Below are 230,686 nucleotides of genomic sequence, written 5' to 3' on the forward strand. Positions count from 1 at the left end.
CCTTCCGGCAACGCCGATCTGGACCGTGCCACCCTGCAAATGATCCGTGACGCCCAACCACTGCCCAAGCCACCGGCGGACATGCTGACCAACGGCACCATCGAAATCACGGCACCGTTTGTGTATTCGCTGGAAAGACGCCGCTAAGGCAAGCTGATGCCTTTTTGAAACACCAACCCGGTGGGCGCCGGGCTTGCCCGCGATGAGGACATAACATCCACCATCAACGGTGGCTGTTCACCCCGCCATCGTCGGAACGCCCCCCGGGGCAAGCCCGCTCCTACAGGGGTATGTAGCAGCAATCAGGCACCAAAAGGTGCCTTTTGCATATCTGGAAACGGCAAACCCACATTACCCTGTGTCACTCACCGCACTCAGTCTGATAACGTGCGTCTATCGATTGCAGCCGTTATGCTTGGCCCGCAACTTCATGGACGCCCGCTATGACTCTCACAGAATTACGCTACATCGTTACCCTCGCCCAAGAGCAGCATTTCGGCCACGCCGCCGAGCGTTGCCACGTCAGTCAGCCGACCCTGTCGGTGGGCGTGAAAAAGCTTGAAGACGAACTCGGTGTGCTGATTTTCGAGCGCAGCAAAAGCGCCGTGCGCCTGACCCCGGTCGGTGAAGGCATCGTCGCCCAGGCGCAGAAGGTGCTGGAACAGGCCCAGGGCATTCGTGAACTGGCCCAGGCCGGCAAGAACCAGCTGACCGCCCCGCTGAAAGTCGGCGCGATCTACACCGTTGGCCCGTACCTGTTTCCGCACCTGATCCCGCAACTGCACCGGGTCGCCCCGCAGATGCCGTTGTACATCGAAGAAAATTTCACCCACGTGCTGCGCGACAAACTGCGCAACGGCGAGCTCGACGCGATCATCATCGCCCTGCCGTTCAACGAAGCCGACGTGCTGACCCTGCAACTCTACGACGAGCCGTTCTACGTGCTGATGCCGGCCCAGCACCCCTGGACCCAGAAAGAAAGCATCGACGCCAGCCTGCTCAACGACAAGAGCCTGCTGCTGCTCGGCGAAGGCCATTGCTTCCGCGACCAGGTGCTGGAAGCCTGCCCGACGCTGGCCAAAGGCAACGACGGCGCCAAGCACACCACCGTGGAATCCAGTTCTCTGGAAACCATTCGCCACATGGTTGCCTCGGGCCTGGGGATTTCGATCCTGCCGCTGTCGGCGGTCGACAGCCATCACTACGCCCCCGGCGTACTCGAAGTGCGGCCACTGACGCCACCGGTGCCGTTCCGCACCGTGGCCATCGCCTGGCGCGCCAGCTTTCCGCGACCGAAAGCGATTGAAATCCTCGCCGACTCCATCCGCCTGTGCTCGGTGGCCAAGCCGCCTGCGCCGGTCACTGCCGGTTAAGTCGCTGCCATGACCGAGTTGTCGCAAGTGTCGGTGACGGCACTCAAGGGTGTCGGTGAAGCCATGGCCGAGAAACTGGCCAAGGTCGGCCTGGAGAATCTCCAGGACGTGCTGTTTCACCTGCCCTTGCGCTACCAGGATCGCACCCGTGTGGTACCGATCGGCCACTTGCGACCGGGCCAGGACGCGGTCATCGAAGGCACCGTCAGCGGCGCCGACGTGGTCATGGGCCGGCGCCGCAGCCTCGTGGTGCGGCTGCAGGACGGCACGGGCGGGCTCAGCCTGCGCTTCTACCATTTCAGCAACGCGCAGAAAGAAGGCCTGAAACGCGGCACGCGGATTCGCTGCTACGGCGAAGCCCGGCCCGGTGCCTCGGGGCTGGAGATCTATCACCCGGAATACCGCGCCATCACTGGCGACGAACCGCCGCCGGTCGATGAAACCCTGACCCCGGTCTACCCGCTCACCGAAGGCCTGACCCAGCAGCGCCTGCGCCAACTGTGCATGCAGACCCTGACCCTGCTCGGCCCCAGCAGCCTGCCCGACTGGCTCCCCAAAGAGCTGGCCCGCGACTACCAACTGGCACCGCTGGCCGATGCGATCCGCTACCTGCATCACCCGCCCGCCGATGCCGACGTCGACGAACTCGCCCTCGGCCATCACTGGGCGCAGCACCGTCTGGCGTTTGAAGAACTGCTGACCCATCAGCTGTCCCAGCAGCGCCTGCGTGAGAGCATGCGCTCGCTACGTGCACCAGCCATGCCCAAAGCCACAAAGCTGCCGACCAAATACCTGGCCAATCTCGGCTTTGCACCGACCGGCGCCCAGCAACGGGTCGGCAACGAAATCGCCTACGACCTCAGTCAGCACGAACCGATGCTGCGGCTGATCCAGGGCGATGTGGGCGCGGGTAAAACCGTGGTTGCCGCCCTTGCCGCGTTGCAAGCGCTGGAAGCCGGTTATCAAGTGGCGCTGATGGCGCCGACCGAGATTCTTGCCGAACAACACTTCATCACCTTCAAGCGCTGGCTCGAACCGCTGGGCATCGAAGTCGCGTGGCTAGCCGGCAAGCTCAAGGGCAAGAACCGCGTCGCCGCGCTGGAACAGATCGCCAGCGGCACACCGATGGTGGTCGGTACGCATGCACTGTTCCAGGACGAAGTGCAGTTCAAGAACCTGGCGCTGGTGATCATCGACGAGCAGCACCGCTTCGGCGTGCAACAGCGGCTCGCGTTGCGCCAGAAAGGGGTTGGCGGACGCATGTGCCCGCATCAACTGATCATGACCGCGACGCCGATTCCCCGGACGTTGGCGATGAGCGCCTACGCCGACCTCGACACCTCGATCCTCGACGAACTGCCGCCCGGCCGAACGCCGGTCAACACCGTGCTGGTCACCGATACACGCCGCGTCGAAGTCATCGAACGGGTTCGCGGCGCCTGTGCCGAAGGGCGACAGGCGTATTGGGTGTGTACGCTGATCGAAGAGTCGGAAGAGCTGACCTGCCAGGCCGCCGAGACCACTTATGAAGACCTCACCGCGGCCCTTGGCGAGTTGAAGGTCGGGCTGATCCACGGTCGCATGAAGCCCGTCGAGAAAGCCGCCGTCATGGCCGAATTCAAGGCCGGCAACCTGCAACTGCTGGTTGCCACCACCGTGATCGAAGTCGGCGTGGACGTACCGAACGCCAGCCTGATGATCATCGAAAACCCTGAACGCCTCGGCCTGGCGCAACTGCACCAGCTGCGTGGCCGTGTCGGACGAGGCAGCGCCGCCAGCCATTGCGTGCTGCTCTACCACCCGCCGCTGTCGCAGATCGGCCGTCAGCGCCTCGGCATCATGCGTGAAACCAACGATGGTTTTGTCATCGCCGAAAAAGATCTCGAACTGCGCGGCCCCGGCGAAATGCTCGGCACCCGCCAGACCGGCCTGCTGCAATTCAAGGTCGCCGACCTGATGCGCGACGCCGACCTGCTGCCCGCCGTACGCGATGCCGCCCAAGCCCTGATGGAACGATGGCCGGACCATGTCAGCCCGCTGCTTGATCGCTGGTTGCGCCATGGGCAGCAATACGGCCAAGTGTGAGCACCGTCTCAGTTTCTGACAGCCCGTTCCTACAGAGCTGGTTATACTGCTGCCATTGTTTCAAAAACGGATACACACCATGACCGAAGCTGCCCTCGTCCCCGAAACCCCGCACGCTCCGTCTGTTATTCGGCTGCTGCTTGGCAAGCTGGGCATCGCCTACGAAGAAGTCCTCGACCACCACGGCCTGAATGCCTCGCGCAAAGTGCAGGCGGTGCTGCTCGACGACGCTGTGGGCGCGCTGATGGTGTTGTTCCCGCAGAGCCAGTTGCTGGACCTCAATCGCCTCGCCGAACTCACTGGCCGCCGGTTGACTGCCGTGTCCACCGAACGCCTGGAAAAAATGCTCGGCAAACACAGCCTGAGCCTGTTGCCCGGCCTGCCTGCACTGACCAGCTCGCCGTGCCTGTACGAAGAAAGCCTGCTGCGCGAACCGAAGTTGCTGATCAACTCGGGCGAGCCGGGCCTGCTGCTGGAAATCGCCAGCGAAGATTTCAAGACCATGCTGACCAAGGCCAGCGCCGCCAACTTCGGCGAAGCCCTGAGCAGCATCCGCCCCAACCTAGACCGCCCTGACGATGACCGCGAGGAAATCACCCAGGCCGTCCAGGCGTTCACCGCGCGGCGCATCCAGCAACGCCTGGAAGCCACCATCGAAATCCCGCCGCTGGCCGAAACCGCGCAGAAAATCATCAAGCTGCGGGTCGACCCCAACGCCACCATCGACGACATTACCGGCGTGGTCGAAACCGACCCGGCGCTGGCTGCCCAAGTGGTCAGCTGGGCAGCGTCGCCGTATTACGCCTCGCCGGGCAAGATTCGTTCAGTGGAAGACGCCATCGTCCGCGTGCTGGGTTTCGACCTGGTGATCAACCTGGCGCTGGGCCTGGCCCTGGGCAAAACCCTGAGCCTGCCCAAGGACCACCCGCAACACACCACGCCGTACTGGCAGCAGTCGATCTACACCGCCGCTGTCATCGAAGGCCTGACCCGCGCCATGCCCCGCGCCCAGCGCCCGGAAGCCGGCCTGACCTACCTCGCCGGCCTGCTGCACAACTTCGGCTACCTGCTGCTGGCGCACGTCTTCCCGCCGCATTTCTCACTGATTTGCCGCCACCTGGAAGTCAACCCGCACCTGTGCCACAGCTACGTCGAGCAACACCTGCTGGGTATCAGCCGCGAACAGATCGGCTCCTGGCTGATGCGCTACTGGGACATGCCGGACGAACTGGCCACCGCCCTGCGCTTCCAGCACGACCCGACCTACGACGGCGCCTACGCCGAATACCCGAACCTCGTCTGCCTGGCCGTACGCCTGCTACGCAGTCGCGGCATCGGCTCCGGCCCGGACGAAGACATCCCTGACGCCTTGCTCGAACGCGTCGGCCTGACCCGCGACAAAGCCAACGACGTCGTCAGCAAAGTGCTTGAGGCTGAAGTGCTGCTGCGCGAACTCGCCTCGCAATTCACCCAAGCCTAAAAGCTTCGCGGGCAAGCCACGCTCCCACAGGATTTATGCGATCCCTGTAGGAGCGAGGCTTGCCCGCGAAGAATCCACCTCGGTCTACCTGACTCACCACCAACCCCTGTGGCGAGGGAGCTTGCTCCCGCTCGGCTGCGCAGCAGCCGCAATCCACCCAACGCGGTGTACCTGACCTCCTTCTGATCTCAAGCCTTAGGCTTAGCCTTCCTAGGCTTCAAATACTTGGTCAACCCCTGGAACCAGATCACCAGCGCCGGCTCGGTATTCTGGCGGCAGGCACTAGCTGAAAAGACGCTGAACTGTGTATACGAAACCATACACGGACCCGACATTACGCCCACAAACCAGACAGCGAGGCGGTGTTAACCTCTGTTCAACTCCGGGGTTACCCCGCAGCCGACCTGTTTGAAAGGTCGAATAATTCAACAATAAAAATGTTTACCTGCGCTCTTCGTTGCCTTGCTGCAACGCGTGCAGGTTCTCTTAGTATCCAGGGGGTCACAATGTCTATTGGCGCAATCTCAGCTTCGATTCAAACCACCACTCCGGCCACTCAAGCCACTCAGGCGGCGACCACGTCGAGCCAGACAGCTACCCAATCGCCGACGTCCAGCACAACCGCCAGCAATACCACGGCCACCCACAAGCACCATCACCACCACGCGGCAAAAAGCGGCACTGCCAGCAGTACAACCGCATCCTCAGCCGAACCGACACCGACCGTGAATGGCAGCGGGCAAACCATCGGCGAGACCATCAACGTCACGGTCTAAGTGCTGTTGAAGTCATCCAGATACAAAAACCCCGCCTAGGCGGGGTTTTTCTTTAAGTCTGTCGCCTGAAAGCACTGCTCCACCCATTATCAGGCTGAGCCCGATAGCTCCAGCGAACTCAGGATTTGGGTTTGCGCGGCTTCAAATACTTGGTCAAACCCTGGAACCAGATCACCAGCGCCGGATTGCCCTTGATCTGAATCGACTTGTCCTGAATCCCCGTCATAAACGCCAATTGCTTGTTCTTCGCCTGCATGGTGGCAAAGCCATACGCCGCATCTTTAAAAGCAATCGCAAACGCCGGCTCCGCATACACCCCAGACTTGCTGGTAATACGCTGGTTCTTCACAAAGAAATGCCGCGCCACCTTCCCGTCCAGGGTCTGCAGCTGAAACACCAACTCCTTGTCACCCAACTGCTGCTGAAACGCAGGATTGGTCCGACTGGCCTTACCCATCAACAAACCCAGCATCCACAGCAGAAAACGAAATTTCATGCGCACAGCCTCAAAAGAAAAATGAACGGCCGGCGCAGTGTAGCGGCTCCAGACGATAACGCCACCATCGACCTGCGTTAGAAGAAGATGCAGTGCTTTTTGACGTTGATGACTACCAAGTCACCCCCCATTCGCCAAACACATCACCACGCCTACACCTGCTGAAACACATCCTGTAGGAGCTGCCGAAGGCTGCGATCTTTTGATCTTCCCCCCTGCAAACTTCTCGGAAATTTCCTTCAAAACACAGAGCTGTTCATGAACTAGGCGGCCATCGCCCATACCGCTAACCTCTGTCCGTCACCGCAAAATCGGTGATGCGGACGTGCAAGTCCGGTCCAGGTGCGCAATCGATTATGGCTATTCATCGAGCGATTTCTTATGCTCGCGGATCGTTATGGCGGCTGTGCGTCGGAGACCTTCGGGTCTGCCGGGCCCCTGGACCGGTCTTGCACACCAACGCACAGCTGCCACCTATTTCGAAGTGCAAAGCGAAACGGTGTCAGCCTCTTAAAATCCAGGAGCTACACCCATGTTCAAACCAACGCCCAACCCCCAGACAACACTGACACCACCCCCGATACTCCCCTCGACCCCGAAAAGCTCGACAAGGAAGCCGCCGACCGCGCCTTCGCTCACTACTTCTCCCCAACCAACGAAAAACCGGCCAAACGCTGCAAAAGCCATCTCTTCACCGTCGCCCCCAACATCGACACCGAAGCCCTCCTGGCCAACGCCTCCGAAGACCTGCTCTCCATCAGCGCCATCGCCGCCGACCTCGCCGACGCCGTACAAGGCCCCCACCGATCCATCGCCCTGGCGCTGAGCAGATTGGCAGATGGGGTGCAGTTGTTGGTGGAGCGCGCGCTGGATCATATTGATTCGCCGGATTCGGCGGGGTATCGAGCTGAGGGATAGTAGAAACGACGAAGGGGACTTAACGTCCCCTTCGTGTTGATCAGCATTAAGCCCCGAGAAAAACTACGTGCCAGAGGAACGGGCTCCAACGACGCATTGCCCGTCTTGCAGGTCAGGATTCAAATTCCGGTTGCCTGATTGATACCAGTAAGCAAGCGACTGACTTTCACAGAAAGCGTCCTTCTCGGCATCGTAATAAAACGCCACCATCTGGTTCACCATCGCGCCACGGTTGGGCAGGAAAACCTCCAACTCATAAACGATATCCGGCAGCTCACCTTTCCTGTCTCGCATCATTTTCGGCATCCCTCGGAACTTACAGGGAGCGTTCTCAAATGCCGAATTCAGCAACCCACGCTGATAGGTATAAATGGCGCAGTTCGGTATCGCATCGTCAAAGACGACGGCACCGACTACGCCACCCGTCCAACTTAGCGTTCCGTGGGGCAACGGATGAACATCCGCCAAGGACATGGCAGCCGTTACGACAGCGGGCAGCGGTTGATCCACCATCATCGGAGCTGCGTGAGCCGACAGCGCAAATAAGGCAAGAATGAATGTCATGGCTGTCCCACCGACTTCGCCCAACAGGAGCCTGAAACTCACCACTTACAACCCGTCTCAGGAGACCAGTCCACGTCCGCCTCTAAAAATACTCTTTTCACTAGTTCCTCTGACCTCATTCCTTTGATGGCTGTGCACAATTCAGCTCTCCGATTTCCGTCCCCCGAAGAGGAATCACACACTGCCTGCGCTCTTCGCCTGTTGAACGAAGCGGCGTCAGTTCCAGCCTCAGGTGAACCCCGTCGGATGCCACTTTCAAATCCTCAATTCCCACATAGGCATAGCCATCGTTGAACGACTTACCTTCAAAACTGCAAACATTAGAGAACGAAAGCACTTTCCAGCTGGCATCCGGCGCCAGCACCTGAATACCGAGGCATTGATCGCCGAACGTCCGCACATGCCGGACAACAAAAGCCCCGATGCGACCCGCGCCAACTCTTCGGACGTTACCCAGGTCAACCCTCTCTTCCCTAGCCGGATGCGCAACCGGTGACTCAGGCAAAGTTTTGTCCAGATAAGCCGAACGCTCCAAGCTCATTCTGGTTATGCAGCTATTGACCGTTGTTACGTGCGCCGCTACGCCAGGCTCAATCTCTATCGCCTCGAGCGGACAATTCGTATCCCGTAACTTGATCCAGGCTCGCTGAGAGTCTTTGGTCATGGCCATGAAAGCCTTCCCCTGCTCAGGCTCAACCTGATACTGAGACTCAAAGCGCGCCATCAGATTTTTGTAGCTGGCATTGAGCTTCGAATCGGCAGCCTTTCGGGCAATCTCTGCGCATAGATCCAACCGCTGGCTCGCGCTGATCTCTTTGCAGGCGTCCTGAGCAACCACCTCATTCAATGGAGCCGCGTTCACCGTTTGAGATTGCTTTGGTGCAACAGGCAAACAATTGGAGAAACAAACCATTTTGGACAACTCAGGCTCATCACTTTCTGAAAACACGTAGGTCGAAGCCCCATCACGCAGCTTGGCGGTATAGGCAGGAACACTAACGGCTAATGATTTCTCTGGAATGGTTGCCGAAACTGCATCCTTAACCCGAACAGGTTCACTTTCGGCATCGCCACACAGCGCCTCCATTGCCGACTCGCTAAAAGACCGATCAGCTAGGACAGCAAAAGCTCGGGCATCAGGTCTGCAGTCATACCCGTGCCAATACGGCCCCGACTTCATATCGATATCCAATGAGAAGATGTAAATCCTCTCCAAGATTACTTTTCCATCCTCGTAACCAAACACCACCCACCGTTTTGTCTTGGCAGACGAGTAGTTCTCGTTGTCCAAGATGTACCGATTGCCGTCTCGGTACAGGGCATATGAATTCATCGTACCCATGGGCTCAGCAGTGTCGGAGAGCTTCTTGCCAGAGTTGACGTCAACGATATAACCATTTTTGTCCAGCGACAGAGCGCAGGCTTTATCGATACCTTTGCCCTTCGCGCATGCCTGCAACGACGGGAACATCGGACTAGCGATTGCTACCAACGGAAAAGACAGCATCAGCAGCAGAAATAATCTCTTCAATACAGGCCCTTTATTTTCTTAAATACTTTCTTCGTTATGTTTACGTTCGAATATCATTCCGAAACATAGCGGAATTTTCGGTGCCCTAGCCGTAAAAACCACCTTCGATTCTCGGATGTTTGATCAACACCGCTACGAGTCTTTTATTTTCAACAACCGAAATTCGTCATTTACAAACTCGTAATAGCGAACCCGATCGCGTTTTTTTAGCCGGTTACCTTTCATATCTTCTTCGGTGTTTGCCGTGATGCCGGAGACGATGATCAGATTGCTATCGGGCTGGTACGACAGGTCCAAAAAATCGCCGTCGTATGCATTCGGCAGCCCCCTCGTAACCTCTCCCGTTTGCGCGTCCAGCACCTCGACACACATGGCGCTGCCGCCACAGCCAACCTTGTGCAAAACGTAATGCCCGGCAAAATTGACCTTGCCAGCGAGGACCTGCTCTCGCGCTTCATTAGTTCACTGGCTACTGTTTTCCTGAGGTGCCAAAGTATGGTTTGGACCGGAAAACACCTCGGCGACGGTGAAATCCTTGAAGGATGGGTCGGCGGCGAAGCTCAGGGAAGCAAAAGCAGCCAAGGCACCACCTACTAAAATTACAAGCCCTTTCATGTTGTCATCCAGTACGCTAAATACTTTAATATACAGGTTTTTAGTTTTTCATCTCCTGCCACTAAAATAACGTGCAGCAGACAAGCTGAAGAATATCCGGCTTTAATTGCGAGACATAAATCATGGCGAAAATCTCGCCATCGTATAAAAATATAAAACCATCCAACCTAGATGATTGCCCGCTTAACTGTGAAACATGCCTTTTGGCATTCGCCGTGGAGCAGTTCGAAACTCTGTATAGAAAAAAATCTCTCTTGAAAAGGGGCTGGTTATTTATGAGCACCACGCAAATAGTAAACCCGCCCCAATTTTTAATGCAGATTACTTAACCCGCTCAACCACTCGCACTGGGACTTTAGCTGCTTTCCCTTCAGCAGTCATGGAATCAGAATATTTATTATAATACTCAATTGCCTCGGAGGTTTTTTTCAAATTCCATAAAGAGTCTGCGATATTGAGCATCAGCACTGTCCGATTGCCGACCACTTCAATACCGCGATAAATCCTCAATGCGAACGAATCGTCACCTGCTTGCGCCAAGTAGAAGCCAAGATCATTTAACGCTTGAACATTTTTGGCCGCCGGATAACAACTCATATATGATTCAGCGCCCATAAAAAGCTGACCTCTTATAGCAAACGCTTTAGACGATATATCAGCAATTGTGGCGACTGACTTAACTAACTCTTTAGGAGAAATTGTTTCCAATTTCGGATTAATTATTTCGCCTTCGTCTGTCTTCCAGTTCTCACCTTTCCAGCTACCCGAACAAGCTTCGGCGGGGCGGGACAGAAGCACGCAACCGGTGTCCATTGAGACCATATCGCAGTAGCTTTTTTCGGTAGCCTCCACTTGCTGCTTATTGTTTAACTCTCCGAACACCGTCCGCTGAATCAGAGCATATTCTTTACTCGGAGCAAGTGAATCCGAATTAATTCCAAGTCCCACTGAAGAGCTTGGCTCTTCTTCATACAGACTGAACCCCTGATCATTTTTTGAGAATGTGGCGTGCTTCCATACAGCTGCATCTTGATCCCAAGAGGAAAATTTAAGAGCTGCACCACTGACCCCAACTAAATTTGAATCTGCGGCATAACAAAAAGAGCTGAAAAAAAACAGCAAATATAAGCGACATAGAGATTTCATTTTCGACACCTTCAAAGCCCTGCCTTTAAGTGATTATATCGGCTGGTTGGATTGGTCATCCTCCTGCTATTGCCATACAGCTCAAGAACTTTTCGTTCATATGTGCTGTGTGTTGCCCCCCACGTGTCAACATTTCTGCTTACTGTGGGATTTTGGGCAAAAAACGTATCCAGAGCCGAACCTAGATCATCCTTAACAAAACCAGGTCTATTTATATCATGATCAAGTATTACAGCTTTGCCTAGTGGAGACTTTAATAGCTTTTCGGCTGCAAAGCTGTAACCAGTCGGCACTTTCTCTAGAGCACTATGCAACCTATCTATAAAATCCATTATCTGTATTTCTACATATAGCGGACTAGAAATTGCGCAGGCCATTACCGACACCGGCTGACAGTCTATTACCTGCCCAAAAGTCGCTTCGCTACATCCGAGCCCCAAGTTACTTCTCAGAGCTTCGCCCTCTAGCTTTGCGCCGTTAGCGCGTGCTTCTCCTTGATAATACATTTTTGGAGCTGATCCTGCTTCATCAAGCTTCCAGCCTTTCGATTCAAAAAATTCCGTGTATGCATCTGGGTATTGATCTTTGAATTTTTTGACTTGATTTGCTAATTCGCCAAGTCCAGACACTTTGACAGTTTTTTGCATAGCGCCAGCGGTTATTATCTCGCTGTCATAACTCTGCACGCCATTTATTTTCGCTTCATTTCCGGACATCACAACAATAATATTTTTTTCGTCTGCAGTAATCTTACCGCGAGCAACCAACTCGTCCCATTGAGGCGCGCTGCCCAACTCTTTATCACCCGTATGTAACGGGCCATAATGGGTCATAGAGCTAGAAACCCAACGTGTTACGTTGACCACAGCATTACAATCGCAAGTTTTCTTTGCTTTCATATTGGAGATGAATTCGATTGGATGGAAATGCCAAATCAACTCAGTGTTCATGGCCGCCTTACCCGACAGCTCCTCCCAAAAAACATACTTGCTTATTCTTTCCTTCTCGTGTTTCAACGTTTTCGGGGCAGACTCTAATAATTGATCGAGCCTACGCCATTTAGCAGCGTCGGCTTTATCTTTCCACTCAGTCGGATGATGCGCAACAAGCTTCGCCCAATGATCTCTCGTGTCAGCATTTTTCAACGCTTCAGCAAGCTCGCCAGGATCTACATCACCATCGTGGTTTTTATCGATTTTTGCGAAGAGGTCCTTGAAAAACTGCGGCATGTCTTCAGGATCGAGGAACCCATCTGCAGTCGCATTGCTTTCCTCAACGATCTGGAAGCCCAATTTCTCCCAGTCGTGTTGTGTGATGATTTCTGCACCGGTTTTTTTTACCAAACCGGTAACCGGCTGATCATCCTCAATGACACTGACGTCATACCAGTCTTCGGTGCCTTCTTTAACAACTGGGGCCTTGCCCAAATCAACCGCATGCTCGTTTTTGAGCGAGGTGGTACCAGTGACAGGCGCTTTTTTCTTAAGCTCGGCTCCGACCGCAAGATGCAGGTACTGCTTGCCTATCTTCAAACCGGCAACGTTCTTGAGGAAGTCTTTGACGTCGGCTTCGGCAGTAAAGATCTCAACATGAACCTGGTGCTTACTGGTTACGCCACCGTCTTCGCCAGTGAGGTTTTCTGTTTGCCCCAAGTAGCCAATCGGATCGCCAGCCTTGATGCCGGTGCTTGCCGTTTCAACCGAATCGAAGCTGGTAGGCGTAAGCGAAGTCCAGTTGAGTATCCGGTAATCTGCTGCGTTTTCTACGCATGCCCAAAAGCTTTCAGGCACAGCGCCAGTAGCAGCCAAGTCACCGCTGACCTTGGTGCATTTCGCCATTCGCCGAATGGTGCCTGCAACGTTGAGATTGAGTACTTCTTTACTGTCAAACTCAACAACACTACCCGAAATCAGCTGCATAGTTCCAAGTCGGTCGCCTGCGGGCTGGCCGTTTTGGGGAGACGCAGGTGCCCCATACAGATCCAGTTTATTGACTACGGTGGCTTTCACCTTGCCTTGCCAATAATTTGGCTCGGCTCGCTCTGGTATAGGGTCTGCGTTCCAAATGCGTTGAGGTTTGCTGTTTTGGTAAGGTGCGCCATCCTTCAAATAGGCGAACCATACCTCTGCCCCTGCTTCGCGGACTTTGTGTGTCCCATTCTTCACACTACCGGTAAGTATTTTTCCTTTGGCATACGTGACATTTCCGAGATCTCTCTGCTCCAATACTTCAAGCTTGGTGCCCGTGGACAATTTCCCAGGGAAAGGCATAGGACTTGATTCAGGAAAGTCGTCATATGCCTTGAAGTCATTGACCGTCATGGTGACTTTGGGTTTTGGTGTTTCATTTTCGGATAACGGGTAGCGCTTATAGGGCAGTAAGTGCATATACAGGCTGTAGAAGTTCAGCTTGTTTTGCTTGCCTTTGTTCGCCCCCTCCTCCGGGTTTGGCGCGGATTTGTACTCGTGACGCACCAAGCAGAAGGAGTTGGAGTACTTCAGCTTTTTCTCGTTTTCACCGAACGTTGACTCTAAATAATCTTCGTTAAGGCGATAAGCAACGACTTCCCCGTCGGCCATGCAACGTATCGGTTCGTTCAAAATGCATTGCGGAGCACTGGCGTCGCTGATGTGGATACCGCCATGCCAGAATTTGTGGCTACCCAGCAGGTAATGGCCTGACTTTTCAGCCTCAAGCACTTTGTAGACTTCTTCTGCGTCAGTGAACTGTTTACCGTCAGCCTTTCGGAAAGGGTATTGGAAATTCATCAGAGGCGCAGGGCCTGCAGGGGCAGGTGCTGGGGCGGGCTGAGCCACTGGGGCCGGTTGTGCACCCGTTCTGAATTGGGGTTTTGGACGCAAGAATTTTTCTGGCATTGGCCAGAAACCACTACCGTGTCCGTACTTGGCGGACGCCGGCCCTGATGAGGTTTGAGAACCGTAAAAATCCCCCGCGTTCCTTTCTGAGTTGATCCGCTCAATTACGCCAGTATGCCCGTGGAAGTTGATCCAGAGTGCGATATCACCGGGCTCGACGTTCGCTAATGGAATAACATCAAAATGAGTTGTATCCGTATTTAACTGTCCTGTCGTCAGATACGGGATTGTATATCCAGCATCCTGCAGCATTCGGTATAACAAACCTGAGCAGTCGATTTCCTTCCGACCGTTGCCGTTGACGTCGTTGTAGCCCTTCGCGGGGCCGTATTCATATTGGCTACGCGGGTAAGTCGCCCGCTGTTCAAGTAGTCCGGTACTCATCGGGAGCTTCCTGCTTTAAGACATTGAATTGAGTTACCAGCGACAACACCCTGGCTGGCCAAACGAACGAGGCCACGCGACTCAAGCCCATTTTTTTGTGCCTCTTGATAACATGCCATCGCCCGGGGCAGATCGGTGGGGAGTATCGTACCGGTCTCATATACCTCCCCCAATCGAGTCAGTGCGTCATTGGAGCCCTGACGTGCTGCGTCTTCCAATGCAGCAATTGATTGTTGCGGGTTGATACAGACATGCTTGTCGTCGTACTCACCCTCATCGCAATAAAAATCTGCCAGCGTCAAACCCGCTTCTGGAATGCTTTTTGAGGCTGTGATCAAAAGATCCAGGATCTTGGCATTATCCAATCGTGGTGCTTGTCCAGAAAGACTGATTCCCGCAGCAGCGAATGCCGCTTGTGCCGAACCTTGTCGCGCTCCGGCCAAGTAGCTATTCAGCTCTGAGGTGTACAAATAAACACTAGACTCGGGCGATGCTTGATTAACCAACCGGTCAAACATCGCGCCTTTCTTGAACTCTTTGTCACCAGGCGATAGCTTTTCAGTTCCGGCCACTGCATCGATTGCCTTTTCAAGCGACCAATCCTCGATACGGCTCAGAGCCCAGCAATCACCGTGTTTAAAGATGAAAATTTTCAGAAATGCGCCCACCTGATCGCGAACAATCACCTTGTTCGGTAAATCTACCTGGATCGTGAGATTCGACTTAGCGGCATTTTCTGGCGCGAGAACGCTTAATTCATCGGCGTCCAACGCTTTGAGATCGCGCTCGACAACCTTTGCCTCGTCACCATCGGCAACCACGCGAAGCTCTTGAACAGGTGAGGTGACAAATGCCTTCTGTATCTCAGGTTGGGCAGAGAAAGCTTTAACGAACTCTGCAAAATTTTCACTTGAGCACTGAGGGTCGCTGGACGATGAGGCAAAGGCTCCACTGCACATACCCAACGTCAGCAAGGCGATGGAGCACCACTTGAACTGGCTTACGTTTTTATTTGTTGTCATCACGAACTTCATCACTCAGAAAACACAAAAAAAGCCTTCGGCTTAACCTTCTCAGGCACCGCATTCCCCAACGCCTGATCCATCAAACTCCCCGCCTTATCCTGATCCGCAGCCCCCGGCAGCACCGGTGGCTTGATCCCGATCCCCGTCCCATTCCCCGCAGACCCACCGGCATTGATCTTCACCACCGGCCCGACCACGGTCACGCCGCTGGCGTCGAGTTTAATAAAGCTCCCGCCCGCCTTGATCGTCAGTTCCATCCCGGCCTCGATGACGATCTTGTCCCCGGCCTTGAGGTGGATCTCTTTCCCTGCGCTGGTCAGTTGCGCAGTGCCCAGTTTGACGTGTTGGTTCTGCCCAATGGTCAGGTGGTCGTCCATGCGGACTTCGACTTTGCGGTCGGCGATGGTGGTGCGGTGTTCTTCGGCTTTGAGTTCGGTGTAGGTGTTTTTCTCTACGGTGTCGTGGCGTTCGTTGCCGACGCGGATTTTCTGGTCGTGTTCGATGTTTTCATCCCAGTCGCGTTGGGCGTGGATGAAGATTTGTTCGGCGCCTTTTTTGTCTTCGATGCGCAGTTCGTTGTAGCCGGCGCCACCCGGGGAGCTGAGGGTTTTGAAGACGGTGCGGGTTTTGTTGGCCGGCAGTTCGTACGGGACCTGGTTTTCCTTGTGGTACAGGCAGCCGGTCACGAGTGGCTGGTCGGGGTCGCCTTCGAGGAAGGTGACGAGTACTTCCATGCCCACGCGCGGGATGCTGATCGCACCGTAGCGGTCGCCGGCCCAGGAGCTGGACACGCGCAGCCAGCAGCTGGTTTTGTCGTCGGCCAGGCCTTCGCGGTCCCAGTGGAATTGCACTTTGATGCGGCCGTATTGATCGCAGTGGATTTCTTCGCCTTTGGGGCCGGTGACCATGGCGGTCTGGCTGCCGAGCACGCGGGGTTTGCTGTGTTCCAGCGCGGGGCGGTAGAACACGGCCCATGGCGTGCACAGGAAGCGGTTGCGGTAGCCCTGGTGGAAGTCGTCCTTGTTGGCGGTGGTGTCGCTGGTCACCGACTCTTCCAGGACTTGCGGCTGTTTGCCTTCGTGGACGATTTCGGTCAGCAGCCAGAGGTCGTTCCACTCGGTGCGCGGGTGGTCGGAGATTTCCAGGAAGTGGCCGCTGTTGAGCGTGGTCTGGTCGCCCCAGCCTTCGGCTTGCTGGTAGTCGGCGCGGTGGCGTTCCAAGGCTCGCTGGCTGAGGAACTTACCGCGTGCGCGGTCGAGGAAGCGGCCCGGATAATCGTAGTCTTCGAGGTCCGGTTCGGTGCTTTCGCCCTCGGGTTTGTAGGCGGCTTCGAGTTGCAGGTTGGGCTTTTCGAAGTCGTAGTCGCGACGGGTGACGCGGCTGGTGCGGGTTTCCAGGCGCAGCTTGAAGCCCTTGATCACCGGCTCGTCAGCGACCATGCCGCTGCCCTGCACATAGGCCGTTGGCTGGCCGAGTTTGGGGAACACGGTCTGGTCGTCGCCGAACACCAGCAGGTGGGCTTTTTCGCTGTGCTGGAAGTGGTAGTGAATGCCTTCTTCTTCACACAGGCGCTGGACGAAGTGCAGGTCGGTTTCGTCGTACTGCACGCAGTAGTCGCGATCCGGGCACGGCTGGCTGAGCTGGAAGCTGTAGGCGTTGCTCTTGATGCCATGCTCGTCGAGGATCAGCGCGATGATTTTCGGCGCCGACATCTGCTGGTAGATGCGCTGGTTGGTGCGGTGATGCAAGTATTGCAGCTGCGGCACCAGGGAGATTTTGTAGCGGGTCAGGCGCTTGCCGGCATCGCCCTGGGCGACGCGGTAGATCTGGCCGTGAATGCCCGAACCCTGCGGATCGAACGCGAGGAACGCCTGCTTGTGCAGGAGTTTTTCCAGGTCCAGATCGGGGTTTTCGCTGACCAGTTCCAGGTCGAAGCGATACGCCTGGCTGATGCCTTCGGTGCCGGTGAACGACAGCACTTGCAGATCGCCCACGTAGTCATCGACGGTCAGGCTGAAATGCGTTTCGTTAGCTGAGTTGAACATTGCTTGCTCCCTGTTCGGTAGTCATCCGTTACGCCCGAAATCGCAGACGTTGCAGCCAGGACGAAGTGACGCTCATGGCGTCACGCAATTGTGCGGCGGTGATGGTGCGATCCGCCGCATCGAAAGCCAGCGCTGTTCTCAGGGCTGGCCAGCAGTGTTTCGGTAGATGCCTGGGTGCGTGCAGCTCGCGCTCCAGGTGCTCGTCGCGGGCCTGGGTCGAGGGCAAGCGGCGAAACGGATGTTTGCCGCCCGCCAGTTCATACAGCACGCAGGCCACGCCATACACATCGGCGCTGGCCGACAGCGGCTGGCCTTCGAGCAGTTCCGGGGCGGCGTAGCCTGGCGTCCAGGCGTTGAAGCGCTCGCGGCTCAGGTGCGGCAGACCGGACAGGACGCCCTCCTCGGCCTGGCCGAGGCCGAAGTCGAACAGGCGCACGCCGTCTTCGCTGAGCATCACGTTGCTCGGTTTCATGTCACCGTGCAGCACGCCACGAGCGTGGGCGTAGGCCAATGCATCGAGCAGCGGCAGCGCGATGTCGCGCAATTCTTTCCACGGCAGGCCCAATGGGCGCTCGCAGAGCAATTTGTCCAGGGTCAGCCCACGCATGAGTTCCATGGTGATGAAGGCGCGCTGGCAATCAGTGTCCACTTCAAAGGTGTGCAAACGCAGCACGTTGTCGTGGCGCAGTCGTCGGGTCAGGGCAAACTCGCTGTAGAGCAAGGTGCTGGCATCCGGCGATTCGGCAAATTCTTCGCTGAGGATTTTCAGCGCAATGTAAGGATCGGGATCGCCGAACTGTTCGCTCAGCAAGTCCCGTGCGCGGTAAACCGCGCCCATGCCACCGGCACCGAGCAGGCGCTCGATACGGTAACGGCCTGCCAGCACGTCGGGCATTTCGCCCACACTGGCCTTGGTCGGCGCCAGTGCAGGCTCAGCTTTGTGCGGCTGTCCATTCAGTGACTTGGCGAACGCAAAGTAGGTCAGGTTGTTGTCCTGCTCATCGCTCACCAGCAGGTCGTCGATCGGTCGCATGAGTTCAGTCATTGGCGGATCACCACGGCGGTCAGGTTGTCCCGCGCCGAGCCTCGCAGTGCGCCGTCGAACAGACGCTCCAGCGCAATGTGCGGCGCGGTCAGGCTCAGGGCGTTGCCCAAGGCATCGCTGCTGAGCCCTTGATACAAGCCATCGCTGCACAACAGAAACGTATCGCCGGGATAGACCTCGAGTTCAAGCACGTCCAGCGTCAACACATCGGCCGCCCCGACCGCACGGGTCAGGGCGTGGGCCGACGGATGCGCCTTGGCCTGTTCGACGCTCATCTGTTGCTCGTCGATCAGTTGCTGTTGCAGCGAATGGTCCCTGGACAGCTGATACAGACGCTGGCCACGCCACATATAGCAGCGGCTGTCGCCGGCCCAGATGCAGGCCGCGCGATTGCCTTCCACCAGCAGCGCCACGACGGTGCTGCCCATGATGCTGTCGTGGCGCCCGGCCGTGACGGTCAACTCCTGACCCAGGCGGCGATTGATCCAGTGCAAACACTGGCGAATGCCTTTGAGTCGTTCGTCGAAGTCGTCCTGCACCGGCAATTCCGCCAGGCTGGCGACGATCAACTGGCTGGCGATGTCGCCACCCTGATGACCGCCCATGCCGTCCGCGACCACCCACAGCCCCTGCTGTGGACAGTCCAGGAAAGCATCTTCGTTGCGCGCCCGAACCTTGCCGGCATCGGTGCGCGCAGCGCTGCGCCAGGGGCTGGCAACCAGCATCAGAGCTGCACCGGCATACGGAAAGTGCGCAGCACGCCCATGTCGAACGGGTTCGGCGTGCGTTGGCTGGTCAGCAAGTAGTTGGCGCGCAGGCCACCCACGTCAGCCTTGAGTACCAGCACGTCGCGACCGGTCATGTATTCGGTCTGCATCAGGTCGAACAGACGGAACAGCGACCACGGACCGGAGTTCTTCTCGATGCCGATCGGGCGACCGACCATTTTGTCGAGGACCAGACTGGTGCGACCGTCTTCAGCATCGGTCGGCCATTTGAACGACACCGGCACGATCGGGCCGTGGCGGTATTCGATGGTCTTGTCGCCAAACTTGAACTCGGAACGGCTGACGGCCGGGTCGAGGGTGTACGGCTCCAGTTTGAACTGCACCTGCGGCTCGGCCGGGTTGTCGGCGAAGAAGCTCTGGCGAATAACCAGTGCGGCGGCCATCTGGTCGAGGTAGACCTTGGAGATCGGCAGGCTGTGACCGTCGACGCTGCGCATGCGGTAGTTGCCCGGATCACCGCTGACAAACGGACGCATGTAGGTGTCGAAGAAGCGGTCGGCGATGCCCTGAGCCTTGAAGAACTCGCGGAAATCGCTGATCGCCACGTCGCTGGTGCTGTGGGCGCTGAACGGATAGCGCTTGTTGATCGCCTTGCCGTAGAAGCTGTACAGCTCGGCCTGATAACGCTGGTTCAGGTACTGGTAGGAATCGTTGAGCACCAGACGCCAGGTGTCTTCAGCCAACACGTTGAACCACACGCTCAACGGACGCGGCAAACGACCCGAAGCATTGCGCAGGTTGCTCAGCGCATCACGCTGGCCGCCCATGCGGGTCTTGGCCATTTCGAATGCCGCCTGCTCCGGCGAGCTGGCGCGCGCCAAGCTGGCCATCTGCAACTGCAGGTCGTTGAGCGCGGTCAGTGCCGGGGTCAGGTCAGCGGCCGGACCGTTGTTGTCATCCAGCAAACGGTGCAGCGGTTCGAAGCGACGTTGCAGGGATTTCTTCGCGGTGTCCGGCAGGTTCTTGGTCGCGGCCATGTCCGAGGCCTTGTCCGCTGCGGCGGATGCCAATTTGCCCAGCTTGCCCAACTTGCCTTTTTGCTCGCCCAGTTTTGCAGCGGCATCAGCGGCGTCATCCACCGGATCAGCTTCCGCCGGGAACCGGGTGTTCTCGCGCACTTCCACCAGCAATTGCAGGATCGGCGAGTTGGCCGAGGTCAGGCCCGCCAGTTGCTCGGCGCCTTCACCGAAGTCGTTGATCGCCGGCAGTGCCACCTGGCCGACCGCTTCACTCCAGAAATTGGCGTAGTCGCGGAAGTACAGTTGTTCCAGTTCGACCATCAGGCGACGCAAGTCCATGCCGCTGATGCCCGAGCCTTCGCCCAGCACCCAGTTGTCACGCAGGATGTCGGACACCAGCGCCGAGCCCTGGATCGAGAAGTACTGCTGATAACCCTGTTGGGTGTAGAACCCCGGGATCACGTAATCGGTGCCGACAAACAGCGCACCCTGTGGGCCCAGGTGTTGGCTCAAGCGGTATTCCGGCAGATTGCGAGCCTGCTCGCGCAGCATCCGGTAGACCACGTTGGCCAGCGACTCGCTGCGCAAGACCTGACGCGCCTGGGCCACCAGTTGATCGTTCAGCGGGTAGATGAACGGCTGCTTCAACAAACGCTCGAAGTGGGTGTTCAAACCGTTCTGCACGGCCGTGTTGCCGGCGTAGCGCTGGGACCACTCGGTGGCGACCCAATCCTTGAGCCACGGTGCATCGCGACGGTCTTTCATGTTCAGCATCAGGTACGCACGCAGGCTGTTGAGCAGGCGTTCGCGGTCCTTCATGTTGGCGCGGATCTGCCCTTCGAGCAGGGTCGCGACCCGAGGCAACAGCTGCGCTTCAAGCTCACGCTCGTAGGCGGCCTTGACCACTGGATTGACGTCTTCGCCCTGATACAGACCGCCGCGTTCGTGATAACCGACGTCGCCCTTTTTCGGGAACACCTGAGTGGCCGCGTAGCTGCTGTCGAGGGGCTTGAGCACCGCCATCGAGTCATCGCGAGCGGTCAGGGCCGAACGCTGTTGCGTCCAGTTCTGCGCCAGCGTTCGCAGGTTTTCCAGGCGCTCGTAGTTGGCCGAGAAACCGCCCGCCCAGAGCATGCCGAACAGAGCCAGTGCCGCCAGTGCACCTAAGTAAAGCGCACGCTGGCCCCAGTGGATGCGGCTGCGTTCGCGCTTGTCCAGACCGGCCAGATCGGCCTCGGGGAAAACTACCCGGCTGAGCAAATGGTGGATGAACCGCGAACGGCCACTGCGCAGGGTCGGCAGCATGCCGCTCTTCATGCCCAGGTTGGCGCCGATCGCCGCCGCGCTCGGGTCCATTTCCTGGGTCAGGTGCGGTGCGCTGGTCAGGTAGAAACCGCGCAGCTGGCTGACACGCTGGTAGCGATTGCCGGTGAACGCCATGTCGACGAACAGGCACAGGCGCTCGCCGATCTGGCCGAGTTGATGCGGGAAATCGAGGATGCGGCCACGGCGCTGGGTGTCGCGCTCCTGGTGCATGCGCATGATCACCTGACTGTTGAGGCGACGCAGCAGCTCTTCGAACTCGGAACGCAGCACGGTGGCATCGGCGCCGCTCTGCTCTTTGCGGAAGCTGGTGCCGAGCACCTGATCGCTTTCTTCGCGGGTCAGTTGATCGAAGAATTCGTCGAAACCGAGCAGCGTGTCAGCCTTGCTCAGCACCAGATAGATCGGCACATCGACGTGCAGTTTCTGATGCACGTCTTGCAAGCGGGCGCGGACCTGACGGGCCAGGACTTCGAGTTCTTTCTCGTCGGGGCACAGCAGGCTTTCCACCGGGATGGCCACCAACACACCGTTCAACGGACGGTTGCGACGACGCTTGCGCAGCAGGTCGAGCAAGGTGCTCCAGGCGCTGCCGTCGACTTCGCCGTCTGGCTGGGTCAGGTAGCGGCCCGCGGTATCGATCAGTACGCCGTGGTCGGCGAAGTACCAGTCGCAGTGACGGGTGCCGAGGGTGTCGCGGGTCAGCTTGCGGTCGATCTTGTTGATCGGAAACTCAAGGCCCGAGAAGTCCAGCAAGCTGGTCTTGCCGCTGCCCTGTGGGCCGATCAGCAAGTACCACGGCAAGTCACCGCGCCAACGTTCGCTGCGCCCGCGATAGAGGCTCGAAGTCTTCAGGGTTTTGAGGGCGTCCTTGAACCGCGCCTTCAACTCCTTCTGCTCTTCGTCGATCAGCTCTTCGCGGCGGATACGGTCCTGGCCGTCTTCGGTGTCCTCGACAGCCTTTTTGCGCACACCGGCGCGCCAGCTGACGAAGACCATGGTCAGGCCCCAGATCAGGAACAGCACACTGATGGTCAGCAAGCGGGAGGTGGAGCCTTCCCAGAACTTGTAGTCATCGACCGCCAGCAGCGGCCCGGCGAACCACACCAGCAGCGCGACGAACAGCACCAGCAGCAGGGTCCAGACCCAGGTCTTGCGCAGGAATGCGCCGACTTTCTTGAAAAACTTTTTCATCACACGTCCCTGTTTACGGCTGCGACTGCGGCTGGGCCGCTGCCGGATCTAGCGGCTGATAAGGTTGCAGAACGGTGTCGCGTTGCTCGCCCAGTACCCAGGCGAAGCCCGAGTACATGACCACCAGGCAGACGAAGGTGAACAGCACCACCATCCACGCCGGCACGATGCGCACCAGGCTGCGGCGCTGATCGTTCAGGCCTTCCCAATGCGGCGACAACTCGCGGGGCACGTCACCGCGCAATTGACGGATCTGGCGATACAGGGCGTCGCGGATGCCTTCGAGTTCGAGCATGCCGCGAGCCTGCACCCGGTACTTGCCTTCAAAGCCCAGGGACAGGCACAGGTACATCAGCTCCAGCATCGGCAGGTGCTTGACCGGGTTCTTCGACAGGCGATCCAGCAGCTGGAAGAACTTCTCGCCGCCAAACGTTTCGTTGTGGAAGCTGCTGAGCAGACTCATCTGCGACCACTCGCTCTCGTTGCCCCACGGCGTGGTCACGACCGCTTCGTCGGCCACGGTGCAGAGCACGTAGCGCGCCGCCATCACCTGGCTGCTTTCGGCGCCATTGTGCAAGGCGCTGACTTCAAACAGTTTCAGCCCGGTGGTCAGTCGCTCGTTGAGCGCGTGCATGTCTTCGCGGGTTTGGCTGTGCTTGAGGCGCACCACTTCCGACAACAGCTCGGAGGCGGCGGCCACCAGCGAGTTGAGGCTGATGTTGAACGCTTCGGCCGGGCGCAGGCGCGCGGCGTAGATCATGCGTTCTTCGAGCTGCTCGAAACGTGGCGGCGCAGCGAAGTCCGTCAGCGGACTCGACGCCGGGCCGTGGCCCTGACGGTCGAGCAGGACGGTTTTGTCGTCCTGGTTGTATTCCGTGTCCTTGATCATGTCGGTCAGTTCCTGATGGCCCAGAATTTCAGTTCAAGCTCGGCGAATTCGCCGGACACGTGGAACGCGAAACCGCCGGAGCGTTCGAGTTGTGCCAGGTCTTCGGAACTGAGTTCGAGGATGAAATAGGTTTTGTTGGAGTGGAACGCGATCTGCCGTGGCGCCACCGGCAACGGTTTGACCTTGATGCCTGGCAGGTGCAGGTTGACCAACTGGCGGATGCGCTCCACCGGGCCGACCTTGAGGTGCGCCGGCAAGCGGTGGCGCAGTTCTTCGGAGTCGCAGTTGGCACTGGCCGCCAGCACGAACGACGCCGAGCCCAGCAGTTTGTGGTCGTGCAACGGCGAGACGATGATGCCGTACTGACGCGCTTGCAGGATCAGTTCGATGGCGTGCTGTTCCAGCACCATCGACAACACCTGACGAATCGCTTCCATCAGTTTGCGAAAGCTCGCGCCCTGGTCGCTGTGCTGATAACGGCTGTCCAGGCGCGGGCGTTTACTGTCGCTGGAGAAGGTCGCCAGATCGCCGAGCATGGTCAGCAGCGTGCGGTACAACTCTTCCGGGTGCACCTGTTCCAGGCCGAGGTAGTGACGCAGCAGCAGTTCGGTGCGGTTGATCAGTTGCAGCATCATGAAATCGCCGACTTCCGCGCCACCGACCTTGCCGTTGGAGCGGATCCGGTCGGCGATGGTGTCGCCCCGGTGGCCGAGCATGCTGATCACTTCCTTGAGGCACGACAGCAGGTAGCTGGAGGCGTGCGCCTGGATGTAGGTCGGCACGAAGTCCGGGTCGAGGCTGATCACGCCGTCCGGCGTGGTGTCGAGCACTTCGCAGATCTTCAGCTTCACGTACGCCTGATCGCTCTGCTGCTCGCCGAGCAACAGTTTGAAATCCGGGCGGGCACAGCTGACCTGGCTGGCGGAGTCGTCGCCGGCGTTGGAGTCGGCCACTTCCGCTTCGTACGCGGTGTAGCGGGCCAGCACGTCGGACTGCTCCGGGCGACGGGCCTCAATGTGGTTGCCGGTCACCAGCGGCAGCGCCAGGTAGATCGGCGTGTTGCCGGTGTTCGGCGGCACGTCGAGGGCCAACGGCTCGGTGTTGCCGCCCAGTTCGAACAGGCTGCCGTCCGGCAGAATCCCCGAGGCCTGGCTGATCACCAGTTTGCCCATGTTGAGGAACTGCAAGTCGATGTCCAGGTTCAGGAAGCCCCAGGTGTAGCTGCCCAGCAACTGGGTGCGGGTCTTCATCTGGTGGTCGTAGTAACGATCGTTGTGCTGGAAGTGCTGCGGACGCAGCAACATACCTTCCTGCCAAATGACTTTATGGGAGTTCATGGTCAGTCATCCGCCTTGGCGAGCGATTCATGGGTGTTGCGAATACCGGACTGGTCGAGGGTCAGGTCGGCGTCGGTGACTTCCACCGGGGTGACTTGCACCGTGTAGCGCCATTTGCTTTCCGGCAGGTCACGGTAGGCGGCCAGAACGCCGATGTAGCGGCTGCCCTCCTCCACGCTGAGCTTGAGCTCGACGGTTTCACCCGGGCGCAGTTCCAGCTCTTCGCTGGCAACCATGTCCGGTGCCAGGGATTCCTTGGCCCGTTCGTACAGGCTGAAGAAGTCCGCGTTCTCGAACGCCACCGGGTGCTTGAGCTCGAACAGGCGCACGACAATCGGCGACGGACGACCATTGAGGTCCGGGTTCAGCTGATCACTGGCGGTCAGCTTCAGGTTCACCTTGGTGACGTGGGAATACGGCGAGATCGTCGAGCAGCCGGCCATCAGCACCAGGGCGGTCAGCGCAGTCAGCATCTTGAGAAAAACGGTCGAGCGGCGAGACATGCGCATCATCCTTGGTGGTCGGTGTGTAGGGTGGAAATCAGGCGGATCTGTTCTTCGTAGGCCTGGGCGAAGTCGCGGGCCAGCAGGCGCTCGCTCCAGTCATCGTCCTGACGCAACGCCTGGTGATAACGGCCATAGGCTCTCCAGCGGCTGCCGGACGTGGCGATCAACGGCTTGTTGTCACGCTCGAAACGCAGGGTCAGCTGCTGCGGCGAGAAGTGTTCCAGCGTGCCGCGAACGGCGGCGCGGCTGGCGGTCAACAGTGCCACCTGATGCGCCTGCAAATCGCGGAACGCACGGGAGATTGCCTGCTCGGCCGGTAACTGGCCCGGCTTGTTCGGCTGCAACAAAATATCCAGCGCTTCACCGGCATCGACGGCGAATTTCAACGGGTTTTTCTGGCTGCCTTGCACGGTGGTCTGGGCCAGGCGCAGTTCGTTTTTCAATTCGCTGCGGGTACGCAGGCTCTGCTGCAAACCGGCCACGCTCTGCTTGAGCAGGCGTGCCGCGTTCAGCGCCAGCGCCTCTTTGGCGTTGTGGTCGAGGCCCTTGAGGTCCACGCCCAAGGCAGCACCGAAGTGGTCCCAGAAGCTGTCGCTCTGACGCTCGACCGCCTTCGGCGCTGGTGCCGGTGCAGGCTCTGCCGGGGCGTCGATCAGCTCCGGCACCATCAGGCTTTCCATGTCGATGCGTGCGTAATCGGCGCGCTGACGGGTGTCCTCGATGGTGGTGCTCGGCGAGATCAGTTCGTCGATTTCCGAGTACACGCGTTCCTGCTGGTCGAGGGCGTTCAGCGGATCGAGGTCGAGGAACGCATCGTCCGGAATGATGCTGCCGGCGGCTTGCGGGCGGCCCACTTCCACGTCGAAGTTCGCCGGGTCCCGCACCAGCCGCGCACGGATCTCGAAATCACCCAGCACGTACACGCTGCCGTGCTCGATCCGCACCGCTTCGCCCTTGCGCAGGCGCGCGCCGCTTTCGCTGTCCGAAATACCGTTGCTGCTGGTATCGGTCAGGAAAAACGTGCCCTCGCGATAGCTGATCATCGCGTGGTGGTTGGACAGGTGACGCTTGCGGTCCGGGATGATCCAGTCGCAGTCTTCACCCCGGCCAATCACGCCACCGGCCTGTTTGAAGGTCTTCTGGCACAGCTCCGTGGGCACGAACTGCTTGGTGTTCAGCATTTCGAAAACCAGTTCCATGATGATGCTCCTTGCGGTCACTTGCCGCGATTGACCGCCTGCGGATCACCCAGTGGGCGATAGGTGTTGTCGTTGTATTTGTAATTGCCGTTGCAGCCGCCGAGGCCGCATAGAACGACGAGGGTCAGCAGGACGGCTTGCCAGTGACGAACAGACATCAGAGGGTCTCCAGAGGTGAACAAAGTACAAAGCGCCGACCCTTTCGGGCGGCGCTGTTGGAAGCGAATGAGGTGAAGCCGAGGGCTCTGGCACGGGGCCTTGAGCTTCGCCTTTGTGGCGAGGGAGCTTGCTCCCGCTCGGCTGCGCAGCAGTCGTAAAACAGCAGATGCGGTTTGACTGACATGCTGCGGTGTGTGGTTTTGGGGCTGCTGCGCAACCCAGCGGGAGCAAGCTCCCTCGCCACAGGCAATTTGCTGGCCGCAGAGAGCATTCCAATCAACGGGTTTGGGTTGTGGAAACTGAGATCAGCCATCGAAGTCACCCAGATTGATATTCAGGCGCCCGAGGCGGTACAGCAGCGTGCGCCGTGGCAGGCCGAGTTCGCGGGCGGCGAGGGTCTGGTTGCCGTCGTTCTTGCGCAGGCAATCGAGCAGCAGGCTGCGCTCGACCTGCTCCAGGCGCTCGCGCAGGTTGAGACTGGTGTCTTCCGGCATGGCTTCCATGCGCAGGGAGAAATGCTCGGCCAGCAACTCGCCGCCCTCGCACAACAGCACCGCACGTTCGACCAGGCCCTTGAGTTCGCGCACGTTGCCGGGGAAAGCGTAACCGGACAGGTGATCCAGTGCCGCATCGGACCAACGTACCGCGTCGCGCTGCAAGAACGAGCAGGCCTTGTCGGCGAAGTGTCGGGCCAGATCGAGGATGTCGCCTTCGCGTTGGCGCAGGGCCGGCAGCTCGATGGGGAATTGCGCGAGGCGGTAGTACAAGTCCTCGCGGAATTTGCCTTCGCTGACCAGCACCGACAGATCCCGGTGCGTCGCGGCGATGATCCGCACGTCGATCTTGTGGGTGTCGTTGGAACCCAGTGGGCGAATCTCGCCCTCCTGCAAAACCCGTAGCAGCTTGGCTTGCAACGACAACGGCATGTCGCCGATTTCATCGAGCAACAAGGTGCCGCCATTGGCCGCATCGAACAGCCCGGCGCGGTCGCGGTCGGCGCCGGTGAACGCGCCTTTGCGGTAGCCGAACAGCTCGCTTTCCAGCAGGTTTTCCGGGAACGCCGCGCAGTTCTGCACGATGAACGCCTGGGAGCGACGCGGGCCGCAATCGTGAATCGCCCGTGCAACCACTTCCTTGCCGGTGCCGGTTTCGCCGCGCAACAGCACGGTGTACGGGCTGTGCAGCACCTTGCTGATCAGCGAATACGTCTGGCGCATGGCCGAACTCTTGCCGATCAAACCGTAACCGCTGGCGCTGGGCACGCTGATCGGCGCCGGTCGCGAATCACCGACTGGCTGCCGCAAACGCTGCAGCAGATGCAGTTGGCCAAGCACGAACGAGCCCAGTTGCGCGAGGGAATCGGCAAAGCCTTGCAGGTCGACATGCCGGCGACTGGCGCACAGCAACAAGCCTTCGACGGACTTCTGCTGATTGACCAGTGGCACACACAGCAGCGACTGCCATGCCGTGGCCTGCGGTGGCAGGAAACTGGTTTCGTGCAGGCTGCCACTCAACTCGCTCAGGCACACCACGCGGTTCTGGCAGAGGGCGAATTGCAGCAGCTGTTCGCCGTTGTAGTCGGCTGGCAGGCTCTGCGCTTCCCGGGGTTGCAGGATGCCGTTGAGGCACTCGGCGTTCATCCCCAGGCAGGTGTGGGTAGCGTCCAGCAGGTACAGCTGCGTGAGCTCGCATCCGCTGAGCTCGGCCAGACCGCGCACGAAGTCACCCAGCAGCGCAGCACCGTCTGCCGCCCGCGACAGGCTGGCGAACTGCGCCAGCAAGGCTTCGGCATAAACCAGCGGCTGTGGCACCAGAGTGAACATCACACCCACCTCAGGCGAACTCGCAAGTCACGCTGGCGTTACCGTCGAGCGTCGCGTGGACACGCTTGAGGCTTTCCCCGGTAGCCATCGCGTCGAGCAAGCGGTCGGCCACCAGCGGCAGTACGTGCAGGTCCAGCAAATGGTCGATCAGGCGCGCACCGCTGTCGCTCTGAGTGCAGCGTTCGGCCAGGTGATCGACAAGGTTCTGGCAGTAGGTGAAATCCAGCTGACGGCGGTTCAGGCGCTCGCCCAGACGACCGAGTTTGATTTCGATCAGCTCGCGCAGCACCGGGCCGCCCACCGGGTAGTAAGGCACCACGCGCATGCGCGCCAACAGCGCCGGCTTGAAGTGTTTGCTCAGCACCGGGCGAATGGTTTCTTCAAGCACTTCGGCGGTTGGCCGCGCACCGTTCTCGCAGAGCTCGCTGATGCGGTCACTGCCCAGGTTCGAGGTCATCAGGATCAGCGTGTTGCGGAAGTCGATCTCACGCCCTTCGCCGTCGTTGGCCACGCCCTTGTCGAAGATTTGGTAGAACAGGTTGAGCACGTCCGGGTCGGCCTTCTCGACTTCATCGAGCAGCACCACGGAGTACGGCTTCTGGCGCACGGCTTCGGTGAGCATGCCGCCCTCGCCATATCCGACGTAGCCCGGTGGCGCACCGATCAGGCGCGAAACGGTGTGCTTCTCCTGGAACTCGGACATGTTGATGGTGGTGATGAAACGATCACCGCCGTACAGCAAATCGGCGAGCGCCAGTGCGGTTTCGGTCTTGCCGACACCGCTCGGGCCGACCAGCAGGAATACGCCCACTGGCGCGTCAGGCTTGTTCAGGCCGGCAGCGGTGGCGCGCATCGAACGGTCGAGGGCATGAACGGCTTGCTCCTGACCACGGATGCGAGTGCGCAGGTCGGTGGCGAAGCTGGCGACCTTGGCATTGTGCTCGCGAGCCAACTGGGCCAGTGGCACGCCGGTCCAGGCGCTGATCACTTCAGCCACCAGGCGCGGGCAGACTTCGAAGCTCACCAGACGCTCTTTGACTTGCAACTCGGTCAGGGCCTTGTGCGTTTCGTTGAGCGCGGCTTCCAGAGACGCGACGCTTTGCGCTTCGTCTACCGGCAAGGTTTCGATCACGGTGCCTTCGGCGTCTTCTTCAACCGTGACAGTCGGCTCGACGGCGGCGGCTTCACGGGCCTTGGCCAGTTGTTGACGCAGTTCCAGCAGGCGCTCGGCCAATGTCTTCTGTTCGGTCCAGAGTGTTTCCAGCGCGACCATTTCGTCTTCGGCTTCATCCAGACGCGCTTCCAATGCATCCAGCGCTTCGTGGTCGATCAGCAAACCGGCCTCGGCATCGCGGCGCAAGGCCTGACGCTGACGGCCGCCTTCAGCCAGCTCGCCACGCAGGCGTTCCAGGCTTTCCGGGGCCGCGGCGAGGCTGATGCGCACACGGGCGCAAGCGGTGTCGAGGACGTCGACGGCCTTGTCCGGCAGCTGGCGGCCCGCCAGATAACGTGCGGACAACTCGGCGGCGGCAACCACTGCGTCATCGCGCAGGTAGATGCCGTGGCTCTTCTCGTAGACTTGAGCCAGGCCACGGAGAATGGTTACCGCCTCGCTGACGGTCGGTTCGTGCAGTTGTACCGGCTGGAAACGACGGGCCAGGGCCGGGTCTTTTTCGAAGTACTTCTTGTACTCCGCCCAAGTGGTGGCGGCGATGGTGCGCAACTCGCCACGGGCCAGGGCCGGCTTGAGCAGATTGGCCGCGTCGGAGCCACCGGCATTGCCGCCCGCGCCGATCAGGGTGTGGGCTTCGTCAATGAACAGGATGATCGGTTTCGGCGAGGCCTTGACTTCGTCGATCACGCCTTTGAGGCGACGTTCGAATTCACCTTTGACGCTGGCACCGGCCTGCAACAGGCCCATGTCCAATGACAGCAGTTCGACGCCTTTGAGCACTTGCGGCACTTCACCGGCAGCGATGCGCGAGGCCAGGCCTTCGACGATCGCGGTTTTACCGACGCCGGCTTCACCGACCACAATCGGGTTGTTCTTGCGGCGACGGGCGAGGATGTCGACCATCTGCCGGATTGCGCCGTCGCGGCACAGCACCGGGTCGAGTTTGCCGTCGCGGGCCTGTTGGGTCAGGTTGTGGGTAAAGCGCTGCAGCAGCGATTCGCCCGGCACGGCAGGTTTGCCGGTGGCCGGTTGTTCCTGTTGCGACAGGGCAAATTCTTTCAGGCGGTCGATGTTCAACTTGGCGAGCAACGGCTGGTAGCGGCTGCCGGCGTAGCGCATCGGGTTACGCAGCAGCGCGAGGATCAGCGCGGCCTGTTCGACCTGGGTCTGGCCCAGTTCGAGGTTGGCCACCAGCAAGGCGTCTTGCAGCCACTGCACCAGTTCCGGAGCGAACACCGGGTTGCGTGAAGCGCTGTGTTCGACCCGAGATTGCAGGGCGGCGCTCAATTCACCGGCGTCCACTTCGGCGTCCTGCAACGCGCGTGCGAGCAAGCCCTGTGGGCGCTCCAGCAGGCCCAGCAGCAGGTCTTCAACGAGGATCTTGCTGCCGCCACGGGCGACGCAGCGCTCGGCCGAACGCTCCAGGTCGCGGCGAGTTTCGGCGTCCAGCGCCTGGATCAGTTGTTGCAGGTCTACGTTGATCATGAAGTCACGTCCTTAATGAATTTTGCTGCCCAGGGTCACCACGCCGTCCGCTTTTTCGCGGCCCAGCCAACTGGTCCATCCCAGGCGACAGGCGTTCTGCTCACCGATGCGCAGTTCGCGGATTTCTTCCTGGCGCAGCACCAGGCGAATGTCGTAATCAAGCGGGTCACGCAAGGTGAACCGCACCAGCGCGCACAGTGGCTGGTAGCCGAAACCGATCGGCAGGAATTCGTGAAAGCGCTGCCAGTCGAGTTCGCGAATGTGAATCCGGAACTTGCCGCTGCGGTCGCGCACGCTGTCGCCCAGCACCAGGTCTTCACCGAGTGCGCTGTTGGCGCGGCCCAGGCGATTGCGCTGTTCGTCGAGAATTTCCACACGGCGCTCGATGCACTGCTCGATGGTCAGTTCGGCGTGTTTGAAGTAGTAACGCAGCACCGCTTCGATCAGCGCCGCCGAGTGCGCCCGCAAACTGAGCAGGCCGAGGTATGGCAGCAGGCGCTTCCAGTTGAGTTCCTGGGCGCGGCGAATCTCTTCGCCACCGAGGCCGATCAGGGCAAACAATTGCGAGGAAAACGGGTCGAGCGCACCGCTCTCGAAGCTGGCGCGGTAGCGGTATTTCTTCCAGATCGGCAGCATCAGCCGTTGCAGGCGATGGTGAAACAGGTCGAGGAAATTGCGCGTCGGGTTGCCGTCTTCGCTGTCGCCCAGGGCTTGCTCGCCGTAGAACGCCGGCAGTGGCGAACCGGAACCGACCAGGCCGATCAGGTTGAAACGCAGGCGCGCGCGCAGCTGTCCGTGTTCGTGGAAAAACTCCACGCGATCAACGTCACTGCCAGGGAATCCCAGGCTCGGGTTGGCCTGGAATTCCAGCTGGTCGTACAAATCGTCCTGGCTCAGGTGCGGGTGGGCCTCGCGCAGCCGGTCAACCACCAGCAGCACGGCCTGAAACAGCGAGTACTCGCGTATTCCTCGGGTCAGTCCGCTTAAAGAAGCGGCTGAAGGCCCATACGTGGTGTCCATTGGTACACCTCTCCCTGTGTGCTTTTTACCCGCAGCTCGTGGTACGAATTGAGACTGGCGTAAAGCGCGAAAAACTCGTTAAGAACCGAAGCGAAAACGAACAGGTCGCCCTCACCGATATACCCTTCCGGGTCGATGGTCAGCTCGGTGCGCAAACCGCGTACCGGCAACCCTCGGTGCAGTCGATCGACGTGCTGGTGCTTGATCGATTTGAGCCCGCCCAGCAGGCGCTTGCTGACTTTCTCCGCGTGCTGGTCGTAGTAGCGCGGCAAGTCGTAGGTTTCGAGAATCACCTTCAACGCATTGACGTCGGCCAGCGACAGATAGTTGAGCGACATGTTGCTGATCAGCTTCCAGAGGAAGTCACGGTTCAGCGGCGGCGCGAAACTCGACGTGGCCGGGGTGATGTTGCGGAAGCTGAGGAACTCCGGCGTTTCTTCGCACGCCTGGCTGATGTCGCCGAGCTTGAGCTTGCGCGGCAAGTTCTGGTTGGTGCACATCAGCTCGATCGACAGGGTTTCGTGGGCTTCGGTGTGACGAATGCCGAAGCTCAGATAGGTGTCGAGGCCGTCGTGCAGCAAGGACGAACGCTGGCGGATGCTGTAGTGCGGACGGCTGGTGGGCACGTCGAAACTCGGGTCGTGCTCGAAGGACTCGAACGGCACGTACTCCTGATAACCGAGGCCGCCGGGCTTCCAGCCGGTCACGGTTTCGACCGAGAACACGCCGCAGTTTTCCAGGTCGTATTCGGCGGGCAACAGCAGGTATTCGTCCTGCTTGCCGTCGAGGCGGATCGGCAACGCGTCGTGCTTGAACAGGTTGACGATGGGCGTGCAGTACAGCTTCACGTTGTCCAGGGTCGGACGCATGCGCATGATGCCGCTCTTGCGAATATCGAAGCGCAACTCCAGACCGCGCATCTGCTTGAGGGTGTCTTCCGGCAGGGCCTTGAGCAAGTCCAGGCCGTTGACATCGACGAACAGGAATTTGTCCTGGAAGGCAAAATACTCTTGCAGGTAACGGTAGCCACGGAAGGTGTTCAGCGGATACGGGATCAACGCTTCTTCTTCGGCAAAGCCCACCGCCTGCACGCGGTCACCGGGCATCTTGAACGCCATCGGCTGGTTGTTGACGCCATTGATCGGCTTGCCGGCGCCATCCAGCGGGATCAGTTCGATGCCTTCCAGATTGCGCAGCAGGCTGAGGTACAGCATCTGGCTGATGTAGCGTTCGCCGGCGAAATGCAGACGCAAACGGCTCAGCTCCAGCTCGCCGAAGTGACCGTCGGCGCTCATCTCCAGACGCAGGCTCAACAACGAACCGTCGCCCTTCACCGAGTACGTCAGCGCAGCCAGATCCAGCGCCTGGACTTCGGTCGGGTAGCAGGTGCGGAAACGGCAACGTACGTCTTCAATCGGCACGCTTTCAATCGGCGTATCACGCTCGACCCTCAACGCCGGCCCCGAACGCTTCAGCGGGTCGAACTGCAAAATGCTGAACGCCGGCAACGGCCGCATGTAGTTGGGCCATAGCAGCTGCATCAGCGAATGGCTGAGCTCCGGCAACTCGTCATCGAGCTTCTGGCGTAGACGCCCAGTCAGGAACGCAAAGCCTTCCAGCAACCGCTCCACGTCCGGATCCCGCCCGGCCTGGCCGAGGAAAGGCGCCAACGCCGGGCTACGCTCGGCGAATCGACGACCTAACTGGCGAAGTGCGGTGAGTTCGCTTTGGTAGTAGTGGTTAAAGGACATGTCAGTCAGTTTTCCAAATGGGTGTAGGGCGTATTACTGATAAATAGATCCAGCCAATGCCACTCCCACTCCGGCATAGCAATATCGAACGAATGTTCTTTTTTATTGAAGTACAACCAATAAACGCCCACAGACTTACCATCTTCAAACAGGCGCATATCTAACGACTGAGTCGAATACAAAGGAGTGCGATAAGCTTTTTCTGGATTCTCGCGGTCAATGACTCGCAGATAGGCCATCCCCCCTAACGTCCAAATCCTACCGACAGGTACATTTTCCAAAATATAACGACCGGAAGTGTCTACGGTGGTGACATTGGCTGGATAGTTGCAAGCTTTATTAACAACAACGATTAATACGATCAAAAAAGCGGCTAAAACGGCAACAACCCGAATAATTTCCTTTCGGTACCCGGAAATGAATCCACCACTAATAAAAGTCATTTATTTTTACTCTCGACTGGCGGCTCAATGCTATAAGGCGTGTTGCTTACAAAGCGATTCAACCAATGCTCTTTCCACTGATCAGCACGAAAAACAAAGTATTTTTTCTCCGTATTGAAGTCGACGGTGGAACTACTGATTTTTCCTGGGATTGTGACGAAACTCATATCCAGTTGCCCAATGGGGTAAAGGGGGCTCCGATATATGAATTTTGGCTCATCTAGGTCAGTCATCCGCAGGTAGGCCAATTCTCCTTCGGAAAAAAATACACGAAGAGGAACTCTTTCCAGGATGTACTGGCGAGAAGCACTTAACTCAATTATGTCTGGGCGACGCTGGGATAGCCCATCCACGAAAATGTAGAAAGCGAGTCCAGCAGAAAGCGGAATTGCGCAAAGGACAAGGAACAGCGGCTTAAAACGCATGATCAACCTGAAATCGCAATGGTGGTTGGAGTAATGTTCTCGTACAAAATGTCCGAGAAGACTCGAAAATCACCGCCCTTGCCATGACACTGTCGGTACTCCACAAAATCACTATTCTGGACCAGGTAAAAGCGCGTGCCTTCCAGTTCTTTGAATATCTCTGCAACGTCCGCAGGGTCCATCACCCCACTTTCCACCATAGCTGTTTCATTGGAGTTGATGCTGACGTTACGTGCAATGGCTTCAGGTGGAATGACAGTGCCATCAAAATTCCAGAAGCCTAAAGGCTGACTAAACCAGTCAGACCCGTCCCCAAAGTCATAGCTATCTTCAACATAAAACCCTAGTCGACTAACCACGAAATCGATTTTCTTGGAAACAATGACAACTTCGCCTTCAGCAATAACTCTCAAATTAAAGTTAGCGAGTGCGCCTCTAAGATCATCCAGCACATCGATTCTGAGCTGACTCATTGTCACGGGCATTGTATTGGAGTAGCCAAACTTCTCAGCCGCGCGCGCCTTTCCTTCAAATTTTATCGGATACTTCCCATCCGGTTTATCCTGATACTCGCGACGTATTGCGGCGCCTATCTGCTTCTGTCCATTTGGGCTATTCCACAACGCCCTCAACTTTACTAAATACTCGTTGGCACGCTCATAAGTAATAAGCCAACTCATTTTAACGATCGAGTCTTCAATGTACTGCTCAGGAACTTCCTTGCGATGTCCCTTGGTTAGGTCATCCATACCACCGTCCGGCGTACTCCATGGCTTGCCGGCGAACCAATGACGCATCAGAGCAGCGGACGTAGGCCATTTCATTTTGTCCATTGCAGCCGGTATGTCAGAAATGCGGAACTTGCGCGTAGCCGTCGCGCACTGGCCAGTTTTATTACTCGCCGGAGTCATGGTTGCAGTCACTGCTGTACCCGCCATCTCAACATCCCTTGCAATAGTAGAAATCGACCACCCTCAGGCATGCAGCGCGCCCGAGCCTCAACGCGTTGTTACGCAATCGCGACCTTCGTTTGTTGCTCAATCACTAACTCAACAGCTTCTGCTGTTGCCGAAAAGACGGTCTGCGTCTTGCCGTCCGCCCCGGTCACGCCATTAATAATTTTTCCGGAAGCGGTTTTAAGCGTGTACTCAACCCCGGCCAACGGTTTCCCCGTGTCCTGACAATTGATCACAAAGTGCTCGTTAAACGGCCACTTGATATCCACCGGCAACGGCGCCACAAACGGCACCGGTGTATGCGAATTCCCGATAATCACCGTCCCGGACCCCGCCGTGACTTTGTTGCCATGCGTTCCCACGGAGCCGACGGTGGCGGCGGCTTTGCCGTTGATCAAAACGGTGGTCGCCAGGTCGCCGACCAGCGCGCCACCACAAGCCGAGGCATCGCCTTGGCGGGCGGCTGGGAGGCCGTCGAAGAAGACGTCGCCGGAACCGGCGGCGATCGGGTTGGTGCCGTGGCCGGGGAGCGGGCAAGCAGTAGGGTCGGTGACGCGAGCTGCGGGTTTGCCGGACATACGAGTCTCCTTAGTTGACCTTTACTTGACCGCTGCCATCCAGGCGCGCGGCGAAACTGACCTGACGCTTGAAACCATCAACTTCCAGCAGGCCTTCGATGCTGAAGGACAGGCGAAGCTGATCGTGATCACGCGGCAGGGAGATGACACGCACGTTGCTCAGGCGCGGTTCGTAGGCTTCGATGAAGCTTTCGATGGCCAGGCGGGCCTGACTCAGGGAGTCGTGCAGGCTCAGGCGCATGTCATTGAGATCAGGTAGCCCGTAGTCGGACAGCGTTTGCACGCTGCCCGCACGGGTGCTGAGCATCTTGGCCAGATGGGCAGCCACGGACGCCATGGCGGAGACCTCGCGGCTCCAGCCGACGCGTTTGTCCGCGTCGCCACCCAGGCGTTCGAAAAGGCTGCCGTATCCAGTCATGAGTTAGCTCCGCTTACTCTTTGTCCAGCTTGCCAACCAGCGACAGGGTGAAATCAGCACCCATGTACTTGAAGTGCGGGCGCACGTTCAGGCTGACGCGGTACCAGCCAGGCTCGCCTTCGACATCGCTGACGATGATCTGGGCAGCGCGCAGTGGACGACGGCCACGAACTTCGGCGCTTGGGTTTTCCTGGTCGGCCACGTACTGGCGAATCCACTTGTTGAGTTCCAGCTCGAGGTCGGTACGTTCTTTCCACGAACCGAGTTGCTCGCGCTGCAGCACTTTCAAGTAGTGAGCCAGGCGGTTGACGATCATCATGTACGGCAGTTGGGTGCCGAGCTTGTAGTTCAGCTCTGCAGCCTTGCCTTCTGCGCTGATGCCGAAGAACTTCGGCTTCTGCACCGAGCTGGCGGAGAAGAACGCCGCGTTGTCGGAGCCTTTGCGCATGGTCAGGGAGATGAAGCCTTCCTCGGCCAGTTCGTATTCACGACGGTCGGAAACCAGAACCTCGGTCGGGATCTTGGTTTCGATTTCGCCCATGCTTTCGAAATGGTGCAACGGCAGGTCTTCAACTGCGCCGCCGCTCTGCGGGCCGATGATGTTCGGGCACCAGCGGAATTTGGCGAAGCTGTCGGTCAGTTTGGTGCCGAACGCGTAGGCGGTGTTGCCCCACAGGTAGTGTTCGTGGCTGTTGGCGACGGTTTCTTTGTACACGAACGATTTGACCGGGTTTTCTTCCGGATCGTACGGGTTACGCAGCAGGAAACGCGGCACGGTCAGGCCAACGTAACGCGAGTCTTCCGACTGGCGGAAGCTCTGCCATTTGGCGAATTGCGGGCCTTCGAAGTGATCTTTCAGATCCTTCAGGTCCGGCAGGCCGGTGAAGCTTTCCAGGCCGAAGAATTTCGGGCCGGCAGCGGCGATGAACGGCGCGTGGGACATGCAGGCTACGCTGGACACGTACTGCATCAGTTTCACGTCCGGCGAGCTTGGGGACATGAAGTAGTTGGCGATGATCGCGCCAACCGGCTGACCACCGAACTGGCCGTATTCAGCGGTGTAGATGTGCTTGTACAGGCCAGCCTGCATCACTTCCGGCGAGTCTTCGAAGTCGTCCAGCAGGTCTTCTTTGGAGACGTTGAGGATTTCGATCTTGATGTTTTCGCGGAAGTTGGTGCGGTCGACCAGCAACTGCAGGCCACGCCACGACGATTCCAGGGCCTGGAAGTCCGGGTGGTGCAGGATTTCGTCCATCTGACGGCTGAGCTTGGCATCGATCTCGGCGATCATGCGGTCAACCATGGCTTTCTTGACCGGCTCGCCGTTGTTCTGCGGCTTGAGCAGCTCTTCGATGAATGCCGAAACACCGCGCTTGGCGATGTCGTAGGCTTCGTCGTCCGGGGTCAGGCGGGTTTCGGCGATGATGCTGTCGAGAATGCTGTACTCGCCGTTCTCGGCGCTCTTTTGCTGTGCTGCGCTAGTGCTCATGGTGTTGGCTTCCTTGGCTGATGGGGACTCAGGCGTCCTGGGCTGCGGCGTTCAGGCCCAGCTCACCCAGTACGCGACCGCGGGATTCGTCGTCGGCGAGAACGCCTTCGATGGCTTTGCGGAACGCAGGCGCGTTACCCAGCGGACCTTTGAGGGCCACCAGCGCGTCGCGCAGCTCCATCAGGGCCTTGAGCTCAGGCACTTGCTCAACCAGGCTGGCCGGGTTGAAGTCCTTCATCGAGTTGACGCGCAGTTTCACGGCCAGTTCTTCAGTGTCGCTTTCTTCCTGAAGACGGTTCGGTACGCTCAGTGTCAGTTGCAGCTCTTGCTTGGCGAGGACTTCGTCGAAAGTCATCTTGTCGATGCTGATCGGCTTGCGATCTTCGACTTTGCGCTCGTCCTTGCGGTGGGTGTAGTCACCGATTGCCAGCAGTTTCAGCGGCAGTTCAATCTCTTCCTGAGCACCGCCGGTGGCGGGTTTGAAGGTGACGTTGATGCGTTCCTTGGGGGCTACCGAGCCTTCTTTGGCCATGGGTTTTCTCCTTGCGGTTGTGGCCCTGGGGCCTATTCGAGTACCACTTCGAGATCGAGGTGGCACAGCCTGCGATAAATCTCTTCCTTGCGTTCACGCACTGCATGGTTCTGCGGTAACAACTCGCAGCAGCTATGCAGCAGATGCAGCACTTCCAGCGCAAGATCGGGCTCCCAGGCGTTCAGGCCTGAGTCCTGTAATGTTTGGTCCAGTGTTTCGAGTTGGGTCTTGGCCAGTTCGTATTTCTTGGCCATGAAGCACAGCCGCGCGAGGGCGAACTGCCAGAAGAATCGCACCCGCCCGCCCTGGGCAGCCTGCAAGCCCTGCTTGAGAACCTGCACGGCGGCCTTGAGGCCGTCCTTGCGCAGAATCGGCAGGACTTCTTCCAGGGCCAGTTCCCAGGCCGGCTGGGTGTCGGCGACTTCGACCTTGCGCGGCGCACTGGCGGTCTGCAGGTGTGGCATGACGCTGGCGCTGATCCAGGCGCGGGTGGCCGGATCGGCAAACGGGGCGCCATCGTGGTAGCGCAGTTCGACAATGCCGGGCAGGCGCTGAATCAAAAGCGCGAAGTGGATCTCCACTTCGCGCATTGCCATCTCGGCGTTCAGCCCCTGCAGGCATTCCCAGACCATTCGCTGGCCATCGAACCAGAACGGTGCCTTCGCCAGGCTCGCCTCCAGTTCCACCAGCAGGTCGGCGTATTTGCCCTGATCGAAGCGATCCTGATAGACCTTGAGCTTGTCCGCCGGCAACCCGCGCAGCACGGTGATCTGCTCGGCATTGCGTTCGGGCACCGCATCAATGGGCAGCCACAGCAGCGTGCGGTTGAGGCGCAGGGCACGCAGGTCAGTGGCTTTTTGCTTGAGCCACCACGCACACAACGGACGAGCACTCTCCTGCTGGGCGCGCAGGGCTTTGTGGGCTTCTTTTTCGTTGTCGATCGGTGCGCCGGGGGTGAACAGCTGCGTCGCGGCCTGCTTGACCTGAGCCACGGCGGCGCCTACCACACCGGGTTCCGGCTGGTTGTCAGCGGCGCGTTGCACCATGTTTTTCAGGCGGCGGGAAATAGGCAGCAACAACGGCGCGTCATCGCCCAAGTGCTCGGTGCAAGCGGCATCGAGACCTTCAAGGTGTTCGACCAGACGGCGGAACAGCGGCAGTTGCTCTTTGATTGCAACGTTTTCGTTCAGCACCTGCTCAAGACGCGGCACCAGCCAGCTGATGGCGGCGGAACGGGTACGGGCCTTGTTGGGGTGAACTTCGGCCCAATGATTTTCCGACAAATGGTGCAGCAAACCGAGGCCGGCCAGCAGTCCCTGAAACGATTCACGTTGGTACAGAGCCCACGTCAACCAAGCGCCGACCCGCAAATCCTTGGACTGGGTACGCAGCAGATTTTCACTGTTTTCGCGGATTTTCAGCCAGTCGATCTGACCGCTTTCGTGCATGGACGAGGCTTTCGCCAGCTCACTTTCCAGGGCCTCGAATTCGCCCGAAAAGCGAACGTCCTCGCCCGCGAAATTCTCTTTGGAAACAGAGGCTTTTGCGAGTTCGAGGTAATGAGCCGAAAGTTTGCTTGAGTAGGACATCCATGACCTTTAAATAGGATTACAGTCAAACGCTTGTTGGAGTTCCAACGGCGCGGGACAGTATCAAAGAGCTGCGAGAATTCTCATCCAATTGAGTCGTGCTCTTTCAATTGCGCGCATCGTAATCACAATGATGGCCACTAGCAAGCATCGGATTAAACAACAAGACGAAGTGTTCGTTGAATTGCGTAGGTGATCGCCCTATATGTGACAGGGGATTCCCTGATCCTGGTTTAATATTTGCGCTTTCGCGCCTCCGCCCCGGAACCATTGAGCCAGAGCCATCCTGAACGCCGCGCCGGCGTCATTGCCGCTCCTCCCTTCAGCAAGGCGCAGAGCATGCCAAGAACAAAAAAGAATAAATGTAGGAAAAGTCCTAAATCTGAAGTTCATCCTTCGACACCTTGTGTCGCGACAACTGGCAATTAAAAAAGTGCCATTAAAATGATGGCTCATCATATTTCAGTTAATCCTTCAAATGCCGTCATGCAAATTCAGTCATGCAGCGCGCAATGGCGTCGAATGACCACTCAATTGTGCGGAACTTACACTATCGCTGGCGTTTGCGAAGGCAACAGCCTGAAACACACCGGGAGCAAAAAACCATCACAGTTATTTTCCCGGCCTCAGGAACACATGTAGGACATGTCTGAATTGTCTCCTTGGTATTGACGTGCCTTTCTCGCTCGGTACTTTGCACAAGCAAAACCCAATGCAGAGTCGATACGGCACATCGCTCATGGCATCGCACTCAGGCTTATAGGGTGTCAGGAGACTCAATCAATGGCTCAGGAACATCTCATCCATCTGGGGGACAAGACCATCTGTGGTAACAAGTTGACTGCTCGGCCCTATAGAAAATCGGCGGTTGCCTTGGGATGCTGCTGGATTGCCCTGTTCACAATCGTATCTAGCGCTTCTGTTCGAGCTGAAGGATGTGTCGGTGTTGGCTGCCTGGCGAAGGGCGGCCCCCTTGAGTTTTCGATGCTGACTGGGTTCGGGCTGCTCTTCACAACGACCGGCCCATTCATTTCGACCTCAGACGCCACTAAAAACGGACCTTCGAAACATTACACCCAGGCGGTGAAGGACGATGCCGCGGCTTATCTCGCTACGGACGGCAATCTCGATGGACCCATGCTTGAATCTGCATGGCGCAAGTACTTGGAGCAGCACGCCAATCTTCAGCCCAGCAAGAAAGAGTTTGCTCACATGGTATTAGCTACCTATGGATGAACAACCAAGCTCCTGGCAATTGAGTGGAATCGTCTAGGCGCAACATCCACTCTGATGTGTCTATCCGGGCATCAGCTTGCCAGCGATGGCGGCAGCGCGCGCCATAAAAAATGGGCACCCAACGCAGTTGGCGTGCCCATTTTTCAATCCTGCTCCCGCTCTACGCAGGAAGTCGGTACGTCTTATGGATTAACACTGTCTTTCAACGATTTGCCCGGCTTGAACGCAACGGTGTTGCTGGCCTTGATTTTCACTGGCTCACCGGTTTGCGGGTTTTTGCCGGTGCGGGCACCGCGGTGGCGTTGCAGGAAAGTACCGAAGCCCACGAGCGTGACGCTGTCCTTGCGGTGCAGAGCGCCGGTGATTTCTTCGAGAACGGCGTTGAGTACGCGGTTGGCTTGCTCTTTGGTGAGATCTGCTTTTTCTGCGATTGCAGCGGCGAGTTCTGGTTTACGCATTAGTGAAGCCCCTTTGACGGTTTTTTGTTGTTATGTCCGTGCTGTTCTCGTTGGAACAGCGCCCAAGGCGCCGCAGGCTCTACTCTGCGGCAGACGGGAGTGAGAATGGCACGCGCTTTGAGGCTGCGCCAGTCTCCCCGCGACCTTTGTCGGGGCAAAAGCGGGGTGATTCCGACAGAACGACCGGTATTTAAGCCAGCAGGGCCGGAAGTTCTTTGTTCAGTGCGAGTTTTTCCATCACCGCCGCGCCTGTCAGGACGTAACCGAGCAATTTGCCGGCATCGTCACGGCATAGCACCTTGATGTCGCCGCCCTGCCCTTCGACCGTCCAGACACCCTCTGCGCCCCGTGGTGGCGGGGAAACCACCAGCGGGCAGACCGGGGTTTTGACGGTGATTGGCATCGGGCCGTAGCTCACCGCCGTCAGGTTGCCGGCCAGTGTTTGCGCCAGCGCTCTCGCACAGCTCATCAGGGGCATGACGTACAGCAGATTCAGCCCATCGACCTCGGCGCAGTCGCCCAGGGCGTAAATATTGGCATGGGACGTTTTCAGGTGACGGTCTACCACTACGCCACGGTTGACCTGCACACCCGCCGCAGCGGCCAGGTCGATACGCGGACGCAGGCCAATGGCCGACACCACCACATCACACGGGATGACCTGGCCATCGGACAGATGCGCTTCCAGGCCGTCAGCCACTCGCTCCAGGCGATTAAGCACCGGCCCGAGGTGGAAGCGCGCGCCCAGGCTTTCCAGCCCGGCCTGAACCGCAGCGGCCGCCGCCGGGTGCAGCAGGGTCGGCATGACTTGTTCGCAAGGCGCCACCAGCTGCACCTCGTAACCCCCCAGGATCAGATCGTTGGCAAACTCGCAGCCAATCAGGCCCGCGCCCAGCAACAGCACCCGGCGCTTGCCCGCTGCCGCTGCCCGAAAACGCGCATAGTCTTCCAGGTCGTTGATCGGGAAGACGGCATCTGCGCCGTCGCCCTGGATCGGCACGCGCACGGTTTCCGCGCCCCAGGCCAGGATCAGGTCGCGGTAGACGACTGACTCTTCGCCAATCCACAGGCGCTTGTGGCCCGGATCGATGCCGCTGATGCGCGTATGGGTGCGCACTTCAGCCTTCAACTGCTCGGCCATGGCGCCGGGTTCGGCCATGCTCAGGCCGTCGGCGTCCTTGTTTTTACCGAAGCCGGTGGACAGCATCGGCTTGGAGTAAGAGCGCCCGTCATCGGCAGTGATCAACAGCAGCGGGGTTTCGCTATCGAGTTTGCGAAATTCCCGCGCCAGGTTGTAGCCAGCCAGCCCGGTCCCGATGATCACGACAGGTGCGTTCATGCCTTACTCCTTTAATGGGTTATCAGTTGATTTCAATCATTTCGAAATCCATCTTGCCTACGCCGCAGTCCGGGCATAGCCAATCTTCCGGTACGTCCTGCCACAGGGTGCCCGGTGCAATGCCGTCATCAGGCCAGCCGTCGGCTTCGTTATAGATCAGGCCACAGACCACACACTGCCACTTTTTCATTCAGGTATTTCCTCAGGATTCAGGCGTTTGCCGGCGCGAACGGTCGATGGGTGGAGCGTTGCCGTTCAGCTCAGGGCGTTTTGTACTGATCGAACCTCGCCGATGCAAGCCTGTTCGGCGCAACGGCATGCAGGATCAATAAAAATCGCGGGGCGACATGGTAAGCTCGCCGCCTCATTTGCTGCCAATAATGACTCATTGTGCAACACACTAAAGCCCCCTGCCCGACTCCTCTCTGGCTGCCACAAAGCCGGCTGGCACCGCTTCCCGACGCGTCTACCCTGGACTGGCTGTTCGACGAAGGCTCTCTGACCCGGCGCCTGACGCGTCTGTCGAATGACGGCTTCAGCGTCACGCCGCTGTTCGAGGGTTGGCAACCGTTACGTGCCGACGAGTGTGCCGCACTGGAACTGGCCGAAGGCAGTGAGGGCTGGGTGCGCGAGGTGTATCTGCGTGGTCACGGCGAAGCCTGGGTGTTTGCCCGCAGTGTTGCCTCGCGCAGTGCGTTGCAGGGCGACGGCTTGCACATGGACGAGCTGGGCAGCCGTTCGCTGGGCGAACTGCTTTTTTGTGATCAGGCGTTCCAGCGTCAGGCCATCGAGGTTTGTCACTATCCGCAAGACTGGCTGCCAACGGAAGTCCGGGCTCCCGAGCTGTGGGGCCGGCGCTCGCGCTTCGACCGGGGCGCATTGAGCGTGCTGGTGGCCGAAATTTTCCTGCCGACCCTGTGGCTCGCCACCCGCGCCCATCCGGAGAACTGCTGATGTACCAGAGCCTGCTCAAATCGCTGAATCGCCTGAACCCGAGGGCCTGGGATTTCATTCAACTGACGCGCATGGACAAGCCGATCGGCATTTACCTGCTGTTGTGGCCGACGCTGTGGGCGCTGTGGATTGCCGGCAAGGGCTCGCCATCGCTGGCCAACATCGTGATTTTTGTCCTCGGCGTGGTGCTGACCCGCGCAGGCGGCTGTGTGATCAACGACTGGGCGGACCGCAAGGTCGACGGCCATGTGAAACGCACCGAGCAGCGGCCACTGGTGAGCGGCAAGATCAGTTCCAAAGAGGCGCTGGTGTTCTTTGCAGTGCTCATGGGCGTGAGTTTTCTGCTGGTGCTGTGTACCAATGCGGCGACTATCTGGCTGTCGCTGGGCGGCCTGGCGCTGGCTTTGAGCTACCCGTTCATGAAGCGCTACACCTATTACCCGCAAGTGGTGCTGGGCGCGGCGTTTTCCTGGGGCATGCCGATGGCGTTTACCGCCGAGACCGGTGACCTGCCGGCAGCGGCCTGGCTGTTGTACATCGCCAACCTGCTGTGGACGGTGGGTTACGACACTTATTACGCCATGACTGACCGCGACGATGACTTGAAGATCGGCGTGAAATCCACGGCAATCCTGTTCGGCGATGCGGACCGGGTGATCATTTTGACGCTGCAGGGGCTGGCGCTGGGTTGCCTGTTGCTGGCCGGGTCGAAATTCCAGCTCGGCGGCTGGTTCCACCTTGGGCTGCTGGCGGCGGCAGGCTGTTTTGCCTGGGAGTTCTGGTACACCCGTGGCAAGGACCGGATGCGTTGTTTCAAGGCGTTCCTGCACAACCACTGGGCCGGGCTGGCGATTTTTGTCGGGATTGTGCTGGATTACGCAATGCGTTGAGGCGCAAAACCTGTGGGAGCGAGCTTGCTCGCGATGCCGGCATTCCATTCAAAATCAATGTTGACTGGTCCACCGCTGTCGCGAGCAAGCGCGCTCCCACAAGGGTATTACTTGGCCTTGGCGACGTGCCACGCGCCATCCATTTTGCCTTCGCCGTTCATGTCACCGGCCTTCTTGTCCATCACGAAGGTGTACAGCGGCTTGCCTTCGTAGGCCCATTGCATCTTGCCGTCGTCACGCTTGACCACGGTCCAGTCGCCCATGGACTTGTCGCCCGCAGTTGCCATCAACGGTGGCCAGTTTGTGGCGCATTTGTCATTACACATGGACTTGCCGCCCGCATCCTTGTCAAAGGTGTACAGGGTCATGCCCTTGTGGTCGGTATACATGCCATCTTTTTCCATCGCCGGGTCGGCCGCAAAGGCCATGGTCGGCAATGCCAGGGCGGCAGTGATCAGCAGGGCTTTGAAAGATTGAGCAATGTGAGTCATGGAAACCTTCTTTTGTGGTTGTCAGGAATCGAACCCGAAGCTTAGACCAGGTTCACGACAATCGCAGGCGCACTAAAATACTGTCACACGACTGCAATAATTCCGTTATCTAATGCGGCGCAAGACAGTTAAATGACAAGAGGATTAAGGCATGGTTGGCAGGAGCATTCTGATCGTCGACGACGAAGCGCCCATTCGCGAAATGATCGCCGTTGCGTTGGAAATGGCCGGCTATGACTGCCTGGAGGCGGAAAACTCCCAGCAGGCGCATGCCATCATCGTCGACCGCAAGCCGGACCTGATCCTGCTGGACTGGATGCTGCCCGGCACTTCCGGCATCGAATTGGCCCGCCGTCTCAAGCGCGACGAGCTGACCGGCGACATCCCGATCATCATGCTCACCGCCAAGGGCGAAGAGGACAACAAGATCCAGGGCCTGGAAGTCGGCGCCGACGACTACATCACCAAACCGTTTTCCCCGCGTGAGCTGGTAGCGCGCCTCAAGGCCGTGCTGCGCCGGGCCGGCCCGACCGATGGCGAAGCGCCGATTGAAGTCGGCGGCCTGCTGCTGGACCCGATCAGCCACCGCGTGACCATCGATGGCAAACCCGCCGAGATGGGCCCGACCGAATACCGCCTGCTGCAATTTTTCATGACTCACCAGGAACGCGCCTACACCCGTGGCCAGTTGCTGGATCAGGTCTGGGGCGGCAATGTCTATGTCGAGGAGCGCACCGTCGACGTGCACATCCGCCGTCTGCGCAAAGCCCTCGGCGATGCCTATGAAAATCTGGTACAAACCGTGCGCGGCACTGGCTACCGGTTTTCCACCAAGGCCTGACCTGACCGCCAGACTCGCTGACAAGGATGCATGTTGACGTGAACCAAAACTGGCATGGCACCCTGATTCGCCACATGCTGCTGCTGGTCACCGCCTGCCTGGTGATCGGCCTGATCAGCGGTTATTACGGCTGGAGCCTCGCCGCAGGCCTGGGCCTGTACCTGGCCTGGACTCTCAAGCAATTGCTGCGCCTGCACGAGTGGCTGCGCCTGCACAAACCCGACGAAGCACCACCTGACGGCTATGGCCTGTGGGGCGAAGTGTTCGACAGCATCTATCACCTGCAACGCCGCGACCAACGAGTGCGCGGGCGCCTGCAAGCGGTGATCGATCGGGTTCAGGAGTCCACCGCCGCACTGAAAGACGCGGTGATCATGCTCGACAGCGACGGCAACCTGGAATGGTGGAACCGTGCTGCCGAGACTCTGCTCGGGCTCAAGACCCCGCAAGACAGCGGTCAGCCAGTGACCAATCTGGTGCGTCATCCGCGCTTCAAGGAATACTTCGAGCAGGAAAGTTACGCCGAACCGCTGGAAATCCCCTCGCCGACCAACGATCGCGTGCGCATTCAGCTGTACCTCACCCGCTACGGCAACAATGAACACCTGATGCTGGTGCGCGACGTCACGCGTATCCATCAGCTGGAACAGATGCGCAAAGACTTCATCGCCAACGTATCGCATGAACTGCGCACACCGCTGACGGTGATCTGCGGCTACCTGGAAACCCTGCTCGATAACGTCGAGGACGTGAACCCGCGCTGGAGCCGAGCCTTGCAGCAGATGCAGCAACAGGGCGGCCGCATGCAAACGCTGCTCAATGACTTGCTGCTGCTGGCCAAACTGGAAGCCACCGATTACCCGTCGGACAACCAGCCGGTGGCCATTGATGGCCTGCTCAAATCGATCAAGGGCGACGCTCGGCAACTGTCCGGGCAGAAAAACCAGCAATTCACCCTGGAAGCCGACCCGACGATCCTGCTCAAAGGCAGCGAAGCCGAATTGCGCAGTGCCTTTTCCAATCTGGTGTTCAACGCCGTGAAGTACACGCCGGCCGAGGGCAATATCCGCATTCGCTGGTGGGGCGACGAGCAAGGCGCACACCTGAGCGTGCAGGATTCCGGGATCGGCATCGACAGCAAACACCTGCCACGCCTGACCGAACGTTTCTACCGCGTCGATTCCAGCCGCAACTCCAACACCGGCGGTACCGGGCTCGGCCTGGCAATCGTCAAACACGTGCTGCTGCGCCATCGTGCACGGATGGAAATCAGTAGCGTGCCGGGCCATGGCAGCACGTTTACCTGCCATTTTGCGCCGGCCCAGGTGACCAAATCCCACGCCATCAGCGCCGCCGACTGATACCGGTCAGCACTGGCCACTAGGCAATCGCACAGTCAGTCGCTACATTGGCTGACTTGCGCCTGCCTTTCAGGCGCACTTTTTTCTTTCCTCTTGAATACACGGAACCCGCAAAACTCCATCATGGACCCTTCCCCTGGCTTGACCCTCGCAACACTCTTCGCCGATTTCGGCATGATTCTTTTTGCTCTGATCCTGGTTTTGCTCAACGGATTTTTCGTTGCGGCCGAATTCGCCATGGTCAAACTGCGCTCGACCCGGGTCGAGGCCATCGCTGAAAAGAACGGCTGGCGCGGGCACATCCTGCGCACTGTGCACAGTCAGCTCGATGCCTACCTCTCGGCGTGCCAGCTGGGTATTACCCTGGCTTCACTCGGTCTTGGCTGGGTCGGTGAGCCTGCGTTCGCACACATCCTCGAGCCGATGCTCGGCGCCGTGGGCGTGCAGTCGCCGGAAGTGATCAAAGGCGTGTCGTTCTTCGCCGCGTTCTTCGTGATTTCGTACCTGCACATCGTGGTCGGCGAACTGGCCCCCAAATCGTGGGCCATCCGCAAACCCGAGCTGCTGTCGCTCTGGACGGCAGTGCCGCTGTACCTGTTCTACTGGGCGATGTACCCGGCCATCTACCTGCTCAATGCCAGTGCCAACGCGATTCTGCGCATTGCCGGCCAGGGCGAACCCGGCCCGCATCACGAGCACCATTACAGCCGTGAAGAACTGAAACTGATCCTGCACTCCAGCCGTGGCCAGGACCCGAGCGACCAGGGCATGCGTGTTTTGGCCTCGGCGGTGGAAATGGGCGAGCTGGAAGTGGTGGACTGGGCCAACTCCCGGGAAGACCTGGTGACGCTGGAGTTCAACGCGCCGCTCAAGGAAATCCTGGCGATGTTCCGGCGCCACAAGTTCAGCCGTTATCCGGTGTACGACAGCGACCGCAAAGAGTTCGTCGGCCTGCTGCACATCAAGGACCTGCTACTGGAGCTGGCGGCGCTGGATCACATTCCCGAGTCGTTCAACCTGGCAGAGCTGACCCGCCCGCTGGAGCGTGTGTCGCGGCACATGCCGCTGTCGCAGTTGCTGGAGCAGTTCCGCAAGGGCGGCTCGCACTTCGCGGTGGTCGAGGAAGCCGACGGCAACATCATCGGCTACCTGACCATGGAAGACGTGCTGGAAGTGCTGGTAGGCGATATTCAGGACGAACACCGCAAAGCCGAGCGCGGGATTCTTGCGTATCAGCCGGGCAAATTGCTGGTGCGCGGCGATACGCCGCTGTTCAAGGTTGAACGCCTGCTGGGCATCGATCTGGACCACATCGAAGCCGAAACCCTTGCCGGGCTGGTCTACGAAACCCTGAAACGGGTGCCGGCAGAAGAAGAAGTGCTGGAAGTCGAAGGCTTGCGCATCATCATCAAGAAGATGAAAGGGCCGAAGATCATTCTGGCCAAGGTGTTGATGCTGGATTGATTGCAACACCGTTGGCGGGCGGGCTCTTGTGGCGAGGGAGCTTGCTCCCGCTGGGCTGCGAAGCGGCCCCAAACCCCGCAGCCGCATAGATCCTGACACACCGCATTCATAGGCTTTGGGACGGCTTCGCCATCCAACGGGGGCAAGCCCCCTCGCCACAGCAAGCCCCCTCGCCACAATTTATCTACCTCGCGCTCACTGCTTGCCCAACGCAAAGTTGGGCAACATGCCCATCGGTTGATTGAACTGATACGGAATCGACACCAACCCCAACCCGGTATTGCGCTGCACCACGAAGTGCAGGTGCGGCCCGCTGCTGTTGCCGGTATTGCCCGACAACGCCAGCGCACTGCCCACCACCACCCGCTGCCCTTCATGCACGCTCACCGAGCCTTGCTTGAGGTGCAAGTACACGCCCATGGTCCCGTCATCGTGCAGTATCCGCACGAAATTCCCTGACGGATCGGTGCCGCGCCCGGTCTGCTCATTTTCGGTTTTCACCACGATGCCCCCACGCGCCGCGATGATCGGCGTGCCTTCGGGCATGGCGATGTCCATGGCGTAGCGGCTTCTCGCGCCGAAGTGGCTGTACTGGCCGTTGGCGCCCTGGGTCAGGCGGAACGGACCACCTCGCCATGGAAAGGGATAACGATAGCCCTGCGCAGCCCCTGCAGGGTCGCCCAGCGAGTATTGGAACTGCGGGGTATACACCAGCGGCTTGCCGCCAGTAATCGCCGTCAGCAGCGCCAGCCGCGAGTTGCTGCGCGCCGGCAGGACACGGCGAATCGGCTGGTTCGGTGCGCCGTTGACGTTCTGCAGGCCGGCGAAGCTCAGTTCGACCTCCACCGGGGCATACAGGTCGTTGCGCACAAAGACCACGTCCACGCCCTTCTGCTTCTTGATGTCGAGGTACACCTGACGTTCCAGGTGTTCTTCCATGCGATCGCGGAAAACGAAGACCTGAGCGTCCTTGGTGGGACGGTCGCTGTAGGAAACCACGCCACTGGCGTCGGTGGATTTGTAGATGGTCATGGCCACAGCCGAGGTGGAGGCCATGAAAAGACCACAGAGAAACAGCAAGCGCGCGAGCATGGGCAGGATTCTGTCGAAAAGGCCTGGAAAGCAGCCTAGCAGCTGGAATGGACCAGGGTAGTCGACAGATGTTTCAAAATGGGGCGGTCTGGGACAGAGGTGCTGAGTTTGATGGCCCCTTCGCGAGCAAGCCCGCACATTTGGAATGCATTCCAATGTGGGAGCGAGCCTGCTCGCGAAGGCGGACTAACAGGCGCTGCTGTGCTTAAGCACCCGGCACAAAGTGCTTCTGCGCGGTACCACGAGCAATCAGGCGCGAGATGTAGTCGAGCTTCTGCGCGTCCTGATCGACGAAGCGGAAGGTCAGTTGCAGCCAGTCGCTGTCGGGCTTCGCCTCGTGGGCAACAATGGCGTGCAGGTAACCGTTCAGGCGCGCGGTTTCAGCGTTGTCGCCCTGCTCCATGTCGAGCACTGCGCTTTCCAGCACTTGCGGCAGGATGTCGGTGCGTTTCACCACCAGCAGCGCTTCCTTGAGGCTCAAGGCCTTGATCACGCATTGCTGGGTGCCGCTGGACAGGCGCAATTGCCCCTGGCCACGACCACCAGCAGGTGCTGCCGAAGCAGCTGGCGCCTTGACCGGCGGACTGTTGAGCAGACCGCGAGTCGGTGCGGCAGCCGGAGCTGGCGCCGCCGCAACAGGTTTGGCAAACGGGTTGACAGGTGCCGCGGATGGCGCCGCCACGGCCGCCTTGCCACCGGTCAATGCGCTTAGGGAATCGTTGCCGAATGCCGAGTTCATCTTGGTCGGCGCGCTGTTCATCAAGGTGTCGAGTTTGCCGACCTTGTTCAGCGCCTGCTTGACCTTGGTCAGCAGCTGCTCGTTGGTGAACGGCTTGCTGACATAACCGGAAACGCCGGCCTGAATTGCCTGAACCACGTTTTCCTTGTCGCCACGGCTGGTCACCATCACGAACGGCATGGTCTTGAGGTTGTCCTGCTCGCGGCACCAGGTCAGCAGTTCCAGGCCGGACATTTCCGGCATTTCCCAGTCGCACAGCACCAGGTCGAACGCTTCGCGCGCCAGAATCGCCTGGGCCTTCTTGCCATTGACCGCATCTTCAATCCGGATACCCGGGAAGTAGTTGCGCAGGCACTTCTTCACCAGGTCACGAATGAACGACGCGTCGTCCACGACCAACACACTGACCTTACTCATCCCACACCCCTTTAAAAAATCCCGGCAAGCATACCGCTTTGCTGATGGCACATTGCCAAAAACCTTCAGTCACGCCGGGACTTTTCGTTCGCGGGTGCTGCTCTTCAACTCAGAAGCCGCAAACGAAAACGCCCGGCCAAAAGACCGGGCGCTTTACTTGGGCAATCTTACTTATCGTCAGCTTCGCCCGGAACATTAGCGGTTTCGCCGCTTGTGCCTTCAACTTCTGCCTTCATGCGCTTGAGGCCCATGTGACGCACGTCTGTGCCGCGCACCAGATAAATCACCAGTTCCGAGATATTACGTGCGTGGTCGCCGATCCGTTCCAGGGAACGCAGCACCCAGATAATGCTCAAGACCCGTGAGATAGAGCGCGGATCTTCCATCATGTAGGTGGCCAGCTCGCGCAGCGCTGTCTTGTATTCACGGTCGATGATCTTGTCGTACTGCGCCACCGACAGCGCCAGGTCGGCGTCGAAACGGGCAAAGGCATCCAGTGCATCGCGCACCATGTTGCGCACCTGGTCGCCGATGTGGCGAACCTCGACGTAACCACGCGGCGCTTCGCCTTCTTCGCACAACTGGATGGCGCGACGGGCGATCTTGGTCGCTTCGTCGCCGATACGCTCCAGGTCGATCACTGACTTGGAGATGCTGATGATCAAACGCAGGTCGGACGCTGCCGGCTGACGACGGGCCAGAATGCGCAGGCATTCTTCGTCGATGTTGCGTTCCATCTGGTTGATCTGGTCGTCGATCTCGCGCACCTGCTGGGCCAGGCCCGAGTCGGCCTCGATCAGCGCGGTCACCGCGTCGTTGACTTGCTTCTCGACCAGCCCGCCCATGGCCAGGAGATGGCTGCGCACTTCCTCAAGCTCGGCGTTGAACTGCGCGGAGATGTGATGGGTAAGGCCTTCTTTGCTAATCATGTTGGCGTCCTTGGAGCGTCCGGTAAAGTGCGGTCGACCGCAGCATCTGTTCAGTGATAACCACGGTTTTCCTAGCCGTAGCGACCGGTGATGTAGTCTTCGGTCTGCTTCTTCGCCGGATTGGTGAACAGGGTGTCGGTGTCGCCGAATTCCACCAGTTTGCCCATGTACATGAACGCCGTGTAGTCGGAAACCCGCGCGGCCTGTTGCATGTTGTGGGTCACGATGACGATGGTGAACTTGGATTTCAGTTCGTAGATCAGCTCTTCGACTTTCAGCGTGGAGATCGGGTCGAGTGCCGAGCACGGTTCGTCGAGCAACAGCACTTCCGGTTCTACGGCGATGGTGCGGGCAATCACCAGACGTTGCTGCTGACCACCAGACAAGCCGAGTGCCGATTCATGCAGGCGGTCTTTGACCTCATCCCACAGCGCCGCGCCTTTCAACGCCCACTCAACGGCTTCGTCGAGGATGCGTTTCTTGTTGATGCCCTGGATGCGCAGGCCGTACACCACGTTTTCGTAGATGGTTTTCGGAAACGGGTTCGGCTTCTGGAACACCATGCCGACGCGACGACGCAGCTCGGCCACGTCTTCGCCCTTGCGGTAGATGTTGTTGCCGTAGAGATTGATCTCGCCTTCGACGCGGCAACCGTCTACCAGGTCGTTCATGCGGTTGAAGGTGCGCAGCAGCGTGGATTTACCGCAGCCGGACGGGCCGATGAAGGCAGTCACGCGCTGTTTCGGGATGTTCATGCTGACGTCGAACAGCGCTTGTTTGTCGCCGTAGAACAGGCTCAGGCCCGGCACTTCGATGGCCACGGTTTCCTGTTCGAGGTTCAGGCTCTGTTTGTCGCGACCCAGGGCGGACATGTTGATGCCGTGGGTATGTGTTTCGTGCTGCATGGGAGGCTCCCTGTGCTAACAAATTCGGTTCAGTGAGCCACTGGCTTCATAGCCAGCGGCTTGTCCAAAATCTCTGTCTGGCGCCAGCTCCCACAAGGGGCCGCGCCGACCTGGATAACTTAACTATCCAAAGCTTTGTATTTCTCGCGCAGGTGGTTTCGAATCCACACGGCCGACAGGTTCAATGTCGCGATCACCAGTACCAGCAGCAGCGCCGTGGCGTACACCAGCGGCCGTGCGGCTTCGACGTTCGGGCTCTGGAAGCCGACGTCATAAATATGGAAGCCCAGGTGCATGATTTTCTGGTCCAGGTGCAGGTACGGGTAGTTACCATCCACCGGCAGCGACGGCGCCAGTTTCACCACACCCACCAGCATCAGCGGGGCCACTTCACCGGCGGCGCGGGCCACGGCGAGGATCATGCCCGTCATCATCGCCGGACTGGCCATCGGCAGCACGATCTTCCACAGCGTTTCCGCTTTGGTCGCGCCGAGGGCCAACGAGCCTTCGCGCACGGTGCGGGGAATCCGCGCCAGGCCTTCTTCAGTGGCCACGATCACCACCGGCACGGCCAGCAATGCCAGGGTCAGCGAGGCCCAGAGCAGACCCGGCGTACCGAACGTCGGCGCCGGCAAGGCTTCTGGGAAGAACAGCCGATCCACAGAGCCGCCCAGTACGTACACAAAGAAGCCCAGACCGAACACGCCGTAAACAATGGCCGGAACACCCGCCAGGTTGTTCACCGCGATGCGGATAATCCGGGTCAGCGTGTTCTGCTTGGCATATTCACGCAGATAGACCGCCGCCAGCACACCGAACGGCGTGACGATCATCGCCATGATCAGGGTCATCATCACGGTGCCGAAAATCGCCGGGAAGATCCCGCCTTCGGTGTTCGCTTCACGCGGATCGTCGCTGAGGAATTCCCAGACCTTGCTGAAGTAGAAACCGATCTTGGTCAGGTAACCCATGGCATTCGGCTGGTAGGCGTGAACCACTTTGCCGATGCCGATTTCGATTTCTTTGCCGTTGGCATCGCGGGCCGTCAGGCTGTCACGGTTGAACTGGGCATGCAGATCGTCGAGGCGTGCTTCGATGTCCTGATAACGGGCATTGAGCTCGGCGCGCTCAGCGTCCATGTCCGCTTGCGCGGTGGCATCGAGCTTGCCGGCCAGTTCCAGTTTGCGACCGTGCAGACGGATGCGCTCAAGACCGGCGTTGATCGCGCCAATGTCAGTTTTCTCCAGGCTCTTGAGCTGTGCCGCGAGCTTGTTGACCCGATCGACACGGGCCTGCAACTCCGGCCACGCGGCCTGCCCTTCAGCGATAACCTTGCCGTCCTGTTTGACGTTGACCAGGTAGCCGTAGAAGTTGCCCCACTCGCGGCGCTCAATGGTCATCAGCTCTGGCGGCGTGCTCTGGTTGGTCAGCCACTCGCCAACGATCCAGGTGAAGTCGTTGCCGTTCAAATCGCGGTTGCCGACCTTGATCAGCTCGCGCGTCATGAACTCAGGGCCGACATCGGGCACCGGCAGGCCAGCGCTTTTCAAACGCTCGCGAGGCACTTCTTCTTTCTGTACCACTTCACCAATGACCAGGTGATTGGCCTGGCCCGGCACGTCATAGTTGGCGTGGATCAGGTCCGCCGGCCAGAAATGGCCCAGGCCGCGCACGGCAATCACAGCCAGTAAACCAATGGTCATGATGACCGCGATGGACACCGCGCCACCGCTGATCCAGACGCCTGGGGCGCCGCTCTTGAACCATCCATTCAGGGAGTTCTGTTTCACAGACTTCTACCTTTCTTAAAGCGACGAGTATTTCTTGCGCAGACGCTGACGAATCAGTTCTGCCAGGGTGTTCATGATGAAGGTGAACAACAGCAGCACCAGCGCCGAGAGGAACAGCACGCGGTAGTGGCTGCCGCCGACTTCCGATTCGGGCATTTCCACCGCGACGTTGGCGGCCAGGGTGCGCAGGCCTTCGAACAGGTTCATTTCCATGACCGGCGTGTTGCCGGTGGCCATCAGCACGATCATGGTTTCACCGACCGCACGGCCCATGCCGATCATCAGCGCCGAGAAGATCCCCGGGCTGGCGGTGAGGATCACCACACGGGTCATGGTCTGCCACGGCGTGGCACCGAGGGCCAGCGAACCCAAAGTCAGGCCACGCGGCACGCTGAACACGGCGTCTTCGGCAATGGAGTAGATGTTCGGGATCACCGCGAAACCCATGGCCAGGCCGACCACCAGTGCGTTGCGCTGGTCGTAGGTGATGCCCAGGTCGTGGGAGATCCACATGCGCATGTCGCCGCCGAAGAACCAGGTTTCCATGTACGGGCTCATGTACAGCGACAACCAGCCCACAAACAGAATCACCGGGATCAGGATCGCGCTTTCCCAGCCGTCCGGCACTTTCAGGCGGATGGACTCAGGCAGGCGGCTGAAGACGAAACCAGCCACCAGAATGCCGATCGGCAGCAGCATCAGCAGGCTGAAGATGCCCGGCAGATGCCCTTCTACATAAGGTGCGAGGAACAGGCCGGCGAAGAAACCGAGGATCACCGTCGGCATCGCTTCCATCAACTCGATCACCGGCTTGACCTTGCGGCGCATGCCCGGGGCCATGAAGTAGGCGGTGTAGATCGCAGCGGCAACGGCCAGTGGCGCAGCCAGCAGCATGGCGTAGAACGCAGCCTTGAGCGTACCGAAGGTCAGAGGCGCGAGGCTCATCTTGGGTTCGAAATCGGTGTTGGCGGCGGTCGATTGCCAGACGTATTTAGGTTCGTCGTAGTTCTCGTACCAGACCTTGCTCCACAACGCGCTCCACGACACTTCCGGGTGCGGGTTGTCCAGCAGCAGCGGCTGAAGCTTGCCGCCGGCTTCGACGATCACATGGTTGGCACGCGGCGACAGCCCGAAAACCCCCTGGCCATCAACCACCTGATCGACCAGCAAGGTGCGGTGGGCAGTGCTGTGGAACACGCCGAGCTTGCCGGACGCATCCAGGGCCACGAAGCCTTTGCGGCGCTCTTCGGCGGTGATCTCAATGATAGGCGTAGTGCCCATCTGGAAGTTGCGGATCTGCTTGAAGCGCAGCTCGCCATCCGGGTCGCGAGCCATGAACCACTGGGCCAGGCCGCCTTTGGAGTCACCGAAGATCAGCGAGATGCCGCCCACCAGTTGAGTACTGGCGGTGATTTGCGCGTCGCCGTCTTCAAGCAGCTTGTAGCGACCGTTGAGGCTCTTGTCGCGCAGGCTGAACACGTCGGCCTGGGCACGCCCGTTGACCACGTACAGCCACTGCTGGCGCGGGTCGACGAAGATGTTCTTCACCGGTTCGGTCATCTGCGGCAGGTCGATGCGCTTCTGCTCATTGGTGACTTCACCGGTCATCATGTTTTCTTCGCTGGTCAGCGACAGGACATGCAGCTGCGACCCGGTGGAACCGGCCAGCATCAGGGTGGTGTCGGTGGCGTTGAGGCTGACGTGCTCCAGCGCACCGCCCGCCTCGTTCAGCGCAATCGGCGCGTCGCCGTACGGGTATTCGATGGCCGGCGAAATGGTCTTCTTGCCGTCCGGGTAGCTGACTTTATAGGTGTGACGGAACACCAGCGCCTGACCATTGGACAGGCCGACCGCGACCAGCGGATGGCCGGGCTGGTCTTCGCCGATGGAGGTTACGGTGGTGCCGGCCGGCAGCGGCAGGTCGACGCGCTTGAGTTCTGCGCCACTGTCGACATCAAAGAACAGCGCCTGGCCCTTGTCGGAAACGCGCATGGCGACCTGGTTCTGTTCTTCCAGGGCGATCATCAACGGCTTGCCGGCGTCTTGCATCCAGGCCGGGGTGATCGCGTCCTTGGCAGTCAGGCTGGCACCCTGGAACAGCGGCGCGACCACGTAGGCCAGGAAGAAGAAGATCAAGGTAATGGCGCCAAGCACGGCGAGGCCGCCAACGAAGACGTACCAGCGGGTCAGGCGATCTTTGAGTGCGCGAATACGGCGCTTGCGTTGCAGCTCAGGCGTATTGAAATCAATGCGCTTGGGAGGGGAAGTCGTAGTCATTGGGGAATTGGCCAGATCATTCATGCGCACACCCTAGCGGTCCTGTATGACAGAAAGATGACAATGCAGTGACGCAACAAATCCGCCGCCAGCGGGTACTGGCAGCGGATCGAAAATTGGGGGGTGTAGGAGCAAGCTCCTACACAGATCCGGGGTTAGCGCCCCGGACCTAAGGTGTTACTTCTTTGCGACTTCAGCGCCGCCTTCTTGCAGACCCAGGTCAGCCAGTGCTTTTGCAGCGACTTTGGCTGGCAGTGGGATGTAGCCGTCTTTCACAACAACTTCCTGGCCCTGTTTGGACAGCACCAGCTTCACGAACTCGGCTTCCAGCGGGGCCAGAGGCTTGTTCGGGGCTTTGTTGACGTAGACGTAGAGGAAACGCGACAGCGGGTATTTGCCGTTCAGGGCGTTTTCTTCGCTGTCTTCGATGAAGTCAGTGCTGCCTTTCTTGGCCAGGGCCACGGTCTTCACGCTGGCGGTCTTGTAGCCGATGCCCGAGTAACCGATGCCGTTCAGCGAAGAGCTGATCGACTGCACGACCGAAGCCGAGCCTGGTTGTTCGTTGACGTTTGGCTTGTAGTCGCCTTTGCACAGGGCTTCTTCCTTGAAGTAGCCGTAAGTGCCGGAAACCGAGTTGCGACCGAACAGCTGAACCGGCTTGTTGGCCAGGTCACCGGTCACGCCCAGGTCGCCCCAGGTTTTGACGTCGGCTTTGGCGCCGCACAGACGAGTCGACGAGAAGATCGCGTCAACCTGTTCCATGGTCAGGTGCTGGATCGGGTTGTCCTTGTGCACGAACACCGCCAGGGCGTCCACGGCAACCGGGATAGCGGTTGGCTTGTAGCCGTATTTCTGCTCGAAGGCCGCCAGTTCGGTGTCCTTCATCTTGCGGCTCATCGGGCCCAGGTTGGAGGTGCCTTCAGTCAGCGCAGGTGGCGCGGTGGCGGAGCCAGCGGCCTGAATCTGGATGTTTACGTTCGGGTATTCTTTCTTGTAGTTCTCAGCCCACAGGGTCATGAGGTTGGCCAGGGTGTCGGAACCGACGCTGGACAAGTTGCCCGATACACCAGTGGTCTTGGCGTAGGCCGGAATTGCCGGGTCAACACCAGCGGCCACCGCGTGGGCAGTCGCAACGCCAGCAGCGACAAAAGTCATTGCCGCCATCAAACGCTTCAGTTTCATGCCTTACTCCTAGCAGATAGGGTGTTTAAGTCGGGGCCAAGTATCAGCAGGCCGTGTGAACACTCTATGGCTGAAATATGACAATTGGATGAAAGGCCAGCATGTGGCGTATTGCAGGATGATTCGTGTTGCCTTCATCGCGAGCAAGCTCGCTCCCACATGGGTTCTGTGTTCGCCGCAGATTCCCTGTGGGGGCGAGCTTGCTCGCGATGAGGCCAGTGCAGTCGATGCAAGAAGCTGCCTCAGCGCCCCTTCTTCCAAAGATAAGCACCCACCACAATCCCGACCCCACAAATGATCGCCACATAGTAGGCAGGCCCCATCGGGCTTTCCTTGAGCAGCAGCGTCACGATCATCGGCGTCAAACCACCGAAGATTGCGTAAGCCAGGTTGTAGGAGAACGACAACCCGCTGAAACGCACCACCGCTGGAAACGCTTTGACCATCACGTACGGCACCGCGCCGATGGTGCCGACCAGCAGGCCAGTCACGGCGTACATCGGGAACAGCCAGTCCGGGTGATTGAACAGGCTGTGATAGAAGGTCCACGAACTCAGCAACAGCAATGCACTGCCGAACACGAACACCCGGCCCGCACCAAAGCGATCCGCCAGTGCGCCGGAGCCGACGCAGCCTAGACTCAGGAACACAATCGCCAGGCTGTTGGCCTGCAACGCGATGGTCGGCGTGAAGTGATACACGGTTTGCAACACGGTCGGGGTCATCAGGATGACGACGATGATGCCGGCGGACAGCAGCCAGGTCAGCAGCATCGAAATCAGGATCGCCCCGCGATGGTCACGCAGCACCGCGCGCAGCGGTACTTCTTCGGCCAACGCCTTGCGCAGTTGCAGTTCGGCAAACACTGGGGTTTCGTGCAGCCAGCGGCGCAGGTATACCGAGAACAGACCGAACACGCCGCCCAGCAGAAACGGGATCCGCCAGGCGTAATCCGCCACTTCCACCGGGGTATAAATGCTGTTGATCGCGGTCGCGACCAGCGAGCCCAGCAGGATACCCGCGGTCAAGCCGCTGGTCAGGGTGCCGCAGGCGTAGCCGATGTGACGCTGCGGCACATGTTCAGATACGAATACCCAGGCGCCGGGCACTTCACCGCCAATCGCCGCCCCCTGGATCACCCGCATCAGCAGCAACAGGATCGGCGCCCACATGCCGATCTGCGCGTAGGTCGGCAGCAGGCCCATGATCAGGGTCGGCACCGCCATCATGAAGATGCTCAGGGTGAACATCTTCTTGCGTCCCAGCAGGTCGCCGAAGTGCGCCATGACGATGCCGCCCAACGGCCGCGCGAGGTAGCCGGCGGCGAAGATGCCGAACGTTTGCATCAGCCGCAGCCACTCGGGCATGTCGGCCGGGAAAAACAGCTTGCCGACCACCGTGGCAAAGAACACGAAGATGATGAAGTCGTAAAACTCCAGCGCGCCCCCCAAGGCGGACAGCGACAGCGTCTTGTAATCATTGCGGGTCAAGGGACGTGCGGGCTGGGATGGCTGCGCAATGCTCGAGGGCGCTGTGGTCATGGCAAGGCTTCTCTTATAGTCGGATCTGCAACCTCAACAACGCTGGCGGAGGCTTGGGCAGGTCCGGCACGATAGCAAATTGTTCGAAAAAGCACATAGAGTCGCGTTTTTGAGGGTTGAAATGAGAACCGGACGGTCGTCTCGGAGTCTACCGACCGATATACTCGCGAACTTGCAACAGCTTGAAAGGGGTTGCTGTGCGAAAACGCCTGTCGGGCTGTAGGCGATTTCGCAGAGTTTCCCTTTAGGCGCCTTACGAAAAACGTGACGAACGTAGTATGTTCGGGGCTGAATCGTTTTTCCAAGACGGCTATCACCCGCTACATATACGAAGAGTCACGGGTCAGAGGCACCCCCGGCATGATAGAGCTCGAACAAGAAGATCCAATCCCGCAAGGCGACCTTGCCCTGCAAATTACCGCACTTCCACGCGAAACCAACGGCTTCGGCGATATTTTCGGCGGCTGGCTGGTGGCACAGATGGATTTGGCCGGCACCGCGATGGCCAGCAAAGTGGCCGGCGGTCGAGTGGCTACCGTTGCAATCGACCGCATGGCGTTCCTCGTGCCGGTGGCGGTGGGCGCTCAGCTTTCCTTCTATACCCAGGCCCTGGAAATTGGCCGCAGCTCGATCCAGATGATGGTCGAAGTGTGGAGTGACGACCCGCTGTCCAGCGAGTGGCGCAAAGTGACTGAAGCGGTGTTCGTGTTTGTTGCCATCGACGGCAGCGGCCGCACTCGTTCAGTGCCACGGCGGGCCTGCTAACCCCGATGGAAGCCGGAATGCTCCATCACACAGACATTGATTCCGAGCGAGATGTGCGCCATGCAGACACCCAACGTTGAAGCCGTGAAACTGGATGAACTGAACTGCTGGCGCATTCGCCACGGTCAGGCCGAATTGCTGGTGGCCCAGCAGGGCGCGCACATCCTCAGTTATCAACTGGCCGGGCAACCGCCACTGATCTGGCTCAACGACGAGGCCGTGTTCAAGGCCGGCAAGAGCATTCGCGCCGGTGTGCCTGTGTGCTGGCCGTGGTTCGGCAACTTTGCGCGCAACCCGCAGAGCGTGCAGGCGATGCGCGTCAGCAACGAACCGGCACCCGCCCATGGTTTTGTACGGGCGATGGACTGGGAGCTGGGCAGCATTGAAGCCGAGGGTACAAGCCTGAAGGTCGAATTCAACCTGCCCTACCCCGAAGGCGGATTTGCGGGCTGGCCGCATCAGGTGGATTTGAAGCTGAGCATTCATCTGGATGAGCACCTGCATATCGCCCTGACCAGCCACAACCGGGGTAACGAAACCGTCAGCATCAGCCAGGCGCTGCACAGCTATTTCGCGGTCAGCGACGTGCGCAATGTGCATGTCGAAGGGCTGGACGGCTTGAGCTACATCGATACGCTGGAGGACTGGAGCACCCTCCCTCAGGCCGGCGATCTGCGCTTCAGCGGCGAGACTGACCGGATCTACCTCAATCCACCGCAGAAGCTGAGCATCGTCGATCCGACATGGAAGCGGCGCATCGAACTGACCAGCAGCGGTTCGCGCTCGGCAGTGATCTGGAACCCGTGGATTGATCGTGCGGCGGCGTTCAGTGACATGGCCGATGATGGCTGGCAACGGATGCTGTGCATCGAGACGGCGAATGTGATGGAAGATGTGGTGAATCTGGCGCCTGATGCCAGCCATACCCTCGGCGTCAGCATTGGCAGTACACCTTTATAAGCAACACCGAAAACCAATGTGGGAGCGAGCCTGCTCGCGAATGCGGTAGGTCAGTCAACAATGATTGCGACTGACGCTCCCTCTTCGCGAGCAGGCTCGCTCCCACATGTGATCACCTACAAATCTGATTCCTTCACTACCCGTACCTTCGCCGCATCCAACGCATACGCCGCATCAGCCAGGTCATTGTTGACCTTCTCCACTTTCAGCGTACCGGTCACCCACAGCGGCGTGTAGATGTCGTCCAGCTTCAGCCCTTTCGGATAACGCACCAGCACCAACTGGTTAGGCGGCGGTGGCGGTACGTGGATACAGGCGCCCGGGTACGGGACAAGGAAGAACAACGTGCTGCGACCCTTGGCATCGGTTTCCAGCGGCACCGGGTAACCACCGATGCGGATGTCCTTGTCGTTCATCGACGGCACGGTTTTGGTCGAGTACATCACCGCCGGCAGGCCCTTGCTCTGCTTCAAGCCACCCTTTTCAGTAAAGGTGCCAGTGGCCTCAGGAGAGTTGTGGTCGATTTCGGGCATGGCCTCGAGGGCTTTCTGGTCCGACTTGGGCATCAGTTCCAGCCAGTCGGTTTCCGGCAGTTCGCCGGCATGGGCCAAACCACTGCCCAGGAAAAGGAGAGTCAACACAAGACGTCGCATGAAAGTGCTCGGCAAAGGAAAGGACGGTGCAATGGCGAGCATTCTAGCCCTCTACACGCGTTTGGCGCAGAGGGCTTTGTCGTATGAATCAGCTCTTTTTGATCAGGCCGTAGATCACCAGCAGCACGATCGCACCGACCAGCGCGCCGATGAACCCGGCGCCTTGCCCGGCCTGGTAAATGCCCAGCGCCTGGCCTCCGTAGGTAGCTGCCAGCGAACCGCCGATACCCAACAGAATGGTCATGATCCAGCCCATGCTGTCATCACCCGGTTTCAGGAACCGCGCCAGCAGGCCAACAATCAAGCCGATAAAGATGGTTCCGATAATTCCCATGGCGTTTTCCTCTGATTTGAATAGTCATGCCAAAGCCTAGTCAGACTTTGGGATCCCGCCATCAGAGAACGAAGGTGCCTTAAGGTTCCGCAACTACTCAATGAAACTATTCGGCGATCAGTGCTTCAACCTTGAGAATCTGCTGCTCAAGGGTGGCCTTGTCAGCGCAGCGCAGGTTGGCGTGACCGACCTTGCGCCCGGCCTTGAATGCCTTGCCATAGTGATGCAGATGGCAGTCGGCAATCGCGATCACTTTCTCAATCGGCGGGACAACGCCGATGAAGTTGAGCATCGCGCTCTCGCCGACCTTGGCCGTCGAACCCAGCGGCAGACCGGCCACGGCCCGCAGGTGATTTTCGAACTGGCTGCACTCGGCGCCTTCGGTGGTCCAGTGCCCGGAGTTGTGTACACGCGGGGCGATTTCGTTGGCCTTGAGGCCACCGTCGACTTCGAAGAACTCGAACGCCATTACGCCGACGTATTCCAGCTGCTTGAGCACGCGGCTGGAGTAGTCTTCGGCCAGCGCCTGCAGCGGGTGATCGGTGCTGGCAACGGACAGCTTGAGGATGCCGTTGTCGTGGGTGTTGTGAACCAGCGGGTAAAACTTCGTTTCACCATCACGAGCGCGCACGGCGATCAGCGAGACTTCGCCGGTGAACGGCACAAAGCCTTCCAGCAGACAGGCAACGCTGCCCAGCTCGGCGAAGGTGCCGACTACATCCTCAGGTTTGCGCAGGACTTTCTGGCCCTTGCCGTCGTAACCCAGGGTACGGGTTTTCAACACGGCAGGAAGACCGATGGAGGCCACGGCGGCGTCCAGGTCAGCTTGCGACTGGATGTCGGCGAACGCGGGGGTTGGAATTCCCAAGTCCTTGAACATGCTCTTCTCGAACCAGCGATCGCGAGCGATACGCAACGCTTCGGCACTCGGGTAGACCGGGACGAATTGCGAAAGAAACGCCACGGTTTCCGCCGGGACGCTTTCGAATTCGAAGGTCACCAGATCGACTTCATCGGCCAGCTGACGCAGGTGATCCTGATCGCCGTAATCGGCCCGCAGGTGTTCGCCCAATGCGGCCGCGCAAGCGTCCGGCGCCGGGTCCAGGAAAGCGAAGTTCATGCCCAGCGGAGTACCCGCCAGGGCCAACATGCGACCTAACTGGCCGCCACCGATTACACCGATCTTCATCGTCAACAACCTCAGGCGATGCGTGGGTCTGGATTGTCCAGGACGCTGTCTGTCTGCTCAGCACGGAAAGTTTTCAGCACCGCATGGAACTGCGGGTGCTTGGCGCCCAGGATACTCGCCGACAGCAACGCGGCGTTGATCGCACCGGCTTTGCCGATGGCCAGGGTGGCAACCGGAATGCCCGCTGGCATCTGCACGATGGAGAGCAGTGAGTCGACGCCCGAGAGCATCGACGACTGCACCGGCACGCCCAGCACTGGCAGGTGGGTCTTGGCCGCACACATGCCTGGCAAGTGGGCCGCGCCGCCAGCACCGGCGATAATCACCTCGATGCCACGCGCCTCAGCCTCTTCGGCGTACTGGAAGAGCAGGTCCGGGGTGCGGTGGGCGGAGACCACTTTCACCTCGTAGGGAATGCCGAGCTTTTCCAGCATATCGGCGGTGTGGCTAAGGGTGGACCAATCGGACTTGGAGCCCATGATCACGCCAACCAGTGCACTCATCGTCGTGCCTCTTCTCTCTGGGCGCCCGCAGGCGCGTCAAAAAACAACAAGCCACGCGGGAAATCCGGCGTGGCTTGTTGTACGAATTAAGGCCGGGCGAACCGGCCGAAGGCCGCGCAGTATACCGTAATAAGGCAGATAAACAGCCCCCGCTGCGACCATCTGTCATTTGTCGCAATCTGCCGGTTTTATTGACCCGCAGGTCAGCCAGCATACTCGATTCAGCGAGAGCTTTTCAGCGACCGTAATTGACGATACCGCAACTTCTGGAAACCCGGAAAGTTATGCCCGAGCGAGACTATTCTGCAAAACGCAACAGAAAGAAATAGACATTCACTCGCCAACTCTCAACTGGATAGTTAGTTTCATTTGCGCCGCACTCACCACGACAGACTGGCAATAAATGGCGGCATAACCAAACACTTACCAGCAAGGATTCAAGGATGAGTTCAATTACCCAAGGCATGCCAAAAAATGCCATCAATGTTATTGCCGTCGTTCATGACGACGTGCCGGGATCGGCAAGAAAAACCATTTACGCGGATCACTTTCATCCCCTTGTAAGTGAACTGAAAAGTTTCACCGGGCGACAAGTCCATGTGGTTTTCGCCGGCGGCAAGCCCTACAGCAACTTCGACTACAAAGGCGATGAAGTACTCAAGACCCTACAGGACTGGGAACCACTGGGTCACCGGCTTCTCAGTGAAATGAAGAAAGAAGGGCTGGAGACCAATAATCTGACCAAAGTCATTTTACTCACCAACGATATGTTGAGTGACAGGGCGGCCGGTGCCGCGCTTCTCTGGCCACCGACGGGCACCGGGACAGTTGCAATATCATCCCTTGGTAGCTATTTGTTCGTCGGGCATGAAATCGGCCACTTGCTGGGCGCCAGGCACGAGGACTATGAAGTTCAATACAACGGCTGGTGGTCCGAGACGTATATGGCGCCAAAAAGAGATTTACTCCGAACCATTGCTTATACCTTCAGCCCGGCCAACCGGAAAAACATCATGAACTATCTGGCCGACAAGGATTGATCTTTCAGCCGCGCATCCAGACAAGCGTGCAGATTTAAACGCTGCCGCTCGCCGCCCCACCTTCAAGCTTGCGCCACAGCAGCCGCACATTCGCCTTGCGCACCAGCGCGCAGCGGTACAGGCGAATTTCCAGCGGAACGTGCCATTGCGGGCCGCCGCACACCACCAGTTCGCCGCGAGCCAGTTCGGCGCGCACGCTCAGTTGCGGCACCCAGGCGATGCCCAGACCTTCCAGCGCCATGCTTTTCAGGCTGTCGGCCATGGCGGTCTCATAGATGGTGGTGAAGCGCAGCGCGCGCTGGCGCAACAAGCCATTCACCGAACGGCCCAGGAACGCCCCGGCGCTGTAGGCCAGCAGCGGCACACTGGCATCGCCTTCCAGATCGAACAGCGGCTTGCCATCCGGACTGGCGGCGCACACCGGCAGCATCTCGGTCTGGCCCAGGTGCAGCGACGGGAAAATCTCCGGGTCCATCTGCATCGCGGCGTCCGGGTCGTAGAACGCCAGCATCAGATCGCAACCGCCCTCGCGCAGGGCGTGCACCGCGTCGCCGACGTTGGTCGCCACCAGGCGGGTGGCGATATTCAAACCTTCGTTGCGCAATTGCGCGATCCAGCGGGGGAAAAAGCCCAGTGCCAGGGAATGCGCGGCGGCAATCTGCATCACTTCGCCCTGCCCGCCTTCCAAGTGATGCAGATGGCGCAGCACTTCGCCGAGCTGTTCGACCACCGTCCGTGCCGTCACCAGAAACAACTGGCCCGCCGCCGTCAGCTCGATCGGCGTACGCGAGCGATTGACCAGTTGCAAGCCCAATGCGGTTTCCAGGCTACGGATCCGCCGGCTGAACGCGGGCTGGGTCACGAAGCGGCGCTCGGCAGCCTGGGAGAAGCTGCGGGTGGCGGCCAGGGCACTGAAGTCCTCGAGCCATTTGCTTTCCAGATTCATCACGTCCTCCCCGGACACGCACCAAATTAGGTCACACGCTCGCCGCACACGCGGCGTCACACCGGCATTATGCCGAATGTGCATAGGCCAGTGCTTAACAGCATTGGCCCAAAAATTTGCACAAGCCTAGCATTCGCAGCGTTCCGGCACAGACCGGGTCCATATCGAGATGATTTCTATCATGTCCTCCGCTGCATCTTTCCGCTCAGAAAAAGACCTGCTTGGCGTACTCGAAGTACCGGCTCAAGCGTATTACGGCATCCAGACCCTGCGAGCGGTGAACAACTTCCGTCTCTCCGGCGTTCCGATTTCGCATTACCCGAAGCTGGTTGTCGGTCTGGCAATGGTCAAACAGGCCGCCGCTGACGCCAACCGCGAGCTGGGTCACCTGAGCGAAGCCAAGCACGCTGCCATCAGCGAAGCCTGTGCACGATTGATCCGCGGTGATTTCCACGAAGAGTTCGTGGTGGACATGATTCAAGGCGGCGCTGGCACTTCGACCAACATGAATGCCAACGAAGTCATCGCCAACATCGCGCTGGAGGCCATGGGTCACCAGAAGGGCGAATACCAGTACCTGCACCCGAACAACGACGTGAACATGGCGCAGTCGACCAACGACGCCTACCCGACGGCTATCCGTCTGGGTCTGCTGTTGGGTCACGACGCGCTGCTGGCCAGCCTCGACAGCCTGATCCAGTCGTTTGCCGCCAAGGGTGTGGAATTCAACCACGTCCTGAAGATGGGCCGTACCCAGTTGCAAGACGCCGTACCGATGACCCTCGGCCAGGAATTCCGCGCCTTCGCCACCACCCTGAGCGAAGACCTGGCCCGCCTGAAGACCCTGGCACCGGAACTGCTGACCGAAGTGAATCTGGGCGGCACCGCCATCGGCACCGGCATCAACGCCGACCCGCGCTACCAGGCCCTGGCCGTTCAGCGTCTGGCACTGATCAGCGGTCAACCGCTGGTGCCGGCCGCCGACCTGATCGAAGCCACCTCCGACATGGGCGCCTTCGTGCTGTTCTCCGGCATGCTCAAGCGTACCGCGGTCAAGCTGTCGAAAATCTGCAACGACCTGCGTCTGCTGTCCAGCGGTCCACGCACCGGCATCAACGAAATCAACCTGCCGGCCCGTCAGCCAGGCAGCTCGATCATGCCAGGCAAGGTCAACCCGGTTATCCCGGAAGCAGTCAACCAGGTGGCATTCCAGATCATCGGTAACGACCTGGCCCTGACCATCGCAGCCGAAGGCGGCCAATTGCAACTGAACGTGATGGAGCCGTTGATCGCGTTCAAGATCTTCGACTCGATCCGCCTGCTGCAACGCGCCATGGACATGCTGCGCGAACACTGCATCGTCGGCATCACCGCCAACGAAGCCCGCTGCCGCGAGCTGGTCGAACACTCGATCGGCCTGGTCACCGCGCTGAACCCGTACATCGGCTATGAAAACGCCACCCGCATCGCCCGTATCGCCCTTGAAAGCGGTCGTGGCGTGCTGGAACTGGTGCGCGAAGAACGCTTGCTCGACGAAGACATGCTCGCCGACATCCTGCGTCCGGAAAACATGATCGCTCCACGTCTGGTCCCGCTTAAAGCCTGATCCGACGCGTTACACACAGCACTGCTCACCAGGTCGAGGGACTAGACACCTCTCACCTTTTGAGGGCTTGGGGATTTATTCCCCAGGCCCTTTTTTTTAACTCTTTGGCAGCAAGACAGAATGTCTGGACGCTGCTTCATGTGGGAAAAGGCCCGTGCGCCCCCACATGAAGCAGCTTTCACATAAGCCCGGAACCATAAAAGCCGGGTGTTTCAAAGCTTCGTTTCGTCGCTTGCACCACAACCGTGCAGACGGGCGCGCCACTGATAGGTATAGTGCCGCCCCTCTTCGCGTGAGCGGTCGTCGGTAACGAGGCCATAACCCATGCGAAACCCGAACTAATAACAAACCCGCAATATGGAACCGGGACGAACCTTCGCCTCACCTGTTTCGCCGCGCGAAAACTGGTGTAACGCGATATTTCTCCCCTCCAGCATTTGCTTAAACAAAAAACAGCGAGGAATAATCCATGCTCGAAGTCATCAACGACTTCCTCTCAGGGAAAGTACTGATCGTGCTCATTGTCGGGCTCGGTAGCTACTTCACGATCCGCTCGCGTTTCGTCCAATTGCGCCACTTCTTCCACATGTTTGCGGTATTCCGCGACAGCCTGAAAAGCAGCGCCGGCCAACTCAGCTCGTTCCAGGCCCTGATGCTCAGCCTCGCCGGCCGCGTCGGTGCCGGCAACATCGCAGGTGTCGGCATCGCCGTGACCCTCGGTGGGCCGGGTGCAGTGTTCTGGATGTGGGTGACTGCGCTGGTCGGTATGTCCAGCAGCTTCTTCGAATGCTCCCTCGGCCAGCTCTACAAGCGCTGCGATTCCGACGGCACCTACCGTGGCGGTCCGTCCTACTACATCCAGCACGGCCTGCAGAAACGCTGGCTGGGCATGATCATGGCATTCCTGTTGCTGGTGACCTTCGGGTTCGCTTTCAACGGCCTGCAATCCCACGCCGTGACGCACTCGCTGAACAACGCTTTCGGCCTCGACACCACCTACACCGGTCTCGGTCTGGCTGTGCTGTTGGGCCTGGTGTTCGTCGGCGGGATCAAGCGCATCGCCAAGGTCGCTGACCTGCTGGTGCCGGTCAAAACCCTGGTGTACATCGGCGTGACCCTCTACGTGATCGTGCTGCAATTCGACCACGTTCCAGGCATGCTGATGACCATCGTCAAAAGCGCCTTCGGTCTCGACCAGGCCTTCGGCGGCCTGATCGGCAGCGCCATCGTCATGGGCGTGAAGCGTGGCGTGTTCGCCAACGAAGCAGGCCTGGGCAGCGCACCGAACGTGGCTGCGGTCGCGTCGGTCGAGCATCCGGTGGCACAAGGCGTGGTTCAGGCGTTCAGCGTGTTCCTCGACACCTTCGTGATCTGCACCTGCACCGCGTTGCTGATCCTGCTCTCGGGCTTCTACACCCCGGGCTTCGAAGGCGACGGCATTGCCCTGACCCAGAACTCCCTGGCCGCCGTGGTCGGTGACTGGGGCCGGATGTTCATCTCCGTGGCGCTGTCGTTGTTCGTGTTCACCTCGATCCTCTACAACTACTACCTGGGCGAGAGCAACCTGCGCTTCCTGATCGGTGAAAACCGCAAGGCGCTGATCGGCTATCGCGCACTGGTACTGGTGTTGATCTTCTGGGGTGCCATCGAAAACCTGAGCACCGTGTTCGCCTTCGCCGACATCACCATGACCATGCTGGCGTTCGTCAACCTGATCGCTCTGTTCCTGCTGTTCAAGGTCGGCATGCGCATCATGCGTGACTACGATGACCAGCGTGCTGCCGGCATCAAGACGCCAGTGTTCGATTCGAGCAAGTTCCCGGATCTGGACCTGGACCTGCAAGCCTGGCCGGCCAACCCGCCAGCCGCTGCTCCAAAGGCAGAAGCAGCAGTAGAGCCGCAAGGCGTGACCGCAGCGCAACGCTGATGGTAACAACCGGGCGCATCCCCTGCGCCCGGCGTGACACAACGTGCGACCGGCGTCATGCTCGGTCGCAGGTTGTGGCAGCGTATTGATGCTGCCATTTTGGTTCGAGCTTGAGAGCGCATCGCAGCCTTCGCGAGCAGGCTCGCTCCCACATAAGCTCGCTACCCAACAAAAAGTCATTGCTCTCGGAGAGTCTCCATGAATTCCTCGACCTACCCTGCCGCCCAGCACGTCATGGTGCTCTACACCGGTGGCACCATCGGCATGCAGGCCAGCGCCAACGGCCTGGCCCCGGCGTCCGGTTTCGAAGCGCGGATGCGTGATTACCTGCACAGCCAACCCGAACTCGTCGTGCCGCAGTGGCGCTTTCGCGAGATGAGCCCGCTGATCGACAGCGCCAACATGAGCCCGGCCTACTGGCAGCAGCTGCGTGAAGCCGTGGTCGACGCCGTCGACGTTCAAGGCTGCGACAGCGTGCTGATCCTGCACGGCACCGACACCCTGGCGTACAGCGCGGCGGCCATGAGTTTTCAATTGCTCGGCCTGCATGCCCGTGTGTGCTTTACCGGCTCGATGCTGCCGGCCGGCGTGACCGACAGCGATGCCTGGGAAAACCTCGGCGGCGCACTGGTTGCACTGGGCAAGGGCCTGGCGCCGGGCGTGCATCTGTATTTCCACGGCGAGCTGCTGGACCCGACCCATTGCGCGAAAGTACGCAGTTTCGGTCGTCATCCGTTCAAGCGCCTGGCGCGTCAGGGCGGCGGTGTAAAGGCGACTTCGGTGCCTGCACAGCTGAACTACAACCAGAGCCGGCAGCTGGCGAAAGTCGGCGTGTTGCCGTTGTTCCCCGGCATTGGCGCCGAGCAGCTTGATGGCGTGCTGAACAGCGGCATTCAGGGCTTGGTGCTGGAGTGCTACGGCAGCGGCACCGGGCCGAGCGACAATCCTGACTTCCTCGCCGCCCTCGCGCGGGCACGGGACAAGGGTGTCGTGGTGGCTGCCGTCACTCAATGCCATGAAGGTGGCGTGGAGCTGGACATTTATGAGGCCGGCAGTCGCTTGCGCGGTGTCGGCGTGCTTTCTGGCGGCGGCATGACCCGTGAGGCGGCGTTTGGCAAGTTGCATGCGCTGCTGGGTGCAGGGCTGGAAAATGCCGAAGTGCGTCGGCTGGTCGAACTCGACCTGTGCGGCGAACTCAGCTGACACCACACAACACCTGTGGGAGCGGGCTTGCTCGCGAAGGGACCGTGTCAGTCGAGATCCATTTCACTGACACACCGCTTTCGCGAGCAAGCCCGTTCCCACAGGAATCATCGCCAGGCATGTAACTTGCTGCGTTCCAGCCATCCCAAGGCTGGAAGTCCTCCATGCTCCACTCCCACCTCACCACGCTCAACGCTGTCTCTCTGGTGCTAAACACCTTCAAGGCTGAAGGCCTGTCCAGCGAGGCACTGTTGGCCGGCAGCGGCATCAGTGCGGCGGACCTGAGCCGCGCCGACACGCGCATTACCACCAATCAAGAGATGCAGGTCTGCGCCAATGCCGTTGCACTCAAGCGTGATATCGGCCTGGAACTGGGCCGGCGCATGCACGTTTCGTCCTACGGCATGCTCGGTTATGCGCTGCTCACCACTGCCACCTTCGGTGACGCTTTGCGCCTGGCAATGCGTTATCCGGCGCTGCTGGGAACACTTTTCGAGCTGAGCCTGGAAGACGATGGCGAACGGGTCTGGTTCGTCGCCGCCGATTACCGGGAAAATCCGGCGCTGGCGGTGTTCAATGCCGAGTTCTGCCTGGTGTCGCTGAAAGTCATCTGCGACGACCTGCTTGGCCATCCATTGCCGTTGCTCGCTGCCCGGTTCGAGCATGCGCCGCCCGACTATCAAGCGAGCTACGGTGAACCGTTCGACTGCCCCTTGTACTTCAATGCGCACGACAACGCCTTCGCCTTCGACCGCCGCTGGCTCGATCAACCGCTGCCACTGGCCGATGTCATTACCCATCAAGCGATGGCCGAGCGCTGCCGCAAGCAGAACACCGAGTTCACCGGGCGCCAGGCGTGGCTGGGGCGCATTCGTCAGTTGCTCGGTGCACAGCTGAATGCGGCGCCGGGCCTGGAGGGGCTGGCCGAGCAGATGAAGTGCTCCGCGCGGACGTTGCGCCGGCATTTGAAAGATCTGGGGTGCAGCTATCAGGAATTGCTGGATGAGCTGCGGTTCGAGCAGGCCAAGCAAATGCTGTGTGAGGATCAGTTGCCCATCTATCGAATTGCCGAGGCGCTGGGATTCAGCGAGACCGCGAGTTTCCGCCATGCATTTGTGCGCTGGAGCGGGGTGACGCCGAGCCAGTTTCGGCCTTGAGTTATTCGCTGCCTGGAATACCGCTATCGCGAGCAAGCTCGCTCCCACATTTTGATCTTCAGCGAACACAGCTTTTGTGCAAGACACAGATCCCCCTGTGGGAGCGAGCCTGCTCCCACATTAGTCCTGCATTCCACGCCCAGTGCCGGGGCACATCCTGCGCCAATTAGGGGCGAATTTCGGTCAGATCTTTTGGCCATATCAATCCCCTTTTGGCCTTTCCTGCTGTTCTCTGAAAAGCCGGCCGCCGCAAGACTGTGTTCAACCGAATCAGCCTGCGGAGAACAAGAAAATGCTGACGATCTACTCGCACGATCACCACCTGCACCACGGCCGTTGTGAATTGATGGACGGCCAACTGATGCCCTGCTTCGAAATGCCGTCCCGTGCCGACCACGTGCTGCAACGCGTGCAGTACCGCGACCTGGGCCCGGTCGAGGCGCCACAGGATTTTGGCCTCGGCCCGATCCAGCGCATCCACAGCCGCGACTACCTGGATTTCTTCAAAGGCGCCTGGGCGCGCTGGACCGAATTCAATACCGACGGCGACTTGCTGCCCTACACCTGGCCGGCCCGCACCCTGCGCCGCCTCATACCCCGCAGCCTGCACGGTCAGCTCGGCTATTACAGCTTCGACGGCGGCGCACCGATCACTGCCGGCACCTGGCAAGCGGCCTACAGCGCAGCACAAGTGGCATTGACTGCCCAGGCGGTAATCCAGCGCGGCGCCCGCAGTGCCTTCGCCTTGTGCCGACCACCGGGACACCATGCCGCCAGCGATTTGATGGGCGGTTATTGCTACCTCAACAACGCCGCCATCGCCGCCCAGGCGTTCCTCGACCAGGGCCACAAAAAAGTCGCGATCCTCGACGTCGATTACCACCACGGCAACGGCACGCAGTCGATCTTCTACGAACGCAGTGACGTGTTGTTCACCTCCATCCATGGCCACCCGGAAGCGGAATTTCCGTTCTTCCTCGGCTATGACGACGAGCTGGGCGAAGGCGCGGGTGAAGGCTTCAACTTCAACTACCCATTGCCCGCCGGTTCTGGCTGGGACACCTGGAGTGCAGCGCTGGATCAGGCCTGCGACGAAATCCGCAAATACGGCGCCGACATCGTCGTCGTGTCTTTGGGTGTCGACACGTTCAAGGACGATCCGATCTCTCAGTTCAAACTCGACAGCCCGGATTACCTGGCCATGGGCGCGCGCATCGCCGCCCTCGGCAAGCCGACGCTGTTCGTGATGGAAGGCGGTTACGCGGTAGAAGAAATCGGCATCAATGCCGTGAACGTTCTCGAAGGTTTTGAAAGCGCCCAATGAGGAACTAGAACAATGATCAGACTCAAGCGTTTTATCGCTCCAGCGCTGTGCGCCACGGTGCTCAGCGGTGCCGTCCATGCAGAAGAACGAACGTTGCGCGTCTACAACTGGTTCGACTACATCACGCCCAAGGCCCTGGAAGACTTCAAGTCCCAGAACACCCAGACCAAACTGGTCTACGACATCTTCGACACCAACGAAGCGCTGGAGGCCAAGCTGCTGACCGGCAACTCCGGTTACGACGTGGTGGTGCCGTCCAATGTGTTCCTGGCCAAGCAGATTGAAGCCGGGGTGTTCCAGCCGCTGGACCGCAGCAAACTGCCGAACTGGAACCACCTCGATCCCAAGCTGATGAAGCTGATCGAGGCCAACGATCCGGGCAACAAATTCGCCGTGCCCTACATGTACGGCACCATCCTGATCGGCTTCAACCCGGACAAGGTCAAGGCCGCGCTGGGTGCCAATGCACCGGTGGACAGTTGGGACCTTATCTTCAAGGAAGAGAACATCAGCAAACTGAAACAGTGCGGCGTCGCCCTGCTCGACTCGCCCTCGGAGATCCTGCCGCTGGCCCTGCAACACCTCGGCCTGGACCCCAACAGCAAGAAGCCTGCGGACTACGACAAGGCCGAAGCGCTGTTGATGAAGATCCGCCCGTACATCACCTACTTCCACTCGTCCAAGTACATGGCCGATATTGCCAACGGTGACATCTGCGTCGCGGTCGGTTATTCGGGCAGCTTCTCCCAGGCTGCCAACCGCGCCAAGGAAGCCAAGAACGGCGTGGTCGTGGACATGCGCCTGCCCAAAGAGGGCGCGCCGATCTGGTTCGACATGCTCGCGATTCCGAAGGGGGCGAAAAATCCACAAGACGCCTACACCTTCATCAATTACCTGCTGCAACCGCAGGTGATCGCACCGGTCAGCGACTTCGTCGGCTATCCGAACCCGAACAAGGACGCCACCGAATTGGTCGACCCGGCGATCCGCAACAACCCGAACCTGTACCCGACCGAAGCGGCAATGAGTACGCTCTATACCCTGCAACCGCTGCCACGTGATGCCGAACGCGCACGGACCCGGGCCTGGACCAAAATCAAATCCGGGACCTGACGCCTGTGCTGATGGGTCATTGCGATCCCTGTGGGAGCCGAGCAAGCTCGACTCCCACAAGGACTGCGTTTACCTGTCAGGGCTTTTTTAATAGACGATAAATAATTACCACCTCAACCCGTGTGGCGTTTCCTACCGTGGCTCAACCCCAGGTCAACAGGAAACGACCATGACGCAGACGTCCACACCCAACCCGCAAAACCCGTCGAAATTGCTTCAGGAAAAAAGCAACCTGATCATTCAGACCAGCGAAGGCCCCAGCCTCGATGTGACGGCCGCCGAGCTGTTACGCAGCACCTTGAAGCAACAGTATCCAGAGCTGAACATCGACCCCGATCGCACCTTGCTGGTCACGCCACAATGGAAACAGACCCGCGAGCAATTCATCGGTTTCGACCCGAAAATCGAGAGTCTGACCGAAACGTTATTGAGCCAGAGCCAGTCCGGGCAAATCGCCAACTTCACCGAAGGCGAGCACTTTCTGACACCGGCACCGCTGACCATCCCACCGATACAGCTGGCCGTCAGCATCGAAGAGATTGCCGACATACTCAACGACTATGCGCCGCTGCTGTACGTCGAGTTCCAGCAACGGCAACTCGATTACTGGAACGAATCGCTCGTCGACAAACCCCGCTGGCACGTATTGAGCGACACGCTGAAAAAGGCCTTGAACCTCGAGCAGGTCAACGGCTGGACAGCGGATCAGTGCGCGGTAGCCCGAGCGGTTTGCGCGCACCCGGACAAGACGGAACGGGCCAAAGCCACTACCACGATCCCGGGCATCCAGGCCTGCCTGATTGATATTGACTACAACGAATCAGACAACACCGGCCACTTTCTGCTGGGTGGGGCGATTGTCCTCAAGGCCACGCACAATCAGCAGGACATGCTGTTGCTGTACAGCATCGAAGGCGGCTACGAAGCGTTCGACTCCATGGACAAACTGGGCGCTTCGTTGCCCGGGCGAATGAACATGGAGAACACCGGGGCGTCCCTTCAATGGCGCTTGTTCGAGCCTGACGGCGACATTTTCGACTACTTGGCCTGGGCGCTGGTTGCCGGCCAGATAGAGTCCCTTTCAGCACTCACTTCATCCCGTTCAACCTCGACAAATCAGATCTTTTCACCTGCATCGACCGGCAACGCCGGTCGTTTCAGCGCAGAGGAAAAAGAGCGCATCAAGCAGCTCAAGGACGCCGTTCCCGAGTGGCTCTCGAATGCCTCGGCTACCGACTTGCAGGACTACGGCCACTATCTGTCGAACCAGGGCAAGCTGCGCAATGGCTCAGCGCTCAACGACATCGAGCTGATTACCCCTTATGCCCAGGAGCAAATGCGCAACGCGATTGTCGCGGACCGACGGGTGAATCACGGCAACGATGCGGTCGGACTGCCGCTTGACGAGTTGCAGATCACTATCACCAACAGCATGACGGCCGGCGCCTTCACCCTGCCCAACCCCCAAGGCATCTACGTTGAAAGCCTGGGTAAATTCGGCCTGCAAAACGTCGCGCCGTACAAGGCCGAATTGAAGTTCAAGAACAACCAGGCATGCCCCGAATGGCTCACCGTTGCCTACCTCAACAAGATGGCGGAGCAGGTCGACATTGGTAAAACCTACCCGGCGCAGCTGAAGAAAAAGCTGATCGATGACGAGGATCAGGCGCTGCTTCAGCAGCAACGCTATGTCAGCCTGCTGCCCGACCTGCTCAAGCTCAAAGCCCTGGAATGCAAACTGCAGAAAGAGGCCAGGATTGACGACGTTGGTTATCAGTACGTCTGCGAGTTGATGGATGTCGCCCAAGGACAACCGAGAAAAGCACCGCTCGACATTGTCATTCGCCCACTGAGCTTTGTGCCCCGATATCGCTTGCTGTCCGGCGGTGACACTGTGGCCAACATGTTCATCATCGGTCCGCGCACGCCACATAACGGCCCGTGCCTGCTCTATCGCCCGGCGCTGGAAGATCCGTTGATACAGTTTGCTTCGTTTCAGAACATGATTTACGCCATGCACCAGCCCGGTGAACTCAGAGATTCGGTGCTGGCCTGGCTACCAACGCCCGCACTCAGTTTCGAGTACTCACAGTACGTATTTCCTGTCGGTCTGCCTTCGCCCTGGCTGGTAACGGCCTCAGGCATCGAGCTGCTGTTGAACCTGGGGCTGAGCGGCCCGATCAGCCTGGGCACCGAGGAGATCACCGACGACATACTGGCCACGCTGTTCACCAGCAACGCCCAGACACTGGTGGAACAGGCTGACCGTCAGTCCCTGTCGAATGGTGAACGCCGCTGGGAGCTGCTGCGTGACAGCGGCTGGGCCATTTTCAGCGTCGCTTCGACTTTCTTGACCGGGCCGGTGGGCACCGCTGCGTGGGTCTGGCAAAGCATCGAACAGCTACAGCAAGGGCTTGAGGCCCATGAGCGCGGGGACAGTCTGGTGGAGTGGACGTCTTTGGGCGACGTCCTCATGACCTTGGGCATGATCCTGATTCATCAGGCCGGCCGGCGCATTTCGGCGGATATCGAGCGTTTACGCGGCGAACCGAAACAATGGCCGTCATCCGTCACGACGGTGCGCCCATTACTCGAGCCTGTTGCGACCACCATGACGCTGGACACCACCGCGCTCTCCGGGGAGCTGCCCGCCGCTCACGCCACGGTGCTGGAAGCCGGAGAGTCGGTACCGCGGCGCACCCCTACTGCCCTTGGGGTTTACCTGGACAGTGTGAAGGTCAGCGCACCGAACCTGACCAACAAGGAGCTGATCACCCTCAACGACAAGCCGCCGCACCTTTATCAACTCAACGAAAAAAACTATGCCAAGGTCGCCAATCGCTGGTTCCAGGTGCTGATCAATGACGATGAACAGGTGCAAATCGTCAATCCGAAAAACCCTGCACGCAGCGGCCCGTTGTTGACACATGATCAAAAGGGCAACTGGTATGTGGACACGCGACTGCGCCTGCGAGGCGGTGGGCTGAGAAGCCGCCTCTCGGCCCTCAGGCTGGAAAAGGAACAGAGAAAGGCCACCCTGCACGCAAAGTTGAAGGCCTTCAAAAGTCAGGAAAACGCCATAGCGGTCGAAGTCGCACAACTGCGCGAGAACATGATGAATGCCACCGGGGATAACTTTAAAACCCAGACCGCGCTCTTTACCGACAAGCTCGAAGCACGGGTCGAAAGCTATCAGCAAGCTATTGAGCAACTGAACGAATGGCGCGCACTGGGCGGTACAACCGGTTACAGCTACGACCTGTTGCGCCTGACCACCCAGATGGAAAAGCACCTGACCTTATGGTTCGCGGTCAAGAGCCAGGAGTACTCGACGGCGATCCTGACGTTGCTGAGCAACGATGCGATCAATACCGGACTACCGGTGGGCGACAATCTCCAATCCATTGAAAACACCGTAGCATTGAGCCAGGCCATCAGCGAACGGCTGGTATTGGCCCGTAGCGCCATGACCGGCCTCAACGTGCTGGGCAGGGCCGCCCGTGAGTCAATCCAGACCATCCAGAAAATACTGCCGACCTACAGCCCCCTGGACTACAAGGCCAACGAAATCGGCATGGCCTACGAACTGTGTGTACAGGAACAGGCAGGGGCGCAAATGCCACAAGCTCGCAAGGCCGTGGCGGACATCGTCATTGGAGCCGCCGAGGCCAGCCAGGAACTGACCGACATCCTGCTTGAATCCACCAAGGGCCAGACCACCCAACAACGCATCACGGCGGCAACCCGAATCCTGGACGTCTTTGCCGACGCCCTTCAACGCATCGACAACCTGCCCACCCAGTACCCCAACATGACTAAACCCCAGGCATTGGCCCGCCTGCAGGCACTGATCAAGGAGTTCCAGGAGGCCGGCCAGGCAATGCTCTACGACTTGCTGCCCGAAGGTGAGCAGCCAGTTGCACCGGATCGATCCACCTCCCCGGTTGCCGGCCCGTCCCGCCCTCAGGCCAAGGTGACGAAGACCCGCCCACGAGAGCCAGCGCCTTCGGATGAGCAGAAAACCGACGCGCCCGCCTTCAAGAAACTGATACCCAAAACCGAGACGCCCGGCAAACCGGTGAGGAATGACCTTGACGTCATCAGTGACGGCCTGGAACTCAATCTTGAACTGGAGCCTTTCATCACCCGCATCAGCAAGGATGCCGAACGGGCAAACAGTATTCCTGCTGACAGGCAACACGAGTTTGATTCGCAGGCGCTCAAATACGAAGAAGAGGCAGCAGCGGTCGATACGGCTATAGCGAACATTCGTGCGGCCAATGGCACGCTCCCGCCCGTTGCGACCCTGAGCGCTGAGTTGAGAAGTGCTGCGGTCCGTCTGCGTACCACCGGTATCAGCGTTCGCGCATCAATGCTGAAGAAGCGCAAACCTCGACTGGAGTACTTGCAATGGTTGCATGAGAACGCTCAGGTCAAACTGACGCGCAACAGGGAGGGGCGTATCAAGACAAAAGGCAAGGGGGACTATTTTCAGGAGTACAAGATCCTCGACATCACTCGCAACGACCAGCCTCTATGGTTGGCGCACTTTCACTACGACACTGCCAACAGCCCCGCCGCCGAACCCACTGTGGCCCATTTGAAAATCGCGGACACTTATCTGGATACGCTTGATCTGGAGCTTAAAGGGCAACTGCTTGATCTCGAACCGAGGGATTACGTGGTTCGCCGGATCACCGATCCTGCTACACGCTCATTGTTTCTCGCACTGGAACCCCGCAACCCAGCGAGCCTATCAAAACCAGACGCTACGTAACCGCAGCAGCGCTGACTCGATCGCGGCTTCCGGCACGGCGGCGAACCCCAGCACCAGCCCGGCACGCTGATCCGCTGGCCGGGTCGAGTCGGGTAGCCAATAGCTGCTCAGGGCGTTGATCTCGACGCCCACCGACTCGGCTTGCGCCACCAGCTCACGCTCGCGGGCCACGCTCTCTACCGACACCGTCAGATGCAGCCCTGCCGCCACACCGGGCAGGCTGCCGACGCCGGGGATATCTTTTGGCCAACCGACCAGCAACGTATTACGACGGCTCAAGGCCGCGCGGCGCATGCGGCGAATGTGCCGCTGGAAATGCCCGGCCGCCATGAACTCGGCCATTACCGCCTGAGTGCTGACTTCCGAATGCCGTACGTCCACGGCACGGCGCCGTGAAAACGCATCGACCAGCGCGGGCGGCAATACCAGATAACCCAGACGCAACGCCGGGAACGCGACCTTGCCGAACGTCCCGACGTACAGCACACGCCCCTGACGATCCAGGGCCGCCAAAGGCGCCAGCGGTGCGCCGCTGTAACGGTATTCGCCGTCATAGTCGTCTTCGACGATCCAGCCTTGAGTCCGCTCGGCCCATGCCAGCAACTCCAGGCGCCGCGCCAGGCTCATGATCACCCCGGTCGGGTATTGATGCGACGGGGTGACATAGGCCAGCCGACAGTCGCTCAACCCCGCCAGTTCGGCGCAGTTGATGCCTTCGTTATCGACCGGCACACCCTGCAACCGCCCCCCGGCCACGGCAAAGGCATGACCTGCCGCGCGGTAGCCCGGATTCTCGATCGCCACCCCATCGCCCGGCTCCACCAGCAGCTGTGCACAAAGGCTGATTCCCTGCTGCGCGCCACTGGTGATCACAATTTGCTCAGCCGTGCATTGCATGCCACGAGAACTGCGCAAATACGCGGCAATCAGGCTGCGCAACCTTGCGTCGCCCGCCGGATCGCCATAACACAGCTGCTGCAAATCCGGTTTGCGCCAGAAAGCCGCATTCAGCTTGGCCCAGACCTCGAACGGGAACAGGTCGAATGCCGGCACCCCCACTCGAAATGCCCTCGGTGGACCGCTCGGCGGCGTCGCCAAATGGTTCTTTTCGACTCGGCCCAAAGCACCGCTGTGGATAACTTTACTGGATGAAATTACAGGTAAATCCAGCCAATTTGTGGATAAGGCTGTGGATAAGCCTGTTGAAAACCCTGTGGATACTTTTGTGGATAGTTTTTTCACCGGCAAGACGGTTTGCGGCAATTGCGCGACATAAGTGCCATCACCCACGCGGCCCTCGATAAAGCCTTCGGCGTACAACTGATCGTAGGCCCGGACCACGCTGTTGCGAGAAATCGACAGGGCCGCCGCCAAGTCGCGACTGGCGGGCAAGCGGGTGCCGCTGGCAAGTCGCCCGTCCAGCACCCGTAAGCGCAGCGCCTGATAAAGCTGACGGCTCAAACCCTGGCGACGATCGAGTTCGATACCCGCCGGGTTGAATGACAAGGAAAGCGGCGCATCGGTCATGGCCTGAACCTGTAAAGAATGGACCTATGAAATTGGCCGGTAATGGCTCTTACAACAGACCAATAGCCTGCCTAGGATGCAAGCAATCGCCAAGGAATATTTCCATGTACAACCCCAGCGCTTTTGTCGTCGACGATTTGCCGCAACTGCACCAGCAGATACTCGCCACCCGCCTTGCCATACTGGTGACCGACGGTGAACAAGGCCTGCAAGCCAGTCATATCCCGTTGCTGCTGGACGCCGAGCAAGGGCCCAATGGCACGCTGTACGGGCACCTGGCCAAGGCCAATCCGCAATGGCAGGAATTGCAGAACGGTGCCGACGTCATGGTGATTTTTGCCGGCGCCGACGCCTACGTCAGCCCGGGGTTTTATCCGAGCAAAGCCGAGCACGGCAAAGTTGTGCCGACCTGGAACTACGTGGCCGTCCACGCCTATGGCCAAGCCGAAGTGTTCAGCGACGCCCATCGCCTGCGCAACCTGGTCAGCGCCCTGACCGACCGCCACGAAGCCACTCGCGCCAAGCCGTGGAAAGTCGATGACGCCCCCGCCGACTACATCGACGGCATGCTCAAGGCCATTGTCGGTTTCGCCTTGCCGATCCAGCGCCTGGAAGGCAAACGCAAGCTCAGCCAGAACCGCAATGCAGCAGACATCGCCGGCGTGCGCGAAGGGCTGGCCGCCAGCGCCGATGCGCAGGACCAGGCGCTCGCCCACTTGATGGTTAAGGAATGAACATGAGTCAGATCGAGATTCGCCAGGTCAGCGCCGCCGACCACGCCACCTGGCTGCCGCTATGGCAGGCCTACCTGCGCTTCTACAACACTGAGTTGCCCGAAGCCGTCAGCCTCAGTACCTGGCAACGCCTGCTCGACCCGAATGAGCCGACTCATTCAGCGTTGGCCTGGGCCGATGGCAAAGCCGTGGGCATGGTGAACTTCATTTATCACCGCTCGAACTGGAGCATCGAAAACTCCTGTTACCTGCAGGATTTGCTGGTGGTGCCCGAAACCCGTGGCACCGGCATTGGCCGCCAACTGATCGAATTCGTCTACGCCACCGCCAAGGACGACGGTTGCTGCAAGGTCCACTGGCTCACCCACGAAACCAACGCCACGGCGATTCAGCTCTACGAGCGCATCGCCGAACGTCCCGGTTTCATCCAGTTTCGCAAAGGTCTTTAAGGTTTAAGGAGAACACGATGTCGACTTCACTCGCGGACTGGAAAGGCGTCCCGGCCCCGACCGCCCGACTGCTCGAAGGGCGCTTCATTCGCCTGGAAAGACTCGACCCGGCGCGCCACGCCGACGGCTTGTTCAAAGCCCTGCAAGGCCCCGGTGCCGACCCGAAACTGTGGGACTATCTGCCATACGGTCCTTTCCCGGAACGCAGCGCGTTCAATGACTGGCTGAACAACCACGCAGCCGCCAGCGACCCGTATTTCTTCGCGGTGATCGACCGCGTCAGTGGCGATGTGCAAGGCATCCTCAGCCTGATGTCCATCGTCCCGGCCCAGGGCCGCATCGAAATCGGCCACGTCACCTTCGGCGCACCGATGCAACGCTCACCGAAAAGCACCGAAGCGGTTTACCTGCTGGCCAAGGAATCGTTCGCCATGGGCTACCGGCGCCTGGAGTGGAAATGCAACAACGCCAACGCTCGCTCAAGGTACGCGGCCGAACGGCTGGGCTTCAGTTTTGAAGGCGTGTTCCGCCAGCACATGGTGGTCAAGGGACAGAACCGCGATACGGCGTGGTTTTCGATTCTTGACTCGGAATGGCCAGCGATTGGCGCGGGGTTTGAGCGCTGGTTGAGCGATGAGAACCAGACGGATTCGGGGCAGGTGAAGACGTTGGCCGAGTGCCGCGGGTAATTTTTTGGCGTCTGGACGGGCCTCATCGCGAGCAAGCTCGCTCCCACAGGGGTTTTGGGTTGACCACAAGATTGTGGCCATCCTCCAATCCAATGTGGGAGCGAGCTTGCTCGCGATGGGCATCACACGAGTTTCTGGGCAAGCACCGCAATATGCTCCGGCCCAATCCCGCAGCACCCGCCCAGATGACTGGCCCCCCGCTTGCGCCAGTCGGCCGCCCACTGCAGATAACCCGGCGGATCCAGATCCTCGCGCAACGGGTCCAGCCCATCGTTGGCCGTGGCTTCTTTCGGTTGGGGCGGAAAGGCATTGGCGTAGGCGCCGATATGAATTGTCACCCCCAAACGCTCAAAGGTTGATCGTGCAACGTCAATGGCAGCGCCAATCACTTCTGGCTGACTGCAATTGAACAGCAGCGTCTCGACGCCCAACTCTGCGGCCACTGCCGCCGCCTCGGCCACCGTCTCACCGGAACGCAAGCGCGGTACTTCGTCGGTGTCCTCATCCATCAGGGTAAACGACAGCCATAACGGCTTGCCGTCTTTCGGCAGACCGGCATGGATCGCCCGCGCCTCGACGATCGAGCTCTGGGTTTCCGCCAGCCACAGGTCGACATGCGGCGCGAGCCCTTTCACCAGCGGCGTCAGCAATTGCGTCACCCGCGCAGCATCAAACAGGTCTGGACGGTAGGAGCCAAACAGCGGCGGCAGTGAGCCAGCCACGCGTACCGGTTTACCGGCAGCCTCGACCGCACGCCGGGCCAGCTCGCCTGCCAACGCCGCCAGCGCCTGGCCTTCGGCGGCAAACCGCTCCTCGCCAATGTGAAATGGCACCACCGCATAGCTGTTGGTGGTGATTACGTTGGCACCACTTTCGATATAAGCCGCATGCACCGCTTCTACCGCCGTCGGCGCTTCGATCAATGCCAGTGCCGACCACTCGGGCTGCCTGAAAGGCGCGCCTGCGCGTTGCAACTCACGACCCATGCCGCCATCCAGAATCACTGTGCCTGCTGCGCTCATATGCTTTTCACTCATATGCTTATGAAAATAACTCACTACCAGAGTCGTTCTTATAACTATTTAATACGCACCATCCGGTTAATAACAACCTCTTTTTTATCAGGGATCGACTGTGAAATTCCAACCACTTCTGGCCTTGGGCCTGACGATTCTGGCTGCCTCCACTCAAGCCTTCGGCGGCGCCACGCTGGATCGCGTCGAGCAAAAGAAAGAGCTGGTGGGCGTGCTGATGGAAAGCTATCCGCCCTTCTCGTTCCTCAATGACCAGAACCAGCTCGACGGTTTCGACGTGGATGTGGCCAAGGCCGTGGCGGATAAACTGGGCGTCAAACTGCGGCTCGAAACGCCGTCCTGGGACGTCATCGCCGCTGGCCGCTGGAGCGGTCGTTACGACATCTGCATCTGCTCCATGACCCCGAGCAAAGCCCGCGCCGAAGTCTTCGATTTCCCGGTGGAGTACTACGCTTCGCCAGCCGTGATTGTGGTCAACGCCAAGGATGATCGCATCCACAACGCCACGGACCTGAGCGGCAAGAAAATCGGTCTCACCAGCGCCTCCAGCTACGAAAGCTACCTGAACAAGAACCTGGTGATCGAAGGCGCCGAAGACACGAAATTGCAGTACCCGTTCGAGGACGTGCAAATCGCTCCGTATGACACCGACAACGTGGCCTTCCAGGACTTGGGCCTGGGCGCCGGCGTGCGACTGGACGCGATCCTCACCAACCTGGTGACCGCACAACCGCGCCTGAATCAGGACAAACGCTTCAAGCTCGCCGGCGAGCCGCTGTACTCGGAGCCGAACTCGGTGGCCATCGAAAAAGGCGACCCGCAGTGGGACAGCAAGGTGCGTGAAGTCTTCGCCCAACTGAAGCAGGACGGCACGTTGAGCAAGCTCTCGCAAAAATGGATCGGCGCTGATATCAGCAAATGACTTCTTTCCCCAAATCTCCCCAGCCGCCGCAACCGGTGGCTGAATCACGGCTGCAACGGATCTTCGGTTTCCGCACGCGGCTGTACCTGACCTGGGCGGCGATGCTCGGGCTGTTCGCCAGTTTCTTCCTGAGCTTTGATCTGAAGTTCTCAATCATCCTCGACAAACTGCCCAGCCTGATCGGCATGCATCTGGCGCCCAACGGCTTTGTGCAAGGTGCGGCACTGACGTTGTTTCTGTGTGTATGTTCAATTGTGGCGTCATCGCTGCTGGGCTTCATTACTGCACTGGCACGCCTGTCGAAAAGCGCCGTGGCCTTCGGCATCGCCAGTTTCTATGCATCGTTCTTTCGCGGTACCCCGCTGCTGATCCAGATCCTGTTGATCTACCTCGGCCTGCCGCAACTGGGCATCGTGCCGGGCGCCGTCGCCGCCGGGATCATCGCCCTGTCGCTGAACTACGGCGCTTATCTGAGCGAAATCTTTCGCGCCGGCATCCTCGGAGTTCCCCACGGCCAACGCGAAGCCTCGCTGGCCCTGGGCATGCGCGACAGCGTGATCTTCTGGCGCGTCACCCTGCCCCAGGCCATGCGCACCATCATCCCGCCGACCACCAACCAGTTCATTTCCATGCTCAAGGACTCGTCGCTGATCTCGGTTATGGGCGTCTGGGAAGTGATGTTTTTGGCGCAATCGTATGGCCGTTCCAGTTATCGCTATATCGAAATGCTGACCACGGCGGCGATTATTTACTGGGTGATGTCGATTGGGCTGGAGCTGATACAGGCGCGAATGGAGCGGCATTACGCGAAGGCGTATTTGAGTCGCAGCTAGCAGCCCTCGCAATACCGCCGTAAGCGCTGCCGAAGGCTGCAATCTTTTGACCTTGGGTCCGATCAACTTGAATTCGAAACATCCGCAAAACAATGTCTCCACCCAAAGACATCATTCTGTAAACCCCACTCGCTATACAGGACGCCCCCCGATTACAACAAAAGGCCGTCCTGCTCATGCCCTTCTCGCCCCAGCGTCTCGCTCTGACCATCGCCCTGCTGATCAGCGCCAACACCGTCAACGCCAAAAACCTGCAGATCGACACCCCCACCACCGCTGCACAAACCCTCGGTGGCAGTGACACCCTGACGATTTCCGCCCCAGGCAGCATCACCAACGCGGGCAAGACCGTGAGCCTGAAGGACAGCACCAGTGGTGTCGGCGTGGTCATCGATAACTCCGGCAAGATCATCTCGACTGGCGGTCGGGCGATCGACAGCAGCGGCGAACTGACTCAGGCGCGCAACTACAGCCTCTACAACCGAGCGGGCGGGCAAATCCTCGGTTTTAACGACGCGCTGCGCATCGACAGCAACTTCGCCAGCGGCAGTCTGTTGATCGATAACAGCGGCACCATTCGCTCCACTACCGGTCAGGGGCTGGACCTTGATGCCCTGCGCAGTGACGGGGTCAAGACCACCATCATCAACCGCGCGGGCGGGTTGATTCGTGGTGATGCCAGCGACGGAATGAAGACCGGCGCCAACGCGACGATCACCAACTACGGCGAAATTTCGACCGGCGACTCGCACAACGCGGACGAGAAGTTCGACGGCATCGATATCGACAGCGCCACCGGAGTGAGCGTGACCAACTACGGCAGCATTTCCGGCGGCCGTCATGGCATCACCACCGACCTCGGCGCGACGCTGGTGAACTACGGGCAGATCACCGGCCGCAACGGTTCTGGCTTCGGTTCCGATGGCGACGGTACGGTGATCAACCATGGCACGATTACCGGCGCCTATTCCGGGCTACAGCCCAACGGCGACGGCGATGGTGTGGACATCGACCATATTGGCCACATCGAAAACTACGGCACCATTCAAGGCGTCGGTGCCGGTGGCGTGGACAAGGGCGGGTTCGCCAACGGCAGCGAAGGCATCGCGTTGGGCGGTGGCTATATCCTGAACGCCAAAGGCGCGCTGATCAGCGGTGCCAACAGCGCAATTCTGGTGGACGACGGCAGTGGCGGTTCCGGGGTGGCGGCGACCACCCTGGAAAACTACGGCACGATTCAGGGCCTGAACGGTTTCGGCGTGAAATTTGTGGGCGAGTTCGCCGACAACGTCATCAACGGCGGCACCATCAGCGGCAGCAACGGCCTGGCCCTGGACTTGGGCGGCGGCAATGACAGCCTGACTTTGCGCCACGGCAGCCGCTTCATCGGCATGGTCGACGGCGGCAGCGGCTACGACCGCGTGGTGATGGACGATGCGGCGGGCGGCAGTTTCGGTGACAGTCGCAACTTCGAGTGGCTGGAAGTGCGGCAAGGCGCCTGGACGCTGACCGGCAGCGGCGACTTCAGTGACGGCGGCGCGGTGCGCAACGGCGCAACCCTGATCAATCAGGGCGGCATCGCTGGCAGCATGACCGTGGACGCGGGCGGTGTGTATGCCGGCGGCGGGTCGGTGGGCAATCTGCTGGTCAACGGCACCCTGCAGACCAACACCCGACTCGGCACCGCGACCGTGGTTCACGATCTGACCTTCGGCAGCGGCGGCACCCTGGCCTATGGCGTCAATGCCGATGGCAGCAGTGCACCGGTCATGGTCGGCGCCACCGCCACTCTGAATGGTGCCACCCTGGCGGTGAACCCCGGCAGCGGCACTTATCCGTGGCAAAGTCGTTACACCGTGCTGCAAGCCGCGAGCATCAATGGCACCTTCGGCAAGGTCACCAGCGATTACGCATTCCTGACGCCCACCCTCGCCTATACCCCGACTGCAGTCGATCTGACCTACACCCGCAACGACGTGGCGTTCAACGAACTGGCGATCACCGGTAACGGCAACAAGGCCGCCAACAGCCTGGCATCGATGGGCAAAAACAACGTCCTGTATAACGCCTTGCTCAATACCACCCACACCAGCGCGGGGGCGGCCATTGAGCAACTGGCCGGTGCCAGCAACGCCAACCTGACCAGCGCCACCCTCGGCGCCAGCAGTCAGATCGGCACCAGCATGCTCTCGGCCATGCAACAAATGGGCAGTGGTTCGGGGCTGATGGTGGGGCTCAATCAAAAAGACACACCAGTGCTCGCCGCCACCGGCGTGCCGTCGGACGCGCGCAATCTCAACGACCCGAACGCTCAGGGCCGACTCTGGCTACAAGCCATTGGCGGCTACGGCAAGCTCGACGGCGAACACGGCAACAGTGGTCTGGAGCAACGCACCAAAGGCACCGTGCTGGGTGCCGACTGGGCCCTCGATCCGCAATGGCGCCTTGGCGTACTGGGCGGTTACTCCAAGACTGATCTGGACGCGACGGGTGTCGATGGCAATGTCGAAAGCTGGCACGCCGGCGTGTATGCCCTGCGCCAAAGCGGCCCGTTTGCCTTGCGCTTGGGCGCGGCCTACAGCGGCCACCAAGGGGAAAGTAAACGCACGGTCGCCTTCAATGGTTTCAGCGACCAGCCAAGGGGCGATTACGACGCCAGCAGCCAGCAAGCCTTTGCCGAACTCGGCTATGCACTGGGCAATGGCCGACTCAGCGCCGAACCGTTCGCCAGCCTTGGCTATCAGCGCTACCACCGCGACCGCTATCAGGAAAAAGGCGGTGCCGCGGCGCTGCAAGTCGACGAGCAAACCCAGGACAACTTCAGCAGCACGTTTGGTGTACGCCTGGCGCACCTGAGCACCCTGAACAACGGCATGAGCCTGACCCCGCGCATGACCGCCGGCTGGAAGCACACCTACGGCGATGTCAGCAGCTCCACGCGCCAGGCCTTTGTGGTCGGCGGCACGGCGTTCAACGTTGATGGCAGTTCGCTGGATCGGGACAGCCTGGTGCTGGAGGCGGGGCTGGATCTGGGGATCTCGGCGCGGCACACGATTGGGGTGGGCTATAGCGGCGAGATGGGCAGCAACAGCCGTAATCACGGGTTGATCGGGCAGTGGCAGATGGCGTTTTAACGGATACACCACCCAATCAAAATGCGGGAGCGAGCAGGCTCGCTCCCACAACGGGTATCAGGGGTGTTCAAAAAACAGGCAAAAAAAAGGGGAGCACATGCCCCCCCGAGGTTTAAAGCGGTCTGTCGAGGCTGTTATCTCAGCCTTCGATCTCGATCAGGATTTCGCCCGGATTCACCCGGTCGCCCTTGGCCACATGGATGGCGGTGACTTTGCCGGCGATGGCGGCCTGGACTTCAGTTTCCATCTTCATCGCTTCGGTAATCAGCACTGACTGGCCGGCTTTCACGGTGTCGCCTTCCTTGACCAGCACATCGACGATGTTGCCCGGCATGGCGGTGCTGACGTGGCCCGGTGCCGAGGCCTGCTTACGCTTGCTGCTGCCACCGCCGACGAATTCATTGAGCGGTTCGAACACCACCTCTTCCGGCATGCCGTCGATGGACAGGTAGAAGTGCCGCTTGCCGCCCGCCTTGACGCCGACACCGGTGATGTCGACGCGGTATGTCTCGCCATGGACGTCGATGACGAACTCGGTCGGCACGCCTTCGCCACCGGCGGAAGTCACGCCACCGGCTTCAGGAATTGGCAACAGCACTTCCGGAGTCAGGGTGCCGGCTGCGCGCTCTTCGAGGAACTTGCGACCGATGTCCGGGAACATGGCGTAGGTCAGCACATCCTCTTCGGACTTGGCCAACGCGCCGATTTCTCCGCGCAGCTTGGTCATTTCCGGCTTGAGCAAATCAGCCGGACGGTGATCGATCACCTCTTCGCTGCCGATGGCCTGACGCCGCAGTTTCTCGTTCACGACACCCGGCGCCTTGCCGTAGCCACCTTGCAGGTAAAGCTTCACTTCGTTGGTGATGGTCTTGTAGCGCTCGCCAGCCAGCACGTTGAAGAAGGCCTGGGTGCCAACGATCTGCGAAGTCGGCGTTACCAGCGGCGGGAAGCCGAGGTCTTCACGAACGCGCGGGATTTCCGCCAGCACTTCGCTCATGCGGTTCAGCGCGCCCTGCTCTTTCAACTGGTTGGCCAGGTTGGAGATCATCCCGCCCGGCACCTGGTTGACTTGCACGCGGGTATCGACCGCGGTGAATTCGCTTTCGAACTGGTGGTATTTCTTGCGCACGGCGTAGAAGTACAGGCCGATCTCTTGCAGCAGTTCCAGGTTCAGGCCGGTGTCGAACTCGCTGCCTTTGAGGGCGGCGACCATCGACTCGGTGCCCGGATGGCTGGTGCCCCAGGCGAAGCTGGAGATCGCGGTATCGATGTGATCAGCACCGTTTTCAATGGCCTTGAGTTGGCACATCGCGGCCAGACCCGCCGTGTCGTGGGAATGGATGAACACCGGCAGCGATTGCTCGGCCTTCAGCGCCCTGACCAGCTCGCCCGTGGCGTAGGGCGTCAGCAAGCCAGCCATGTCCTTGATCGCCACGGAGTCGCAACCCATGGCTTCCATTTGCCTGGCTTGCGCCACGAACGCCTCAATGGTGTGCACCGGGCTGGTGGTGTAGGCAATGGTGCCCTGGGCGTGTTTGCCGGCGGCTTTTACCGCTTCGATGGCGACCCGCAAGTTACGCACGTCGTTCATGGCGTCGAAAATACGGAACACGTCGATGCCGTTGACGGCGGCCTTGGCGACGAAGGCTTTGACCACGTCGTCGCTGTAGTGACGGTAGCCCAGCAGGTTCTGGCCACGCAGCAGCATTTGCAGACGGGTGTTAGGCAAAGCCGCGCGCAGTTGACGCAGGCGCTCCCACGGGTCTTCTTTCAGGAAACGCACGCAGGCGTCGAACGTCGCGCCGCCCCAGACTTCCAGCGACCAGTAGCCGACTTTGTCGAGCTTGTCGCAGATCGGCAGCATGTCATCGGTGCGCATGCGGGTGGCGAGCAGCGATTGGTGGGCGTCGCGCAGGATGGTGTCGGTGACAAAAATTTTCTTGGACATTGTTCTATTCCTCACAGGCCTGCGTGGGCGGCGATGGCGGCGGCGATGGCCAGGGCCAGCTCTTCGGGTTTGCGCTTGATCGAGTAGTTGGTCAGTTCAGGGTGGCTTTCAACGAAGCTGGTATTGAACTGGCCGCTACGGAATTCCGGGTTACGCAGGATTTCCTGGTAGTACGCGGCGGTGGTCTTGACCCCTTGCAGACGCATGTCGTCCAGGGCCCGCAGGCCACGGTCCATCGCCTCTTCCCAGGTCAGCGCCCACACCACCAGTTTCAGGCACATGGAGTCGTAGTACGGCGGGATGGTGTAGCCGGTGTAGATCGCCGTGTCGGTCCGCACACCGGGGCCACCGGGGGCGTAGTAGCGGGTGATCTTGCCGAAGCTCGGCAGGAAGTTGTTTTTCGGGTCTTCGGCGTTGATCCGGAATTGCAGCGCGAAACCACGGTGCTGAATGTCTTCCTGTTTCACCGAAAGCGGCAGGCCGGAAGCGATGCGGATCTGCTCACGCACGATGTCGATGCCGGTGATTTCTTCGGTGATGGTGTGCTCCACCTGCACCCGGGTGTTCATCTCCATGAAGTACACCTCGCCCTCGGCGAGCAGAAACTCCACGGTGCCAGCGTTCTCGTAACCCACGGCCTTGGCGGCACGCACCGACAGGTCGCCGATGTAGGCGCGCTGTTCCGGGGTCAGTTGCGGACTCGGGGCGATCTCGATCAGCTTCTGGTTACGGCGCTGGATCGAGCAGTCACGTTCGAACAGGTGCACGACGTTGCCGAAGCTGTCGCCGAGGATCTGCGCTTCGATGTGCTTGGGATTGACGATGCATTTTTCCAGGAACACTTCCGCCGAACCGAAGGCCTTGGTGGCTTCGGAAATGACACGGGGAAAGGCTTGTTCGAGTTCTTCGCGGCTGTTGCAGCGACGAATGCCGCGACCGCCACCACCGGAAGTGGCCTTGAGCATCACCGGATAACCAATACGCTCGCCTTCGACCAGCGCTTCGGCGATGTCCGCCACGTTGCCTTCGGTGCCCGGAGTGACCGGCACGCCCGCCTTGATCATGCTGCGGCGCGCTTCGGTCTTGTCGCCCATGCGGCGAATCACTTCAGCCGATGGACCAATGAATTTGATTCCGCGTTCGACGCAGATGTCCGCCAGTTCGGCGTTTTCCGAGAGAAAACCGTAACCGGGGTGCAATGCATCGCAACCGGTCTCCACCGCCAGGTTCACCAGCTTGCGCGGGTTCAGGTAACCGGCCAGTGGCTCGGCACCGATGCTGTGGGCTTCGTCCGCCCGCTTCACATGCAAGGCATGACGGTCGGCGTCGGAGTAGATCGCAACCGAGCGAATACCCATCTCGGCGCAGGCACGCACGATTCGTACGGCAATCTCACCACGGTTGGCGATCAGGATCTTTGTTATCACTTGGAAATTCCCTTGAGCCGGTGGCACCACGACCTGCTGCATCCAGGTCGACGCGTGACTAAATGTTTCAATTTAGTCGCAGCCCCACACTAGCCCCCACAAGGGATTAACAAAAATGAATAATAATTGGGTCAGGCATAAGTAAAGACTTATAGTTGAATTATCAGCCTGCCGTCAGAGCCTATAAAAAATGCGTAAGTCCTTGATGCGTATGACATTGCGTCAATTGCAGATTTTCAATGAGGTCTGTGATTTGCGGTCCTACAGCCGCGCGGCTGACGAAATGTCTCTCACACAACCGGCCGTTAGCCTACAGATTCGGCAACTTGAGGAGCTGATTGGTCAGCCGCTGTTCGATTACGTCGGCAAAAAACTCTACATGACCGAGGCCGCCGAAGCACTGCAACGCGCCAGCCGGGATATTTTCGGACGCCTGGAAAACCTCGACATGCAGCTCTCGGACATGCAGGGCTCGTTGCAGGGCCAGCTGAAGCTGGCCGTGGAGTCCAGCGCCAAGTACTTCGTGCCGCACCTGTTTGCCGCCTTCAAGCGCCAGCATCCGGAAGTGAATCTGCACCTGACCGTGGTCAATCGCGGGCAGGTCATTCGGCGCCTGTCGGACAACCGTGACGACCTGGTGATCATGTCGATGGTGCCGCAGGACATGGGCCTGGAATTCCTGCCGTTTCTCAACAACCCGATTGTCGCCGTGGCGCCACCGAATCATCCGCTGTGCCACATGGGACCGTTGCGCTTGCAGGATTTGGAGCCGTACACGCTGCTGCTGCGCGAGCCCGGCTCGGGCACGCGAATGGCGTGCGAGGAATATTTCAAAGAGAAGCGCGTGCACTTCACCCAGACCCAGGAAGTCTCGTCCGCCGAAGCCCAGCGCGAATGCGTGTTGGCGGGTCTGGGCCTGGCCTTGTTGACGCGCCACGCCCTGAACCTTGAATTGGCGACCGGCGCACTCATCGAGTTGCCGATCGAAGAGCTGCCGCTGTACCGCAGCTGGTGCCTGGTGCAGGCCAAGGCGAAACGGCTCTCACCGGTGGCGCACGCGTTCCTGGCGTTTATCCGCAACGAACGAGTGCAGATCAGCGCGTTGGTTGAGCGTTTCGACGGGAAGTTGCCGGTGCTGCCTGCCAGTAGTTGAGTTCAGGCTCGTCAGCAAAGTCGCCGATCTCGGCCAACAGTTGGCGGCGTTCACAGCGATCTTCGATAGCGCGGCGAAATTCCATGCGGCGCTGGTCTTCCTGCTGACGACGGGTTTTGACGGCGCTGTTGCGTTCTTCGTAGGGCTGGGCCATTTCGAGTCTCCCAAGTCGAGTACGGGAGTTTCAAGATAGGCGCGGGGGATGACGGTTTGGCGGCGGGACCGTGACAAGGATGTGAATTATCCACGCACTGAAGGACGCCATCGCGAGCAAGCTCGCTCCCACAATTGATCGGCTGTGTTGCACACATCGTGCGTGCGCCACAGGGGGGCTATGCTGGGCAAAAATGATGTGCCTGGCACAAAACCAATGTGGGAGCGAGCCTGCTCGCGATAAGGTCGGAACGACCTTCCGGCCATTCGGATCAAGTTCAATCGTCCAGCGCTTTCACCGACTTGGGCGATAGCCGCAAGCTGCGAAGGCTGCGTTTGACGCTCTTGAGGTGGTTGACCAGGCTCGGCCCACGCGCCATGGCCACGCCCATCGCCAACACGTCGATCACCACCAGATGGGCGATTCGCGAGGTCAGCGGCGTATAGATTTCGGTGTCTTCGTGCACATCGATCGCCAGGTTGACGGTCGACAACTCAGCCAACGGCGTCTGGCTCGGGCACAACGTGATCAACGAGGCGCCGCTTTCGCGCACCAGGTTGGCGGTGATCAACAGGTCCTTGGAGCGCCCGGACTGGGAAATGCAGATCGCCACATCGGTCGGCTTCAGGGTCACCGCCGACATTGCCTGCATGTGCGGGTCGGAGTAAGCCGCCGCCGTCAGCAGCAGACGGAAAAACTTGTGTTGGGCATCCGCCGCCACCGCACCCGACGCACCAAAGCCGTAAAACTCGACACGCTGCGCCTGGGACATGAGCGTCACTGCCCGCTGCAACTCCAGTGGGTCGAGCTTCTCGCGAACTTCCATCAGGGTGTGCAGGGTCGTGTCGAAGATTTTCAGGCTGTAGTCGGCGACCGAATCGTCTTCATGAATCGCGAACTGGCCGAAACTGGCACCCGCCGCCAGGCTCTGGGCCAGCTTCAGCTTCAGATCCTGAAAACCGGAACAACCGATGGCGCGACAAAAACGCACGATGGTCGGCTCACTGATGCCCACGCTGTGGGCCAGATCGGCCATGGAGCTGTGCATCACCGCCGCAGGATCAAGCAGCACGTGGTCTGCGACCTTGAGCTCCGACTTGCGTAAGAGGTGGCGTGACTGGGCGATGTGTTGCAGCAGATTCAAAGGGGTCGACTCTTTGTTATTGGCAGGTGCCGGGGATGTAGCACGCTTGTAGTTATACTACATGAATCGTCTTTTTGCCTGCTCAATACGTAACCTCATCCCTCGATTTCAGGTGCGTGTGCCTCATGTAGCCCCCAGGCACGACTTTCGACCGACCCCGCGATGAATTCCTCCAAAGGCCGCCGACGCCCCCTGCTGCACCACCACTAGACAATCGACGAATACGGACCGACCGAGCATCTCAAATATACACTTACAACTGCGAATTATATATTTCAAACATATCAAACACCCATTAGCTATAGTGTTCGAGCAGGATGCACTTATTCTTAATTACAGGAGTTAAACATTATGGCTATTACAACTAAAAACTGGGTTGCGCAAATTGACCGCATGCCCGGCGCGGCGTCTTTTCGCACGTACGGCACCGTCAGCGTGGCCCATACGGGCATTACCCCAAAGCTCGTTCTGAGCGAGATGCAAGACAAGTCTTTCGATCTGCGACTTGAATTGATACTTGAAACGTCCAGCGAGATTTCCCTGCAAGTCATCACCGATAAACAGGTTGAATATAAAGTGCTGGGGGATTCCAATGTTTCCGGCGTCAGCATCTTCTACAATGGCGAACTTCTGCACCATATTGATGATGTACTGATTACCCATTAATAAAAAATCAACTTCCCCGCCGGACCCCCGCACAGTGGTCGTTCGGCGGATCTTCATTCAGGAAGCGGCCCTCGTAGCAGGCTGGCCAGCGCATCGGCCTCGACCGGGCGACTGATCAGGTAGCCCTGTACTTCATCACAGCCCTCGGCCCTCAGAAACTCAAGTTGCTCCGGCCGCTCCACGCCTTCGGCCACCACTTTCAACGACAAGCCGTGAGCCATCGCAATGATTGCCCGGGTGATCGCCGCATCTTCGCTGCCCTGCCCCAGACCACGGATAAACGCCTGATCGATTTTCACGTAATCCACTGGAATACGCTTGAGGTAGCTCAGTGACGAATACCCGGTGCCAAAATCATCGATTGCCAATTTCACGCCCAGGTCACGCAGCTGCTGGAAGGTCGCAATGATGTGTTCGACGCTGTCCAGCAACTGGCTCTCGGTCAGTTCCAGTTCCAGATAATGCGGCGCCAGACCGGTCTCTTCCAGCACCTGGCGCACCAGACTGACCAGTTTGCCCTGACGCAATTGATGTACCGACAAGTTGACCGAAATCCGGATCGGCTCAAGCCCCTGACGCTGCCACTCGCAGGCTTGCCAGCAGGCCTGGCGCAATACGAACTCGCCAATCGGACCGATCAGCCCGGTTTCTTCCGCCAGCCCGATGAAATCCCCCGGTGGCACTCGCCCCATGCTGGGATGATCCCAACGAACCAGCGCTTCGGCAGCATGAAGGCGGCCAGTGGCGAGGCACAGCTTCGGTTGGTAAAACACCTTCAACTGCTTTTCTTCGATGGCTTTGCGCAGTTGGTTTTCCAGCTGCAAATGCTCAAGGGTGCTGGCTTGCAGGCTGTCGGTGTAGAACTGGAAGTTGTTCCCGCCCAAGTGCTTGGCATGCTGCATGGCCATGTTCGACTGACTGACCAGCGCGGAAATGTCCCGGGCGTTGTCCGGCAGCAGACTGATGCCCATGGACGCACTGATCACCAGTTCATGCCCCTCGACGGTCACTGGCACCCGCAGCTTGTTCGACAGCCGGGTCGCCACCCGCGCCAGGCTCGACAGGTTGCCGTAGGCATCGAACAACACGGCAAATTCGTCACCCGACAGCCGCGCAATGGTGTCCGCTTCCGGCAACGCATTCACCAGCCTGCGCGCCATTTTCTGCAACAGCAGATCGGCAATTTCATGGCCAAGGCTGTCGTTGAGCAACTTGAAGCGATCCAGATTGATGTGCAGCAGCGCCAGGCTGCGGCGACCGCCCTGACGCACGCGCTGATGGGCCTCGTGCAGTCGCTCGCGGAACAGCGAACGGTTGGCCAGCCCAGTGAGTTCATCGTAAAGCGTCAGGTATCGCATGCGCTCTTCGGATTCGCGCCGAGCCGAAAGATCGGCGAAGAAGCCGACTATATGACTTACATTTCCCCGAGTATCGCGCACGGCGTTCAATTGCAGCCATTGTGGATAAAGCTCGCCGTTCTTGCGGGTTTCCACCAGTTCGCCCTGCCAACTGCCGTGCTGCTCCAGCGCCTGGCGGATGGCAAGGTAGTGCCTACGAGCGTCGCGACTGCACGGCAACTCCACGATATTGCGCCCGAGCATGTCGTCGATGTCGTAGCCAGTGACCCGGCTGAAGGCCTGATTGATGGCGATCAGCGCATAATTAGGGTCGAGAATCACGATGCCTTCACTGGCGGCCTCGAACACCGTCGCCGCCAGTTGTCGTTGTTCCTCCTGCTCTTTGCTGGCACTGATGTCCCGGCGAGTGCCGACCATGCGTATCACACGCCCACTTTCGCTGCGCTCCACCGCTCGACCGCGGTCTTCGATCCACACCCAATGCCCATCGCCATGGCGCACGCGGTACTCGATCTGGTAGTCCTCGGTCCGCCCTTTCAAATGCTCGACCAGTGCCCGCTTGAGCGGCAGCAGGTCATCGGGGTGCAAACGGGGCTTTAGATGCTTGAGCAGCGCCGTCACGTACTCCGGCGCCAGGCCGAACAGCTCCTGAATTTGCGTGTGATGCACTTCATCGGTCTGCAGGTTCCAGTCCCACAGCCCCAGCTCACTGGCCTTCAACGCCAGCGCCAGGCGCGCTTCGCTTTTGCTTAGCGCCTGGCTGGCCACATCCAGTTCCAGACTGCGCTGGGCGACACGGCGCTCAAGGTCGATCTGGATTTCCCGAAGCTCATCCTCGGCGCGACGGCGTTGCTCGATTTCCTTGGCCAGTTCCTGATTGAGCTGATCGCTGCGGCTTTGCGCCTGCTGCAAATGTTCGATCAGTGCCTGATTCTGGAATCGGCGCAACAAGCCGCGATCAATCAGCCGATTGACCTGCCAGGCCACCACACTCAACGAACCCAGCAGAATCAAGCCGAACCAGCCCCAACCGTGCTGCTCATCACCACCGCCCCAAAACAGATAACCGATGGCCGGCAGCAGACAGGGCAAGGCAAACGATAGAAAAGCCGGCAGGCTGACCGCGTAGGCAACACTGGCCGAGAGGGTCGCAGCGCCGATCAGGCCGAACACCCAGGCTTGCTGCATAAAGGTATCGGCGGGCACCAGCGCAATGCCGGCGCCGGCCAGGGTCAGGCCGGTCATGGCCGAACCGAGCAGAAACATGCGCCGCCACACCGGATGGGCCTGGCGATTGGGTATCGCCGAATCGAAGGCCGCCACCTGAATCACCCGCAACGCCACCAGCGACAACAGCCAGACCAGCCAGATACTGACCAGGAAGTAGCGTTGCGGGCTCCAGAGCAGACCCGCGCAGACCAGACCGTTGATCAACATGAACAGCGTTGGCAGCAACGACCCCTGATACAACAGGCGCGTGCGTTCGACCGCCATTTCCATGGCGTACTGTTTGCGGATAACCCGGGGCTCCACAGAGGGGCCCGACGGATCGGAACTGAGAGTCATAGGCAATATTCTTGTTCTTATAATGAGCGTGGCGAGCCCGAATTGTGCACGGAGCATACACAAGCAAGGACGCGGGCCAAACTGCCCCAGGTCATAAAACAGACAAAAACATCAACCGCCAACGCGGCTGGAAAAGCGCCAAGGCAAGCCCCGCCAACGCTTGCAGCCAGTGACCGACCGGTCGTCCTCCCCGCATCTTTCATCGGCTAAATCAAAGCGGGGTTTGCCCGGTGTGGCGCCGCCCCCTAGAATGCCCCGATGCGCGATGATCTCTCCCTTCTGCTGAACTCCCTCAACGATGCCCAACGCCAGGCCGTAGCTGCCTCCGTGGGTCGTCAGTTGGTCCTGGCCGGTGCTGGTTCCGGTAAAACCCGAGTGCTGGTGCACCGCATCGCCTGGTTGATCCAGGTCGAGAACGCCTCACCCCACTCGATTCTGTCGGTGACCTTCACCAACAAGGCCGCGGCCGAGATGCGCCATCGCATCGAGCAACTGATGGGGCTGAACCCCGCCGGTATGTGGGTCGGCACCTTCCACGGCCTGGCACACCGCCTGCTGCGGGCGCACTGGCAGGAGGCCGGGCTGAGCCAGACCTTCCAGATCCTCGACAGCGACGACCAGCAACGGCTGGTCAAGCGGGTGATCCGCGAGCTGGGCCTGGACGAGCAACGCTGGCCGGCCCGTCAGGCCCAGTGGTTCATCAACGGGCAGAAAGACGAAGGTCTGCGCCCGCAACACATTCAGGCCAGCGGTGATCTGTTCCTGGCAACCATGCGCAGCATTTACGAAGCCTATGAGGCCGCGTGTCTACGCGCTGGCGTCATCGACTTCTCCGAGCTGCTGCTGCGCGCCCTCGACCTGTGGCGCGATAATCCGGGCCTGCTGGCGCATTATCAAAAGCGCTTCCGACACATTCTGGTGGACGAGTTCCAGGACACCAACGCCGTGCAGTACGCCTGGTTGCGGCTGCTGGCCAAGGGCGGCGACAGCCTGATGGTGGTCGGCGACGACGACCAGTCGATCTACGGCTGGCGCGGGGCGAAAATCGAGAACATCTATCAGTACTCCGACGACTTCCCGGACGCTGAAACCATTCGTCTGGAACAGAACTACCGCTCCACCGCCGGCATCCTCAAGGCTGCCAACGCCCTGATCGCCAACAACACCGGGCGCATGGGCAAAGAGCTGTGGACCGACGGCGGCGAAGGCGAAGCCATTAACCTGTATGCCGCGTTCAACGAACACGATGAAGCACGCTACGTGGTGGAAACCATCGAAAGCGCGCTGAAAACCGGCTTGGCTCGCAGCGATATCGCGATTTTGTACCGCTCCAACGCCCAATCCCGCGTTTTGGAAGAGGCCTTGCTGCGCGAACGCATTCCGTACCGCATCTATGGCGGGCAGCGCTTCTTTGAGCGGGCAGAAATCAAGAATGCCATGGCCTACCTGCGCTTGCTGGAAGGCCGTGGCAACGATGCGGCGCTGGAGCGGGTGATCAACGTCCCGGCGCGTGGCATCGGCGAGAAAACCGTCGAGGCGATTCGCGACCATGCCCGTCACAGCGACGTGTCAATGTGGGAGGCCATGCGTCTGCTGGTCGCCAATAAAGGCCTGACCGGTCGCGCGGCCGGGGCGCTTGGGGTATTTATCGAGCTGATCGAGAACCTCGCCGCCAAGTGCATGGACATGCCCCTGCACCTGATGACCCAGACGGTCATCGAACAGTCGGGGCTGATCGCCTATCACGAAGCGGAAAAAGGCGAGAAAGGCCAGGCCCGGGTAGAAAACCTTGAGGAATTGGTCAGCGCCGCCCGCAACTTCGAAAACGCTGAAGAAGACGAAGACCTGACGCCACTGGCGGCCTTCCTCGGCCATGCCTCGCTGGAAGCCGGTGATACCCAGGCCGACGAACATGAAGACAGCATTCAGCTGATGACCTTGCACAGCGCCAAGGGGCTGGAATTCCCCTACGTGTTCCTGGTGGGCATGGAAGAAGGCCTGTTCCCGCACAAGATGAGCCTGGAAGAACCTGGCCGTCTGGAAGAGGAGCGCCGCCTGGCCTACGTCGGCATCACCCGCGCGATGCAGAACCTGGTGATGACCTACGCTGAAACCCGACGCCTGTACGGCAGCGAAACCTACAACAAGGTGTCGCGTTTCGTACGCGAAGTGCCGAAAGGCCTGATTCAGGAAGTGCGGTTGTCCAACAGCGTCAGCCGGCCGTTCGGCGGCGGTCAGCAGCAGAGCTCCAGCAGCCTGTTCGGCGGCAGCGAAATCCCGGACACCGGTTTCAGCCTCGGCCAGGCCGTACGCCATTCGGTGTTTGGCGACGGCGTGATCCTCAACTTCGAAGGCGCCGGGGCCCAGGCCCGGGTGCAGGTAAACTTCGGCGAAGGCAGCAAGTGGTTGATGCTGGGGTATGCGAAGCTGGAAGCGATCTAAAGGCCCTGCAGAGGGCTTATGTGGGAGCGGGCTTGCCCGCGAAGGCTGCACCGCGGTTTGTTCAGAAACACCGCGTTATCGTTCTTCGCGGGCAAGCCCGCTCCCACAGGGATCCGTATTCGACAGGAAAATCCGCGAGAACATACAAATGGGCACAAGCTTCTTTTCCTCCTGGACATTCTGGGCCCTGCTGTCGGCGGCATTCGCCGCCATGACCGCGATTTTCGCCAAGATCGGCATCGAAAACGTCAACTCCGACTTCGCCACCCTGCTGCGCACCGTTGTGGTATTGGTCAGCCTGGCCTTGATTTTGTACGCAACGGGCCAATATCAGTCATTAGGATCGATATCCGCCAGAAGCTATCTGTTTCTCCTGCTTTCGGGCCTGGCCACCGGCGCCTCGTGGATTTGCTATTTTCGGGCGCTGAAACTCGGCCCGGCATCGCTGGTCGCTCCGGTGGACAAGCTCAGTGTGGTGCTGGTGGCGGTACTCGGCGTGATCCTGCTGGACGAGAAACTCGACCTTCGCCAATGGGGCGGCATCGGCCTGATCACGGCCGGCGTGGTGATGCTGGCGTTGCGACGCTAGGCAAATTTCTCGCTGAACCTATCCACTTGTCCTACAGCCAAAAGTACATGGCCTTATTGCCCCGACGCAGCTGAACGCAACCTGTCAGGCAAAAGCCCGAAACACTATGCCGCTAGCCAGTAACTGTTCAGCTGTGCAACATGGCGCGCGTGCCATCCACAAATGGGAATTCCCTTTATGAAACGTTTTCTTAGCATCGCCATGGCGTTGTGCATCGGCCTGACGATGAGCCTCGACGCCAACGCCAAGCGCTTTGGTGGCGGCAAAAGCGTCGGCGCCGCGCCGACCCACCAAACCAGCCAAATGGCCCCGGCTTCTTCGGGCGTGGGCGGCGCTGCGGCGACCGCTGGTGCGGCCGGTGCCGCTGGCGCTGCTGCCAAGGCCGGGGGTGCTTCGCGCTGGCTCGGCCCTCTGGCCGGTATCGCGGCCGGTGGCCTGCTGGCCTCCATGTTCATGGGCGGCGGCTTCCAGGGCATGCAGATCTTCGACATCCTGATCATGGCGGTCATCGCCTTCGTGATCTTCCGCTTCATTGCCGCCCGTCGACGCAAGCAGCAGGAGCATCTGGCTCCGGCCGGCGCACCGATGCAGCGTGAAGTGTTCGAGCAGAAGCCAGCCATGGGTTCGATCTTCGGCGGTTCGGCCGCACCGGCTGCCGCTCGTCCGGTAATCAATGCACCGGCCTGGTTCAATGAGCAGAACTTCATTGAAGCAGCGCGCAACCACTTCCAGTCCCTGCAGCAACACTGGGACGCCAACGAAATGGACAAGATCGCCGAGTTCGTGACCCCGCAGATGCTGGAGTTCCTCAAGCGCGAACGTGCTGACCTGGGTGACGGCTTCCAGTCCACCTACATCGACAACCTCACCGTGCAACTGGACGGCGTGGATGATCGGGCGGACAAGACCATCGCTACCCTGACCTTCAGCGGCGTGTCGAAGTCCTCGCGTTTCGACCAGGGCGAAGTGTTCAGCGAAAGCTGGAACATGGAGCGCCCACAAGGCGAAAACCAGCCTTGGCTGGTAGCCGGTATTCGCCAGAACGGTTGAACCGACCCACGCTGACAACGCTCCTACAAAAACCCCGGACTTGTCCGGGGTTTTCTATTTCACGGTTACATCCATAGCGAGCTACTGTATAAACCGCCCCAACTAAACCGCGCCATCAAGCAAGAGGATCCCGGACGTGGAAGAAATCATCGAACAACTGCGTGAAGCCAACGAACCGGTACCGGTCCCCTTGGAGTTGCCCGACGAAGATCAACTGGTAGAAATCGAAGAACAACTGTTCATCGACATTCCATTCGTCTTCAGGGAATTTTTGCTGACCGTCAGCGATGTGGTCTATGGCAGCCTGGAGCCGGTGACCGTCACCGATCCACAGTCCCACACCTACCTGCCGGACGTTGCCGCCAACGCCTGGGATGCCGGTGTCGACCGCAGCCTGATCCCTATCTGCCAGGACGGTGATGACTATTACTGCGTCGAAGAGGACGGCACCGTGGTGCTGTGGCAAGCCGAAGAAGAGCTGATTGCCGAAGAAACCTGGGAATCGGTATGGCACTGGGCGCGGGACGTCTGGCTGGAAAGCTGATCCGTCAGACTCTGGTCCCGGTCAATGCCCGGTGGAATCCTTGTGGTTATCCAGGGTTTCCAGCAACGCCACCTGCATACGCGTGTGCACGCGAATGAACCAGCGCCAAAGCAGTGCTGCCACGGCGGCCGCTACGACGGCGATCAGCACCAGCAACTTGTTGGTCGGCAGAATACTGGCCGACAAGGCTGCCAGCAGCAGGAAAATCACCAGCAGCGAGAGAATCGGGATCACTTCGGCGATCACCCGACGCACTCGCTGCGTGTGGCGGCCCACCATCTCCGGCTTTACGCCCATTTCCGCCAGCAGCATCGACAGCGCCTTGAGCTTTCGATAAGCGGCGATCAGGAACGGCAACGACAACAGCAACGCCACGCCCCAGATCAACGCCTTTTGCCAGCTCGGGTCGCTGATCCAGTCTTGCAGGTAAGCCGACATCCGTTCGGCAAAGAAGGCCCCGGAAAAGAAAATCGCGATTACCAGCGCCAGATTGACCCCCACCTGCAGCACAATTCGCCGAATCATCGACGCCAGCAGCGCGCCCTCGCCTTGCGGCTGAATGCTGCGCAGCCATTCGCCGTACATCCCCAACACCCGGCTCAGCCGTTGTGGCATCACGGCGGCCAGCTTGATCGACAGCGGGTCTGCCGAGCGAATGAGGTACGGCGTCAGCAATGTGGTCAGCACCGACACGGCCACGGCCACCGGGTACAGGAAGTTACTGGTGACCTGCAGGGTCATACCGAGGGCGGCGATGATGAAGGAAAATTCGCCAATCTGTGACAGCCCCATCCCGACCCGCAGTGAGGTACGTCCGTCATTGCCGGCGATAAAGGCACCGAGACCGCAGGACAGCATCTTGCCCAGCACCACGGCCACGGTGATCACCGCGATTGGCCACGCGTATTGCAGCAGGATCATCGGATCGAGCATCAGGCCGATGGCGACGAAGAAAATGGCGCTGAACAGGTCGCGAACCGGCTCGATCAGGCACTCAATCTTCAGCAGCTGTTTGGATTCAGCCATGATCGCACCGATCAGGAAGGCGCCCAGGACCATGCTGTATTCAAGCTTGACCACCAACAGACAGAAGCCGAAACACAGCCCAAGCACGGTAATCAGCAGCATCTCGTTGCTTTCGAATTTGGCCACGTAGGCCAGCAGGCGCGGCACCAGCAGGATGCCAATCACCAGCGCGACAATCATGAACAGCGACAGCTTGCCCACCGTGGAGAACACTTCGCCGGAACTGACGGTGCCGCTGACGGCAATGCTTGAGAGCAAGGCGATGATGCCGATGCCGAGAATGTCTTCAACGATCAACACGCCGAAGATCAGTTGCGCAAAGCGCTCGTTCTTCATCTTCAGGTCGTTGAGTGCCTTGACGATGATGGTGGTCGAGGAAATCGCCAGAATCGCGCCGAGGAACAGTGAATCCATGGTGTTCCAGTCGAACCATCGACCGATTTCGTAGCCGATCCAGATCATCAGTACGATTTCCAGGAACGCCGCGATGAACGCCGTGGCACCGACCTTGAACAGTTTGCGCAGGCTGAACTCCAGCCCAAGGCAGAACATCAGGAAAATCACCCCCAGTTCAGCGAGGGTCTTGATGGTTTGTTCGTCGTGAATCAGCCCGAATGGCGGCGTATGCGGGCCGATGATGAAGCCGGCAACGATGTAACCAAGCACCACCGGCTGTCTGAAACGGTGAAAGAGCACGGTGACTACGCCCGCAACCAACATGATCACTGCCAGGTCCTGAATGAAACTGATGGCATGCATGGCGTGGCGCTCCTTGGGTGACGTAGCTCGACCAACAGACACGGAAACGTCTGAACGTGCAGCGTAAAAATCCGCTTTATGCGTAGGAAATGCCTTTGGGATGGGCTTTTGAAGGGTAACACCGCGACTTCCGGCTGAAAGGCGGTGCAATATATGGAAACAGATCGATCCGAGCGTGACGGCAGCCACCTGCCCGGCGTCCCGATAACTGTTGGTTTTGAATAAACCGACCACGCACCCGCAGAGGTGCGCTCCCAAAACCCTGCCTTGACCCGTGAGAACGCTATGGAACCCGGAAACGCCCAACTGTCGATGACGGTACTGATGACCCCCGACATGGCCAACTTCTCTGGCAATGTCCACGGCGGCACCCTACTCAAGTACCTCGATGAAGTGGCCTACGCCTGCGCCAGCCGTTATGCCGGCCGCTACGTGGTGACCCTGTCAGTGGATCAGGTGATTTTCCGCGAGCCGATCCATGTCGGCGAACTGGTGACGTTCCTGGCGTCGGTCAACTACACCGGCAACACGTCCATGGAAGTAGGCATCAAAGTGGTGACCGAGAACATCCGCGAACGCTCTGTGCGCCACACCAATAGCTGCTTCTTCACCATGGTCGCGGTGGATGACCAGCGCAAACCAGCCGTCGTCCCGCCGCTGCAACCGCAGAACAGCGAAGACAAGCGCCGCTTCATGCAGGCCCAACAACGCCGGCAGATTCGCCAGGAGCTGGAAAAGCGTTATCAGGAAATCAAGGGCGACGCCTGAGTGCGTCAGTCGGTTTGATGGCGATTTTTAGATAGCCTTCGCGAGCAGGCTCGCTCCCACAGGGGATCCAGGGCGTACACAGAATCTGTGTTCACTGGAAGATCAATGTGGGAGCGAGCCTGCTCGCGAATAGAGTCAACGTCGACTCAGAGGCTGATCGCCACCGCCTCAAACCGCACCCGCGGATGGGCGATCCGGTCCTGCGCCCGCACCAGTTCCAGCTCATAGCTGGCGCACGCCTGGGTTTCCAGCAGCACTTCATGCACCGCCGCCGCGGCGAATTCGAAGGCCACCACCAGGCTGTCACCCAACAGCACGCGAGCCAGGAACAGCCCCGACGTCAGGTCACCCACGCCCACCGGCTGACGCGGAAACGCCAGCAGCGGACGCCGCAGGTGCCAACTTTCGTCGGCCGTCACCAGCAACATCTCGAAAACGTCCGCCGGCTTGCCGGGGTAATCCAGATGTTTGACCACCACCGCCTTCGGCCCACGGGCCAGCAACGCGCGCGCCATGGCCAGGCAATCGAACAGCGACTGTGGCTTGCGGCCCAGGAAACTGTCCAGTTCCAGCTGATTGGGGCACATGAAATCTGCTACCGCGGCCGCTTCTTCCAGCAAGAAATCGCTGACCTCTTGTGGCACGATGCAGCCTTTCTCCGGGTGGCCCATCACCGGGTCGCACAGATAAAGCGCCTTGGGATTGATCGACTTGATCCGCGCAACGCCCGTCAGGATTGCCCGGCCCTGCGCAGCGCTGCCCAGATAGCCGGACAACACCGCGTCGCAATTGCCCAACTCGCCAATCGCCGCGATGCCTTCCACCAGTTCGGGGATCTGGTGTGGCGGCAGTATTTCACCGGCCCATTGCCCGTACTGGGTGTGGTTGGAGAACTGCACGGTGTTGAGCGGCCAGACGTTCACCCCGACCCGCTGCATCGGGAAAACCGCGGCGCTGTTGCCGGCGTGGCCGAACACCACATGGGACTGGATGGCGAGCAGATGGGGCGTACGTTTCATGCGGTGGGTTCCGTAAAACGATTGAAATTCGAGCCGCGCAGTATGCGACTAAACGCAGCCTGTACGACAGACCGGCGACACAGTTAAGCTGACGCTATCTTGTTGGAGCACCCTGTTGATGCTGACCCTCGGAAATATCTTCGTGTTGATGCTGCTGGCCACCGGTGCTGCGTGGCTGTGGCACAACCACGGCTTGCGCGAGCGGGCGCTGGCACGGGTCAAACAGCATTGCGCCAAGCTCGAAATCGAGCTGCTGGATGGCAATGTGGCACTGAAAAAGATCGGTTTTATCAAAGATGCCAAGGGCCGTCGACGCCTGGCCCGTGTGTATAACTTCGAATTTACCGTGACCGGTGAAAACCGCCACAACGGCACCATCACCCAGTTCGGCGCCCACAGCGCGCACATCGAACTGGCGCCCTACCCGATGCCGTTCGACGACACCCCGCCCGTGGTCGAGGTCATGAAACCACGCGCCGAAGTGATCGAGTTGAGCCAGTGGCGGCAGGATCACACCAAGACGCGACCATAAATCCAAAAAAACCAGCCTACATCTGGAATGCATTCCAAATGTAGGCGCTGTCGAAGGCTGCGATCTTCTGATCTTCAACCCAACAGGCAGCCGGCCAAACCTTTCTGTAATACATCAGCTTCTTGCAACTCCCCAAAAATCAGCTCAATCCGCGAATCCCGCCGCCATTCACTGACCCGCCAATCCGGCACCGAGTTATCCAACGCATTCGCCGACACCCAACCGTCCCGGCTGTGGATAACCAGCTTCGCCCGCCGCCAGGCCAGGCTCTCCAGCCAGCCCGCAACGAGTGCCACATCAAACATCTGGCTCGGATGCCAGCGCCAGCCAATACTCCAGCCGCCTTCCTGTGCCTGACTCAAGCAAATCGGCACAGCTGGATTGGTCCAAAGGGCCGGCATCTGCCCCAATCCCTTCGGTAACACAAAGTTATCCACAGCCGCGACCGCCCGAGCGTCGAGCCCCGGCAACTCGCTCAAGGGCATGGCAGCCTGCTGCGTCCAGCACAGTGGACGTAGAGGCAACTGCGAAGCAATGCGCTGACGATCAGCGTCATTCAGGTTTTCCGACTTGTTCAGCAACAACAGACCTGCGCTCTTCAATGCGTCCTGCTGGGCCGCTGGCAGGGGTTTTCCAGCGGCCAGCGCCTGGGCATCCAGCACCAACACACAAGGTTGAACCGCCAGAACCCCAAGCCACGGCGCCTCATTCAACTGGCGCAGCAACTGCGCCGGATGCCCCAGCCCCGAAGGCTCGATGAACAGCCGATCAGGCCGCGCCTTGCGCAGCAACCGCCCGAGGCCGACCTGAAACGGCGCACCGTTGACGCAACACAAACAGCCCCCGGCCACTTCGCCCAGTGCGATACCATCGGCCTCCCGGCTCAGCAGCGCGGCGTCGAGGCCGATCTGGCCGAACTCGTTGATCAGCACCGCCCAGCGCTCGTGGGCCGGCCGCTGCGCCATCAGGTGCCTGATCAGGCTGGTCTTGCCAGCGCCCAAGGGGCCGGCAATGACGTGAGTGGGGATGTTCTGCAACATGGTCGAAGTTTTCTGAGGAGATAAGGGATGCGTTGGACGGGATTGTCGTTGCTGCTGGCGTTGCTGTCAGGTGAGGCGCTGGCTCAGGCCTGCGTGGTTCATAGCCACGCTGAACGCCTTGATGTGAAAGTCTGCCAGCAGAACCGCAATATCCCGCAAAAACTGTTCGCCGATGGCTTCTGCCAGCCCAATCTGCCCGGACAGAAAGTCGAAGTGCAGTACGTCGACCGATGCCCCACCGGCGCCTTCGGCGTGTGCAGCAACGCCCAAGTTGCCAATATGCCTTACCGTCAGGATATTCACTATTACGGCGTCGCCACCGATGCGGCGTATTTGAAGCCGTATTGCGAAGCCCAGAGCCAGGGCAACTGGCTCACACCTCCCTAATGCCGATCAGTTAAGGCACAACACCTGTGAGAGCCCAGTGGCTGGTTCAGGGATTGCAGGGTTTCTCCATGGTATTGGTGGGGCGTTCGCGAGCAGGCTCGCTCCCACAGGGTTTAGAGCGAGCATCAGGCGGCCTCTTCATGCCAGGGGCCGAACGGGTCTGCCAGTTGGCTCCAGCCTTCGGCGCCCAAGGCCATTTCTTCGTCGGTGAGCAGGCAGCTGTCGAGTTCGGCGGTGAGTTGGGCGAAGTCGATGTTCTGGCCGATGAACACCAGTTCCTGGCGGCAATCTCCGGTAGCCGCAGTCCAGTTCTGCATGATCCCGGTGGTGCTTTCTTCGTCTTGCGGCCACTGCGTCTTGGGCACGAAGCGCCACCAGCGCCCGGCGAAACCGTGGCGCATCAAACCGCCCGCCTGGGACCAACTGCCGGCATCCATGGGTTTGCTGGCCAGCCAGAAGAAGCCCTTGGAGCGCAGCAGTTTGCCGTTTACCCAAGGCCGGTCGATAAAGCTGAAAAAACGCTGCGGGTGAAACGGGCGGCGGGCGCGATAAGCAGTGGACGCGATGCCGTACTCTTCGGTTTCCGGCACGTGTTCACCACGCAGTTCCTGCAACCAGCCCGGTGCCTGTGCGGCTTTCTCGAAGTCGAATCGACCGGTATTGAGGATTTTTCCCAACGGGACTTCACCCATGACCATCGGGATGATTTCCGCCTGGGCATTGAGCCGTTCGAGGATGGCGATCAGTTCCTGTCGCTCTCGACTGCTGATCAGGTCGATCTTGCTGATCAGGATCACGTCGGCGAATTCGATCTGCTCGATCAGCAGGTCGGTGATCGAACGCTCGTCGTCTTCTCCCAGGGTCTCGCCACGGGAAGCGAGGCTCTCGGCGGCCTGGTAATCGAGCAGGAAGTTCATGCCGTCGACCACCGTGACCATGGTGTCGAGACGCGCAATGTCCGCCAGGCTTTGCCCTGCTTCGTCGCGGAAGGTGAATGTTTCTGCCACGGGCAACGGCTCGGAAATGCCGGTGGACTCGATCAGCAGATAATCGAAACGACCGTCCCTGGCAAGTTTGCCGACTTCTTCGAGCAGGTCTTCGCGCAAGGTGCAGCAAATGCAGCCGTTGCTCATCTCGATCAGTTTTTCTTCGGCGCGGTTCAGGCTGACGTCGCGCTGTACTTCACTGCCATCGATGTTGATTTCACTCATGTCGTTGACGATGACCGCAACACGCAGGTGTTCGCGATTACGTAGTACGTAATTGAGAAGTGTACTTTTTCCGGCACCGAGAAAGCCGGAGAGCACGGTCACGGGAAGACGATTGGGCATCAGTTATTCCTCACAGGGATGCCCGGTCGCAGTGTCGGGCTTGATCAATGTTATAGTATAACAATGCAATCAAGCCACTCTCCTCTTGCCCACGGCATCAAAGAACACGATGCTGGGGGCTGATCAACCGCCGAGAAACCCCATGCGCATCACGCTCAAATGCTTGTTGATGAGTTGTTCACTGCTGATCGCGGTTGATGCATCGGCACAGATTCCGACCCTGGCCAAGTGCACCCGCAGCGCCAATCTGCTTGCGTGCGTGGATGCCGACGGCAACGCCTACAGCGTCAACACTGTCGGCAGTACGATCTATTTGCGGGGTTTTGAGGTGATTGGAAAACGTTATTGGGCGCAGACCAGCAGCCGCTACGGGCAACTGACGTTCTTCACCGGCCTGGCTTCGGATGGCGAAGCCTGGGTCGGTTACAGCCGTCGGGTGGGCTGGACGACAATCAACCGGTTTTCCAGCTCCGGTGGCAGCAGTGCCAAGTTCACCTGTAGCCGGATTGCCGGCTGTTAGACCTGCCCTTTCTTCTGCTCCTGCTGCCAGGCCATGTAGCTGTTGAGCGGCGGGTTCTTTTGGAAATAGCGCTGCAACCCTTCAAACAAGCCGTCGGCAACCGCTTGCTGATGCCGCGCCGTGACCAGCCGCTGACTGTCGCGGGCGTTGGAGATGAAGCCGGTCTCCACCAGGATTGATGGCACATCTGGCGATTTCAACACCGCAAATCCAGCCTGTTCCACGCGCTTTTGATGCAGAGTGGTGATACCCGCCAGACTGCCCAGTACGGTGCTACCCAATTGCAAACTGGCGGCAATGGTGGCGTTCATCGACATGTCGAGAATCACCCCGGCCAGCATCGGGTCCTTGTCCTTGAGATTGAGCAGGCTGGTGGCGCCCAACAGGTCCGCGCCGTTCTCGCGTTGCGCCATGAATCTCGCAGTTGCCGAGGTGGCGCCGCCTTCGGACAGGCAGTACACCGACGCGCCGGACGCGGTGAGCCGTGGCGCGGCGTCGGCGTGTACCGAGATGAACATGTCGGCGTTGTGCTTGCGTGCGATCTCCACGCGCTTGCGCAGCGGCACGAAGAAGTCGTCGTTGCGCACCAGTTTCACGTCGAAACCCTTTTCGCGTTTCAACCGTTTGGCCAGCAATTGGGCAATCGACAGCACCACGTCTTTCTCCCGCTCACCTTTGGCACCCACGGCGCCAGGGTCTTTGCCGCCATGTCCCGGGTCTACCACGACGATGATGTCGCGCTTGGGGTGCGCCTTGTCGGCCACCGTTTCACGCACCGGAGCCGGCGCCATTTGCATCGGCGCTGCCGTCTTGAGATCAAGCACCAACCGATGGCCCTGCCCGTCCTGTGGCGGCAACAGAAAGCTGTTGAGCTGCACCGGGCTGCTGAGGTCGAGCACGATCCGCGTGTCGCCCTGGCCGTAATGACCGGAGCGGATTGAACGGATCACCGTGTTATTCAGGGCCAATTGGCTGAAATCGCCACTGAGGCTGGCGCCACTCAGATCGATGATCAGCCGCTCGGGCGCGCTCAGGGAAAAGGTTTTGTATTGCACCGGGCCGCTGAGATCGAGCACCAGACGCAACTTGTCGTCCGAACGCCAGAGCCGTGCATTGCGAATTTGCGTCGCCGACACACTGAAAGGAAAAGCCAGGGCCGCGCTGGCCAGAATCAGGTTGAGCAAGTGACGTCTGTGCATATGAAAGACCGCTCGCGAAAAAGCCATCGTCGATTTGATAGTTATAATATAACATGACAAATCAACTCCCACGATGGACCTGCTCATGAATGCGCTGACTCTGCCGGATATCGCCGCGCAGGCCTCACGCCAAGCCCTGCCACTGGAGTGGGTGGGCATGTGCGGCATTGCTCTTCCTGTTTTATTCGATGGCCAACGGCTCAACGCCAAAGCCGATGCGGGCGTGAGCCTGGACGACGGCGAAGCGCGGGGCATTCATATGTCGCGGCTGTATCTGGCGCTGGAAGCCCTCGAACAGAAAAGCCTTACACCAGCGCTCATCCGCAGTGTCTTGCTGCGATTCCTCGACAGCCATGAGGGACTGTCGAAGAGCGCGTACTTGAATATTCATACTGAATTGCTGCTGAAAAGACCTGCGTTGGTCAGTCCTTTAGCCGGCTGGAAAACCTATCCAGTCAGCGTTCATGCGCAGCTGCAAAACGATATGTTCCACGTGGAACTAAAAATCGATGTGCCTTATTCCTCGACCTGCCCCTGCTCTGCGGCCCTGTCTCGACAGCTGATTCAACAGCAATTCGTCGACGACTTTGCCAACAAGGCACTGCAGCATGCGGACATTCTGGCTTGGCTCGGCTCCACCAGAGGCATCGTCGCCACGCCGCACAGTCAGCGCAGCAATGCTCAATTGTCACTTCGCCTCGATGATTTTCTGGATGACTTGCCGTTAATTGCGACGATCAACGACGCCGAAGCCGCCCTTGGCACCGCCGTACAGACCGCCGTGAAACGCGCAGATGAGCAAGCGTTTGCCTTGGCCAACGGACAAAATTTGATGTTCTGCGAAGACGCCGCCCGCCGTTTGCACCTTGCCTTGAAACGCTCGCCGGGCATCCATGCTTTCCATGTCCGAGTGGTCCACGCTGAAAGCCTGCACGCCCACGACGCCGTCGCCGAAAGTCGATGGGACCGGGAGGCCGCATGATCAACTGCCAGGCGTTGCGCTGGGGCGCACCAGGCCAACCGCTGACGCCAGCCATCGATTTCGAGTTGGCCAAGGGCAGCCTCACCGCCGTGATCGGCGCTAATGGCTCAGGCAAAAGCAGCCTGCTGAAAGTCATCGCCGGGCTGCAAAAACCGTTGGCCGGCAAAGTCATTCTGGATGTTCCACGCAAGGGCAGCGTTTCGTTTCTGCCTCAACAACAGCACCTGGACCGGCAATTCCCCATTAGTCTCCAGGAACTGGTATCCGCCGGATTCTGGGGCAGCAAGCAATCATCAGCAATTCGCGACCAACGTCTGAAAGCCGTACTGGAAGACTGGTGCCTGACCGGTCTTGAACACCGACCATTGATGGCCCTGTCCGGCGGCGAGTTGCAGCGCTCGTTGCTCGCCCGTTTGAGCCTGGTCGATGCTCCGGTGTTATTGCTCGACGAACCCCATGCCGCACTCGATGAACTCGGCCAGGAGCTGCTGTGGAAACACATCCACAACTGGCATACGGAAGGCCGGACGCTGGTCGTTGTTTGCCATGATCTGGCCGCCGTTCGTGAGCATATTCCGCAGGCCTTGTTGATCAAGAAAACCGGCTGCCTTCTGGGTGCCAGTACCGAACTGACCCAGCCTCAACGCCCCATGCAGGTAGCCTGATGATCGCCGCCACACAGCTTTGGCAACCGTTCCACGAGTTTGTCTTCATGCGCCGGGCACTGCTCGGCGGTCTGGTTCTGGCGTGCAGCACCGCGCCGCTTGGTGTGTTCCTGATCCTGAGGCGCATGAGTCTGATCGGCGATGCTGTGGCCCATGGCATCTTGCCCGGTGCCGCACTGGGTTTCTGGTTTGCCGGTTTGAGTTTGCCCGCACTGACCATCGGCGGCCTCGGCGCCGGTCTGAGCATGGCCGGCCTCGCTGCGTGGATCACCCGCCGCACCGGCCTGCGAGAAGACGCCAGTCTCGCTGCGATCTACCCGATCTCACTGGCCAGCGGCGTGCTGATTCTTGGCATCGCCGGCAAGCGCCTCGACCTGCTGCACCTGCTCTTCGGCTCGGCGCTGGCCGTCGATGGCCCGACCTTGACCGGCATGCTCTGGGTCTCCGGCTTCAGCCTGATCGCCATGGCGCTGATCTATAAACCGTTGTTGCTCGACACCCTCGATCCGCTCTTTCTACAAACCGTCAGCCGTCTCGGCCCACTCGCCCACGGCGTGTTCCTGACCCTGGTGGTGCTGAATCTGGTGATCGGTTTCCAGGCCATCGGTGCCTTGATGGTGGTCGGCTTGATGATGTTGCCGGCTGCCGCTTCGCGATTCTGGAGCCGCCGTCTGCCGGTCCTGATTGCCATCTCGGCACTGCTCGGTTGCCTCTCGGTGTGGCTCGGTTTGCTGCTGTCGTTCTACTACTCGCTGCCCAGTGGCCCGGCCATCGTCCTGGTCGCTGGCGGTTTGTACCTGCTGTCCGTGGTGTTCGGTCCGGTGCACGGTTTGCTGCGCCGCCCGCCTTTGCTCACATCCCAATGAGGTGTTTCCCGATGCGCGCTTTACTCGTGCTGTTCAGTTTGATGCTGTCGATGTCCGTGTCTGCTGCCGAGAAACTTCAGGTAGTCACCAGCTTCAGCATCTTGGCCGACATGACCCATCAGGTCGGCGGCGAGCATATCCAGATCACCAACATGGTCGGCCCGGACGCCGATGCGCACACCTATGAGCCGACCCCGGACGATGCCAAAGCGCTGCTCAAAGCCAAACTCATCATCAAGAACGGTCTCGGTTTCGAGCCATGGCTGGACCGTCTGGTGACCAGCACCGAAACCAGGGCGCCGGTGATCAGCGCGAGCCACGGCGTGATTCCACGCTCGCTGGATGAAGACGGCGAAACCGTTCCCGATCCACATGCCTGGCACAACCTGGCGAACACCGAGTTGTACATCGCCAACATCACCAAGGCGCTGATCGCCGCCGACCCGGCAAACAAGGCTGACTACCAGCGCAACAGCCAGGCCTACCTGAAACAGATCTACGCCCTGCTCGCCGAAGCCAAAGCCAAGTTCGGTTCGCTGCCACCGGGCAACCGCAAGATCGTCACCTCCCATGACGCCTTCGGTTATCTGGGTCAGGCGTATGGCATCGACTTCATGGCGCCTCAAGGTCTGTCCACTGAGCGCGAACCGTCGGCCGCCGAAGTCGCGGCGTTGATCACGCAGATTCGTCAGGCCAAGGTCAAAGCGGTGTTCATGGAAAACATCAAGGACGCGCGCCTGTTGAAACAGATCGCCGATGAAAGTGGCGCGCAGATCGGTGGCACGTTGTACTCCGATGCACTCGCCGCCACCGGGCCAGCCAGCACCTTTGCCGGGTTGTTCGAATACAACCTCAACACCCTGTACGACGCGTTGAGCAAGCCATGATCCGCAAGAACCCGTCCGGTGATTTGCCGGTAATAGCGGAGTCCGCCTATGTGGATAAAACCGCGATCATCTGCGGCAAAGTGGTGATCGGCGAGAACGTCTTCGTCGGTCCCTATGCGGTGATTCGTGCTGACGAAGTGGACGCCTCGGGCGAGATGGAGCCGATCTCCATCGGCGCCAACTCCAACATCCAGGACGGCGTGGTGATTCACTCCAAGTCCGGCGCGGCGGTAACCATTGGCGAGTTCAGCTCCATCGCCCACCGTTCGATCGTCCATGGCCCGTGCACCGTGGGCAATCGAGTGTTCATCGGCTTCAACAGCGTGCTGTTCAACTGCGTGGTCGGCAACGGCTGCGTGGTGCGGCATAACTCGGTGGTTGATGGCCGGGACTTGCCGGATGCGTTCTATGTGCCGTCCACTACCCGCATCGGCCCGGGTACCGACCTGTCGCAGTTCCCGCCGGTGAGTGTCAGCGCCTCGGAGTTTTCCGAAGACGTGGCGCGCACCAATGTCGATCTGGTGCGCGGCTACAAAGCCTTGCAGAACGAGTTCTGAGCATGAGTAGCGTGTTGATCCGCAATGCCCGTCTGGTGAACGACGGCCGGGAATTCGACGGCGACCTGCTGGTGAGTAATGGCCGCATCGTGAAGATTGCCAGCAGTATTCAGGATGAACGGGCGCAGGTGGAAATTGACGCCGACGGTCAATGGCTGCTGCCGGGGATGATCGATGACCAAGTGCACTTCCGCGAGCCCGGCTCACCGCAAAAGGGTAGCCTCTATACCGAATCCCGGGCGGCGGTAGCCGGCGGCATCACCAGCTTCATGGACATGCCCAATACCCGTCCGGGCACCCTGACGCTCGCCGCCCTGGCCGATAAAAAACGCCGGGCGGCGATCAATTCGGTAGCCAATTACGGCTTTCATTTCGGCGTCAGCAACGACAATCTCGATACCGTCGCCGCCCTCAATCCCTGCGAAGTGGCCGGGGTCAAAGTGTTCATGGGCGCCTCCACCGGCAACATGCTGGTGGACGACCCATTGATTCTCGAACGGCTGTTCGCCGAAGTCCCGACCATCCTGCTGGCCCACTGCGAGCACACCCCGAGCATCGACGCCAATGCCGCGAACCTGCAAGCACTGTTCGGCGAACACATTCCCCCGGCGGCGCACCCACTGATCCGCAATGCCGAGGCGTGCTTTCGTTCATCGTCGATGGCCGTCGACCTGGCCAAGCGTCACGGCACCCACCTGCACGTTTTGCACCTGACGACTGCCCGCGAACTGGCGCTGTTCGAAGACACACCGCTGGCGCATAAACGCATCACGGCTGAAGTCTGCCTGCATCATCTGTTCTTCGACGATCGGGATTACCCGACGCTGGGCAACCTGATCAAATGCAACCCGGCCATCAAGTCTCAGGCTGACCGCGACGCGTTGCGCCAGGCCTTGCTGAGCAATCGCCTGGACGTGATCGGCAGCGACCACGCGCCTCACACCTGGGCCGAAAAGCAGCAGGCCTACACCCAGGCGCCCGCCGGATTACCGCTGGTACAGCACGCCCTTCCCGCCCTGCTGGAACTGGTGGCCGACGGAATTTTGCCTATCACCACCCTCGTGGCCAAGACCAGCCACCGTGTCGCCGACTTGTTTGCCATTCCTGATCGTGGTTATCTGCGCGAAGGCTATTGGGCTGATCTGGTGCTGATCAAACCCGAGCCCGAAGGCACGGCCGTTTCGCGGCAGCCGATTCTCTCTCAGTGCGGTTGGACGCCCTTCGCCCGCCATCGTTTTCGCCACAGTGTCAGCACCACCCTGGTGTCGGGGCAAATTGCCTGGCGCGCCAATCGTCTATATGACAACTGTCAGGGTTTGCCACTGCGATTCATGCGCTGACGCCCACTGCCGAGAATCCGATCATGATCAAGATCACCCTGCCCAATGGCACTTTGCGTGAATACGATCAACCGCTGAGCGTGTTTGAAGTGGCCGCCAGCATTGGCTTCCCACTGGCCAAAGCGGCAGTGGCAGGTCGTGTGGACGGCGTATTGGTGGATTGCGGCTTCATGATCGAAGGTAATGCGCGGGTCAGTATCGTCACCCCCAGAGAACCTGACGGCCTGGAAATCCTGCGCCGCTCCTGCACGCTGATGCTGGGCATGGCCGTCAGGCATTTGCAGCCGGCAGCGCAATGTCTGGCCGGATCGGCCTGGGGTGATGGCTTTTTTTATGAGTTCGCCACGGCGCAACCGCTGACCTTCGGCGAGCTGCCGCAGCTTGAAGCGCGGATGCAGGCCATCGCCGCCACCAATCATCCGATCCGCCCACGGCTGAAAACCGCCGGCCGGACGCTGTATCAAATGGGCGACTACGAGATCTGGTCGACCGGCCCGCATGTGCCCACCACGGCGGTGATGCAGGCCTTCAGCCTGAACCACATCAACGGCACTTCACGGCAACGCATCTATGGCACTTGCTGGTCGAGCAAGGAAGAACTGGAACACTGGCAAGCGCCGCAGCAGGCGATGGTGCTGACAATCAATGAGCGTCAGGCTGAATACGGGCAGTCGGTGACCGAGATATTGCGCCGTAGCGGATTACGCGCCACCGCTGATCTGCGAGATGAAACGATCGGCTACAAGATTCGCGAACACAGCCTCAAGGGTGTGCCGTATTTGTTGGTGGTGGGGGAGAAAGAGCAGGTGGGCGGGTTTGTCAGTGTGCGCAGTGGCGGTGGAGAGAGTCTTGGGGAAATGCCGGTGGTGGCGTTAGGGGATTTCTTTTCTTCATCGGGAATTCAAGGCGCCTGAACGGGCGCCTTCGCGAGCAGGCCCGCTCCCACATTGCTTTTGTGAACGACACAGGATCAATGCGGGGCAAGCCTGCTCGCGAAGCTTTTAGGCCCTTGGCTTGACGCTACCGCAATCCTGCCCCAGCCACACCGCGCGGGTATCAAGGCTGCCCTTCTGCTGAATGCCTGTCGCATTGAACGTGCCGTTTACCGTGGTGGTGAACTCACGATCACTGATGAACGTCGCCACGCCAGCCCCTTGTGCTTTCGGGCAGCTGAAACGGAATTTCCACTGCTTGCCGTTACGCTCGGTGATTTGCTGTTTGCAGCCTGATTGCGGGTCTGTCAGGGGAATGTTGTCGGACTGCACCTGCGCCTGGGTCAGGCACGCCCGAATCCCCTTGCCGCCCATGGTGATGCCCTGCTGTTCCAGCGCGGCACGCTGCTGCGGGGTCATCTGGCTTTGCAACTGGCCGAGGATCAGGTCCAGTGGCGGCAGATCATTGCCGTCGACTTTCATGTTGCTCGACGTCAGCTCCCACAAACCCGGTTGCAGCATCTGCGCCTGAGCAGCCACGGGAAGGGATAAACCGAGGGCCATGGCCAAACCCAGCAGACGAACATTCATCGAAAAACTCCTGATCAATAGTGGCCGTTAGACGTCAGCCACCGGCTTGCGTTCACGGGCCAATTAAATAGCGACATTCTGCACGGAACATGGTCTTTTACGCATTGAATCTTCAGGAGCAAGGTTGCCCCATGGATTATTTTGGACCCCATGTTTTTGCTTATATCATCGCGTTGCTGCATTCGCTCGGGCTGATCGCCGCCATCCACGCAGTACTGAACGTGCGTACCGCCCAAGGCTCCATCGCCTGGGCCCTGTCGCTGGTGTTCATGCCCTACCTGACGCTCATCCCTTACCTGGTCTTCGGCAGCAGTACTTTCGAGGGCTACATCAAGGCACGGCGCCAGGCCAACGAAGAGATGCGCAAAGCCATCTCCGAGCTGAACTGGCGCCCGTGGGTTGAAGAGGCCCTGACGGCTCGCGCCTCGAACGCGTATGCATCGTTGCGAGCGATGCCAAAACTGGGGCGCATGCCGTGCCTGGCCAACAACGAAGTACGTTTGCTGATCAATGGCACCGCCACCTTTGACGCAATTTTCGACGCCATCAGCCACGCCAAACAAGCCGTGCTGATCCAGTTCTTCATCATCCACGACGACCGGCTGGGCCAGCGCCTGCAAACCCTGCTGCTGCAAAAAGCGGCTGAAGGCGTGGCGATCTACTTGCTCTACGACCGCATCGGCAGCCACTCCCTGCCCCACAGTTATGTGCAGAAATTGCGCGATGCCGGCATCGAGGTCAAAGCCTTCGCGACTCGCAGCGGCTGGCTCAACCGCTTCCAGGTCAACTTCCGAAACCACCGCAAGATAGTGGTGGTGGACGGCGTGCTGGGTTTCGTCGGTGGGCACAACGTCGGTGACGAGTACATGGGTGAAAAGCCGCCGCTCGCGCCGTGGCGCGACACCCACGTCCAGGTTCGCGGGCCGGTGGTGGCGAGCATGCAGGAGTCCTTTGCCGAGGACTGGTTCTGGGCCGCCCGCTCGCTGCCGCCGTTGATCCTGCCGGACGTCTATCCGGAGGACGGCGTGCTCTGCCAGTTACTCGCCAGCGGTCCGGCCGATCCGTACGAAACCTGTTCGTTGTTCTTTGTCGAAGCCATTCACGCGGCAACAGAACGGGTGTGGATTACCAGCCCTTATTTCATCCCGGATGAAGCGGTGTTTGCCGCTCTGCGGCTCGCGGTGTTACGCGGGGTCGACGTGCGATTGCTGCTGCCCTCACGCCCGGATCACAAGATCGTCTACGCCGCGTCCAGCCTGTATGCGTTCGAAGCCGTGCGTGCCGGTGTGCGGGTGTTCCGCTACCAGCCAGGTTTCCTGCATCAGAAAGTGGTGTTGATCGACAGCGAAATCAGCGCCATCGGCAGCGCAAATCTTGATAACCGCTCGTTCCGGCTGAACTTCGAAGTGATGTTGCTGACGGTCGACCCGGTATTTGCCGCCGAAGTGGAACAGATGCTCAACGACGACTTCGCCCAGGCCCACGAAGTGGCCAACGAAGAACGCCGGAAGACCCACCGCCTGCAACAGGTCGGCATGCGGGTCGCCCGGCTTATTTCACCCATTCTTTAAGGGTTATAGATGTCGTCACGGGTCCACGGCAGTTCATGGCTGCCGTCGGCGTGGGTTTTCACGGCGAGGATCTGGTGCAGATTGATCCAGCCCTTGGCGAACGCATACGCACAACCCGCCAGGTACAGCCGCCAGATACGCAATGCCTGATCCGGCACCAGTTTCCCGGCGGCTTCCAGGTTGTCTTCCAGACGTTCACTCCAGTGATCGAGCGTTCGCGCGTAATGCAGGCGCAGGCTCTCGACGTCGACAATCTCCAGACCGGCTTCGCTGATCTCGGCAGAAATCATCGCCAGGTGTGGCAGTTCGCCGTTGGGGAACACGTACTTCTCGATGAAATCACCAGCACCGCGTCCCACTGGACGCCCATCAATGTGCTTGGCGGTGATCCCGTGGTTCATCACCAGGCCGCCCTCCTTCACCGCACCGAACAGGGTTTTGCAGTACTCGGCCAGATTGGCATGGCCGACGTGTTCGAACATGCCGACGCTGACGACTTTATCGAAGCGACCGTCCTGCGGCAGATCTCGGTAATCAAGCAGTTGCAACTCGACCTGATCATCAAGCCCTTCAGCGGTTACACGCTCACGGGCCAATGCCAGTTGTTCCTTGCTGAGCGTAATGCCGAACACTTTCACGCCAAACTCACGCGCCGCATAACGCGCCAGCCCCCCCCAACCGCAGCCGACGTCCAGCAAGTACTCGCCTGGTTGCAAACGCAATTTGCGGCATAGGTGACGGAATTTGGCTTGTTGCGCCTGCTCCAGCGTTTCGCTGCCGGTTTCGAAATAGCCACAGGAATACGCCATGTCGCTATCGAGCCACAGCTGATAAAAGTCGTTGGAGAGGTCGTAGTGATAGGAAATCGCTTTGGCGTCGGTTTCCTTGTCGTGGACATTGCGCACGGGCTGACTGCCGTCGTCTTCGGCCACCAGCGCCTGACTCCACTCATCGCAGACGCGAATCACCTCGCTGATGGAGCCCTCCAGTTCGAGCTTGCCTTCGACAAACGCCGCCCCCAGCGCGTCGAGACTCGGATGCGTAAACTGGTTCACCATTTGTGGATCCTTGACCACAATGGTGACGCTGGGCGCCGGGCCCAGATTGAACTCATGGCCATCCCAGAGCCGCAGGCGTAGCGGTAGCTGCAGATTCTGCAAGGCCGGTGGAAGTTGCGCGAGCATAGTTGATCCCCCTTGTTTCAGACGTCTGAAATGAGGGTAGACCATCCTGTAAAAATAGCAGGCTATCGATTTGATAGCCGTTTTCTATGTTTTCAGAGTGCGCCCTCTTAACAGAGGACTGTCAACTGGGCGCACAGTTCTAATAGTTTTAACTCAGGTTTCTTCCTTCAATTTCAGCAGCGGCTCCTGAAACCGCAGCAAACGTCCGGCGTTACCCAGCACCAGCAACGTACTGAGGTTATGCAGCAGCGCGGCAATCATCGCCCCCGCCGCGCCGAGCCAGCCAAACGCGGCAAAGGCGACAATCGCCAGCGTCCAGCCCAGCCCGATGATCACATTCACCTGCAAGGTCTGCCGGCACTGGCGACTCAAGCGTACACACGTCCCGAGGCGGCGCAGATCACTGCCGATCAGCACGATGTCCGCCGACGCCAGGGCAATGTCCGCCCCGCCCGCGCCCATGGCCACGCCGACCACGCCGGCCTTCAAGGCCAGTGAATCGTTGATGCCGTCTCCCACCACCATCGGCCGGAAGCCGTTGCCGATTTCTGCCAGCACCCGGTTGAGTTTGTCTTCAGGCAAAGCCTGGGCTTCGACATCGCTGATGCCGACATCACGTGCCAACGTCTGCGCAACGCTTTGGCGATCACCCGTCAGCAACAGCTGGCGACCCAGACCCAGTTCGCGCAGTTCGCTCAAGGCAAATTGCGCTTCCGGTTTTACCGTGTCGGCCAGCAACAGCCAGGCGAGAAATTCGCCGTTGAGTGCCAGGCCGGCAATCGGGCCGTCGTGTTCCGGCACCGCGGATGTCTCGATGCCCAATTGCGCAAACAACTCCGGACGACCCAGCGCCGCTTCGCCCTGCTCCGTGTTCGCCACCACGCCCAGCCCCTGGCGTTCGTGGATATCCGTCAGCACCAGGAAATGCTCTTGAGTCACCAGCCCGGCCAAGGCACGGCTGACCGGGTGGCTGCTGGCCGAGCCCAGACTGGCGGCAAGTTTCAGAACGTGACTGCGATCCTGCAGCGGGCTGTCGATCGATTGCAGACGCAGGGTGCCAAAGGTCAGGGTGCCGGTCTTGTCGACCACCAGTGATGTCAGGTCGGCCAACTCTTCGAGGAACGCCGAGCTGCGAATCAGAATCCCGTGCCGCGCCGCCACGGCCACACCGGCAATGGCCGTGGCCGGTGCCGACAACACCAATGCACACGGACACGCCGCGACCAACACGGCAAGCATCGCCTGCGCGTCGTTGGTGACGAACCAGGTCACCGCCGCCAGCAACAACACCAACACCATGTAGCTGCCGGCATAACGCTCCAGCAAACGCGTGATCGGTGGCTTCGAGCGCTCGGCGCTTTGCATCAGTGCGATGACTTTACCGAGGGTCGACTCGTTGCCGGTGCGGGTCACTTCAATGCGTAGCAAGCCATCAAGGTTGATCGCCCCGCCAAATACCTGCATGCCCACCGCCACTTCCATCGGCACTGATTCACCGGTGATGGACGCGGTGTCGAGACTAGCCTGACCGGACAACACTCGACCATCCGCCGGTACGCGATCACCGGCACGCACCTCGACCAGATCACCCGCCTTGAGCGTGCCGTTGTCGACTTCAACGATGGCGCCATCCGCCTGCACCTTGCGCGCATGGCTGCGGGTCAGTTTGCCGAGGGCATGAATCGCCTCCTGGGAACCGATCACGCTGCGCTCTTCCAGCACATGGCCGAAGATCATGATGATCGGCAGCAAGGCGGCGGTCAGCAAATCCCCGGTGGCCCAGGCGCCGAGCATCGCCAGGGCGATCAGTTGATCGGTAATGCCGTGCAGGCTTGGGTAACGCAGGCTGTACCAGGCCGAACGCATCACCGGTACCGCCACCAATATGGAAGCAAATCCCAGCAACAATTGACTGACACCGGTCTGCTCCGGCGACAACCAGCGCCAGATCAGCCCCAGTCCGAGCAGGCCCAAGGCAAGCATGGCCAGGGTCAATTGGCGGGCGGCGCTGCGTTGTTCTGCCGAGGACAACATGCTCGGCGCAGCGGCAGTTTGAGCGGTCATTGTGCAGCTCCCTGAATGATCAGGCGGGAATCGTCTTTCGGATCGACCGTGGTCACCGACCCGGCTTGACCGAGAATTTTCGGCATGCGTTCGCGGTAGATCCGAAGCAACATTTGCGGGTCCGTACCTTGCTGTTGCGCCTTGGCCAGGCTCAATACAGTGGCGGTATCGGTCGAGGCTTTGGCCAGTCGTTCACTGGCTTGGGCATGAGCCACTTGCAGCGTACGATCCGCTTGTTCGTTGGCCGCCTGAGTGAGTTTCTCCGCATCAGTGCGGGCATTGGCCACGGCCTTGTCCGCTTGCTGACTGGCCGTCAAAACCGCGTTGAAGGCGTTGACCGCCGGGCCGGGCAAACTCGATTGCACGTCGACCCGCGCCACTTCGATCCCCAGCCCCTGCCCTGTTGCCGTCAGTTCGGCCAGGCGTTGATTGATGCCCTGCACCAGATCACCACGCAAGCGTTCGCGGCGTTCGGCGGCCTGGTTGTCGGCACCGATCAGCTCGGGTCGCGCCACCAGAATGGTGTCCAGATCTCGCGCGGCGGTGAGCGCCACGGCGCTGCGCGTCACCAGGCGATCCAGCGCCGGCAGCACGTGTTCACCTTGCAGTACGAACGCATAAGGCTCAGTGACTTTGTAGAACACCCGCACATCGAGTTGCACCACACCGGCATCACCGGTCAGCAAATAACCGGAACCTGCCAGCGCATCGCTGAGCGGGGTGGCAAAGGTTGCGACCCGATCGGCTTGAATGGCGACATCGCTGCGCAACAGATTTTCCACGCGGCGTTCGATCACCCGATCCGCCGCTGGCAGCAAGATCACCTGCTCAAACGGACGCGGCCAGGCCAACAACAGACCTGCATTCTGAATCCGATCCAGTGCACCGAAGTGCAAGACCACGGCGCGATTTTGCGGATCAATCTGCCGCACATTAGAGAATGCCCAAGCCAACGCGGCCAACACCGTCACTGCGTACAGCGCCAGAAAAGCCACTCGCCCGGCTTGAATCCAGGGGCTGCTCAATTCATTTGTTCCACGTGGAACCAAACTCATGGCTGCGTCCCGGACTTGATATCGAGGCTCGGCGGACCGTCAACCAACACCCGGAACGGGGCTGCATCGGTGCGCAAAATCAGCTTCGTTCCCGGTGAAACGATAGTGCCCAGCGTGTCGAGTGAACGCAGCAAGTTGTACAACTGCGGTGAACCGGCGTAAGCGCGACCGTAAATTTGCGCGGCTTCAACTCGCGATTGCGCTTCGATGTCCGCCGCTTTGACCGTGGCATCCGCTTGAACAATTCGCGCGTCACGCTCGGCTGCCGAACGAATCTGCGCCGCTTCTCGTTTACCGATGGCCGTGCGTTCGGTGGCGATTGTTTCACGCTCGGCGCGCATGCGATCGACCGTGGCCGTGAGCGTCACCGATGGCAAGGTCAGACGCTCGACACCGACTTGCAGCACGCGCACACCGTAAGTGGCCAGCAACTGCTGCTCGATCTGCTGACGCAGTTGCGCTTCGAAATCGGCGATGTGCACCTGATTGGCGTCGGTGTTGACCAGGTTCGCGAGGTCGAAACTGCTCGCGGTGGTTTCCAGCGCCGAGCCGACAAAGGTGCGAATCTGGCGTGCTGCTTCGTCTGGCTGGTTCTGCACGGCGCGCATAAAGCGTTGTACGTGATCCGGATCGCCTTGCACCTGCCACGCCACATAGGCCTGAACGATGATGCGCAGACCATCGCGAGTGCCCACATCCTGCAACCCGCTGGAGGTGGTGCGCAGGCGCAGATCAACCGGTATCGCCGCCTCGAACGGCGCCGGCCAGCGCCAACCCAGACCCGGTTCGAGCAGCACACGCGACGGATTACCGAAACGGGTAATCACCGTGGCCTCCCCCGAACGCACCTGCACCAGGCTCGCCGCCGCAATGGCGAACGCCACCAGCAACGCAGCCCAACCCATGCGCCGCCAAGGGAATGGGCCCGCCTCTTGCGGATCACCGTGATGATGGTGACCGTGGTGGTGATGGCCGGCATGGCCGTGGCCGCTATCGTGAGCATGATCGGCGTGGTCATCGTGATCGTGGGTATGGGACTGGCTCACTTGGCGGCTCCTGGCTGAGCGGTATTACGTGACGGCGCAGGGTCTGCCGGCAGCGTGAACGTACGCAGGTCTATGGTCGGCGCATTGCTGCTACCGCCCAGACGATGATCGATTACCAGCAGCTTGGCATTGGCCAGGCCCTGGCTGAGTTGACTGAGGTATTGCTCCAGCACGAAGGCTTGGCCGGCACTGGCGTAAGCCTTTTGTTCGGCGCTGAATTTCAGGTCGGCGGCTTTGGCAGTGGCGTTGATTTCGTGGGCGTTGGCGGTGGCCTGATCGCGCGCGATGCTGGCCTGCAACTGCGCCTGGTTGGTCGCCTCGGCCGCCGCACCGCGCTCGCGGGAAATCAGCGCCTGCGCGCCAATCTGCGCCGCTTGTACGGCGTGATAAGCGTTGGCGGCGCCAGCTGGCGGATGAATCGCCTCAACGACCGTCGCGAGAATTTCCACGCCGCTGTCGAGTTTTTTCAGGTCGTCCTGCACCGCACGGCCAATTTTTTCGCCCAGCCCTACCCGATCTTCACCGAGCAAACCGTCGAGGGTCCGCGTCGCGAAGTCGTGCACCAGAATCCGGCTGGCGGTGCTGCGAATGAGTGTGGGGACATCGGCACTGTTGTAGGTCGCGGCCAGCGCGTCCTTGTCACTCAAACCGATTTGATAGACGAAGCGCACGTCCATGTTGACGATCTGGAAGCTCTGCTTGTCAGCGCGGCTGCTGGCGATCACTTGGGATTTGTCGTTCACATGGCTGGCATCCCACAAGCGATTGGCAATCGCCGGGGCCGGGCCTTCGGCAGGTTCGGCTGTAACCGGGGCGCTTGCCTCGCCTACGCTGGTGGCCAACTCGTGGACCACGCCGTTCTCGACACTCCGCACCCGACCCAGAGGCCACGGCAAACCGGCGTGCAGACCAGGGCCAAAAACTTGCACCGGCTTGCCGAAACGCTCGTAGATACCGCGACCTTGCAAAGGGATTTCGTGAATGCCGGTGAGCGCCCAACCGACGATCGCCACGACCGCCAGCACCGGCAGAAACGCCCGGCGCATATAAGTGAAGGCCCAGATTTGTCGCAGGTCGATACCGAAGCGGTTATGTAATTCATGCTGCAAGGCGAGCAGCGGCTGTGGCGGCCAGCGCAACATGTCGGCGACAAAACTGCGCGCCAACAACGGTGGCTCAAGCAGTTCACGCTGTGGACTGAACAGCGATAACAGTGCACGCAGCAGCAACTCGGCGGCCACCAGCCCCGGTAGCAAACCGATCAACACGGCCAGACGCACCGGCCAGACAGACGCTTCGCTGCCGAAAAGCAGGCACAACGCGCCAAGCACCAGGCAGATGATCGCAACGCGCGTCAGCTGCGCCAATGACGTGGCTTCAGGCCATTGGGCGGCGGATTCCTGAGCGAGCTGACGCTCCAGCACCAGCAAACCGAACGCCAACAGCAAGGACAGTGCCGCACCCACACTGGCCGACAAGCCCAACGCAGCGGGCGGCAAGTCGAGGTTCCAGACCTCGTTGATGCTGTACAGCGTCAACAGCGCCCAACCCGCCAGCCAGAGCGTCGGCGCGCCGATCTGCCCGAGCAACCGGGTGCCGCGCTGGCCCATTCGGGCGAGCTGTTTTTCGTACCAGCCAAGCGGTGCTTCGGGCTCAGCCTCGACCGGCAACAGCTCGCCAACGTCCGGCTGCATCGCCTGGCTGCGCCATTGACTGACCCACCACGCCGATTGCAACCCGGCTATCAGCACCAGCAGACCGGCGCTTTGATTGACCAGCAGCGGGGCCCACAGCGAGTGCGCCGCAAATAACGCAACAACGGACGCCGTCAACAGCCCCACTGCCGCCAGGGCGCTGAGGCCGATGGCGAGCAAGCGCAATCGGCGCCCCTGAAAAACCGCCTGCTGAAAGCGCAGCAGCCCGGCTACTTGCGTTCCATCGACTTCGAGATCGACTTGCATACCACCCCAGTGTTTATCATTACTCACGATACAACTCGTTACGATATAACGAGAGCGGTGAAATTTTTGTACTAAATCTTTGTATCAGTGACGCTCAACCTCAAGCCTTGACCGAAATGCCCTGAAACGCACATATTACGCTCATAATTTTTCATCAGGACTACGTTTACCCCTCCCCGGTCTCATTCAATTCAGGAGTACATCCATGAGCACTTATGACGTCGTGATTCTGGGCGGCGGCCCCGGCGGCTACAACGCGGCGATCCGCGCTGGCCAGCTGGGCCTGAAGGCCGCGTGCGTCGAAGGGCGTGCCACGTTGGGCGGCACCTGCCTGAATGTCGGCTGCATGCCGTCCAAGGCTCTGCTGCACGCCTCCGAACTCTATGAGGCGGCCATGGGTGCGGAGTTCGCCAACCTGGGCATCGAGGTCCAACCGACACTCAATCTCGCCCAGATGATGAAACAGAAAGACGAAAGCGTGACCGGGCTGACCAAAGGCATCGAGTTTCTGTTTCGCAAGCACAAGGTCGACTGGATCAAGGGCTGGGGCCACATCGACGGCCCGGGCAAAGTCAGTGTCACCGACAGCCTGGGGACCAAAACCGAGCTGAGCGCCAAAGACATCATCATCGCTACCGGGTCGGAGCCCACTCCCCTGCCCGGCGTGGAGATCGATAACAAGCGCATCCTCGACTCGACGGGTGCGTTGTCCCTGAGTGAGGTGCCCAAGCATCTGGTGGTGATCGGTGCCGGCGTAATCGGCCTGGAACTGGGCTCGGTCTGGCGGCGTCTCGGGGCTCAGGTGACGGTGGTCGAGTTTCTCGACCGGATCTGCCCTGGTGTCGACGGTGAAGCCGGAAAAACCCTGCAACGTTCGCTGAGCAAGCAAGGCATCAGCTTCAAGTTGAGTTCGAAAGTCACCAGCGCCACCACCTCGGCGAACGGCGTGCAACTGAGCGTCGAACCGGCTGCCGGTGGCACCGCCGAGTTGCTGGAAGCCGATTATGTGCTGGTGGCCATCGGTCGCCGTCCGTATACCCAAGGCCTGGGCCTGGAAAACGTGGGGCTGACCACGGACAAGCGCGGCATGCTCGCCAACAAGGGCCATCGCACCGAAGCGGCCGGGGTCTGGGTGATCGGCGACGTCACGTCCGGGCCGATGCTCGCACACAAGGCCGAAGACGAAGCCATGGCCTGCATCGAACAGATTGTCGGCAAGGCTGGCGAAGTGAATTACAACCTGATCCCCAACGTGATCTACACCCGGCCGGAGCTGGCCAGCGTCGGCAAGACCGAAGAACAGCTCAAGGCTGAGGGCCGCACGTACAAGGTCGGCAAATTCCCGTTCACCGCCAACAGCCGGGCGAAGATCAATCACGAAACCGAAGGTTTTGCCAAAGTGCTGGCCGATGAACGCACCGACGAAATTCTCGGCGTGCATCTGGTCGGGCCGTGCGTCAGTGAAATGATTGGCGAGTATTGCGTGGCGATGGAATTCAGCGCGTCTGCCGAAGACATTGCCCTGACTTGCCATCCACACCCGACCCGGTCCGAGGCGTTGCGCCAAGCGGCGATGAACGTGGAGGGAATGGCGACGCAGATGTAAGGCCTGAGGGATTTGCGGTGATTGATCTATCGCCTTCGCGAGCAGGCTCGCTCCCACATTTGAAATGCATTTCCCTGTGGGAGCGAGCCTGCTCGCGAAGAACGATAACGCGGTCTACAGCGGTAAATGCCCCAACGGCAACACCCCTGGGGTCTTCACTGTATGAATCGCAAAGTTGCTGCGGATATCACTCACCCCCGGCAGCTTCAGCAATTGTCCGGTGAGAAAGTGGTCATAGGCGCGCAAGTCCGGCACCACCACTTGCAGCAGGAAATCCGATTCCCCTGACACCAGAAACGCCGAAATCACCTCGGGCAACGCCGTCACCGCCAGACGAAACGCCTCGGCCCGTTCATCGTTGTGGCGCTCGACCTTGACCCCGACAAACACCGTCAGCCCCAGTCCCACTTCGTCTCGGTCCAGGTTGGCCTGATAACCGCGAATCACCCCCGCCTCCTCCAGCATCCGCACCCGGCGCAGACACGGTGATGCGGACAAGCCGATTTCGTCCGCGAGCTGCACATTACTCAGGCGACCATCCCGTTGTAGGGCGGCGAGAATCTTGCGGTCGTAGGCGTCGAGTTTCATGGTTTGGCAGATTCCGATGGCGATAACGGGAAAACGTAGCAGCTTATGCCAACTTGCGCGATGTCATACGCCAACTACGCAAGCACCTGCCCTCCCCTTCAGACCTAGACTGCAACAACCAAATCGACAACGAACGGGTGCAACATGGCTGGACTCTGGCTGTTTTTCATGGCGCTGGCGGTGGTTTATCTGCTGCCGGGCCCGGACATGATCCTGCTGCTGCAAACTGGCGCCAGACAAGGCAAAGGCGCGGCGCTGGCCACAGCGGTGGGGCTGGGCGTTGCCCGGGGCTGCCACGTAGCCCTCGCCGCATTGGGGTTGGCGGCATTGTTCAAGGCAGCGCCCTGGACTTTCGATGTGGTGCGACTGGCGGGTGCCGCTTACCTGCTGTGGATTGGCGTGCAGTGCCTGCGCACCACGATGCTGCCAAACCTCAACGGCAGCGATGCAACCCTGGCCAAACCACGCTGGCGAGCGTCGGCTCGACGGGGTTTGCTGACCAACCTGCTCAACCCCAAGGCGCTGCTGTTCTGCTCGGTGCTGTTGCCGCAATTCATTGACCCGCAGGCCGGGCCGGTACTCACACAGTTTGCGACGCTGGGCGTTTTGCTAGTGGTGGTCGGTCTGCTGTTCGACAGCGCCTACGCACTGGTCGGCGCCGCACTGGGCCGTTGGTTGCAACGCAGTCCCTCGGCCCAGCGGGTACAGCAATGGCTGTTCGGCAGCCTGTTGATCGGCTTCGCGTTGCGGCTGACGTTTGTGCAGCAGGCATGAGTTATATCAGGCGAAAGAAGAACCTGTGGGAGCGAGCTTGCTCGCTCCCACAGGGTTTCAGGTACTCAGGTCTTGCGGCGGCGCCGGTTGATCAGCAGCAAGGCTGCGGCCACTACAACCACCACACCGCCAATCTGCAATGCGCGTTTGTAGGGGCGTAATGCCGACCGCACGCTGTCCACCGCCTGGGTCACGTAGCGCTTGTCGGCGTTGGGGAAGTCCGGATCCTGGCATTGATGCCCGAAGTCACCGGCCCAGACCACATACGGACCCTGTTCGACATAACGACGATAGAACCCGCTCTGTTCTTCCAGGCTGGTGCCCCAGGTGGAAGCCTTGCACAGCACGGCAGCAAACGCCTGACTGCTGCGGGGCAAATGATCCGCAGCCTTGCTCGCCAGGCTCGTGGCGATGTAACGGTAATGGAAACGCTCATCCGGCTGCGCCACGGTGGCCTGCTGACGCTGCACTTCGCCCTCGGCCATCAAGGGTCCGACCTTCAACTCCGGCGTTTCCAGGCTGTAGTTACCGCCAAACGTCGCGTAATCCGGGGACATCTCGTAGCCCAACAACTCCATCCCGTCATGGCGGGCCAACGCGGCGGCCTGGTAATAGGCAAACGCCCGGTTGGTCGGCCACCAGTTGGATTCGGCGTCGTGGCGCATCTGCCCATAAAACCGGGCCTTGTTTTGCAGATCTTCATTATCGAAATACGCCGGCGCCTCGTCATAACGCCCTTCGCGCAGCAAACGCCGACCGAGCAGGTCACGCAGGCTCGCGGCGACCGGCAGTGGGACGTAATTGTCGCGCTGCTGCTGAGTCAGCGGCGGCGGTGCCGGCACTTGTGTATCGACGTAGTGCTTGAGTTCATCGAGTGTCAGTACCCGTTCAGCAACGGTCGCGGCGTCCAGCCAGTAGACGCCTTTGCTGCGATACAGCTGATCGAAGGCTTGCAGGTAATCGCCGCGTTGCAGGGCCAGGATCGCGCTCTCGCCCTCGACCCGGCACTTGGGCTGCAAGGTTTCGAAGTCCCAGTCCTGAGTCCGGCGTTCACCCCATGATTCGTTCTGCGGGAACGCCTGCGCCGCTTTCGCATACGCGGCCGCGGCGGCTGTTTTATCGCCCTCGCGCAGTGCCAGTTTGGCCCGCAGCCACCAGGCCAGGCCGCCGTCGCCGGCATGTTCGAGGAATGTCTTGGCGCTGGCGTAATCGCCCTGTTGATAATTCACCGCGGCCAGTCGATCAGCGTTTTCCAGAGTGCCCTGGGTGCTGCTTTGCAGCGCTTTGAGCAGTTTCTGTTCGTTGGGCGGTTGTTCAGTGAATAACCAACCCTGACGACTGATCAACGAGGCCGTGACCAGTTGCTGTACCGCGTGGCCCTTGAGCAATATGGCCAGTTGATCTTCCGGCAGCGCCGCCAATTCACCCATCAATTGCTTGAGCGAGGAATAACCCACCGCCGAGCCATGCAGATTCTGCGTGGCATACAGTTCAATGGCGCGGTTCCAGTCACCCGCCGTGCGAACCACGCGCGCCTCTTCACCGAGGCTGGCGATGCCCAGTTCGAGCGGGTCGCTGAAGCCGTCGATGGCCAGTTGGCGCGTCTGCTCAAAGGCTTTTTGCGCCTGGGCCAGCTGATCAGGCCCGGCACCGGCTTCGGCGCTCATGGCAAACAGCGCCCGGCCCAGGGAATAAGCCGCCCAGGTACTGCGCGACGCTCGTTGCTGCGCCGGTAACGCCAGCACCTTGCGGAAATATTCGACGGCCAGGCCGTGATCCTCGGCAGCGAATGCCGCCGCACCGGCCAGATACAAGCTGAGTTCGGCAGGCAGGCTCGCGCCCTGCTCTTCTACCTGATGGGCATCGGTCAGGGTTCGCAATTGCTTCACCAACGCCTGCTGCTCAGCCGTTAAACCAGCTTGCTCGACCAGATCTCGCTGGGCGCTGTAGTCCGGCGCATCGTCGTAGCCTCCACCCGGGACGTTAGTGGCCGCCGTGGCGTTCTTGAGTCCGGCAATGGCATGCCCGAGGCGATTGATCTCGAAGTTGAAATTACCCTCCGGCAACTCCGCCAGTGATTGACCCCGGTTGTCCAGCAGGCGCATGGGGAAGTCCGGCCCGCAGGCCATTGCCGAACCCAGCGGCAGGCTGAGGCTCAGGCAGAGCAGGTGGCGGGGCCAGTTACGGGTCAACATGCGAAGCTCCTTGGTCAATTTTTGCACAGCGTGCCCAACCGATGGCCCGCTGCCCGCCAGCCGCCATGCGGCCTTCTCGCAGTCGAGTGAAGGTAAGCAGATCCGGGCTTTGTTGCAACGCGTAACCGGCCAGCGCATCGGCGCCATCGCAGCCTTGCACTGGCAGAGTCAGGCGCTCGGGCCAAGCGCTGTCGAGGTTGCCCTGATTGCTGAGGCTGATGTCATAGAGGCCATTATCTTCGGAGAGTTGCAGGCTCAAGCGACTATTTAGTGCGTCGCCACGAGCGACAGCGCGCAATGTCGTCAGGCTCCAGGCACGCCGGTCGTTTGGCAGGGGCAGGCGGAACCAGATCAATCCCGCGAGATGGGCCGGTGGATGCTGGCGCAATTCGCCAGCAAGGGCGCTTAATTGCTGTGGATCAGCGAGCAATTCCCGGCGTTCACCGCCCTGCTCGATCGGCACTTCGCTTTCCACCCGCGGTGCACCCTCGGTGCTCGACAACAGCGCCACACCATAGGCAGGCAAAGCCAGATAAAACGGCTTGTCCGTAACGCGACTCCAGGCCCTGGCCCATTTTTTTGCCTGATCGGGGTCGAACAAGCCAAGACGCGGATCGCTCACCGCATGCACCTGCAACACGCTGCTGTCGACGGTAGCCAGCAACGCCGGCAATTCGGGGCTGTCGAGCCAGGCCGGCAATGCAGTGATGCTCAGCGGCAAGGACGCCGGCAGCGCGGCGCGCAGGTGACCGAGAAACTCCCGATAGGCCGGCAATCTGGCGTTGCCCGCATCATGGTCGATTTCCACGCCGGCCAGGGTCAGCCCCTGCCTTTGCCAATCGCCCAGCACTTGCTGGACCTGCGCAATGACCGCGTCCTGATCCAGGGTCTTGAGCTGACCATCGAGGCGAATCACCGCAATCAGTGGCCGACCATCGCGCTTGAGCAACACCGGGTCGATCAACGCACGGCGCCAGCCATCCTGTGGAAAAGCCTGGAGCGCCAGCACGCGCAAGGTCGAGAAATCCGCACGGCTGTCATGCAATGCGGCCTCGTGGGCCGGGGTCCACTGGCGTTGCCAGATATAGAGTTGTTGATCGAGGGGCGGCGTGGGACGTTGTTCACAGCCGTTGAGCAATAGAGCGGCGAACAACAGTGACAGCCGAATGAAAAACACCATGAAATCCTTGAGCCGTGATAACGCAAACCCTAGCGTACACAAAACCCTGTGGGAGCGAGCCTGCTCGCGAGGGCGGTGTGTCAGCCGGCATCAATGTTGGATGGAAAACCGGCTTCGCGAGCAGGCTCGCTCCCACAGTGATGGTGGTGTCAGCCAGGGATTATTCGGCCAGCGGTTTGCGCGCAATGATCACCTGACTCTTGGCCACCACCGCATCCAGTGCGCTTTTGATCTGCGCGCCGCGTGGCGAATCCAGGACCTTCTGCCAGGTTTCAGCCCAGCTATTGAGCATCGGATGATCGGCGTTGCCGAGATCGACCCCGGACTCCCAGAACAGCAGCATCCACATCGACCAGTAGAACCCGTACTGACTATGACTGAGCACTTCCAGGCCGGCGTCGCTGACCATCGCCTTGAACTGCTCTTCGGTGATGATGCGAATGTGGTTAGGCTTCTCGAAGTACTCCGGCGCGGCGATGCCCTTTTGCAGATTTTCCGAGCTGGGGTGCGGCACGCTGAGCAAATACAACGCGCCAGGCTTGCCGACGCGCGCCAGCTCGGCGAGAAATTGCGCCGGATCGTCGACATGCTCAATCACCTCGGTGGACACCACCCGTGTAGCGGTGCCATCAGCGATCGGCAATGGATTGCAGTCGGTGACATGGCATTCGATGTCCCGAGCCGGCGTATCGCCCAGGCGCTGGCGGGTCGATTCGACCTTGGCCGCGTCGATGTCGGCAATGACGATCTTCGCCCCGCGCATACCGCAGAAATGCACGTTGCCTCCGTCGCCACATCCCACGTCCAGCACCGTGTCTTCAGGGCTGATCAGAAACCCCGGAAACAGCTCGTTGGTTTGCTGGTTGAACCAGCCGCTGAGCGTCGCGTCGAACAAGCCGAGCTGGAACGGATCAACCTTGTCGACCACAGCAACCTCTGGTGTCACCGGCTGTGCGGGCGCGGGCGTGCCCGCCGTGAGTTTCTTCAAAAGGCTCAGCATGAGGTGGCTCCAGAGGATGAGACGGCGGCGCGAGACGTGCCCAGGCGTTTGACCAGGGCGGCGCCACGGTTGCGCATGGGCATTTCGACAAAGCGGTAGTTAAGCTCGCTCAACAGCACAATCAACGCGCCCGCCAGCAGCAGGGTCAGGATCGGGTGACCAGCCGGGTTGGGCAGTTGGGCGGCCTGCAAGCGAAAGGTAAACTCGCGCACCAGCAGATAGGCCGGGATGTGAATCAGATAAATACCGTAGGAGCGGCTGCCGACCCAGCTCATCAGGCTTTTCAGCCGCCCTGCCGGCAGCAGGTAATCACGGTTGTAAGACGCCAGCCAGACCAGCACCGCACTGAGTACGGCAATCGCGCCAATACGGTAGTTGGTGAAGGTGAAACGATCAGTGGCCATCACACTTAGCGCCAGTGCCAACACCAGCAGAACCGAAATGCCCGCCCAGGGCCGGCGTAAAAAGGTCGGCTCCCAGCGCACGTAGGATGGCTGCGCACTCCACATCGCCAGCAAGATACCCAGGGCCAGCGCGTCGGTGCGCACCACCATCAGGATCGGCGTGCGCAACGTGAATAGCTGCACTGCCACCAACGCCACCAACGCCCAGACCAGATGCTTGCGGCAAACCAGTATCAGCAGCGGAAACAGCAGGTAGAACTGCTCCTCCAGCGACAGGCTCCAGTAGACGAAACTGGTCCCGTATTCGTAGTTGTAGAAACTGTCGGCAAAGCGAAAATTGGCATATTGCGCCACGCCTGCCAGGGTCGCCTGCCAGTTGGCGTGCAACGTACCGAACGCCCCCGAGCGGTTGATAAACACGCAGGCGAGCAGCATCAGCGCCAGCCATAACCACGCCGACGGCAGCAAACGAAAGACCCGCCTCAGCCAGAAGTTGCGGGTCTGCTGCCAGTATTGCTGACGGGTGCTGCACCCTTGCAACGCCGGTATCAGACTGCGGGCAATGACAAACCCGGAGATGGCGAAAAACAGATCGACCCCCCACCAGGGTTGTCCCCAGCCGTGGATTTTTTCCAGCAACGGTACGGTATCGGTGAACAGGCTGCCTTGCAGGTGATGGAACAGCACGCCCAGCACCGCAATGCCGCGCAGCAGCTCGATGTCCATGATTCGTTTAGTGCTCATACCTGGGGAGATTCCAAGGCTGGCTCGACGCTGGTTTCGAACAGCTGGGCGAAAAATACCTTCAAGCGCTGTTCGGTTGTGGCCTGACTGCAGAACCTTTCAAGACTCGCCACCGCGTGGGCGGACATCTGCGCATAGCGCTGAGGATCATCTTTCGCCACCTCGTAGCTGGAGCGATAGGCCGCGCATAGCGACGTCCAGTTGGTGACGTAACGCAAGGTGCGGAAGGCCTTGCGTGGGTCGTGGGGCCAGGCGGTCAGTTCGTCTGTGGTGTCGATAATGAACGCGTTGTCGTCGTCCAGATAATCGATCATCGCCGTGGTGCGCGGCGCCACCGCCGGTTTGCCGCAGGACATGAACTCCATCAGCGGCAGGCATTGGCCTTCACCGTAGGCGGTGTTCACCACGTAACGGGTGGCTTGCACCAGACGCTCGTAATCCGCATCCGCCAAATAGCCGTAAATCAGTACGATGCGGCAGCGGTAGGACTGGTTTTTGTACAGGTGATGAAGAATATCGGTCAGGGCTTCTTCGGCATCGTGGTGCGTCAGCTTGAACACCAGCGTGGCGTCTTCGACGTCGCGAAACGTCACGCAGAACGCGCTGAGCATGTCTTCCCAGTTCTTGCGCCCGTCGCTGGGGTTGAACACCGAGGTGTAGATCACGCCGTCGAGCACCAACTCATGTTCGCTGGGCGGGGCTTCGAAATCGATGCCGCCCTCGGTGCGCAGATGCGCAGGGCCGAACGCCTGGAGGTCGAGCTGACGACTGTCCGCCAGCACGCCCTTGATCTTCAATTTCACCTGGTTGGCCAGCGGCTGGCGCTGCAACTGCGCGCCACGGGCGGCGAAGCGGTCCCACACCGGTGCCGGCACTGCGACAATCGGGTAGTCCGCGCCCATGGCCTCGCGCACGGCGTTGACGGTGTAGCTGGAATGAGTGATCGCCGCACCCGATGCACGCAATACGGTCCGCCAGTCATTGCGTGGCTCGCCGGCAAATGGCTCGTTGGGGATGGTGCTGAATTCCCAGGCAAACACCGGCAGGGTCGGGCAGGAAAAATGCACAGGGGTGTGATGGGGCGGCGAGAACGACAGGAACACACAGTCTTCGCCACGGGACAGGCAATCCTGGTACAGGGCATCCACTTCAGTCTGCGGATCACTGACTTCCATCACCCGTCCCAGCCGCTCCAGCACCGGCCGGTATTCCTTGAGCACGAAGTAATAGCTGTACTCCGAACGCCCGAGATTCTGCGCGATGTTGCGCTGGTTGGTTTGCGAATGAACGATGATCAGCATGAGGCGTTATCCGTCACGGCGACAGGCATCGGGGCCTGTGGCGCCAGCCCGAAAAAGTCCGACAACCGTTGTTGCACCGGGGCGAACGCGCAGTAGTCGTGCATGCGCTCGATGGCGGCGCGGGACATACGTTGATAGTCCTGCGGTCGCTCCTTGGCCATGCGGTAACTGTTTTCGTAAGCGGCTTTCAATGAGCCCCAGTCCGGGCGATAACGCAGGGTGCGGTAGATGATGCGGGTGTCCTGAGGCCAGATGGTCAGCTCTTCGCTGGACTTGACCACGAACGCTACGTCCTCGTCGATATAGTCTTCCATCGCCGTGTGATTCGGCGCGATCACCGGTTTGCCGCTGGCCATGAACTCCATCAATGGCAGGCACAGGCCCTCGCAACGGGACGCGTTGACGTAAAAGCTGGCGGCTTCGTAGAGCCGGGCGTATTGCGGGTCGTCGAGATAGCCGTGCATCACTACCACGCGACAGGCGAACGGCGACAGCTGCGCCAGCAAGGTCATCAATTCGGTGTAGTAGGAGGACAGATCGCTCTGGGTAATCTTCAGTATCAGCGTGGCGTCGGCGGTTTCGCGAAAGGCCCAGCAGAAAGCGCTGATCAGTCGATGCCAGTTCTTGCGACCATCAAGGGGGTTGAACACGGTGACGTAGACCACGCCGTCAACCTGTGTTTCCACCCGGGCTGTAGTGTCCGGCAGATCCAGCGGCACGGGTTCGGGCACTACCACCGGCAACGGGCTGGCGATGGCTGGCAGGTAACCGGCCAATCGCTCACGAGCCGCCTCTGAAAACAGATCGTGAACCCCTTCCCAATACCACAGCTTCAAAAAATGCGTGCGATGCACCGGCTCCGGTTGCGTCTTGCCCAGATCCAGCGCCCACATCCGCAGGTAATGCCTGGCAATCACGAAGCGGCGTTTGAGTGTCAGCGGTGGCGGGCGCAGCGCCTCGATCTCGGCCAGTTGCTCGGCCATCAGCGGCTTGGGCAGCAAGTCATCGGCAGATAGCCCGAGCAGGCGGCTGTCGAAAATGCAGCCCTTGATGTCCAGGGTCGAGCCCGGATTGATCGGGGCGCTGGTGTGGCGGCTACGAATGTCGGCGAAGTTTTCCCACAACGGAGTGGGCAATACCAACACCGGAAATGCTTCGCCCATGGCCCGGCGAATCGCTCGGGCAGTGTGGCTGGAAAGCGTGATGACACGCCCTTGGCGCGCCAGCATTTGTGTCCAGTCTTGCCTCGGGTCGTCGTCACGCTGTTCGTTGGGGATTGAATCAAACTCCCACGCCACCACGCAGATCGTCGGGCACTCAAGATCATCGGGGGTTTTCTGCGGCGGCGTGAAGGACAGGAACAGGCAGTCTTCGCCAGCGGCGTGCAATTGCCGATAAAGAGGATCAACCTCGGCGGTAGCAGCCACCACATGCACCCGCCCAAGGCTTTCAAGCACCGGGCGATAGGCCTTGAGCACGAAGTAATAGCTGTATTCCGGGCGGCCAAGGCTCTGGCTGATGGAGCTGTCGTTAACGTCCGAGTAAAGAATGAAATTCATGGCATCCCACGATGAAACCACCGTCCCGGCGGCTCCACTCTATGACGGCAAAGCCATGGTTCGAGTCGACGTCTGTCGTGCTCCTCCATCGTCTTCTTGCCCGTCTACGTTCTTGTTTTAATGGTCAGTTTCGCGGGGTTACAAAACACCCCGGCCGAACCCTGGGTAATCGTGACGAGGGGCATTCTAAACACATCCGTCGAGGATTCGTGAACCGCCCGGCGAGAATAAATCAAGCTAAGCTGACGAGAACTGACCGGTCACGGTGGGACCTGTTGAAATTGCTGCGCAATTGGCACAGATTGGCAACCAAATAACTACAACAACGACTTCGCCTGCTTTCCTGCTGATAATTAATCGGTCTGACAGACACGCTCGAAAAGCCTGTGGGGAAATGGCAGAAGTTTATGACCAAGGGGCTGCTGTTTGAAAAAGCGTCTGTTCGTTACGGGTCTTAGTGGATTCGTAGGACAACACCTCCAATCCCGTCTGAATGCTGATGCTTCGGAATGGGAGCTGCTGCCTGTCGCCTCTCGTTACGATCTCGCCCTGCCGGACAGCCTTGAAGGCCTGTGGCCCGAAATGCCTGACGCGGTGATTCACCTGGCCGGCCAGACCTTCGTGCCCGAAGCGTTCCGCGACCCTGCACGCACCCTGAACATCAACCTGCTCGGCACCCTGAATTTGCTTCAGTCCCTCAAGGCCCGCGGCTTCACCGGCACTTTTTTGTATGTCAGTTCCGGCGACGTCTACGGCCAGGTCACCGAAGCCGATCTGCCCATTACCGAACTGCAACCGCCCTGCCCGCGCAATCCGTATGCCGTGAGCAAGCTGTCGGCAGAATTCCTCAGCCTGCAATGGGGCCTGAGCGAGGGCTGGCCAGTATTGGTTGCCCGACCGTTCAATCATATCGGCACCGGGCAAAAAGACAGCTTCGTGATCGCCAGCGCCGCGCGCCAGATCAACCGCATCAAGCAAGGCCTGCAAGCACCACGACTGGAAGTCGGCGACATTGATGTCAGCCGCGATTTCCTTGATGTGGGCGACGTGGTTTCGGCCTATCTGGCGCTGCTGGAAAAAGGCACGCCCGGGCAGGTTTACAACATTTGCTCGGGGCACGAGCAAACGATCCGCAGTCTGATTGAACAACTGGGGGACCTCGCCCAGGTCGACATGCAATTGATTCAGGATCCGGCGCGACTTCGTCGTGCGGATCAGCGTCGCGTTTGTGGCAGTCACGAAAGGCTTGCCCAGACCACAGGATGGACGCCTGAAATCACAACACAACAATCCCTGCGGGCGATCCTGTCCGACTGGGAGACTCGAGTACGACAAGAATGACAAAAAGTGCATTGATCACAGGGATCACCGGCCAGGACGGCGCTTATCTGGCCAAACTGCTGCTCGACAAGGGTTATAAGGTCCACGGTCTGGTGGCGCGCCGCAGCAGCGATTCACGCTGGCGCCTGCGTGAGATGGGGGTCGAGGCCGATATCGTCTACCTGGACGGCGACATGGCCGATGCCTGTTCGGTGCAGCGCGCGGTGATCAAGTCGGCGCCGGACGAGGTCTACAACCTGGCGGCACAGAGCTTTGTCGCCGCCTCCTGGGATCAACCGGTGACCACCGGCATCGTCGACGGCCTGGGCGTGACCCACTTGCTCGAAGCGATCCGCCAATTCAGCCCGCACACCCGCTTTTATCAAGCGTCCACCAGTGAAATGTTTGGCCTGATTCAAGCCGAGCGACAAGACGAGAACACGCCGTTTTACCCGCGCAGCCCCTACGGCGTGGCCAAGCTCTACGGTCACTGGATCACCGTGAACTACCGTGAGAGCTTCAACCTGCACGCCAGCAGCGGGATTCTGTTCAACCATGAATCGCCACTGCGCGGCATCGAGTTCGTGACCCGCAAGGTCACCGACGCTGCCGCGCGGATCAAACAGGGCAAACAACAGGAGCTGCGCCTGGGCAACATCGATGCCAAGCGCGACTGGGGGTTTGCCGGCGACTACGTCGAAGCCATGTGGCTGATGCTGCAACAGGACAAGCCTGATGACTTTGTGGTCGCCACTGGCGTGACCACCACCGTGCGCGAGATGTGCCGGATCGCCTTCGAACACGTTGACCTGAACTACCGCGACTTCGTGAAGATCGACCCGGCGTTTTTCCGCCCGGCCGAAGTCGAGGTGCTGCTTGGCAACCCGGCCAAGGCTCGGCGTGTGCTGGGCTGGAAGCCGAAAACCGATCTGGATACCTTGATCCGCATGATGATGGACGCGGACATGAAACGCGTCGCCAAGGAGTAGGTCATGCTCATTCCAGTGATTCTGTCCGGCGGTGCCGGTACTCGCTTGTGGCCGGTGTCCCGTGAAGGCCACCCCAAGCCGTTCATGACCCTGCCCGACGGGCAGTCGTTGCTGGGCAAGACCTACCGGCGTGCGGCCGGCCTGCTCGATGGGTGGGGCGATATCGTCACCGTGACCAACCGCGACTACTACTTCCAGAGCAAGGATCACTATCAGGACGCCCAGCTGAGTCGCCATCGCGGGCACTTTCTGCTGGAGCCTACGGGGCGCAATACCGCCCCGGCCATCGCTGCGGCGGCCCTCTCCCTGCAAGCCCTGCATGGCGACGAAGCGATCATGGTGGTGATGCCCGCCGACCATCTGATCGTCAACGTGGCGGCGTTGCAAAGCGCAGTCGAACACGCCGTGGCGCTGGCCAAAGACGGTTTTCTGGTGACCTTCGGTGTGCTGCCGACCGCTCCGGAAACCGGCTTTGGCTATATCGAAACCGGCGCTCCACTGGATGACAAGGGCGCCGCCAGGGTGCAGCGATTCGTCGAAAAACCGGATTTGCAAACCGCTACGCATTATCTGGAAAGCGGCAACTTCCTGTGGAACTCGGGCATGTTCTGCTTCTCGGTGGGAACCGTGCTGGCGCAATTGCAGCTTCACGCCGCCGAGTTGCTGGAACAGACCCGCGCCTGCATGGCGGTCAGTGCGCCCGTGGAAACCGGTGGTTGCCTGCAACAGGAACTGTGCCCGGTGCTGTTTGCCGGGATCACCGACATCTCCATCGACTACGCCCTGATGGAACGCTCAGACAAAGTGGTCGTGGTGCCTGCCGGTTTTGACTGGAGCGACATTGGCTCCTGGGGGGCCGTCGCGGCACTGGTGCCCGCAGATGCACAACATAACCGCGCCAGCGGTGAAGCGGTATTCATCGACAGCCACCACAACTTCGTCCAGAGCGAAGACCGGCTGATCGCCACCGTCGGTGTGGATAACCTGATCATCATCGATACGGCCGACGCCGTGCTGGTGGCCCATGCCGACCGCACCCAGGATGTAAGGCGGGTGGCCAAACAGCTCAAGGACAAACAGCACGAAGCCTATCGTCTGCACCGTACTGTCAGTCGCCCCTGGGGCACTTACACCGTGCTGGAGGAAGGCCCACGCTTCAAGATCAAGCGCATCGTGGTCAAGCCCGGCGGCAAATTGTCACTGCAAATGCACCACCACCGTAATGAACACTGGGTAGTGGTCGAAGGCATGGCCAAGGTCACCAACAACGGCACCGGCACGCATCTGGTGGCCAAGAACGAATCGACATTCATTGCCGCCGGGCACAAGCATCGCCTGGAAAACCCCGGCGTGATCGACCTGGTGATCATTGAAGTGCAAAGCGGCGAATACCTGGGAGAGGACGACATCGTCCGTTTCGAAGACCATTACGGCAGGACGGTTTGAATGCTGCTTTCTCTGTACCGCTCGTTGCACAACTATCGCGGCTTCATCCTCGGTAGCGTGCAGCGAGAGTTTCAAGCGCGGTATCGCAATTCACTGTTCGGGGCCTTGTGGCCCGTGCTCAATCCGCTGTCGATGATCATCGTCTACACCGTGATTTTTTCCCACATCATGCGCGCCCGCCTGCCAGGGGTAGACGACAGCATGGCCTACAGCGTTTATCTGTGCGCCGGTCTGCTGGCCTGGGGGCTGTTTACCGAAATCACATTGCGCAGCCAGAACATGTTTCTGGAAAACGCCAACCTGCTGAAGAAAATCAGCTTCCCGAGGATCTGCCTGCCAGTGATCGTGCTGATCAACGCCAGCATCAACTTCGCGATCATCATCGGTCTGTTCCTGGGGTTTCTGCTGATCACCGGACGCTGGCCCGGCACTGTACTGCTGGCGCTGATTCCACTGATAGCGTTGCAAATGATGTTCTGCGCCGGGTTGGGGATGATTCTCGGCGTGTTGAACGTGTTCTTCCGCGATGTCGGCCAGCTCTTCGGCATCTGCCTGCAATTCTGGTTCTGGCTGACGCCGATCGTGTACCCGATGAGCATCCTGCCGGAGTGGGTGCAACGTCTGCTGCAACTCAATCCCCTGACCAACCTGATCACCAGCTATCAGAACCTGTTCGTTTACGGCCAATGGCCGGTATGGAGTTCGCTGTTGCCGATTTTCATCAGCGCCCTGGTGTTCTGTCTGATCGGGCTGCGGTTGTTTCGCCAGCGAGTCGGCGAAATGGTGGATGAACTCTGATGGGGCATATTCGCGTAACCGGCCTGAGCAAGGCCTACAAACAATACCCGACCCGCTGGAGCCGACTGGCCGAGTGGCTGATCCCGTTTTCCCCCATTCGCCACCGTCAGCACTGGGTGCTGCAAGACGTCGAATTCGAGATAGCGCCCGGCGAAGCGGTGGGCATCGTCGGCGCCAATGGTGCCGGTAAAAGCACCTTGCTGAAGATGATTACCGGCACCACCCAGCCAACGAGTGGCAAGATCGAACTTGAGGGCCGCGTGGCTGCCTTGCTGGAACTGGGCATGGGCTTTCACCCGGACTTTACCGGCCGCCAGAACGCATTCATGGCCGGCCAACTGCTAGGCATGCAGGTCAGCGAGATCGAAGCGCTGATGCCGGATATCGAACATTTCGCGGAAATCGGCGAAGCCATCGACCACCCGGTCCGCACGTATTCCAGCGGTATGCAGATGCGCCTGGCCTTCAGCGTCGCCACTGCCCGGCGTCCGGATATTCTGATCGTCGACGAGGCGCTCTCCGTGGGCGATGCCTATTTCCAGCACAAAAGCTTCGAACGCATTCGCAGCTTCCGCAAAGCTGGCACCACCCTGCTGATCGTGTCCCACGACCGCTCGGCGATCCAGTCGATTTGCGATTCGGCGATCCTGCTCAAGGACGGCCGCATGGCCATGCATGGCACACCCGAAGCGGTCCTGGACTATTACAACGCCCTGATGGCCGAACGTGAAGGCCAGATCGTACGCCAGGAAATGCTCGCGGGTGGCGAAGTGCAAACCGTTTCCGGCACCGGTGAAGCCGGCATTCTCAGCGTGCGTCTGCTGGACGAAAATGATCGCTCCATCGACGCTGCCGAAGTCGGCCAGCCAGTAGTGCTGGAAGTGCAGGTCGAAGTCCGTCAGGACATCGAACGGCTGGTGCTCGGTTTCATCCTCAAGGACCGCCTGGGTCAGATGATGTACGGCATCAACACCCATCGCCAGCAAATGGCCCTGACCGACCTGCAGGCAGGCGAACGATTCACCTACCGCTTTGCCTTCATCATGGGCTTGGGCAAAGGCAACTACTCCGTGTCTCTGAGCCTGTCGCGGCTGGACTCGCATCTGGACCGCAACTTCGAATGGCGCGACTACGGCCTGGTGTTCCACGTCATCAACAACCGGCAGGAAGACTTTGTCGGCTGCTCGTGGCTGGCAGCGAAAACCACCATCACCCGCGTCGGCTCGACTGTTGAGGAGCATTCGCCATGACCCGTCTTTTGGTGGAGTGCACCCACGTATTCCTGCACCCGAAAGTCAACTCGGGCATCCAGCGAGTCGTGCGCAACGTCGTCAACCAATTGCCGCCCAGCGTGGACGGGGTTGAATGCATACCGGTGGTGATGCTCAAGGGCAAGCTGCACCGTGTACTGCAACTGGGGCCGTTGAACATCCCGTTTTTCGACACATTGATGACCTTCGCAGGTCGCCTGCAACGGCTGGCCCATCGTTTCTGGCAATGGCACCAGCGTCTCGATAAACGCTGCACGTCACGCTGGGTCCGACGCTGTCTGTACGTCGCCTACCGCTTCACCGCGCTGGCCTGTTTCAGCGTGCCGCTGCGCCTGATCGATCAGGTCAATCAATACCAGTTACCCAAGCGCTGCACGCCGTTGCAGCACCAGCCTGGGGACCAACTGGTGCTGCTCGACTCCTCCTGGCACGCCGATTTTTTCCCGGCCGCCGAACAGCTCAAGCGCGAAGGCGTGGGCATCGTCTCGGTGATCTATGACCTGATTCCCGTGACCCACCCGCAGTTTTACGACACACGGCTGGCGCAGGTTTTCAATGATTGGTTCGACTGGATCGTCAATACCGCTGATGGCTATGTGGCGATTTCCGCAACGGTGCGGGATCAGGTGCGAGAGGAAATTGAGCGCCGCCTCGGCCCGGTCAAAACCGAGGAACGGTGGTTCGACTATTTTCATCTCGGCTCTGAACTGGACCTGAGCGAAGCCAGCGCAGCGGTAGAACCGCGCCTCGCACGATTATTCGAAACCACCGAGCCGGTGTTCCTGATGGTCAGCACCATCGAGCCCCGGAAAAACCACGGCTACCTGCTGGACGCCTTCGAACGGGCCTGGGCCGCAGGCTCCAGGGCCAGGCTCTGCATCGCCGGACGTATCGGCTGGAAGTGCGAGGCCCTGCTCGCCCGAGTCCGTGCGCATCCGCAACTGAACAAACAGCTGTTCATGTTCAATGACCTGAGCGACACCAGCCTCGAACACGCCTATTCCAACGCCAGCGTGCTGGTGTTCCCCTCACACGTCGAGGGCTTCGGCCTGCCGCTGGTGGAAGCCATGCAGCGTGGCTTGCCGGCGATGGGCAGCGACATTGCGGTGTTCCGCGAAATCGGCGGCGAGTTCATGGCCTACTTCGATCTGAACACACCGCAAAGCCTGGCCGATCTGGTCGGCAATTTTGAACGCAGTGGCCTATTCCCCGCCAGCCGTGACGTGAAGGACTGGCGCTGGATCGGCTGGCGCGAAGCCAGTGCGCAACTGGCCGAACGCACGCTGCGCAATCTGCAACCAGCGCCGGTCGTGCAAGAGAGGCAACATGCAGATTGCCCTTAACGCACACATCCTCCAGGCGCCGCGCACCGGCATTGGCCATTACGTCGCCGAGCTGGTGAATGCCCTGGCCTGTGAGCCGGACGTCGAGTTATCGCTGTTCCACGGCTGGGGCTGGAGTTCTTCATTACCCGGCGCCGCCATGCCTGGTTACTCGCGACTCACGCCATTGCTGCGGCAAATTCCCGGCGCCTATCAAGCACGGCGCTGGCTGACGCAGAAGCGCTTCGATCAGGGCCGCTCCCAAGGCATCGACCTGTATCACGAACCCAGTCTGTGGCCGCTGTCATTCGACGGCCCGACAGTGATCACCCTGCATGACCTGACACACCTGCATTATCCCGAGACGCAACCGCCGGCACGAATGCGGGAAATCGAGCGGCGACTGGCGGACGGGGTGCAGCAGGCGCGACTGATTCTGACTGACTCACAAGCTGTCGCTGACGAGGCCCAGGACTATTTCGCACTGCCAGCCGAACGTTTTGTCGTCGCTCCGCTGGGGGTGGCCGCACGCTTTCATCCACGCGAAGACGAAGCTGTCGATGCTGTGCTCAAGGCCCACGGGGTTACGGCGCGGGAATACTTTCTGTGCGTCGGCACGCTGGAACCCCGCAAGAACCTGACACTGGCCCTGCGCGCCCATGCCCTGCTGTCACCCACGCAACGCCAGCAGTTTCCGTTATTGATCGTCGGTATGGCCGGCTGGCAGCGTGAGCAGTTCAATGAGGAACTGCTTCAGTCCCTGGCCTGCGGTCATGTGTGCCTGCTGGGTTATTTGCCGGACGAGGACGTGGCGCAACTATTGGCCGGAGCACGGGCGCTGGTTTTTCCATCGCTATATGAAGGCTTCGGTCTGCCGATTCTGGAAGCCATGGCCAGCGGCACGCCGGTGATTGTGACCCGACATTCGGCGATGCCGGAAGTGGCGGGCAGCGCGGGTAACTACATTAGATCTGACGACCCGCACGGCCTGCGCGATGCCATGAGCCGTTTGATTGACGACAACACGCATTGGCAGGAATGCCGAGAAGCGGGACTACAACAAGCGAAGCTTTTTTCCTGGGAACGTTGCGCGAAAATCACAGCGCACGCTTACCGCCAGGCATTGGGAGGTTGAATGCGAGTTCTTCATTTTTTCAAGACGTACCTGCCCGATTCAATGGGTGGTATCGAACAAGTCATCTTCCAGTTATGCGAAAGCGGCGCCCAACACGGCATTGAAGGCCAGGTGCTGACCCTCAGCGCCGACCCGTTTCCCCCCGTGGTGCAACTCGGACAGCACGAAGTGCACCGGGCCAAACTCGACATCCAGTTCGCCTCCACCGGATTTTCCTGGAGCGTGTTCAAACAGTTTCGCGAGATGGCCGCCGAAGCCGATGTCGTCAATTACCACTTTCCATGGCCTTTCATGGACCTGGTGCACTTCGCCGGCCAGTCAGATAAACCCACTGTGGTTACTTACCACTCCGACATCATTCGCCAGAAATATCTGCTTAAACTCTATCGGCCCTTGATGAACCGCTTCCTCGCCAGCGCCGACCGTATCGTCGTTGCCTCGCCCAACTACCTGCACACCAGCGACGTGTTGCAGCAGTTCCAGCACAAGACCCAGATTATCCCCTACGGCCTCAACAAGGCAGGTTATCCACAGGCTGAACGCGAACGCATGGACAAATGGCGACAGAAGCTGGGTGACAAGTTTTTCCTGTTCGTCGGTGTGATGCGTTATTACAAAGGCCTGCATATCTTGCTTGAGGCCTTGAAAGACGTGGATTACCCAGTGGTGATCGTCGGCGCCGGACCACTGGAACTGGAGCTGCACGCCCAAGCCATGGCGCTGGGGTTGCGCAATATTCACTTCCTTGGCCGTTTGGGTGACGAAGACAAGGTCGCCCTGCTGCAATTGAGCTACTCCATCGTATTTCCCTCGCACCTGCGTTCCGAAGCGTTCGGCATCTCGTTGCTCGAAGGCGCGATGTACGGCAAGCCGATGATCTCCAGCGAGATCGGCACCGGCACCAGCTACATCAATATCCACAACGAAACCGGGCTGGTGGTGCCGCCGAGCAATCCACAGGCGCTCCGCGAAGCCATGCGCACACTCTGGGACAATCCGGTGCTTGCGGCGCAAATGGGCGAGAAGGCAGAAGCACGATATCGGCGGTTGTTCACGGCGGATGAAATGGGCCGTAAATGGACGGAGCTGTATCAGGAGTTGCTGGAAGAAAAGTCCCTGTCCTACGCATAAAAGATCAAAAGATCGCAGGCTGCGATCTTTTGATTTCGGCTAAAGGTCCAGCACCAACGGCTGCGAACCCTGCGCCGGTATCGCACAACAAATCAGCACCTGTCCCTCTTCCAGCACCTGCGCCGGGGGCTGTGGATAATTCACCTGGCCGCTGATCAACCGGGTCCTGCAAGTCCCGCACGAGCCACCACGGCAACTGAATTCCGGACGCAGGCCACGGCTTTCCGCCAGCTCCAACAAACTGCCACCATCGGGTTGCCAGCGGCCCTCTTTGGCCGAACGCTGGAACACCACCGGCACCGAGGTCGTCGCGGCCGGCGGTTGTTCGATGACCACTGCATCGGGATCCGGCCGACGGCGCAGCGTTGAGGGGCCGAACGTTTCGGCGTGGATCTGCGAGTCGCGGATATCCAGTTCCCTCAGGCTGTCGTACAGACCCTGGGTAAAACTGCCCGGCCCGCACACGACAAAATCCAGCTGATCGTAGTCTTCTACCTCAACAATGTTGCGCAGCAACGCCGTGTCGATGCGCCCGGTCAGGTCGAAATCTTCGCCTTCACGGGCGTCGGCTTCCGGTTGGCTGAGCAAGCGCACGATGCGAACGGTGTCGCCGGCGCCTTCAAGCAACCGATCCAACTCTTGGCGAAACGGTTGATCCGCCAGGGTCCGCGAACTCTGGAATAACCAGGTCGGCCGAATGTGCCGCGTGCGCCAGCCCTGATAAACCACTTCGCGCAGCATCGACAGCAAAGGTGTAATGCCAACCCCGGCAGCCAGCAGCACCAACGGCCGACGCTCATGGGGCGCCACGGTGAAATGCCCCTGAGGTGCTCGCGCTTGCAGCACATCGCCGACGCGGATCTGTTCGTGCACATGGGAAGATACTACGCCGTCACGCTTCACGCTGATGCGCAAGAAATCATCGCTCGGCGCACTCGACAGGCTGTAGGTACGGATATGCGTTTCGCCGCCCACCTCCAAACGCAGCGGCAAATGCTGCCCGGCCTGGAACACCGGCAGCCCAATGCCATCGGCGGGTTCCAGATAAACCGAGCGGATGTTTTGGCTTTCCGTCTCAATTCGCACCACCCGCAGTGGCCGCCACGCATCACCCAACGCCTGGGCTTGCAGGCGTGCGGCAGCCTGTGCCCAGGTCCCGGTCATCAAACTGTTAGACGACATCCCATCGAAGCGCCAACGCAAGGCCAACGCCGCCGGCCGCCGCACCACGCGTTCAACCTCCAGCGTCCACAAGCGTTCGGCGCCTTGAAAAGCTTCGACTTGCGGGCCATCGAGGATGACGCCGGTGCGACCGGTGAGTTGTAGCAGGTCGCCGGTCTTGAAATCGATGAACAGCAAACCGGCCCGTGGATTGACCAGCAGGTTGCCCAATGTGTTGAAGAACAGGTTTCCGGCGAAATCCGGGATGGTCAGGCGATTGCCTTCGATACGGACGAAACCGGGCTGACCACCGCGATGCGAAACGTCTACCGAGTGTTGGCCATCGACATCCACGTAACTGGCGACAAAGAACGTATCCGCCCCGGCGATCATTGCTGTCGCCGCGTCATCCAGCGCATGGAGGTGCTGAGCGACGCGGGTTGAGGGATCGGCCAGCGGCACCGAATGAAACTGGCGCAGTTGGATGTACTGCGGGCAGTTGCCGAATGACTGTTGCACCGAGACCTCAAACCCGCCCGCTGTCATTGCACCGATACGCCCGTTGATGCGGTTGCGCCGCCGGGTGTGCAGTTCGATGCCGAGCAAACCAATGGCCGCGCCGGCTTGTAGCTGAGCAGGGTCATTGGCATCGGGCAGGCTGTCGAGTTGCAATAGTGACGGTTCGGGAGAGTGGGCAAAACCTGGTGCGCCTTCGAGGATGCTGGCCCAGGGATTGCCGTCAACATCCACCGCGCCGTAAAGCATGAACGGCAGTTGCTGATAGAACTGGCGGTGTTGGTCCGGCAACTCGCTGCGAATCACCCTACGGCCGAGGGTGTCCATTCGCTCGGCAACACCGACGTGTTCCTGCAACTGGCGCTCGCCAGCGTGCCACGGTGAATGGTTCATGACAGGGACTCCTTTTGATCGCGAACCGGTGGGAGCGAACAGGCTTGCTCCCACAGGGTTTGACGGGGATCAGGCAGAGGTCTGCAAACCCGCAACAGTGCGCGGCATGCCGACAAACCCAGGCAAGTCTTCAATCCTCGCCAGCCACGCCCGCACGTTGGCGTATTGCTCAAGCGACACATTGCCTTCCGGCGCATGGGCGATGTAGGTGTAGGCGGCGACATCGGCGATGGTCGGCTCACTCCCCACCAGATACCGGGAGTTGGTCAACTCTTGATCAATCACCTTGAGCAGCGCATGGGACTGGCTAACCACTTCTTCAGCGTTGTAAGGCGCTCCAAATACAGTGATCAATCGTGCCCGGGCCGGGCCGGAGGCAATTTGTCCGGCGGCAACCGACAACCAGCGCTGCACCTTGGCGGCACCGACCGGATCGGTGGGCAACCAGCGGCCGTGGCCATATTTTTGCGCCAGGTACACCAGAATGGCATTCGAATCGGCAAGGACCACGCCATCGTCCTCAATCACCGGCACCTGGCCAAAGGAGTTGAGCGCCAGGAACTCCGGCTGTTTATGCTCGCCCTTGGGCAGATCGACAAAGATCAATTCGGTGGGCAGGTTCAGCAGAGACAGCATCAGCTCCACACGGTGAGCATGGCCGGAACGCGGGAAGTTATAGAGTTTGATCGCAGGCATGGTCGGCTCCATTGAATGGCGCCGTCTGGAAAAGGTCGGCGCCGATGAAGGCCATCATCTACCTCTCGCCAAAACAACAGAATAACCAGGCAATGCAATCCATTATTTCATCCAGCGCAATAAACCTCAGGATTGAAGCGCCGGGTGTTCTCGCAAGGTGCTCACCGCAAAGTCCACGAAACTGCGAATCCGCGCCGGTGCCTTGCGACCGCCCTGATACACCACATGAATCGGCAAAGGCGGCAGTTCAAAGTCCGCCAGGACGATTTCAAGATCACCCGCCGCTACTTTGCTCGCCACCTGATAAGACAGGACACGGGTCAATCCCAGCCCCAGACACGCGGCACTGATGGCCGCCTGATTGGCGGTCACCACCAGACGCGGTTCCGGACGCACGTTGAGCGGCTGATCGTTTTCAACAAAAGCCCAGTTTCTGATCTGACCGATGGACGAGGTGGCGATCACCGGCAACCGTGACAGCGCCTCAGGGTGCGCAGGCCGGCCATGGGTTTGCAAATAAGCGGGCGAGCCGCAGACCACTCGCCGTACTTCACCGACCCGAATTGCATGCTGATTGCTGTCAGGCAACTCCCCAATCCGTACCGCAACGTCGATGCCCTCCTCGACCATGCTCACCACGCGATCCACCAGCAACGCGTTGATACTCACCTCAGGGAACTGCGTGAGATAACCCACCATCACCGGTGTGACAAACAGCTCACCAAACAGAACCGGCGCGGTGAGCGTCAATTGGCCACGGGGCTGGGCGTGGCTGCCTGCTGCCGAATCCTCGGCTTCCTGCACTTCGGCGAGAATTCTGCGACAGTCTTCCAGGTAGCGTTGCCCCGTCTCACTTAAATGCACGCTTCGGGTAGTGCGTGTCAGCAGTTGCGTGCCAATGCGTTTTTCCAGCGCCGCCATGGCCCGGGTCACGCTGGCCGCCGACATCCCCAAACGCCGGGCGGCCGCCGAGAAGCCTTGCTCCTGGGCGACGGCGGCGAAGACCTGCATTTCGTGGAAGCGGTCCATGGATGCTCCTGCGCTCGGGTAAAAAAAATCGCAGCCTGGGCTGCGATTTTTATCGTCGGGTGGCGTAAATATAGATTGTCACAAAAACAGCCGAAAAATCTCAAGCAATCATGCCCAAGTTGGACAGGTTAACGGTGACTGTATAACTTAATTTTTTTGACGAATTCATTACGCTGAAAAACATTACCTTATGGGCATAAGGTTATTCGTTAAGTAAATAAGTGAAGAGATCTCGATTGAAATTATTCCTTGAACGCAGCCTTGCCTTGTGCCCATTAGTTATTAAATCGTAAAGCCCGACCGCTGGATTGGTCACCCGCGCTAGTTATTTCCAGAGCAACCCCATGAGGGAAGCCTTGACCGCAGCGGCGATCTTGTTCTGACACCCCAGTTTTTTCAGGCAATGGTTTATATGGAAATTGACGGTTCGCTTGGTAATACCCAGGATGATGGAAACATCGTCCGAAGATTTTCCGTCAGCGGTCCATTGCAGAATTTCCTTTTCCCTTTGAGACAACTCAATGGGCACCGGTAGAACAGACCCCGCCCCGCGCAGCTGCAACCGGGTCATGCCCAAGTGAGTGATCTGTGCAAGCCAGGAAAGCTCAGCCTGTTTTGTCTCGAGCTCCAGGGCCGTGATCGGGTCACTGCCGCGTGCGAACGTCACCAGCCCCTGGGCTTCGCTATTGAGCAGTGTTTGCCCCCACCCCTGCGAAAGTCCGTGAGATTGTGCATCCCGCCAGAAATCAGGAGCCTGGGCTTTGAGTTCGGCGTCCCACAGCACCGGCTTTACACTTCTAAGTGTCCGGATAACGTAGGGATCGATTTCCAGGTAGCGATTGGCCGCGTAGGCCGCCTGCCAGGCGGGTGAGTAATTGTTGACGAGAAACAGGCAAGGCTTGGTGATGGGAAAAAGTCTTCTCGAACCATAGGCCGCATAGTCAAACTCCAACTGCCTGGCAACGGTCTTGATATTGTCGAACAATAATTCGACATCCGTTGCGGACATAGCATTTTCCAACAGGTCAGCCTGCCAGTGCGACATAGAGAATTCCTTTCTCATTATTATTTCTAGTTGGCCTTGCGCCAACATGCCTAGCATATTTCCAAACATTTCCGATAGCTGTCAAGGGTGACAGTAGTGCGCAATCACGACATGCACTCTAATCGCCACCCAGCAAGTCACTGAAAAGGAAAGGTTGATGGATTACATGTCAGGACGATACGACGAGCTTACGTCAGTCGAGCGTCAGCGGTTGGCACATTATCGGTATCAGGTTTTCGTTGAACGCCTCGGTTGGGAATTGTCGACCCCTGCCGATTTCGAGTTCGACCAGTTTGACCACAGTGGCACTCACTACATCGTCGCGGAACAGGACGGCGGAAACATAAAGGGATGCGCACGCCTTTTACCCACCACCCAGCCGTATCTGCTGAGTGAAGTGTTCACCTCATTGCTGGGCGACGTTCCTGCCCCTTGCCAGGACGACGTCTGGGAGCTGTCACGTTTCACCTCTCTGGACCTTGATGCCCAAACCGGCAGAGACGAACAGATGATGTCGGACGAAAACACCGTTGGCCTGTTCCTGGCCACCCTGGATTACGCCAAAGCCTGCGGTGTCTCGCATCTGGTGTCGGTTTCCCCTGTGGCTATCGGTCGTCTGCTGAAGCGCGGCGGCATCGATTTCAAATGGCTGGCACCTCCGCAAGTGCTGGACAACCGCACCCTGGGGGCCTGTTACATCACGGTGCAGTAATCCTTTCTGCACCCGTTAACGCATAAAAATATCAAGTGAAGTTGCCGATACGAGCCGGGCGGCTCATATCGGCGTGCGTCGATCTTGCGACATGGATAGCGACTGCTGGAAACCAACGTTCAACACAGAGGGAAGATCATGATCGACATGGAAAGGAAAGTTGGAAAGGACATCGTCCATAAAGGCCACGATGACGATGTATTGATTTACGACGCTCGCCACCAGCTACCGGCCTGGCTGCCCGCCGCCATCATTCAACAAGCGAACCTTGATCCAGCGGATCTCGACATCGTCAACCAGGCCTATCGCCAGGACAGCGATCGACTGGTGCTGCGCTCGTTACCGACGGTTATCGGCCTGGACGAACTCGAACAGGCAGGCCTGTCGGCCTGTCTGCCAGAGCTGCTGGCCTGCTACGAAAAAGCCACCGATCACCTGATACTGACAGGTGTCTGGGTCCTGGAAAGTATCGAAGCCAAGCTGGCACAGCTGCTGGGCTACGACGACGTACTCGACGTCGGCCAACGGCGGCAGGTGCACGATGTCCTCAAGAATCTGGACGGTTGCCCACAGCAAGGCTTGCTGTACTTCACCCTGTTCAACGACACCTCCAATTACTTCTTTTACCGCAAGCACCATGAACACGTGCCTGGCCTGATGTTGATCGAAGTCGCCCGCCAGGCCATGTACGCGCATTTCTACGAACACAGTGGCTATGCACGCGGCGAGGTGTCGATTTCCATCGTTGATCTGCTGTCGAGCTTCCCCCGCTATACCGAGTCGTCCTTTCAGGTCGACGTACTCGTCGGTGACTACGCCGAAGTGGCGCAACCGCGGGCACGAAAAGTCGATAAGCGCGCACGTTTCTTCCAGCGCGGCGAACTGGTGGCCGACATCCGGCTACTCGGCGAAGTCATCAAAATGCCCGTCTTCAAGCGCATGCGAAACATCAACTTCGATCCGGCCTGCTGGTTCCGGCCGCTCAAAGGCATACGGCATGACGTGCTGATACATCTTGAGTCCGGTCGTCATCTGGCCGGCCGCTTGGATCTGCTTTCAATGGCCGGCCTGCAAATGCAGTGTGACAGCCCGGTCGGCGCGCTCGACACGCCCACGCGCGGGCATGTCTATCTGTATCTGGAAAACGAGGGAATGATCAGCCTGCCGGTGCAATCGTTACTCGAAAGTGACGGGCCAAAGGGCCGCCTGCTCAAACTGCAACTGGCGGACCTGGATACTCAGTTGCGATTCAAATGGCGAGAAGTACTCAAGCAGTACACGTATTTCTCTCATGAAGAACCAGCCCCCGCCCGCGCTGCCGAACAGCCTCTCTGGATGACATTTGACCAGCCGTCACCGATGCCAGAGCAGAGGATAGAGGCATGATCGACCGCTATCCCCACGTGCTTGAGCCGCTCAAGCTGGCAGGCGGACTGGTGCTGCGCAATCGTCTGTTTTTCGCTTCGATGGGCGTGGACTTGGCCGATCACAGCGGGTGCGTGACACCGCAGATGATTGAGTTCTATCAGGGGATCATGGAGGGCGGCTGCTCCATGGCGTTTCTGTGCAACGCCACGGTATCGCCCCAGTCGCGACTGCAGAGCACCGGGCTCGGGCTGTTCGAGCAACACCAGGGCGAATCGCTCAAGGCCATGTTCAAGATGGCCGAGCGCGTCAACACGCCAGTGGGCGTGCAGTTGCAACATTACGGTGGCCAGGGCACCACGACGCACACCGGCGTCGCGGTGCTGACGCCCAGTGGCGTGCCATGCCCGCGCGTGTCCAAACTTGATCCGCACTACCGGGTGCAGGTCATGGACGAAACGGACATTGCCCTGGTGATCGAGCAATTTGCCCATTCCGCCTGGTTGGCGTGGATCAACGGTGCCCGACTGGTGCAATTGCAGGCGTCCAACGGTTACCTGCTGAGCAGCTTTCTGTCTCCCCACACCAACAAGCGCACGGATCGTTATGGCGGCAGCGAAGAGAACCGTGCCCGGCTGCTGCTCGAAGTGATCCAGGCCATCCGCGAACGAACCCAGGGTGCCCTGATCATCACCATCAGGTTGGGTATCGATGATCGTCTGGGTGATGAGGGGCTGCAATTCCCGGATATCAAGGAAACCGTCCAGGCACTCTGCCAGGCCGGCGTTGCAGCGCTGGAGTGTTCGATGTGCATGGGCGCGACCTTCGGCCAGTTGATCGTCCACTCCTCGACGATGGATGACTACCTGCAAGCCGGGGTCAGGGCCATCAAAGCGGTGTCGACGGTACCGGTGGGGTATGCCGGCTTCATCGACGGATTGGACAAGGCCGAACAGTTGCTGGCCGATGGCGTCTGCGACTGGGTGGGGATGTCCAGGGCGCTGTTTGCCGACAACGATCTGATCAACAAAACGCTGCAGGGCCGTTCCAGTGACATCCATAAATGCCAGTGGGACAGTAAATGCTTCAGCGACAAAAGCAATCCGCGCCTGGACCGGGTGTATTGCTGCGTGAATCCGAAATACTTGAGACCCTCGTTGGCATAAGGATGTAACACATGTACGACTTCACAGGAAAAGTGTGCCTGGTAACCGGCGGCACCAGCGGGATTGGCGAGGGTGTCAGTGAACGCCTGATCGAGGCGGGAGCCGAGCTGATTGTGTTCGGCAGAGACGCAGAAAAAGGGGCGCAGCTGGCAGACCGTCTGGGTCAACGCTGCCGGTTTATTGCCTGCGATGTCGCCGATCCGGCCCAGGTAGCGCAGGCATTCGACACCATTCGATCGGTCTACGGCAAGCTCGATTGCGCCTTCAACAATGCAGGCGTGACCGCCCGCTACGGCAAACTGGCGGACTCGTGCCCGGATGACTGGATGAAGGTGATGAACATCAACGTCAACGGCACCTACCACTGCATGAGGCATGAACTGCAAATCATGCTTGGCCGTGGCGCTGGCGCCATCGTCAACACATCGTCCTGTGCCGGCGTGGTCCCCATTGGCGGCCAGGTGGCTTATGTCGCCAGCAAACAGGCCATCAACGGCATGACCCAGGTGGCGTCCATCGAAAACGCCAGGCTGGAGGATGGGGGGTGCATTCGCGTCAACGCGGTTGCCCCCGGTCCTATTCTGGGCGGCATGAACAGCGAAGCACGCTTGAAAGCGGCACCGGAAAATACCCAGAGAAAAATCAACGTCACCTCCATGAAACGCTTCGGTACGGCGGATGAGGTGGCAAACGCCGTACTCTGGCTACTCAGCGATCAGTCGTCCTACGTTACAGGTGTGGTCATGCCCGTCGATGGCGGCTACGCGAGCGGCAAATTCTGATGCCATGACAGGCGTCAGCCGGGGTTCGACGTGGCGACTGCTCCGGGGTAAGTCATCGGTTGAGTGAGCGCGGTCCGAAGACCAGACAGCAGATGCAAAACGACCCGCACATCGCGGGTCGTTTTGTGTGTGACGGCTTGTGGATAACTTATTCCACCGTCACCGACTTCGCCAGGTTGCGCGGCTGGTCAACGTCCGTGCCTTTCAACACCGCCACGTAGTAAGACAGCAACTGCAACGGGATGGTGTAGAGAATCGGCGACAGAATGTCGTGGATGTGCGGCATTTGTACAACATAAGTGCCTTCGCCATTGGTCATGCCTGCCTTCTCGTCGGCGAAGACAATCAGTTGGCCGCCACGGGCCCGGACTTCCTGAAGGTTGGACTTCAGCTTCTCCAGCAGCTCGTTGTTTGGCGCTACGGTCACCACTGGCATGTCGTCATCCACAAGGGCCAACGGGCCATGCTTCAGCTCGCCGGCCGGGTAGGCTTCGGCGTGGATGTAGGAAATTTCCTTAAGCTTGAGTGCGCCTTCCATTGCTACCGGGTATTGAGCACCACGGCCCAGGAACAGGGTGTGATTCTTGTCGGCGAACAGCTCGGAGATTTTTTCTACGGTGCTGTCCATGGCCAACGCTTCGCCCAGACGGGTTGGCAGACGACGCAGTTCTTCCACCAGTGTCGCTTCGACACCTTTGTCCAGCGTACCGCGTACTTGCCCCAGGGACAGGGTCAACAACAGCAAGCCCACCAACTGAGTGGTAAAGGCTTTGGTCGAAGCCACGCCGATTTCGCGGCCGGCCTGGGTCAGCAGGGTCAGGTCGGATTCACGCACCAGAGAACTGATGCCCACGTTACAGATGGCCAGGCTGGCGAGGAAACCCAACTCCTTGGCATTGCGCAATGCCGCCAAGGTGTCGGCGGTTTCGCCAGACTGGGAAATGGTCACGAACAGGGTGTCGGGCTGTACAACGACCTTGCGGTAGCGGAATTCGCTGGCCACCTCGACCTGGCACGGAATACCGGCCAGTTCTTCGAGCCAATAGCGGGCGACCATACCGGCGTGGTAACTGGTGCCGCAAGCGACGATCTGCACGTTGCGCACTTTGGCAAACAGCTCGGCAGCCTGCGGACCGAAAGCCTGTACCAGTACACCATTAGGGCTCAGGCGACCTTCAAGGGTGCGCTGAACCACTGTCGGTTGCTCGTGGATTTCCTTGAGCATGAAGTGGCGGAATTCACCCTTGTCGGCAGCTTCGGCGCCATCGCGATACTGCACCGCTTCGCGCTCGACGGCTTTACCGTCAACGTCCCAGATCTGCACGCTGTCGCGGCGAATTTCCGCGATATCGCCTTCTTCCAGGTACATGAAGCGGTCGGTGACCTGACGCAGGGCCAGTTGGTCGGAGGCGAGGAAGTTTTCCCCCAGACCCAGGCCAATCACCAGCGGGCTGCCACTGCGGGCGGCGACCAGGCGATCCGGCTGATCGGCACTGACCACTGCCAGACCATAAGCACCGTGCAGTTCCTTGACCGTTGCCTTGAGGGCCGTGGTCAGGTCGGGCAGGTCCTTGAGCTTATGCGCCAGCAGGTGGGCGATAACTTCAGTGTCGGTGTCGGAGGTGAACACATAACCCTGGGCCTTCAACTGTTCGCGCAAGGCTTCGTGGTTTTCGATGATGCCGTTGTGCACCACCGCCAGATTCTGCCCGGAGAAATGCGGGTGGGCGTTACGTTCGCAAGGCGCGCCGTGGGTCGCCCAACGGGTATGGGCAATCCCCAGACGACCGATCAGCGGCGTGGCAGCCAGGGCTTGTTCCAGCTCGCTGACCTTGCCCGGACGACGGACACGATCAAGGATGCCGTCGTTGGTGAAGATCGCCACACCGGCGCTGTCATAGCCGCGGTATTCCAGGCGCTTGAGGCCTTCGACAAGGATGGCGGTGATATTACGTTCTGCAACTGCGCCAACAATTCCACACATGCTATTTCTCCTGACTGACAGCCGCACAAATCAAGTTGATACCGCGGGCCTGAAGCTGATCCCGTGCCTCCAGAGGCAGGCGATCATCGGTAATAAGGGTATGGACACTGCTCCAGGGCAGTTCCAGGTTAGGAATCTTGCGGCCAATCTTGTCGGCCTCCACCATCACGATCACTTCCCGGGCCACATCAGCCATGACCCGGCTCAGCCCCAGCAATTCATTGAAGGTGGTGGTGCCACGAACCATGTCGATGCCATCGGCACCAATGAACAACTGATCGAAGTCGTAAGAGCGTAGTACCTGCTCCGCCACCTGACCCTGAAAGGATTCGGAATGCGGATCCCAGGTGCCTCCAGTCATTAGTAGCACTGGTTCATGCTCCAGCTCACTCAAGGCGCTAGCCACATGCAGCGAGTTGGTCATCACTACCAGACCCGGTTGTTGGCCAAGTTCTGGAATCATTGCGGCCGTGGTGCTGCCGCTGTCGATGATGATGCGGGCGTGCTCGCGAATCCGTGTAACGGCCGCACGGGCAATGGCCTGTTTGTATTTGGAAACCGGTTCGCCGCTATCTGCCACCAATTCCTGAGGCATGGTGATCGCGCCGCCGTAGCGACGCAGCAATAGCCCGTTGCTTTCGAGCGCTGCCAGATCCTTGCGAACCGTAACTTCCGAGGTTTCGAAACGCTTGGCCAGCTCATCCACACTGACTTCCCCCTGCTCGTTGAGCAAGGCGAGGATATTGTGGCGACGTTGAGGTGTATTGCGTTTCGACATGGCTGGATAAGTTTCGATTCGAAAGATAACGGAAGCAATCAAAACCTATTAGCGAAACTTCGTCAAGCGGGTGCGTGAAAAAAGATCTGTGGATAACGTATAAAAGATCGCAGCCTTCGCCTGCTCCTGCGGGTGGGTTAGGTTCACCCTGCAGGAGCGGCGGACGGCTGCGATCTGTTGATCGCATGAACTGTGGATAACTCAGCTCTTCTTGATCTTCTCCGGCCGCTTCCAGCCATCGATGTTCTTCTGCCGCGCTCGGCCCACTGCCAACTGCGCGTTATCCACATTCTGCGTAATGGTCGAGCCGGCCGCCGTGGTCGCGCCTGCCGAGATATCCACAGGTGCTACCAACGAATTGTTGGAGCCAATGAAGACGTCCTCGCCCAACACGGTTTTCCACTTGTTGGCGCCATCGTAGTTGCAGGTGATGGTGCCTGCGCCGATGTTGGTACGCGCACCGATCTCGGCATCACCCAGGTAGGTCAGGTGCCCGGCTTTGGCGCCCTCACCCAAGTGGGCATTTTTCAGTTCGACAAAGTTACCCACATGGGCGCGGGCTTCCAGCACGGTACCTGGGCGCAACCGGGCAAATGGACCGGCATCACTGTCTTCGCCGAGCACCGCGCCTTCGATATGACTGTTGGCCTTGATGACCACGCCTTTACGCAGCGTGCTGTCCTTGATGACGCAATTCGGGCCGATGACCACGTCGTCTTCGATCACGACCTTGCCTTCAAGGATCACGTTGATGTCGATCAGCACATCGCGACCGACAGTCACCTCACCGCGCACATCGAAACGGGCCGGGTCGCGCAATGTCACGCCCTGCGCCATTAAACGGCGGCCGGCGCGTAGCTGATAGTGACGTTCAAGTTCGGAGAGTTGCTTGCGGTCGTTGGCACCCTGCACTTCCATGGCATCGTGCGGTTGCTCGGTGGCCACCACCAGACCATCGCTGACCGCCATGGCAATCACGTCGGTCAGGTAATACTCGCCTTGGGCGTTGTTATTGGAAAGCCGGCTCATCCAGTCGCCCAAACGCTCGAATGGCACTGCCAGAATACCGGTGTTGCCTTCGGTGATTGCACGCTCGGCTTCATTGGTGTCTTTCTGTTCGACGATAGCCGTGACCTTGCCATCGGTGTCACGCACAATGCGGCCATAGCCGGTAGGATCATCCAGTTCAACGGTCAGCAGGCCCAGTTGCTGAGGTGCGACTTGCTTGAGCAAGCGTTGCAGGGTCTCGACCTCGATCAACGGCACGTCACCGTAGAGGATCAGTACCGTATCGGACTTGATGAATGGCACGGCCTGAGCCACGGCGTGACCGGTACCCAGTTGTTTATCCTGCAGGACAAAGTTCAGGTCATCTGCCGCCAGACGCTCACGTACGGCGTCGGCACCATGGCCAATCACTACGTGAATGCGCTGTGGATCGAGTTGTCGGGCGCTGTGGATAACATGACCCAGCATCGAGTTGCCGGCAATCGGGTGCAGCACCTTGGGCAGCGCCGAACGCATGCGAGTGCCTTGGCCGGCAGCGAGAATAACGATTTCAAGTGACATGACTGGCTACCAATCCTGGGTGGTCAGCAACTGCGACCAGGTTATTGAATTCGGAAAAGAAAAAAGGGTAGCCGAGGCTACCCTTTTTAATCAATCGCACAACAAGTCGGTGACGGATTAACCGCCAAACTTCTTGCGGATCTGCTGGACGGTGCGCAGCTGAGCTGACGCCTCGGCCAGACGTGCAGCAGCGGAACCGTAATCGAACTCCGCGCCACGCTCATGCAGGGCCTTCTCGGCAGCCTTGACGGCTTCCTGAGCGGAGGCTTCATCCAGGTCGGCAGCACGTTGCACGGTGTCGGCAAGAACCTTGACCATGTTCGGCTGAACCTCGAGGAAACCACCGGAGATGTAAAACACCTCGGCTTCCCCGCCTTGCTTGATCAGGCGGATCGGACCCGGTTTCAGATTAGTGATCAGCGGCGCGTGACCCAGGGCAATACCAAGATCACCGAGTGCACCGTGCGCAATCACCATCTCGACCAGGCCGGAAAAGATTTCCCCTTCCGCGCTGACGATATCGCAATGGACTGTCATAGCCATCTGATTGCCTCAACCTAAATTAGCGCCCGTTGCCGGGCGCCGGGATTACAGTTTCTTGGCTTTCTCGATCGCTTCTTCGATGCCGCCGACCATGTAGAACGCTTGTTCTGGCAGGTGGTCGTAGTCACCGTTGAGGATGCCTTTGAAGCCAGCAATGGTGTCTTTCAGGGAAACGTATTTACCCGAAGCACCGGTGAAGACTTCAGCCACGAAGAACGGCTGCGACAAGAAGCGCTGGATCTTACGAGCACGGTTTACCAACTGCTTGTCGGCTTCCGACAGCTCGTCCATACCCAGGATCGCAATGATGTCCTTCAGTTCTTTGTAACGCTGCAGAACGTACTGAACGCCGCGAGCGGTGTCGTAGTGGTCCTGGCCGATCACGTTCGGATCCAGCTGACGCGAAGTCGAGTCGAGTGGATCGACCGCTGGGTAAATACCCAGGGAGGCGATGTCACGGGACAGAACGACGGTGGCGTCCAAGTGGGCAAACGTGGTCGCTGGCGACGGGTCAGTCAAGTCATCCGCCGGTACGTATACCGCCTGGATCGAGGTGATCGAACCGTTTTTGGTCGAAGTGATACGCTCTTGCAGAGTACCCATCTCTTCGGCCAGGGTCGGCTGGTAACCTACTGCCGAAGGCATACGGCCCAGCAGTGCGGATACTTCAGTACCGGCCAGGGTGTAACGATAGATGTTGTCGACGAACAGCAGAACGTCGTTACCTTCGTCACGGAACTTCTCGGCCATGGTCAGGCCGGTCAGTGCTACGCGCAGACGGTTACCCGGCGGCTCGTTCATCTGACCGTAAACCAGTGCCACTTTGTCCAGAACGTTGGAATCCTTCATCTCGTGGTAGAAGTCGTTACCCTCACGAGTACGCTCACCCACACCGGCGAACACGGAATAACCGCTGTGCTCGATGGCGATGTTACGGATCAGTTCCATCATGTTTACGGTTTTGCCTACACCGGCACCACCGAACAGACCGACTTTACCACCCTTGGCGAACGGGCAAACCAGGTCGATAACCTTGATGCCGGTTTCCAGCAGGTCGTTGCCGCCCGCTTGTTCAGCGAAGGTTGGCGCAGGACGGTGAATGCCCCAGCGCTCTTCGGTCTCGATTGGACCGGCTTCGTCGATCGGGTTGCCCAGAACGTCCATGATCCGGCCCAGGGTCGCTTTACCGACCGGTACGGAGATGGCTGCGCCAGAGTCAGTGACTTCCAGACCGCGCTTCAAGCCCTCGGTGGAACCCATTGCAATGGTACGAACCACGCCGTCGCCCAGCTGTTGCTGAACTTCCAGAGTGGTGCCGGCATCGCTTTTGACTTTCAAAGCGTTGTAGATGCTCGGTACGCTGTCGCGTGGAAATTCCACGTCGATAACGGCGCCGATGATTTGAACGATACGTCCGCTACTCATAGCTGGATCCTCTGAATATTTGAACCGTTAAACCGCGGCAGCGCCGCCGACGATTTCCGAGATCTCTTGGGTGATCGCAGCCTGACGCGCCTTGTTGTAGATCAGCTGCAAATCGCTGATCAAATCACCGGCGTTGTCGGTAGCGTTCTTCATCGCGATCATCCGCGCAGCTTGTTCAGCCGCGTTGTTCTCGACCACCGCCTGGTAGACCTGCGACTCCACGTAGCGAACCATCAAGCCGTCAAGCAGCTCTTTGGCGTCCGGTTCGTAGAGATAGTCCCAGTGGTGCTTGAGTTCTTGATCCGGGGTTGCCACCAGTGGAATCAACTGCTCCACGGTAGGCTGTTGCGTCATGGTGTTGATGAACTTGTTGGACACCACGGACAGGCGGTCAATACGGCCGTCCAGGTAGGCATCCAGCATCACCTTGACGCTGCCGATCAGGTCATTGATCGACGGCTCTTCACCCAGGTGGCTGATAGCTGCAACGACGTTACCGCCGAAGTTGCGGAAGAAAGCCGCACCCTTGCTACCAACAACACACAGATCGATCTCGACGCCGTTTTCGCGGTTTACCGCCATGTCCTTGACCAGGGCCTTGAACAGGTTGGTGTTCAAGCCACCACACAGACCACGGTCACTGCTCACCACAACGTAACCAACGCGCTTGATAGCGCGGTCGATCATGAAAGGGTGGCGATATTCCGGGTTGGCGTTGGCCAAATGACCAATAACCTGGCGGATGCGCTCCGCATAAGGACGGCTAGCAGCCATGCGCATTTGTGCCTTGCGCATTTTGCTGACCGCCACTTTTTCCATGGCGCTGGTAATCTTTTGCGTGCTTTTGATGCTCGCAATCTTACTGCGAATCTCTTTTGCGCCTGCCATGTAACACCTATCAGGTTAGCAAGCGGGAGCCTTGCGGCTCCCGCTGCGGCTTACCAGGTTTGGGTGGCCTTGAACTTCTCGATACCGGCTTTCATGCCAGCGTCGATTTCGTCATTGAAGTCACCCTTCACGTTGATCTTCGCCATCAATTCGGCGTGATCGCGGTTGAAGAAAGCAATCAGCGCTTGTTCGAAGCTGCCGATCTTGGCGATTTCAACGTCAGTCAGGAACCCACGCTCAGCGGCATACAGCGACAGCGCCATGTCAGCGATCGACATTGGTGCGTATTGCTTCTGCTTCATCAGCTCGGTAACGCGCTGACCATGCTCAAGTTGCTTACGGGTCGCTTCGTCCAGGTCAGAAGCGAACTGGGCGAATGCCGCCAGTTCACGGTACTGAGCCAGAGCGGTACGGATACCACCGGAGAGCTTCTTGATGATCTTGGTCTGAGCGGCACCACCCACACGGGATACCGAAACACCGGCGTTCACAGCAGGACGGATCCCGGAGTTGAACATGGCCGATTCCAGGAAGATCTGACCGTCGGTGATGGAAATCACGTTGGTCGGAACGAACGCGGAAACGTCGCCAGCCTGGGTTTCGATGATCGGCAGTGCGGTCAGGGAACCGGTTTTGCCGGTCACTGCGCCGTTGGTGAACTTCTCTACGTATTCTTCCGAAACGCGGGATGCGCGCTCCAGCAGACGGGAGTGGAGATAGAACACGTCGCCTGGGTAAGCTTCACGGCCTGGTGGACGGCGCAGCAGCAGGGAAATCTGGCGGTAAGCCACTGCTTGCTTGGACAGATCGTCATAAACGATCAGCGCGTCTTCACCGCGGTCGCGGAAGAATTCACCCATGGTGCAACCGGAGTACGGTGCCAGGAATTGCAGTGCTGCAGATTCCGAAGCGCTCGCTGCCACGACGATGGTGTTAGCCAGTGCGCCGTTTTCTTCCAGCTTGCGAACAACGTTGGCGATGGTCGATTGTTTCTGACCGATCGCTACGTAGACGCAGAAAATACCGCTGTCTTTCTGGTTGATGATCGCGTCGATCGCCAGAGCGGTTTTACCGATCTGACGGTCACCGATGATCAGCTCGCGCTGGCCACGGCCGACAGGAATCATGGCATCGACAGCCTTGTAGCCAGTCTGTACAGGCTGGTCTACCGACTTACGCCAGATCACGCCTGGAGCAACTTTCTCGACCGCATCGGTCTCGGTGTTGTTCAGCGGACCTTTGCCGTCAACTGGGTTACCCAGTGCGTCGACTACGCGACCCAGCAGTTCCTTACCAACAGGAACTTCGAGGATGCGGCCAGTGCACTTGGCGCTCATGCCTTCAGCCAGAGTCTGGTATGCGCCCAATACAACGGCACCTACAGAGTCTTGCTCCAGGTTGAGAGCCATACCGAAGACGCCGCCCGGAAACTCGATCATCTCGCCGTACATTACGTCGGCCAGACCGTGAATCCGCACGATGCCGTCAGATACGCTGACGACAGTGCCTTCGTTACGGGCTTGGGAGGTCACATCGAGCTTGTCGATGCGGCCCTTGATAATTTCACTTATTTCGGAAGGATTGAGTTGCTGCATTGCTCTGCTGCCCCTTCAAACTCAAGATTTCAATGCTTCGGCAAGGTTCGCGAGTTTGCCGCGAATCGAGCCATCGATAACCAGGTCGCCGGCGCGGATGATGACACCACCAATAAGGGTGGCATCCTCCGCAGCGTGCAGTCGCACTTCCCGGCCGAGCCGTGCACTGAGAACCTTGGCGAGTTTGTCTTGCTGTTCTTGGTTCAATGCAAAAGCACTGGTGACATCCACATCTACCGATTTCTCTTGTTCGGCCTTGTACAGGTCGAACAGAGCGGCGATCTCCGGCAGAAGCGGGAGACGGTCGTTTTCGGCAACGACGTGGATGAAATTCTGTGCCTTGACATCAAACTTGTCGCCGCACACGTCAATAAACGTGGCGGCCTTGTCTGCGCTCGTCAGTCGCGGGGCCTTGAGCACGCGCTGCATGGTGTCGTCTTGCGACACTGCTGCAGCCAGGCCGAGCATGGCTGACCAAGAGGCCAGTTGCTGGTGGGCCTGGGCGTGCTCGAAGGCTGCCTTAGCGTAAGGTCGGGCCAACGTGGTCAATTCTGCCATGATCGCCCTCGCTTAAATTTCAGCAGCCAGTTTGTTTACCAGCTCCGCGTGCGCGTTTTGATCGATTGTGGCACCCAGGATCTTCTCAGCACCGCCAACGGCCAGAGCACCCAGTTGGGCACGCAGCGCGTCTTTGACACCGTTCAGTTCCTGCTCGATCTCGGCCTGAGCCTGAACCTTCACACGGTCAGCGTCGATACGGGCTTTTTCAACAGCCTCTTCGACGATCTGGTTACCGCGTTTCTTGGCTTGCTCAATGATTTCGGCTGCCTGAGCTTTCGCTTCGCGCAGTTGCTGACCCGCTTTATCTTGGGCCAGTTCCAGGTCGCGAGCTGCTCGGGCGGCAGCGTCCAGTCCATCCGCGATCTTCTTCTGACGTTCGTGCAAAGCCGCGATGACCGGAGGCCACACGAACTTCATGCAAAACAGTACAAAAATGAAGAACGCAACGGACTGGCCAATCAGGGTTGCATTAATGTTCACGCCAACACCTCGCTCGTTCGTTGCACATCACACCAATCACTCGAAGGTTCGAGTGATTAGCCAGCGAGTTGACCAACGAATGGGTTCGCGAAGGTGAAGAACAGAGCGATACCAACACCGATCATGGTTACGGCGTCGAGCAGACCGGCAACGATGAACATTTTGACTTGCAGCATTGGAACCATTTCTGGCTGACGCGCTGCGCCTTCCAGGAACTTGCCGCCCAACAGGCCGAAACCAATTGCGGTACCCAGTGCGCCCAGGCCGATCAACAGTGCAACAGCGATAGCGGTTAGACCAACTACAGTTTCCATCTTTCCTCCCGACTTTTACGTCGTATGGTTTAGGTTTTTTAGATTTTAAAGCGGTAAAACAAATCGTTTCATAAGCCCTGTTCGGGCACCCACCCGTTTGACCGAGTGGGACATCAGACTAGTCGAGACTGGTCTTAATGGTTCTCTTCGTGCGCCATCGACAGGTAGACGATGGTCAGCATCATGAAGATAAACGCCTGCAGGGTGATGATCAGGATGTGGAACACAGCCCACGCCCACTGCAGAACTACGCCCAGGCCGCTAAGCCAGAGCAGACCACTGCCGAACATCACAGCAATCAGAATGAAGACCAGCTCGCCGGCGTACATGTTGCCGAACAGACGCAGTGCCAGCGAAATGGGCTTGGCGATCAGTGTCACGAACTCCAGCAGGAAGTTCACCGGGATCAGCAGGGCTTGAACGAAGATGTTCTTGCTGCCGAACGGGTGCAGGGTCAGTTCGCCGATGAAGCCGCCGATGCCCTTGACCTTGATGCTGTAGAAAATGATCAACGCGAACACCGACAGGGCCATGCCCAGGGTAGCGTTCGGGTCAGTGGTCGAAACGGCACGGAATGGAATGTGCGCATCGCCAGTGATCATCATGGCCAATTGAGGAATCCAGTCGACCGGTACCAGGTCGACAGCGTTCATCAGGAAGACCCAGACGAAGATGGTCAGTGCCAGCGGTGCAATCACCGGGCTACGGCCATGGAAGCTGTCTTTCACGCTGCCATCGACGAATTCGACCAATACTTCAACGAAGTTCTGCAAAGCACCAGGTTGACCGGACGTCGCCTTCTTCGCCGCCATGCGGAAAATCAGAACGAAGATCAGACCCAACGCGACCGACCAGCCGAGAGTATCGACGTGGAAAGCCCAGAAGCCCATTTCTTTGGCTTCTGCTGCGGTATGGGCAAAACCCCACCCGCCAGTTGGGTGCTGACCGAAGGTCAGGTTTTGCAAGTGGTGCTGGATATAGCCCGAAGCGGTTGTTTCTGCCATGGTTGCCTCAAACGCCCTAAGGTCTCGAAAGTCTTGTTCTCATCAGCAGGGGCGAGAACCAGCTGACCAGTTGGGTCAACACGAAGACGCCGAATACAGCTAGCGGCGCCAATGGCTTCACACCTGCGAACGTCAATGCAAAGAGCACTGCCGTCAAAATCAGTTTGCCCGCCTCGCCGGCATAAAAAGACCGGACGATGGCTTGAGCTGCTCGGGCGCCGGAAAACCGAAATGCCCTGTGAGCGAAATAAACATTGGGCAGCAAGGCTATCAGGCCTCCGCAAAGTCCTGAGTATCCGGCAACGACTCCGTGCCATTGCCAGAGCGCCAAAGCGGCAATGAGCAAAACGACAAATTGAGCCATTAACACCGGAAAAACTGCCAGGCGATGGAACGGCAAGCGGTTTGGCGTGCGGGTTTCCATCACTATTGCTCTCCAATGGTCGGCTGCCAGAATTCAATAACTTGGCATAATTTGTGCCGACAAAATGCGCGCAGAGTATAGGGGCGGTTCAGCCCCTATTCAACTGTCAGGTAGTGATTTCCGACTCCGCGCTACATGAGGAAATGTTTCAGCGGATGTGTGCAAGCACACCTTGAAGCTCGTCGAGTGAGTTGTAACCAATCACCAACTGGCCCTTTCCCTTCTTCCCGTGGCGGATCTGCACCGCAGAGCCTAGGCGCTCGGCCAGACGCTGTTCAAGACGGGCGATATCCGGGTCAGGTTTTGCAGCTTCGACAGGCTCCGGTTTGCCACTCAACCACTGGCGTACCAGTGCCTCAGTCTGGCGCACCGTGAGCCCCCGTGCGACAACATGTCGCGCCCCTTCAACCTGTTGATTTTCCGGCAAACCGAGCAAAGCACGGGCATGACCCATTTCCAGGTCGCCGTGGGACAGCATGGTCTTGATGACTTCCGGCAATGCGATCAGGCGCAGCAGGTTAGCCACCGTGACCCGGGACTTGCCCACCGCCTCAGCCACCTGTTGCTGCGTCAGCTGGAATTCCTGCTGCAAACGCTGCAAGGCCACCGCTTCCTCGATCGGATTGAGGTCTTCGCGCTGGATGTTCTCGATCAGCGCCATGGCGATAGCGGTTTCGTCCGGCACATCGCGGACCATCGCCGGGATCGTTTCCTGGCCTGCCTGCTGGCTGGCACGCCAGCGACGTTCACCGGCAATGATCTCAAAGCGACCGCCGCCAATCGGGCGAACCACGATCGGCTGCATCACGCCCTGGGCCTTGATCGACTGCGCCAGTTCTTCCAGCGCCTGCGGATCCATGTCCCGACGTGGCTGGTACTTGCCACGCTGGATCAGGTCCAGGGGCAGGTGCTGCAGCTCACGTTGGTCGGCCTGCACCGCTTGCTCTTCCAGAGAGCTGACGGTCGGACCACTCAGGAGTGCATCCAGTCCACGTCCGAGACCTCGTTTCTTGACGGCCATGGGGATTCCTTAAGTTGCCTGAGCGGCGGCGGTGCGTGAATTTTTGCGTTGACGACGAACCATCTCGCCCGCCAGGGCCAGATAGGCAATCGCGCCTCGGGATGCCTTGTCGTACGCCAGCGCCGGCATGCCGTAGCTTGGCGCTTCGGCCAGACGGATGTTGCGCGGAATCACCGTGTCGTACAGCTGATCACCGAAGTGTTCCTTGAGCTGGGCCGAGACGTCGTTCATCAGGCTCAGCCGCGGGTCGTACATGGTCCGCAGCAGGCCTTCGACTTTCAGGTTCGGGTTCAACAATTCGGCGATGCGCTTGATGTTATCCACAAGGTCGCTCAAGCCTTCGAGCGCGAAGTACTCGCACTGCATGGGGATAATGACCCCGTCAGCAGCAACCAATGCGTTAAGCGTGAGCATCGACAGCGACGGCGGGCAGTCGATCAAAATGTAATCGTAGTTTTCACGGATCGGCGCCAGCGCGCTGCGCAGGCGGCTTTCCTTCATCTGCATTTCCAGCAGCACCACTTCGGCCGCCGTCAGGTCACGGTTGGCCGGCAGCAGCTGGTAACCACCGTGTTCGGAAAAGTGCATGGCCTGGGCCAGGTCGCATTCACCGATCAGCAAATCGTAGACCGAGTTTTCCAGGCCGTGTTTATCCACACCGCTACCCATGGTGGCGTTGCCCTGTGGATCGAGATCGATCAGCAGCACCCGACGCTTGGTAGCGACCAGGGAAGCTGCGAGGTTGATGCAGGTGGTGGTCTTGCCCACACCACCCTTTTGGTTCGCTATCGCGAATACCTTAGCCATTCTTGCTTGTGTTCCCAATCATGCCGTGCGGCGCAGTATCAGCAGATGGCGTTGGCCTTGGCAACCAGGTACGGCCAGGGCGCGTTCGCTATCGAGGTGGAAGTCTGTCGGCAATGCTACCAGCTCATCGGCGGGATGAACGCCCTTCATTGCCAGCCAACGTGTATCGGTGTCACCGAGGTGGCGAGTCCAGTTGCTGAAGTTTTCCATGCTGCTGAATGCCCGGGAGATGATCCCGTTGAATGGCAGTGCAGGCTGATAGGCTTCGACGCGACTGTGGATAACTTGCAGGTTATCCAGTTTGAGTTCGAGTTTGACCTGCGTCAGGAAGCGGGTTTTCTTGCCGTTGCTGTCCAGGCACGTGACCTGAGACTCGGGAAACAGGATGGCCAACGGAATGCCCGGCATGCCGCCGCCGCTGCCAACGTCCAGCCACCGCCCGTTTTCGATGAACGACATCACGCTCAGGCTATCGAGCAGATGACGCGAGACCATTTCGTCCGGATCACGCACGGCGGTCAGGTTGTAAGCCTTGTTCCATTTGATCAACAGGGCCAGATAACCCAGCAACTGAGCGTGCTGGGTTTCAGTCAGGTCGACACCAAGCTGGCGTGCACCTGTGGATAACTCTTCGGCGTGTTGCGAGGTGACCAACGAACTCAAGCGCTTTGCTCCAACTGACGGCCCGCGCCGCGTTTTTTCAAATGAATCATCAACAGCGAGATGGCTGCCGGAGTGACGCCCGGAATGCGCGACGCCTGGCCCAGGGTCTCTGGACGAGTTATCCCCAGCTTGCCTTGAATCTCTTTCGACAGGCCGGAAATGTTCGTGTAATCGATATCCACAGGCAGCTTGGTGTCTTCGCTGGCCCGCAGACGAGCGATTTCATCCTGTTGACGATCGATGTAACCGGCATATTTGGTCTTGATTTCAACCTGTTCGGCGACTTGTGGATCTTCTGCGCCACCGCCGGTCACGGCGATCAGACCAGCGTAGTCGATTTCCGGACGGCTCAGCAGATTGAGCAAGTTGTATTCGTGGGTCAGCGGGGTGCCGAATTTTTCGGAGATCGCATCACCCTGCTCGGTGCCCGGGCGCACCCAGGTACTTTTCAGCCGTTGCTCTTCCAGGTCGATGCTTTCGCGTTTCTTGCAGAACGCCGCCCAACGCGCGTCATCAACCAGACCCAATTCGCGACCTTTTTCGGTCAAGCGCAGGTCGGCGTTGTCTTCACGCAGGATCAAACGGTACTCGGCGCGGGACGTGAACATCCGATACGGTTCCTGAGTACCCAGGGTAATCAGGTCGTCGACCAACACTCCGATGTACGCCTCGTCGCGACGCGGACACCAGGCGTCTTTGCCCTGGGCCCGCAACGCAGCGTTGGCACCGGCCAGCAAACCTTGGGCGCCGGCTTCTTCGTAACCGGTTGTGCCGTTGATTTGCCCGGCGAAGAACAGACCGCCGATGACTTTGGTTTCAAGGCTGTACTTCAGGTCACGCGGATCGAAGTAGTCGTACTCGATGGCGTAGCCAGGACGCACGATGTGCGCGTTTTCCATGCCGCGAATCGATTGCACGATCTGCAATTGCACATCGAACGGCAAGGATGTGGATATCCCGTTCGGGTACAGCTCGTGAGTGGTCAGGCCTTCCGGCTCGATGAAGACCTGATGGCTTTCCTTGTCGGCAAAGCGGTGAATCTTGTCTTCAATCGACGGGCAATAACGCGGGCCGATGCCTTCGATCACGCCGGAATACATCGGCGAGCGATCAAGGTTGGAGGCAATGATTTCGTGGGTACGGGCGTTGGTGTGGGTAATCCAGCAACTGACCTGTTTTGGGTGCTGCTCTTTGGAACCCATGAACGACATCACCGGAATCGGCGTATCGCCTGCTTGCTCGGTCATCACCGAGAAATCCACAGAACGACCGTCAATGCGCGGTGGCGTCCCGGTTTTCAGGCGACCGACGCGCAGTGGCAGTTCACGCAGACGGTGAGCCAGGGCAATCGATGGCGGATCACCGGCACGGCCACCGGAATAATTCTGCATCCCGATGTGGATAAGTCCACCGAGGAAGGTGCCAGTGGTCAACACCACGGAATCAGCGAAGAAACGCAGACCCATTTGGGTGACTACACCGCGCACTTGTTCCTGTTCGACGATCAGGTCATCGGCCGCTTGTTGAAATATCCACAGGTTCGGCTGGTTTTCCAGCGCTTCGCGCACAGCTGCCTTGTACAGAACCCTGTCTGCCTGAGCACGGGTGGCTCTTACGGCTGGGCCTTTGCGGCTGTTCAACACACGGAACTGGATACCACCTTTGTCGGTAGCCATGGCCATCGCACCGCCAAGGGCGTCGATTTCCTTGACCAGATGGCTTTTACCAATGCCACCAATGGCGGGGTTGCAGCTCATGGCACCGAGGGTTTCCACGTTGTGCGTCAGCAGCAGGGTTTTTGCCCCCATACGTGCTGAGGCCAGTGCTGCCTCGGTACCGGCATGACCGCCGCCGATGACGATCACTTCAAAACGGGAAGGGAAATCCACCACGCACCTCGTGCCTGCTTAAGTAGGTAATTCAGGAATAGTTTGAGCCCGGTTTCTGGACCCGGTCGACAAGTATAGGGACTTCGCCCTTCCTAAAGAACCCTTTGCACAAAATTTAACCAGCTGTGGAGAAGTCGGGGTTATAGAAATTAAAAAGAGAGAAATTTATTAAATCTTTGTTTTTATGTTTATTTCTACTGAGCACCATTTCTGTGGATAGATTGCTACAGGCCTTATTATTCGATGTGTACAGAGATTCAAAACCCTGTGGTCATGTGCCAATGAGGCCCTTGGATAACCGGTCTAAGCCTGTGGATGAAACAGGTGGTTATCCACAGAGGTGGTTATCTTCAGTTTTCAGGCCCTGTTATCAACTGCCCTTAGCGGCACTTATTCACAGGGCTTAATCCACAGAAATACCGACATAGAGGCAAATGTCGCCCACGCGAAAACCGCCAGTGCGGCTCGCGCCATCTGGCTGTTTCGATAATCTGGAGAAAACGAGAAACCCAGGAGCCTGGCTTGCCAGCGATTTATGCGCTGCGGTTCGTCAGATAAACCACTTTGCGAGCAAGCTTGGCTCTTGGGGAAGAGAGGGAATGAAGCTATTTACCAATGCAGAAGCTGGAAAAGATCCGACCCAGCAGGTCATCGGAACTGAACGCGCCGGTGATTTCACCCAACGACTGTTGAGCCTGTCGCAGATCTTCGGCCAGTAGCTCGCCAGCACCGGCCAGTGTCAGCTGTGCACGGCCGTGTTCGAGGGACGCACTGGCATGCCGCAATGCTTCCAGGTGTCGCCGGCGTGCGCTGAAGCTGCTTTCCGAGGTCTGCTCATAACCCATGCAGGCTTTCAGGTGTTCGCGCAGCAGCTCCAGGCCTACGCCAGCAGACTTGGCACTCAGGCTGATCGTGACGTGGCCATCGTCGCTGACTTCCAGGGCTATCGGCTCCCCGGTCAGGTCAGCCTTGTTGCGGATCAGGGTGACTTTCGCCGGATCCGGGCGGGTTTCCAGGAATTCCGGCCACAAGGCAAACGGATCAAGTGCTTCCGGTGCTGTGGCATCGACCACCAGCAACACCCGATCTGCTTCACCAATGGCCTTGAGTGCGCGTTCTACGCCGATTTTTTCCACCTGATCATCGGTATCTCGCAGCCCAGCGGTGTCGACCACATGCAGCGGCATGCCATCGATGTGGATATGTTCGCGAAGAATGTCGCGGGTCGTGCCGGCAATCTCGGTCACGATGGCTGCTTCACGACCGGCCAGGGCATTCAACAGACTGGACTTGCCAGCGTTTGGCCGACCGGCAATCACCACCGTCATTCCGTCGCGCAGCAAGGCGCCTTGCCCGGCCTCGCGCAGTACAGTGGATAACTCGTCGCGGACCTTGTCGAGCATGCTCAGCACGTGGCCATCGGCGAGGAAGTCGATTTCCTCTTCCGGAAAGTCGATGGCCGCTTCGACGTAGATACGCAGCCCGATCAATTGCTCGGTGAGGTTATGCACGCGTTGCGAGAAAGCGCCCTGCAAAGAACGCACGGCGTTGCGCGCAGCCTGTGCAGAACTCGCCTCAATCAGGTCGGCGATGGCTTCGGCCTGTGCCAGATCGAGTTTATCGTTGAGGAAGGCACGTTCGCTGAACTCTCCCGGTCGGGCTAGACGACAACCCAGTTCCAGGCAACGTTTGAGCAGCATATCCAGAACGACAGGACCCCCGTGGCCCTGGAGTTCCAGTACGTCTTCGCCGGTGAAGGAGTTCGGCCCGGGGAAATACAAAGCAATTCCTTCGTCCAGCACCTCTTCATCGGCACTGAGGAAAGGACCGTAATGGGCGAAGCGTGGTTTGAGTTCGCGACCACTGATTGCTTTGGCCGCGACGCTCGCCAGCGGCCCCGAAATGCGCACGATGCCCACCCCACCACGGCCTTGGGCAGTGGCAACGGCTGCGATGGTTTCACGAGGAACGCTCATAAACCGGTATCCAGACAAAAGTGACAGATAGCAAAACGCCCCACTAGGGGGCGTTTTGAGTGGTTATCCACAGTGTAAATCAAGCGGCTGCTTTGGTAGCCCGTTCGATTTTGCGTGTGATGTACCACTGTTGGGTGATCGACAGGCAGTTGTTCACTACCCAGTACAGCACCAGACCAGCCGGGAACCACAGGAAGAAGAAGGTGAAGATGATTGGCATCAGCTTCATCACCTTGGCCTGCATCGGATCCGGAGGCGTCGGGTTCAACTGCTGCTGGATGAACATGGTTGCGCCCATGATGATCGGCAGAATGAAGAACGGGTCCTTGATCGACAGGTCAGTAATCCACAGGATGAATGGTGCCTGGCGCATCTCTACGCTTTCAAGAAGCACCCAGTACAGCGAAAGGAAAACCGGCATCTGCACCAGGATTGGCAAGCAGCCGCCCAGTGGATTGATCTTCTCTTTCTTGTACAGCTCCATCATGGATTGCGACATTTTCTGCCGGTCATCGCCATGTTGCTCTTTGAGCAACGCCAGCTTCGGTGCCACTGCGCGCATGCGAGCCATGGATTTGTAGCTGGCTGCCGACAACGGGAAGAAAAGCCCTTTGATCAGCATGGTCAGGAAGATGATCGAGAAGCCCCAGTTACCCACAATGCTGTGGATATGTTGCAGCAACCAGAAGATCGGTTGAGCAATGAACCACAGAATGCCGTAGTCGACGGTCAGTTCCAGACCTGGGGACAACTGTTTCAGCACGGCCTGGCTTTTCGGACCGGCGTACAGAATGGAGCTGGTTTCACCCTTGGCACCCGGAGCAACCGTCAGAGACGGGCTGGTGTAGCCAATGATGTAGTTGCCTTTGCTGTCTTTACGGGTCTGAACGACGTTGTTTTCGCCCTTCGGCGCAATCCACGCGGTCACAAAGTAGTGTTGCAACCAGGCAACCCAACCACCGTTGACAGTTTCTTTCAGCGACGCCTTGTCCATGTCCTTCATGGACACTTTCTTGTACGGCTCGGAACTTGTCCACAGGGCTGCGCCCAGGTAAGTCGCGGTGCCGGTGGCAGTCGTGGAAGAAGGATCGGCGCTGTTGTCACGTTTCAACTGCGCAAACATCGCGCCAGACCAGGGCTGAGCGCTCTGGTTGTCGATCAGGTAAGAAACGGTTACGTCATACAGGCCGCGTTTCAGGGTGAAACGCTTGATGTAGTTGACGCCGTCCTTGCTGAACTTCAGGTCTACGACCAATTGGTCCTGACCGTCAGCCAGTTGGTAAACCTTCTTCTCCGAGGAGTAAACCGGACGACCGGCCGGATTTGCATCCGGACCATCAGTGCCGATCAAACCGCTCTGGGCCAGATAAGTCCGCTCGCCGCCGTTATCGAACAGCTGGAACGGAATTTCCGGGTGATCCTGACGACGTGGATAAAGCGGCAGGGTCAGCTGGGCAACATCACCACCTTGTGGATCGATTGCCAGATCGAGCACATCCGTTTTGATCTGGATGAGGTCTTTGCTTGCAGCCACTGGCGTTTCTGCCGGTGCAGTTGCACTGGTATCGCTGGCGGCGCGGGGGATGTCATCACTGGCGGAAGCGTTATTGCCAGTTGCCGTGTCCGGTAGGCCCGGTGCGGTAGTACTGGAAGCAACATTCTGAGTCGGCAGGGCAGCCTGGCCATAGTCCTGGTTCCATTTAAGAACCATAACGTAGGACACGATTGCCAGGGCGACGATCAGGATCGTGCGTTTGATATCCATGATTACTCGGCCATCGAAGAAGAACGGGAGGTAGGGATAGGTGGAACCGGGTCATAACCACCGGCATTCCACGGATGACAGCGACCTAAACGACGAAAGGCCAGCCAGCCACCGCGCAGAAGACCATGATTTTCTATGGCCTCTAACGCGTAGCAGGAACAACTGGGGTAGAAGCGACAGTGATTGGCCATCAGGGGACTAATGGCATAGCGATAAAACTGGATCGGAACGAGTGCCAGTTTACGCATCAGGACTGTCTACCCCTACAGTTTCGGTTTTGACTGCTGGTACTGGCGTGCTGCGTGCCAGACGCTTCCAGAGTTTGCCGAAATGCTGAATCAATTCGGGGTTTTCTACGTCCCCCAAACCTTTGCGCGCGACGATAACAATGTCCCAACCGACCAGTGAATCCTGGTGCAGGCGAAACGATTCGCGCATCAGACGTTTGAGGCGATTGCGCTCGACGGAGAGCTTTACGCTCTTTTTCCCGATAACCAGCCCGAGACGGGGGTGATCAAGGTCGTTGTTGCGCGCAAGGAGCAGGAGATTTTTCCCCGGAACCTTGCCGGTAGGGGAGTCAAAGACTGCCTTGAAATGCCGGGGGGTAAGCAAACGCTTTTCCCGACTGAAGTCCTGACTCACCTCCAGTGCCGGATTATCAAACTGCCAGACGCGCACGACCTTTGGCGCGACGACGCGACAGGACGGCGCGACCGTTTTTGGTAGCCATGCGAGCACGGAAACCGTGGGTACGAGCGCGTTTGATAGTGCTTGGTTGGAAAGTACGTTTCATTGTCGTGTTACCTGGTTCGTCCACAACGGGCCGGAATGGCCCCCGTTTTAAGAGACCGGGGATTCTAGAGAAAGCAAGCCTCTAGGTCAATTTCCAACCAACGTTTCCTTATAAATAGATCTCAAGGGGTTTTCTCGTGAACCACCCTTCACCAGATATAGAAATAAAAGAAAGGGATTATTTAAAGCTTCTTTGTAAAGCTTATAAAAGCTAGGGACGCCATCTTCTGTGGATAACTACCTCAAGCCCTTCTAACTGGCGATGTACAGAGGATGACAACTACAGTGGAAAACGGTGGTCAGCCTGTGCTGCGCCATCGGATAAGCTGTGTGCGGAATGGGTAGTTATCCACAGGCAGGTTATCCACCGAGTTTCGCCCCCACTTGTCCAGTGCCCTCAGGGGCGGTTATCCACAGAGCTTATGCACATACCACTGGTCGCCTTTTTTCAGGTTAACGCGTTGATAATTCATGGGGTGTGAGCAACCTGCATGTGGATAAGTGTGCGTCTGGCCGCTACAATAGCCGCTTGTTTTTGCCTCACCGGCTTTCAACTTAGGGGATATCCGTGTCAGTGGAACTTTGGCAGCAGTGCGTGGAGCTTTTGCGCGATGAGCTGCCTGCCCAACAATTCAACACTTGGATCCGTCCACTACAGGTCGAAGCCGAAGGCGACGAGTTGCGTGTCTACGCACCGAATCGTTTTGTTCTCGACTGGGTCAACGAAAAGTATCTGGGCCGTGTCCTGGAACTGCTCGATGAGCACGGCAACGGCCTGGCGCCAGTGCTTTCCTTATTAATAGGCAGCAAACGCAGTTCAGCCCCGCGTGCAGCACCCAATGCCCCGCTGGCTGCAGCCGCGTCCCAGGCTCAGGCCGCTCAGACACCTGTGAGTGCTCCTGCGCTCGCGCCGACGACTGCCCCGACCAAGCGTTCGACGCAAAAAATCATCGAGGTCAATGAAGAGCCGTCTCGCGACAGCTTCGATCCGATGGCGGGTGCCAGTTCGCAGCAGGCACCGGTTCGTGCTGAACAACGTACCGTGCAGGTTGAAGGTGCGCTCAAGCACACCAGTTACCTGAATCGCACGTTTACCTTCGAGAACTTCGTTGAAGGCAAGTCCAACCAGCTAGCCCGGGCTGCGGCCTGGCAGGTGGCGGATAACCCCAAGCATGGCTACAACCCACTCTTCCTTTATGGCGGCGTTGGTCTGGGTAAGACCCACTTGATGCACGCTGTGGGTAACCACCTGTTAAAGAAGAACCCGAACGCCAAGGTTGTGTACCTGCATTCCGAGCGTTTCGTGGCCGACATGGTCAAGGCTTTGCAACTGAACGCGATCAACGAGTTCAAGCGCTTCTACCGTTCGGTGGATGCACTGCTGATCGATGACATTCAGTTCTTCGCCCGCAAAGAGCGCTCCCAGGAAGAATTTTTCCACACCTTCAACGCCCTGCTTGAAGGTGGCCAGCAGGTCATTCTCACCAGTGACCGCTACCCTAAAGAAATCGAAGGCCTTGAAGAACGCCTCAAGTCCCGTTTCGGCTGGGGCCTGACGGTGGCGGTCGAGCCGCCGGAGCTGGAAACCCGTGTAGCGATCCTGATGAAAAAGGCCGACCAGGCTAAAGTCGATCTGCCACATGACGCTGCGTTCTTCATTGCCCAGCGTATTCGTTCCAACGTCCGCGAACTGGAAGGCGCGCTCAAGCGTGTGATTGCCCACTCGCACTTCATGGGCCGCGATATCACCATCGAGTTGATTCGCGAATCCCTGAAAGACCTGTTGGCGCTGCAAGACAAACTGGTCTCTGTGGATAACATTCAGCGCACCGTCGCCGAGTACTACAAGATCAAGATTTCCGACTTGCTGTCCAAGCGTCGTTCGCGCTCGGTGGCTCGTCCGCGTCAAGTTGCCATGGCGTTGTCCAAGGAACTGACCAACCACAGCCTGCCGGAAATCGGCGATGTGTTTGGCGGCCGTGACCACACCACTGTTTTGCACGCCTGCCGCAAGATCAACGAACTCAAGGAATCCGACGCGGACATCCGCGAGGACTACAAGAACCTGCTGCGTACACTGACCACTTGATGAACACCAGCGCAGCTTATTAAGGCAAGGGACTAGACCATGCATTTCACCATTCAACGCGAAGCCCTGTTGAAACCCCTGCAACTGGTCGCAGGCGTCGTCGAGCGCCGACAGACCTTGCCGGTGCTCTCCAACGTGCTGCTGGTTGTCGAAGGCCAGCAACTGTCGCTGACCGGTACCGACCTGGAAGTCGAGCTGGTCGGTCGTGTGCAACTCGAAGAGCCGGCTGATCCAGGTTCCATCACCGTGCCTGCGCGCAAGCTGATGGACATCTGCAAGAGCCTGCCGAACGACGCGCTGATCGACATCAAGGTCGATGAGCAGAAGCTTGTGGTGAAGGCCGGCCGTAGCCGCTTCACCCTGTCGACCCTGCCGGCCAATGATTTCCCGACGGTGGAAGAAGGCCCTGGCTCACTGACGTGCAGCCTGGAGCAGAGCAAACTGCGTCGTTTGATCGAACGCACGAGCTTCGCCATGGCCCAACAGGACGTGCGTTATTACCTCAACGGCATGTTGTTGGAAGTTTCTGCCGGCATCATCCGTGCCGTGGCCACCGACGGTCACCGTCTGGCCATGTGCTCGATGCAGGCCGATATCGGTCAACCGGATCGCCACCAGGTGATCGTGCCACGCAAAGGCATCCTGGAACTGGCGCGTCTGCTGACCGAACCGGACGGTCTCGTCAGCATCGTTCTGGGCCAGCACCACATCCGCGCCACCACGGGCGAGTTCACCTTCACCTCGAAACTGGTCGACGGCAAATTCCCTGACTACGAGCGTGTTCTGCCAAAAGGCGGCGACAAGCTGGTACTTGGCGATCGCCAGGCCCTGCGTGAAGCGTTCAGCCGTACCGCGATCCTGTCCAACGAGAAGTACCGCGGTATCCGTCTGCAACTGGCCAGCGGTCAGTTGAAGATCCAGGCGAACAACCCGGAGCAGGAAGAAGCGGAAGAAGAAGTGGGCGTCGAATACAACGGCGGCTCCCTGGAGATCGGCTTCAACGTGAGCTACTTGCTCGACGTACTGGGCGTGATGACCACCGAGCAGGTTCGCCTGATCCTGTCCGACTCCAACAGCAGTGCGCTGGTACAAGAGTCCGACAACGATGACTCGGCTTACGTTGTCATGCCGATGCGTCTGTAATCATGTTCAGCAGAAGCTAGATGTCTTTAAGTCGCGTCTCGGTCACCGCGGTGCGCAATCTGCACCCGGTGACCCTCTCCCCCTCTCCCCGAATCAACATTCTTTACGGCGCCAACGGCAGCGGCAAAACCAGTGTTCTGGAAGCCATTCATCTGCTGGGGCTGGCTCGTTCATTTCGCAGCGCCCGTCTTTTACCGGTTATTCAGTACGAGCAACTGGCGTGTACCGTGTTCGGTCAGGTCGAATTGGCTGAGGGGGGGCAGAGCGCGTTGGGGATATCTCGCGACCGCCAAGGTGAGTTTCAGATCCGCATTGACGGCCAGAACGCCCGCAGTGCTGCACAACTGGCGGAAATCCTGCCGTTACAACTCATCAACCCGGACAGCTTCCGCCTGCTTGAGGGCGCACCGAAGATTCGCCGGCAGTTTCTCGACTGGGGTGTGTTCCACGTGGAACCGCGATTCATGTCGACGTGGCAGCGTTTGCAGAAGGCCCTGCGCCAGAGAAACTCTTGGCTGCGGCATGGTACACTTGACGCCGTTTCGCAAGCGGTTTGGGACAGGGAACTGTGCCAGGCCAGCGCTGAAATCGATGAATACCGCCGCGCTTATATCAAAGCCTTGAAACCAGTCTTTGAACAGACCTTGAGCGAATTGGTTGAGCTTGAAGGTTTGACGCTCAGCTATTACCGAGGTTGGGACAAAGACCGGGAACTGAGTGCAGTGCTCGCCGGCTCCCTGCAACGGGACCAGCAAATAGGGCACACCCAGGCCGGACCACAACGCGCTGATTTGCGTCTTAGATTGGGCGCACATAATGCCGCGGACATCTTGTCCCGGGGTCAGCAGAAGTTGGTGGTCTGTGCATTGCGCATAGCCCAGGGGCACTTGGTCAGCCAGGCCCGACGCGGCCAGTGTATTTATCTGGTGGATGACCTGCCGTCCGAACTGGACGAGCACCACCGTCGCGCGCTTTGCCGCTTGTTGGAAGACTTACGCTGCCAGGTGTTTATCACCTGTGTAGATCACGAATTATTGAGGGAAGGCTGGCAGACGGAAACGCCAGTCGCTCTGTTCCACGTGGAACAGGGCCGTATCACCCAGACCCACGACCATCGGGAGTGAAGGCATTGAGCGAAGAAAATACGTACGACTCAACGAGCATTAAAGTGCTGAAAGGCCTGGATGCCGTACGCAAACGTCCCGGTATGTACATTGGTGACACCGACGATGGCAGCGGTCTCCACCACATGGTGTTCGAGGTGGTCGATAACTCGATCGACGAAGCTCTCGCCGGCCACTGCGACGACATCAGCATCATCATCCACCCGGATGAGTCCATCACCGTTCGCGACAACGGCCGTGGCATCCCGGTAGACGTGCACAAAGAAGAAGGCGTTTCCGCAGCCGAGGTCATCATGACCGTGCTGCACGCCGGCGGTAAGTTCGACGACAACTCCTACAAAGTATCCGGCGGTCTGCACGGTGTAGGTGTTTCGGTAGTGAACGCACTGTCCAAGGAACTGATCCTGACCGTTCGCCGCAGCGGCAAGATCTGGGAGCAGACCTACGTCCACGGTGTTCCGCAAGAGCCGATGAGGATCGTTGGCGAGAGCGAAACCACCGGCACCCAGATTCACTTCAAGCCATCGGCAGACACCTTCAAGAACATCCACTTCAGCTGGGACATCCTGGCCAAGCGGATTCGTGAGCTGTCCTTCCTCAACTCCGGTGTCGGCATCGTCCTCAAGGACGAACGCAGCGGCAAGGAAGAGCTGTTCAAGTACGAAGGCGGTCTGCGGGCATTCGTTGAATACCTGAACACCAACAAGACGCCGGTCAACCAGGTGTTCCACTTCAACATCCAGCGTGAAGACGGCATCGGCGTGGAAATCGCCCTGCAGTGGAACGACAGCTTCAACGAGAACCTGTTGTGCTTCACCAACAACATTCCACAGCGCGATGGCGGTACTCACCTGGTGGGCTTCCGTTCCGCACTGACGCGTAACCTGAACACCTACATCGAAGCGGAAGGCCTGGCGAAGAAGCACAAAGTCGCCACCACCGGTGACGATGCCCGTGAAGGCCTGACCGCCATCATTTCGGTGAAGGTGCCGGATCCGAAGTTCAGCTCCCAGACCAAAGACAAGCTGGTTTCTTCCGAAGTGAAGACCGCGGTCGAACAGGAAATGGGCAAGTACTTCTCCGACTTCCTGCTGGAAAACCCGAACGAAGCCAAGCTGGTTGTCGGCAAGATGATCGACGCGGCCCGTGCTCGTGAGGCGGCTCGTAAAGCTCGTGAGATGACCCGTCGTAAAGGCGCGCTGGATATCGCCGGCCTGCCGGGCAAACTGGCTGACTGCCAGGAAAAAGACCCTGCCCTGTCCGAACTGTACCTCGTGGAAGGTGACTCTGCTGGCGGCTCCGCCAAGCAGGGACGCAACCGCCGTACCCAAGCGATCCTGCCGTTGAAGGGCAAGATCCTCAACGTCGAGAAAGCGCGCTTCGACAAGATGATCTCTTCGCAAGAAGTGGGCACCTTGATCACCGCACTCGGTTGCGGCATCGGCCGCGATGAGTACAACATCGAGAAGCTGCGCTACCACAACATCATCATCATGACCGATGCTGACGTCGACGGTTCGCACATCCGTACCCTGCTGCTGACCTTCTTCTTCCGTCAGTTGCCGGAGCTGATCGAGCGTGGCTACATCTACATCGCCCAGCCGCCGCTGTACAAGGTCAAGAAAGGCAAGCAAGAGCAGTACATCAAAGACGACGACGCCATGGAAGAATACATGACGCAGTCGGCCCTGGAAGACGCGAGCCTGCACCTGAACGAAGATGCCCCCGGTATCTCCGGCGAAGCCCTTGAGCGCCTGGTGAATGACTTCCGCCTGGTGATGAAGACCCTCAAGCGTCTGTCGCGCCTGTACCCGCAGGAGCTGACCGAGCACTTCATCTACTTGCCAGCGGTGAGCCTGGAGCAACTGTCCGATCACGCAGCGATGCAGGACTGGATGGCCAAGTACGAAGTTCGCCTGCGCACCGTCGAGAAATCCGGCCTGGTCTACAAAGCCAGCCTGCGTGAAGACCGTGAACGTAACGTCTGGCTGCCGGAGGTCGAACTGATCTCCCACGGCCTGTCGAACTACATCACGTTTAACCGCGACTTCTTCGGCAGCAACGATTACAAAACCGTTGTATCGCTGGGCGCTCAACTGAGCACCTTGCTCGACGACGGCGCGTACATCCAGCGTGGCGAACGCAAGAAGCCGGTCACCGAGTTCAAGGAAGCCCTTGAATGGCTGATGGCTGAAAGCACCAAGCGTCACACCATCCAGCGATACAAAGGTCTGGGCGAAATGAACCCGGATCAGCTGTGGGAAACCACCATGGACCCAAGCCAGCGCCGGATGCTCAAAGTGACCATCGAAGACGCCATTGGCGCAGACCAGATCTTCAACACCCTGATGGGTGATGCGGTCGAACCTCGTCGTGACTTCATCGAGAGCAATGCCTTGGCGGTGTCTAACCTGGATTTCTGATCCAGCATCTGCCAAACAAAAAGGCCAACGCATTTGCGTTGGCCTTTTTTATTGGGTGTCAAAAAAGTGCAGGCAGCGATCTTTTGATTCTTACTCAGTCGCCGACGCCACACTCTCCAACCGATACCCATACCCATAAATCGTCAGCAACTGCCACCCACGCTCGACCGTCAGCCCAAGCTTGTTACGCAAACGATAGATGTGTGTATCCAGTGGCCGTGAAGACACCATCTCTTCATGGCTCCAGAACCGCGAATAGAGATACTCCCGGGACAGTGGCCGACCGAGATTGGTGAACAGGCAGCGTGCCAGGCGATATTCCCGCTCGGTCATGCCGATGGGCACGCCGTCGCGGGTCACGGTGAGTTCGGCGTCGTCGAACACAAGGTCATTGAAGTTCAGTACTTCGGTTGCCGCTGAGCGTTGCTGGCTGTGCCGGCGTAATACGGCTGCAACCCTGGCTTTCAGCTCATTGGGACGAAACGGTTTGCTGACATAGTCATCGGCGCCGGCATTCAAGGCCTGGACGATATCGGCTTCGCCATCGCGGCTGGTGAGCATGATGGTCGCCGGTGGCGATTCCATGTGTTCTCGGGTCCAGCGCAGCAACGCGAGCCCGCTGATATCAGGCAATTGCCAGTCCAGGATCAGCAGGTCATAAGTTTCCCGGCGCAGTTGGCGCAACAGGTCTTCGCCTCGTTCGAAGCTGTGCAGTGACCAGGCCGGTTCACCCGGTTCGGGCATCTGCTGCAGGGTCTGTTCCACCCGGCGCAGTTCGGCGGGTTCGTCGTCCAGTATGGCGACACGCATGTACGATGATTCCTTGAAGGCTGGTTGGCGGTCAGCGCGGCAGCAGACAATACCGGCTCGGTCGCGGGAGTGAAAGTAAGCCGCCAGCCATTGGTCGACGTCCGCTATGATTCTTCAGGTTGAATCTCCTACTCAGACCCGTGAGCCATGAACGAAATTCCCTGCCCCCTGCCCTGCCTGACATACCCATGAAAACTCAGCGCCGCCGAGAAAGTCGCGAGCCGACCCAGGTCCAGCGTTTATTCAGGCAACTGGTGCGCGAATGGTTGTGGATAAGTCTGCTGCTATTGCCGTTGACCGCCCTGCTTTCGTTCGACGCCCAGTCCGGCGAACTCGAAGGCACCGGCATTTTGGGCGCCTTGCTGTCAGTCAGTCTGGTGGCGAGTGTGCTAGGCCTGATGTTATTACGCCCCCGTCTGGCACTCTGGCTGACGCTGGGTGGGATGAGCAGTGCGCTGCTTATCAGCGCTTGCCTGGCGGAGGTCCATTGGTGGTGGTCGCCCGCAGCCAGCCTGCTGGGCATGCTGTTCGCCTACCTGATCTGGAACTGGAGGCGCCTGAGTGTAGTGCTGACCTACTTCGGTTGGGAACTGGCACGCCTGGATAACGAGCCGAAAGTATTCCCCGAGCGCCGTCGCGCGCAGATGCCCACCAGCGATCCTTTACAGGGGCAAATCATGGCTCTCGAACAAGCCATGAGCCGCACCCGCGACACCCGCCGTTTCATCGCGGACGGTCTGGAATACCTGCCAGTGGCCACCCTGATCAGCGATCCGAAAGGCCGGATTTTGCTCGCCAACCGCAATGCTCGTGAAATGTTTGGTGCTGCTCTGGTTGAAGACGAAGTACTCGACCAACTGGCTCGGCTGGGATATCCCGAACTGGCCAATGGCGACCGCCCGTTGTTATCGACTCTGCCGTTATTGGAATTCAGAGACATCAAGGCCCGCAGCCTGCGACTCGAACGAGCGGCGTTGCTACCCGTAGATGGGGAAACGCCGATTGGCTGGCTATGGAGCCTGACTGACTTGAGTGTCGAGCGTGATGCCGAAGAACAGCGTGGGGTGCTCCTGCGTTTCCTGTCCCACGACTTGCGCGCGCCTCATTCGGCGATTCTCGCCCTTCTCGATGTGCACCGCCAGCAAGTGGGCGGTGACCCGGTGCTGTTTGATCAGATCGAGTTACAGGTGCGACGGGCACTGGATCTCACCGATGGTTTTGTACAATTGGCCAAGGCCGAGTCCGAGGCGTATCAGTTTGAACCGAGTCTGTTTGCGATGCTGGTGCTGGATGTTGTCGACCAGGCCCTGAGCATCGCTCAGATGAAGCAAATCGAACTGATTCACGATGTGGACGATGAGGCTCAGGAACGCTTGATCATGGCGGATCAGGCGTTGTTGACCCGGGCGCTGTTCAATCTGCTGGAAAATGCCATCAAGTACAGCGGCGCCGGAACGCGGATCAGTCTGGTTGTCCGCTGCCGGGACAATTGGTTGCAGTGCGATTTGATCGATCAGGGTAAAGGCATCGCCGCCGATGAACTGCCGGAGCTGTTCAGCCAGTACCGGCGATTCAAATCAGCTCAAGGCATCGATGGCGTGGGCTTGGGTTTGTCGATGGTGAAGGCCGTTGTTGACCATCATGAGGGACGCATCGAGTGTCAGAGCGAGGTCGGCAAAGGCACGACGTTCTCCCTGCACTTCCCGTTGCTGGATGAATAATCAGCCTTTGTAAAAAGGCATAAAAAAACCGGCTATATCAGCCGGTTTTTTTGCGTCCCGAAAAACTTATGCACCTTTTACGGCGTTTTATTAGCTTCAGAAATATGTATATAAATCATAAGCCTACAATTGAAAATCGCCATTTTTCGACAAAACGGTACACAGGTTATCCACAGAAATCAGACAGCCACCTGATCAGTCGAAGCCGACGCCTGCGAGGTGGGCGGCAAGGAACCCATTTCCCTCTGCATCTGTTCATTCCAGGCTTGTACCCGATCATTGAGCGCGGCAATGGCCCGCGGCCCGCTGCCCTCGGCATACATCGGTTCGCCGATGATCAGCGTGATGACGCCCTGCTTCTTCGCCCAGCCGGTTTTCGGCCAGAACTTGCCGGCATTGTGTGCAATCGGCAGTACCGGAAGTTCGGCGTTGACGGCCAAGGCGCTGCCACCGCGTGAGAATTTGCCGACGGTGCCGTATGGAACACGAGTCCCCTCCGGGAAGATCAGCACCCAGACGCCGTCCTTCAGCAACTCATCGCCCTTTTTCGCTACGTGTTTGAGCGCGGCTTTCGGGTTGTCACGGTCGATGGCGATCGGTCGCAGCATCGCCATGGCCCAGCCGAAGAACGGCACGAACAGCAGTTCGCGTTTGAGCACTTGGCTCAACGGCTGGAAATAAGCCGAAAGAAAGAATGTCTCCCAGGTGCTCTGGTGATTGGACTGAATCACGCAGGGCTGGTCAGGCACGTTCTCGGCGCCCTTGATTTCGTAGCTGATGCCCAGAAAGACTTTACTCAGCCACAAGGCGCAACGGCACCAGTACACGTTGATAAAGCGATAGCGCGCCTTGAACGGCAGAAAAGGCGCGATGAAAAAACTCAGGCTGCACCACAGCAAGGAGCTGGTGCCCAGCAGCAGGTAAAAGAGGAAAGTTCTGATGGCCTGCAGTATCGACATGGTGACGTTTACCGTGCGGGCTCTGCCCGTCTATATAAAGCGCACTCCCGATCAATCCTTGGTCAGGAATCTCGAAAACGCTCTAATTGTGGATAAGTTCTGCGGCAATCGCCGCCAGATCGTCAAAAATCAAGGTGCCCACCGGCAAGGTCTTGCCCTGGGTTTTTTCGCCTTTACCGGTCTTTACCAAAACTGGTTGAGAATCGACGGCTTTGGCGGCTTCCAGGTCACCAAGACTGTCACCGACGAACCATAGATTAGTCAGTGAAACGTTGTAATGCGCGGCGATGTTTTTCAACATCCCGGGTTTTGGCTTGCGGCACTCGCAACCGTCGTCCGGCCCATGCGGGCAGTAGACGATCAGCCCGACCTCACCGCCCTGCTCCGCCACCAACTCGCGCAAGCGCGCGTGCATGGCATCCAGGGTGGCGATGTCGTAATAGCCACGAGCGATGCCCGACTGGTTGGTGGCCACCGCCACCGTCCAGCCGGCCTTGCTCAACTGCGCAATCGCCTCGATCGAACCGGGCAGCGGAACCCACTCCTCCACCGACTTGATGTAAGCGTCGGAGTCGTAATTGATCACCCCGTCCCGATCGAGAATCAGCAGTTTCAACGTCATTAGCTCAGCACAGAAATGTCAGCGATGTTGAGGAACAGACCACGCAGACGCGCCAACATGGCATAGCGGTTCTTGCGCACGTTGAGGTCTTCTGCGTTGATCATGACCGCCTCGAAGAAGGCATCAACAGGCTCGCGCAAGCTGGCAAGGCGGGCCAGTGCTTCGGCGTATTCACGCTGTACCATCAAGGGTTTGACGGCGTTTTCGGCCTTCATGATTGCAGAGTTCAGCGAAAACTCTTTGGCATCGGCAAAAAGCCCCGGGTCAACATCAGTGAAAATGGTGGGTTCGGCTTTGCTGATCAGGTTCGACACGCGCTTGTTCACCGCCGCCAAGGCAGCCGCTTCCGGCAACTTGCGGAACGCTTGCACCGCTTGTACACGCTGATCGAAGTCCAGCGCCGAACCCGGCTTCAGAGCACGAACCGACAGGTAAGTGGCCACATCGACGCCTTCGTCTTCGTAACGGGCACGCAGACGGTCGAAGATGAATTCCAGCACCGATTCGTTCAGGCCGGCAGTCTTGACCTTGGCACCGAACGCATTCACGGCGAATGCCACGGCGTCGTTCAGGTCGAGGTCGAGCTTCTTGTCGATCAGGATCCGCAACACACCCAGCGCAGCACGGCGCAGGGCATACGGGTCTTTGCTACCGGTTGGCAGCATGCCGATACCGAAGATGCCCACCAGCGTGTCGAGCTTGTCAGCAATGGCCACGGCCGCACCGGTCAGGGTGGTCGGCAGTTCAGCGCCGGCACCGCGAGGCATGTATTGCTCGTTCAGGGCCAGGGCAACTTCTTCCGGCTCGCCGTCGTTGAGGGCGTAGTAGTAACCGGCGACACCTTGCATCTCCGGGAACTCACCAACCATCTCGGTCGCCAGGTCGCACTTGGACAGCAGGCCGGCACGGGATGCCCATGCGGCGTTGCCACCAATGCGCTGCGCGATGAACGCGGCCAGTTTGGAAACACGTTCGGCCTTGTCGTAGACACTGCCGAGCTTTTCCTGGAACACCACGTTCTGCAGGCGCAGGTTGAAGTCTTCGAGTTTCTGCTTCTTGTCTTGCTTGAAGAAGAACTCGGCGTCGGTCAGGCGTGGGCGAACCACTTTCTCGTTACCGGCAATGATCTGCTGCGGGTCTTTGCTTTCGATGTTGGCCACAGTGATGAAACGTGGCAGCAACTTGCCGTCGGCATCCAGCAGGCAGAAGTACTTCTGGTTGTCCTGCATGGTGGTAATCAGGGCTTCTTGCGGCACGTCGAGGAAACGTTCCTCGAACGAACACACCAGCGGCACCGGCCATTCAACCAGCGCGGTCACTTCATCGAGCAAGGCTGGCGGAACGATTGCAGTGCCTTCCTGCAGGGTCGCCAGTTCTTCGGTGCGCTTGCTGATGATTGCGCGACGCTCGTTGGCGTCGGCCAAGACGTAAGCGGCACGCAGGTCAGTCAGGTAGTTGGCTGGCGAGGTGATACGCACGTTTTCCGGATGATGGAAACGGTGACCACGGGAGTCGCGACCGGCCTTCTGGGCGAGGATGGTGCAATCGATGACCTGGTCACCGAGCAGCATCACCAGCCACTGGGTCGGACGAACGAACTCTTCCTTGCGAGCACCCCAGCGCATGCGCTTGGGGATCGGCAGGTCGTTCAGCGAGTCTTCGACGATGGTCGGCAGCAAGCTGGCGGTCGGCTTGCCGGCGATGCTCTGGCTGTAACGCAGCTTCGGACCGCTTTGATCGATTTCGCTCAGCTCGACGCCGCACTTCTTGGCGAAGCCCAGGGCGGCTTGAGTCGGGTTGCCTTCGGCATCGAACGCGGCCTGACGTGGTGGGCCGTCGAGGTTGATGCTGCGATCCGGCTGCTGGGTAGCCAGCGCGGTGATCAGCACCGCCAGGCGACGTGGCGCGGCGTAGACAGTTTTGGCTTCGAAGCTGAGGCCAGCGGCCAGCAGGCCTTTTTCGATACCGGCCAGGAACGCGTCGGCCAGGGTGTTCAGTGCTTTGGGTGGCAGTTCTTCGGTGCCCAGTTCAACCAGAAAATCTTGCGCACTCATTGTGCAGCCTCCAGTTTGGCCAGTACTTCATCACGCAGATCCGGGGTCGCCATCGGGAAGCCCAGCTTGGCGCGCGCCAGCAGATAGGCTTGCGCAACGGAACGCGCCAGGGTGCGTACGCGCAGGATGTATTGCTGACGCGCAGTCACGGAGATCGCCCGGCGCGCATCCAGCAAGTTGAACGTGTGGGACGCCTTCAACACCATTTCGTAGCTCGGCAACGGCAGCGGCTGGTCGAGTTCGATCAGGCGCTTGGCTTCGCTTTCATAGAAATCGAACAGCTCGAACAGCTTCTCGACGTTGGCGTGCTCGAAGTTGTAAGTGGATTGCTCCACTTCGTTCTGGTGGAACACGTCGCCGTAGGTGACTTTGCCCATCGGACCGTCAGCCCAGACCAGGTCGTAGACCGAGTCCACGCCTTGCAGGTACATGGCCAGACGCTCAAGACCGTAAGTGATCTCGCCGGTCACCGGGTAGCACTCGATGCCGCCCGCTTGCTGGAAGTAGGTGAACTGCGTCACTTCCATGCCGTTGAGCCAGACTTCCCAGCCCAGGCCCCAGGCGCCGAGCGTTGGCGATTCCCAGTTGTCTTCGACGAAGCGGATGTCGTGGACCAGCGGGTCCAGGCCGACGTGCTTCAGCGAGCCCAGGTACAGTTCCTGGAAGTTGTCCGGGTTCGGCTTCAGGACAACCTGGAACTGGTAGTAATGCTGCAGACGGTTCGGGTTTTCGCCGTAGCGGCCGTCAGTCGGGCGACGACTGGGCTGCACATAAGCGGCGTTCCAGGTTTCCGGGCCGATGGCGCGCAGAAACGTGGCTGTGTGGAAAGTGCCGGCGCCTACTTCCATATCGTAGGGCTGAAGTACCACGCAACCTTGCTCGGCCCAGTATTGCTGGAGTGCGAGGATCAAGTCTTGGAAGGTACGCACGGCTGGCGTAGGCTGGCTCACGAAATTCACCTGTTTCTTGGGCTGCGATTTAAAGAGCGGGAGTATACCCGATTCGTTGCTGCGCACGCCCCCTGGAGCCTTATGCCACGCTGCTTTTGGTGTTCCGAAGATCCGCTGTACATGGCTTATCACGATCAGGAGTGGGGCACGCCGCTACGCGATGCGCAGGGTTTGTTCGAGTTGCTTTTGCTCGAAGGGTTCCAGGCCGGTCTGTCCTGGATCACCGTATTGCGCAAACGCGAGCATTATCGCGAGGTGCTGTTCGGCTTCGACGTGCAACGCGTGGCGCAGATGAGCGACGCGGAAATCGATGAATTGATGCTCGATCCGGGCATCATCCGCAACCGCCTCAAACTCAAGGCCGCCCGCCGCAATGCCCAGGCCTGGCTGGCGCTGGAGGATCCGGTGGCGTTCCTCTGGTCCTTCGTTGGCGGCCAGCCGGTGATCAATCACTTCAAGGATCGCAGCCAGGTACCGGCCATCACGCCGACCGCCGTGGAGATGAGCAAAGGCCTGAAAAAAGCCGGTTTCACGTTCGTCGGCCCGACCATTTGCTACGCGCTGATGCAGGCCTCGGGCATGGTCATGGATCACACCCGCGATTGCGATCGCTACGCGGCCCTGGCAAACGGCGGTTAGAATGGCCGCCTCGCGCACAGCACAAGATCAGGAGTGACCTGTGGATAAGTTTAAAGGCGCCTTGCTGGTAGGCGCTCTGCGGCTGTTTGCCCTGCTGCCATGGCGGGCAGTGCAGGCCGTCGGTTCGGCGATTGGCTGGATCATGTGGAAAACCCCCAACCGTTCCCGCGACGTGGTGCGGATCAACCTCGCCAAGTGCTTCCCGGACATGGACCCGGCCGAGCGCGAGCGGCTTGCAGGCCAGAGCCTGAAAGACATCGGCAAGTCCCTGACCGAAAGCGCCTGCGCGTGGATCTGGCCGGCTCAGCGCTCCATCGACCTGGTGCGCGAAGTCGAAGGCCTCGACGTGTTGAAGGATGCGTTGGCGTCCGGCAAAGGCGTGGTCGGTATCACCAGTCACCTGGGCAACTGGGAAGTGCTGAACCACTTCTATTGCAGCCAGTGCAAGCCGATCATTTTCTATCGTCCGCCGAAGTTGAAGGCCGTCGACGATTTGCTGCGCAAACAACGCGTGCAATTGGGCAACCGCGTGGCGGCTTCCACCAAGGAAGGCATCCTCAGTGTCATCAAGGAAGTGCGCAAAGGTGGTGCAGTGGGCATTCCCGCTGACCCGGAACCGGCCGAATCCGCCGGGATCTTCGTGCCGTTCTTCGCCACTCAGGCGCTGACCAGCAAATTCGTGCCGAACATGCTGGCGGGCGGTAAAGCGGTCGGCGTGTTCCTGCACGCCCTGCGTCTGCCGGACGGTTCGGGCTACAAAGTGATCCTCGAAGCCGCGCCAGACGCCATGTACAGCACCGATACCGAGACGTCGTGCGCGGCCATGAGCAAAGTCGTCGAGCGCTATGTCGGTGCGTATCCGAGCCAATACATGTGGAGCATGAAGCGCTTCAAGAAGCGTCCACCGGGCGAAGAGCGCTGGTATTGAGTCGATTGGCATGATCTGTGGATAATCCTGGGCTCAGGTTATCCACAACCGTTCATTAAAGGGCGCAGAAGATGTCCGAACACCGCAAATCATTTCGCATCAAGATCAGCCACGAAAGCTTCGGCGAATGCCTCGGCCAGACCCGCAATCTCTCGACCACAGGCGTCTACGTCCAGCATCCAGGCTTATCGGCGTTGCCCAAGGGCGCGGTGGTCTATGGCCAGGTGCAGGGCTTGCCCACCGGAGCGCCGCGGGTGCGCATGGAAGTGGTGCTGGTGGATGCCGAAGGGGTTGGGCTGCGATATCTCTGATTATTGCGCCTGACGATCGAGCTTCTTCAGAAACACCGTCATCTCCTTCTCGGCCTGCTTGTCACCATGGGCACGGGCGGCTTCCAGACCTTGCTCCCACGCCTGGCGTGCAGCCGCATGCTCTGCCAGTGCCAGATGGGCCTTGCCCAACAGCTTCCAGGCTGCCGAGTATTTCGGATCGAACGCGACGCAACGCTGGAAATGCTCGGCGGCCTTGGCGTTTTCGCCAATGTCCAGATAACCCTTGCCCAGGCCGAAGCGCAGCAATGAGTTATCCACACCCTTGGCGAGCATTTTTTCCAGGGATTCGAGCATGGGTGGCTTCCTTGTTGAGGTGTGTCAGGGATCGATATGTGTCAATGAAAACGCTTTCGCGAGCAGGCTCGCTCCCACAGGGGTTCTGCTGCGCACACTCCATTTATGTTCACTGAAGATCTACTGTGGGAGCGAGCCTGCTCGCGAAGAGGCCGGCCCGGGCGCCACAATTTCCGGATCAGAAAAAGCTCAACCCCACATGAAACAGCTTCTCCACATCGCGGATATGCTTTTTATCCACAAGAAACAGAATCACATGGTCACCGGTTTTGATCACCGTGTCGTCATGGGCAATGATCACTTCTTCATCACGAATGATCGCGCCAATCGTGGTCCCCGGCGGCAAACCGATATTCTCGATCGCCCTGCCAATCACTTTGCTCGACTTCGCATCACCATGGGCAATCGCCTCGATGGCTTCCGCTGCCCCGCGCCGTAACGAGTGAACGCTGACGATATCGCCGCGCCGTACATGAGCCAGCAGGGTGCCGATGGTCGCCAGTTGCGGGCTGATGGCGATGTCGATATCGCCGCCCTGAATCAAATCCACATAGGCCGGATTGTTGATGATGGTCATCACCTTCTTCGCCCCCAGGCGCTTGGCCAGCAGCGAAGACATGATGTTGGCTTCGTCATCGTTGGTCAGGGCCAGGAAGATGTCGGCGTCGGCAATGTTTTCTTCCAGCAGCAGGTCGCGGTCCGACGCACTGCCCTGCAACACCACGGTGCTGTCGAGGGTGTCCGACAAGTAACGGCAGCGCGCCGGGTTCATCTCGATGATCTTTACCTGATAACGGCTTTCGATGGCCTCGGCCAGACGCTCGCCGATCTGCCCGCCGCCAGCGATGACGATGCGTTTATAGCTCTCGTCGAGGCGACGCATTTCGCTCATCACCGCCCGAATGTTCGCCTTGGCGGCAATGAAAAACACCTCGTCGTCGGCCTCGATCACCGTATCGCCCTGGGGCAGGATCGGCCGGTCACGACGGAAAATCGCCGCTACGCGGGTTTCGACATTTGGCATGTGCTCGCGCAACTGACGCAACTGCTGACCCACCAACGGCCCGCCGTAATACGCCTTGACCGCCACCAGTTGCGCTTTGCCTTCGGCGAAGTCGATCACCTGCAACGCACCCGGATGTTCGATCAGGCGCTTGATGTAGTTGGTGACGACCTGCTCCGGGCTGATCAGCACATCGACCGGAATCGCGTCGTTGTCGAACAGGCCGGCGCGAGTCAGGTACGCGGCTTCGCGCACCCGGGCGATTTTGGTCGGGGTGTGGAACAGGGTGTGAGCGACCTGGCAGGCGACCATGTTGGTTTCGTCGCTATTGGTCACCGCCACCAGCATGTCGGCGTCGTCGGCACCGGCCTGGCGCAGCACCGTCGGAAACGACGCATGGCCCTGCACCGTGCGGATGTCCAGGCGGTCGCCGAGGTTGCGCAGGCGCTCGCCATCGGTATCGACCACGGTGATGTCGTTGGCCTCGCTGGCCAAATGCTCCGCCAGCGAACCGCCGACCTGCCCCGCTCCGAGGATGATGATCTTCATCCAGTCACTCCATTGAATCCGTTTAGCCGCGTACGGCAGCGATCTTGATCAGCTTGGCGTAGTAGAACCCGTCATGACCGCCCTGCTGGGCCAGCAATTGGCGACCATGGGGCTGCTTGATCCCGGCGGCGGTGGCGAGGTCCAGCTCGCGGGCGCCCGGCGTACGCGCAAGAAACGCTTCAATGACTTCGGTGTTCTCGGTCGGCAGCGTGGAGCAGGTGGCGTAAAGCAGAATCCCGCCCACTTCCAGGGTTATCCACAGGGCATCGAGCAGTTCGCCCTGAAGCACGGCCAGCGCGGCGATGTCGTCGGGTTGGCGCGTCAGCTTGATGTCGGGGTGGCGGCGAATCACACCAGTCGCTGAGCATGGCGCGTCCAGCAGGATGCGCTGGAACGGCTTGCCGTCCCACCAGGTAGCGGTATCGCGGCCATCGGCGGCGATCAGCTCGGCGCTCAGGCCCAGACGCGCAAGGTTTTCCCGCACTCGCACCAGGCGCTTGGCTTCCAGGTCCACGGCCACGACGCCAGCCAGTGACGGCTCGGCTTCAAGGATATGGCAGGTCTTGCCGCCCGGTGCGCAGCAGGCGTCCAGCACCCGTTGCCCCGGCGCGAGATCGAGCAGGTCGGCGGCCAGTTGCGCCGCTTCGTCCTGCACGCTGATCCAGCCTTCGGCGAAACCCGGCAGGCTGCGAACATCGGCGGCGGCTTCGAGGACGATGCCGTCGCGGCTATACACGCATGGCGTCGCGGCAATACCTGCTGCCGTCAGCAACTCGAGATAAGCATCGCGAGTGTGGTGACGACGGTTGACCCGCAGAATCATCGGCGGGTGCGCGTTGTTGGCCGCGCAAATCGCTTCCCATTGTTCAGGCCAGAACGCTTTCAGCGACTTTTGCAACCAGCGTGGGTGAGCGGTACGCACCACCGGATCGTGTTCCAGCTCAGCCAGCAGCGCTTCGCTTTCGCGCTGGGCGCGGCGCAGCACGGCGTTGAGCAAGGCCTTGGCCCAGGGCTTTTTCAGCTTGTCGGCGCAACCGACGGTCTCGCCGATGGCGGCGTGGGCCGGCACGCGGGTGTAGAGCAGTTGATAGAGACCGACCAGCAGCAACGCCTCGACATCGGCATCAGCGGCCTTGAACGGTTTCTGCAACAACGTGGCTGCCAGCGCCGACAGACGCGGCTGCCAGCGTGCAGTGCCGAACGCCAGGTCTTGGGTAAAGCCGCGATCACGGTCTTCAACCTTGTCCATTTGCGTCGGCAAAGAACTGTTGAGCGAAGCTTTTCCGTTAAGAACAGCGGCAAGTGCCTTGGCGGCGGCCAGACGCGGGTTCATTGCGCGTCCGCCGTTTGCCCGAGCACCGTGCCGACGGCGAATTTCTCACGACGACTGTTGAAAAAATCGCTGAAGTTCAGCGCCTTGCCACCGGGCAATTGCAGACGGGTCAGGCACAGCGCCTGTTCACCGCAGGCGACGATCAAGCCGTCCTTGCTGGCGCCGAGTATCGTTCCTGGTGCGCCCTGCCCTTCGGCCAGACTGGCGGCCAGCACTTTCAACGCTTCGCCGTTCAGCGTGCTGTGGGTGATTGGCCATGGGTTGAAAGCGCGCACCAGACGTTCCAGCTCAACCGCCGGACGACGCCAGTCGATGCGGGCCTCGTCCTTGTTCAATTTATGCGCGTAGGTAGCGAGGCTGTCGTCCTGCACTTCGCCTTGCAACGTGCCCGCAGCCAGGCCGGCAATTGCCTGGATCACGGCGGGTGGGCCCATCTCGGCCAGACGGTCGTGGAGGCTGCCGCCAGTGTCTTCGCCGGTGATCGGCGTGGTGACTTTCAACAGCATCGGCCCGGTATCGAGGCCCAGTTCCATGCGCATCACCGTCACGCCGCTTTCCGCGTCCCCGGCTTCGACGGCGCGCTGGATCGGCGCCGCACCACGCCAGCGTGGCAGCAGCGATGCGTGGCTGTTGATGCAACCCAGACGCGGAATATCCAGCACCACTTGCGGCAGGATCAGGCCGTAGGCGACCACCACCAGCAAGTCGGGCTTCAACGCGGCCAGTTCGGCCTGGGCGTCGGCGTTACGTAGGGTCGGTGGTTGCAGCACGGGAATGTTGTTCTCCAGCGCGAGTTGCTTGACCGGGCTCGGCATCAGCTTCTGCCCACGACCCGCCGGACGGTCCGGCTGGGTGTAGACCGCAACGATCTCGTAAGGGCTGGCAAGCAGGGCCTTGAGGTGTTCGGCGGCGAACTCGGGGGTGCCGGCAAAGACGATGCGCAGTGGCTCAGTCATGAAAGGCTCTCTATTGCTAAGCATCTTGAAAAGAAAAAGGCTTGCCGCGGCAAGCCTTTGAAAGGAGGGGCATCAAGCGTTCTGGCGATGCAGCTTTTCCAGTTTCTTCTTGATCCGGTCGCGTTTGAGACTGGACAGGTAATCGACGAACAACTTGCCGTTGAGGTGGTCGCATTCGTGCTGGATGCACACCGCGAGCAGGCCTTCGGCGATCAGTTCGTACGGCTGGCCGTCACGGTCAAGAGCCTTGACCTTGACCTTCTGCGGACGGTCTACGTTTTCGTAGAAGCCCGGCACGGACAGGCAGCCTTCCTGATACTGCTCCATCTCCTCGGTCAGGGATTCGAACTCGGGGTTGATGAACACCCGGGGTTCGCTGCGGTCTTCGGAGAGGTCCATCACGACGATACGTTTGTGCACGTTGACCTGGGTCGCGGCGAGGCCGATGCCTGGCGCTTCATACATTGTTTCAAACATGTCATCGACCAACTGACGCACTTCGTCGTCCACTACGGCCACAGGTTTGGCGAGAGTGCGCAGGCGCGAGTCGGGAAATTCGAGGATGTCTAAAATGGCCATAAGCTTATTTGCTGCACGTGTGAGGTAAAGTCGGGTCGATGGCCTGGCGGGTCCGAGGATGCAGGCTACCGTTGTAAAACGTAGCTCCTTGTTTTTCAGTAAAGCAGGGAGCGAGCCACGGGGGCTCTGGCGTTTTACGCGAACGCACATAATAAAGGGATTCACCGCATGAGGAAATCACTACTCGCCTTGCTCCTTCTGGCCTCGGCCGGTCTGGCGCACGGGCAAGTGCAACTCAGGGAAGGTTTTCCACAGCAATACACGGTGGTAGCGGGGGACACACTTTGGGACATATCCGGCAAATACCTGCGTGAGCCGTGGCTATGGCCGCAGCTATGGCAGGCCAATCCACAGATCGAAAACCCCAATCTCATCTACCCCGGCGATACCCTGACGCTCAATTACGTCAACGGCGTGCCACGCCTGAGCGTCAATCGTGGCGCGAGCCGGGGCACCATCAAGCTCTCGCCACGGATCCGCAGCAGCCCGATGGCCGATGCCATCCCGAGCATTCCGCTGCAATCGATCAACAGCTTTCTGCTGAGCAACCGCATCGTCGACAAGGTCGAGGATTTCGACAAGGCGCCCTACATCGTCGCCGGCGATGCCGAACGGGTACTCAGTGGCACCGGTGATCGCATCTACGCCCGTGGTCATTTCGACCCGAACCAGTCGGTGTACGGCATCTTCCGCCAGGGCAAGGTCTACACCGATCCGGACACCCAGGAGTTCCTGGGGATCAACGCCGACGACGTTGGCGGTGGCGAGATCGTCGCGACCGAGGGCGATGTCGCCACCGTCGCCCTGCAACGCACCACCCAGGAAGTGCGCCTTGGCGATCGTCTGTTCAGCGGCGAAGAACGGGCAATCACCTCGACCTTCATGCCCAGCGCTCCAAAAAATCAGATCAACGGCGTGATCATCGATGTGCCTCGGGGCGTGACGCAGATTGGCGTCATGGACGTGGTGACGTTGAACAAGGGCCAACGCGACGGTCTGGTTCAAGGCAATGTGCTGGAGGTGATGAAAACCGGCGAAACCGTGCGTGACCGGGTCACCGGCCAGCCACTGAAGATCCCCGATGAACGGGCCGGTTTACTGATGGTTTTCCGGACCTACGACAAACTCAGTTACGGTTTGGTCCTCAATGCAACGCGGTCGTTGGCGGTGATGGACAAGGTGAGAAACCCTTAGCAAGCTCCACAAGTTACCAACAGAGTTATCCACAGCTTATTCCCGTTTGAACGGGGCTCATAACGATCAAGGATGATCCATGTCGCTGCCTGCTTTTAAACCGGTTTCGCCTGCGGAACTGGAAGCCCGTTTACGTCTGCATCGCCTGCCGGAACTCGGCCCGATGCGCTTCAAGAAGTTGCTGGAGGCGTTCGGTTCCGCATCTGCCGCCATCAGCGCTCCGGCCAGTGCCTGGCGCGCCTTGGGTCTGCCTCTGGCGTGCGCCGAGGCGCGGCGCAGCAGTGAAGTGCGCGACGGCGCCAGCCATGCGTTGGCCTGGCTAGAGCGTCCGGACCAGCATTTACTGATGTGGGACCAGCCTGACTACCCGGCACTGCTGGCAGAAATCAGCGACGCTCCGCCGTTATTGTTTGTCGCCGGCGATCCGTCAATTCTGGAAAAACCACAGCTGGCGATGGTCGGCAGTCGGCGTGCGAGCCGTCCGGGCATGGACACAGCGGCCGCGTTTGCCCGCAGCCTGGCCGGTGCCGGTTTTGTCATCACCAGCGGCCTGGCACTGGGTATTGATGCCGCCGCGCACCAAGCCGCTTTGGACGTTGGCGGACAAACGATCGGTGTGCTCGGCACGGGGCTGGAAAAGTTTTATCCACAGCGAAACCGACGACTGGCGGATGCCATGATCGGCTTCGGAAGCGCGGTGGTTTCGGAGTTCCCGCTGGACGCCGGCCCCACCGCCAGCAACTTCCCTCGGCGCAACCGGATCATTAGCGGTTTGTCTCTGGGCGTGCTGGTGGTCGAGGCCAGTGTCGCCAGCGGTTCGTTGATCACTGCCCGGCTGGCGGCGGAACAGGGGCGGGAGGTGTATGCGATTCCGGGCTCGATCCATCACCCCGGTGCCAAGGGCTGCCACCAGTTGATCCGCGATGGTGCGATGCTGGTGGAAACCATCGAACACATCCTTGAAGCCTTGCGCGGCTGGCAACGGCTGCCGTTGGCCAGCGACGTGGCAGCCGCCAAGGTCGTTCATCCATTACTGATATTGCTGCACGCGGCGCCTCACACCAGCGAAGCGCTGTGCGAACCCAGCGGGTGGGCCTTGCCCAAAGTACTGGCAGCCCTGACGGAGCTGGAAATGGAGGGGCGGGCCGTCTGCGAAAACGGGCGCTGGTTTGCGCGAGTGAGCTAGGTTTTATAAGGAAGATCGGTAAACTGCGCGAAGCCTTATTGCGGAGAGTTTTTTCATGGTCAAGAGTTGGCGTGTGCAAGAAGCCGCACGAGAAATTCGCGCCGGGGCGGTCATTGCCTACCCAACCGAAGCTGTCTGGGGTTTGGGCTGTGATCCGTGGAACGAGGAGGCGGTGGATCGTCTGTTGCTGATCAAGGGCCGGTCTGTGGGTAAAGGCCTGATCCTGGTGGCCGACAACATTCGCCAGTTCGACTTCCTGTTCGAGGATTTCCCGGAGCTGTGGATGGACCGCATGGCCAGCACCTGGCCGGGACCGAACACCTGGCTGGTGCCGCATCAGAACATGCTGCCCGAGTGGATTACCGGCGTGCACGAGACCGTGGCCCTGCGGGTCAGCGATCATCCACAGGTGCGGGATTTGTGTTCGCTGGTCGGGCCGCTGGTGTCGACTTCGGCCAACCCCCAGGGCCGGCCGGCAGCGCGCACGCGGATTCGCGTGGAGCAGTATTTCCGTGGGCAGCTTGATCTGGTGCTGGGCGGCAATCTTGGCGGACGCAAGAACCCGAGTGTGATTCGCGATCTGGCGACCGGGCAGGTTGTGCGTCCGGATTGATACCGAGTCGCGGCCTTCGCGAGCAGGCTCGCTCCCACATTAGATCTTCAGTGAACACAGCTTTTGTGTTCGGCAACGATCCAGTGTGGGAGCGAGCCTGCTCGCGAAGGGGCCGGCCTCGACAGCAACAATCCTAAGGCAGCAATACCGTCGAACCGGTCGTACGCCGCGCCGACAACTCGGTCTGCGCCTTCGCCGCTTCGGCCAGTGGGTATTTCTGACTGACATCCACCTTCAACTTGCCGCTGATGATCATCTCGAACAGTTCATCGGCCATGCGCTGCAGGTTTTCGGCGTTGTTGGCGTAAGTCGCCAGCGTTGGCCGGGTCACGTACAGCGAGCCCTTTGCCGACAGGATCCCCAGGTTCACCCCGTCCACTGCCCCGGACGCATTGCCGAAACTCACCACCAGCCCGCGAGGCGCAGTGCTGTCGAGCGATGTCAGCCAGGTGTCCTTGCCGACGCCGTCGTACACCACCGGGACTTTCTTGCCTTCGGTCAATTCCAGGACGCGCTGCGCAACGTTCTCATGGCTGTAATCGATGGTTGCCCAGGCACCGTTGGCCTTGGCCAGTGCGGCTTTCTGCGGCGAACTGACTGTACCGATCAGCTTCACGCCCAGCGCCTTGGCCCATTGGCAGGCCAGGGAGCCGACACCGCCCGCCGCCGCGTGGAACAGAATGGTTTCGCCACCCTTGAGTTCATAGGTCTGACGCAGCAGGTACTGCACGGTGAGGCCCTTGAGCATCACCCCGGCAGCCTGTTCGAAACTGATGGCGTCCGGCAGGTGCACCAGATTGGCTTCCGGCAACACGTGAACCTGACTGTAGGCCCCCAACGGACCGCTGCCATAGGCCACGCGATCACCGACCTTGAAGCGGGTGACGGCACTGCCCACCGCCTCGACGATACCGGCACCCTCGGCCCCCAGGCCCGACGGCAAGGCCGGTGGTGCATACAGGCCGCTGCGGAAATAGGTGTCGATGAAGTTCAGGCCGATGGCCTTGTTGGTGACGCGGACCTGCTGCGGGCCGGGTTCGGCGGGCTGGAACTCCACATACTCGAGCACTTCGGGGCCGCCATGGGCGCGGAACTGGATACGCTTTGCCATCAGAACTCTCCTTAGGTCTTTTGCAGAGCTCCCTATCGGACTCCTAAGCTTGATCTTCGTCAACTGCGGCACGCGCACCGGCGATGTTATGCTACGCGCCCATTTGCGCCGGCCCCCGCTCCCATGGAGCGGCGCTTCGTTTTGCCCGATTCAAGGTGATGACATGACGACCCGCACCGAGGCTGTAAAAGCCTATCTGCTCGACCTGCAAGACCGTATTTGCGCCGCTCTGGAAGCCGAAGACGGCGGCACGCGCTTCGTCGAAGATGCCTGGGCGCGTCCGGCCGGCGGTGGCGGTCGCACCCGCGTGATCGAAAATGGCACGGTGATTGAAAAGGGCGGCGTCAACTTTTCCCATGTCTTTGGCAGCGGCCTGCCCCCGTCCGCCAGCGCCCACCGGCCGGAACTGGCGGGCCGTGGTTTCGAAGCCCTGGGCGTGTCGCTGGTGATTCACCCGCACAACCCGCATGTGCCGACATCCCACGCCAACGTGCGCTTTTTCATCGCGGAAAAAGAAGGCGAAGAACCGGTCTGGTGGTTCGGCGGCGGCTTCGACCTGACGCCTTACTACGGCAATGAAGAAGACTGCGTACACTGGCACCGCGTCGCCGAGCAGGCTTGTGCGCCGTTCGGCCCGGACGTCTATTCGCGCTACAAAGCCTGGTGCGACAGCTACTTCCACATCAAGCACCGCCACGAACCACGGGGCATTGGCGGCTTGTTCTTCGATGACCTGAACGAGTGGGACTTCGACACCAGCTTCGCCTTCATGCGCGCCATCGGCGACGCCTACATCGAGGCCTATCTGCCGATTGTGCAGCGCCGCAAGAACGATGCGTTCACAGCCAGGCAGCGCGAATTCCAGGAATTCCGCCGTGGGCGTTATGTCGAGTTCAACCTGGTCTATGACCGTGGCACGCTGTTTGGCCTGCAATCGGGTGGGCGTACCGAGTCGATTCTCATGTCGCTGCCGCCGCAAGTGCGCTGGGGCTACGACTGGAAGGCCGAGCCGGGCAGTGAAGAAGCACGGTTGACCGAGTATTTCCTGCAAGATCGCGACTGGTTGGCCAAAGGCTGAACGAGGAATGTTGATGGACCGTTATGTTGTTTTCGGTAACCCGATTGGCCACAGCAAGTCGCCGCTGATCCATCGCCTGTTCGCCGAGCAGACCGCTCAGCAACTGGACTACAGCACGTCGCTGGCGCCGCTTGATGATTTTTCCGAGTTTGCCCGCAAATTCTTCCGCGCCGGTCGTGGGGCAAATGTCACGGTGCCGTTCAAGGAAGAAGCGTTTCGCCTGGCCAATAGCCTGACGAAACGGGCGCAGCGCGCCGGTGCAGTAAACACCCTGAGCAAACTGGCTGACGGCAGCCTGCTGGGTGACAACACCGACGGTGCCGGGCTGGTGCGCGACCTGACAGTCAACGCCGGTTTCAGCCTCAAGGGTAAACGCATCCTGCTGCTGGGCGCTGGTGGTGCCGTGCGTGGGGCGCTGGAACCGTTGCTGGCTGAGCAACCGGCGTCGGTGATCATCGCCAACCGCACGGTGGAAAAAGCCGAGTTGCTGGCCGAATTGTTCGCCGACCTCGGGCCGGTTTCTGCCAGTGGTTTCGATTGGCTGAAGGAGCCGGTGGACCTGATCATCAACGCGACGTCTGCCAGTTTGTCAGGGGATGTGCCGCCGATTGCCGGTAGCTTGATCGAGCCGGGCAAGACCGTTTGCTACGACATGATGTACGGCAAGGAACCGACCTCGTTCTGCCGCTGGGCCAGTGAACACGGCGCGGCGGTCGCGATGGATGGCTTGGGCATGTTGGCCGAACAGGCGGCGGAAGCGTTTTTCCTGTGGCGCGCAGTGCGGCCGGATACGGCGCCGGTGCTGGCGGAACTACGTCGACAGTTGGCCCTTTAAAGCTTCGTCGGAACGCCGCCCGGAGCAAGCCCACTCCCATAGTTGATCTTCAGTGAACACAAAATTGGAGCTCGGCAGCGATCCAGTGTGGGAGCGGGCTTGCTCGCGAATGGCGTCGACACTGATTTTGGATCAATCCTCAAACCTGATCGGACATTTCTCCGCCCCTTCCAGCTTCCTCAATTCCTCCACCACCGGCCCCCGCGCCCCGCGCAAGGTCAGGCTGCGATCCTGCTGGAGCAACCGTCGCGCCTCCTGATGCAGCATCTCCACACCCGAATAGTCAATGAAGTTGATGTGCTGCGCCTCGATCACCACCCGTGGGCCGTGCATCCGTTGCAGGCGCACTTGCAGGTAATGGCTGGCGCCGAAAAAGATCGACCCGCCAACCCGCAGAATATCTTCATCACCACGGCGCCAATGCTGCACGCGGGGTTGCGAGGTGCGTTTGAGGTAGAAGAACAGCGAGGCCAGCACCCCGGCATAAATCGCCGTCTGCAACTCCAGCAGCAATGTGGCGACACAGGTCAGGGCCATGACCACGAATTCGGCGCGGCTGACCCGCAGCAACGCCCGAATACCGCGATGGTCCACCAGCCCCCAGGCGATCAACAGAATGCTGCCGGCCATCGCCGGGATCGGGATGTGCGCAATCAGCGCCGCGCCGAAAATCGCGAACAGCGCCACCCACAATGCCGAAAATACCCCGGCCAGCGGCGAACAGGCGCCTGCCTCAAAACTCAGCCCCGAGCGGGTGAACGAGCCGGCGGACAAGGAGCCTGAAAAAAATGCCCCAATGATGTTCGATAAACCCTGGGCGCGGACTTCCTGGTTGGCATCGAGCAATTGCTGCGAACGGCTGGCGATCGAGCGCGCAATCGACAGGCTGGTCACCAGCCCGAGCATGCCGATGGCCACTGCGCTCGGCAGCAGGCGTAGCACCAGGTCCAGATCCAGCGGCAATTTGCTGAAGGGCGGCAACTGGCCGACAAAGGCGCTGACCAATTTCACCTGGCCGAACATCGACGGCCACAGCCACACCAGCAACCCGCCCAGCACCAGCGTGATCAGCAGCGTCGGCCAGCGTGGCAGCAACAGTTTCAGTGCCGCGCCCACCACCACGGTCGCAAGGCCAAGCATCAGCGACGGTTTATCCACAGCCCCGAGATGGCTGAGCAACGTCACCAGACTGTCCAACGCCGTCGCCTGATTCGGCAGGTCCAGCCCCAACAGATTCGGTAATTGCCCGATGGCAATCACCACCGCCGCGCCGAGGGTGAAGCCCAGCACCACGGAATGGGAGACGAAGTTCACCAACGCGCCGAAACGCAGCAAACCCAGCAGCCACTGGAAAATCCCGGCGAGCAGCGTCAGCAGCAGGATCAGCGTGATGTAGTCCTCGGACGCAGGCACGGCCAGAGGGCTGACGCTGGCGTACAAGACAATGGAGATCGCCGCTGTAGGACCGCAGATCAGGTGCCACGACGAACCCCAGAGACAGGCGATCAACACCGGGATGATTGCGGCATAGAGGCCGTATTCCGGTGGGAGACCGGCGATCAGCGCGTAGGCAATGGACTGCGGCAGCGCGAGAATCGCGCCGCTGAGGCCGACCATCAGATCGCGGCCAACACTGGCGCGGGTCTGCCTGGGCAGCCAACTGAGAAAGGGAAAGAGTGAATGGCGGCTGGGGAAGGCCATGGGTCCTCTCGGGTGGGAGTTTGCGCAAGGGTAGCAGGACGGCCCCTGTGGGAGCAGGCAGCACAGGCGTAAGTCAGGCAAAACACAAACCTGTGGGAGCGGGCTTGCTCGCGAAAGCGGTGGGTCAGTCAATAATGTTTAGCCTGATACACCCTCTTCGCGAGCAAGCCCGCTCCCACAGGGAATACTGGGTTGCCGTCTTACAACTTGGCCTTCACCGCCCCCAGCGCGTCCTGCCCGTCCACGGTCTTCACCCCCTCCAGCCATTTATCCAGCACCGCCGGATTGGCCTTGATCCACGCCTTCACCGCGTCGGCATTGCTGACCTTCTTGTTTACCACCTCGGCCATGATGCTGTTCTCCATTTCCTGGGTGAACGTCAGGTTAGTCAGCAATTTGCCGACGTTGGGACAGGCCTGTGCATAACCTTTGCGGGTCAGTGTATAAACCGCGCCGGTGTCACCGAAGTACTTCTCGCCGCCCTTCAGGTAATGCATTTTCAACTGCACGTTCATCGGGTGCGGCGTCCAGCCGAGGAACGTCACGAACTTCTGTTTTTTCACGGCGCGAGACACTTCGGCCAGCATCGCCTGCTCACTGGACTCGATCAGCTTCCACTGGCCGAGGTCGAAATCGTTCTTCTTGATGATGTCTTGCAACGAGATGTTCGCCGGGGCGCCGGAGCCGATGCCGTAGATCTTCTTGTCGAACTTGTCGGCAAATTTGTTCAGGTCGGCAAAGTTATGCACACCCGCGTCCCAGACGTAATCCGGGACCGCCAGGGTGAACTCGGTGCCGTCGAGGTTCTTCGCCAGTTGCGTGACATCGCCGGTAGCGACGAATTTGTCATAGAACCCCTGCTGCGCCGGCATCCAGTTACCCAGAAACACATCGACCTGGCCATCCTTGAGCCCGCCAAACGTGATGGGCACCGCCAGCGTGTCGACCTTGGCCTTGTAGCCCATGCCGTCCAGTAGAAACCCGGTGATGGCGTTGGTCGCGGCGATGTCGCTCCAGCCTGGGTCGGCCATTTTCACCGTTTCGCAGCTTTGATCGGCGGCGTACGCCGATGCGCTGCTCAACGCCATCAGCGCAACCGCGACTACTGTGGATAACTTTTGCATGGACGTCCCCTTCACATTATTGGTTTTGGCAGGGTTGTGGATAACGTGCTTTGCGCTCCAGATCATCCAGGTCGATGTGGTTGCGCATGTACTGCTGACTGGCGTCCACCAGCGGCTGGTGATCCCAGCTCTTCAGCTTGCCGAGGGTCAGCGCGTCGGCGACGAACCGCCGACGCCGCTGGCTGGCGAGCACCTGTTGGTGGATCGCCGGGATATCCCATTTGGCCCGGGCTTCGGTCAGGAACGCATCGAACAACGGCCGATGTTGCGGCGACTGGCTAAGTTCTTCCTGTTCACGCGGGTCGTTGCGTACGTCGAAGAGTAGGCAAGGGTCGTCCTCGCTGTAGATGAATTTGTAAGCGCCACGGCGGATCATCATCAGCGGGCCGACGGTGCCCTCGGCCATGTATTCGCCGAACACTTCGTCATGACCGCCCTGCCCTTGCAGGTGCGGCACCAGCGAACGGCCGTCCAGTGGCAAGCCTGGTTCCAGCGAACCGCCCGCCAGTTCAACGAAGGTCGGCAGCAAGTCGGCGGTGGACACCGCCGCGCTGACCCGGCCCGCGCCGAACTGCCCCGGCGCACTGATCAACAGGGGCACACGGGCGGCCATCTCGAACCAGTGCATTTTGTACCAGAGCCCGCGTTCGCCGAGCATGTCGCCGTGGTCGCCGGAGAAGACGATGATGGTGTCGTCGATCAGCCCGGTTTCCTCTAGCGTTTGCAGGAGTTTGCCGACGTTGCTGTCGATATAGCTGCACGCACCGAAGTAGGCACGGCGAGCGTCGCGAATCTTGTCCACAGGCAGCGGCTTGTCCCACAGGTCGTAAACCTTGAGCAAACGTTGCGAGTGTGGATCGAGTTCGTCTTGGGCCGGGGTTGTCGGCAACGGGATGTCGGCGTTGTCATACAGGTCCCAGAATGCTTTGGGAATCGTGTACGGATCGTGTGGGTGAGTCATCGATACAGTAAGGCAAAACGGCTGGTCGCCGTCTTCGCGAATATGGTCGAACAGGTATTGCTGCGCCTTGAACACCACCTCTTCGTCGAAATCCAACTGATTGGTGCGCACGCACGGCCCGGCTTGCAGCACCGAGGACATGTTGTGATACCAGCTGGGTCGCACGTCTGGCTCATCCCAGTTCACCGCCCAGCCATAGTCGGCGGGGTAAATGTCGCTGGTCAGGCGTTCTTCGTAGCCGTGAAGCTGATCCGGGCCGCAGAAATGCATCTTGCCCGACAGCGCCGTGCGATAGCCCAGGCGCCGCAGGTAATGGGCGTAAGTCGGGACGTCGGCGGGAAAATCCGCCGCGTTATCGTAGGCGCCGATCTTGCTCGGCAACTGGCCGCTGACCAGGGTAAAGCGCGACGGCGCACACAACGGGCTGTTGCAGTAAGCGGCATCGAACACCACGCCTTGGGCGGCGAGGCGGCTGAGATTGGGCAGTTTGATTGGCGATGGGCCGTAAAACGGCAACATTGGCGCGGCCATTTGATCGGCCATGATGAAAAGAATGTTCTTGCGCTTCATGTGATCGCGGCATTCCATAGTGAATATTTATGCGAGAGTGCTGCGACCGAGCATGGATTCCATGACTTCAGCGGTAAAGCCCGCGCCGGGCAATGACTAGGATAAGTACAGCTTATGTATGACGCTCTGGGTGATTTGTCCCTCGACCTGCTGCGCGCTTTCGAGGCGGCGGCCCGCCAGCGCAGCTTTACCGCCGCCGCCGTGGAGCTGGGCACGACGCAGCCGGCGATCAGCCAACAGATCAAACGGCTGGAAGATCAACTCGCCACGCGCTTGTTTGATCGCATTTACCGGGGCATTGAACTGACGGAATCCGGGAGCATTCTTTTCGAGCAGGTTCAGCTCGGTTTGCAGAATATCGACGCAGGATTGAGCTCAATCAGCGCACAGCAGCAACACGAGGTGTTACAGGTCGCCACGGATTTTGCTTTTGCTGCCTATTGGTTGATGCCACGCCTGCACCGCTTTCACGAAGCCAATCCGCAGGTCGATGTCAGCCTGGTGACCAGCGAGCGCAACCACAACATGTTGCGCACCGACATCGACGTGGCTGTACTGTTTGGCGATGGCCGCTTTAAACAAGGTGAAAGCCACTGGCTGTTCAGTGAGGAAGTGTTTCCGGTGTGCAGTCCGCTGCTGCTCAAAGACCGCGTCCTGCCCTTGCCCGCCGAGGCGTTACGCGACTTACCTTTGCTGCACTTGCGTGGCGAAAACAGTAGCAACTGGTTCGACTGGAGCGGCGTATTCCGCGAACTGGGGATAACTTCCGCGCCGGCGCCGGGGCAGCTGCGTTTCGACAATTACACGCTGTTGATTCAGGCGGCGATTGGCGGCCAGGGCGTGGCGATTGGTTGGCGCCACCTTGTGGATAACTTGCTGGCGCAGGGCTTGTTGTGTCGGCCGATTGCCGAAACCACCCTGTCGCGCCTCGGTTATTACGTGGTGTTGCCACAGCGCAAACGGCGTGGGGTGTTGATCCGGCAGTTCGTCGAGTGGCTGATGGCGGAACAGGCCAGCAGTGCGCAATCGTTGAATGGCCTGCCGTTGCCATCGATTGCGGTGTGAAGGATGAAAAGATCGCAACGGCGATCTTTTACGGTTCCGAAGCCGCAACAAAACTCACATGCTCACCCACATGCAGATTCAACCGCAGCTCATCGGCAATCCCCACCGCCACCCGGTTCAACCGCTCAAGCGGTTCCGCCAGCCCCGACTCCAGGCTGCTGGTGACCTGACTGAAATGTTCGATGGTCAGCCCGTGCACACCACGCGGGGCGTTCACCAGCGTCCATTGCAAACGGCTGCTTTGCAGCGCCTCGCGGATTTCTTCGGCGGCGTGGCGTTGCAGTCGGTCTTCTATTTCCGGGTCGTCCAGCAGGTCAAAATCCCCGACGACGAACAGCCGCGTAATCCCCGCCGCCTGCATGCCATCAATCAACGCATCCACCGCCAGCACCTGTTCGACCGGGCCGGGCACGATGGTTTTTTCCACTTGTTCGCTGTTCATCGGCAGTCCCGGCGCATCCACTAGACAGATCACCGCCGAACATCCCGCTACACTTTGCTTGACCCGCTCGGCATCAAACAGATCGCCGGTCTTGGTGCGCAAGCCGGGTCGGGGCGCGAGCGCAGTCAGGTCATCCAGAATCGCGATCACTTCATGCTGACGCCGCAGCATTTCAGCCATCAGCGCACTGCCCAGGCTACTCATGGCACCATAAAGCACCACTTTCACCACTGGGGTTTCGGCATTTTTCATGGCTGAGTTCCTTGTTTCCTACGTATATGGCGTGTGACCTGTAGGAAGCGGCGAGGGTTCGACCGGGTTTTACGAGAGGTTCAAATGCAGCAGATCAACGGCTATCACGCTCACGTTTATTTCAATGCCAGCACCCTCGATCAAGCGCGAGACTTGTGTGAGACAGCCGCGCAACGATTCCCGCTGAAGATGGGCCGTGTGCACGAACGCCCGGTCGGTCCGCACCCGGACTGGAGCTGCCAACTGGCGTTCGAGCCGCAATATCTGGGCGACGTGCTGCCTTGGCTGGCGCTCAACCGCAACGGACTGGTGGTGTTCCTGCACCCGGACACCGGGGATGATCTGCTCGACCACACCGAGCACGCGATCTGGATGGGCGCGATTCGCCCGCTGGACCTGTCAATTTTCTGATCAGATTTTTTCCTCGGCCTCACTGGGCAACTGTTCATCCAGGTGCAGCCAGGGCAAGCGGCTGGTGGTCCAGATATGCCGGTCGGCGCGCGCCAACTCCGGGTGATCGAGGGTGGCGATGGTCACGTCGATGCGCTCGGGGCTGAGCGTGGTGATCAGCGCCAGCTGCGCCCCACAGTTCGAACAGAAACATCGCACACAGCTTGCCGAAGAGTCATACCGCGCCGGCGTCCCGGCCAGCCAGGCAAAGGCTGCCATCGGCACCGTGATCCAGGTGGTCACGATCCCGCCACTGACCCGTCGGCAAATTGAGCAATGGCAATGCGCAATGTCGCGTAATTCACCCGTGAACTGATAGCGGATTTGGCCGCAATGGCAGCCGCCCTGATGTCGCTCTTCCATGTCCACTCCTCCAGCTCTTGTGTTGATTGACTGTAGTCCCCGTCCGACGACCGGTTGTACATTCGCTCAATGCTTTGACCGGCGAAAGCTGGCTGAAAGCTTTCCCCATTAGGATCGCCCGCACTGCCGGCAACAGACCGGTTGGCCTCGCGTGTGTTTTGGCGCGTACGGCCCAATTAACAACAACAATGGTGATTCCCGATGTCCTTTGCTACCCGCCGCTTCGCAGCAACTCCACCCGTACGCCTCGCGCCTCCCGTTCTGCGCTGACCTCACCCGGTTCGCCCATTTCCCCTAGCCGCGCTACGCCTGGAGTATTCCCATGCTGACTTTCCTTGGCTTTGCCATGGTCATCACGTTCATGTTCCTGATCATGACCAAGCGCCTGTCCGCGCTGATTGCCCTGATCATTATTCCGATCCTCTTCGCCTTGTTCGGCGGTTTTGCGCCGAAGATCGGCCCGATGATGCTCGAAGGCATCACCAAGCTCGCGCCGACTGGCGTGATGCTGATGTTCGCTATTCTCTATTTCGCCCTGATGATCGACTCCGGCCTGTTCGACCCGGCCGTGCGCAAGATCCTCAAACTGGTCAAGGGCGACCCGTTGAAAGTTTCGGTCGGCACCGCCGTTCTGGCGCTCGTTGTTTCCCTTGATGGTGACGGCGCGACCACTTATATGATCTGCGTGGCCGCCATGCTGCCGCTCTACAGCCGCATCGGCATGAGCCCGCGGATCATGGCCGGCCTGATCATCCTCGCCGGCGGCGTGATGAACATGACACCCTGGGGCGGCCCGACCGCCCGTGCGGCCAGTGCGCTGCATGTGGATGCGTCCGACATCTTCGTACCAATGATCCCGGCGATGCTGGCCGGTGTGGTGGCAATCCTGGCGATTGCCTATTTCTACGGTAAGCGCGAGCGTGCGCGCCTGGGGGAATTGCACCTGGTGGGCGACGAAATAGACCACAGCGAGATCAGCGTTTCGCAGTACCCTGACGCCCGCCGTCCGAAGCTGATCTGGTTCAACGGCCTGTTGACCATCGCGTTGATGTGCACCCTGATTGCAGGCCTGTTGCCGTTGCCGGTGCTGTTCATGGTGGCGTTCAGTATCGCGATGATCGTCAACTACCCGTGCCTGCAAATGCAGAAGGACCGCATTGCGGCCCACGCCGGTAGCGTGCTGTCGGTGGTCGGTCTGATTTTCGCTGCCGGCATCTTCACCGGTATCCTGACCGGAACCGGCATGGTCGACGCCATGTCGAAAAGCCTGTTGGCGGTGATCCCGGATTTCCTCGGCCCGTACCTGGCGGTCATCACGGCGCTGGTGAGCATGCCGTTCACGTTCTTCATGTCGAACGACGCATTTTATTACGGTGTATTACCAGTGCTGGCCGAAGCGGCCAGTCACTACGGCATCACGGCAGTGGAAATGGCCCGTGCCTCGATCGTCGGTCAGCCCGTCCACTTGCTGAGCCCGCTGGTTCCGTCTACATATTTGCTGGTGGCGCTGGCCGGGATCGAATTTGGCGATCATCAACGTTTCACCCTGAAATGGGCTGTACTGGTCTGCCTGTGCATATTGGCGGCCGCACTGCTGTTGGGGACTTTCCCGCTGTTCAGCACTTTGTAACGGCATCAACTCACCTCGCCGCCAGCTGATTGCTGGCGTCGTGGTTTAACACTCGTTTAAAGGAATACACATGGAATGGCTGACCAACCCTGAGATCTGGGTTGCCTTCTTCACCCTGACCGCCCTGGAAATCGTCCTGGGTATCGATAACATCATCATGATTTCGATCCTGGTCAGCCGCATGCCGAAACACATGCAGGCACGCACGCGGATTTTCGGTCTGGCGCTGGCCATGATCACGCGGATTTTGTTGCTGCTGTCCATCACCTGGGTCATGCGCCTCACCGCCGACCTGTTCGTGGTGTTCGGCCAGGGCATTTCCGGGCGCGACCTGATCCTGTTCTTCGGTGGTCTGTTCCTGCTGTGGAAGAGCTCGCAAGAGATGTACCACGCGCTGGAAGGCGAGGATGAAACCGGCGACGAGCCTTCGGGCAAGGGCGGCAACTTCCTCTACACCATCATCCAGATTGCGATCATCGACATCGTGTTCTCGCTGGATTCGGTGATTACCGCGGTCGGCATGGTGTCCCATGTGCCCGTCATGGTCGCGGCGATCATTGTCGCGGTGCTGGTGATGATGCTGGCTGCCGGCAAGATCAGCGAATTCATCGACAAACACCCGTCGCTGAAAATGCTCGCCCTGGCGTTCCTGCTGGTGGTGGGTACGGTGCTGATTGCCGAAGCGTTTGGCGTGCATGTGCCTAAAGGCTACGTCTACTTCGCCATGGGCTTCTCGCTGGCAGTCGAAGCCATCAACATCAAGATGCGCACCGCGATTGCGAGAAAGAAGAAGCAGCAAGACCCGGTGAAACTGCGCAAGGATGTTCCGGAGCAGTAAGCCGGAAAACCCGTACGCATAACCTGTGGGAGCGAGCCTGCTCGCGAAGAGGGCGTGTCAGTCGACATGTATGTTGGCTGATACACCGCTTTCGCGAGCAGGCTCGCTCCCACATTTGTTTTGTGTAAGCCGTTACTCTGCCGGAACCAGGTTATCCAGCACCCGATTTACCGCCAATTCCCCCAGCATGATGATCTGCTGCAGCGCCAGCAGGGTGCTGCGCTGTGGGCCCTCCAGAAAACCAGCGAAATCACTGGCCATGACGCTGGCCGACGCCATTGATTCGCACGCATGAACGAGCAGGGTTTCGTTATCGATCTTGGGGTTGATGAGGAAAATGGTGCTGGGTTTGCGCGGCGGCAGGGAAGCGTTCAGAGGACTGGGGCTGAGGTAGAGATCGATGGCCCGGTCGGCGATTTCTTTCAGTTTTTGCGCATCGAGTATTGCATCGGGCGGGACGGGATCGGTGTCCGGTGGGTTGGGAGTTACTTTGAACATGTTTGCTTTATCTCGTAAATAGAGCCGCAGCCATGTCGCTACTAAACGAAAGGGTGGCAGCTGTGCGCAGGTTAGTAGACCGGATAAGCAACAAAACCGGCGCGTCCGAAGACGCCATGCGCACAGCCACCATCAAGTGCAGGCGTATGCCTGACTGAGATGACACCTGTGCAACCGATATTACTTATCCGGGCTACTAAACCCGACCACTGATGGGCAGTGGCAGGAGAACGATAGAGGCTAGGGGCCAGACGCACAAGCCGGCGGATTCTGGCTTACCTGTAGGCAACGGCGCAAGGCGTTGTAGCCTGCGGAAAAAAGATCTGGCACTCATTAAACACACCGAACATCTGTGGCGAGGGAGCTTGCTCCCGCTGGGCTGCGAAGCAGCCCCAAAAGATGTTTGCTGAACAATCACGATAAAAAAAGGGCCGCTCCGCGCCCCAGCGGGAGCAAGCTCCCTCGCCACAAAACGTCAAAGTTTCAAACCCCCAAAGGTTGACGCACACGCCTGCGGTGGTTAGCGTCCCCCGCTCGCGTCAAACGACAACGCCAAGGAATGCACATGTCAGGAAAACCAGCTGCCCGCGTCACGGACCCGGCCACCTGCCCGCTCCCGGGCCACGGCACCAACCCCATCGCCAGCGGTTCGCCCGACGTTTTCTTCAACGGGCTCGCCGCCGCCCGCGTCAGTGACACATGCACCTGCGGCCAGCCCCTCACCGGCGGCTTCTCTTCAACGGTGTTCATCAACGGCCTCAACGCCCTGACCATTGATAGCACCGGCGGTCATGGCGGCGTGGTGGTGGGCGGCTCCGGCAACGTCATCATCGGCGACAGCCACACCCCCGCACCCTTCATCCCACCGCTGCCGATCATTGGCCAGCCTTTGGTGGAGTTCAAAGCCGTCAGCGCCGGCAATGGCGAACCGATTGCCGAGCAAGACTACGAAATCGAAACCGCCGAAGGCCGCATCGTCAAAGGCCAGACCAACGCCCAGGGCATGACCCAAAGCGTCGCCACCCTCAAGCCCGACCTCGCCGTCGTCCGCTGGACCGTCTGAGCCTCAAGGAAGAAAGAAATGACCGGACAATGCATCGCACCAGATGACCTGGACATGAAAAAACTCTGGGACAGCACCTGCGAGCTGCCCACCTGCAAACGCGAAACCAGCACCGCCGGCCCCAACCCGAAAACCCGCATCGAAGTGCCCCTGCTGACCTGCAACTGCCTGTGGCGCCGCTTTCAAAAAGAAGCCGAAGACTGGGTCGCCCCCGGCGGCGTCCTGATCGCCGACCCACAAGCCCGCAACCGCAAGATCAACGCCGCGTACGCGCAGCTGTGGCTGGCGGATAACCGGTTCCAGTGGGCCGGGTTGGCGGCGTTTGCGTCGAAGCAGGTGGGGTGCGGGTTGATTCATGCCACCAAATTGCAAACGGCTATTGCGGCGCAAAAGGCTGCGCAGGAAAAACTGCGAACGGCTAAATCGGAAACCCTTTTCGAGGGCTTTGGGTTCAAATTCAGCAAGACCGATCCCGCCGTGGAGGAAGAGGTAGAAAGAGCCCGAGCCGCCAACCCGATGCCCACCGAAGACATTACCTTCGGCGATGACACGCGATCCGTGGTCCAGCAGCAACTGGACTATGTGTATGAAATGCTGGCGCTGGGGAACACTTCGCTCTTTCTGGATGTTTATCCGTTGCATCGGTTTTTTATGGTGCGGGGTTACAAGGAGATGGAGAAGTGTTTGCCTGATCGCAGCAGCCTGAAAAATGAAGTGCTTTGGCCTATTGCGGATAAAGTCGAATTTGGCATGGCTCGACTAGAGGTTTCTGAAACATTCGCCTCTATCGACAGAGGGGATATTAGTGCCAGCGTCAGGGCTATGGCACGGCATGAACAGATAAATATTCTTCAACCTGCAATGTATGAGGATGCGCATTTCGCTTATTTGATGCGAGGCACTCATGCAGGTAATGCTGTGTCAGTGGTCACTGGAATACTGTCCGGAGCGGCAGAAGAAATTCAGCTGACCCTGGCAAGCCAATGCAAAGCACCAGACGATCGAAAAGTGAGCTTCGGCAATAATCCATTGGCCAATTTGGCGGACAAGGATCAACGTATGGAGTTCGTCCTGCGAGCGGCGACTCAATTTGACACTCTGCTCAAGAACCCAGCCGCACACGCCAAACTAAAGGAATCCATCACAGAAATTGCCAATGGTGGAGGAGTAAAGTGATGCGGAAATTGCTTTGGATCCTTTTGATAGCGCTATCGATTTTTCTCACGATTTATGTATTTCGCGAGCTCAAGGCAATCAATACGATTTCCGTACATGTCGGAAAGTCATATGAAGATGTAGTGCAAGACTCTACGTTTTCAGTCAAGTCAAAAACTGTGATGTATCCAAGCGACCCACCCGAAGTGGATTCAACCTGGATTAGCAGCCCAGTGATCGTTCAATTTGATGATCCCCAGCACGGATTTACCCTGCCGCCGACGAAGTTTGGTGCTGTCGGTTACTACAAAGAAAAAGTCTCAACGATCACTACTTCTCCAATGTTGGAGACCTTACCTTTTGATCAGTTGGTTCCCTTGCTCAGCCATTTGCAGGAGATGCTAAAGGGGGCTGGGTGGATTCCCCGAGACAACGAGAACCATGCTTGGCTCAAGGTAAATAGCGAAAGCGAGAGAACTGCTTTGCAGAGTTTGTTGTTTGACCAAGTCGTCGTGGTGATGCTTCTGATTCCTCATAAATACGGTCTCGCGCTGAACGTCAAATGCTACGCACGCTGCGATGAGCGAGATCCGCAGACGGCTAAATATCTGATCGATGTCAGCGTTGGATCGGATTACTACAGCGAATGAAACGTCGCCTCAAGGTTCGCCGCAGGTGCTGGCCGTGGATGGCGTTTTTTATGCTGTTCGTGTGTCTGACATCGTTTCATTACCCGATTGATATTTTGATCCTTCATATCGGAAAGCCGTACAGCACAGTTGCCAAAGACTCGACGTTCTCTGTCGAAGGTAACACTGCAATTTATCCAGGCGACCCCAATGACGCTACCAATCCTCCTCATCCAAGCTCCACATGGATCAGCAGTCCGACGATCATAGAATTTGATGACCCTGTGTACGGTTTCAGACTGCCCCCCACCATATTTGGCGCTGTTACCTATGACAATCTGAAGGTCCTGAGCATGACGACCTCGCCCATGATCAAAACACTGCCTTTTGAAAACGCGGTGGAGCAATTGGCGGAGTTACAGAGCACCCTCCAAACCCGTCACTGGTTGCTTCAGCCCGTTGAAGAAAATGATTGGTTCAAAATCGAAACCGCTGCAGATCGTGAACGATTGCAGGCAAAGCTTTTCGACCAGGCAGACGGGATTGATCTGTACGTGCCTGAGAAGTACAACCTGATGCTTCTGATCAAATGCTACGCACGCTGCAATGAACGCGATCCGAAGACAGCGAAGTATTTGATTGACGTTAGCGTGGGTAGGGATTACTTCAGTGACTGAATTCCTGCGCAGCTGTTCAGTCAAACCGCAGTACCTGTGGGAGCAAGCCACATAGATTTTTCCAGGCTCGCGGCTTTTTTGTCGTTTTCTGCATCAATCTGTTTTCATGACAGTTTTATTTCAATCACTTCTTTAGCTATGCGATGCTGGCGCCCGGACCGTTAGCCAACTACAGCTTAAGTACAGAACGTAGAACGTCGCGCGGTAACGTCAACTTGCCCCTTTGGGGCGCTACCACCACAGGGGGCCCCATATGCTCACCCTGCTCAATTTGCTCTCTGCCGTGACCCTGCTGATCTGGGGCACGCACATCGTCCGAACCGGCATCCTGCGGGTCTACGGTTCCAACTTGCGCCATGTGATTGGCCAGAACATGTCCAAGCGCTGGCTGGCCTTCGTGGCCGGGATTCTGGTCACGGCCATGGTCCAGAGCAGTAACGCCACGGCCATGCTGGTGACATCCTTTGTCGGCCAGGGCCTGATGGCGCTGACGCCAGCGCTGGCGACCATGCTCGGGGCCGACGTCGGTACGGCGCTGATGGCGCGGGTGCTGACGTTTGACTTGTCGTGGCTGTCGCCGCTGCTGATATTCCTCGGGGTGATCTTCTTTCTGTCGCGCAAACAGACGCGTATCGGGCAGATGGGCCGGGTCAGTATCGGCCTGGGGCTGATCATTCTGGCGCTGCAATTGATCGTCGAAGCCGCCGCACCGATCACCCACGCTCAAGGGGTGAAGGTGATTTTCGCCTCACTGACCGGCGACATCCTGCTCGATGCTCTGGTGGGCGCGCTGTTCGCGATGATTTCCTATTCCAGCCTGGCCGCCGTGCTGCTGACGGCGACCCTGGCCGGTGCCAGTGTGATCAGCTTGCCAGTGGCCATCGGCCTGGTGATCGGTGCCAACATCGGCAGCGGTGTGCTGGCGTTCATGAGCACCAGCATGCAGAACGCGGCGGGCCGTCAGGTGGCGCTCGGCAGCTTGCTGTACAAGCTGATCGGCCTGCTGCTGATCATCCCGGTGCTCGACCCGCTGGTGCACTGGATCGACGGCCTCGACTTCAGCCCGCAGGAAATGGTCATCGGCTTTCACCTGCTCTACAACACCGCCCGTTGCCTGATCCTGCTGCCCAGCGTCGGTCCGATGGCCAGGCTGTGTGCCTGGCTGCTGCCCGAGCGCCCGGAAATCAACGGCATGGCCAAACCCCGGCATCTGGACGCGACCGCACTGGTCACCCCGAGCCTGGCGCTGGCCAACGCGGCCCGGGAAACCCTGCGTATCGGCGACCTGATCGACAACATGCTCGAAGCCATGCTCGACGTGTTGCAGGGCAAGCAGACCGCCGTGACTCAGGAAGTCCGCCGTTTGAGCGATGACGTGGAGGCGCTCTACAGCGCGATCAAACTGTATCTGGCGCAGATGCCACGCGAAGACCTGAGCGATCAGGACAGTCGGCGCTGGGCGGAAATCATCGAGCTGGCGATCAACCTGAAACTGGCCAGCGACCTGATCGAGCGCATGCTGCGCAAGGTCCAGCAGCAGAAGACGTCCCAGCGGCGGTCCTTCTCCGAGGTGGGTCTGGAGGAATTGTCCGGGCTGCAAGGCCAGTTGATTGCCAACCTGCGATTGGGGTTGTCGGTGTTTTTGAGCAGTGATCCGGAAAGCGCTCGCCAGTTGTTGCGGGAAAAACGTCGTTTCCGCGCACAGGAACGGCGTTTGGCGCATGCGCATGTCAGCCGATTGCAACGTAAGATCGTGCAAAGTATCGAAACCAGTTCGCTGCACCTGGAGCTGATTGCCGACATGAAGCGTCTGAATTCGCTGTTTTGCAGCAGCGCTTATGCGGTGCTGGAAACGACTGATACGGGCGGGCTTGATGTCGAGGATGTGGCTGACATTACGCATTCGCCTTGAACGTCTGAGACGGTGGTCAGTCAGTAATACTGGTTCCGGTTCAAGATCATCGCGAGCAAGCTCGCTCCCACAGTTGATTTGAGTAGCACTGAAGATCCAATGTGGGAGCGAGCTTGCTCGCGATGGCGGTCTGGAAAGCGACATGGATCTCCAAATCAGCCGTACGGAAGCCCGTTTATGCGTTGCCTGTTGTTCGCCTGCCTGTTGTTCTCACTGCCCGCGTTTGCCATTGACCGCTTTCAGGTCGAGGGCTATTCATTGCCCAATGGCCTGCAACTGCTGCTCAAACCCGGCACCGAGCGTGGGCATGTGGCGATTCGTCTGGTAGTCGGGGTTGGCCTGGACGACTTCAAGTGCGCCGAGAAAGAGCTGCCGCACCTGCTCGAACACCTGCTGTTCAGCGGTATCGACGCCAGTGGTGAAGGTGGTCTGGAGGAGCGCATGCAGGCGCTGGGCGGCGAGTGGAACGCTTACACCAGCAACGCCGATACCACATTCGTCATCGAGGCCCCGGCGAAAAATCAGCGTCAGGTGCTCGATCTGTTGTTGTCCCTTCTGACCCAGACCCGCATTGACGACAACGCCATCAACGCCGCCAAGCAAGTGGTCGAGCGCGAAGATGGCGGCCATTACTCGCACCTGCAACGCTGGATGGACCGTCAGGATCTGGGGCACACGGCGAGCAATCAACTGGCGGTGGAGCTGGGCCTCAAATGCTCCGAGCGCGCCGAAGTCGATGAGCTGACCCGCGAGCAACTGGATCAGGTGCGCAAGGCCTGGTACGCGCCCAACAACATGAGCCTGATCATTGTCGGCGACCTCGACCGCCTGCTGCCGGCCTATCTGGAACGGGCTTGGGGCGCGCTGGATGCAATTGATCCGAGCGAACATCTGCCGCTGCCCGAAATCAACGCCACCGCTGCGCATGAGCGCAGTCTGATCCACGGCTTTATCGGTGACGGCGCCAAGCTGCACTGGCTGGTGCCGGAGCCGGTGCTGGAAGACGTGCCGGATCAGACCTTCGACTTGCTAAAGGACTATCTGGACTGGGCGTTGTATCGCCAGTTGCGGCTGGCTCACGGCTTGTCCTACGGCCCGTGGGCGGAGCGGGAGCTGTTTGGCTCGGTGGGCTTCATGAGCCTGAACGCGGACCTTGAGCGCGACAAGGTCGACGAGGCCGGGCAGGTGCTGGACGAGCTGAAGTCCGATTTGCTGAAGAACGGCCTCGACGCCGACACCTTCAATCGCCTGAAACAGGCCGCCATCGCCCGTCAGGCCTGGGCCGTGCAAGGCAACAGCGCCCTTGCCGATTACTACTGGAGCGCCTTGGGCGACTACGAGGACGGCCGCTTCGCCGACCCGGCCAGGGACCTGCAAGGGGTGACACTGGAACAGGCGAACACGGCCATGCGCGAGCTGCTGATGCAGCCGGGGTATGTGCGGGTCGAGAAGCCGTTGATGAGTGATGACCAGCTGATGTGGGCGGTGGCCGGGGTGTTGGGGCTGGTGCTGTTGGGGTTGCTGGGCTGGCGCAGCCGCCGCAGGAAGTAACCACGCGCTGATTCAAAGCACTTTTGTGGCGAGGGAGCTTGCTCCCGCTGGGTCGCGTAGCGGCCCCAAAAGACAGGACTGCTGAGCAGTCCAGCGGGAGCAAGCTCCCTCGCCACAGGTTCGCACGCCTGACTTTGCGTCAGGCCAAAGTGACCGGCACTCTCGCCACACCGCCCCGCCAGCGGTAACCTGTCGGGGATTTTTCCTACAGCCAGTGTGAACCGCCGAATGCCGACCATTCCCCCTTTCGTACAGCGCATCCTCGAACTGATGAAGCGCTATCCGGGGGTGATTGCGCTCGGTGGTTTCATCTCCGGGGTGTGCAGCTTCGTGCTGGTGGATCGTCAACAGGGGCTGGCGACCTGGATCACCACGATCATGCTGGTGAGCTGGGTCTGGCTGATGCTGGAAAACAGCCTCACGCAGCTGTTCACCAAGGTCTTCAAACGCGAAATTCCCCAACCGCTGCTGCGCTACGCCACGCAGATGATCCATCAGGAAAGCCTGTTCTTCGTCCTGCCATTCTTTTTCATCACCACCACCTGGAACAGCGGGCAACTGGTGTTCACCGGGCTGCTGGGCGCGGCGGCACTGATTTCCATCACCGACCCGCTCTACTACAAATGGCTGGCGCCCCGGCGCTGGGCGTTTCTGGCGCTGCATACGCTGACCCTGTTCGCCGCCCTGCTCACTGCGCTGCCGGTGATCTTGCACCTGACCACCTCAGAGAGTTTCAAACTGGCACTGGGCATTTCCGTGCTGCTGTCGTTCCCCAGCCTGGCGTCGATCTTCCCGATTCGCACCGTGCGCAACGCGCTGGCGATCCTGAGCATCACCCTGGGCATCGGCGCGTTGGGCTGGGTGTTGCGCTCGTGGGTGCCGCCCGCGACGCTGTGGATGACTGACGTGGCGATCAGTACCCAAGTGCAGGACCGTACCCCCGGCGCCAGTCTTGAACAGGTCAGCGCCGACCAGATCCGCAGCGGCGGGCTGTACGCCTACACCGCGATCAATGCGCCGCGTGGCCTTGATGAGCGGATTTATCATGTGTGGCAGTTCAACGGCCAGGAGGTCGACCGCATCCCGCTGGACATCCACGGTGGGCGCAAAGAAGGCTATCGGGCCTGGACCCACAAGCAGAACTTCTCCGGCAACCCGGTGGGCGACTGGCAGGTGCGGGTGCTGACCGAGGATGGGCAGGTAATCGGCGTCCTGCGGTTTGAGGTCACAGACAGCACACCGACCAAAGAAAAGTAAGGCGGTTCGTGCTATTACGTAACACGGCGAAATCAGAACAAGCACGGAGCTTATGACCAGCAGCACATTGCCCGGCAATGCCCAACTGGACACCTCTCACTCCCCTGCACAATTGCGGGTCACGGGTGACTGGACGCTCGCCCATTACGCCGACCTCAAGCGCCTTGGCGAAACGCTGCGCGGCCAGTACGACGACAGCACTTACATCGACCTCAATGGCCTTGGCGCCCTCGACACCGCTGGCGCTTCACTGCTGGTGGAACTGCTGGGCGCCGACCGGCTGGGCAAATCCGCCGAACACCCCGAATGCACCTTGTCCCCGGCCGACCGCGCGCTGCTGCACACGGTCTATTGCTCGCTGGCGGACTTCTGCGTGCCGGTCAAGGAACCGGAAATCAGCGTCGGCATTCAACTGCTGACCCGCATTGGCCGCGCCGTCGATGCCGTGTGGCAAGACACCCTGCAATTGTTGGGTTTCGTCGGCCTGATCCTGGAAACCATTGCCCGTGGCCTGTTCCGGCCCAAGCGCTGGCGCATCACGCCGATGGTCGCGCACATCGAACAGACCGGCCTCGACGCGGCGCCCATCGTCGCCCTGCTGACGTTTCTGGTGGGCGCGGTGGTGGCGTTTCTCGGGGCGACGGTGCTGGCCAGTTTCGGTGCGAGCATTTTCACCGTCGATCTGGTGGCGTTCTCCTTCCTGCGCGAATTCGGCGTGTTGCTGACGGCGATCCTGATGGCCGGGCGCACCGCCAGTGCCTTCACCGCGCAAATCGGCTCGATGAAGGCCAACGAAGAAATCGACGCCATCCGCACCCTGGGCCTGGACCCGATCGAGTTGCTGGTGGTGCCGCGGGTGCTGGCCCTGCTGGTCGCCCTGCCGATGCTGACGTTTCTGGCGATGCTCTCGGGGATTATCGGGGGCGGTGTGGTCTGTGCCGTGTCGCTGGGCATTTCCCCGGCGATGTTCCTGTCCTTGCTGCAAACGGACATCGGCGTTCAGCATTTCCTGGTGGGGATCGTCAAAGCGCCGATCTTTGCGTTCCTGATCGCTGCCATCGGCTGTCTTGAAGGCTTCAAGGTCAGCGGCAGCGCTGAATCCGTCGGCGCGCACACCACCTCCAGCGTGGTGCAGTCGATTTTCGTGGTGATCGTGCTCGATGCGGTGGCTGCGCTGTTTTTCATGGAGATGGGCTGGTGAGTCGTCTACCCCGAGCGCCCGCCGAGGCGGTGATCGAAGTCCGTGGCCTGTGCAATCGCTTCGGCAGCCAGAGCGTGCACGAGAACCTCGACCTGGATTTGTACAAAGGCGAAATCCTGGCAGTGGTCGGCGGTTCCGGCAGCGGCAAATCGGTGCTGTTGCGCAGCATCGTCGGCTTGCGCCAGCCCAGCGAAGGGATTGTGAAGGTCTTCGGCAAAAACCTGCCGACCTTGTCCGAGCACGAGCGCTCGATGGTCGAGCGGCGCTTTGGCGTGCTGTTTCAGAAAGGCGCCCTGTTCTCTTCGCTGACTGTGACTGAGAACGTCGCCCTGCCCCTGATCGAACACGCCGGCTTGAGCCGGCATGACGCCGAACACCTGGCGGCGGTGAAGCTGGCGCTGGCCGGGCTGCCGCTGTCGGCGGCGGACAAGTACCCCGCCTCCTTGTCCGGCGGCATGATCAAACGCGCGGCGCTGGCCCGTGCGCTGGCGCTGGACCCGGACATCCTGTTTCTCGACGAGCCCACCGCCGGCCTCGATCCGATTGGCGCGGCGGCGTTCGATCAATTGATCCTGACCCTGCGCGATGCGCTGGGCCTGAGCGTGTTTCTGGTGACGCACGACCTCGACACGCTTTACACCATCACCGACCGGGTGGCGGTGCTGGCGCAGAAAAAAGTATTGGTGGCGGACGCCATCGACAAGGTTTCGGAAACCGACGACGCGTGGATTCACGAATACTTCCATGGCCCCCGTGGCCGCGCGGCGCTGACAGCCGCACAACAGCTCAACGAGGTCTGACATGGAAACCCGAGCCCATCATGTATTGATCGGCCTGTTCACTGTGATCGTGGTGGCGGGCGCCCTGCTCTTCGGTCTGTGGCTGGCCAAGTCCAGCGTCGATACCGAGTTCAAGGACTACGAAATCGTCTTCAACGAAGCGGTCAGCGGTCTGTCCAAGGGCAGCGCCGTGCAGTACAGCGGGATCAAGGTCGGCGACGTGGTCAGCCTGCGCCTGGACCCCAAAGACCCGCGCCGGGTGCTGGCGCGGATTCGCCTGGGCGGCGAAACGCCGATCAAGGAAGACACCCAGGCCAAGCTGGCGCTGACCGGGATCACCGGCACATCGATCATCCAGCTCAGCGGCGGCACACCGCAAAGCCCGAAGTTGCGCGGCAAGGATGGCGACCTGCCGACCATCGTTGCGGCGCCCTCGCCCATCGCCCGCCTGATGAATGACAGCAACGACCTGATGGCGGGCGTTAATACCCTGATGCACAACGCCAACAAGATGTTCTCGGAGCAGAACATCGAGCGCATCAGCAACACCCTGAAGAATCTGGAGCAGACCACCGGCAGCATTGCCGAGCAGCGCGGGGACATTCGCCAGGCCATGCAGCAACTGGCCTCCATTGGCAAACAGGCCAGCGCCACCCTGGAACAGACCACCGCACTGATGCGCAACGCCAACGGCTTGCTCAACGATCAGGGCAAGCAGATGTTCGGCAGCGCCGAGCAGGCGATGAAGTCGCTGGAGCAAAGCAGCGCGACCATCAACAAATTGCTCGAGAACAACCAGGATTCGCTCAACAGCGGCATGCAGGGCCTCAATGGCCTGGCGCCTGCGGTGCGCGAACTGCGCGACACCCTGAGCTCGCTGCGGGCCATTTCGCAACGCCTTGAGGCCAACCCCAGCGGTTATCTGCTGGGCAGCGACAAGAACAAGGAATTCACCCCATGAAGCTGACTCACCTCGCCCTCCTCGCCGGTTTTACCCTGATCAGCGCGTGCTCGATCCTGCCCAAGGCCGAGCCGTCCGACGTGTACCGGCTGCCCGTGGCCCAGAGCGGCGCCTCGGCCAGCCATGGCACGGCCCAGCGTTGGTCGCTGCGCCTGGCCAAGCCGCAGGCGAGCGAAGCGTTGAACAGCCCGAAAATCGCGGTCATTCCTCAGGGCGACTTGATCAGCAGCTACAAGGCGTCACGCTGGAGCGATCCGGCGCCGGTGCTGTTGCGCAATCGCCTGCTCGACGGGTTTCAGCGTGATGGCCGGGTGTCGTTGTTGAGCACGGACGACAGCAACCTGCAGGCGGATCTGGAGTTGGGCGGCAGCCTGCAAGCGTTCCAGACCGAGTACCAGGGCACGAGCGCCACTGTGGTGGTGCGCCTCGACGCCTTGCTGGTACGCGGCTCCGACCAGCGCATCCTCGCCAGCCACCGCTTTGAGGTGCGCCAGCCGCTGAGCGACGTGAAAGTGCCGGGTGTGGTGGCCGGGTTTGGCCAGGCCAGCGATCAGTTGACGGCGCAGGTGGTGAATTGGGTGGTGGAGCAAGGGCAGAAAGTCGCCCCGCCGCCAAGACCTTGAAAAAAAGCAGTTCTGCTGTGGGAGCCGGGCTTGCCCGCGATGAGGCCGTAACATTCAACACATATGTTGATTGAAAAATCGCCATCGCGGGCAAGCCCGCCCCCACAGAGTTATGTAGTTAACCGAAGAACCAGTAGCAAACCGTGATGGCACCCACGACACCAGCAAACTCCGCCAGCAACGCACACCCCACCGCATGCCGCGCGCGCTGGATGCCGACCGCGCCGAAGTACACCGCCAGTACATAGAACGTCGTCTCCGTACTGCCCTGAATCGTCGCCGCGACCAACGCCGGGAAGCTGTCTACCCCGGAGGTCTTCATGGTTTCAATCAACATCGCCCGGGCGGCGCTGCCGGAAAACGGTTTGACCATCGCCGTCGGCAAGGCATCGACAAAACGCGTGTCCAACCCGGCCCACTGCACCAGATGCCGAATCCCGTCGAGCCCGAAGTCCAGCGCGCCGGACGCCCGCAACACGCCCACGGCGCAAAGCATGGCTACCAGATACGGCAGCAGGTTCTTCGCCACGTCGAAGCCTTCTTTGGCGCCTTCGACGAATGCTTCGTAGACCTTCACCTTGCGCAGCGCACCGACCACCAGAAACAGCATGATCAGGCCGAACAGTGTCAGGTTGCCGAGGATCGAGGACAAGCCGGCCAGCGCGGTGGCTGAGAGGGTCGCCAGCAGCGCCATGAAGCCACCCAGTGCGAGGGCACCGGGAATCAGATAGGCAAGCACCACCGGGTCCCACAGGCGCAGGCGTTGCATGAACGCCACCGACAGCAGACCGACCAGCGTCGAACAGCTGGTGGCGAGCAGGATCGGCAGGAACACCAGGGTCGGATCCGGCGCGCCTTGCTGGGCGCGGTACATGAAGATCGTCACCGGCAGCAGGGTCAGCGACGAGGCGTTGAGCACCAGGAACAGGATCTGCGCGTTGCTGGCGACGGTGGCACTGGGGTTGAGTTCTTGCAGCGCCTTCATGGCTTTCAGGCCAATGGGTGTAGCAGCGTTGTCCAGGCCCAGGCCGTTGGCGGCGAAGTTGAGGGTGATCAGGCCGATGGCCGGGTGACCGGGCGGCACTTCCGGCATCAGGCGCAGAAACAGCGGACCAAGCGCCTTGGCCAGCCAGTCGACGATGCCGGCCTTTTCGGCGATGCGCAGAAACCCCAACCACAGGGTCAGGGTGCCGAACAGCAGGACCATGACTTCGACAGACAGCTTGGCCATGGCGAAAATGCTTTCCACCATCGCCGCGAAGATCCCGGCATTGCCGCCGATCAGCCACTGCGCCAGCGCCGACACGGCTGCCACGATGAAGAAGCCAAGCCACAGGCCATTAAGCATCAGTCAAATCCCCCGAAGAATGCGGCGAATGATAACGGGGTCGCCAGAAACGACAAACCCCGGATTTCTCCGGGGTTTGTCTGGGGACTGCATGAGGTCCTCTTGTGCCCGATTCTATGGGCAGACCTCAATCCCCTGTGGGAGCGAGTGTGCTCGCGATAGCGGTGTATCAGTCGCCATCAATGTTGAATGTAAGTCCGTCATCGCGAGCAAGCTCGCTCCCACATAAAGCAGTCCCACAGGGTTTTTATCAGTGCTTGGAAATCTCACCAGCCGGCAGTTTTTCCTTGCTGCGCCAGTGCGGCAGGGAGTTCCAGTAGCGCTCGCCCTTGGCGTCGTCGTACATGCCTTCCCAGCGCGAGATCACCAGCACGGCCAGGGCGTTGCCGATCACGTTCAGTGCGGTACGGGCCATGTCCATGATGCGGTCGACACCGGCGATGAACGCCAGGCCTTCCAGCGGAATACCCACGCTGCCCAAGGTGGCCAGCAGCACCACGAAGGACACACCCGGTACACCGGCGATGCCTTTGGAGGTGACCATCAGGGTCAGCACCAGCAGCAGTTGCTGGCTGATCGACAGGTCGATGCCATACAGCTGGGCAATGAAGATCGCCGCGATGCTCTGGTACAGGGTCGAACCGTCGAGGTTGAACGAGTAGCCGGTCGGCACCACGAAGCTGCAAATGGCTTTCGGCGCGCCGTACGCTTCCATCTTCTCGATCACACGCGGCAGCACGGTTTCGGAGCTGGCGGTGGAGTAGGCCAGCACCAGCTCGTCCTTGAAGATGCGCATCAACTTGATCACCGAGAAGCCGAACAGGCGAGCGATCAGGCCCAACACCACGAAGGCGAAGAAGGCGATGGCGAAGTAAACCAGCACTACCAGTTTGGCCAGCGGCAGCAGGGAAGCAAAGCCGAAGTTGGCGACCGTTACCGCGATCAGTGCAAATACGCCGATCGGGGCGTAGTTCATGATCATGTGGGTAACTTTGAACATGCTTTCCGAGACGCCCTGGAACATCTTCACCAGCGGCTCACGCAGGTCCGATTGCAGGCTCGACAGACCGAGGCCGAACAACACGGAGAAGAAGATGATCGGCAGCATCTCGCCGCGGGCCATGGCTGCGAAGATGTTCGATGGAATCAGGTTGAGGATGGTTTCGATGAACGCGTGTTCATGCTGAACCTCGGCGGCAGTGGCCTGGTACTTGGAAATGTCCACAGTGCCCAGGGTGCTCATGTCGATGCCGGTGCCCGGATGGACAACGTTGGCCAGCACCAGACCGACCAGAATGGCGATGGTGGTCACGACTTCGAAGTAAATGATGGTCTTGAGGCCGATACGCCCGAGTTTCTTCGCATCCCCCACACCGGCAATGCCGACGACCAGCGAGGAAATCACGATCGGGATCACGATCATCTTGATCAGACGGATAAAGATATCGCCTGCCGGTTGCAGGACGTTGCTGATCCACCAGGCTTTTTCGGCACTGAAATGGTTGAGCAGCGCACCGATTGCAATCCCCAATACCAGACCGATGAGGATCTGCCAGGCGAGGCTAAGCTTTGCCTTCTTCATATCATTACCCTTACTTCAGTTTGACTCGGGCAGATGCGCGAACTGGAACGCTCAGTGGCGGAAAAGTTTGTGCATCTGCCCCCGTATAAGGTGCCCCGAAACGCGTATTTACAGCTCTTCGGCAGGCGAAAAAAGGCGCAACTATTCCGATGCACGGAACTAACGTCTAATGCCGTAAACGCCTACCCCATGCCGAATCGGCATGAGCTTTTTCAAATGAAACTGGCGTCCCAACCGGTTCGAATACGACATTTCGGCAGGCATAAGTGCCGTGAACCGGTCATTTCAGAGCAGGTTGTGTGTTTTTTGTACAGGTTAATTCAAGCTGAAACTTCGGAAAAAGCCTACGTCGGACGGCGAAAAGTCCTCGAACGAAAGTATGAGCTTTCTCGATATACGGTCGCGACGTAACACTGCGAAACGGTTTTGCGGGGAATATGACGCAGAAGGGAATGAGCGCAATGCTCTAGATCAACGTTTTGCGATCTTTCAGCTCTTCGCAAGTCCGTCGAACCGCTCTGGGCCGGCGAACTTGCGTCGCAGCTTTTACCTGACCCGGCCCTTGCGCAGGCACCCCATGTACCCGTAGGTCACTCCGACCCTGTAACAGTCAGAACGTCCCGACCCCTTGGTCATGCGCCTGCCTTCCTCGGGTGGCGCAATGGAAGGAGCAAGGGTTGCCCCTTCCGTGTTTCGAACTCAGTACCAGTTTGGATCTTTCTTCAGTTGTTCCCTCAACAGGTTCTGCATGCCAGGGTTCGGCTTCCCGAGGAAGCGGTAATCGGCATGGCGCGTCGGCGACTTGTCGGCTGGTAGCCCGGCGGGAACTTGCACCCACATCGCGTAGGCGTCTTTCTTGTCAAAGCTGAACGCCACGATCAGGCGATTGTTCAGGCAGGTCTGCTGCGCTTCGCACAATGGCCCGACCAGATACTTGTCGCCATCTTCCTGCACGGCATTCATCTGCTCGGAAGTACCGGACAGGTTCATCACCCATTCCGGCAATCGCTCTTCCTTCTTGACGACTTTTGTCCAGGTTTCTCGGTATTGCGGGTCGGAGTTGAGCAACTCGCTGACCCGCGCCTGGCCATCGTTGGCCGCTATCGCCATGGCACTACCGCCCAGAAGCAGGGCGGCTGCCAGTGTCTTTACCAAAACGTTCATGTTCAGCCTCGACCGCGACGGCCAAAGAAGAACGAAGCGATGAACATCACCAGGAACACGACAAAGAGAATCTTGGCGATACCCGTGGCGGTGCCCGCGATACCACCGAAGCCCAGTACGGCGGCGATGATGGCAATGATCAAGAATGTAATTGCCCAGCTCAACATGGTGATTCTCCTTAAGCTTCTATTTAGAGGTGCTTTTGGTGGTGCGTTTCCCGGCGCATCGAGCACGCCAAGTTGTTTTTTCTAGAACACCCAACGTTCCTGGCGGGGCAGGTCGTCGACCGGTTGTGGCTGGTCGACTTCCATCATTCGCATCGGAGCGTTTTCAGCCTGGCTGCTGCTGACGGCGCTGAAGTGGGTTTGGGTCGCATGCTGAATCGATACGTGCGGCGCCTCTGTCTGCTGGCTGTAGTGCCAGCTCATCAGTTGCTGACCAACCACCAGGGTGACCAGCAACGCCAAAAGCAAAAACACGCCCTGCTGGATATGCAGTGGCGAGATACGCATTTGGGCGGCACGTTGGCGATTCATCCTGGAGTTCCTCCCACACAGTGGATCCGGTTTGGGGCTTTGTTCGTTAAATGCCCCGGGTTAACCAGACTATTGCAGCCTGCATGCCAGCTTTAATTGTATAAAATAACTATATAAATCAATGAGTTATGTTTTAAGTGAAAATCACTTCGCACGCATCCTGCACGATGGGGTCGTCTACACTCGTGCGTAATGCACGATAGATCCGAAGGAACTTTCAATATTTTTGAATTGAGTGCAGAGCGCGGATGTCTGAAATGAACGTAGGCAAGGGTCTAC

The 230,686-nt window shown here is 59.4% G+C and carries 205 protein-coding genes and 2 pseudogenes (1 of these 207 cut by a window edge); 88 read left to right on the forward strand and 119 right to left on the reverse strand.

What is annotated here, in order from left to right; genetic code table 11:
- The 4 genes from POF45_RS15270 to POF45_RS15285 form a co-directional block, all read left to right on the forward strand.
- Positions 1 to 147, forward strand: partial view of an energy transducer TonB family protein gene (locus tag POF45_RS15270; RefSeq protein WP_259497590.1) — the final stretch only. 600 nt of this gene lie to the left of the window's left edge; the window shows 147 of its 747 coding nt (coding positions 601-747); its start codon lies beyond the left edge, outside the window; its stop codon occupies positions 145 to 147.
- Between the two features lie 296 nt (positions 148 to 443).
- Positions 444 to 1,373, forward strand: a complete 930-nt coding sequence (locus POF45_RS15275) for a hydrogen peroxide-inducible genes activator (protein ID WP_259497591.1) — start codon at positions 444 to 446, stop codon at positions 1,371 to 1,373.
- Positions 1,374 to 1,382: 9 nt separating this feature from the next.
- On the forward strand, positions 1,383 to 3,458 hold the full coding sequence (gene recG, locus POF45_RS15280; RefSeq protein ID WP_259497593.1) for an ATP-dependent DNA helicase RecG: 2,076 nt from the start codon (positions 1,383 to 1,385) through the stop codon (positions 3,456 to 3,458).
- A 79-nt stretch (positions 3,459 to 3,537) separates the two neighbouring features.
- The gene (locus tag POF45_RS15285) at positions 3,538 to 4,938 is read left to right on the forward strand and encodes an aminoacyl-tRNA deacylase and HDOD domain-containing protein (RefSeq protein WP_259497598.1); all 1,401 of its coding nucleotides are present in this window, start codon (positions 3,538 to 3,540) and stop codon (positions 4,936 to 4,938) included.
- Between the two features lie 188 nt (positions 4,939 to 5,126).
- Here the strand turns inward: POF45_RS15285 and POF45_RS15290 are convergent.
- Positions 5,127 to 5,198: pseudogene (locus POF45_RS15290) on the reverse strand (helicase); the annotation flags it as partial.
- A 246-nt stretch (positions 5,199 to 5,444) separates the two neighbouring features.
- Between POF45_RS15290 and POF45_RS15295 the strand changes: the two are divergent.
- Positions 5,445 to 5,714 (forward strand): hypothetical protein, encoded by a 270-nt coding sequence (locus tag POF45_RS15295; RefSeq protein WP_259497600.1) that lies wholly within the window; start codon positions 5,445 to 5,447, stop codon positions 5,712 to 5,714.
- Positions 5,715 to 5,832: 118 nt separating this feature from the next.
- Here POF45_RS15295 and POF45_RS15300 read toward each other — a convergent pair whose 3' ends face one another.
- A complete protein-coding gene (locus POF45_RS15300; RefSeq protein WP_259497602.1) occupies positions 5,833 to 6,210 on the reverse strand; it encodes a helicase in 378 nt (125 codons plus the stop codon).
- Between the two features lie 532 nt (positions 6,211 to 6,742).
- On the opposite strand from POF45_RS15300, the pseudogene POF45_RS15305 reads away from it, so the two are divergent.
- Positions 6,743 to 7,128: pseudogene (locus tag POF45_RS15305) on the forward strand (DUF6124 family protein).
- A 63-nt stretch (positions 7,129 to 7,191) separates the two neighbouring features.
- Here POF45_RS15305 and POF45_RS15310 read toward each other — a convergent pair.
- The 28 genes from POF45_RS15310 to tssA all read right to left on the reverse strand — a co-directional run bounded on the left by POF45_RS15310 (position 7,192) and on the right by tssA (position 40,396).
- Positions 7,192 to 7,692, reverse strand: coding sequence for a hypothetical protein (locus POF45_RS15310; RefSeq protein ID WP_282316057.1), 501 nt, complete (start codon positions 7,690 to 7,692; stop codon positions 7,192 to 7,194).
- 115 nt (positions 7,693 to 7,807) lie between these two features.
- Positions 7,808 to 9,223: a lysozyme inhibitor LprI family protein gene (locus POF45_RS15315; protein WP_282316058.1), complete on the reverse strand. Its 1,416-nt coding sequence runs from the start codon at positions 9,221 to 9,223 to the stop codon at positions 7,808 to 7,810.
- Positions 9,224 to 9,355: 132 nt separating this feature from the next.
- Positions 9,356 to 9,625, reverse strand: coding sequence for a hypothetical protein (locus POF45_RS15320; RefSeq protein ID WP_282316059.1), 270 nt, complete (start codon positions 9,623 to 9,625; stop codon positions 9,356 to 9,358).
- 60 nt (positions 9,626 to 9,685) lie between these two features.
- The gene (locus POF45_RS15325) at positions 9,686 to 9,838 is read right to left on the reverse strand and encodes a hypothetical protein (RefSeq protein WP_282316060.1); all 153 of its coding nucleotides are present in this window, start codon (positions 9,836 to 9,838) and stop codon (positions 9,686 to 9,688) included.
- 321 nt (positions 9,839 to 10,159) lie between these two features.
- Complete coding sequence (locus POF45_RS15330) at positions 10,160 to 10,984, reverse strand: tetratricopeptide repeat protein (RefSeq protein WP_282316061.1); 825 nt, start codon at positions 10,982 to 10,984, stop codon at positions 10,160 to 10,162.
- A gap of 11 nt (positions 10,985 to 10,995) precedes the next feature.
- Positions 10,996 to 14,244, reverse strand: coding sequence for an EF-hand domain-containing protein (locus POF45_RS15335; protein ID WP_282316062.1), 3,249 nt, complete (start codon positions 14,242 to 14,244; stop codon positions 10,996 to 10,998).
- Positions 14,241 to 15,278 carry an SEL1-like repeat protein gene (locus POF45_RS15340; RefSeq protein WP_282316063.1) on the reverse strand — a complete coding sequence of 346 codons (1,038 nt, stop codon included), beginning with the start codon at positions 15,276 to 15,278 and terminating at the stop codon, positions 14,241 to 14,243. Before POF45_RS15340 ends, POF45_RS15335 begins: the two co-directional genes overlap by 4 nt.
- Entirely contained in the window at positions 15,278 to 17,314 is a 2,037-nt protein-coding gene (locus tag POF45_RS15345; protein WP_282316065.1) for a type VI secretion system Vgr family protein, read from the reverse strand. Before POF45_RS15345 ends, POF45_RS15340 begins: the two co-directional genes overlap by 1 nt.
- 28 nt (positions 17,315 to 17,342) lie before the next feature.
- Positions 17,343 to 18,359 carry a serine/threonine-protein kinase gene (locus POF45_RS15350; protein WP_282316066.1) on the reverse strand — a complete coding sequence of 339 codons (1,017 nt, stop codon included), beginning with the start codon at positions 18,357 to 18,359 and terminating at the stop codon, positions 17,343 to 17,345.
- Positions 18,356 to 19,084, reverse strand: a complete 729-nt coding sequence (locus POF45_RS15355; protein ID WP_282316067.1) for a PP2C family protein-serine/threonine phosphatase — start codon at positions 19,082 to 19,084, stop codon at positions 18,356 to 18,358. Before POF45_RS15355 ends, POF45_RS15350 begins: the two co-directional genes overlap by 4 nt.
- Positions 19,084 to 22,623 (reverse strand): type VI secretion system membrane subunit TssM, encoded by a 3,540-nt coding sequence (tssM, locus tag POF45_RS15360; protein ID WP_282316069.1) that lies wholly within the window; start codon positions 22,621 to 22,623, stop codon positions 19,084 to 19,086. Before tssM ends, POF45_RS15355 begins: the two co-directional genes overlap by 1 nt.
- A 13-nt stretch (positions 22,624 to 22,636) precedes the next feature.
- Positions 22,637 to 23,512 carry a type IVB secretion system protein IcmH/DotU gene (gene icmH, locus POF45_RS15365; RefSeq protein WP_259497618.1) on the reverse strand — a complete coding sequence of 292 codons (876 nt, stop codon included), beginning with the start codon at positions 23,510 to 23,512 and terminating at the stop codon, positions 22,637 to 22,639.
- A gap of 5 nt (positions 23,513 to 23,517) precedes the next feature.
- A complete protein-coding gene (gene tssK, locus POF45_RS15370; RefSeq protein ID WP_259497619.1) occupies positions 23,518 to 24,849 on the reverse strand; it encodes a type VI secretion system baseplate subunit TssK in 1,332 nt (443 codons plus the stop codon).
- A gap of 2 nt (positions 24,850 to 24,851) precedes the next feature.
- Positions 24,852 to 25,352, reverse strand: a complete 501-nt coding sequence (gene tssJ / locus POF45_RS15375) for a type VI secretion system lipoprotein TssJ (RefSeq protein WP_259497620.1) — start codon at positions 25,350 to 25,352, stop codon at positions 24,852 to 24,854.
- Between the two features lie 5 nt (positions 25,353 to 25,357).
- A complete protein-coding gene (tagH, locus tag POF45_RS15380; protein ID WP_259497622.1) occupies positions 25,358 to 26,554 on the reverse strand; it encodes a type VI secretion system-associated FHA domain protein TagH in 1,197 nt (398 codons plus the stop codon).
- A 17-nt stretch (positions 26,555 to 26,571) separates the two neighbouring features.
- Positions 26,572 to 26,712, reverse strand: coding sequence for a type VI secretion protein (locus tag POF45_RS15385; protein ID WP_259497624.1), 141 nt, complete (start codon positions 26,710 to 26,712; stop codon positions 26,572 to 26,574).
- Between the two features lie 306 nt (positions 26,713 to 27,018).
- Positions 27,019 to 28,536 carry a sigma-54 interaction domain-containing protein gene (locus POF45_RS15390; RefSeq protein ID WP_259497626.1) on the reverse strand — a complete coding sequence of 506 codons (1,518 nt, stop codon included), beginning with the start codon at positions 28,534 to 28,536 and terminating at the stop codon, positions 27,019 to 27,021.
- A gap of 10 nt (positions 28,537 to 28,546) precedes the next feature.
- Positions 28,547 to 31,195: a type VI secretion system ATPase TssH gene (tssH, locus tag POF45_RS15395; RefSeq protein WP_259497628.1), complete on the reverse strand. Its 2,649-nt coding sequence runs from the start codon at positions 31,193 to 31,195 to the stop codon at positions 28,547 to 28,549.
- Positions 31,196 to 31,207: 12 nt separating this feature from the next.
- Positions 31,208 to 32,215, reverse strand: coding sequence for a type VI secretion system baseplate subunit TssG (gene tssG, locus POF45_RS15400; protein ID WP_259497630.1), 1,008 nt, complete (start codon positions 32,213 to 32,215; stop codon positions 31,208 to 31,210).
- A complete protein-coding gene (gene tssF, locus POF45_RS15405; RefSeq protein ID WP_282316070.1) occupies positions 32,179 to 33,966 on the reverse strand; it encodes a type VI secretion system baseplate subunit TssF in 1,788 nt (595 codons plus the stop codon). The genes tssG and tssF overlap by 37 nt, the downstream gene beginning before the upstream one ends.
- 5 nt (positions 33,967 to 33,971) lie before the next feature.
- Positions 33,972 to 34,409 (reverse strand): hypothetical protein, encoded by a 438-nt coding sequence (locus tag POF45_RS15410; RefSeq protein WP_282316071.1) that lies wholly within the window; start codon positions 34,407 to 34,409, stop codon positions 33,972 to 33,974.
- On the reverse strand, positions 34,406 to 34,834 hold the full coding sequence (locus POF45_RS15415; protein WP_282316072.1) for a hypothetical protein: 429 nt from the start codon (positions 34,832 to 34,834) through the stop codon (positions 34,406 to 34,408). Before POF45_RS15415 ends, POF45_RS15410 begins: the two co-directional genes overlap by 4 nt.
- A gap of 2 nt (positions 34,835 to 34,836) precedes the next feature.
- A complete protein-coding gene (locus POF45_RS15420; protein WP_282316073.1) occupies positions 34,837 to 35,772 on the reverse strand; it encodes a DUF6402 family protein in 936 nt (311 codons plus the stop codon).
- Positions 35,773 to 35,843: 71 nt separating this feature from the next.
- Positions 35,844 to 36,368, reverse strand: a complete 525-nt coding sequence (locus POF45_RS15425) for a PAAR domain-containing protein (protein ID WP_282316074.1) — start codon at positions 36,366 to 36,368, stop codon at positions 35,844 to 35,846.
- A gap of 10 nt (positions 36,369 to 36,378) precedes the next feature.
- Complete coding sequence (gene tssE / locus POF45_RS15430) at positions 36,379 to 36,786, reverse strand: type VI secretion system baseplate subunit TssE (protein ID WP_105342349.1); 408 nt, start codon at positions 36,784 to 36,786, stop codon at positions 36,379 to 36,381.
- Between the two features lie 13 nt (positions 36,787 to 36,799).
- Positions 36,800 to 38,275 (reverse strand): type VI secretion system contractile sheath large subunit, encoded by a 1,476-nt coding sequence (tssC, locus tag POF45_RS15435; protein WP_259497639.1) that lies wholly within the window; start codon positions 38,273 to 38,275, stop codon positions 36,800 to 36,802.
- A 28-nt stretch (positions 38,276 to 38,303) separates the two neighbouring features.
- Entirely contained in the window at positions 38,304 to 38,807 is a 504-nt protein-coding gene (gene tssB, locus POF45_RS15440) for a type VI secretion system contractile sheath small subunit (protein WP_259497640.1), read from the reverse strand.
- A gap of 32 nt (positions 38,808 to 38,839) precedes the next feature.
- Entirely contained in the window at positions 38,840 to 40,396 is a 1,557-nt protein-coding gene (gene tssA, locus POF45_RS15445) for a type VI secretion system protein TssA (RefSeq protein ID WP_282316080.1), read from the reverse strand.
- 783 nt (positions 40,397 to 41,179) lie between these two features.
- Here tssA and POF45_RS15450 point away from each other — a divergent pair.
- A complete protein-coding gene (locus POF45_RS15450; protein ID WP_259497642.1) occupies positions 41,180 to 41,632 on the forward strand; it encodes a DUF2388 domain-containing protein in 453 nt (150 codons plus the stop codon).
- A 182-nt stretch (positions 41,633 to 41,814) separates the two neighbouring features.
- Here the strand turns inward: POF45_RS15450 and POF45_RS15455 are convergent, their stop codons facing one another.
- The 3 genes from POF45_RS15455 to POF45_RS15465 all read right to left on the reverse strand — a co-directional run bounded on the left by POF45_RS15455 (position 41,815) and on the right by POF45_RS15465 (position 43,619).
- Positions 41,815 to 42,090, reverse strand: a complete 276-nt coding sequence (locus POF45_RS15455) for an HU family DNA-binding protein (RefSeq protein WP_003213368.1) — start codon at positions 42,088 to 42,090, stop codon at positions 41,815 to 41,817.
- Positions 42,091 to 42,280: 190 nt separating this feature from the next.
- Positions 42,281 to 43,429 carry an NAD(P)/FAD-dependent oxidoreductase gene (locus POF45_RS15460; protein ID WP_282316081.1) on the reverse strand — a complete coding sequence of 383 codons (1,149 nt, stop codon included), beginning with the start codon at positions 43,427 to 43,429 and terminating at the stop codon, positions 42,281 to 42,283.
- Positions 43,430 to 43,451: 22 nt separating this feature from the next.
- The gene (locus tag POF45_RS15465; RefSeq protein ID WP_007954349.1) at positions 43,452 to 43,619 is read right to left on the reverse strand and encodes a rubredoxin; all 168 of its coding nucleotides are present in this window, start codon (positions 43,617 to 43,619) and stop codon (positions 43,452 to 43,454) included.
- Positions 43,620 to 43,819: 200 nt separating this feature from the next.
- On the opposite strand from POF45_RS15465, the gene POF45_RS15470 reads away from it, so the two are divergent.
- Positions 43,820 to 44,383 (forward strand): chorismate--pyruvate lyase family protein, encoded by a 564-nt coding sequence (locus tag POF45_RS15470; RefSeq protein ID WP_259497644.1) that lies wholly within the window; start codon positions 43,820 to 43,822, stop codon positions 44,381 to 44,383.
- The gene (ubiA, locus tag POF45_RS15475) at positions 44,383 to 45,273 is read left to right on the forward strand and encodes a 4-hydroxybenzoate octaprenyltransferase (RefSeq protein ID WP_259497645.1); all 891 of its coding nucleotides are present in this window, start codon (positions 44,383 to 44,385) and stop codon (positions 45,271 to 45,273) included. The genes POF45_RS15470 and ubiA overlap by 1 nt, the downstream gene beginning before the upstream one ends.
- 107 nt (positions 45,274 to 45,380) lie before the next feature.
- Here the strand turns inward: ubiA and POF45_RS15480 are convergent, their stop codons facing one another.
- The gene (locus POF45_RS15480) at positions 45,381 to 45,764 is read right to left on the reverse strand and encodes a COG4315 family predicted lipoprotein (protein ID WP_259497648.1); all 384 of its coding nucleotides are present in this window, start codon (positions 45,762 to 45,764) and stop codon (positions 45,381 to 45,383) included.
- 151 nt (positions 45,765 to 45,915) lie between these two features.
- Here POF45_RS15480 and phoB point away from each other — a divergent pair, with 151 nt between their 5' ends.
- From phoB to POF45_RS15495, 3 genes are all read left to right on the forward strand, one after another.
- The gene (gene phoB, locus POF45_RS15485) at positions 45,916 to 46,605 is read left to right on the forward strand and encodes a phosphate regulon transcriptional regulator PhoB (protein ID WP_007896474.1); all 690 of its coding nucleotides are present in this window, start codon (positions 45,916 to 45,918) and stop codon (positions 46,603 to 46,605) included.
- 26 nt (positions 46,606 to 46,631) lie between these two features.
- Complete coding sequence (phoR, locus tag POF45_RS15490; protein ID WP_259497658.1) at positions 46,632 to 47,966, forward strand: phosphate regulon sensor histidine kinase PhoR; 1,335 nt, start codon at positions 46,632 to 46,634, stop codon at positions 47,964 to 47,966.
- Between the two features lie 123 nt (positions 47,967 to 48,089).
- Positions 48,090 to 49,430, forward strand: coding sequence for a hemolysin family protein (locus tag POF45_RS15495; RefSeq protein WP_259497660.1), 1,341 nt, complete (start codon positions 48,090 to 48,092; stop codon positions 49,428 to 49,430).
- A gap of 195 nt (positions 49,431 to 49,625) precedes the next feature.
- On the opposite strand, the gene POF45_RS15500 is transcribed toward POF45_RS15495, so the two are convergent.
- The 8 genes from POF45_RS15500 to POF45_RS15535 all read right to left on the reverse strand — a co-directional run bounded on the left by POF45_RS15500 (position 49,626) and on the right by POF45_RS15535 (position 60,302).
- Positions 49,626 to 50,522 (reverse strand): peptidoglycan DD-metalloendopeptidase family protein, encoded by an 897-nt coding sequence (locus POF45_RS15500; protein ID WP_259497662.1) that lies wholly within the window; start codon positions 50,520 to 50,522, stop codon positions 49,626 to 49,628.
- Positions 50,523 to 50,727: 205 nt separating this feature from the next.
- Positions 50,728 to 51,678 carry a response regulator gene (locus tag POF45_RS15505; protein ID WP_259497664.1) on the reverse strand — a complete coding sequence of 317 codons (951 nt, stop codon included), beginning with the start codon at positions 51,676 to 51,678 and terminating at the stop codon, positions 50,728 to 50,730.
- A 167-nt stretch (positions 51,679 to 51,845) separates the two neighbouring features.
- Positions 51,846 to 52,607 carry a phosphate signaling complex protein PhoU gene (gene phoU, locus POF45_RS15510; protein WP_259497666.1) on the reverse strand — a complete coding sequence of 254 codons (762 nt, stop codon included), beginning with the start codon at positions 52,605 to 52,607 and terminating at the stop codon, positions 51,846 to 51,848.
- A gap of 71 nt (positions 52,608 to 52,678) precedes the next feature.
- Positions 52,679 to 53,512 carry a phosphate ABC transporter ATP-binding protein PstB gene (gene pstB / locus POF45_RS15515; protein WP_259497668.1) on the reverse strand — a complete coding sequence of 278 codons (834 nt, stop codon included), beginning with the start codon at positions 53,510 to 53,512 and terminating at the stop codon, positions 52,679 to 52,681.
- A 119-nt stretch (positions 53,513 to 53,631) separates the two neighbouring features.
- On the reverse strand, positions 53,632 to 55,302 hold the full coding sequence (gene pstA, locus POF45_RS15520; RefSeq protein ID WP_259497670.1) for a phosphate ABC transporter permease PstA: 1,671 nt from the start codon (positions 55,300 to 55,302) through the stop codon (positions 53,632 to 53,634).
- Between the two features lie 15 nt (positions 55,303 to 55,317).
- Positions 55,318 to 57,603 (reverse strand): ABC transporter permease subunit, encoded by a 2,286-nt coding sequence (locus POF45_RS15525; protein WP_282316082.1) that lies wholly within the window; start codon positions 57,601 to 57,603, stop codon positions 55,318 to 55,320.
- 153 nt (positions 57,604 to 57,756) lie between these two features.
- Positions 57,757 to 58,761, reverse strand: a complete 1,005-nt coding sequence (locus tag POF45_RS15530) for a phosphate ABC transporter substrate-binding protein PstS (protein WP_259497674.1) — start codon at positions 58,759 to 58,761, stop codon at positions 57,757 to 57,759.
- A 242-nt stretch (positions 58,762 to 59,003) separates the two neighbouring features.
- Positions 59,004 to 60,302, reverse strand: a complete 1,299-nt coding sequence (locus POF45_RS15535) for an MFS transporter (protein WP_259497675.1) — start codon at positions 60,300 to 60,302, stop codon at positions 59,004 to 59,006.
- 360 nt (positions 60,303 to 60,662) lie between these two features.
- On the opposite strand from POF45_RS15535, the gene POF45_RS15540 reads away from it, so the two are divergent.
- A complete protein-coding gene (locus POF45_RS15540; RefSeq protein ID WP_259497676.1) occupies positions 60,663 to 61,067 on the forward strand; it encodes an acyl-CoA thioesterase in 405 nt (134 codons plus the stop codon).
- 60 nt (positions 61,068 to 61,127) lie between these two features.
- The gene (locus POF45_RS15545; RefSeq protein WP_282316083.1) at positions 61,128 to 62,027 is read left to right on the forward strand and encodes a D-hexose-6-phosphate mutarotase; all 900 of its coding nucleotides are present in this window, start codon (positions 61,128 to 61,130) and stop codon (positions 62,025 to 62,027) included.
- A gap of 116 nt (positions 62,028 to 62,143) precedes the next feature.
- On the opposite strand, the gene POF45_RS15550 is transcribed toward POF45_RS15545, so the two are convergent.
- The 4 genes from POF45_RS15550 to purE form a co-directional block, all read right to left on the reverse strand.
- A complete protein-coding gene (locus POF45_RS15550; RefSeq protein ID WP_259497679.1) occupies positions 62,144 to 62,680 on the reverse strand; it encodes a DUF3299 domain-containing protein in 537 nt (178 codons plus the stop codon).
- A gap of 88 nt (positions 62,681 to 62,768) precedes the next feature.
- Entirely contained in the window at positions 62,769 to 63,014 is a 246-nt protein-coding gene (locus tag POF45_RS15555; RefSeq protein WP_259497681.1) for a GlsB/YeaQ/YmgE family stress response membrane protein, read from the reverse strand.
- A gap of 106 nt (positions 63,015 to 63,120) precedes the next feature.
- Entirely contained in the window at positions 63,121 to 64,203 is a 1,083-nt protein-coding gene (locus POF45_RS15560) for a 5-(carboxyamino)imidazole ribonucleotide synthase (RefSeq protein ID WP_259497683.1), read from the reverse strand.
- Between the two features lie 11 nt (positions 64,204 to 64,214).
- A complete protein-coding gene (gene purE / locus POF45_RS15565) occupies positions 64,215 to 64,706 on the reverse strand; it encodes a 5-(carboxyamino)imidazole ribonucleotide mutase (protein WP_019694319.1) in 492 nt (163 codons plus the stop codon).
- A 443-nt stretch (positions 64,707 to 65,149) separates the two neighbouring features.
- Between purE and POF45_RS15570 the strand changes: the two genes are divergently transcribed.
- On the forward strand, positions 65,150 to 65,746 hold the full coding sequence (locus tag POF45_RS15570; protein ID WP_282316084.1) for a zinc metalloprotease: 597 nt from the start codon (positions 65,150 to 65,152) through the stop codon (positions 65,744 to 65,746).
- Between the two features lie 34 nt (positions 65,747 to 65,780).
- Here the strand turns inward: POF45_RS15570 and POF45_RS15575 are convergent, their stop codons facing one another.
- Positions 65,781 to 66,692: a LysR substrate-binding domain-containing protein gene (locus tag POF45_RS15575; protein WP_259497686.1), complete on the reverse strand. Its 912-nt coding sequence runs from the start codon at positions 66,690 to 66,692 to the stop codon at positions 65,781 to 65,783.
- 181 nt (positions 66,693 to 66,873) lie between these two features.
- On the opposite strand from POF45_RS15575, the gene aspA reads away from it, so the two are divergent.
- From aspA to POF45_RS15610, 7 genes are all read left to right on the forward strand, one after another.
- Positions 66,874 to 68,298 carry an aspartate ammonia-lyase gene (gene aspA, locus POF45_RS15580; RefSeq protein ID WP_259497688.1) on the forward strand — a complete coding sequence of 475 codons (1,425 nt, stop codon included), beginning with the start codon at positions 66,874 to 66,876 and terminating at the stop codon, positions 68,296 to 68,298.
- A gap of 469 nt (positions 68,299 to 68,767) precedes the next feature.
- Complete coding sequence (locus POF45_RS15585) at positions 68,768 to 70,225, forward strand: alanine/glycine:cation symporter family protein (RefSeq protein ID WP_259497689.1); 1,458 nt, start codon at positions 68,768 to 68,770, stop codon at positions 70,223 to 70,225.
- A 198-nt stretch (positions 70,226 to 70,423) separates the two neighbouring features.
- A complete protein-coding gene (locus tag POF45_RS15590; protein ID WP_259497690.1) occupies positions 70,424 to 71,428 on the forward strand; it encodes an asparaginase in 1,005 nt (334 codons plus the stop codon).
- A gap of 164 nt (positions 71,429 to 71,592) precedes the next feature.
- Positions 71,593 to 72,585: an AraC family transcriptional regulator gene (locus POF45_RS15595; RefSeq protein WP_282316085.1), complete on the forward strand. Its 993-nt coding sequence runs from the start codon at positions 71,593 to 71,595 to the stop codon at positions 72,583 to 72,585.
- A 292-nt stretch (positions 72,586 to 72,877) separates the two neighbouring features.
- Positions 72,878 to 73,909 carry a histone deacetylase family protein gene (locus POF45_RS15600; RefSeq protein WP_259497692.1) on the forward strand — a complete coding sequence of 344 codons (1,032 nt, stop codon included), beginning with the start codon at positions 72,878 to 72,880 and terminating at the stop codon, positions 73,907 to 73,909.
- A gap of 12 nt (positions 73,910 to 73,921) precedes the next feature.
- Entirely contained in the window at positions 73,922 to 75,022 is a 1,101-nt protein-coding gene (locus tag POF45_RS15605) for a polyamine ABC transporter substrate-binding protein (protein ID WP_259497693.1), read from the forward strand.
- Between the two features lie 169 nt (positions 75,023 to 75,191).
- Positions 75,192 to 79,799: a dermonecrotic toxin domain-containing protein gene (locus POF45_RS15610; protein WP_282316086.1), complete on the forward strand. Its 4,608-nt coding sequence runs from the start codon at positions 75,192 to 75,194 to the stop codon at positions 79,797 to 79,799.
- Here POF45_RS15610 and pdxR read toward each other — a convergent pair.
- Positions 79,779 to 81,326 carry a MocR-like pyridoxine biosynthesis transcription factor PdxR gene (pdxR, locus tag POF45_RS15615; RefSeq protein WP_282316087.1) on the reverse strand — a complete coding sequence of 516 codons (1,548 nt, stop codon included), beginning with the start codon at positions 81,324 to 81,326 and terminating at the stop codon, positions 79,779 to 79,781. The two genes, POF45_RS15610 and pdxR, sit on opposite strands and share 21 nt — an antisense overlap.
- A 104-nt stretch (positions 81,327 to 81,430) precedes the next feature.
- On the opposite strand from pdxR, the gene POF45_RS15620 reads away from it, so the two are divergent.
- From POF45_RS15620 to POF45_RS15630, 3 genes are read left to right on the forward strand one after another with little or no spacing between them, the layout of a single operon-like run.
- Entirely contained in the window at positions 81,431 to 82,060 is a 630-nt protein-coding gene (locus POF45_RS15620) for an FMN-binding negative transcriptional regulator (RefSeq protein WP_282316088.1), read from the forward strand.
- A gap of 2 nt (positions 82,061 to 82,062) precedes the next feature.
- Positions 82,063 to 82,509: a GNAT family N-acetyltransferase gene (locus POF45_RS15625; RefSeq protein ID WP_282316089.1), complete on the forward strand. Its 447-nt coding sequence runs from the start codon at positions 82,063 to 82,065 to the stop codon at positions 82,507 to 82,509.
- Positions 82,510 to 82,526: 17 nt separating this feature from the next.
- A complete protein-coding gene (locus POF45_RS15630) occupies positions 82,527 to 83,198 on the forward strand; it encodes a GNAT family N-acetyltransferase (protein WP_259497701.1) in 672 nt (223 codons plus the stop codon).
- A gap of 122 nt (positions 83,199 to 83,320) precedes the next feature.
- Here POF45_RS15630 and POF45_RS15635 read toward each other — a convergent pair whose 3' ends face one another.
- Complete coding sequence (locus tag POF45_RS15635) at positions 83,321 to 84,220, reverse strand: homocysteine S-methyltransferase family protein (protein ID WP_259497703.1); 900 nt, start codon at positions 84,218 to 84,220, stop codon at positions 83,321 to 83,323.
- 112 nt (positions 84,221 to 84,332) lie between these two features.
- On the opposite strand from POF45_RS15635, the gene POF45_RS15640 reads away from it, so the two are divergent.
- The 3 genes from POF45_RS15640 to POF45_RS15650 all read left to right on the forward strand — a co-directional run bounded on the left by POF45_RS15640 (position 84,333) and on the right by POF45_RS15650 (position 89,121).
- A complete protein-coding gene (locus POF45_RS15640; RefSeq protein WP_259497705.1) occupies positions 84,333 to 85,154 on the forward strand; it encodes an ABC transporter substrate-binding protein in 822 nt (273 codons plus the stop codon).
- Entirely contained in the window at positions 85,151 to 85,987 is an 837-nt protein-coding gene (locus POF45_RS15645) for an amino acid ABC transporter permease (protein WP_282316090.1), read from the forward strand. Before POF45_RS15640 ends, POF45_RS15645 begins: the two co-directional genes overlap by 4 nt.
- A 176-nt stretch (positions 85,988 to 86,163) precedes the next feature.
- A complete protein-coding gene (locus tag POF45_RS15650; protein ID WP_282316091.1) occupies positions 86,164 to 89,121 on the forward strand; it encodes an autotransporter outer membrane beta-barrel domain-containing protein in 2,958 nt (985 codons plus the stop codon).
- 139 nt (positions 89,122 to 89,260) lie between these two features.
- Here POF45_RS15650 and oadA read toward each other — a convergent pair whose 3' ends face one another.
- Positions 89,261 to 91,069: a sodium-extruding oxaloacetate decarboxylase subunit alpha gene (gene oadA / locus POF45_RS15655; RefSeq protein ID WP_259497709.1), complete on the reverse strand. Its 1,809-nt coding sequence runs from the start codon at positions 91,067 to 91,069 to the stop codon at positions 89,261 to 89,263.
- An 11-nt stretch (positions 91,070 to 91,080) separates the two neighbouring features.
- Positions 91,081 to 92,496 (reverse strand): acetyl-CoA carboxylase biotin carboxylase subunit, encoded by a 1,416-nt coding sequence (locus POF45_RS15660; protein ID WP_259497711.1) that lies wholly within the window; start codon positions 92,494 to 92,496, stop codon positions 91,081 to 91,083.
- A 190-nt stretch (positions 92,497 to 92,686) separates the two neighbouring features.
- On the opposite strand from POF45_RS15660, the gene POF45_RS15665 reads away from it, so the two are divergent.
- Positions 92,687 to 93,649: a LysR family transcriptional regulator gene (locus POF45_RS15665; RefSeq protein ID WP_282316092.1), complete on the forward strand. Its 963-nt coding sequence runs from the start codon at positions 92,687 to 92,689 to the stop codon at positions 93,647 to 93,649.
- Here POF45_RS15665 and POF45_RS15670 read toward each other — a convergent pair.
- A complete protein-coding gene (locus POF45_RS15670; RefSeq protein WP_282316093.1) occupies positions 93,591 to 93,803 on the reverse strand; it encodes a PA3496 family putative envelope integrity protein in 213 nt (70 codons plus the stop codon). The two genes, POF45_RS15665 and POF45_RS15670, sit on opposite strands and share 59 nt — an antisense overlap.
- 277 nt (positions 93,804 to 94,080) lie before the next feature.
- Complete coding sequence (gene hexR, locus POF45_RS15675; RefSeq protein ID WP_007954250.1) at positions 94,081 to 94,947, reverse strand: transcriptional regulator HexR; 867 nt, start codon at positions 94,945 to 94,947, stop codon at positions 94,081 to 94,083.
- Positions 94,948 to 95,298: 351 nt separating this feature from the next.
- Here hexR and POF45_RS15680 point away from each other — a divergent pair, with 351 nt between their 5' ends.
- On the forward strand, positions 95,299 to 95,613 hold the full coding sequence (locus POF45_RS15680) for a hypothetical protein (RefSeq protein WP_259497718.1): 315 nt from the start codon (positions 95,299 to 95,301) through the stop codon (positions 95,611 to 95,613).
- A 53-nt stretch (positions 95,614 to 95,666) separates the two neighbouring features.
- Here the strand turns inward: POF45_RS15680 and POF45_RS15685 are convergent, their stop codons facing one another.
- Complete coding sequence (locus tag POF45_RS15685) at positions 95,667 to 98,537, reverse strand: EAL domain-containing protein (protein ID WP_259497719.1); 2,871 nt, start codon at positions 98,535 to 98,537, stop codon at positions 95,667 to 95,669.
- Between the two features lie 258 nt (positions 98,538 to 98,795).
- Here POF45_RS15685 and uvrD point away from each other — a divergent pair, with 258 nt between their 5' ends.
- The 4 genes from uvrD to POF45_RS15705 all read left to right on the forward strand — a co-directional run bounded on the left by uvrD (position 98,796) and on the right by POF45_RS15705 (position 103,162).
- Positions 98,796 to 100,979, forward strand: coding sequence for a DNA helicase II (gene uvrD, locus POF45_RS15690; RefSeq protein ID WP_282316094.1), 2,184 nt, complete (start codon positions 98,796 to 98,798; stop codon positions 100,977 to 100,979).
- Between the two features lie 148 nt (positions 100,980 to 101,127).
- Positions 101,128 to 101,568 (forward strand): EamA family transporter, encoded by a 441-nt coding sequence (locus tag POF45_RS15695; RefSeq protein WP_282316095.1) that lies wholly within the window; start codon positions 101,128 to 101,130, stop codon positions 101,566 to 101,568.
- 177 nt (positions 101,569 to 101,745) lie between these two features.
- Positions 101,746 to 102,618, forward strand: coding sequence for a Tim44 domain-containing protein (locus POF45_RS15700; protein WP_282316096.1), 873 nt, complete (start codon positions 101,746 to 101,748; stop codon positions 102,616 to 102,618).
- A gap of 136 nt (positions 102,619 to 102,754) precedes the next feature.
- Positions 102,755 to 103,162: an SMI1/KNR4 family protein gene (locus POF45_RS15705; RefSeq protein WP_053163993.1), complete on the forward strand. Its 408-nt coding sequence runs from the start codon at positions 102,755 to 102,757 to the stop codon at positions 103,160 to 103,162.
- Positions 103,163 to 103,183: 21 nt separating this feature from the next.
- On the opposite strand, the gene POF45_RS15710 is transcribed toward POF45_RS15705, so the two are convergent.
- Complete coding sequence (locus POF45_RS15710; RefSeq protein WP_282316097.1) at positions 103,184 to 104,947, reverse strand: cation:proton antiporter; 1,764 nt, start codon at positions 104,945 to 104,947, stop codon at positions 103,184 to 103,186.
- A gap of 285 nt (positions 104,948 to 105,232) precedes the next feature.
- On the opposite strand from POF45_RS15710, the gene POF45_RS15715 reads away from it, so the two are divergent.
- The gene (locus POF45_RS15715; protein ID WP_034149366.1) at positions 105,233 to 105,715 is read left to right on the forward strand and encodes an acyl-CoA thioesterase; all 483 of its coding nucleotides are present in this window, start codon (positions 105,233 to 105,235) and stop codon (positions 105,713 to 105,715) included.
- A 146-nt stretch (positions 105,716 to 105,861) separates the two neighbouring features.
- Here POF45_RS15715 and pdxY read toward each other — a convergent pair whose 3' ends face one another.
- Positions 105,862 to 106,734, reverse strand: coding sequence for a pyridoxal kinase PdxY (gene pdxY, locus POF45_RS15720; protein WP_282316098.1), 873 nt, complete (start codon positions 106,732 to 106,734; stop codon positions 105,862 to 105,864).
- Between the two features lie 118 nt (positions 106,735 to 106,852).
- On the opposite strand from pdxY, the gene POF45_RS15725 reads away from it, so the two are divergent.
- On the forward strand, positions 106,853 to 107,266 hold the full coding sequence (locus tag POF45_RS15725; protein WP_259497733.1) for a DUF3301 domain-containing protein: 414 nt from the start codon (positions 106,853 to 106,855) through the stop codon (positions 107,264 to 107,266).
- A 74-nt stretch (positions 107,267 to 107,340) separates the two neighbouring features.
- Here POF45_RS15725 and POF45_RS15730 read toward each other — a convergent pair whose 3' ends face one another.
- Entirely contained in the window at positions 107,341 to 108,306 is a 966-nt protein-coding gene (locus POF45_RS15730) for a CobW family GTP-binding protein (RefSeq protein WP_282316099.1), read from the reverse strand.
- Positions 108,307 to 108,333: 27 nt separating this feature from the next.
- Between POF45_RS15730 and POF45_RS15735 the strand changes: the two genes are divergently transcribed.
- Positions 108,334 to 108,693 carry an NADH:ubiquinone oxidoreductase gene (locus POF45_RS15735; protein WP_282316100.1) on the forward strand — a complete coding sequence of 120 codons (360 nt, stop codon included), beginning with the start codon at positions 108,334 to 108,336 and terminating at the stop codon, positions 108,691 to 108,693.
- Between the two features lie 125 nt (positions 108,694 to 108,818).
- Here the strand turns inward: POF45_RS15735 and zigA are convergent, their stop codons facing one another.
- A complete protein-coding gene (zigA, locus tag POF45_RS15740) occupies positions 108,819 to 110,024 on the reverse strand; it encodes a zinc metallochaperone GTPase ZigA (protein WP_259497738.1) in 1,206 nt (401 codons plus the stop codon).
- A gap of 142 nt (positions 110,025 to 110,166) precedes the next feature.
- Between zigA and POF45_RS15745 the strand changes: the two genes are divergently transcribed.
- On the forward strand, positions 110,167 to 110,544 hold the full coding sequence (locus POF45_RS15745) for a glutamine synthetase (protein ID WP_282316101.1): 378 nt from the start codon (positions 110,167 to 110,169) through the stop codon (positions 110,542 to 110,544).
- On the opposite strand, the gene POF45_RS15750 is transcribed toward POF45_RS15745, so the two are convergent.
- Positions 110,541 to 111,743 carry an N-acetylmuramoyl-L-alanine amidase gene (locus POF45_RS15750; protein WP_282316102.1) on the reverse strand — a complete coding sequence of 401 codons (1,203 nt, stop codon included), beginning with the start codon at positions 111,741 to 111,743 and terminating at the stop codon, positions 110,541 to 110,543. The two genes, POF45_RS15745 and POF45_RS15750, sit on opposite strands and share 4 nt — an antisense overlap.
- A gap of 85 nt (positions 111,744 to 111,828) precedes the next feature.
- Here POF45_RS15750 and folE2 point away from each other — a divergent pair, with 85 nt between their 5' ends.
- The 7 genes from folE2 to POF45_RS15785 are packed head-to-tail and all read left to right on the forward strand — an operon-like array spanning position 111,829 to position 117,954.
- Positions 111,829 to 112,725 (forward strand): GTP cyclohydrolase FolE2, encoded by an 897-nt coding sequence (gene folE2, locus POF45_RS15755; protein ID WP_259497743.1) that lies wholly within the window; start codon positions 111,829 to 111,831, stop codon positions 112,723 to 112,725.
- Positions 112,722 to 113,390 carry a metal ABC transporter ATP-binding protein gene (locus POF45_RS15760; protein WP_282316103.1) on the forward strand — a complete coding sequence of 223 codons (669 nt, stop codon included), beginning with the start codon at positions 112,722 to 112,724 and terminating at the stop codon, positions 113,388 to 113,390. Before folE2 ends, POF45_RS15760 begins: the two co-directional genes overlap by 4 nt.
- Positions 113,390 to 114,256 (forward strand): metal ABC transporter permease, encoded by an 867-nt coding sequence (locus tag POF45_RS15765; protein WP_259497745.1) that lies wholly within the window; start codon positions 113,390 to 113,392, stop codon positions 114,254 to 114,256. The genes POF45_RS15760 and POF45_RS15765 overlap by 1 nt, the downstream gene beginning before the upstream one ends.
- A gap of 11 nt (positions 114,257 to 114,267) precedes the next feature.
- Complete coding sequence (locus tag POF45_RS15770; protein WP_259497746.1) at positions 114,268 to 115,143, forward strand: metal ABC transporter substrate-binding protein; 876 nt, start codon at positions 114,268 to 114,270, stop codon at positions 115,141 to 115,143.
- Complete coding sequence (locus POF45_RS15775) at positions 115,140 to 115,700, forward strand: gamma carbonic anhydrase family protein (protein WP_259497747.1); 561 nt, start codon at positions 115,140 to 115,142, stop codon at positions 115,698 to 115,700. Before POF45_RS15770 ends, POF45_RS15775 begins: the two co-directional genes overlap by 4 nt.
- Positions 115,701 to 115,702: 2 nt before the next feature.
- Positions 115,703 to 117,040 (forward strand): dihydroorotase, encoded by a 1,338-nt coding sequence (locus POF45_RS15780; RefSeq protein WP_282316104.1) that lies wholly within the window; start codon positions 115,703 to 115,705, stop codon positions 117,038 to 117,040.
- Positions 117,041 to 117,063: 23 nt separating this feature from the next.
- Entirely contained in the window at positions 117,064 to 117,954 is an 891-nt protein-coding gene (locus POF45_RS15785) for a His/Gly/Thr/Pro-type tRNA ligase C-terminal domain-containing protein (RefSeq protein ID WP_259497749.1), read from the forward strand.
- Positions 117,955 to 118,041: 87 nt separating this feature from the next.
- On the opposite strand, the gene POF45_RS15790 is transcribed toward POF45_RS15785, so the two are convergent.
- Positions 118,042 to 118,563 carry a DUF3617 domain-containing protein gene (locus tag POF45_RS15790; protein ID WP_282316105.1) on the reverse strand — a complete coding sequence of 174 codons (522 nt, stop codon included), beginning with the start codon at positions 118,561 to 118,563 and terminating at the stop codon, positions 118,042 to 118,044.
- 131 nt (positions 118,564 to 118,694) lie between these two features.
- On the opposite strand from POF45_RS15790, the gene cls reads away from it, so the two are divergent.
- Entirely contained in the window at positions 118,695 to 120,134 is a 1,440-nt protein-coding gene (gene cls / locus POF45_RS15795; protein WP_259497751.1) for a cardiolipin synthase, read from the forward strand.
- Here the strand turns inward: cls and cfaB are convergent.
- From cfaB to hflK (POF45_RS15820), 5 genes are all read right to left on the reverse strand, one after another.
- Positions 120,131 to 121,318, reverse strand: a complete 1,188-nt coding sequence (gene cfaB / locus POF45_RS15800) for a C17 cyclopropane fatty acid synthase CfaB (protein WP_259497752.1) — start codon at positions 121,316 to 121,318, stop codon at positions 120,131 to 120,133. The two genes, cls and cfaB, sit on opposite strands and share 4 nt — an antisense overlap.
- A 153-nt stretch (positions 121,319 to 121,471) precedes the next feature.
- Positions 121,472 to 123,382 (reverse strand): cation-translocating P-type ATPase, encoded by a 1,911-nt coding sequence (locus tag POF45_RS15805; RefSeq protein WP_259497753.1) that lies wholly within the window; start codon positions 123,380 to 123,382, stop codon positions 121,472 to 121,474.
- A complete protein-coding gene (gene hflK, locus POF45_RS15810) occupies positions 123,379 to 124,437 on the reverse strand; it encodes a protease modulator HflK (protein ID WP_259497754.1) in 1,059 nt (352 codons plus the stop codon). Before hflK (POF45_RS15810) ends, POF45_RS15805 begins: the two co-directional genes overlap by 4 nt.
- Positions 124,434 to 125,483 (reverse strand): protease modulator HflC, encoded by a 1,050-nt coding sequence (gene hflC / locus POF45_RS15815; RefSeq protein ID WP_282316106.1) that lies wholly within the window; start codon positions 125,481 to 125,483, stop codon positions 124,434 to 124,436. The genes hflK (POF45_RS15810) and hflC overlap by 4 nt, the downstream gene beginning before the upstream one ends.
- Positions 125,480 to 127,444 carry a protease modulator HflK gene (gene hflK, locus POF45_RS15820; RefSeq protein ID WP_282317434.1) on the reverse strand — a complete coding sequence of 655 codons (1,965 nt, stop codon included), beginning with the start codon at positions 127,442 to 127,444 and terminating at the stop codon, positions 125,480 to 125,482. Before hflK (POF45_RS15820) ends, hflC begins: the two co-directional genes overlap by 4 nt.
- Before the next feature lie 205 nt (positions 127,445 to 127,649).
- Between hflK (POF45_RS15820) and lpdA the strand changes: the two genes are divergently transcribed.
- Complete coding sequence (gene lpdA, locus POF45_RS15825) at positions 127,650 to 129,050, forward strand: dihydrolipoyl dehydrogenase (protein ID WP_282316107.1); 1,401 nt, start codon at positions 127,650 to 127,652, stop codon at positions 129,048 to 129,050.
- Between the two features lie 114 nt (positions 129,051 to 129,164).
- On the opposite strand, the gene POF45_RS15830 is transcribed toward lpdA, so the two are convergent.
- Positions 129,165 to 129,638, reverse strand: a complete 474-nt coding sequence (locus tag POF45_RS15830; protein ID WP_259497757.1) for an Lrp/AsnC family transcriptional regulator — start codon at positions 129,636 to 129,638, stop codon at positions 129,165 to 129,167.
- A 144-nt stretch (positions 129,639 to 129,782) separates the two neighbouring features.
- Between POF45_RS15830 and POF45_RS15835 the strand changes: the two genes are divergently transcribed.
- Positions 129,783 to 130,412, forward strand: a complete 630-nt coding sequence (locus POF45_RS15835; RefSeq protein WP_259497758.1) for a LysE family translocator — start codon at positions 129,783 to 129,785, stop codon at positions 130,410 to 130,412.
- 65 nt (positions 130,413 to 130,477) lie between these two features.
- Here POF45_RS15835 and POF45_RS15840 read toward each other — a convergent pair whose 3' ends face one another.
- From POF45_RS15840 to POF45_RS15865, 6 genes are all read right to left on the reverse strand, one after another.
- Positions 130,478 to 132,607, reverse strand: coding sequence for a hypothetical protein (locus POF45_RS15840; RefSeq protein ID WP_282316108.1), 2,130 nt, complete (start codon positions 132,605 to 132,607; stop codon positions 130,478 to 130,480).
- Positions 132,594 to 133,787 (reverse strand): DUF3142 domain-containing protein, encoded by a 1,194-nt coding sequence (locus POF45_RS15845; protein ID WP_259497760.1) that lies wholly within the window; start codon positions 133,785 to 133,787, stop codon positions 132,594 to 132,596. Before POF45_RS15845 ends, POF45_RS15840 begins: the two co-directional genes overlap by 14 nt.
- Before the next feature lie 160 nt (positions 133,788 to 133,947).
- Positions 133,948 to 134,787 carry a class I SAM-dependent methyltransferase gene (locus tag POF45_RS15850; protein WP_259497761.1) on the reverse strand — a complete coding sequence of 280 codons (840 nt, stop codon included), beginning with the start codon at positions 134,785 to 134,787 and terminating at the stop codon, positions 133,948 to 133,950.
- Positions 134,781 to 135,935, reverse strand: a complete 1,155-nt coding sequence (locus POF45_RS15855; protein ID WP_259497762.1) for an acyltransferase family protein — start codon at positions 135,933 to 135,935, stop codon at positions 134,781 to 134,783. The genes POF45_RS15850 and POF45_RS15855 overlap by 7 nt, the downstream gene beginning before the upstream one ends.
- Positions 135,932 to 137,236, reverse strand: a complete 1,305-nt coding sequence (locus POF45_RS15860; RefSeq protein WP_282316109.1) for a glycosyltransferase — start codon at positions 137,234 to 137,236, stop codon at positions 135,932 to 135,934. The genes POF45_RS15855 and POF45_RS15860 overlap by 4 nt, the downstream gene beginning before the upstream one ends.
- Complete coding sequence (locus POF45_RS15865) at positions 137,230 to 138,795, reverse strand: glycosyltransferase (protein WP_282316110.1); 1,566 nt, start codon at positions 138,793 to 138,795, stop codon at positions 137,230 to 137,232. Before POF45_RS15865 ends, POF45_RS15860 begins: the two co-directional genes overlap by 7 nt.
- A gap of 426 nt (positions 138,796 to 139,221) precedes the next feature.
- On the opposite strand from POF45_RS15865, the gene POF45_RS15870 reads away from it, so the two are divergent.
- Genes POF45_RS15870 through POF45_RS15905 form a run of 8 tightly spaced genes read left to right on the forward strand, consistent with a single transcriptional unit; the run spans position 139,222 to position 148,207 of the window.
- Positions 139,222 to 140,136 (forward strand): GDP-mannose 4,6-dehydratase, encoded by a 915-nt coding sequence (locus POF45_RS15870; protein WP_259497765.1) that lies wholly within the window; start codon positions 139,222 to 139,224, stop codon positions 140,134 to 140,136.
- Positions 140,133 to 141,104: a GDP-mannose 4,6-dehydratase gene (gmd, locus tag POF45_RS15875; RefSeq protein WP_259497766.1), complete on the forward strand. Its 972-nt coding sequence runs from the start codon at positions 140,133 to 140,135 to the stop codon at positions 141,102 to 141,104. Before POF45_RS15870 ends, gmd begins: the two co-directional genes overlap by 4 nt.
- A gap of 3 nt (positions 141,105 to 141,107) precedes the next feature.
- Positions 141,108 to 142,550: a mannose-1-phosphate guanylyltransferase/mannose-6-phosphate isomerase gene (locus POF45_RS15880; RefSeq protein WP_282316111.1), complete on the forward strand. Its 1,443-nt coding sequence runs from the start codon at positions 141,108 to 141,110 to the stop codon at positions 142,548 to 142,550.
- Positions 142,551 to 143,348 carry an ABC transporter permease gene (locus tag POF45_RS15885; protein ID WP_282316112.1) on the forward strand — a complete coding sequence of 266 codons (798 nt, stop codon included), beginning with the start codon at positions 142,551 to 142,553 and terminating at the stop codon, positions 143,346 to 143,348.
- Positions 143,348 to 144,598: an ABC transporter ATP-binding protein gene (locus tag POF45_RS15890; protein WP_259497771.1), complete on the forward strand. Its 1,251-nt coding sequence runs from the start codon at positions 143,348 to 143,350 to the stop codon at positions 144,596 to 144,598. Before POF45_RS15885 ends, POF45_RS15890 begins: the two co-directional genes overlap by 1 nt.
- Positions 144,595 to 145,962, forward strand: coding sequence for a glycosyltransferase family 4 protein (locus POF45_RS15895; RefSeq protein WP_282316113.1), 1,368 nt, complete (start codon positions 144,595 to 144,597; stop codon positions 145,960 to 145,962). The genes POF45_RS15890 and POF45_RS15895 overlap by 4 nt, the downstream gene beginning before the upstream one ends.
- Positions 145,946 to 147,076 (forward strand): glycosyltransferase family 4 protein, encoded by a 1,131-nt coding sequence (locus tag POF45_RS15900; RefSeq protein ID WP_259497774.1) that lies wholly within the window; start codon positions 145,946 to 145,948, stop codon positions 147,074 to 147,076. Before POF45_RS15895 ends, POF45_RS15900 begins: the two co-directional genes overlap by 17 nt.
- Positions 147,077 to 148,207, forward strand: a complete 1,131-nt coding sequence (locus POF45_RS15905) for a glycosyltransferase family 4 protein (protein ID WP_282316115.1) — start codon at positions 147,077 to 147,079, stop codon at positions 148,205 to 148,207.
- A gap of 39 nt (positions 148,208 to 148,246) precedes the next feature.
- Here POF45_RS15905 and POF45_RS15910 read toward each other — a convergent pair whose 3' ends face one another.
- From POF45_RS15910 to POF45_RS15925, 4 genes are all read right to left on the reverse strand, one after another.
- A complete protein-coding gene (locus POF45_RS15910; RefSeq protein ID WP_282316116.1) occupies positions 148,247 to 150,277 on the reverse strand; it encodes a 2Fe-2S iron-sulfur cluster-binding protein in 2,031 nt (676 codons plus the stop codon).
- A 69-nt stretch (positions 150,278 to 150,346) separates the two neighbouring features.
- The gene (locus POF45_RS15915; protein WP_259497781.1) at positions 150,347 to 150,973 is read right to left on the reverse strand and encodes a glutathione S-transferase family protein; all 627 of its coding nucleotides are present in this window, start codon (positions 150,971 to 150,973) and stop codon (positions 150,347 to 150,349) included.
- Between the two features lie 126 nt (positions 150,974 to 151,099).
- Positions 151,100 to 152,002 carry a LysR family transcriptional regulator gene (locus POF45_RS15920; RefSeq protein ID WP_282316117.1) on the reverse strand — a complete coding sequence of 301 codons (903 nt, stop codon included), beginning with the start codon at positions 152,000 to 152,002 and terminating at the stop codon, positions 151,100 to 151,102.
- A 325-nt stretch (positions 152,003 to 152,327) separates the two neighbouring features.
- A complete protein-coding gene (locus POF45_RS15925) occupies positions 152,328 to 153,047 on the reverse strand; it encodes an autoinducer binding domain-containing protein (protein WP_259497784.1) in 720 nt (239 codons plus the stop codon).
- A gap of 157 nt (positions 153,048 to 153,204) precedes the next feature.
- Here POF45_RS15925 and POF45_RS15930 point away from each other — a divergent pair, with 157 nt between their 5' ends.
- From POF45_RS15930 to POF45_RS15945, 4 genes are all read left to right on the forward strand, one after another.
- Positions 153,205 to 153,759 carry an acyl-homoserine-lactone synthase gene (locus POF45_RS15930; protein ID WP_259497786.1) on the forward strand — a complete coding sequence of 185 codons (555 nt, stop codon included), beginning with the start codon at positions 153,205 to 153,207 and terminating at the stop codon, positions 153,757 to 153,759.
- Positions 153,760 to 153,897: 138 nt separating this feature from the next.
- Positions 153,898 to 155,145 (forward strand): AfsA-related hotdog domain-containing protein, encoded by a 1,248-nt coding sequence (locus POF45_RS15935; protein ID WP_259497788.1) that lies wholly within the window; start codon positions 153,898 to 153,900, stop codon positions 155,143 to 155,145.
- Positions 155,142 to 156,290, forward strand: coding sequence for an NADH:flavin oxidoreductase (locus POF45_RS15940; protein WP_259497790.1), 1,149 nt, complete (start codon positions 155,142 to 155,144; stop codon positions 156,288 to 156,290). Before POF45_RS15935 ends, POF45_RS15940 begins: the two co-directional genes overlap by 4 nt.
- Positions 156,291 to 156,301: 11 nt before the next feature.
- A complete protein-coding gene (locus POF45_RS15945) occupies positions 156,302 to 157,072 on the forward strand; it encodes an SDR family NAD(P)-dependent oxidoreductase (RefSeq protein WP_282316118.1) in 771 nt (256 codons plus the stop codon).
- Between the two features lie 148 nt (positions 157,073 to 157,220).
- Here POF45_RS15945 and glmS read toward each other — a convergent pair whose 3' ends face one another.
- The 21 genes from glmS to rpmH all read right to left on the reverse strand — a co-directional run bounded on the left by glmS (position 157,221) and on the right by rpmH (position 177,551).
- Positions 157,221 to 159,056: a glutamine--fructose-6-phosphate transaminase (isomerizing) gene (gene glmS / locus POF45_RS15950; protein ID WP_259497792.1), complete on the reverse strand. Its 1,836-nt coding sequence runs from the start codon at positions 159,054 to 159,056 to the stop codon at positions 157,221 to 157,223.
- A gap of 1 nt (position 159,057) precedes the next feature.
- Positions 159,058 to 159,834 (reverse strand): DeoR/GlpR family DNA-binding transcription regulator, encoded by a 777-nt coding sequence (locus POF45_RS15955; protein WP_259497793.1) that lies wholly within the window; start codon positions 159,832 to 159,834, stop codon positions 159,058 to 159,060.
- A gap of 201 nt (positions 159,835 to 160,035) precedes the next feature.
- On the reverse strand, positions 160,036 to 161,403 hold the full coding sequence (gene glmU, locus POF45_RS15960) for a bifunctional UDP-N-acetylglucosamine diphosphorylase/glucosamine-1-phosphate N-acetyltransferase GlmU (protein ID WP_282316119.1): 1,368 nt from the start codon (positions 161,401 to 161,403) through the stop codon (positions 160,036 to 160,038).
- Between the two features lie 117 nt (positions 161,404 to 161,520).
- On the reverse strand, positions 161,521 to 161,946 hold the full coding sequence (locus POF45_RS15965; protein WP_040071848.1) for a F0F1 ATP synthase subunit epsilon: 426 nt from the start codon (positions 161,944 to 161,946) through the stop codon (positions 161,521 to 161,523).
- A gap of 45 nt (positions 161,947 to 161,991) precedes the next feature.
- A complete protein-coding gene (atpD, locus tag POF45_RS15970) occupies positions 161,992 to 163,371 on the reverse strand; it encodes a F0F1 ATP synthase subunit beta (RefSeq protein ID WP_259497795.1) in 1,380 nt (459 codons plus the stop codon).
- A 27-nt stretch (positions 163,372 to 163,398) separates the two neighbouring features.
- Entirely contained in the window at positions 163,399 to 164,259 is an 861-nt protein-coding gene (gene atpG, locus POF45_RS15975; protein ID WP_092297368.1) for a F0F1 ATP synthase subunit gamma, read from the reverse strand.
- 50 nt (positions 164,260 to 164,309) lie between these two features.
- Positions 164,310 to 165,854: a F0F1 ATP synthase subunit alpha gene (atpA, locus tag POF45_RS15980; RefSeq protein ID WP_259497796.1), complete on the reverse strand. Its 1,545-nt coding sequence runs from the start codon at positions 165,852 to 165,854 to the stop codon at positions 164,310 to 164,312.
- Between the two features lie 21 nt (positions 165,855 to 165,875).
- Complete coding sequence (locus POF45_RS15985) at positions 165,876 to 166,412, reverse strand: F0F1 ATP synthase subunit delta (protein WP_259497798.1); 537 nt, start codon at positions 166,410 to 166,412, stop codon at positions 165,876 to 165,878.
- Between the two features lie 12 nt (positions 166,413 to 166,424).
- Positions 166,425 to 166,895 (reverse strand): F0F1 ATP synthase subunit B, encoded by a 471-nt coding sequence (locus POF45_RS15990; RefSeq protein ID WP_259497800.1) that lies wholly within the window; start codon positions 166,893 to 166,895, stop codon positions 166,425 to 166,427.
- Between the two features lie 56 nt (positions 166,896 to 166,951).
- Complete coding sequence (gene atpE, locus POF45_RS15995; RefSeq protein ID WP_002555987.1) at positions 166,952 to 167,209, reverse strand: F0F1 ATP synthase subunit C; 258 nt, start codon at positions 167,207 to 167,209, stop codon at positions 166,952 to 166,954.
- A 134-nt stretch (positions 167,210 to 167,343) separates the two neighbouring features.
- Positions 167,344 to 168,213 carry a F0F1 ATP synthase subunit A gene (gene atpB, locus POF45_RS16000; protein WP_259497802.1) on the reverse strand — a complete coding sequence of 290 codons (870 nt, stop codon included), beginning with the start codon at positions 168,211 to 168,213 and terminating at the stop codon, positions 167,344 to 167,346.
- 16 nt (positions 168,214 to 168,229) lie between these two features.
- On the reverse strand, positions 168,230 to 168,637 hold the full coding sequence (locus POF45_RS16005) for a F0F1 ATP synthase subunit I (RefSeq protein WP_201196051.1): 408 nt from the start codon (positions 168,635 to 168,637) through the stop codon (positions 168,230 to 168,232).
- A gap of 148 nt (positions 168,638 to 168,785) precedes the next feature.
- Positions 168,786 to 169,658 (reverse strand): ParB/RepB/Spo0J family partition protein, encoded by an 873-nt coding sequence (locus tag POF45_RS16010; RefSeq protein ID WP_259497805.1) that lies wholly within the window; start codon positions 169,656 to 169,658, stop codon positions 168,786 to 168,788.
- Positions 169,659 to 169,667: 9 nt separating this feature from the next.
- The gene (locus tag POF45_RS16015; RefSeq protein ID WP_259497807.1) at positions 169,668 to 170,465 is read right to left on the reverse strand and encodes a ParA family protein; all 798 of its coding nucleotides are present in this window, start codon (positions 170,463 to 170,465) and stop codon (positions 169,668 to 169,670) included.
- A gap of 18 nt (positions 170,466 to 170,483) precedes the next feature.
- Positions 170,484 to 171,128 carry a 16S rRNA (guanine(527)-N(7))-methyltransferase RsmG gene (gene rsmG, locus POF45_RS16020; RefSeq protein WP_282316120.1) on the reverse strand — a complete coding sequence of 215 codons (645 nt, stop codon included), beginning with the start codon at positions 171,126 to 171,128 and terminating at the stop codon, positions 170,484 to 170,486.
- A complete protein-coding gene (gene mnmG / locus POF45_RS16025; protein ID WP_259497809.1) occupies positions 171,125 to 173,017 on the reverse strand; it encodes a tRNA uridine-5-carboxymethylaminomethyl(34) synthesis enzyme MnmG in 1,893 nt (630 codons plus the stop codon). Before mnmG ends, rsmG begins: the two co-directional genes overlap by 4 nt.
- Before the next feature lie 605 nt (positions 173,018 to 173,622).
- Entirely contained in the window at positions 173,623 to 174,993 is a 1,371-nt protein-coding gene (gene mnmE, locus POF45_RS16030) for a tRNA uridine-5-carboxymethylaminomethyl(34) synthesis GTPase MnmE (protein WP_282316122.1), read from the reverse strand.
- A 79-nt stretch (positions 174,994 to 175,072) separates the two neighbouring features.
- Positions 175,073 to 176,758 carry a membrane protein insertase YidC gene (gene yidC / locus POF45_RS16035; protein ID WP_259497813.1) on the reverse strand — a complete coding sequence of 562 codons (1,686 nt, stop codon included), beginning with the start codon at positions 176,756 to 176,758 and terminating at the stop codon, positions 175,073 to 175,075.
- A gap of 2 nt (positions 176,759 to 176,760) precedes the next feature.
- Positions 176,761 to 177,006 carry a membrane protein insertion efficiency factor YidD gene (gene yidD / locus POF45_RS16040; protein ID WP_259497815.1) on the reverse strand — a complete coding sequence of 82 codons (246 nt, stop codon included), beginning with the start codon at positions 177,004 to 177,006 and terminating at the stop codon, positions 176,761 to 176,763.
- Positions 176,999 to 177,400 (reverse strand): ribonuclease P protein component, encoded by a 402-nt coding sequence (gene rnpA / locus POF45_RS16045; protein WP_027926203.1) that lies wholly within the window; start codon positions 177,398 to 177,400, stop codon positions 176,999 to 177,001. Before rnpA ends, yidD begins: the two co-directional genes overlap by 8 nt.
- Positions 177,401 to 177,416: 16 nt before the next feature.
- Entirely contained in the window at positions 177,417 to 177,551 is a 135-nt protein-coding gene (rpmH, locus tag POF45_RS16050; RefSeq protein ID WP_003213577.1) for a 50S ribosomal protein L34, read from the reverse strand.
- A 567-nt stretch (positions 177,552 to 178,118) separates the two neighbouring features.
- Here rpmH and dnaA point away from each other — a divergent pair.
- From dnaA to gyrB, 4 genes are read left to right on the forward strand one after another with little or no spacing between them, the layout of a single operon-like run.
- On the forward strand, positions 178,119 to 179,639 hold the full coding sequence (gene dnaA, locus POF45_RS16055) for a chromosomal replication initiator protein DnaA (RefSeq protein WP_259497818.1): 1,521 nt from the start codon (positions 178,119 to 178,121) through the stop codon (positions 179,637 to 179,639).
- Positions 179,640 to 179,678: 39 nt separating this feature from the next.
- The gene (gene dnaN, locus POF45_RS16060) at positions 179,679 to 180,782 is read left to right on the forward strand and encodes a DNA polymerase III subunit beta (protein ID WP_282316123.1); all 1,104 of its coding nucleotides are present in this window, start codon (positions 179,679 to 179,681) and stop codon (positions 180,780 to 180,782) included.
- 20 nt (positions 180,783 to 180,802) lie between these two features.
- Complete coding sequence (recF, locus tag POF45_RS16065) at positions 180,803 to 181,906, forward strand: DNA replication/repair protein RecF (protein ID WP_259497822.1); 1,104 nt, start codon at positions 180,803 to 180,805, stop codon at positions 181,904 to 181,906.
- A gap of 5 nt (positions 181,907 to 181,911) precedes the next feature.
- Positions 181,912 to 184,329 (forward strand): DNA topoisomerase (ATP-hydrolyzing) subunit B, encoded by a 2,418-nt coding sequence (gene gyrB / locus POF45_RS16070; RefSeq protein WP_259497824.1) that lies wholly within the window; start codon positions 181,912 to 181,914, stop codon positions 184,327 to 184,329.
- Between the two features lie 90 nt (positions 184,330 to 184,419).
- Here the strand turns inward: gyrB and POF45_RS16075 are convergent, their stop codons facing one another.
- On the reverse strand, positions 184,420 to 185,139 hold the full coding sequence (locus POF45_RS16075; protein WP_259497826.1) for a response regulator transcription factor: 720 nt from the start codon (positions 185,137 to 185,139) through the stop codon (positions 184,420 to 184,422).
- Between the two features lie 188 nt (positions 185,140 to 185,327).
- Between POF45_RS16075 and POF45_RS16080 the strand changes: the two genes are divergently transcribed.
- Positions 185,328 to 186,860, forward strand: coding sequence for a sensor histidine kinase (locus POF45_RS16080; RefSeq protein WP_282316124.1), 1,533 nt, complete (start codon positions 185,328 to 185,330; stop codon positions 186,858 to 186,860).
- 179 nt (positions 186,861 to 187,039) lie between these two features.
- Here POF45_RS16080 and POF45_RS16085 read toward each other — a convergent pair whose 3' ends face one another.
- The 4 genes from POF45_RS16085 to glyQ form a co-directional block, all read right to left on the reverse strand.
- The gene (locus tag POF45_RS16085; RefSeq protein ID WP_282316126.1) at positions 187,040 to 187,819 is read right to left on the reverse strand and encodes a lysophospholipid acyltransferase family protein; all 780 of its coding nucleotides are present in this window, start codon (positions 187,817 to 187,819) and stop codon (positions 187,040 to 187,042) included.
- A gap of 82 nt (positions 187,820 to 187,901) precedes the next feature.
- Entirely contained in the window at positions 187,902 to 188,441 is a 540-nt protein-coding gene (gene gmhB, locus POF45_RS16090) for a D-glycero-beta-D-manno-heptose 1,7-bisphosphate 7-phosphatase (RefSeq protein WP_259497832.1), read from the reverse strand.
- Positions 188,441 to 190,495 (reverse strand): glycine--tRNA ligase subunit beta, encoded by a 2,055-nt coding sequence (gene glyS / locus POF45_RS16095; protein ID WP_259497834.1) that lies wholly within the window; start codon positions 190,493 to 190,495, stop codon positions 188,441 to 188,443. Before glyS ends, gmhB begins: the two co-directional genes overlap by 1 nt.
- Positions 190,492 to 191,445: a glycine--tRNA ligase subunit alpha gene (gene glyQ / locus POF45_RS16100; protein WP_008155694.1), complete on the reverse strand. Its 954-nt coding sequence runs from the start codon at positions 191,443 to 191,445 to the stop codon at positions 190,492 to 190,494. The genes glyS and glyQ overlap by 4 nt, the downstream gene beginning before the upstream one ends.
- A gap of 81 nt (positions 191,446 to 191,526) precedes the next feature.
- On the opposite strand from glyQ, the gene tag reads away from it, so the two are divergent.
- From tag to POF45_RS16115, 3 genes are all read left to right on the forward strand, one after another.
- A complete protein-coding gene (tag, locus tag POF45_RS16105; RefSeq protein WP_259497840.1) occupies positions 191,527 to 192,084 on the forward strand; it encodes a DNA-3-methyladenine glycosylase I in 558 nt (185 codons plus the stop codon).
- Positions 192,085 to 192,124: 40 nt separating this feature from the next.
- A complete protein-coding gene (locus tag POF45_RS16110; RefSeq protein WP_282316128.1) occupies positions 192,125 to 193,012 on the forward strand; it encodes a lysophospholipid acyltransferase in 888 nt (295 codons plus the stop codon).
- 71 nt (positions 193,013 to 193,083) lie between these two features.
- Positions 193,084 to 193,323 carry a PilZ domain-containing protein gene (locus POF45_RS16115; protein ID WP_259497844.1) on the forward strand — a complete coding sequence of 80 codons (240 nt, stop codon included), beginning with the start codon at positions 193,084 to 193,086 and terminating at the stop codon, positions 193,321 to 193,323.
- On the opposite strand, the gene POF45_RS16120 is transcribed toward POF45_RS16115, so the two are convergent.
- The 5 genes from POF45_RS16120 to def all read right to left on the reverse strand — a co-directional run bounded on the left by POF45_RS16120 (position 193,324) and on the right by def (position 198,058).
- Complete coding sequence (locus POF45_RS16120) at positions 193,324 to 193,638, reverse strand: hypothetical protein (RefSeq protein ID WP_282316129.1); 315 nt, start codon at positions 193,636 to 193,638, stop codon at positions 193,324 to 193,326. It lies immediately after the preceding gene.
- A 178-nt stretch (positions 193,639 to 193,816) separates the two neighbouring features.
- Positions 193,817 to 195,190, reverse strand: coding sequence for a Trk system potassium transporter TrkA (trkA, locus tag POF45_RS16125; protein ID WP_259497848.1), 1,374 nt, complete (start codon positions 195,188 to 195,190; stop codon positions 193,817 to 193,819).
- 22 nt (positions 195,191 to 195,212) lie between these two features.
- On the reverse strand, positions 195,213 to 196,523 hold the full coding sequence (gene rsmB / locus POF45_RS16130) for a 16S rRNA (cytosine(967)-C(5))-methyltransferase RsmB (RefSeq protein WP_282316130.1): 1,311 nt from the start codon (positions 196,521 to 196,523) through the stop codon (positions 195,213 to 195,215).
- Positions 196,520 to 197,479 (reverse strand): methionyl-tRNA formyltransferase, encoded by a 960-nt coding sequence (fmt, locus tag POF45_RS16135; RefSeq protein ID WP_259497851.1) that lies wholly within the window; start codon positions 197,477 to 197,479, stop codon positions 196,520 to 196,522. The genes rsmB and fmt overlap by 4 nt, the downstream gene beginning before the upstream one ends.
- Before the next feature lie 72 nt (positions 197,480 to 197,551).
- Entirely contained in the window at positions 197,552 to 198,058 is a 507-nt protein-coding gene (def, locus tag POF45_RS16140; protein WP_259497853.1) for a peptide deformylase, read from the reverse strand.
- Between the two features lie 168 nt (positions 198,059 to 198,226).
- On the opposite strand from def, the gene POF45_RS16145 reads away from it, so the two are divergent.
- The 3 genes from POF45_RS16145 (at position 198,227) to tsaC (ending at position 201,051) form a co-directional block, all read left to right on the forward strand.
- Positions 198,227 to 199,252, forward strand: a complete 1,026-nt coding sequence (locus tag POF45_RS16145) for a LysM peptidoglycan-binding domain-containing protein (protein WP_282316131.1) — start codon at positions 198,227 to 198,229, stop codon at positions 199,250 to 199,252.
- Positions 199,253 to 199,331: 79 nt separating this feature from the next.
- On the forward strand, positions 199,332 to 200,438 hold the full coding sequence (gene dprA / locus POF45_RS16150) for a DNA-processing protein DprA (protein ID WP_282316132.1): 1,107 nt from the start codon (positions 199,332 to 199,334) through the stop codon (positions 200,436 to 200,438).
- Between the two features lie 55 nt (positions 200,439 to 200,493).
- Entirely contained in the window at positions 200,494 to 201,051 is a 558-nt protein-coding gene (gene tsaC / locus POF45_RS16155) for an L-threonylcarbamoyladenylate synthase type 1 TsaC (protein ID WP_259497859.1), read from the forward strand.
- Between the two features lie 133 nt (positions 201,052 to 201,184).
- Here tsaC and POF45_RS16160 read toward each other — a convergent pair whose 3' ends face one another.
- Complete coding sequence (locus tag POF45_RS16160; RefSeq protein WP_282316133.1) at positions 201,185 to 202,162, reverse strand: NADPH:quinone reductase; 978 nt, start codon at positions 202,160 to 202,162, stop codon at positions 201,185 to 201,187.
- Positions 202,163 to 202,325: 163 nt separating this feature from the next.
- Between POF45_RS16160 and hemF the strand changes: the two genes are divergently transcribed.
- On the forward strand, positions 202,326 to 203,240 hold the full coding sequence (gene hemF / locus POF45_RS16165; protein WP_259497863.1) for an oxygen-dependent coproporphyrinogen oxidase: 915 nt from the start codon (positions 202,326 to 202,328) through the stop codon (positions 203,238 to 203,240).
- A gap of 13 nt (positions 203,241 to 203,253) precedes the next feature.
- Positions 203,254 to 204,075 (forward strand): shikimate dehydrogenase, encoded by an 822-nt coding sequence (aroE, locus tag POF45_RS16170; RefSeq protein WP_259497865.1) that lies wholly within the window; start codon positions 203,254 to 203,256, stop codon positions 204,073 to 204,075.
- 132 nt (positions 204,076 to 204,207) lie between these two features.
- Here aroE and POF45_RS16175 read toward each other — a convergent pair whose 3' ends face one another.
- The 3 genes from POF45_RS16175 to betC all read right to left on the reverse strand — a co-directional run bounded on the left by POF45_RS16175 (position 204,208) and on the right by betC (position 208,431).
- Positions 204,208 to 205,776 carry a SulP family inorganic anion transporter gene (locus tag POF45_RS16175; RefSeq protein ID WP_282316134.1) on the reverse strand — a complete coding sequence of 523 codons (1,569 nt, stop codon included), beginning with the start codon at positions 205,774 to 205,776 and terminating at the stop codon, positions 204,208 to 204,210.
- Between the two features lie 200 nt (positions 205,777 to 205,976).
- On the reverse strand, positions 205,977 to 206,900 hold the full coding sequence (choX, locus tag POF45_RS16180; RefSeq protein WP_282316135.1) for a choline ABC transporter substrate-binding protein: 924 nt from the start codon (positions 206,898 to 206,900) through the stop codon (positions 205,977 to 205,979).
- A gap of 16 nt (positions 206,901 to 206,916) precedes the next feature.
- Complete coding sequence (gene betC / locus POF45_RS16185; protein WP_282316137.1) at positions 206,917 to 208,431, reverse strand: choline-sulfatase; 1,515 nt, start codon at positions 208,429 to 208,431, stop codon at positions 206,917 to 206,919.
- Between the two features lie 114 nt (positions 208,432 to 208,545).
- On the opposite strand from betC, the gene POF45_RS16190 reads away from it, so the two are divergent.
- Entirely contained in the window at positions 208,546 to 209,496 is a 951-nt protein-coding gene (locus tag POF45_RS16190) for a choline sulfate utilization transcriptional regulator (RefSeq protein WP_282316138.1), read from the forward strand.
- 28 nt (positions 209,497 to 209,524) lie between these two features.
- Here POF45_RS16190 and POF45_RS16195 read toward each other — a convergent pair whose 3' ends face one another.
- On the reverse strand, positions 209,525 to 210,190 hold the full coding sequence (locus POF45_RS16195) for an NAD(P)-dependent oxidoreductase (RefSeq protein ID WP_282316139.1): 666 nt from the start codon (positions 210,188 to 210,190) through the stop codon (positions 209,525 to 209,527).
- 84 nt (positions 210,191 to 210,274) lie between these two features.
- Between POF45_RS16195 and POF45_RS16200 the strand changes: the two genes are divergently transcribed.
- The gene (locus POF45_RS16200) at positions 210,275 to 210,601 is read left to right on the forward strand and encodes a DOPA 4,5-dioxygenase family protein (RefSeq protein ID WP_259497873.1); all 327 of its coding nucleotides are present in this window, start codon (positions 210,275 to 210,277) and stop codon (positions 210,599 to 210,601) included.
- Here the strand turns inward: POF45_RS16200 and POF45_RS16205 are convergent, their stop codons facing one another.
- Complete coding sequence (locus POF45_RS16205; RefSeq protein ID WP_259497874.1) at positions 210,602 to 211,003, reverse strand: GFA family protein; 402 nt, start codon at positions 211,001 to 211,003, stop codon at positions 210,602 to 210,604. It lies immediately after the preceding gene.
- A 322-nt stretch (positions 211,004 to 211,325) separates the two neighbouring features.
- Here POF45_RS16205 and POF45_RS16210 point away from each other — a divergent pair, with 322 nt between their 5' ends.
- Positions 211,326 to 212,633 carry a CitMHS family transporter gene (locus POF45_RS16210; protein WP_259497875.1) on the forward strand — a complete coding sequence of 436 codons (1,308 nt, stop codon included), beginning with the start codon at positions 211,326 to 211,328 and terminating at the stop codon, positions 212,631 to 212,633.
- A gap of 70 nt (positions 212,634 to 212,703) precedes the next feature.
- Positions 212,704 to 213,471, forward strand: coding sequence for a TerC family protein (locus tag POF45_RS16215; protein ID WP_259497876.1), 768 nt, complete (start codon positions 212,704 to 212,706; stop codon positions 213,469 to 213,471).
- A 132-nt stretch (positions 213,472 to 213,603) separates the two neighbouring features.
- On the opposite strand, the gene POF45_RS16220 is transcribed toward POF45_RS16215, so the two are convergent.
- Positions 213,604 to 213,969, reverse strand: coding sequence for a DUF6124 family protein (locus tag POF45_RS16220; RefSeq protein ID WP_259497877.1), 366 nt, complete (start codon positions 213,967 to 213,969; stop codon positions 213,604 to 213,606).
- A 565-nt stretch (positions 213,970 to 214,534) separates the two neighbouring features.
- Between POF45_RS16220 and POF45_RS16225 the strand changes: the two genes are divergently transcribed.
- The 11 genes from POF45_RS16225 (at position 214,535) to POF45_RS16275 (ending at position 225,777) form a co-directional block, all read left to right on the forward strand.
- Positions 214,535 to 215,032: a PAAR domain-containing protein gene (locus POF45_RS16225; protein WP_259497878.1), complete on the forward strand. Its 498-nt coding sequence runs from the start codon at positions 214,535 to 214,537 to the stop codon at positions 215,030 to 215,032.
- 18 nt (positions 215,033 to 215,050) lie between these two features.
- Entirely contained in the window at positions 215,051 to 216,208 is a 1,158-nt protein-coding gene (locus POF45_RS16230) for a DUF2515 family protein (protein WP_282316140.1), read from the forward strand.
- Positions 216,208 to 216,837: a hypothetical protein gene (locus POF45_RS16235; protein WP_282316141.1), complete on the forward strand. Its 630-nt coding sequence runs from the start codon at positions 216,208 to 216,210 to the stop codon at positions 216,835 to 216,837. The genes POF45_RS16230 and POF45_RS16235 overlap by 1 nt, the downstream gene beginning before the upstream one ends.
- Entirely contained in the window at positions 216,834 to 217,493 is a 660-nt protein-coding gene (locus tag POF45_RS16240; RefSeq protein WP_282316142.1) for a hypothetical protein, read from the forward strand. The genes POF45_RS16235 and POF45_RS16240 overlap by 4 nt, the downstream gene beginning before the upstream one ends.
- A gap of 253 nt (positions 217,494 to 217,746) precedes the next feature.
- The gene (locus tag POF45_RS16245) at positions 217,747 to 219,405 is read left to right on the forward strand and encodes a Na/Pi cotransporter family protein (protein ID WP_259497885.1); all 1,659 of its coding nucleotides are present in this window, start codon (positions 217,747 to 217,749) and stop codon (positions 219,403 to 219,405) included.
- 177 nt (positions 219,406 to 219,582) lie between these two features.
- Positions 219,583 to 220,956, forward strand: coding sequence for a M16 family metallopeptidase (locus POF45_RS16250; RefSeq protein WP_282316143.1), 1,374 nt, complete (start codon positions 219,583 to 219,585; stop codon positions 220,954 to 220,956).
- A gap of 228 nt (positions 220,957 to 221,184) precedes the next feature.
- Positions 221,185 to 222,213: a DUF5924 family protein gene (locus POF45_RS16255; RefSeq protein ID WP_259497887.1), complete on the forward strand. Its 1,029-nt coding sequence runs from the start codon at positions 221,185 to 221,187 to the stop codon at positions 222,211 to 222,213.
- A 52-nt stretch (positions 222,214 to 222,265) separates the two neighbouring features.
- A complete protein-coding gene (locus POF45_RS16260; protein WP_259497888.1) occupies positions 222,266 to 223,414 on the forward strand; it encodes an ABC transporter permease in 1,149 nt (382 codons plus the stop codon).
- The gene (locus tag POF45_RS16265) at positions 223,411 to 224,214 is read left to right on the forward strand and encodes an ABC transporter ATP-binding protein (RefSeq protein WP_259497890.1); all 804 of its coding nucleotides are present in this window, start codon (positions 223,411 to 223,413) and stop codon (positions 224,212 to 224,214) included. The genes POF45_RS16260 and POF45_RS16265 overlap by 4 nt, the downstream gene beginning before the upstream one ends.
- Position 224,215: 1 nt before the next feature.
- A complete protein-coding gene (locus POF45_RS16270; RefSeq protein WP_259497891.1) occupies positions 224,216 to 225,154 on the forward strand; it encodes an MlaD family protein in 939 nt (312 codons plus the stop codon).
- Positions 225,151 to 225,777, forward strand: coding sequence for an ABC-type transport auxiliary lipoprotein family protein (locus POF45_RS16275; protein ID WP_282316144.1), 627 nt, complete (start codon positions 225,151 to 225,153; stop codon positions 225,775 to 225,777). The genes POF45_RS16270 and POF45_RS16275 overlap by 4 nt, the downstream gene beginning before the upstream one ends.
- Positions 225,778 to 225,895: 118 nt before the next feature.
- Here POF45_RS16275 and POF45_RS16280 read toward each other — a convergent pair whose 3' ends face one another.
- From POF45_RS16280 to POF45_RS16300, 5 genes are all read right to left on the reverse strand, one after another.
- Entirely contained in the window at positions 225,896 to 227,125 is a 1,230-nt protein-coding gene (locus tag POF45_RS16280; protein ID WP_259497896.1) for a nucleoside recognition domain-containing protein, read from the reverse strand.
- 250 nt (positions 227,126 to 227,375) lie between these two features.
- Entirely contained in the window at positions 227,376 to 228,707 is a 1,332-nt protein-coding gene (gene gltP, locus POF45_RS16285) for a glutamate/aspartate:proton symporter GltP (protein ID WP_259497898.1), read from the reverse strand.
- Positions 228,708 to 229,406: 699 nt separating this feature from the next.
- Complete coding sequence (locus tag POF45_RS16290; RefSeq protein ID WP_259497900.1) at positions 229,407 to 229,871, reverse strand: inhibitor of vertebrate lysozyme family protein; 465 nt, start codon at positions 229,869 to 229,871, stop codon at positions 229,407 to 229,409.
- Positions 229,872 to 229,873: 2 nt separating this feature from the next.
- Entirely contained in the window at positions 229,874 to 230,038 is a 165-nt protein-coding gene (locus POF45_RS16295) for a DUF1328 domain-containing protein (RefSeq protein ID WP_003177151.1), read from the reverse strand.
- Positions 230,039 to 230,119: 81 nt separating this feature from the next.
- The gene (locus POF45_RS16300) at positions 230,120 to 230,407 is read right to left on the reverse strand and encodes a hypothetical protein (RefSeq protein ID WP_259497905.1); all 288 of its coding nucleotides are present in this window, start codon (positions 230,405 to 230,407) and stop codon (positions 230,120 to 230,122) included.
- Between the last annotated feature and the right edge of the window lie 279 nt (positions 230,408 to 230,686).

The sequence above is a fragment of the Pseudomonas fungipugnans genome (genome assembly GCF_029955235.1).
Classification (GTDB): domain Bacteria; phylum Pseudomonadota; class Gammaproteobacteria; order Pseudomonadales; family Pseudomonadaceae; genus Aquipseudomonas; species Aquipseudomonas fungipugnans.

Bases quoted from the DNA above. Each gene is read 5' to 3' on its own strand.
- gmd (WP_259497766.1), top strand. From the start codon at position 140,133: ATGACAAAAAGTGCATTGATCACAGGGATCACCGGCCAGGACGGCGCT.
- POF45_RS15605 (WP_259497693.1), top strand. From the start codon at position 73,922: ATGATCAGACTCAAGCGTTTTATCGCTCCAGCGCTGTGCGCCACGGTG.
- POF45_RS15420 (WP_282316073.1), bottom strand. From the start codon at position 35,772: ATGGCGGGTACAGCAGTGACTGCAACCATGACTCCGGCGAGTAATAAA.
- POF45_RS15935 (WP_259497788.1), top strand. From the start codon at position 153,898: ATGATCGACATGGAAAGGAAAGTTGGAAAGGACATCGTCCATAAAGGC.
- folE2 (WP_259497743.1), top strand. From the start codon at position 111,829: ATGAATGCGCTGACTCTGCCGGATATCGCCGCGCAGGCCTCACGCCAA.
- pdxY (WP_282316098.1), bottom strand. From the start codon at position 106,734: ATGAAACGTACGCCCCATCTGCTCGCCATCCAGTCCCATGTGGTGTTC.
- yidC (WP_259497813.1), bottom strand. From the start codon at position 176,758: ATGGATATCAAACGCACGATCCTGATCGTCGCCCTGGCAATCGTGTCC.
- POF45_RS15700 (WP_282316096.1), top strand. From the start codon at position 101,746: ATGAAACGTTTTCTTAGCATCGCCATGGCGTTGTGCATCGGCCTGACG.
- POF45_RS15680 (WP_259497718.1), top strand. From the start codon at position 95,299: ATGGCTATTACAACTAAAAACTGGGTTGCGCAAATTGACCGCATGCCC.
- phoR (WP_259497658.1), top strand. From the start codon at position 46,632: ATGCATGTTGACGTGAACCAAAACTGGCATGGCACCCTGATTCGCCAC.
- gltP (WP_259497898.1), bottom strand. From the start codon at position 228,707: ATGAAGAAGGCAAAGCTTAGCCTCGCCTGGCAGATCCTCATCGGTCTG.
- POF45_RS16080 (WP_282316124.1), top strand. From the start codon at position 185,328: ATGAAAACTCAGCGCCGCCGAGAAAGTCGCGAGCCGACCCAGGTCCAG.
- tssM (WP_282316069.1), bottom strand. From the start codon at position 22,623: ATGAAAAAGTTTTTCAAGAAAGTCGGCGCATTCCTGCGCAAGACCTGG.
- POF45_RS16275 (WP_282316144.1), top strand. From the start codon at position 225,151: ATGAAGCTGACTCACCTCGCCCTCCTCGCCGGTTTTACCCTGATCAGC.
- POF45_RS15865 (WP_282316110.1), bottom strand. From the start codon at position 138,795: ATGAATTTCATTCTTTACTCGGACGTTAACGACAGCTCCATCAGCCAG.
- POF45_RS16240 (WP_282316142.1), top strand. From the start codon at position 216,834: ATGAAACGTCGCCTCAAGGTTCGCCGCAGGTGCTGGCCGTGGATGGCG.
- POF45_RS15775 (WP_259497747.1), top strand. From the start codon at position 115,140: ATGATCCGCAAGAACCCGTCCGGTGATTTGCCGGTAATAGCGGAGTCC.
- tssB (WP_259497640.1), bottom strand. From the start codon at position 38,807: ATGGCCAAAGAAGGCTCGGTAGCCCCCAAGGAACGCATCAACGTCACC.
- tssK (WP_259497619.1), bottom strand. From the start codon at position 24,849: ATGAACTCCCATAAAGTCATTTGGCAGGAAGGTATGTTGCTGCGTCCG.
- POF45_RS15575 (WP_259497686.1), bottom strand. From the start codon at position 66,692: ATGAATCTGGAAAGCAAATGGCTCGAGGACTTCAGTGCCCTGGCCGCC.
- tssH (WP_259497628.1), bottom strand. From the start codon at position 31,195: ATGATCAACGTAGACCTGCAACAACTGATCCAGGCGCTGGACGCCGAA.
- POF45_RS15710 (WP_282316097.1), bottom strand. From the start codon at position 104,947: ATGCATGCCATCAGTTTCATTCAGGACCTGGCAGTGATCATGTTGGTT.
- POF45_RS16160 (WP_282316133.1), bottom strand. From the start codon at position 202,162: ATGGCAAAGCGTATCCAGTTCCGCGCCCATGGCGGCCCCGAAGTGCTC.
- POF45_RS16270 (WP_259497891.1), top strand. From the start codon at position 224,216: ATGGAAACCCGAGCCCATCATGTATTGATCGGCCTGTTCACTGTGATC.
- POF45_RS16215 (WP_259497876.1), top strand. From the start codon at position 212,704: ATGGAATGGCTGACCAACCCTGAGATCTGGGTTGCCTTCTTCACCCTG.
- POF45_RS15415 (WP_282316072.1), bottom strand. From the start codon at position 34,834: ATGCGTTTTAAGCCGCTGTTCCTTGTCCTTTGCGCAATTCCGCTTTCT.
- POF45_RS15670 (WP_282316093.1), bottom strand. From the start codon at position 93,803: ATGGCCCAGCCCTACGAAGAACGCAACAGCGCCGTCAAAACCCGTCGT.
- POF45_RS15340 (WP_282316063.1), bottom strand. From the start codon at position 15,278: ATGAAGTTCGTGATGACAACAAATAAAAACGTAAGCCAGTTCAAGTGG.
- POF45_RS16195 (WP_282316139.1), bottom strand. From the start codon at position 210,190: ATGAAAAATGCCGAAACCCCAGTGGTGAAAGTGGTGCTTTATGGTGCC.
- glmS (WP_259497792.1), bottom strand. From the start codon at position 159,056: ATGTGTGGAATTGTTGGCGCAGTTGCAGAACGTAATATCACCGCCATC.
- POF45_RS15630 (WP_259497701.1), top strand. From the start codon at position 82,527: ATGTCGACTTCACTCGCGGACTGGAAAGGCGTCCCGGCCCCGACCGCC.
- POF45_RS16220 (WP_259497877.1), bottom strand. From the start codon at position 213,969: ATGTTCAAAGTAACTCCCAACCCACCGGACACCGATCCCGTCCCGCCC.
- POF45_RS15805 (WP_259497753.1), bottom strand. From the start codon at position 123,382: ATGACCGCTCAAACTGCCGCTGCGCCGAGCATGTTGTCCTCGGCAGAA.
- POF45_RS15940 (WP_259497790.1), top strand. From the start codon at position 155,142: ATGATCGACCGCTATCCCCACGTGCTTGAGCCGCTCAAGCTGGCAGGC.
- mnmE (WP_282316122.1), bottom strand. From the start codon at position 174,993: ATGAGCGTTCCTCGTGAAACCATCGCAGCCGTTGCCACTGCCCAAGGC.
- recG (WP_259497593.1), top strand. From the start codon at position 1,383: ATGACCGAGTTGTCGCAAGTGTCGGTGACGGCACTCAAGGGTGTCGGT.
- tag (WP_259497840.1), top strand. From the start codon at position 191,527: ATGCCACGCTGCTTTTGGTGTTCCGAAGATCCGCTGTACATGGCTTAT.
- pstB (WP_259497668.1), bottom strand. From the start codon at position 53,512: ATGCAGCACGAAACACATACCCACGGCATCAACATGTCCGCCCTGGGT.
- tssC (WP_259497639.1), bottom strand. From the start codon at position 38,275: ATGAGCACTAGCGCAGCACAGCAAAAGAGCGCCGAGAACGGCGAGTAC.
- POF45_RS15410 (WP_282316071.1), bottom strand. From the start codon at position 34,409: ATGACTTTTATTAGTGGTGGATTCATTTCCGGGTACCGAAAGGAAATT.
- POF45_RS15900 (WP_259497774.1), top strand. From the start codon at position 145,946: ATGCAGATTGCCCTTAACGCACACATCCTCCAGGCGCCGCGCACCGGC.
- POF45_RS15745 (WP_282316101.1), top strand. From the start codon at position 110,167: ATGCGCATCACGCTCAAATGCTTGTTGATGAGTTGTTCACTGCTGATC.
- glyS (WP_259497834.1), bottom strand. From the start codon at position 190,495: ATGAGTGCGCAAGATTTTCTGGTTGAACTGGGCACCGAAGAACTGCCA.
- POF45_RS15590 (WP_259497690.1), top strand. From the start codon at position 70,424: ATGAATTCCTCGACCTACCCTGCCGCCCAGCACGTCATGGTGCTCTAC.
- lpdA (WP_282316107.1), top strand. From the start codon at position 127,650: ATGAGCACTTATGACGTCGTGATTCTGGGCGGCGGCCCCGGCGGCTAC.
- glmU (WP_282316119.1), bottom strand. From the start codon at position 161,403: ATGTCACTTGAAATCGTTATTCTCGCTGCCGGCCAAGGCACTCGCATG.
- tssJ (WP_259497620.1), bottom strand. From the start codon at position 25,352: ATGTCTCGCCGCTCGACCGTTTTTCTCAAGATGCTGACTGCGCTGACC.
- POF45_RS15930 (WP_259497786.1), top strand. From the start codon at position 153,205: ATGGATTACATGTCAGGACGATACGACGAGCTTACGTCAGTCGAGCGT.
- POF45_RS15530 (WP_259497674.1), bottom strand. From the start codon at position 58,761: ATGAAACTGAAGCGTTTGATGGCGGCAATGACTTTTGTCGCTGCTGGC.
- POF45_RS15595 (WP_282316085.1), top strand. From the start codon at position 71,593: ATGCTCCACTCCCACCTCACCACGCTCAACGCTGTCTCTCTGGTGCTA.
- POF45_RS15750 (WP_282316102.1), bottom strand. From the start codon at position 111,743: ATGCACAGACGTCACTTGCTCAACCTGATTCTGGCCAGCGCGGCCCTG.
- choX (WP_282316135.1), bottom strand. From the start codon at position 206,900: ATGCAAAAGTTATCCACAGTAGTCGCGGTTGCGCTGATGGCGTTGAGC.
- yidD (WP_259497815.1), bottom strand. From the start codon at position 177,006: ATGCGTAAACTGGCACTCGTTCCGATCCAGTTTTATCGCTATGCCATT.
- POF45_RS15495 (WP_259497660.1), top strand. From the start codon at position 48,090: ATGGACCCTTCCCCTGGCTTGACCCTCGCAACACTCTTCGCCGATTTC.
- POF45_RS15285 (WP_259497598.1), top strand. From the start codon at position 3,538: ATGACCGAAGCTGCCCTCGTCCCCGAAACCCCGCACGCTCCGTCTGTT.
- POF45_RS15350 (WP_282316066.1), bottom strand. From the start codon at position 18,359: ATGACTGAACTCATGCGACCGATCGACGACCTGCTGGTGAGCGATGAG.
- POF45_RS16010 (WP_259497805.1), bottom strand. From the start codon at position 169,658: ATGGCCGTCAAGAAACGAGGTCTCGGACGTGGACTGGATGCACTCCTG.
- POF45_RS15965 (WP_040071848.1), bottom strand. From the start codon at position 161,946: ATGGCTATGACAGTCCATTGCGATATCGTCAGCGCGGAAGGGGAAATC.
- POF45_RS15295 (WP_259497600.1), top strand. From the start codon at position 5,445: ATGTCTATTGGCGCAATCTCAGCTTCGATTCAAACCACCACTCCGGCC.
- trkA (WP_259497848.1), bottom strand. From the start codon at position 195,190: ATGAAGATCATCATCCTCGGAGCGGGGCAGGTCGGCGGTTCGCTGGCG.
- POF45_RS15850 (WP_259497761.1), bottom strand. From the start codon at position 134,787: ATGCTGAGCCTTTTGAAGAAACTCACGGCGGGCACGCCCGCGCCCGCA.
- POF45_RS15425 (WP_282316074.1), bottom strand. From the start codon at position 36,368: ATGTCCGGCAAACCCGCAGCTCGCGTCACCGACCCTACTGCTTGCCCG.
- POF45_RS15685 (WP_259497719.1), bottom strand. From the start codon at position 98,537: ATGACTCTCAGTTCCGATCCGTCGGGCCCCTCTGTGGAGCCCCGGGTT.
- tagH (WP_259497622.1), bottom strand. From the start codon at position 26,554: ATGGAACTGGTTTTCGAAATGCTGAACACCAAGCAGTTCGTGCCCACG.
- POF45_RS15925 (WP_259497784.1), bottom strand. From the start codon at position 153,047: ATGTCGCACTGGCAGGCTGACCTGTTGGAAAATGCTATGTCCGCAACG.
- POF45_RS15275 (WP_259497591.1), top strand. From the start codon at position 444: ATGACTCTCACAGAATTACGCTACATCGTTACCCTCGCCCAAGAGCAG.
- tssA (WP_282316080.1), bottom strand. From the start codon at position 40,396: ATGTCCTACTCAAGCAAACTTTCGGCTCATTACCTCGAACTCGCAAAA.
- POF45_RS15780 (WP_282316104.1), top strand. From the start codon at position 115,703: ATGAGTAGCGTGTTGATCCGCAATGCCCGTCTGGTGAACGACGGCCGG.
- POF45_RS15635 (WP_259497703.1), bottom strand. From the start codon at position 84,220: ATGAGCGCAGCAGGCACAGTGATTCTGGATGGCGGCATGGGTCGTGAG.
- POF45_RS15860 (WP_282316109.1), bottom strand. From the start codon at position 137,236: ATGCTGATCATCGTTCATTCGCAAACCAACCAGCGCAACATCGCGCAG.
- betC (WP_282316137.1), bottom strand. From the start codon at position 208,431: ATGAAGCGCAAGAACATTCTTTTCATCATGGCCGATCAAATGGCCGCG.
- POF45_RS15545 (WP_282316083.1), top strand. From the start codon at position 61,128: ATGCAGACACCCAACGTTGAAGCCGTGAAACTGGATGAACTGAACTGC.
- POF45_RS15450 (WP_259497642.1), top strand. From the start codon at position 41,180: ATGGCTCAGGAACATCTCATCCATCTGGGGGACAAGACCATCTGTGGT.
- POF45_RS15945 (WP_282316118.1), top strand. From the start codon at position 156,302: ATGTACGACTTCACAGGAAAAGTGTGCCTGGTAACCGGCGGCACCAGC.
- POF45_RS16300 (WP_259497905.1), bottom strand. From the start codon at position 230,407: ATGAATCGCCAACGTGCCGCCCAAATGCGTATCTCGCCACTGCATATC.
- POF45_RS15905 (WP_282316115.1), top strand. From the start codon at position 147,077: ATGCGAGTTCTTCATTTTTTCAAGACGTACCTGCCCGATTCAATGGGT.
- POF45_RS15665 (WP_282316092.1), top strand. From the start codon at position 92,687: ATGCGTAAGTCCTTGATGCGTATGACATTGCGTCAATTGCAGATTTTC.
- POF45_RS15620 (WP_282316088.1), top strand. From the start codon at position 81,431: ATGTACAACCCCAGCGCTTTTGTCGTCGACGATTTGCCGCAACTGCAC.
- POF45_RS15785 (WP_259497749.1), top strand. From the start codon at position 117,064: ATGATCAAGATCACCCTGCCCAATGGCACTTTGCGTGAATACGATCAA.
- hflK (WP_282317434.1), bottom strand. From the start codon at position 127,444: ATGCAAGTCGATCTCGAAGTCGATGGAACGCAAGTAGCCGGGCTGCTG.
- POF45_RS15855 (WP_259497762.1), bottom strand. From the start codon at position 135,935: ATGAGCACTAAACGAATCATGGACATCGAGCTGCTGCGCGGCATTGCG.
- uvrD (WP_282316094.1), top strand. From the start codon at position 98,796: ATGCGCGATGATCTCTCCCTTCTGCTGAACTCCCTCAACGATGCCCAA.
- POF45_RS15555 (WP_259497681.1), bottom strand. From the start codon at position 63,014: ATGGGAATTATCGGAACCATCTTTATCGGCTTGATTGTTGGCCTGCTG.
- fmt (WP_259497851.1), bottom strand. From the start codon at position 197,479: ATGACTGAGCCACTGCGCATCGTCTTTGCCGGCACCCCCGAGTTCGCC.
- gmhB (WP_259497832.1), bottom strand. From the start codon at position 188,441: ATGACGTTGAAACTGCTGATTCTCGATCGGGACGGGGTGATCAATTAC.
- POF45_RS15330 (WP_282316061.1), bottom strand. From the start codon at position 10,984: ATGAAATCTCTATGTCGCTTATATTTGCTGTTTTTTTTCAGCTCTTTT.
- POF45_RS15325 (WP_282316060.1), bottom strand. From the start codon at position 9,838: ATGAAAGGGCTTGTAATTTTAGTAGGTGGTGCCTTGGCTGCTTTTGCT.
- POF45_RS15765 (WP_259497745.1), top strand. From the start codon at position 113,390: ATGATCGCCGCCACACAGCTTTGGCAACCGTTCCACGAGTTTGTCTTC.
- POF45_RS16225 (WP_259497878.1), top strand. From the start codon at position 214,535: ATGTCAGGAAAACCAGCTGCCCGCGTCACGGACCCGGCCACCTGCCCG.
- POF45_RS15385 (WP_259497624.1), bottom strand. From the start codon at position 26,712: ATGTCTGTTCGTCACTGGCAAGCCGTCCTGCTGACCCTCGTCGTTCTA.
- POF45_RS15645 (WP_282316090.1), top strand. From the start codon at position 85,151: ATGACTTCTTTCCCCAAATCTCCCCAGCCGCCGCAACCGGTGGCTGAA.
- POF45_RS15885 (WP_282316112.1), top strand. From the start codon at position 142,551: ATGCTGCTTTCTCTGTACCGCTCGTTGCACAACTATCGCGGCTTCATC.
- POF45_RS16235 (WP_282316141.1), top strand. From the start codon at position 216,208: ATGCGGAAATTGCTTTGGATCCTTTTGATAGCGCTATCGATTTTTCTC.
- atpG (WP_092297368.1), bottom strand. From the start codon at position 164,259: ATGGCAGGCGCAAAAGAGATTCGCAGTAAGATTGCGAGCATCAAAAGC.
- POF45_RS16295 (WP_003177151.1), bottom strand. From the start codon at position 230,038: ATGTTGAGCTGGGCAATTACATTCTTGATCATTGCCATCATCGCCGCC.
- POF45_RS15910 (WP_282316116.1), bottom strand. From the start codon at position 150,277: ATGAACCATTCACCGTGGCACGCTGGCGAGCGCCAGTTGCAGGAACAC.
- POF45_RS15610 (WP_282316086.1), top strand. From the start codon at position 75,192: ATGACGCAGACGTCCACACCCAACCCGCAAAACCCGTCGAAATTGCTT.
- POF45_RS15845 (WP_259497760.1), bottom strand. From the start codon at position 133,787: ATGGTGTTTTTCATTCGGCTGTCACTGTTGTTCGCCGCTCTATTGCTC.
- POF45_RS15345 (WP_282316065.1), bottom strand. From the start codon at position 17,314: ATGTTCAACTCAGCTAACGAAACGCATTTCAGCCTGACCGTCGATGAC.
- tssE (WP_105342349.1), bottom strand. From the start codon at position 36,786: ATGACTGGATACGGCAGCCTTTTCGAACGCCTGGGTGGCGACGCGGAC.
- tsaC (WP_259497859.1), top strand. From the start codon at position 200,494: ATGGTCAAGAGTTGGCGTGTGCAAGAAGCCGCACGAGAAATTCGCGCC.
- tssF (WP_282316070.1), bottom strand. From the start codon at position 33,966: ATGTCCTTTAACCACTACTACCAAAGCGAACTCACCGCACTTCGCCAG.
- cls (WP_259497751.1), top strand. From the start codon at position 118,695: ATGGATTATTTTGGACCCCATGTTTTTGCTTATATCATCGCGTTGCTG.
- POF45_RS16015 (WP_259497807.1), bottom strand. From the start codon at position 170,465: ATGGCTAAGGTATTCGCGATAGCGAACCAAAAGGGTGGTGTGGGCAAG.
- POF45_RS16280 (WP_259497896.1), bottom strand. From the start codon at position 227,125: ATGCTTAATGGCCTGTGGCTTGGCTTCTTCATCGTGGCAGCCGTGTCG.
- POF45_RS15540 (WP_259497676.1), top strand. From the start codon at position 60,663: ATGATAGAGCTCGAACAAGAAGATCCAATCCCGCAAGGCGACCTTGCC.
- POF45_RS15760 (WP_282316103.1), top strand. From the start codon at position 112,722: ATGATCAACTGCCAGGCGTTGCGCTGGGGCGCACCAGGCCAACCGCTG.
- def (WP_259497853.1), bottom strand. From the start codon at position 198,058: ATGGCCATTTTAGACATCCTCGAATTTCCCGACTCGCGCCTGCGCACT.
- pdxR (WP_282316087.1), bottom strand. From the start codon at position 81,326: ATGACCGATGCGCCGCTTTCCTTGTCATTCAACCCGGCGGGTATCGAA.
- POF45_RS15730 (WP_282316099.1), bottom strand. From the start codon at position 108,306: ATGTTGCAGAACATCCCCACTCACGTCATTGCCGGCCCCTTGGGCGCT.
- POF45_RS15525 (WP_282316082.1), bottom strand. From the start codon at position 57,603: ATGAATGATCTGGCCAATTCCCCAATGACTACGACTTCCCCTCCCAAG.
- POF45_RS15890 (WP_259497771.1), top strand. From the start codon at position 143,348: ATGGGGCATATTCGCGTAACCGGCCTGAGCAAGGCCTACAAACAATAC.
- POF45_RS15465 (WP_007954349.1), bottom strand. From the start codon at position 43,619: ATGAAAAAGTGGCAGTGTGTGGTCTGTGGCCTGATCTATAACGAAGCC.
- POF45_RS15480 (WP_259497648.1), bottom strand. From the start codon at position 45,764: ATGACTCACATTGCTCAATCTTTCAAAGCCCTGCTGATCACTGCCGCC.
- POF45_RS15300 (WP_259497602.1), bottom strand. From the start codon at position 6,210: ATGAAATTTCGTTTTCTGCTGTGGATGCTGGGTTTGTTGATGGGTAAG.
- POF45_RS15735 (WP_282316100.1), top strand. From the start codon at position 108,334: ATGCGTTGGACGGGATTGTCGTTGCTGCTGGCGTTGCTGTCAGGTGAG.
- POF45_RS16145 (WP_282316131.1), top strand. From the start codon at position 198,227: ATGAGGAAATCACTACTCGCCTTGCTCCTTCTGGCCTCGGCCGGTCTG.
- POF45_RS15840 (WP_282316108.1), bottom strand. From the start codon at position 132,607: ATGTTGACCCGTAACTGGCCCCGCCACCTGCTCTGCCTGAGCCTCAGC.
- POF45_RS15915 (WP_259497781.1), bottom strand. From the start codon at position 150,973: ATGCCTGCGATCAAACTCTATAACTTCCCGCGTTCCGGCCATGCTCAC.
- phoU (WP_259497666.1), bottom strand. From the start codon at position 52,607: ATGATTAGCAAAGAAGGCCTTACCCATCACATCTCCGCGCAGTTCAAC.
- POF45_RS15790 (WP_282316105.1), bottom strand. From the start codon at position 118,563: ATGAATGTTCGTCTGCTGGGTTTGGCCATGGCCCTCGGTTTATCCCTT.
- POF45_RS15880 (WP_282316111.1), top strand. From the start codon at position 141,108: ATGCTCATTCCAGTGATTCTGTCCGGCGGTGCCGGTACTCGCTTGTGG.
- POF45_RS16190 (WP_282316138.1), top strand. From the start codon at position 208,546: ATGTATGACGCTCTGGGTGATTTGTCCCTCGACCTGCTGCGCGCTTTC.
- hflK (WP_259497754.1), bottom strand. From the start codon at position 124,437: ATGAGTTTGGTTCCACGTGGAACAAATGAATTGAGCAGCCCCTGGATT.
- POF45_RS15715 (WP_034149366.1), top strand. From the start codon at position 105,233: ATGGAACCCGGAAACGCCCAACTGTCGATGACGGTACTGATGACCCCC.
- POF45_RS15650 (WP_282316091.1), top strand. From the start codon at position 86,164: ATGCCCTTCTCGCCCCAGCGTCTCGCTCTGACCATCGCCCTGCTGATC.
- aspA (WP_259497688.1), top strand. From the start codon at position 66,874: ATGTCCTCCGCTGCATCTTTCCGCTCAGAAAAAGACCTGCTTGGCGTA.
- POF45_RS15355 (WP_282316067.1), bottom strand. From the start codon at position 19,084: ATGCTGGTTGCCAGCCCCTGGCGCAGCGCTGCGCGCACCGATGCCGGC.
- POF45_RS15505 (WP_259497664.1), bottom strand. From the start codon at position 51,678: ATGAGTAAGGTCAGTGTGTTGGTCGTGGACGACGCGTCGTTCATTCGT.
- POF45_RS15895 (WP_282316113.1), top strand. From the start codon at position 144,595: ATGACCCGTCTTTTGGTGGAGTGCACCCACGTATTCCTGCACCCGAAA.
- POF45_RS15500 (WP_259497662.1), bottom strand. From the start codon at position 50,522: ATGCTCGCGCGCTTGCTGTTTCTCTGTGGTCTTTTCATGGCCTCCACC.
- zigA (WP_259497738.1), bottom strand. From the start codon at position 110,024: ATGCCCAATCGTCTTCCCGTGACCGTGCTCTCCGGCTTTCTCGGTGCC.
- POF45_RS16120 (WP_282316129.1), bottom strand. From the start codon at position 193,638: ATGCTCGAATCCCTGGAAAAAATGCTCGCCAAGGGTGTGGATAACTCA.
- dprA (WP_282316132.1), top strand. From the start codon at position 199,332: ATGTCGCTGCCTGCTTTTAAACCGGTTTCGCCTGCGGAACTGGAAGCC.
- POF45_RS16115 (WP_259497844.1), top strand. From the start codon at position 193,084: ATGTCCGAACACCGCAAATCATTTCGCATCAAGATCAGCCACGAAAGC.
- POF45_RS15455 (WP_003213368.1), bottom strand. From the start codon at position 42,090: ATGCGTAAACCAGAACTCGCCGCTGCAATCGCAGAAAAAGCAGATCTC.
- POF45_RS16260 (WP_259497888.1), top strand. From the start codon at position 222,266: ATGACCAGCAGCACATTGCCCGGCAATGCCCAACTGGACACCTCTCAC.
- POF45_RS15585 (WP_259497689.1), top strand. From the start codon at position 68,768: ATGCTCGAAGTCATCAACGACTTCCTCTCAGGGAAAGTACTGATCGTG.
- POF45_RS15985 (WP_259497798.1), bottom strand. From the start codon at position 166,412: ATGGCAGAATTGACCACGTTGGCCCGACCTTACGCTAAGGCAGCCTTC.
- aroE (WP_259497865.1), top strand. From the start codon at position 203,254: ATGGACCGTTATGTTGTTTTCGGTAACCCGATTGGCCACAGCAAGTCG.
- POF45_RS15725 (WP_259497733.1), top strand. From the start codon at position 106,853: ATGCTGACCCTCGGAAATATCTTCGTGTTGATGCTGCTGGCCACCGGT.
- POF45_RS16005 (WP_201196051.1), bottom strand. From the start codon at position 168,637: ATGGAAACCCGCACGCCAAACCGCTTGCCGTTCCATCGCCTGGCAGTT.
- POF45_RS15460 (WP_282316081.1), bottom strand. From the start codon at position 43,429: ATGAACGCACCTGTCGTGATCATCGGGACCGGGCTGGCTGGCTACAAC.
- hemF (WP_259497863.1), top strand. From the start codon at position 202,326: ATGACGACCCGCACCGAGGCTGTAAAAGCCTATCTGCTCGACCTGCAA.
- atpE (WP_002555987.1), bottom strand. From the start codon at position 167,209: ATGGAAACTGTAGTTGGTCTAACCGCTATCGCTGTTGCACTGTTGATC.
- POF45_RS15335 (WP_282316062.1), bottom strand. From the start codon at position 14,244: ATGAGTACCGGACTACTTGAACAGCGGGCGACTTACCCGCGTAGCCAA.
- POF45_RS15770 (WP_259497746.1), top strand. From the start codon at position 114,268: ATGCGCGCTTTACTCGTGCTGTTCAGTTTGATGCTGTCGATGTCCGTG.
- POF45_RS15560 (WP_259497683.1), bottom strand. From the start codon at position 64,203: ATGAAGATCGGTGTAATCGGTGGCGGCCAGTTAGGTCGCATGTTGGCC.
- POF45_RS15625 (WP_282316089.1), top strand. From the start codon at position 82,063: ATGAGTCAGATCGAGATTCGCCAGGTCAGCGCCGCCGACCACGCCACC.
- POF45_RS16075 (WP_259497826.1), bottom strand. From the start codon at position 185,139: ATGCGTGTCGCCATACTGGACGACGAACCCGCCGAACTGCGCCGGGTG.
- POF45_RS16290 (WP_259497900.1), bottom strand. From the start codon at position 229,871: ATGAACGTTTTGGTAAAGACACTGGCAGCCGCCCTGCTTCTGGGCGGT.
- POF45_RS16175 (WP_282316134.1), bottom strand. From the start codon at position 205,776: ATGGCCTTCCCCAGCCGCCATTCACTCTTTCCCTTTCTCAGTTGGCTG.
- cfaB (WP_259497752.1), bottom strand. From the start codon at position 121,318: ATGCTCGCGCAACTTCCACCGGCCTTGCAGAATCTGCAGCTACCGCTA.
- POF45_RS15600 (WP_259497692.1), top strand. From the start codon at position 72,878: ATGCTGACGATCTACTCGCACGATCACCACCTGCACCACGGCCGTTGT.
- POF45_RS15920 (WP_282316117.1), bottom strand. From the start codon at position 152,002: ATGGACCGCTTCCACGAAATGCAGGTCTTCGCCGCCGTCGCCCAGGAG.
- POF45_RS15550 (WP_259497679.1), bottom strand. From the start codon at position 62,680: ATGCGACGTCTTGTGTTGACTCTCCTTTTCCTGGGCAGTGGTTTGGCC.
- POF45_RS16250 (WP_282316143.1), top strand. From the start codon at position 219,583: ATGCGTTGCCTGTTGTTCGCCTGCCTGTTGTTCTCACTGCCCGCGTTT.
- dnaN (WP_282316123.1), top strand. From the start codon at position 179,679: ATGCATTTCACCATTCAACGCGAAGCCCTGTTGAAACCCCTGCAACTG.
- POF45_RS15695 (WP_282316095.1), top strand. From the start codon at position 101,128: ATGGGCACAAGCTTCTTTTCCTCCTGGACATTCTGGGCCCTGCTGTCG.
- phoB (WP_007896474.1), top strand. From the start codon at position 45,916: ATGGTTGGCAGGAGCATTCTGATCGTCGACGACGAAGCGCCCATTCGC.
- atpD (WP_259497795.1), bottom strand. From the start codon at position 163,371: ATGAGTAGCGGACGTATCGTTCAAATCATCGGCGCCGTTATCGACGTG.
- icmH (WP_259497618.1), bottom strand. From the start codon at position 23,512: ATGATCAAGGACACGGAATACAACCAGGACGACAAAACCGTCCTGCTC.
- POF45_RS16200 (WP_259497873.1), top strand. From the start codon at position 210,275: ATGCAGCAGATCAACGGCTATCACGCTCACGTTTATTTCAATGCCAGC.
- recF (WP_259497822.1), top strand. From the start codon at position 180,803: ATGTCTTTAAGTCGCGTCTCGGTCACCGCGGTGCGCAATCTGCACCCG.
- POF45_RS16210 (WP_259497875.1), top strand. From the start codon at position 211,326: ATGCTGACTTTCCTTGGCTTTGCCATGGTCATCACGTTCATGTTCCTG.
- POF45_RS16245 (WP_259497885.1), top strand. From the start codon at position 217,747: ATGCTCACCCTGCTCAATTTGCTCTCTGCCGTGACCCTGCTGATCTGG.
- POF45_RS15835 (WP_259497758.1), top strand. From the start codon at position 129,783: ATGGCTGGACTCTGGCTGTTTTTCATGGCGCTGGCGGTGGTTTATCTG.
- rpmH (WP_003213577.1), bottom strand. From the start codon at position 177,551: ATGAAACGTACTTTCCAACCAAGCACTATCAAACGCGCTCGTACCCAC.
- POF45_RS16255 (WP_259497887.1), top strand. From the start codon at position 221,185: ATGCCGACCATTCCCCCTTTCGTACAGCGCATCCTCGAACTGATGAAG.
- POF45_RS15390 (WP_259497626.1), bottom strand. From the start codon at position 28,536: ATGTTCACTCTGGTGCCACAGCCGCTGGTTTATGCCGAAGCCTTGCTG.
- POF45_RS16085 (WP_282316126.1), bottom strand. From the start codon at position 187,819: ATGTCGATACTGCAGGCCATCAGAACTTTCCTCTTTTACCTGCTGCTG.
- POF45_RS16205 (WP_259497874.1), bottom strand. From the start codon at position 211,003: ATGGAAGAGCGACATCAGGGCGGCTGCCATTGCGGCCAAATCCGCTAT.
- oadA (WP_259497709.1), bottom strand. From the start codon at position 91,069: ATGTCCAAGAAAATTTTTGTCACCGACACCATCCTGCGCGACGCCCAC.
- tssG (WP_259497630.1), bottom strand. From the start codon at position 32,215: ATGGACACCACGTATGGGCCTTCAGCCGCTTCTTTAAGCGGACTGACC.
- POF45_RS15955 (WP_259497793.1), bottom strand. From the start codon at position 159,834: ATGTCGAAACGCAATACACCTCAACGTCGCCACAATATCCTCGCCTTG.
- POF45_RS15830 (WP_259497757.1), bottom strand. From the start codon at position 129,638: ATGAAACTCGACGCCTACGACCGCAAGATTCTCGCCGCCCTACAACGG.
- POF45_RS15310 (WP_282316057.1), bottom strand. From the start codon at position 7,692: ATGACATTCATTCTTGCCTTATTTGCGCTGTCGGCTCACGCAGCTCCG.
- purE (WP_019694319.1), bottom strand. From the start codon at position 64,706: ATGAGTGCACTGGTTGGCGTGATCATGGGCTCCAAGTCCGATTGGTCC.
- atpA (WP_259497796.1), bottom strand. From the start codon at position 165,854: ATGCAGCAACTCAATCCTTCCGAAATAAGTGAAATTATCAAGGGCCGC.
- POF45_RS15535 (WP_259497675.1), bottom strand. From the start codon at position 60,302: ATGACCACAGCGCCCTCGAGCATTGCGCAGCCATCCCAGCCCGCACGT.
- ubiA (WP_259497645.1), top strand. From the start codon at position 44,383: ATGTACCAGAGCCTGCTCAAATCGCTGAATCGCCTGAACCCGAGGGCC.
- atpB (WP_259497802.1), bottom strand. From the start codon at position 168,213: ATGGCAGAAACAACCGCTTCGGGCTATATCCAGCACCACTTGCAAAAC.
- POF45_RS16230 (WP_282316140.1), top strand. From the start codon at position 215,051: ATGACCGGACAATGCATCGCACCAGATGACCTGGACATGAAAAAACTC.
- rsmB (WP_282316130.1), bottom strand. From the start codon at position 196,523: ATGAACCCGCGTCTGGCCGCCGCCAAGGCACTTGCCGCTGTTCTTAAC.
- POF45_RS15570 (WP_282316084.1), top strand. From the start codon at position 65,150: ATGAGTTCAATTACCCAAGGCATGCCAAAAAATGCCATCAATGTTATT.